Origin of the sequence: Parapusillimonas sp. JC17, assembly GCF_052180245.1 — a bacterium.
GTDB lineage: Bacteria > Pseudomonadota > Gammaproteobacteria > Burkholderiales > Burkholderiaceae_B > Parapusillimonas.
On sequence record NZ_CP197474.1, the window covers coordinates 4416845 to 4646585 of the forward strand.

General features: G+C 60.7%; 206 protein-coding genes, 2 tRNA genes, 3 rRNA genes and 5 pseudogenes (2 of these 216 cut by a window edge). 87 read left to right on the top strand and 129 right to left on the bottom strand.

Features of this window, described 5'->3' with window-relative positions; translation table 11 throughout:
* Window positions 1-309, top strand: partial view of an ABC transporter permease gene (locus ACSBPU_RS21130; RefSeq protein WP_442593942.1) — the end only. Its footprint begins 366 nt before the window's first position; 309 of the gene's 675 nt are visible here — the last part of the coding sequence; its start codon lies beyond the left edge, outside the window; the stop codon is at window positions 307-309.
* Between the two features lie 7 nt (window positions 310-316).
* Window positions 317-1318, top strand: a complete 1002-nt coding sequence (locus tag ACSBPU_RS21135; protein ID WP_442593944.1) for an asparaginase — start codon at window positions 317-319, stop codon at window positions 1316-1318.
* A 105-nt stretch (window positions 1319-1423) separates the two neighbouring features.
* Here ACSBPU_RS21135 and ACSBPU_RS21140 read toward each other — a convergent pair whose 3' ends face one another.
* The 8 genes from ACSBPU_RS21140 to ACSBPU_RS21175 form a co-directional block, all read right to left on the bottom strand.
* The gene (locus ACSBPU_RS21140) at window positions 1424-2353 is read right to left on the bottom strand and encodes a pseudouridine synthase (RefSeq protein ID WP_442593946.1); all 930 of its coding nucleotides are present in this window, start codon (window positions 2351-2353) and stop codon (window positions 1424-1426) included.
* A 2-nt stretch (window positions 2354-2355) separates the two neighbouring features.
* Window positions 2356-3387: an L-threonine 3-dehydrogenase gene (tdh, locus tag ACSBPU_RS21145; protein WP_442593948.1), complete on the bottom strand. Its 1032-nt coding sequence runs from the start codon at window positions 3385-3387 to the stop codon at window positions 2356-2358.
* Window positions 3388-3404: 17 nt separating this feature from the next.
* On the bottom strand, window positions 3405-4625 hold the full coding sequence (locus tag ACSBPU_RS21150; RefSeq protein ID WP_442593950.1) for a glycine C-acetyltransferase: 1221 nt from the start codon (window positions 4623-4625) through the stop codon (window positions 3405-3407).
* Between the two features lie 4 nt (window positions 4626-4629).
* On the bottom strand, window positions 4630-7278 hold the full coding sequence (locus ACSBPU_RS21155) for a TRAP transporter permease (protein ID WP_442593952.1): 2649 nt from the start codon (window positions 7276-7278) through the stop codon (window positions 4630-4632).
* A 165-nt stretch (window positions 7279-7443) separates the two neighbouring features.
* Window positions 7444-8442, bottom strand: a complete 999-nt coding sequence (locus ACSBPU_RS21160; protein WP_442593954.1) for a TAXI family TRAP transporter solute-binding subunit — start codon at window positions 8440-8442, stop codon at window positions 7444-7446.
* Window positions 8443-8554: 112 nt separating this feature from the next.
* A complete protein-coding gene (locus ACSBPU_RS21165) occupies window positions 8555-9475 on the bottom strand; it encodes a MurR/RpiR family transcriptional regulator (RefSeq protein WP_442593956.1) in 921 nt (306 codons plus the stop codon).
* A 100-nt stretch (window positions 9476-9575) separates the two neighbouring features.
* A complete protein-coding gene (locus ACSBPU_RS21170) occupies window positions 9576-9992 on the bottom strand; it encodes a PaaI family thioesterase (RefSeq protein ID WP_442593958.1) in 417 nt (138 codons plus the stop codon).
* A 16-nt stretch (window positions 9993-10008) separates the two neighbouring features.
* Complete coding sequence (locus ACSBPU_RS21175; protein ID WP_442593960.1) at window positions 10009-11316, bottom strand: DNA recombination protein RmuC; 1308 nt, start codon at window positions 11314-11316, stop codon at window positions 10009-10011.
* Window positions 11317-11469: 153 nt separating this feature from the next.
* Here ACSBPU_RS21175 and ACSBPU_RS21180 point away from each other — a divergent pair, with 153 nt between their 5' ends.
* Window positions 11470-12453 carry a Bug family tripartite tricarboxylate transporter substrate binding protein gene (locus tag ACSBPU_RS21180; protein WP_442593962.1) on the top strand — a complete coding sequence of 328 codons (984 nt, stop codon included), beginning with the start codon at window positions 11470-11472 and terminating at the stop codon, window positions 12451-12453.
* A gap of 40 nt (window positions 12454-12493) precedes the next feature.
* Here ACSBPU_RS21180 and ACSBPU_RS21185 read toward each other — a convergent pair whose 3' ends face one another.
* Together ACSBPU_RS21185 and panB are read right to left on the bottom strand one after the other, a co-directional pair.
* A complete protein-coding gene (locus ACSBPU_RS21185) occupies window positions 12494-13477 on the bottom strand; it encodes a LysR family transcriptional regulator (RefSeq protein ID WP_442593964.1) in 984 nt (327 codons plus the stop codon).
* Window positions 13478-13666: 189 nt separating this feature from the next.
* Window positions 13667-14488, bottom strand: a complete 822-nt coding sequence (panB, locus tag ACSBPU_RS21190; RefSeq protein WP_442593966.1) for a 3-methyl-2-oxobutanoate hydroxymethyltransferase — start codon at window positions 14486-14488, stop codon at window positions 13667-13669.
* 124 nt (window positions 14489-14612) lie between these two features.
* Between panB and ACSBPU_RS21195 the strand changes: the two genes are divergently transcribed.
* Window positions 14613-15449, top strand: a complete 837-nt coding sequence (locus ACSBPU_RS21195; protein WP_442593968.1) for an aldo/keto reductase — start codon at window positions 14613-14615, stop codon at window positions 15447-15449.
* A gap of 99 nt (window positions 15450-15548) precedes the next feature.
* On the opposite strand, the gene ACSBPU_RS21200 is transcribed toward ACSBPU_RS21195, so the two are convergent.
* The 6 genes from ACSBPU_RS21200 to ACSBPU_RS21225 form a co-directional block, all read right to left on the bottom strand.
* Window positions 15549-16955, bottom strand: coding sequence for an MFS transporter (locus tag ACSBPU_RS21200; protein ID WP_442593970.1), 1407 nt, complete (start codon window positions 16953-16955; stop codon window positions 15549-15551).
* 111 nt (window positions 16956-17066) lie between these two features.
* Entirely contained in the window at window positions 17067-17279 is a 213-nt protein-coding gene (locus ACSBPU_RS21205) for a SlyX family protein (protein WP_442593972.1), read from the bottom strand.
* Between the two features lie 135 nt (window positions 17280-17414).
* Window positions 17415-18248: an ABC transporter ATP-binding protein gene (locus ACSBPU_RS21210; protein WP_442593974.1), complete on the bottom strand. Its 834-nt coding sequence runs from the start codon at window positions 18246-18248 to the stop codon at window positions 17415-17417.
* A complete protein-coding gene (locus tag ACSBPU_RS21215; RefSeq protein WP_442593976.1) occupies window positions 18245-19321 on the bottom strand; it encodes a FecCD family ABC transporter permease in 1077 nt (358 codons plus the stop codon). The genes ACSBPU_RS21210 and ACSBPU_RS21215 overlap by 4 nt, the downstream gene beginning before the upstream one ends.
* Complete coding sequence (locus tag ACSBPU_RS21220; RefSeq protein ID WP_442593978.1) at window positions 19321-20343, bottom strand: FecCD family ABC transporter permease; 1023 nt, start codon at window positions 20341-20343, stop codon at window positions 19321-19323. Before ACSBPU_RS21220 ends, ACSBPU_RS21215 begins: the two co-directional genes overlap by 1 nt.
* Entirely contained in the window at window positions 20343-21290 is a 948-nt protein-coding gene (locus ACSBPU_RS21225; RefSeq protein ID WP_442593980.1) for an ABC transporter substrate-binding protein, read from the bottom strand. The genes ACSBPU_RS21220 and ACSBPU_RS21225 overlap by 1 nt, the downstream gene beginning before the upstream one ends.
* A 249-nt stretch (window positions 21291-21539) precedes the next feature.
* Here ACSBPU_RS21225 and ACSBPU_RS21230 point away from each other — a divergent pair, with 249 nt between their 5' ends.
* From ACSBPU_RS21230 to ACSBPU_RS21240, 3 genes are all read left to right on the top strand, one after another.
* Window positions 21540-22139 (top strand): hypothetical protein, encoded by a 600-nt coding sequence (locus tag ACSBPU_RS21230; RefSeq protein WP_442593982.1) that lies wholly within the window; start codon window positions 21540-21542, stop codon window positions 22137-22139.
* 65 nt (window positions 22140-22204) lie between these two features.
* Window positions 22205-22537, top strand: coding sequence for a ferredoxin FdxA (gene fdxA, locus ACSBPU_RS21235; RefSeq protein WP_442593984.1), 333 nt, complete (start codon window positions 22205-22207; stop codon window positions 22535-22537).
* Between the two features lie 139 nt (window positions 22538-22676).
* Window positions 22677-22838, top strand: coding sequence for a DUF2061 domain-containing protein (locus tag ACSBPU_RS21240; protein ID WP_442598467.1), 162 nt, complete (start codon window positions 22677-22679; stop codon window positions 22836-22838).
* Here the strand turns inward: ACSBPU_RS21240 and ACSBPU_RS21245 are convergent.
* Both ACSBPU_RS21245 and ACSBPU_RS21250 read right to left on the bottom strand, forming a co-directional pair.
* Entirely contained in the window at window positions 22779-24272 is a 1494-nt protein-coding gene (locus tag ACSBPU_RS21245; protein ID WP_442593986.1) for a methyl-accepting chemotaxis protein, read from the bottom strand. The genes ACSBPU_RS21240 and ACSBPU_RS21245 overlap by 60 nt on opposite strands.
* Before the next feature lie 47 nt (window positions 24273-24319).
* Window positions 24320-25078, bottom strand: a complete 759-nt coding sequence (locus ACSBPU_RS21250; RefSeq protein WP_442593988.1) for a response regulator transcription factor — start codon at window positions 25076-25078, stop codon at window positions 24320-24322.
* 168 nt (window positions 25079-25246) lie between these two features.
* On the opposite strand from ACSBPU_RS21250, the gene ACSBPU_RS21255 reads away from it, so the two are divergent.
* Window positions 25247-27403 carry an ATP-binding protein gene (locus ACSBPU_RS21255; protein ID WP_442593990.1) on the top strand — a complete coding sequence of 719 codons (2157 nt, stop codon included), beginning with the start codon at window positions 25247-25249 and terminating at the stop codon, window positions 27401-27403.
* Here the strand turns inward: ACSBPU_RS21255 and ACSBPU_RS21260 are convergent.
* A complete protein-coding gene (locus ACSBPU_RS21260) occupies window positions 27379-28248 on the bottom strand; it encodes a hypothetical protein (RefSeq protein WP_442593992.1) in 870 nt (289 codons plus the stop codon). The two genes, ACSBPU_RS21255 and ACSBPU_RS21260, sit on opposite strands and share 25 nt — an antisense overlap.
* 295 nt (window positions 28249-28543) lie before the next feature.
* Complete coding sequence (locus tag ACSBPU_RS21265) at window positions 28544-29986, bottom strand: diguanylate cyclase domain-containing protein (protein ID WP_442593994.1); 1443 nt, start codon at window positions 29984-29986, stop codon at window positions 28544-28546.
* Between the two features lie 118 nt (window positions 29987-30104).
* Here ACSBPU_RS21265 and ACSBPU_RS21270 point away from each other — a divergent pair, with 118 nt between their 5' ends.
* The 7 genes from ACSBPU_RS21270 to ACSBPU_RS21300 all read left to right on the top strand — a co-directional run bounded on the left by ACSBPU_RS21270 (window position 30105) and on the right by ACSBPU_RS21300 (window position 37095).
* Window positions 30105-30998, top strand: a complete 894-nt coding sequence (locus ACSBPU_RS21270) for a LysR family transcriptional regulator (protein ID WP_442598469.1) — start codon at window positions 30105-30107, stop codon at window positions 30996-30998.
* A gap of 89 nt (window positions 30999-31087) precedes the next feature.
* Window positions 31088-31906 (top strand): putative hydro-lyase, encoded by an 819-nt coding sequence (locus ACSBPU_RS21275; protein ID WP_442593996.1) that lies wholly within the window; start codon window positions 31088-31090, stop codon window positions 31904-31906.
* A gap of 50 nt (window positions 31907-31956) precedes the next feature.
* The gene (locus tag ACSBPU_RS21280; protein WP_442593998.1) at window positions 31957-33015 is read left to right on the top strand and encodes a TRAP transporter substrate-binding protein; all 1059 of its coding nucleotides are present in this window, start codon (window positions 31957-31959) and stop codon (window positions 33013-33015) included.
* A 66-nt stretch (window positions 33016-33081) separates the two neighbouring features.
* Window positions 33082-33702: a TRAP transporter small permease subunit gene (locus ACSBPU_RS21285; RefSeq protein ID WP_442594000.1), complete on the top strand. Its 621-nt coding sequence runs from the start codon at window positions 33082-33084 to the stop codon at window positions 33700-33702.
* Entirely contained in the window at window positions 33702-34985 is a 1284-nt protein-coding gene (locus tag ACSBPU_RS21290) for a TRAP transporter large permease (RefSeq protein WP_442594002.1), read from the top strand. The genes ACSBPU_RS21285 and ACSBPU_RS21290 overlap by 1 nt, the downstream gene beginning before the upstream one ends.
* 18 nt (window positions 34986-35003) lie before the next feature.
* Window positions 35004-35690, top strand: coding sequence for a DUF2848 domain-containing protein (locus ACSBPU_RS21295; protein WP_442594004.1), 687 nt, complete (start codon window positions 35004-35006; stop codon window positions 35688-35690).
* 40 nt (window positions 35691-35730) lie between these two features.
* Window positions 35731-37095 (top strand): amidase, encoded by a 1365-nt coding sequence (locus tag ACSBPU_RS21300; protein ID WP_442594006.1) that lies wholly within the window; start codon window positions 35731-35733, stop codon window positions 37093-37095.
* A gap of 35 nt (window positions 37096-37130) precedes the next feature.
* On the opposite strand, the gene ACSBPU_RS21305 is transcribed toward ACSBPU_RS21300, so the two are convergent.
* The 7 genes from ACSBPU_RS21305 to ACSBPU_RS21335 all read right to left on the bottom strand — a co-directional run bounded on the left by ACSBPU_RS21305 (window position 37131) and on the right by ACSBPU_RS21335 (window position 43307).
* A complete protein-coding gene (locus ACSBPU_RS21305; RefSeq protein ID WP_442594008.1) occupies window positions 37131-38042 on the bottom strand; it encodes a LysR family transcriptional regulator in 912 nt (303 codons plus the stop codon).
* 39 nt (window positions 38043-38081) lie between these two features.
* Window positions 38082-38807, bottom strand: a complete 726-nt coding sequence (locus ACSBPU_RS21310) for an amino acid ABC transporter ATP-binding protein (protein ID WP_442594010.1) — start codon at window positions 38805-38807, stop codon at window positions 38082-38084.
* A complete protein-coding gene (locus ACSBPU_RS21315) occupies window positions 38804-39514 on the bottom strand; it encodes an ABC transporter permease subunit (protein ID WP_180068904.1) in 711 nt (236 codons plus the stop codon). The genes ACSBPU_RS21310 and ACSBPU_RS21315 overlap by 4 nt, the downstream gene beginning before the upstream one ends.
* A 3-nt stretch (window positions 39515-39517) precedes the next feature.
* Window positions 39518-40219 carry an amino acid ABC transporter permease gene (locus tag ACSBPU_RS21320; RefSeq protein WP_442594012.1) on the bottom strand — a complete coding sequence of 234 codons (702 nt, stop codon included), beginning with the start codon at window positions 40217-40219 and terminating at the stop codon, window positions 39518-39520.
* Between the two features lie 33 nt (window positions 40220-40252).
* The gene (locus ACSBPU_RS21325; protein ID WP_442594014.1) at window positions 40253-41080 is read right to left on the bottom strand and encodes an ABC transporter substrate-binding protein; all 828 of its coding nucleotides are present in this window, start codon (window positions 41078-41080) and stop codon (window positions 40253-40255) included.
* A 61-nt stretch (window positions 41081-41141) separates the two neighbouring features.
* Window positions 41142-42386: an aminotransferase class I/II-fold pyridoxal phosphate-dependent enzyme gene (locus ACSBPU_RS21330; protein ID WP_442594016.1), complete on the bottom strand. Its 1245-nt coding sequence runs from the start codon at window positions 42384-42386 to the stop codon at window positions 41142-41144.
* A gap of 336 nt (window positions 42387-42722) precedes the next feature.
* Window positions 42723-43307: an HdeD family acid-resistance protein gene (locus ACSBPU_RS21335; protein WP_442594018.1), complete on the bottom strand. Its 585-nt coding sequence runs from the start codon at window positions 43305-43307 to the stop codon at window positions 42723-42725.
* Window positions 43308-43443: 136 nt separating this feature from the next.
* Here ACSBPU_RS21335 and ACSBPU_RS21340 point away from each other — a divergent pair, with 136 nt between their 5' ends.
* From ACSBPU_RS21340 to ACSBPU_RS21355, 4 genes are read left to right on the top strand one after another with little or no spacing between them, the layout of a single operon-like run.
* The gene (locus ACSBPU_RS21340; protein WP_442594020.1) at window positions 43444-44601 is read left to right on the top strand and encodes an MlaE family ABC transporter permease; all 1158 of its coding nucleotides are present in this window, start codon (window positions 43444-43446) and stop codon (window positions 44599-44601) included.
* Window positions 44595-45404, top strand: coding sequence for an ABC transporter ATP-binding protein (locus ACSBPU_RS21345; protein WP_442594022.1), 810 nt, complete (start codon window positions 44595-44597; stop codon window positions 45402-45404). The genes ACSBPU_RS21340 and ACSBPU_RS21345 overlap by 7 nt, the downstream gene beginning before the upstream one ends.
* A complete protein-coding gene (locus ACSBPU_RS21350; RefSeq protein ID WP_442594024.1) occupies window positions 45404-46333 on the top strand; it encodes an MlaD family protein in 930 nt (309 codons plus the stop codon). Before ACSBPU_RS21345 ends, ACSBPU_RS21350 begins: the two co-directional genes overlap by 1 nt.
* Window positions 46330-46968, top strand: coding sequence for an ABC-type transport auxiliary lipoprotein family protein (locus ACSBPU_RS21355; protein WP_442594026.1), 639 nt, complete (start codon window positions 46330-46332; stop codon window positions 46966-46968). The genes ACSBPU_RS21350 and ACSBPU_RS21355 overlap by 4 nt, the downstream gene beginning before the upstream one ends.
* Before the next feature lie 134 nt (window positions 46969-47102).
* Here ACSBPU_RS21355 and ACSBPU_RS21360 read toward each other — a convergent pair whose 3' ends face one another.
* The 6 genes from ACSBPU_RS21360 to ACSBPU_RS21385 form a co-directional block, all read right to left on the bottom strand.
* A complete protein-coding gene (locus ACSBPU_RS21360) occupies window positions 47103-47270 on the bottom strand; it encodes a hypothetical protein (protein WP_442594028.1) in 168 nt (55 codons plus the stop codon).
* A gap of 271 nt (window positions 47271-47541) precedes the next feature.
* Window positions 47542-47654, bottom strand: a 5S ribosomal RNA gene (gene rrf, locus ACSBPU_RS21365).
* 233 nt (window positions 47655-47887) lie between these two features.
* A 23S ribosomal RNA gene (locus tag ACSBPU_RS21370) occupies window positions 47888-50774 on the bottom strand.
* A gap of 344 nt (window positions 50775-51118) precedes the next feature.
* A tRNA-Ala gene (locus tag ACSBPU_RS21375) sits at window positions 51119-51194 on the bottom strand.
* 20 nt (window positions 51195-51214) lie between these two features.
* A tRNA-Ile gene (locus ACSBPU_RS21380) sits at window positions 51215-51291 on the bottom strand.
* 99 nt (window positions 51292-51390) lie between these two features.
* Window positions 51391-52921, bottom strand: a 16S ribosomal RNA gene (locus ACSBPU_RS21385).
* The 16S, 23S and 5S rRNA genes sit together here with 2 tRNA genes alongside, the layout of an rRNA operon.
* A gap of 768 nt (window positions 52922-53689) precedes the next feature.
* Here ACSBPU_RS21385 and ACSBPU_RS21390 point away from each other — a divergent pair.
* Window positions 53690-56566 carry an HD domain-containing phosphohydrolase gene (locus ACSBPU_RS21390; RefSeq protein WP_442594030.1) on the top strand — a complete coding sequence of 959 codons (2877 nt, stop codon included), beginning with the start codon at window positions 53690-53692 and terminating at the stop codon, window positions 56564-56566.
* A 25-nt stretch (window positions 56567-56591) separates the two neighbouring features.
* Here the strand turns inward: ACSBPU_RS21390 and ACSBPU_RS21395 are convergent, their stop codons facing one another.
* Together ACSBPU_RS21395 and ACSBPU_RS21400 are read right to left on the bottom strand one after the other, a co-directional pair.
* Window positions 56592-58019 carry an N-acyl-D-amino-acid deacylase family protein gene (locus tag ACSBPU_RS21395; protein WP_442594032.1) on the bottom strand — a complete coding sequence of 476 codons (1428 nt, stop codon included), beginning with the start codon at window positions 58017-58019 and terminating at the stop codon, window positions 56592-56594.
* Between the two features lie 38 nt (window positions 58020-58057).
* On the bottom strand, window positions 58058-59041 hold the full coding sequence (locus ACSBPU_RS21400; RefSeq protein ID WP_442594034.1) for a Bug family tripartite tricarboxylate transporter substrate binding protein: 984 nt from the start codon (window positions 59039-59041) through the stop codon (window positions 58058-58060).
* Window positions 59042-59161: 120 nt separating this feature from the next.
* On the opposite strand from ACSBPU_RS21400, the gene ACSBPU_RS21405 reads away from it, so the two are divergent.
* Both ACSBPU_RS21405 and ACSBPU_RS21410 read left to right on the top strand, forming a co-directional pair.
* Complete coding sequence (locus tag ACSBPU_RS21405; protein ID WP_442594036.1) at window positions 59162-60109, top strand: LysR family transcriptional regulator; 948 nt, start codon at window positions 59162-59164, stop codon at window positions 60107-60109.
* 98 nt (window positions 60110-60207) lie between these two features.
* On the top strand, window positions 60208-61149 hold the full coding sequence (locus ACSBPU_RS21410; protein ID WP_442594038.1) for an N-carbamoyl-D-amino-acid hydrolase: 942 nt from the start codon (window positions 60208-60210) through the stop codon (window positions 61147-61149).
* 113 nt (window positions 61150-61262) lie between these two features.
* On the opposite strand, the gene ACSBPU_RS21415 is transcribed toward ACSBPU_RS21410, so the two are convergent.
* Window positions 61263-62768 (bottom strand): tripartite tricarboxylate transporter permease, encoded by a 1506-nt coding sequence (locus ACSBPU_RS21415; RefSeq protein WP_442594040.1) that lies wholly within the window; start codon window positions 62766-62768, stop codon window positions 61263-61265.
* Window positions 62769-63031: 263 nt separating this feature from the next.
* Between ACSBPU_RS21415 and ACSBPU_RS21420 the strand changes: the two genes are divergently transcribed.
* Complete coding sequence (locus ACSBPU_RS21420) at window positions 63032-64021, top strand: SDR family oxidoreductase (protein ID WP_442594042.1); 990 nt, start codon at window positions 63032-63034, stop codon at window positions 64019-64021.
* Between the two features lie 6 nt (window positions 64022-64027).
* Here ACSBPU_RS21420 and ACSBPU_RS21425 read toward each other — a convergent pair whose 3' ends face one another.
* The 3 genes from ACSBPU_RS21425 to ACSBPU_RS21435 all read right to left on the bottom strand — a co-directional run bounded on the left by ACSBPU_RS21425 (window position 64028) and on the right by ACSBPU_RS21435 (window position 66392).
* Window positions 64028-64285 (bottom strand): enoyl-CoA hydratase-related protein, encoded by a 258-nt coding sequence (locus ACSBPU_RS21425; protein WP_442598471.1) that lies wholly within the window; start codon window positions 64283-64285, stop codon window positions 64028-64030.
* A gap of 109 nt (window positions 64286-64394) precedes the next feature.
* Window positions 64395-65246, bottom strand: coding sequence for an SIR2 family NAD-dependent protein deacylase (locus ACSBPU_RS21430; RefSeq protein WP_442594044.1), 852 nt, complete (start codon window positions 65244-65246; stop codon window positions 64395-64397).
* 81 nt (window positions 65247-65327) lie between these two features.
* Window positions 65328-66392 carry a PA0069 family radical SAM protein gene (locus ACSBPU_RS21435; RefSeq protein ID WP_442594046.1) on the bottom strand — a complete coding sequence of 355 codons (1065 nt, stop codon included), beginning with the start codon at window positions 66390-66392 and terminating at the stop codon, window positions 65328-65330.
* Between the two features lie 192 nt (window positions 66393-66584).
* Here ACSBPU_RS21435 and ACSBPU_RS21440 point away from each other — a divergent pair, with 192 nt between their 5' ends.
* Window positions 66585-66929 carry a two pore domain potassium channel family protein gene (locus ACSBPU_RS21440; protein WP_180068819.1) on the top strand — a complete coding sequence of 115 codons (345 nt, stop codon included), beginning with the start codon at window positions 66585-66587 and terminating at the stop codon, window positions 66927-66929.
* Window positions 66930-67031: 102 nt separating this feature from the next.
* Here ACSBPU_RS21440 and ACSBPU_RS21445 read toward each other — a convergent pair whose 3' ends face one another.
* The 5 genes from ACSBPU_RS21445 to coxB (ACSBPU_RS21465) all read right to left on the bottom strand — a co-directional run bounded on the left by ACSBPU_RS21445 (window position 67032) and on the right by coxB (ACSBPU_RS21465) (window position 72321).
* A complete protein-coding gene (locus ACSBPU_RS21445) occupies window positions 67032-67448 on the bottom strand; it encodes a DUF411 domain-containing protein (RefSeq protein ID WP_442594048.1) in 417 nt (138 codons plus the stop codon).
* Between the two features lie 76 nt (window positions 67449-67524).
* Window positions 67525-68694 (bottom strand): zinc-dependent alcohol dehydrogenase, encoded by a 1170-nt coding sequence (locus ACSBPU_RS21450; protein WP_442594050.1) that lies wholly within the window; start codon window positions 68692-68694, stop codon window positions 67525-67527.
* 86 nt (window positions 68695-68780) lie between these two features.
* Complete coding sequence (locus ACSBPU_RS21455; protein WP_442594052.1) at window positions 68781-69170, bottom strand: hypothetical protein; 390 nt, start codon at window positions 69168-69170, stop codon at window positions 68781-68783.
* The gene (ctaD, locus tag ACSBPU_RS21460) at window positions 69167-71650 is read right to left on the bottom strand and encodes a cytochrome c oxidase subunit I (RefSeq protein WP_442594054.1); all 2484 of its coding nucleotides are present in this window, start codon (window positions 71648-71650) and stop codon (window positions 69167-69169) included. Before ctaD (ACSBPU_RS21460) ends, ACSBPU_RS21455 begins: the two co-directional genes overlap by 4 nt.
* Window positions 71647-72321, bottom strand: a complete 675-nt coding sequence (coxB, locus tag ACSBPU_RS21465; RefSeq protein ID WP_442594056.1) for a cytochrome c oxidase subunit II — start codon at window positions 72319-72321, stop codon at window positions 71647-71649. Before coxB (ACSBPU_RS21465) ends, ctaD (ACSBPU_RS21460) begins: the two co-directional genes overlap by 4 nt.
* A 73-nt stretch (window positions 72322-72394) precedes the next feature.
* Between coxB (ACSBPU_RS21465) and ACSBPU_RS21470 the strand changes: the two genes are divergently transcribed.
* Window positions 72395-72880: a DUF2231 domain-containing protein gene (locus ACSBPU_RS21470; protein ID WP_180068809.1), complete on the top strand. Its 486-nt coding sequence runs from the start codon at window positions 72395-72397 to the stop codon at window positions 72878-72880.
* Between the two features lie 85 nt (window positions 72881-72965).
* Here ACSBPU_RS21470 and ACSBPU_RS21475 read toward each other — a convergent pair.
* A pseudogene (locus tag ACSBPU_RS21475) lies at window positions 72966-73313 on the bottom strand (CopD family protein); the annotation flags it as partial.
* 127 nt (window positions 73314-73440) lie between these two features.
* On the opposite strand from ACSBPU_RS21475, the gene ACSBPU_RS21480 reads away from it, so the two are divergent.
* A complete protein-coding gene (locus ACSBPU_RS21480; RefSeq protein ID WP_442594058.1) occupies window positions 73441-75810 on the top strand; it encodes an FdhF/YdeP family oxidoreductase in 2370 nt (789 codons plus the stop codon).
* Here ACSBPU_RS21480 and ACSBPU_RS21485 read toward each other — a convergent pair.
* On the bottom strand, window positions 75788-76261 hold the full coding sequence (locus ACSBPU_RS21485; protein WP_442594060.1) for a c-type cytochrome: 474 nt from the start codon (window positions 76259-76261) through the stop codon (window positions 75788-75790). The genes ACSBPU_RS21480 and ACSBPU_RS21485 overlap by 23 nt on opposite strands.
* Window positions 76262-76520: 259 nt before the next feature.
* Between ACSBPU_RS21485 and ACSBPU_RS21490 the strand changes: the two genes are divergently transcribed.
* Window positions 76521-78008, top strand: coding sequence for an aldehyde dehydrogenase (locus ACSBPU_RS21490; RefSeq protein WP_442594062.1), 1488 nt, complete (start codon window positions 76521-76523; stop codon window positions 78006-78008).
* A gap of 66 nt (window positions 78009-78074) precedes the next feature.
* Here ACSBPU_RS21490 and ACSBPU_RS21495 read toward each other — a convergent pair whose 3' ends face one another.
* The gene (locus ACSBPU_RS21495; protein ID WP_442594064.1) at window positions 78075-78713 is read right to left on the bottom strand and encodes a GntR family transcriptional regulator; all 639 of its coding nucleotides are present in this window, start codon (window positions 78711-78713) and stop codon (window positions 78075-78077) included.
* 263 nt (window positions 78714-78976) lie between these two features.
* On the opposite strand from ACSBPU_RS21495, the gene ACSBPU_RS21500 reads away from it, so the two are divergent.
* From ACSBPU_RS21500 to ACSBPU_RS21510, 3 genes are read left to right on the top strand one after another with little or no spacing between them, the layout of a single operon-like run.
* The gene (locus ACSBPU_RS21500) at window positions 78977-80158 is read left to right on the top strand and encodes an NAD(P)/FAD-dependent oxidoreductase (protein WP_442594066.1); all 1182 of its coding nucleotides are present in this window, start codon (window positions 78977-78979) and stop codon (window positions 80156-80158) included.
* A 21-nt stretch (window positions 80159-80179) separates the two neighbouring features.
* Window positions 80180-81250 (top strand): Ldh family oxidoreductase, encoded by a 1071-nt coding sequence (locus ACSBPU_RS21505; protein WP_442594068.1) that lies wholly within the window; start codon window positions 80180-80182, stop codon window positions 81248-81250.
* A gap of 52 nt (window positions 81251-81302) precedes the next feature.
* Window positions 81303-82292 carry a Bug family tripartite tricarboxylate transporter substrate binding protein gene (locus ACSBPU_RS21510; RefSeq protein ID WP_442594070.1) on the top strand — a complete coding sequence of 330 codons (990 nt, stop codon included), beginning with the start codon at window positions 81303-81305 and terminating at the stop codon, window positions 82290-82292.
* Between the two features lie 14 nt (window positions 82293-82306).
* Here the strand turns inward: ACSBPU_RS21510 and ACSBPU_RS21515 are convergent, their stop codons facing one another.
* A complete protein-coding gene (locus ACSBPU_RS21515) occupies window positions 82307-82771 on the bottom strand; it encodes a hypothetical protein (RefSeq protein ID WP_442594072.1) in 465 nt (154 codons plus the stop codon).
* Between the two features lie 134 nt (window positions 82772-82905).
* On the opposite strand from ACSBPU_RS21515, the gene ACSBPU_RS21520 reads away from it, so the two are divergent.
* Window positions 82906-84150, top strand: coding sequence for an SDR family oxidoreductase (locus ACSBPU_RS21520; RefSeq protein ID WP_442594074.1), 1245 nt, complete (start codon window positions 82906-82908; stop codon window positions 84148-84150).
* Window positions 84147-84608, top strand: coding sequence for a DUF2269 family protein (locus ACSBPU_RS21525; RefSeq protein WP_442594076.1), 462 nt, complete (start codon window positions 84147-84149; stop codon window positions 84606-84608). Before ACSBPU_RS21520 ends, ACSBPU_RS21525 begins: the two co-directional genes overlap by 4 nt.
* Before the next feature lie 170 nt (window positions 84609-84778).
* Here ACSBPU_RS21525 and ACSBPU_RS21530 read toward each other — a convergent pair whose 3' ends face one another.
* On the bottom strand, window positions 84779-86287 hold the full coding sequence (locus tag ACSBPU_RS21530) for an IS5 family transposase (protein WP_442593432.1): 1509 nt from the start codon (window positions 86285-86287) through the stop codon (window positions 84779-84781).
* A 142-nt stretch (window positions 86288-86429) separates the two neighbouring features.
* Window positions 86430-86639, bottom strand: coding sequence for a hypothetical protein (locus tag ACSBPU_RS21535; RefSeq protein ID WP_442594078.1), 210 nt, complete (start codon window positions 86637-86639; stop codon window positions 86430-86432).
* Between the two features lie 39 nt (window positions 86640-86678).
* Between ACSBPU_RS21535 and ACSBPU_RS21540 the strand changes: the two genes are divergently transcribed.
* Window positions 86679-87683 (top strand): Bug family tripartite tricarboxylate transporter substrate binding protein, encoded by a 1005-nt coding sequence (locus tag ACSBPU_RS21540; RefSeq protein WP_442594080.1) that lies wholly within the window; start codon window positions 86679-86681, stop codon window positions 87681-87683.
* Between the two features lie 47 nt (window positions 87684-87730).
* Here ACSBPU_RS21540 and ACSBPU_RS21545 read toward each other — a convergent pair whose 3' ends face one another.
* Window positions 87731-88654, bottom strand: coding sequence for a LysR family transcriptional regulator (locus ACSBPU_RS21545; RefSeq protein WP_442594082.1), 924 nt, complete (start codon window positions 88652-88654; stop codon window positions 87731-87733).
* Between the two features lie 111 nt (window positions 88655-88765).
* On the opposite strand from ACSBPU_RS21545, the gene ACSBPU_RS21550 reads away from it, so the two are divergent.
* Window positions 88766-90484 carry an N-acyl-D-amino-acid deacylase family protein gene (locus ACSBPU_RS21550; RefSeq protein ID WP_442594084.1) on the top strand — a complete coding sequence of 573 codons (1719 nt, stop codon included), beginning with the start codon at window positions 88766-88768 and terminating at the stop codon, window positions 90482-90484.
* Window positions 90485-90574: 90 nt separating this feature from the next.
* On the opposite strand, the gene ACSBPU_RS21555 is transcribed toward ACSBPU_RS21550, so the two are convergent.
* The 9 genes from ACSBPU_RS21555 to ACSBPU_RS21595 are packed head-to-tail and all read right to left on the bottom strand — an operon-like array spanning window position 90575 to window position 99247.
* Window positions 90575-91570, bottom strand: coding sequence for a Bug family tripartite tricarboxylate transporter substrate binding protein (locus ACSBPU_RS21555; protein ID WP_442594087.1), 996 nt, complete (start codon window positions 91568-91570; stop codon window positions 90575-90577).
* Entirely contained in the window at window positions 91570-92778 is a 1209-nt protein-coding gene (gene argE / locus ACSBPU_RS21560; protein ID WP_442598473.1) for an acetylornithine deacetylase, read from the bottom strand. The genes ACSBPU_RS21555 and argE (ACSBPU_RS21560) overlap by 1 nt, the downstream gene beginning before the upstream one ends.
* A gap of 29 nt (window positions 92779-92807) precedes the next feature.
* Window positions 92808-93533 carry an ATP-binding cassette domain-containing protein gene (locus ACSBPU_RS21565; RefSeq protein ID WP_180068788.1) on the bottom strand — a complete coding sequence of 242 codons (726 nt, stop codon included), beginning with the start codon at window positions 93531-93533 and terminating at the stop codon, window positions 92808-92810.
* Between the two features lie 11 nt (window positions 93534-93544).
* Window positions 93545-94246, bottom strand: coding sequence for an ABC transporter permease subunit (locus ACSBPU_RS21570; RefSeq protein ID WP_180068786.1), 702 nt, complete (start codon window positions 94244-94246; stop codon window positions 93545-93547).
* The gene (locus ACSBPU_RS21575) at window positions 94243-94944 is read right to left on the bottom strand and encodes an amino acid ABC transporter permease (RefSeq protein ID WP_442594090.1); all 702 of its coding nucleotides are present in this window, start codon (window positions 94942-94944) and stop codon (window positions 94243-94245) included. The genes ACSBPU_RS21570 and ACSBPU_RS21575 overlap by 4 nt, the downstream gene beginning before the upstream one ends.
* 50 nt (window positions 94945-94994) lie before the next feature.
* Entirely contained in the window at window positions 94995-95849 is an 855-nt protein-coding gene (locus tag ACSBPU_RS21580) for a transporter substrate-binding domain-containing protein (RefSeq protein ID WP_442594092.1), read from the bottom strand.
* A 20-nt stretch (window positions 95850-95869) separates the two neighbouring features.
* On the bottom strand, window positions 95870-97471 hold the full coding sequence (locus ACSBPU_RS21585) for a rhodanese-like domain-containing protein (RefSeq protein ID WP_442594094.1): 1602 nt from the start codon (window positions 97469-97471) through the stop codon (window positions 95870-95872).
* A gap of 19 nt (window positions 97472-97490) precedes the next feature.
* On the bottom strand, window positions 97491-98657 hold the full coding sequence (gene metC, locus ACSBPU_RS21590; RefSeq protein ID WP_442594096.1) for a cystathionine beta-lyase: 1167 nt from the start codon (window positions 98655-98657) through the stop codon (window positions 97491-97493).
* Window positions 98657-99247, bottom strand: coding sequence for a hypothetical protein (locus ACSBPU_RS21595; protein ID WP_442594098.1), 591 nt, complete (start codon window positions 99245-99247; stop codon window positions 98657-98659). The genes metC and ACSBPU_RS21595 overlap by 1 nt, the downstream gene beginning before the upstream one ends.
* Before the next feature lie 142 nt (window positions 99248-99389).
* On the opposite strand from ACSBPU_RS21595, the gene ACSBPU_RS21600 reads away from it, so the two are divergent.
* Window positions 99390-100259, top strand: coding sequence for a LysR substrate-binding domain-containing protein (locus ACSBPU_RS21600; RefSeq protein WP_180068774.1), 870 nt, complete (start codon window positions 99390-99392; stop codon window positions 100257-100259).
* A 29-nt stretch (window positions 100260-100288) separates the two neighbouring features.
* On the opposite strand, the gene argE (ACSBPU_RS21605) is transcribed toward ACSBPU_RS21600, so the two are convergent.
* Complete coding sequence (gene argE, locus ACSBPU_RS21605; protein ID WP_442594100.1) at window positions 100289-101326, bottom strand: acetylornithine deacetylase; 1038 nt, start codon at window positions 101324-101326, stop codon at window positions 100289-100291.
* A gap of 5 nt (window positions 101327-101331) precedes the next feature.
* Between argE (ACSBPU_RS21605) and ACSBPU_RS21610 the strand changes: the two genes are divergently transcribed.
* Complete coding sequence (locus ACSBPU_RS21610) at window positions 101332-101721, top strand: PLP-dependent transferase (protein ID WP_442594102.1); 390 nt, start codon at window positions 101332-101334, stop codon at window positions 101719-101721.
* Window positions 101722-101842: 121 nt separating this feature from the next.
* Here ACSBPU_RS21610 and ACSBPU_RS21615 read toward each other — a convergent pair whose 3' ends face one another.
* Both ACSBPU_RS21615 and ACSBPU_RS21620 read right to left on the bottom strand, forming a co-directional pair.
* A complete protein-coding gene (locus ACSBPU_RS21615) occupies window positions 101843-102817 on the bottom strand; it encodes a tripartite tricarboxylate transporter substrate-binding protein (protein WP_442594104.1) in 975 nt (324 codons plus the stop codon).
* Window positions 102818-102935: 118 nt separating this feature from the next.
* A complete protein-coding gene (locus ACSBPU_RS21620; RefSeq protein WP_442594106.1) occupies window positions 102936-104102 on the bottom strand; it encodes a mandelate racemase/muconate lactonizing enzyme family protein in 1167 nt (388 codons plus the stop codon).
* A gap of 166 nt (window positions 104103-104268) precedes the next feature.
* Here ACSBPU_RS21620 and ACSBPU_RS21625 point away from each other — a divergent pair, with 166 nt between their 5' ends.
* The 3 genes from ACSBPU_RS21625 to ACSBPU_RS21635 all read left to right on the top strand — a co-directional run bounded on the left by ACSBPU_RS21625 (window position 104269) and on the right by ACSBPU_RS21635 (window position 107174).
* Window positions 104269-105174: a LysR family transcriptional regulator gene (locus tag ACSBPU_RS21625; protein WP_442594108.1), complete on the top strand. Its 906-nt coding sequence runs from the start codon at window positions 104269-104271 to the stop codon at window positions 105172-105174.
* A gap of 112 nt (window positions 105175-105286) precedes the next feature.
* Window positions 105287-106615 carry a sulfite dehydrogenase gene (gene soxC / locus ACSBPU_RS21630; RefSeq protein WP_442594110.1) on the top strand — a complete coding sequence of 443 codons (1329 nt, stop codon included), beginning with the start codon at window positions 105287-105289 and terminating at the stop codon, window positions 106613-106615.
* Window positions 106602-107174 carry a c-type cytochrome gene (locus ACSBPU_RS21635; protein WP_442594112.1) on the top strand — a complete coding sequence of 191 codons (573 nt, stop codon included), beginning with the start codon at window positions 106602-106604 and terminating at the stop codon, window positions 107172-107174. The genes soxC and ACSBPU_RS21635 overlap by 14 nt, the downstream gene beginning before the upstream one ends.
* A gap of 31 nt (window positions 107175-107205) precedes the next feature.
* Here ACSBPU_RS21635 and ACSBPU_RS21640 read toward each other — a convergent pair whose 3' ends face one another.
* The 4 genes from ACSBPU_RS21640 to ACSBPU_RS21655 form a co-directional block, all read right to left on the bottom strand.
* Window positions 107206-107754: a mechanosensitive ion channel domain-containing protein gene (locus tag ACSBPU_RS21640; RefSeq protein ID WP_442594114.1), complete on the bottom strand. Its 549-nt coding sequence runs from the start codon at window positions 107752-107754 to the stop codon at window positions 107206-107208.
* 68 nt (window positions 107755-107822) lie between these two features.
* Entirely contained in the window at window positions 107823-108308 is a 486-nt protein-coding gene (locus tag ACSBPU_RS21645) for a hypothetical protein (RefSeq protein ID WP_442594116.1), read from the bottom strand.
* A gap of 91 nt (window positions 108309-108399) precedes the next feature.
* On the bottom strand, window positions 108400-108645 hold the full coding sequence (locus ACSBPU_RS21650; RefSeq protein ID WP_442594118.1) for a DUF2798 domain-containing protein: 246 nt from the start codon (window positions 108643-108645) through the stop codon (window positions 108400-108402).
* Entirely contained in the window at window positions 108638-109426 is a 789-nt protein-coding gene (locus ACSBPU_RS21655; RefSeq protein ID WP_442594120.1) for a siderophore-interacting protein, read from the bottom strand. The genes ACSBPU_RS21650 and ACSBPU_RS21655 overlap by 8 nt, the downstream gene beginning before the upstream one ends.
* A gap of 79 nt (window positions 109427-109505) precedes the next feature.
* Here ACSBPU_RS21655 and ACSBPU_RS21660 point away from each other — a divergent pair, with 79 nt between their 5' ends.
* A complete protein-coding gene (locus ACSBPU_RS21660; RefSeq protein ID WP_442594122.1) occupies window positions 109506-109985 on the top strand; it encodes a MarR family winged helix-turn-helix transcriptional regulator in 480 nt (159 codons plus the stop codon).
* A gap of 125 nt (window positions 109986-110110) precedes the next feature.
* Window positions 110111-110572 (top strand): hypothetical protein, encoded by a 462-nt coding sequence (locus ACSBPU_RS21665; protein WP_442594124.1) that lies wholly within the window; start codon window positions 110111-110113, stop codon window positions 110570-110572.
* 21 nt (window positions 110573-110593) lie between these two features.
* Here ACSBPU_RS21665 and ACSBPU_RS21670 read toward each other — a convergent pair whose 3' ends face one another.
* From ACSBPU_RS21670 to ACSBPU_RS21715, 10 genes and pseudogenes are all read right to left on the bottom strand, one after another.
* Entirely contained in the window at window positions 110594-111589 is a 996-nt protein-coding gene (locus ACSBPU_RS21670) for a Bug family tripartite tricarboxylate transporter substrate binding protein (protein ID WP_442594126.1), read from the bottom strand.
* Window positions 111590-111622: 33 nt separating this feature from the next.
* Window positions 111623-112813 (bottom strand): alpha-hydroxy acid oxidase, encoded by a 1191-nt coding sequence (locus tag ACSBPU_RS21675; protein ID WP_442594128.1) that lies wholly within the window; start codon window positions 112811-112813, stop codon window positions 111623-111625.
* A 78-nt stretch (window positions 112814-112891) separates the two neighbouring features.
* Window positions 112892-113896: a tripartite tricarboxylate transporter substrate binding protein gene (locus tag ACSBPU_RS21680; protein WP_442594130.1), complete on the bottom strand. Its 1005-nt coding sequence runs from the start codon at window positions 113894-113896 to the stop codon at window positions 112892-112894.
* A 35-nt stretch (window positions 113897-113931) separates the two neighbouring features.
* Window positions 113932-114963 carry a hydroxyacid dehydrogenase gene (locus ACSBPU_RS21685; RefSeq protein ID WP_442594132.1) on the bottom strand — a complete coding sequence of 344 codons (1032 nt, stop codon included), beginning with the start codon at window positions 114961-114963 and terminating at the stop codon, window positions 113932-113934.
* 101 nt (window positions 114964-115064) lie between these two features.
* The gene (locus ACSBPU_RS21690; RefSeq protein WP_442594134.1) at window positions 115065-115952 is read right to left on the bottom strand and encodes a LysR family transcriptional regulator; all 888 of its coding nucleotides are present in this window, start codon (window positions 115950-115952) and stop codon (window positions 115065-115067) included.
* Window positions 115953-115975: 23 nt separating this feature from the next.
* Window positions 115976-116365, bottom strand: a complete 390-nt coding sequence (locus ACSBPU_RS21695; protein WP_442594136.1) for a hypothetical protein — start codon at window positions 116363-116365, stop codon at window positions 115976-115978.
* Between the two features lie 4 nt (window positions 116366-116369).
* Entirely contained in the window at window positions 116370-117347 is a 978-nt protein-coding gene (locus ACSBPU_RS21700; protein WP_442594138.1) for a Bug family tripartite tricarboxylate transporter substrate binding protein, read from the bottom strand.
* Between the two features lie 76 nt (window positions 117348-117423).
* On the bottom strand, window positions 117424-118482 hold the full coding sequence (locus ACSBPU_RS21705; RefSeq protein WP_442594140.1) for an RNA methyltransferase: 1059 nt from the start codon (window positions 118480-118482) through the stop codon (window positions 117424-117426).
* A gap of 65 nt (window positions 118483-118547) precedes the next feature.
* A complete protein-coding gene (locus ACSBPU_RS21710) occupies window positions 118548-118799 on the bottom strand; it encodes a PaaI family thioesterase (RefSeq protein WP_442594142.1) in 252 nt (83 codons plus the stop codon).
* A 306-nt stretch (window positions 118800-119105) separates the two neighbouring features.
* Window positions 119106-119249, bottom strand: a pseudogene (locus tag ACSBPU_RS21715) (IS5/IS1182 family transposase); the annotation flags it as partial.
* A gap of 383 nt (window positions 119250-119632) precedes the next feature.
* Between ACSBPU_RS21715 and ACSBPU_RS21720 the strand changes: the two are divergent.
* Window positions 119633-119865, top strand: a pseudogene (locus ACSBPU_RS21720) (GMC oxidoreductase); the annotation flags it as partial.
* Window positions 119866-119884: 19 nt separating this feature from the next.
* Here ACSBPU_RS21720 and ACSBPU_RS21725 read toward each other — a convergent pair.
* The 6 genes from ACSBPU_RS21725 to ACSBPU_RS21750 all read right to left on the bottom strand — a co-directional run bounded on the left by ACSBPU_RS21725 (window position 119885) and on the right by ACSBPU_RS21750 (window position 126354).
* Window positions 119885-121252: a four-carbon acid sugar kinase family protein gene (locus ACSBPU_RS21725; protein ID WP_180068736.1), complete on the bottom strand. Its 1368-nt coding sequence runs from the start codon at window positions 121250-121252 to the stop codon at window positions 119885-119887.
* Window positions 121253-121258: 6 nt separating this feature from the next.
* Window positions 121259-122557 (bottom strand): TRAP transporter large permease, encoded by a 1299-nt coding sequence (locus tag ACSBPU_RS21730; RefSeq protein WP_442594144.1) that lies wholly within the window; start codon window positions 122555-122557, stop codon window positions 121259-121261.
* The gene (locus ACSBPU_RS21735; protein WP_442594146.1) at window positions 122554-123093 is read right to left on the bottom strand and encodes a TRAP transporter small permease; all 540 of its coding nucleotides are present in this window, start codon (window positions 123091-123093) and stop codon (window positions 122554-122556) included. Before ACSBPU_RS21735 ends, ACSBPU_RS21730 begins: the two co-directional genes overlap by 4 nt.
* Before the next feature lie 75 nt (window positions 123094-123168).
* Window positions 123169-124194: a TRAP transporter substrate-binding protein gene (locus ACSBPU_RS21740; RefSeq protein ID WP_442594148.1), complete on the bottom strand. Its 1026-nt coding sequence runs from the start codon at window positions 124192-124194 to the stop codon at window positions 123169-123171.
* A gap of 34 nt (window positions 124195-124228) precedes the next feature.
* Window positions 124229-124993, bottom strand: a complete 765-nt coding sequence (locus ACSBPU_RS21745; protein ID WP_442594150.1) for a phytanoyl-CoA dioxygenase family protein — start codon at window positions 124991-124993, stop codon at window positions 124229-124231.
* Window positions 124994-125028: 35 nt separating this feature from the next.
* On the bottom strand, window positions 125029-126354 hold the full coding sequence (locus ACSBPU_RS21750; RefSeq protein ID WP_442594152.1) for a ribulose-bisphosphate carboxylase large subunit family protein: 1326 nt from the start codon (window positions 126352-126354) through the stop codon (window positions 125029-125031).
* A gap of 196 nt (window positions 126355-126550) precedes the next feature.
* Between ACSBPU_RS21750 and ACSBPU_RS21755 the strand changes: the two genes are divergently transcribed.
* On the top strand, window positions 126551-127426 hold the full coding sequence (locus ACSBPU_RS21755; protein ID WP_442594154.1) for a LysR substrate-binding domain-containing protein: 876 nt from the start codon (window positions 126551-126553) through the stop codon (window positions 127424-127426).
* A gap of 222 nt (window positions 127427-127648) precedes the next feature.
* The gene (locus ACSBPU_RS21760) at window positions 127649-128002 is read left to right on the top strand and encodes a transposase (RefSeq protein ID WP_442594156.1); all 354 of its coding nucleotides are present in this window, start codon (window positions 127649-127651) and stop codon (window positions 128000-128002) included.
* On the opposite strand, the pseudogene tnpC reads toward ACSBPU_RS21760, so the two are convergent.
* Both tnpC and glmS read right to left on the bottom strand, forming a co-directional pair.
* Window positions 127895-128530 (bottom strand): annotated as a pseudogene (gene tnpC, locus ACSBPU_RS21765) (IS66 family transposase); the annotation flags it as partial. The gene ACSBPU_RS21760 and the pseudogene tnpC overlap by 108 nt on opposite strands.
* 164 nt (window positions 128531-128694) lie before the next feature.
* On the bottom strand, window positions 128695-130527 hold the full coding sequence (glmS, locus tag ACSBPU_RS21770) for a glutamine--fructose-6-phosphate transaminase (isomerizing) (protein ID WP_442594158.1): 1833 nt from the start codon (window positions 130525-130527) through the stop codon (window positions 128695-128697).
* A 155-nt stretch (window positions 130528-130682) separates the two neighbouring features.
* Here glmS and ACSBPU_RS21775 point away from each other — a divergent pair, with 155 nt between their 5' ends.
* The 5 genes from ACSBPU_RS21775 (at window position 130683) to ACSBPU_RS21795 (ending at window position 135034) form a co-directional block, all read left to right on the top strand.
* On the top strand, window positions 130683-131174 hold the full coding sequence (locus ACSBPU_RS21775; protein ID WP_442594160.1) for an Lrp/AsnC family transcriptional regulator: 492 nt from the start codon (window positions 130683-130685) through the stop codon (window positions 131172-131174).
* 162 nt (window positions 131175-131336) lie between these two features.
* Window positions 131337-132236, top strand: a complete 900-nt coding sequence (locus ACSBPU_RS21780) for a TauD/TfdA dioxygenase family protein (protein ID WP_442594162.1) — start codon at window positions 131337-131339, stop codon at window positions 132234-132236.
* 34 nt (window positions 132237-132270) lie between these two features.
* Window positions 132271-133308: an ABC transporter substrate-binding protein gene (locus tag ACSBPU_RS21785; protein WP_442594164.1), complete on the top strand. Its 1038-nt coding sequence runs from the start codon at window positions 132271-132273 to the stop codon at window positions 133306-133308.
* Complete coding sequence (locus ACSBPU_RS21790; RefSeq protein ID WP_442594166.1) at window positions 133308-134159, top strand: ABC transporter ATP-binding protein; 852 nt, start codon at window positions 133308-133310, stop codon at window positions 134157-134159. Before ACSBPU_RS21785 ends, ACSBPU_RS21790 begins: the two co-directional genes overlap by 1 nt.
* Window positions 134156-135034, top strand: a complete 879-nt coding sequence (locus tag ACSBPU_RS21795) for an ABC transporter permease (RefSeq protein WP_442594168.1) — start codon at window positions 134156-134158, stop codon at window positions 135032-135034. Before ACSBPU_RS21790 ends, ACSBPU_RS21795 begins: the two co-directional genes overlap by 4 nt.
* Before the next feature lie 90 nt (window positions 135035-135124).
* Here the strand turns inward: ACSBPU_RS21795 and ACSBPU_RS21800 are convergent, their stop codons facing one another.
* From ACSBPU_RS21800 to ACSBPU_RS21825, 6 genes are read right to left on the bottom strand one after another with little or no spacing between them, the layout of a single operon-like run.
* Window positions 135125-136786 (bottom strand): Na+/H+ antiporter, encoded by a 1662-nt coding sequence (locus ACSBPU_RS21800; protein ID WP_442594170.1) that lies wholly within the window; start codon window positions 136784-136786, stop codon window positions 135125-135127.
* Window positions 136787-136834: 48 nt separating this feature from the next.
* Window positions 136835-137917 (bottom strand): glycosyltransferase family 4 protein, encoded by a 1083-nt coding sequence (locus ACSBPU_RS21805; RefSeq protein WP_442594172.1) that lies wholly within the window; start codon window positions 137915-137917, stop codon window positions 136835-136837.
* A gap of 13 nt (window positions 137918-137930) precedes the next feature.
* On the bottom strand, window positions 137931-139334 hold the full coding sequence (locus ACSBPU_RS21810) for an MFS transporter (protein WP_442598475.1): 1404 nt from the start codon (window positions 139332-139334) through the stop codon (window positions 137931-137933).
* Complete coding sequence (glmU, locus tag ACSBPU_RS21815) at window positions 139322-140701, bottom strand: bifunctional UDP-N-acetylglucosamine diphosphorylase/glucosamine-1-phosphate N-acetyltransferase GlmU (RefSeq protein WP_442594174.1); 1380 nt, start codon at window positions 140699-140701, stop codon at window positions 139322-139324. Before glmU ends, ACSBPU_RS21810 begins: the two co-directional genes overlap by 13 nt.
* Window positions 140702-140725: 24 nt before the next feature.
* Window positions 140726-141349: a PhaM family polyhydroxyalkanoate granule multifunctional regulatory protein gene (locus ACSBPU_RS21820; protein ID WP_442594176.1), complete on the bottom strand. Its 624-nt coding sequence runs from the start codon at window positions 141347-141349 to the stop codon at window positions 140726-140728.
* A gap of 43 nt (window positions 141350-141392) precedes the next feature.
* Window positions 141393-142226 carry a DUF4743 domain-containing protein gene (locus ACSBPU_RS21825; protein WP_442594178.1) on the bottom strand — a complete coding sequence of 278 codons (834 nt, stop codon included), beginning with the start codon at window positions 142224-142226 and terminating at the stop codon, window positions 141393-141395.
* A 273-nt stretch (window positions 142227-142499) separates the two neighbouring features.
* On the opposite strand from ACSBPU_RS21825, the gene coxB (ACSBPU_RS21830) reads away from it, so the two are divergent.
* The 4 genes from coxB (ACSBPU_RS21830) to ACSBPU_RS21845 all read left to right on the top strand — a co-directional run bounded on the left by coxB (ACSBPU_RS21830) (window position 142500) and on the right by ACSBPU_RS21845 (window position 146621).
* On the top strand, window positions 142500-143660 hold the full coding sequence (gene coxB / locus ACSBPU_RS21830) for a cytochrome c oxidase subunit II (protein WP_180068701.1): 1161 nt from the start codon (window positions 142500-142502) through the stop codon (window positions 143658-143660).
* An 84-nt stretch (window positions 143661-143744) separates the two neighbouring features.
* Window positions 143745-145343, top strand: a complete 1599-nt coding sequence (gene ctaD, locus ACSBPU_RS21835) for a cytochrome c oxidase subunit I (protein ID WP_442594181.1) — start codon at window positions 143745-143747, stop codon at window positions 145341-145343.
* A 138-nt stretch (window positions 145344-145481) separates the two neighbouring features.
* Window positions 145482-145706, top strand: coding sequence for a DUF2970 domain-containing protein (locus ACSBPU_RS21840; RefSeq protein ID WP_180068697.1), 225 nt, complete (start codon window positions 145482-145484; stop codon window positions 145704-145706).
* A 39-nt stretch (window positions 145707-145745) separates the two neighbouring features.
* Window positions 145746-146621, top strand: a complete 876-nt coding sequence (locus tag ACSBPU_RS21845) for a cytochrome c oxidase subunit 3 (RefSeq protein WP_180068695.1) — start codon at window positions 145746-145748, stop codon at window positions 146619-146621.
* 78 nt (window positions 146622-146699) lie between these two features.
* On the opposite strand, the gene ACSBPU_RS21850 is transcribed toward ACSBPU_RS21845, so the two are convergent.
* Window positions 146700-146906, bottom strand: coding sequence for a twin transmembrane helix small protein (locus tag ACSBPU_RS21850; protein WP_180068693.1), 207 nt, complete (start codon window positions 146904-146906; stop codon window positions 146700-146702).
* Between the two features lie 34 nt (window positions 146907-146940).
* On the opposite strand from ACSBPU_RS21850, the gene ACSBPU_RS21855 reads away from it, so the two are divergent.
* The 5 genes from ACSBPU_RS21855 to ACSBPU_RS21875 all read left to right on the top strand — a co-directional run bounded on the left by ACSBPU_RS21855 (window position 146941) and on the right by ACSBPU_RS21875 (window position 150930).
* Window positions 146941-147741 (top strand): SURF1 family protein, encoded by an 801-nt coding sequence (locus ACSBPU_RS21855; RefSeq protein WP_442594184.1) that lies wholly within the window; start codon window positions 146941-146943, stop codon window positions 147739-147741.
* 66 nt (window positions 147742-147807) lie between these two features.
* Complete coding sequence (locus tag ACSBPU_RS21860) at window positions 147808-148401, top strand: SCO family protein (RefSeq protein WP_442598477.1); 594 nt, start codon at window positions 147808-147810, stop codon at window positions 148399-148401.
* 8 nt (window positions 148402-148409) lie between these two features.
* Window positions 148410-149420 carry a COX15/CtaA family protein gene (locus ACSBPU_RS21865; protein WP_442598479.1) on the top strand — a complete coding sequence of 337 codons (1011 nt, stop codon included), beginning with the start codon at window positions 148410-148412 and terminating at the stop codon, window positions 149418-149420.
* Entirely contained in the window at window positions 149417-150307 is an 891-nt protein-coding gene (gene cyoE / locus ACSBPU_RS21870) for a heme o synthase (RefSeq protein WP_180068687.1), read from the top strand. Before ACSBPU_RS21865 ends, cyoE begins: the two co-directional genes overlap by 4 nt.
* Window positions 150308-150327: 20 nt before the next feature.
* Window positions 150328-150930 carry an SCO family protein gene (locus ACSBPU_RS21875; protein ID WP_442594186.1) on the top strand — a complete coding sequence of 201 codons (603 nt, stop codon included), beginning with the start codon at window positions 150328-150330 and terminating at the stop codon, window positions 150928-150930.
* 28 nt (window positions 150931-150958) lie between these two features.
* Here ACSBPU_RS21875 and ACSBPU_RS21880 read toward each other — a convergent pair whose 3' ends face one another.
* The 4 genes from ACSBPU_RS21880 to ACSBPU_RS21895 form a co-directional block, all read right to left on the bottom strand.
* Window positions 150959-153523: a cation:proton antiporter gene (locus ACSBPU_RS21880; protein ID WP_442594188.1), complete on the bottom strand. Its 2565-nt coding sequence runs from the start codon at window positions 153521-153523 to the stop codon at window positions 150959-150961.
* A gap of 242 nt (window positions 153524-153765) precedes the next feature.
* Window positions 153766-154653, bottom strand: coding sequence for an RNA polymerase sigma factor RpoH (gene rpoH / locus ACSBPU_RS21885; protein ID WP_442594190.1), 888 nt, complete (start codon window positions 154651-154653; stop codon window positions 153766-153768).
* Between the two features lie 274 nt (window positions 154654-154927).
* Window positions 154928-155251: a thioredoxin family protein gene (locus ACSBPU_RS21890; RefSeq protein ID WP_442594192.1), complete on the bottom strand. Its 324-nt coding sequence runs from the start codon at window positions 155249-155251 to the stop codon at window positions 154928-154930.
* Between the two features lie 153 nt (window positions 155252-155404).
* Complete coding sequence (locus ACSBPU_RS21895) at window positions 155405-155860, bottom strand: MarR family winged helix-turn-helix transcriptional regulator (RefSeq protein ID WP_442594194.1); 456 nt, start codon at window positions 155858-155860, stop codon at window positions 155405-155407.
* 203 nt (window positions 155861-156063) lie between these two features.
* On the opposite strand from ACSBPU_RS21895, the gene ACSBPU_RS21900 reads away from it, so the two are divergent.
* The 18 genes from ACSBPU_RS21900 (at window position 156064) to ACSBPU_RS21985 (ending at window position 177192) form a co-directional block, all read left to right on the top strand.
* Entirely contained in the window at window positions 156064-158298 is a 2235-nt protein-coding gene (locus ACSBPU_RS21900; protein WP_442594196.1) for a thiamine pyrophosphate-dependent enzyme, read from the top strand.
* Entirely contained in the window at window positions 158295-159875 is a 1581-nt protein-coding gene (locus ACSBPU_RS21905; RefSeq protein WP_442594198.1) for an indolepyruvate oxidoreductase subunit beta family protein, read from the top strand. Before ACSBPU_RS21900 ends, ACSBPU_RS21905 begins: the two co-directional genes overlap by 4 nt.
* Window positions 159872-160849, top strand: a complete 978-nt coding sequence (locus ACSBPU_RS21910; protein ID WP_442594200.1) for a PDR/VanB family oxidoreductase — start codon at window positions 159872-159874, stop codon at window positions 160847-160849. The genes ACSBPU_RS21905 and ACSBPU_RS21910 overlap by 4 nt, the downstream gene beginning before the upstream one ends.
* Before the next feature lie 16 nt (window positions 160850-160865).
* Window positions 160866-162188: an aromatic ring-hydroxylating dioxygenase subunit alpha gene (locus tag ACSBPU_RS21915; RefSeq protein WP_442594202.1), complete on the top strand. Its 1323-nt coding sequence runs from the start codon at window positions 160866-160868 to the stop codon at window positions 162186-162188.
* Complete coding sequence (locus tag ACSBPU_RS21920) at window positions 162185-162679, top strand: aromatic-ring-hydroxylating dioxygenase subunit beta (RefSeq protein WP_442594204.1); 495 nt, start codon at window positions 162185-162187, stop codon at window positions 162677-162679. The genes ACSBPU_RS21915 and ACSBPU_RS21920 overlap by 4 nt, the downstream gene beginning before the upstream one ends.
* 13 nt (window positions 162680-162692) lie before the next feature.
* Window positions 162693-164324, top strand: a complete 1632-nt coding sequence (locus ACSBPU_RS21925) for an AMP-binding protein (RefSeq protein ID WP_442598481.1) — start codon at window positions 162693-162695, stop codon at window positions 164322-164324.
* Entirely contained in the window at window positions 164321-165487 is a 1167-nt protein-coding gene (locus tag ACSBPU_RS21930) for a thiolase family protein (protein ID WP_442594206.1), read from the top strand. The genes ACSBPU_RS21925 and ACSBPU_RS21930 overlap by 4 nt, the downstream gene beginning before the upstream one ends.
* Complete coding sequence (locus ACSBPU_RS21935) at window positions 165484-166731, top strand: SDR family NAD(P)-dependent oxidoreductase (protein ID WP_442594208.1); 1248 nt, start codon at window positions 165484-165486, stop codon at window positions 166729-166731. The genes ACSBPU_RS21930 and ACSBPU_RS21935 overlap by 4 nt, the downstream gene beginning before the upstream one ends.
* Before the next feature lie 42 nt (window positions 166732-166773).
* On the top strand, window positions 166774-167565 hold the full coding sequence (locus ACSBPU_RS21940) for a cyclase family protein (RefSeq protein ID WP_442594210.1): 792 nt from the start codon (window positions 166774-166776) through the stop codon (window positions 167563-167565).
* A gap of 10 nt (window positions 167566-167575) precedes the next feature.
* The gene (locus ACSBPU_RS21945; protein WP_442594212.1) at window positions 167576-168307 is read left to right on the top strand and encodes an SDR family oxidoreductase; all 732 of its coding nucleotides are present in this window, start codon (window positions 167576-167578) and stop codon (window positions 168305-168307) included.
* 113 nt (window positions 168308-168420) lie between these two features.
* The gene (locus ACSBPU_RS21950; RefSeq protein ID WP_442594214.1) at window positions 168421-169560 is read left to right on the top strand and encodes an ABC transporter substrate-binding protein; all 1140 of its coding nucleotides are present in this window, start codon (window positions 168421-168423) and stop codon (window positions 169558-169560) included.
* Between the two features lie 386 nt (window positions 169561-169946).
* Window positions 169947-171119, top strand: a complete 1173-nt coding sequence (locus tag ACSBPU_RS21955) for a branched-chain amino acid ABC transporter substrate-binding protein (RefSeq protein ID WP_442594216.1) — start codon at window positions 169947-169949, stop codon at window positions 171117-171119.
* Window positions 171120-171150: 31 nt separating this feature from the next.
* Window positions 171151-172080: a branched-chain amino acid ABC transporter permease gene (locus ACSBPU_RS21960; RefSeq protein WP_442598483.1), complete on the top strand. Its 930-nt coding sequence runs from the start codon at window positions 171151-171153 to the stop codon at window positions 172078-172080.
* Between the two features lie 12 nt (window positions 172081-172092).
* On the top strand, window positions 172093-173250 hold the full coding sequence (locus ACSBPU_RS21965; RefSeq protein WP_442594218.1) for a branched-chain amino acid ABC transporter permease: 1158 nt from the start codon (window positions 172093-172095) through the stop codon (window positions 173248-173250).
* Window positions 173247-174032 (top strand): ABC transporter ATP-binding protein, encoded by a 786-nt coding sequence (locus tag ACSBPU_RS21970; RefSeq protein ID WP_442594220.1) that lies wholly within the window; start codon window positions 173247-173249, stop codon window positions 174030-174032. Before ACSBPU_RS21965 ends, ACSBPU_RS21970 begins: the two co-directional genes overlap by 4 nt.
* Window positions 174029-174739, top strand: coding sequence for an ABC transporter ATP-binding protein (locus ACSBPU_RS21975; protein ID WP_442594222.1), 711 nt, complete (start codon window positions 174029-174031; stop codon window positions 174737-174739). The genes ACSBPU_RS21970 and ACSBPU_RS21975 overlap by 4 nt, the downstream gene beginning before the upstream one ends.
* 21 nt (window positions 174740-174760) lie before the next feature.
* Window positions 174761-175888 carry a M20 family metallopeptidase gene (locus ACSBPU_RS21980; RefSeq protein ID WP_442594224.1) on the top strand — a complete coding sequence of 376 codons (1128 nt, stop codon included), beginning with the start codon at window positions 174761-174763 and terminating at the stop codon, window positions 175886-175888.
* Entirely contained in the window at window positions 175885-177192 is a 1308-nt protein-coding gene (locus ACSBPU_RS21985) for an amidase (RefSeq protein ID WP_442594226.1), read from the top strand. The genes ACSBPU_RS21980 and ACSBPU_RS21985 overlap by 4 nt, the downstream gene beginning before the upstream one ends.
* 123 nt (window positions 177193-177315) lie before the next feature.
* Here the strand turns inward: ACSBPU_RS21985 and fghA are convergent, their stop codons facing one another.
* The 12 genes from fghA to ACSBPU_RS22045 form a co-directional block, all read right to left on the bottom strand.
* Window positions 177316-178173, bottom strand: coding sequence for an S-formylglutathione hydrolase (gene fghA, locus ACSBPU_RS21990; RefSeq protein WP_442594228.1), 858 nt, complete (start codon window positions 178171-178173; stop codon window positions 177316-177318).
* A 23-nt stretch (window positions 178174-178196) separates the two neighbouring features.
* Window positions 178197-179303, bottom strand: a complete 1107-nt coding sequence (locus ACSBPU_RS21995) for an S-(hydroxymethyl)glutathione dehydrogenase/class III alcohol dehydrogenase (RefSeq protein WP_442594230.1) — start codon at window positions 179301-179303, stop codon at window positions 178197-178199.
* 84 nt (window positions 179304-179387) lie between these two features.
* Window positions 179388-180617, bottom strand: a complete 1230-nt coding sequence (gene clsB, locus ACSBPU_RS22000) for a cardiolipin synthase ClsB (protein ID WP_442594232.1) — start codon at window positions 180615-180617, stop codon at window positions 179388-179390.
* A 30-nt stretch (window positions 180618-180647) separates the two neighbouring features.
* Entirely contained in the window at window positions 180648-181499 is an 852-nt protein-coding gene (locus tag ACSBPU_RS22005; RefSeq protein WP_442594234.1) for an alpha/beta hydrolase, read from the bottom strand.
* Window positions 181496-182353: an endonuclease/exonuclease/phosphatase family protein gene (locus ACSBPU_RS22010; protein ID WP_180068633.1), complete on the bottom strand. Its 858-nt coding sequence runs from the start codon at window positions 182351-182353 to the stop codon at window positions 181496-181498. Before ACSBPU_RS22010 ends, ACSBPU_RS22005 begins: the two co-directional genes overlap by 4 nt.
* A gap of 27 nt (window positions 182354-182380) precedes the next feature.
* Window positions 182381-184171, bottom strand: coding sequence for an aspartate--tRNA ligase (gene aspS, locus ACSBPU_RS22015; RefSeq protein WP_442594236.1), 1791 nt, complete (start codon window positions 184169-184171; stop codon window positions 182381-182383).
* A gap of 63 nt (window positions 184172-184234) precedes the next feature.
* Window positions 184235-184930, bottom strand: coding sequence for a DUF502 domain-containing protein (locus ACSBPU_RS22020; RefSeq protein WP_180068629.1), 696 nt, complete (start codon window positions 184928-184930; stop codon window positions 184235-184237).
* A 13-nt stretch (window positions 184931-184943) separates the two neighbouring features.
* Complete coding sequence (locus ACSBPU_RS22025) at window positions 184944-185225, bottom strand: FmdB family zinc ribbon protein (protein ID WP_180068627.1); 282 nt, start codon at window positions 185223-185225, stop codon at window positions 184944-184946.
* A gap of 210 nt (window positions 185226-185435) precedes the next feature.
* On the bottom strand, window positions 185436-186716 hold the full coding sequence (locus tag ACSBPU_RS22030; RefSeq protein ID WP_442594239.1) for a putative Na+/H+ antiporter: 1281 nt from the start codon (window positions 186714-186716) through the stop codon (window positions 185436-185438).
* 182 nt (window positions 186717-186898) lie between these two features.
* On the bottom strand, window positions 186899-187837 hold the full coding sequence (gene ubiA, locus ACSBPU_RS22035; RefSeq protein ID WP_442598485.1) for a 4-hydroxybenzoate octaprenyltransferase: 939 nt from the start codon (window positions 187835-187837) through the stop codon (window positions 186899-186901).
* Window positions 187838-187882: 45 nt separating this feature from the next.
* On the bottom strand, window positions 187883-189079 hold the full coding sequence (locus tag ACSBPU_RS22040) for an aminotransferase class I/II-fold pyridoxal phosphate-dependent enzyme (RefSeq protein ID WP_180068622.1): 1197 nt from the start codon (window positions 189077-189079) through the stop codon (window positions 187883-187885).
* 230 nt (window positions 189080-189309) lie between these two features.
* A complete protein-coding gene (locus ACSBPU_RS22045; protein WP_442594241.1) occupies window positions 189310-190347 on the bottom strand; it encodes an aromatic ring-hydroxylating dioxygenase subunit alpha in 1038 nt (345 codons plus the stop codon).
* A 161-nt stretch (window positions 190348-190508) separates the two neighbouring features.
* Between ACSBPU_RS22045 and ACSBPU_RS22050 the strand changes: the two genes are divergently transcribed.
* The gene (locus ACSBPU_RS22050) at window positions 190509-191144 is read left to right on the top strand and encodes a 2OG-Fe(II) oxygenase (protein ID WP_442594243.1); all 636 of its coding nucleotides are present in this window, start codon (window positions 190509-190511) and stop codon (window positions 191142-191144) included.
* 107 nt (window positions 191145-191251) lie between these two features.
* Here ACSBPU_RS22050 and ACSBPU_RS22055 read toward each other — a convergent pair whose 3' ends face one another.
* The 5 genes from ACSBPU_RS22055 to ACSBPU_RS22075 form a co-directional block, all read right to left on the bottom strand.
* Complete coding sequence (locus ACSBPU_RS22055; protein WP_180068616.1) at window positions 191252-191986, bottom strand: ATP-binding cassette domain-containing protein; 735 nt, start codon at window positions 191984-191986, stop codon at window positions 191252-191254.
* Between the two features lie 26 nt (window positions 191987-192012).
* Complete coding sequence (locus tag ACSBPU_RS22060) at window positions 192013-192702, bottom strand: ABC transporter permease subunit (protein ID WP_180068615.1); 690 nt, start codon at window positions 192700-192702, stop codon at window positions 192013-192015.
* Complete coding sequence (locus ACSBPU_RS22065) at window positions 192699-193457, bottom strand: ABC transporter permease subunit (RefSeq protein WP_180068613.1); 759 nt, start codon at window positions 193455-193457, stop codon at window positions 192699-192701. Before ACSBPU_RS22065 ends, ACSBPU_RS22060 begins: the two co-directional genes overlap by 4 nt.
* Window positions 193458-193553: 96 nt before the next feature.
* Window positions 193554-194453 carry a transporter substrate-binding domain-containing protein gene (locus ACSBPU_RS22070; RefSeq protein ID WP_180068611.1) on the bottom strand — a complete coding sequence of 300 codons (900 nt, stop codon included), beginning with the start codon at window positions 194451-194453 and terminating at the stop codon, window positions 193554-193556.
* Between the two features lie 21 nt (window positions 194454-194474).
* A complete protein-coding gene (locus tag ACSBPU_RS22075) occupies window positions 194475-195473 on the bottom strand; it encodes a D-cysteine desulfhydrase (RefSeq protein ID WP_442594247.1) in 999 nt (332 codons plus the stop codon).
* Window positions 195474-195588: 115 nt separating this feature from the next.
* On the opposite strand from ACSBPU_RS22075, the gene ACSBPU_RS22080 reads away from it, so the two are divergent.
* A complete protein-coding gene (locus tag ACSBPU_RS22080; protein ID WP_442594248.1) occupies window positions 195589-196566 on the top strand; it encodes a LysR substrate-binding domain-containing protein in 978 nt (325 codons plus the stop codon).
* 55 nt (window positions 196567-196621) lie between these two features.
* Here the strand turns inward: ACSBPU_RS22080 and ACSBPU_RS22085 are convergent, their stop codons facing one another.
* The 3 genes from ACSBPU_RS22085 to ACSBPU_RS22095 form a co-directional block, all read right to left on the bottom strand.
* Window positions 196622-196804, bottom strand: coding sequence for a DUF3008 family protein (locus ACSBPU_RS22085; protein ID WP_442594250.1), 183 nt, complete (start codon window positions 196802-196804; stop codon window positions 196622-196624).
* A 156-nt stretch (window positions 196805-196960) separates the two neighbouring features.
* The gene (cphA, locus tag ACSBPU_RS22090; protein WP_442594252.1) at window positions 196961-199531 is read right to left on the bottom strand and encodes a cyanophycin synthetase; all 2571 of its coding nucleotides are present in this window, start codon (window positions 199529-199531) and stop codon (window positions 196961-196963) included.
* 72 nt (window positions 199532-199603) lie between these two features.
* Window positions 199604-201808, bottom strand: a complete 2205-nt coding sequence (locus tag ACSBPU_RS22095; RefSeq protein ID WP_442594254.1) for a cyanophycin synthetase — start codon at window positions 201806-201808, stop codon at window positions 199604-199606.
* A gap of 208 nt (window positions 201809-202016) precedes the next feature.
* On the opposite strand from ACSBPU_RS22095, the gene ACSBPU_RS22100 reads away from it, so the two are divergent.
* The gene (locus ACSBPU_RS22100) at window positions 202017-204269 is read left to right on the top strand and encodes a cyanophycin metabolism-associated ABC transporter (protein WP_442594256.1); all 2253 of its coding nucleotides are present in this window, start codon (window positions 202017-202019) and stop codon (window positions 204267-204269) included.
* Window positions 204269-204745 carry a cyanophycin metabolism-associated DUF1854 family protein gene (locus tag ACSBPU_RS22105; protein ID WP_442594258.1) on the top strand — a complete coding sequence of 159 codons (477 nt, stop codon included), beginning with the start codon at window positions 204269-204271 and terminating at the stop codon, window positions 204743-204745. The genes ACSBPU_RS22100 and ACSBPU_RS22105 overlap by 1 nt, the downstream gene beginning before the upstream one ends.
* Here ACSBPU_RS22105 and ACSBPU_RS22110 read toward each other — a convergent pair.
* Window positions 204740-205912, bottom strand: coding sequence for a hypothetical protein (locus tag ACSBPU_RS22110; RefSeq protein WP_442594260.1), 1173 nt, complete (start codon window positions 205910-205912; stop codon window positions 204740-204742). The genes ACSBPU_RS22105 and ACSBPU_RS22110 overlap by 6 nt on opposite strands.
* A gap of 185 nt (window positions 205913-206097) precedes the next feature.
* On the opposite strand from ACSBPU_RS22110, the gene ACSBPU_RS22115 reads away from it, so the two are divergent.
* Window positions 206098-207726, top strand: a complete 1629-nt coding sequence (locus ACSBPU_RS22115) for an MFS transporter (protein ID WP_442594262.1) — start codon at window positions 206098-206100, stop codon at window positions 207724-207726.
* A gap of 102 nt (window positions 207727-207828) precedes the next feature.
* Here ACSBPU_RS22115 and ACSBPU_RS22120 read toward each other — a convergent pair whose 3' ends face one another.
* The 3 genes from ACSBPU_RS22120 to ACSBPU_RS22130 form a co-directional block, all read right to left on the bottom strand.
* Entirely contained in the window at window positions 207829-208407 is a 579-nt protein-coding gene (locus ACSBPU_RS22120) for a carboxymuconolactone decarboxylase family protein (RefSeq protein ID WP_442594264.1), read from the bottom strand.
* A gap of 60 nt (window positions 208408-208467) precedes the next feature.
* The gene (locus ACSBPU_RS22125) at window positions 208468-209427 is read right to left on the bottom strand and encodes a Bug family tripartite tricarboxylate transporter substrate binding protein (protein ID WP_442594266.1); all 960 of its coding nucleotides are present in this window, start codon (window positions 209425-209427) and stop codon (window positions 208468-208470) included.
* 151 nt (window positions 209428-209578) lie between these two features.
* The gene (locus ACSBPU_RS22130; protein WP_442594268.1) at window positions 209579-210526 is read right to left on the bottom strand and encodes a D-2-hydroxyacid dehydrogenase family protein; all 948 of its coding nucleotides are present in this window, start codon (window positions 210524-210526) and stop codon (window positions 209579-209581) included.
* A 333-nt stretch (window positions 210527-210859) separates the two neighbouring features.
* Here ACSBPU_RS22130 and ACSBPU_RS22135 point away from each other — a divergent pair.
* Window positions 210860-211393: pseudogene (locus ACSBPU_RS22135) on the top strand (transporter substrate-binding domain-containing protein); the annotation flags it as partial.
* Window positions 211394-211448: 55 nt separating this feature from the next.
* On the opposite strand, the gene ACSBPU_RS22140 reads toward ACSBPU_RS22135, so the two are convergent.
* From ACSBPU_RS22140 to ACSBPU_RS22150, 3 genes are all read right to left on the bottom strand, one after another.
* A complete protein-coding gene (locus ACSBPU_RS22140) occupies window positions 211449-211691 on the bottom strand; it encodes a heavy-metal-associated domain-containing protein (RefSeq protein ID WP_442594270.1) in 243 nt (80 codons plus the stop codon).
* A 212-nt stretch (window positions 211692-211903) separates the two neighbouring features.
* Entirely contained in the window at window positions 211904-212386 is a 483-nt protein-coding gene (gene ssb / locus ACSBPU_RS22145; protein ID WP_180068565.1) for a single-stranded DNA-binding protein, read from the bottom strand.
* A gap of 108 nt (window positions 212387-212494) precedes the next feature.
* Window positions 212495-213703: an MFS transporter gene (locus tag ACSBPU_RS22150; protein ID WP_442594272.1), complete on the bottom strand. Its 1209-nt coding sequence runs from the start codon at window positions 213701-213703 to the stop codon at window positions 212495-212497.
* Window positions 213704-213831: 128 nt separating this feature from the next.
* Here ACSBPU_RS22150 and uvrA point away from each other — a divergent pair, with 128 nt between their 5' ends.
* Complete coding sequence (gene uvrA, locus ACSBPU_RS22155; protein ID WP_442594274.1) at window positions 213832-216720, top strand: excinuclease ABC subunit UvrA; 2889 nt, start codon at window positions 213832-213834, stop codon at window positions 216718-216720.
* Between the two features lie 75 nt (window positions 216721-216795).
* On the opposite strand, the gene ACSBPU_RS22160 is transcribed toward uvrA, so the two are convergent.
* Genes ACSBPU_RS22160 through ACSBPU_RS22170 form a run of 3 tightly spaced genes read right to left on the bottom strand, consistent with a single transcriptional unit; the run spans window position 216796 to window position 219659 of the window.
* Window positions 216796-217926 (bottom strand): deoxyguanosinetriphosphate triphosphohydrolase, encoded by a 1131-nt coding sequence (locus tag ACSBPU_RS22160; protein ID WP_442594276.1) that lies wholly within the window; start codon window positions 217924-217926, stop codon window positions 216796-216798.
* Between the two features lie 9 nt (window positions 217927-217935).
* A complete protein-coding gene (aroB, locus tag ACSBPU_RS22165; RefSeq protein WP_442594278.1) occupies window positions 217936-219054 on the bottom strand; it encodes a 3-dehydroquinate synthase in 1119 nt (372 codons plus the stop codon).
* Window positions 219051-219659, bottom strand: a complete 609-nt coding sequence (locus ACSBPU_RS22170; protein ID WP_442594280.1) for a shikimate kinase — start codon at window positions 219657-219659, stop codon at window positions 219051-219053. Before ACSBPU_RS22170 ends, aroB begins: the two co-directional genes overlap by 4 nt.
* 115 nt (window positions 219660-219774) lie before the next feature.
* Between ACSBPU_RS22170 and ACSBPU_RS22175 the strand changes: the two genes are divergently transcribed.
* The 4 genes from ACSBPU_RS22175 to ACSBPU_RS22190 all read left to right on the top strand — a co-directional run bounded on the left by ACSBPU_RS22175 (window position 219775) and on the right by ACSBPU_RS22190 (window position 226810).
* Complete coding sequence (locus tag ACSBPU_RS22175) at window positions 219775-222207, top strand: penicillin-binding protein 1A (RefSeq protein WP_442594282.1); 2433 nt, start codon at window positions 219775-219777, stop codon at window positions 222205-222207.
* A gap of 72 nt (window positions 222208-222279) precedes the next feature.
* Window positions 222280-222477 carry an LPS translocon maturation chaperone LptM gene (gene lptM / locus ACSBPU_RS22180; protein ID WP_442594284.1) on the top strand — a complete coding sequence of 66 codons (198 nt, stop codon included), beginning with the start codon at window positions 222280-222282 and terminating at the stop codon, window positions 222475-222477.
* Entirely contained in the window at window positions 222474-223748 is a 1275-nt protein-coding gene (gene lysA / locus ACSBPU_RS22185) for a diaminopimelate decarboxylase (RefSeq protein WP_442594286.1), read from the top strand. The genes lptM and lysA overlap by 4 nt, the downstream gene beginning before the upstream one ends.
* Window positions 223749-223900: 152 nt before the next feature.
* A complete protein-coding gene (locus ACSBPU_RS22190) occupies window positions 223901-226810 on the top strand; it encodes a putative bifunctional diguanylate cyclase/phosphodiesterase (protein ID WP_442594288.1) in 2910 nt (969 codons plus the stop codon).
* On the opposite strand, the gene ACSBPU_RS22195 is transcribed toward ACSBPU_RS22190, so the two are convergent.
* From ACSBPU_RS22195 to ACSBPU_RS22205, 3 genes are all read right to left on the bottom strand, one after another.
* Window positions 226785-227816 (bottom strand): GGDEF domain-containing protein, encoded by a 1032-nt coding sequence (locus ACSBPU_RS22195; RefSeq protein ID WP_442594290.1) that lies wholly within the window; start codon window positions 227814-227816, stop codon window positions 226785-226787. The two genes, ACSBPU_RS22190 and ACSBPU_RS22195, sit on opposite strands and share 26 nt — an antisense overlap.
* Before the next feature lie 302 nt (window positions 227817-228118).
* Entirely contained in the window at window positions 228119-229477 is a 1359-nt protein-coding gene (gene ccsB / locus ACSBPU_RS22200; RefSeq protein WP_442594292.1) for a c-type cytochrome biogenesis protein CcsB, read from the bottom strand.
* A gap of 10 nt (window positions 229478-229487) precedes the next feature.
* A protein-coding gene (locus ACSBPU_RS22205) for a cytochrome c biogenesis protein ResB (RefSeq protein ID WP_442594294.1) crosses the window boundary here: on the bottom strand, window positions 229488-229741 show its end. Its footprint extends 1807 nt past the window's final position; only the last 254 of its 2061 coding nucleotides appear in the window; the start codon falls outside the window, past its right edge; the stop codon is at window positions 229488-229490.

Here is a 229741-nt window from a genome sequence, read left to right on the forward strand (position 1 = left end):
CCTGCGGGCCAGATCGAAGCGGCCCGGGCCTGCGGCATGTCGACGGCCCTGTGTTTCCGCCGCATCGTCTTTCCGCTTGCCTTGCGGCAGGCACTGCCCGCCTACAGCAACGAAATCGTGCTTGTCATCAAGGGCACCAGCCTGGCGTCCACGATCGCGGTCATGGAGCTCACAGGCCATGCAAAGCGCCTGATGAATCAAAACTATGCCATTATTGAAACCTTCGTCATGGCGGGGATGCTTTATCTGATGATCAATTTCTTCCTGCTCGCTTGCGTGCACGCGCTGGAACGCCGGCTGAAGCACTGAACCCACCATGCACACGCCAAAGCCAAAACTGCCCACCATCGCGCTGATCGGCACCGGCGGAACGATCGCTTCGACCGCCTCCGACCCCACCGCCATGACCGACTACGCGGTCACGGAACCCGTCAGCGCCATCCTGGACGCCGTGCCCGAAATCACCGGCTTGGCGAATGTGCAGTATTGCCAGCCGTTCAACGTCGACAGCCGGTGCCTGGACAACAAAATGGTCTTGAAACTGGCTCGGCGCGTGGATCGCATCCTGGCCGACCCGTCGGTCGACGCCGCCGTCATCACGCATGGCACCGACACGCTCGAGGAAACCGCCTACTTCCTCAATCTGACGCTCAAGAGCCGCAAGGCCGTGGTCATGACCGGCGCGATGCGGCCCGCTTCGGCACGCAGCGCAGACGGCCCGCTCAATCTGTATCATGCGATGCTCGTCGCCGCCGCGCCGGACGCCGCCGGCAGAGGAGTCATGGTGGCCATGAACGAAAGCGTCCATGCCGCCCGGCATGTTTGTAAAACGCATACCAGCAACGTTCAGGCCTTCAGCTCACAGCAGCATGGCTGCTTGGGCGGCATCGTCAATGGCGTGCCCCGGTTCTTCAACACACCCGCGTCCAGCCACACGCTGGCGACGGATTTCACCGTGTCGGGTTTGAAGACCCTGCCCTGGGTAGACATCATCTACGATCATCAAAGCGCAGGCCCGCATCTGTTCGAAGCCTCCATCGCGGCGGGTGCGCAGGGCATCGTGCTGGCCGGAACGGGCAACGGCAGCATGTCGCCCGCCGCCGAAAAAGGCATGCGCCTGGCCGCCAGAAAAGGCGTCACCTGCGTACGCAGCACCCGCGTGGGCGATGGCCATGTGACCGCAAGCGCGACGGACGCCCGCCAGGGGCTCATCTCGGCGGGTTCGCTCAATCCTCAAAAAGCACGCATCCTGTTGATGCTCGCGCTTTCCGTGACGCGGGATCGCGAGCGGATACAGGGGTACTTTGATCGCTGTTGAAGGCGGCAGGGGTCAGACCCCATACGGGGTCTGACCCCCCAGTCTTTTTTATGCCGTTTTCGGGGTCAGACCCCGTACGGGGTCTGCCCCCCCTCAAGCCCCCTCCTATGGGGTCTGACCCCCTTCAAGCGCCTTTCTGCTTTCAAACCGCCGCCGCACGCCGCTCACCGGATCGATGAACTCGATGGCACGAGCCAGCAATTGCAAAGGCTTGCTGAAATCGTCCTCTTCCGCATACGGCTGCAAAACCGGATAAAACGCATCATGGCATATCGGCATGCCCAAGGCGCTCATGTGCACGCGCAACTGGTGCTTACGCCCGGTATGGGGCATCAGCCTGAACCGGCCGATGCCGTCCGTGACCCGGATCAGCTCGATGCGGGTTTCGCTGTTGGCCGGGCCATCGACTTCATGCATGGTGAAGTGCCCCGGACGCTGTTCCAGCCGGCTGCGGCGCACCGTCGGAAATTCGATGCCGGGTCGCCATGGGGCAAGCGCCTCGTATTCCTTGTGCACCTTGCGCGACTGGAAAAGAGACTGATACGCCCCCCGATACGCCGGATGCGCGCAAAATAGCAGCACTCCCGCCGTTTCCCTGTCCAGGCGATGGAGCGGCGTCAACCATGGCATGTCGAGCGAATGCCGCAGCCTCACCAGCGCCGTTTCCCGCAAGTATCTGCCACCGGGCGTGCTCGCCAGGAAATGCGGCTTGTCGACCGCCACCAAATACTCATCGCGAAACAACACCGGCAGATCGAAAGGCACCTGCGCCTCGCGAGGCACTTCGCGGTAGTACCAAAGCCAGCGCCCGGATTCATAAGGCGCGTCGCCCCGCTGCGGCAAGCCCGCCTGGTCGACGATGTCTTCCCGCGCAAGACGCGCAAGCAGAATATCCGGGGGAACATGGGGAAACCGCTCTTGCAGGAAATCGAACAAGGTCGGCCAAGAGCCGTCCGGCAGGTATACCCGGCTTGGCGCGACCCCGTCCCTGACAGGCAGCGGCGCCGCGCCCGCGGCACCGGCATGCCGTTCCATGCTCAAGCCGCCGTCCAGTCCAGTATGACTTTCCCGCTTTTTCCGGACAGCATGGCCTCGAAGCCCGCCTGGTATTCTTTTACGGGATACCGATGGGTCACGATGGGTGCGAGATTCAACCCGCTTTGCAGCATGGCGACCATCTTGTACCAGGTCTCGAACATTTCGCGCCCGTATATGCCCTTGATTTCAAGTCCTTTGAAAATGACTTTGGTCCAGTCGATGCCGAACCCCTGCGGCGGAATGCCCAGCATGGCGATCTTGCCGCCATGGTTCATCTGCTCGAGCATGGACACAAAAGCGCTGGGCGCTCCGGACATCTCCAGGCCGACGTCGAATCCTTCGGTCATGCCCAGTTCGCGCATGACGTCCTCCAGGGATTCGTTCTCGACGTTCACGGTGCGCGTCGCTCCCATTTCGGCGGCAAGCGCCAGACGATAGTCGTTGACGTCGGTCACGACGACATTGCGGGCGCCCACATGGCGGGCGATGGCCGAGGCCATGGCGCCTATGGGGCCGGCGCCCGTGATGAGCACATCTTCTCCGACCAGGTTGAAGGCGAGCGCCGTATGTGCGGCATTGCCGAAAGGATCGAATATCGCGGCCAGTTCATCCGGCACGTCGTCGGGTATCTTGAAGGCGTTGAATGCCGGCAGCACGAGGTAATCGGCGAATGCGCCGGGACGGTCTACGCCGACACCCGATGTGTTGCGGCACAGGTGCCGTCGGCCTGCCCGGCAATTGCGGCAGAAGCCGCAGGTAATGTGCCCTTCGCCGGACACCCTGTCCCCGATCCGGAAACCGGTGACCTCCTGGCCGACGGCCACGATCTCGCCGACATACTCATGGCCGACGTGCATGGGCACCGGTATCGTGCGCGCCGCCCAATCGTCCCATTTCCAGATATGGATGTCTGTCCCGCATATGGCGGTCTTCCGTATCTTGATCAGCACATCGTTGTGGCCGATGGCGGGAATGGGGACGTCGGCAAGCTCGAGGCCTGTGCCCGCCGCCGTTTTGACTAGTGCTCTCATGCTGGGGCCTGTTGACGTTAAAAGGTAGGTGGCTCAGGCCCCAGGCATCCCAGGCGCCGACCGGCGCGCTCGAATGCCGCCACGGCCCGATTGATCTGCTCCGGCGTGTGCGCCGCGCTCATTTGCGTGCGGATCCTCGCCTGGCCTCGAGGCACGACCGGGTACGAGAAACCAATGACGTAGACGCCTTCGCTCAGCAAGGCCTCCGCCATGTCGCCGGCCAGCCTGGCATCTCCGAACATCACGGGAATGATGGGATGATCGCCCGGCACCAGATTGAATCCCAATGCCTGCATTGCTTCTCGGAATTGCCTGCCGTTTTCATGGACGCGCCGCCGCAGCGCCTCGCCCTCGTCGCTTTGCAGCAGTTGCAGGACCTTCAGTGACGCAGACACGATGGACGGCGCAAGCGAATTGGAGAAAAGATAAGGGCGCGAGCGCTGGCGCAGCAACTCGGCAACGGATGCGTGCGTAGCCACATAACCGCCTGACGCACCGCCCAGCGCCTTGCCTAGCGTCCCCGTGATGATGTGGACGCGACCCTCGACGCCGCAGTGCTCGGGTGTGCCACGCCCATGCCGGCCGACGAAGCCGACCGCGTGCGAGTCATCGACCATGACCAGCGCATTGAACTCGTCGGCCAGATCGCAAATGGACTTCAGGTCGGCAATGACGCCATCCATCGAGAACACGCCATCCGTCGCAATCAGCTTGAAGCGCGCGCCGGCCGCATCGGCGGCCTGCAGCTGGGCACGAAGGTCGGCCATGTCGTTGTTGTTGTAACGATAACGGCGGGCCTTGCTCAATCGGATGCCGTCGATGATGCTTGCATGATTCAGGGCGTCGCTGATGACGGCATCGTTTTCGTCGAGCAAGGCTTCGAACAAACCGCCGTTGGCATCGAAGCAGCTCGAATACAACACGGCGTCTTCCATCTTCAGAAAGGCCGCCAAGCTTTCCTCCAACGCCTTGTGGCCCGCCTGCGTGCCACAGATGAACCGCACCGACGCAAGCCCGAATCCCGCCTCGTCCAGGCCTTGCTTGGCCGCTTGTATCAAGCGGCTGTCATTGGCCAGGCCCAGATAGTTGTTGGCGCAGAAGTTCAGCACATGGGCGCCGCCTTGAAGGCGGACCTGGGCAGACTGCGGGCCGCTCATGACGCGCTCGGCCTTGAAATAGGCGTCGGCGCGCAATTGATCGAGCTGGCCCTGCGCGTGTTCGAAGAAGGCGCGGTTCATGGGGTCAGACCCCATTCGGGGTCTGACCCAGCGTCTGGGGAGCGTGACCCCTCAATCGGCGGCCCTGCATGACCCACATGAAACCCAGGATCAGCAACGCCGGTATGTAAAACCAGAATTCCGAAGGCCGATTGGGATTCGGAATCTGCACGCGGTTAATGTCCCAGCCTTGCTCCCAGCCCGCGCGGCGCGCCTGGCTGCCGAATCGGACCGAGGCGATCTGCGCCTGGTCGCCCATGGCCATCACGGTCAGGCCCGCTGCGGACAGGCGCTGCAGGCCGGCCGCATCGCCGGTTGCCGTGCTGCCCTCCGGCAGCGCGGGCAAGGGCACCGCCACAGTCTTCTGAAGCTCGTCGCCCTCCAGGTTCATACCGCTGAGCACCGCCACCAGCCGGCCTTTCTCGGGCATGTCGGCGGCAATCCTGAGCAGCTCGGAAGCCGGACGGGCCTCGTACTTGGGTGCGACGTGATTCATGAACCAGTCAGGCCGGAACAGCATGAAGGTCACCAGCAGCAATAGCGCCACCTCCAGCCAGGTCGCCTTGACACGCATCCAGCGTATCGTGGCAGCCGCAAACGTAAGCGAGGCCAGCGTAGCGCCTGAGACGACCAGGAACAGCTCGCCCCATCCTTCGACATCGATCAGCAATAACAGCGGATTGAATATGAACATGAAGGGCAGGACCGCCGTGCGCATGGCATAGGTCACGCCCTGTATGCCCGTCTTGATGGGATCCTCGCCCGAGATCGCCGCCGCGGCGAACGTGGCCAGCCCCACGGGTGGCGTGATGTCGGCCATGATTCCGTAATAGAACACGAACATGTGCACCGCGATCAGCGGAATGACGAGACCACTTTGCGCACCCAGCTCAACGACGACAGGCGCCATCAGGGTGGCCATCAGGATGTAGTTCGCCGTCGTCGGCATGCCCAGTCCCAGGACCAGGCAGACTGCTGCGGTAAAGAACAGCATGCCCAGCACGCTGCCCATGGACACCAGCTCCACGAACGCCGTCATGCGCAGGCCCAGGCCGGTGAGCGTGATGGCGCCGACGATCAGCCCGGCTGTGCCGCAGGCAATGGCGATGCCGATCATGTTGCGGGCGCCTTCCTGCAGGCCCGTCACGGTTTCCGACCAGCCTATGCCGAGCGAAGGAGCCACCGGCAACTTGCGGAACCAGGCGATGAGAGGCCTCTGGGTCAGCATCTGAACCAGCATGGACACCACGGCCCAGAATGCCGACAAGCCGGCCGACAGTTGCTCGACCGTCAGGCACCAGACCAGTATGCCGATCGGAATCAGGAAGTAGAGGCCCGCGCGGACGGTAGGCCAGGTTTCCGGACGTGTCGGATTGGTAATGTTGATATCGGTCGGCAAATCGGGATGCGATGCCGCGATGCGCAGCAGCCAGAGATAGAGCACCACCAGCAGACCGACAAGAATCGGGAATGCCGCCTCGCCGGCCACCGCCTGCACGCCCACGCCTATCCAGTAGACCAGGCCCATGACGATCAGCGACCCCGCAATACCCATGCCCCACCCCGCCATCTTCTGCAGGAGTGTGCGCGGTTTTCCGGCGGACATCATGGGCTGTATGCCCAGCTGCAAGGCTTCCAGATGCACGATGTAGAACAGCGCGACATAGGAAATGCTGGCGGGAAGGAGGGCGTGCCGGATGATGTCGGTATAGGGTATGCCCACGTACTCGATCATCAGGAAAGCCGCGGCGCCCATGACGGGGGGCATGATCTGCCCGTTCACCGAGGAAGCCGTTTCAATCGCGCCGGCGCGAATCCCGCCATAGCCCGCTTTTTTCATCAGCGGGATGGTGAAAATGCCGCCCGTCACGACGTTGGCGACAGAGGACGCCGAAACGATGCCGTTCACGGCGGACGACACGACCGCCACTTTGGCCGGGCCGCCGCGCAGGTGGCCCAGCAGCGCAAAGGAAACCTGCATCATGTAGTTGCCGGCGCCGCAGCGGTCGAGCAAAGACCCTAGCAATACGAAAATGAAAATATAGGACACCGACACGCCCAGGGCGACGCCATAGACGCCTTCGGTGGTCAGCCACATGTGCGATACCAGGCGCTCCACCGACGCCCCCCGGTGCGCCAGCGCATCCGGCAGCCATGGCCCAAGAAGCGAATACAGGATGAAGATCGCGCCAAGCACCGCCATGGGCGCTCCAAGCGCGCGCCGTGTGACTTCCAGCAACAGGATCAGGCCGACCGCGGCCACGCCGATGTCCATTGCAGTGGGAATGCCGGGCCGGCTTGCCAGTTCGTTGTAGAAGAGGAAAAGATACGAGCCGCAGAAGCCGGCAATGAGCGCCAACAGCCAGTCGTACCACGGCATCTGGTCGCGCGGAGAGCTCTTGCGGGCGGGATAGGCCAGATAGCCCAGGAACATCGCGATGCCCAGATGCAGCGCCCGCGCCTCGGTGTCGTTGAAGATGCCGAAGTTCAGAGAGAAAGGCAGCGGCGAGGCGTACCACAGCTGGAACAGCGACCAAGCGATCGCCCCTAGAAAAAGAACGGCGCCGGTTATTCCACCCACATTGCGGCCGCCACGATCGACGTCGGCAACCAATTGCTCTAGTTCGGCATTCGTTTGCTGAGGGTCGATGGACGACGGTGCTGTCGTGCTCATGTGAGAATTCCTATTGTATTGCTGACGATTCGGTCGGCCCATGGATAGACATGTAAGGGCCGAACCTGGAAACGGGGAGCGGGCGGCTTATGGCCACCCGCTTGCTACAAACGACATGGCTGGATGCGCCCGCCGAGGCGGGCGCGCCGGCCGCGGGCCACGGCCTTACAGCAGGCCCTTTTCCTTGAAATACTTCTCAGCGCCGGGATGCAACGGAGCCGACAGGCCGTTCTTGACCATATCCTTGGCTTCGAGGTGTCCCAATGCGGGGTGCAGTTTTTTGAAGTCCTCGAAGTTGTCGAAGACCGCCTTCACGACCTGGTATACGGACTCTTCAGGAACGTCGGCGGATGTGACGAACGTAGCCAGCACGCCGTAGGTGTTGGTTTCCTGCGGGTTGTTCGGGTAGAGTCCGGCAGGGATCGAGACCTTGGCGTAATACGGATACTGCTCGACCAGCTTGTCGACAACCGGACCGGTCAGCGAGACCAATTGCGCGCCGCAAGTCGTGGTGGGGTCCTGAATGTTCGCCGAGGGATGGCCCACGCCGTAGAAGAAGCCGTCGATCTTGCCATCGCACAGCGCCGAACCATGCTCGTCGGGACGCAGTTCGGAAGCCAGCGAGAAGAAGTCCAGGCCCTGGCCTCGCGCCTTCAACAGCTGCTCCATGGAGGCACGCGTGCCCGATCCCGGATTGCCGACGTTGAAGCGCTTGCCTTTGAAGTCGTCAAAAGACTTGATGTTGGCTTCCTTGCGGGCGACCACGGTGAAGGGTTCCGGGTGAATGGAAAACACCGAGCGCAGCTTCTTGAATGCGCCGGCATCCTTGAACTGGCCCTCGCCATTGTAGGCATTGAAGCCCACGTCGGACTGCACCACGCCCAGGTCCAGCTCGCCGGCCTTGATCGTGTTGACGTTGAAGACCGAACCGCCGGTGGACTCCACTGAGCACCGCAGGCCGTGGGTGGAGCGATCCTTGTTAACCAGGCGGCAGATGGCGCCGCCGGCCGCGTAATAAACGCCCGTCACACCGCCTGTTCCGATGCTCACGAACTTCTGCTGCGCCGCTGCCGGCAGCGGCGCAGCCAGAGCCGCGAACATTGCCGCAGCACCGGCCGTCATGGTCAGGCGCTTGCCGAAAGAAGCGTTCAAAAACTTACGCATGTCTAATCTCCTTGGGTTTCCCCGCTATTATCTCCGGCTCGTAACCGGTACATTACACGCCCATCTGCCTCATGCGCCAGATGGATGCGCTAAAAAAACGTAACGGCCGCATTCAGCCGTGTCTTGCCACCGGGCTCCAGTAGGTCAGCTCATCTTTCATGCGCAGCTCCACCTCGTCCAGCCTATTCAGTATTTCCTGCCCGCCATGCACCGCACATCTGGCAACCAAGTGTTCCGCCAGTGCCAGCGGACCGGCCATGGTATGGAAGAACGAGCCCGGCCCTTTGCGTCCGCTGCCCTCCTGGCCGCCTTCGGTTCGGAACAGAAGGACGTGGCCGGCATTGAGCGCAAGAGGAGACAGGGCGTCGTCCGTCAAAGCGATGACGGCGGCGCCTCGCGCAGCGACGGCTTGCGCAACCCGAATCGACTGCGTCGAGTAAGGCGACTGGCTCACCACCACGAGCGCGTCTTCCGCAGCCAAGAGGTCCGCCTGCTCATGCAGCGTGCTGCCGCAGCCGTCGAGCAGCACGCCATTGCGCCGCACCAACTGATATGCGTAACGCATCTGGAATGCCGTGCCAAAGCTGGACCGCGACCCCAGAAAGCCCACCAGCCTTGCCCGCAACATCGTTTGCGCCGCTGCGTCGAATTGGGCCGGCGTGTTCAGCACGCATGCCGACTGCACCGCCTTGCCTTGAAGTTCGGACAGCGCATCGTGTGCAAACCGCGTTTTCCCCGGCCCGCCCGCCGCCTGCATGCGGGCCGCCCTTTGCCGCAAGGTATCGCCACCCGTCGCCAGGGCCTGCTGGAATGGAGCACGAAAGCTGTCATAGCTGGCGTAGCCGGCGGCGCGGGCAAGCCTGAGCATGGTGGCGGGTGACAGCGACAGCGCCTGCGCCTGTCTGCGCATGGACCACAAGCCCACTTCGGCCGGATGGCGGCTCACCCAGCGCGCCGCCCTTTGCAATTCGGGCGTGAGCTCGGCGAACACCGCCTGCAGGCGCTGTTGCGGATCGTTGAGAGAACCAGTCATGCGGTGGGCGTAAACGCTGTTTGGCAAAAAACATATGCTACAACGCGACAAAAATTTAAAACAAATGTTTTTATCGGGGTTTGCCCTAGGACCGGGACCTTCAGCGCGTGTATTTGAAGGTTCCGCTCGCCGTCGCGACGAGCTGGTCTCCCGACCAGACTTCGCCGCGCGAGAAATAAACGCTTTTGCCCTGCTTTTCGACGACCGCCTTCGCAATCAAGGTATCGCCCTCGGCAAGGTCGATGAAGTTCGTGGTCAGCGTCAGCGTGACGGCCCGGCGCGGCGGCTCGTTCTCCGGCGCGTATTGGCCGCAATACCCGCAAACCGAATCGAGCAGCGTGCAGATGACCCCGCCATGGACGCGGCCGCTGCGATTGCCCAGCCGGTCGGCCATTGCCAGGTGGATCTCGGCATAGCCCTGCCGCCATTCCACCAATCGCACTCCCAGCCACTCGAGATAGGGATTTTCCAAGGACAGTCCGGCCGGTTCTTCCGGCATCGTATTCAAGCTATTCATATCAACCAACCAAGAATCATTCCGGCCTCGTTCCATTCGCCTCGCCGCCGGACGCGATCAGGTCCAGTCGTTCGTGCTCGTGGTCCGCATGCACGGGAGCCAAATCAGGCATTGTACGGTTCGCGCGGGCGGACAGCTCGCGGAATCGGGCCGCTTTGCCGTAAAGCCCCTGCTGTCCGGCAACCGACTTCACCACGTCGTTATAGTGGCGGCCCACCGTATCCAGCGTGGCGCCCAGCCGCTTCAGGCGTTCGGCCACCATGGCGACCTGATTGTAGATATCGCCGGCCCGCGCGCTGAGCTCGTGCGCCTGCTCATTGCTGCGCGCCGTCATCCAGAGATTGGCGATGGTCTTCAGGATGGGCATGAGCGTCGTGTGCGACACCAGGACCACGTTGCGCTGGTATCCGTAGTCGAACAATTCCCTGTCGTGCTTCATGGCTTCCATGTAGGCCGCTTCGATCGGCATGAACATCAGGACGAAACTCGGGCTGTGCAGGCCCGCCAGATTGCTGTAGTCCTTGCGGCCAAGGTCATCGATATGGTTGCGCACGGCTCTGACATGGGCATCCAGGGCTTCTTGCAGCTGCCCCGGCGTTTCCGCCGCCACGGCACGCTCGTAGTCCACGAGCGATACTTTGCTGTCCAGCAGAATGTGCTTCTGATCGGGCAGCTTCACGACGAAGTCCGGCAGCCTTGCCTTTCCCTGCTCGTCCCTCAGGCGCAGCTGCGCCTCATAATGGTCGCCGGCCACCAGGCCGGCCAGCTGCAGGGCCCGCTCCAGCTGCATCTCGCCCCAGTTGCCGACCGTTTTCTTGTCGCCCTTGAGCGCACTGGCCAGCGTCTGCGCCTCGGCGCTCATCTGCAGCCCCACTTCCAGCACACGGCGGACTTCAGTTGCCAGCACCGCATTGCCGCGCACCGCTTCATCGTGCACCTGGTTCACCCGCCGCTGAAATGCTTCGATCTGTTCCCGAAAGGGGGCGAGCAGCGTGTCCATCGACCGCTGGCTGTTGAGCGTGAATCGCCTGCCCTTCTCTTCCAGAATCTGGCCGGCCAGGTTTTCGAACTCGGCCTTGAGGATGTCTTTCGCCTGCCGCATCTCCTCCTCTTTCAGGCGCGACCCCTCCCGAACGTCGTCCAATCGCTCGCGCAAGCCGGACGCCTCGGCCTCGCTGCGTATCAATCGGTGTTCCAGCTCCTGCGCGGCCCGCCTGGATGCCTGGCGAGAACGACCCGTGCACGCCAGGGCGATCAACACCCCCGCGATCGCTCCCAAGGCGGCGGCCAGGACGGTCTGCAGTTCAATGGGCCATGGATTCATGCCTGTACTCTTTCGTGAATGATCATTGCTCGCCCGCGCCTCTCTTGCGCTTGACTATTTGACGTAACTTTGTATGCTTCGTATTTCCGTCCGCGTACCCGGCCGACCATGCATAGTTTACGCGGCATGCCTGCGCCCCTTCCTTAGCCAAACATGGGTAGATTACTTCGCTGCATACTGCTGGCCGCCGCCGCGACCATTCTGATGTCCGGACACACGATGGCCCGCTCGTGGCCAGCCGACGATCAAACCATACAAATCATCGTACCCGCGCAAGGACACGGCAACACACGAGATGCCATCGTGCAGCTCATTTCCGCGAAGCTGGCACAGAAACTGGACAGAAACCTTCAGATTCTCAACCAGGGCGGTGCCGCCGGCAGCATCGCGACGGAACTCGCCGCCCGGGCCACACCCGACGGCTCCACGCTTTTCTTCGCCTGGGGCGAGATCCTGGCGATCCATCCCAACCTCGACCGGAGCACCGGACAGCCCGCATTGCCCGGCTTCGATCCCATCATCCTGATCGGCGATGCGCCCAACATCCTGGTCGTCAACAACGACCTGCCCGTACATAATCTGGCCGAATTCACCGCCTATGTGCGCAGCCACCCCGGCGTGGTCAACTTCGGGTCCATCGGCAATGGCAGCTATATGCACTTGGCCGGCCTGTTGTACATGAACGTCACGGACACCAACATGGTCCATATCCCGTACAGCGCGGCCGGCCTTGCCACCTCCAACCTGATCTCGGGCGAAATCCAGTCCATGTTCCAGCTGGTGCCCGGCGCGCTGGAGCCCCTGCGGGCCAACAAGGTCAAGGCTCTGGGCGTCATGTCCGCCGCGCGTTCCCCCACCCTGCCCGACATCCCCACCATGGCAGAGCAAGGGCATCCCGAACTCCAATCGTCCAACTGGTTTGCGCTGCTCGCGCCCAAGGGCACCCCGGCCGAAGTCATCACTACGCTCAATACCGCCGTCAACGAGATCCTTCAGGATCCCGAGGTCCATGATCGCCTCGTCCACCTCGGCGTCAGCCCTCGGGGCGGCACGCCCGCCGAACTCGAGGAACACATGCAGAATGAACAGAAAAAATGGCGGCGCATCATCAGTGTGTCCGACATGTCCATCCGATAAACACCTGGGGTCAGACCCTATAGGGTCTGACCCCTTGCGTCTAAACAGGAATCGACTTGGCCCGTTCTTCCTCGAATGGATCGAGCGCCTGGGGCAGGCCACTAGGATCTCCCCGTACGAATCGAGGCACCTCTGCGCTGGCGAAATCCCACAAGGCGCCGATGAAACGCTGGGCTTCGTCGGTCAGGACTCGATCTGGATGGGTAATGACGCCGATCACATACGGCAGGTGCCGATCCGCAGGCCGGTAAACCACGCCGCGAGGCTTGAGGCACAGCGCGGTGAACGGATCCATCAGCGCGACCCCCACCTTTGCCTTGACGAGCATCAGCGCGGTCAGGTTGGACGTGGTTTCGATATGGCGTCTCGGCGCCGCATCGCCACGATGCCCCAGTAACGCCGTCGCCAGCCGGTGCCGCAGGCGCGTGCTATTGGACATGGTGATGACGGTCTGATCGCCGAGCTCGTCCAATGGAATGACCTCGTGTTTGGCCAAAGGATGGTTTTCGGGCAACGCAATGACGCAGGGCGCCTGGCCGCTCCATTGCAAATGACAACGTCCCAGGTCGATCGGCATGCTGATGAGCCCCAGGTCGGCATTGCCGCTTGTGACCATCTGCACCGCCTGGCTCGAAGGCATGGTGTCCAGACACAGCTTGTTTTCGAAAACGGGCGTGGTGGCCTCAAGGCGGCCAAGCACCGCAGCCGCAAGCGAGGCGCCCAGGGCATGGCTGCATGCGACATAAAGAGGGCGCGCGTCTCCTCGGGCGATTTCCCTGGAACGGTCCTCCAGGTGCTGAAGCGTGGCCAGCACGTTGCGGGCTTCGTCATAGAAGCGATGCCCTTCCGCCGTCAGCGTAACGTGTGGCCGCGTACGATTGAAAAGCGTGAAGCCCAACTCCTGCTCCAGGTCCTGGACCTGTCGGCTGACCACGGACTGGGAACGATCGAGCAGGCGGCCTGCGGCAGTGACATTGCCTGCGGAGCATACTGCGGCAAAGGCCTCGAGTTGGCGGATTTCCATTTTGAATAGGATGACGCGGCGATACGTACAATTGAAATCATTTGTAAACTATCCGTATCATACTGATTTTCGAGCGTGATATATCTCCAATCAGCATACAAAGTTCCACCCAGCTTCTTGCACTCGTGTGTACTCAGGCCGCGAGCCACACCAGACCTTCCGCCAGCTGTCGCATACCTGCAACAAATTTCATTTTTTTACCCCAAAACAATGCTCTAGTTGGGGAAATTGCTCGTCGCGGACATCTTGCGCGTATTGCTCCACGGCGGTCCTTATGACGCTTCCCACGTCGGCAAATTGCTTGGCGAATTTGGGTATGCGCGCTCCGCTCAAGCCGAGGATGTCTTCGGTGACGAGAATCTGGCCATCGCAGGCGGGCGATGCGCCGATTCCTATGGTGGGAATGGCCAGGGCCTCGGTGATGCGGCGGCCCAAGGGCTCGGCAATGCCTTCCAGCACGACGGCAAAGGCACCCGCCTCCTCATGCGCCTTGGCATCGCGCAGAATACGCTCGGCGGATTCGTCGTTCATGCCCTGTGCCTTGAATCCGCCCATCGTATTGACGTACTGAGGCATCAAGCCTACGTGGGCCAGCACTGGAATGCCGCGCTCCACCAAGAAACGCGTCGTGTCGGCCAGGGCTACGCCGCCCTCCATCTTGATGCCGTCGGCGCCGCTGGCGGCAAGCATCCCGGCGGCATTGGAAAAAGCCTGCTGGGGAGACTCCTGATAACTGCCAAAGGGCATGTCGACGATAATGCACGCATGGGAAGTAGAACGCACTACGGCTCCCGCGTGAGCAGCCATCTGCTCCACCGTGATCGACAAGGTGTCGGGCAGCGCATAACCCACCATGGCGGTGGAATCACCGATCAGGATCATGTCCAGCGCATCGTCGAGCAGCCGCGCGAACGGGGCGCTATACGCCGTCAGCGCAGCGATCTTGCGCTGTCCCTTGTATCCCATCAATTGCGGCACGCTGATGCGTTTCGCCTGTGTATGCACGCTCATTCACTTCTCCTGAATACTTTCATGTCGCCGGTCGGTTGCCGCGGCACTCCGTTTCCGCAGTGCAACAACCGTATAATCGGCTAGATTAACGCAAAGGACAATCTCTGAACGCATGGAGGATCTCATGCCGAATACACAAAGGACTCTGCCCTTTCACGACGGGCGCCGCGCTCCCCAGCTCGGGCTGGGCGTCTGGCAAGTGAAAGACGATGAAGCGGCAACGGTCGTCAAGACGGCGCTGGACATCGGCTATCGTTCGATCGACACCGCCGCCATCTATGGAAACGAAACCGGCGTCGGTCGCGGCATTGCAACATCCGGCGTGGCGCGAGAAGATTTATTCGTCGCGACCAAGGTATGGAACGATCGGCATGGCCACGACAGTACCAGGGCAGCCTTCGAGGAAAGCCTGGAAAAGCTCGGCCTGGACTATGTCGACCTGTACCTGATTCATTGGCCCGCTCCCCAACAGGCGCACTTCGTTCAAGCCTGGGAGACGCTGATCCAGTTGCGCGACGAAGGGCGCGCCAAATCCATCGGCGTCTGCAACTTCAACATTCCGCATCTGCAGGAGCTGCTGGACGAAACCGGGGTGCTGCCCGTGATCAATCAGATCGAGCTCCACCCGCATTTCCAGCAGGCCGAACTGCGCGAATTCCACACCGAACACGACATCATCACCGAAGCCTGGAGCCCCTTGGGCCGCGGCCGGCTGTGGGAAGACGCGACGCTGGCCGGCATCGCCGCCAAGCATGGGCGCTCGGTCGCCCAGGTCATACTGCGCTGGCACGTCCAGCTGGGCAATATGGCGATTCCAAAATCCGTCACGCCCAGCCGCATGCGCGAAAATCTCGCGGTCTTCGACTTCACGCTCGACGACCAAGACATGGCCGCCATCGCCGCCCTGGACCGCGCCGACGGTCGCGGCGGCCCCGACCCTGAAGAGTTCAGCGGTTTTTAAGGGCTCTGGGGTCAGACCCCATGCGGGGTCTGACCCCTAAACTCTCACCCTGCCGGGGTCAGACCCCGTACGGGGTCTGACCCCAGACTGTCAAGCCTCCTACGCTGCCCGACGCGCTCCTTTGCCCAGAAAAACCGCCAGGGCCGGGGCACAAGCGAATACGGCAAAGAGCGCCCAGGCGGCCTGCCTGGCGCCTGTCACGCCGCCCGGATCCGTAAACCCCGCCGCATTGGTCACCATGCCGGCCAACGCTGCGCCCATGGCCATGGCATAGAGCTGCAGCGTGGTGATCGCCGCCGACGCAATGTTCTCCTGGCCGGGCGGCGCGGATTTATATACACGGGTCAGCATGTTGGGCCAGCAGAAACCCACGCCTACGCCCACTCCCAGCAAAGGCAGCATCAGGCCATAGGCGTCTCTTCCGCCCTCGGACAGGCCGGTCATGGGCAGCATGACCGCCAGCGACAGGAGCGAAACGGCGGAAACAATGGGACCGATGAGCATGAGTCGGTTGGCAAGGCGGGTCGGCCGGCCCGAACTCAAGAAGGACCCGAGCGTCCACCCGGCGGACATCAGCGCAGTCCAGTATCCGGCGGCCAAAGGACTTTTGCCGTGAATGAGCTGCAGGAAATACGGAATGTAGATTTCAGTGGTAACGCCTATGCTAAGCAAGCCGATACAGGCGTATAGGCTACCCAGCCGTGTAAAAGGCGAGTAGGATCCTGAGGGAAACAAACGGACCGCGGAGCGGTCGTCCAGCCAGGCGATACAGCCCGTGATCAGCAGGCCTGCCGCAATTCCCGCCGCGTTCCATCCAAGCTGGTCTGAAAGGCTGCCCAGCGACACCGCCAGCACCGAGACGATCAACAATGAAATCATCCCCAGGGGCGCACGCACAGGCTGGCGCTCGCTCCTGGACGCCGCCGCGATCTGTGTGCACACCAGCATAGCCAGACCCGCCGCAATCGGAAGAACGGACCAGAAGGCAAGGCGCCAATGGCCTGTCTGCGCAAAGATGCCGCCAATGGCCGGACCCGCCAGCGTCGCCACGCCCCACATGCTCGATACCAGCACCATGGCTCGCGACCACAGGCGTTCTTCGAACACCACGCGCACGGCCGAATAGCTCAAGCCGAGCAATAGGCCGCCGCCCAATCCTTGCGCCGTCCGCCCAAGCAGCAGCACCGCCATGGAAGGCGATACCGCGCACACCAGGGTGCCCAGCGCGAAGACGGCAAGAGCGAAGAGGAAGGCCCGGCGCAGGCCCAGCGACTCGATCACCTGCGGCGATATCGCCGAACCCAGTATCGACGTCACCACGAAGAGCGTGGTATTCCACGCGTAATAGGCCAGCCCGCCGATATCGGCCACGACGGACGGAAGGATGGTCGTGGCGATATAGACGTTCACCGCATGCACGGCGACTCCGCCCGCCAACGCCAGAGAGCGCAAGCCATTGCCGCCCCATAGAAGCTCGGACCATGAACCGTTGTGCTTAGATGGCATTTCGTACCCGTTGGATGTTGGGGTCAGACCCCGCACGGGGTCTGACCGCGATCAACTCAGTCGCACCCATTGCGGGGTCAGACCCCGTATGGGGTCTGACCCCAACCACGCTCAATAATGCGGAGGCTTTTCGTGCGTATAGGGGTCGGCGCCGCCCCCATCCTGCCCCCCCTGCTCCAGGCGCTTGACCAAGGCGGTGCACAACGCCCGCAACTCGTCGACCTGACGCTGTTGCAAATAAACCTGTCGATTCAGCTCCTGGACCAAATCCTCTTGAGCCGTCAACTTGATCTCGATCTCGATCAGCCGCTGTTCCAAATTCACAAGACACCCGTATTTACATTCTGGGGTCAGACCCTTTATATACTGGGGTCAGACCCCATGCGGGGTCTGACCCCTCAAGCCACCCCTCAAGCCAAGGGTCAGACCCCGTACGGGGTCTGACCCTACAAGGTCCGCTCACCGCTGAATCATACGCTCTATGCCCGCGATCAGCGGTGTGCCGGAACGGGGATCCTGGATCAGGACGCAGCGCACGCCATAAAGGCGCTCGACCAGTTCCGTGGTCATGACATCCAGCGGCCTGCCTTGGGCGACGATGCTGCCATCGAGCATGGCCACGATATGATCCGCATAGCGGCATGCGCTCGTCAAGTCGTGCACCACCATGACGATGGTCTTGCCGGCCTTGGACAGGTCCCGAATGAGTTCGAACACTTCAATCTGATGGCCGAGATCCAGCGCGGAGGTGGGTTCGTCCAGAAGCAGCAAGGGCGTCGACTGCGCGATCGCCATCGCGATCCATGCCCGTTGCCGCTGGCCGCCGGACATGGATTCGAGAGGACGATCCGCCAACTCCACGAGATTCGTCGCCACCAGCGCATCACGCACGATATCGTGGTCCTGCCGCGACCATTGGCGCAGCACGCCCTGGTGCGGCTGCCGCCCGAACTGTATCAGCTCCGACACTGTCAGCCCGTCCGGCGCGGTCGCCTCTTGTGGCAACAGCGCCAACTGACGCGCCACGTCTCGCGACGACATGCCCGAGATGGCCTTGCCGTTGAGCAGGACCGCGCCATGCAGCGGTTTATGCAGTCGAGACAAGCCCGCCAGCAGCGTGGATTTCCCGCAGCCGTTCGGGCCGACAATGGCGGTAACCTTGCCCTGCGGTATGCTCAGGGACAGTTCCCTGACGATCGTCGTGTCGCCGTAGCCCAGGCTCAAGGCCTGCGCCTCTAGGCTCGCACCGTCCGTTTCCGCAACGAGCTCGCCGAATAAATGCGATGTGTTCATCCAATTCTCCGGTCTGGCCGGCGCAATAATATCCAAAGCAGGTAGGGCCCGCCCACCACCGCCGTGATCACGCCCACCGGTATTTCTATCGGAACGAAAACGCTCCGCCCCACCCAGTCGGCCAGCCCCATCAGCAATGCGCCCGAAAAAGCGGAGCCCATGATAGGCACGCCCTGCCTTCCCGCCAGTTGCCTGGCCATCTCGGGTGCGGCCAGCGCAATCAACCCCACGGGCCCGACCACGGCCACGCCGAGCGCCGTCAGCACCACCGTAACGATCAGGGTCAGGGCCCGCGTGCGGCGCAGCGAGACACCCAGGCCAACGGCCACCGGCTCCGAAAAGCGCAAGACATTCAAGGCGCGCCCAAGGTACTTGGCGATGGGCAGGCATACAAGCACGCCTATGGCCAGCAGCCACACCGCCAATGCGGGACGCGCATTCAAGCTGCCGACCGTCCAGGGGTAGGCCAAATTGGCGCTGTCCATATCGCTGCGGGCCAGCATCAGGTTGGTGAGCGCGCCGAACACGGCACCGACCGCGATGCCGACGACAATGAATCGGTAACCCTTCGAGCCGGCGCCGCCGCTCAGGCCGAACACCAGCGCGGTCGCCGTGGCTGCGCCCATCAGGGCCAGCGCGGAGGGCGCGAGGCTGGTAGGAACCGCGATGATGGATGCGACCGCGAAAGCGCTCGCGCCGTCATCGATGCCGATGATGCCCGGGGTCGCCAGGCGATTGTGCGCAAGCGTCTGCAGCAGGCAGCCTGCAACGCCCAGCGCGGCGCCGCTCAGCAGGCCGGCCGCCAGTCTGGGCAGCCGCAACTCCTGTATGAGGAATACCTGCCTTGGCTCGCCTTCCCCCACTATCGCCCGCAAGGCGCCCAAGGGGCTAAGGTCCGCGGTGCCATATGCCAGACTCAATCCGGCCAGCATCGCCAATGCGACAATCAGGCCAAGTGCCGCAAGCACGCCGCGCTTATGAAAAAGCACCCGATATGCGCCGGCGGATACCGCCCAATAACCGGCCGGAGACGGAAGCGTCGAGACATGGGAAGAAGAAGCATCGGGGCGCATCAAAGCCTCGGCAGCCTGTGGCTGCGAACAATCGCGATCAGGACCGGCGCGCCGACCATGGCGGTGACCACGCCTATGGGCAGCTCGTAAGGCTTGACCACCAGCCGCGACATGATGTCGGCAAACATGACCACCACCGGCCCGATGAGCAGCGACAGCCACAGTGTCCGGCGTATGTCCGGCCCAACGAAGCGGCGCGCCACGAAAGGCACGACCAGGCCCACGAACGCGATCGGCCCCGCCGCGGCGGTCGCCGTTCCCACCAGGACGGCAACGCTGATCAAGGCCCAGACCCGGGTCGCGCGCGGATGATGGCCCAACCCCGTTGCGACTTTTTCCCCGAGCGCAAGGGCCGCAAGCGGCCGGATCGCCGGCAGCAGCATCAATAAGCCCACCAGCAAGCCCGGCGCGCTCCAGTAGAGCGTAGCCGCGGGCCGTCCGCCCAGCGCACCGATGATCCAGAAACGGATCTCGTCGGCCGTGCGTTGGTCGTATAGAAGAATGAGGGTGCTGATCGACATCAGGATCCCGGTGAAAGCCGCTCCCGCCAGGACCAGGCGCACCGGATCGTCGCCGACGTCGCCGATTTGCGTCACCAGCAATACCAGCAAACAGCCGATCAGCGCACCCAGGACGGCGATGCCCAGATGCAGCGTGGCCGCCCCCGCGCCAAGACTGATGGCGAGCACCACGGCGAACGAGGCGCCGGCACTGACGCCCAGCAGCCCCGGTTCCGCGAGCGGATTGCGGGTTGCCGCCTGCAGGACGACTCCCGCCGCGCCCAGCGCGGCGCCCACGATCACGGCGAGGAGCGTGCGCGGCACACGCAGTTGCGTGACCACGAAGTCCGCATTGGAACTGGGACTTGCCCCCAGCAGGACCTGCATCGCCTGCGAAAACGAGACGTCTCCCGCGCCATAGCCGAGGCTGGCGAAGGAGAGCATCGTCAACAACAAGGCCATGCCGAGCATGGCGCGGCGCAAAGGCCGCTTGGCGCGGCATGCGCCCGGGTTTGGAACCATCAGGGAAGCAGGGCCTTCTCGATATCAGTAAGGATGCTGTTTGCGGCAAGGATGCCGGTGCTGCTGGTCCAGACCTGACCGTCCACCGGGGCTGCGTGCCCCTTCTTGACGGCTTCCAGGCGGGTGAAGGCGGGTTGCGTACGGGCGGCGTCGAGCGTTTCCTGGCCCTTGGCGTTCAGCGTGGCCAGGAACAGCCAGTCGGCGTCGATCTTGCTGAGGTTCTCCAGGCTCAGGACGTCGCTGTGCGGGCGCTCTCCCAGGCTGTTGGCAAGTTCCGGAGCGTTCAGGCCAAGCTGGCCGAGGATCTGGCCGGTGAATACTTTGCTGGACATGAGTATCGGCCCTTGGGGATTCCAGCGTGCCACGGACACCGTCGTACCGGCCGGCATCTTGGCGCGCAAGGCCTGAATGCGGCCGTCCAGTTCGGTCAGCGCCTGCTCGGCTTCGTTACCCCGGTTCAGCGCCTGGGCGTAGATACGGACGTTCTTGCGCCAATCGTCGAGGCCCGTATACGGCGCGACGACCGTCGGTGCGAGCTTGCTCAGCTTGGCGTAGATTTCCTTGTTCAGGCCATTGGCGGCGAGGATGAGATCGGGCTGCTGCGCCAGAATGGATTCCAGGTTGTATTCGCGCGTCGTTCCGACGATGCTGATCTTTCCGGCTTTTTCCTGCAGATAGACCGAGACGGCGTCCCCACCGCGTGCCGCGACGGTTCCGACCGGCTTCAAACCCAGTGCGAGAGCGGTGTCCAGCGCCGATTCGCTCAGGGTGACAATACGCTTGGGCGTGCCTTCCACCTTGACCGGGCCATAGGCCGATTCGATGCTGCGAGCGGATTCGGCCCTGGCATCCGCCAGGCTAAAGGCCATGCACAGCACAGCAACCATTAAAGCCAGCGCCCACGCGGCGATCCGCTGGCGATTATTTGAGTATAGCGATGCAGGCAAAACTTTAACCTCCGGGTAACGTATTGGCAGGCTCCTCTGTCAACACGAATGAAAATGATTATTATATAGGCGCGATTATATTGCAGCCGAAGGCTCCCGGGCACAGCCTCGCCGGAAGAGCTCCATACCCACGTCGCGCGCCCGGACTTCCAGCGATTCGACTCGCTTGCCCGCTATAGTGGAACGTCATGGCGCAACCGGCCATGTCCATTCCCGCCGCTGTATCCATGCATCCCTGGAGCCCTCTTCATGCAAGCCCCCGACTTCTTTCGCACCGCCCCCACCATCATCATGCATGATCCCTTGTCCGGCCTGCTGGGCGCGGCTCAAAAGGGCATCATCGAGTACACCTATGCTGATGTGGTGAAGCTGGCGGGCCATTCGTGCCCCACCGTGGCGGGCGCCTACCTCATGACACGGGCAGCCCTCGCAAGGCTCTATGGCGACGAACTGCCGCTGCGCGGCGGCATCCGGGTCGACTTCCAGGATGAGCAGACCCACGGCGTGACCGGCGTAATCGCCAACGTGGTCAGTTTCATTACCGGGGCAACCACCGACAACGGCTTCAAGGGCCTGGCCGGAAACTATGATCGCCGCAACCTGCTGCATTTCGGCGTCGCGATCCCAGGCGCCATCCGCTACACACGCCTGGACACCGGCGCGCAGACGGTGACCGAGTTCCATTCTGAACAGGTGCCCGGCGCGCCCGAGCTGATGTCCGATCTCAGGAAGATCCTGGCCAACGACGCAACCGAAGAACTGAAACATTCGTTCGCCTACAATTGGCAGGACCGCGTACGCCGTATCCTGGAAAACGCGGACCACCCCGCGCTTGTCACCTGCTCGTAGCCTCCCTGGAAATCGGGCATGCCGCAAGCGCAGCATCCGCCCTTGGCGGCACCTGGTTTCCTATCATGACTTTCGTAGTAACCGAGGCGTGCATCCAGTGCAAATACACGGATTGCGTCGCCGTCTGTCCCATGGACTGTTTTTTCGCAGGACCGAATTTCCTGGTCATACACCCCGACGAGTGCATCGATTGCTCCATCTGCGTCGCGGAGTGCCCGGTGGGCGCCATTGTGAGCGATCATGAAATTCCCGCGGATCAGCGTCATTTCATCGAAATCAATCGAGAATTGGCCGACCATCCCGCATTCAAGCGCCTGAGCGTGGTGCAGCCGCCCATGTCCGACCATGCCCGTTGGGCGTCGGTGCCGGATAAACTTCAATACTTGCAGCGCGAGTGAGCCGATAGGCAGAAGCTATTGCAGCAATGAAAAAAAGCAAGTGTATCTTATTAATGAGATTAATTATCATTAATAAAACAGATATACGGAGAATTTCATGCTGATGCTCGCTCAGAAAACCAGTCAAGTCTTACTGCATATGTCGGTGGCCTTCACCGTTACCTATGTATTTACCGGCTCAGTCGCGACGGGCGGGCTCGCGGCGATCCTTGAACCCATCTGCAACGTGGTGCTGCTCCCCCTACACGATCGACTGTGGAGCAAGACGCGCGAGCGCGCGGCCCTGCGCCCCGCCGTCTAGTTGGAAGGAATCCATCATATCCCCCAGCCGTTCGGCGTGTCGCTGCAACATTTCCGTCGCCGCGTTCGCACGCTCGACCAAGGCCGCATTCTGCCCGGCTATGCCGTCTATGCGCGCAATCGCCCGATTGACATCCGCCAATCCCGAGACCTGCTCGTGATGGGACCGAGCGATACTGTCGAAGGCCTGGGCCACTTCCTGGACGGATTCCGCCAGTTGCGTCATGGCTCCGCCCGCGCGTTCGACCAGCGCTCCTCCATGTTCTATGGTGGCTACAGAGTTTTCGATCAAGGCTTTGATTTCCTGCGCCGCGCTCGCGCTGCGCTGCGCCAGGCTGCGCACTTCGCTGGCCACCACTGCAAAGCCGCGCCCCTGCTCTCCTGCGCGAGCCGCCTCGACACCCGCATTGAGCGCCAGGATATTGGTCTGGAATGCAATTCCGTCGATCACCGCCACAATTTCACCGATCTGACCGGATATCGCACTGATGTCTCCCATGGCCGTCACCAGTTCGGCGACGGTCTGATTGCTCTGTGTAGCCTGTTGCGCGGCAGAGGCCACCAGCGCATTGGCATCCGAAGCCCGTCCTGTATTACGCTCCACCACGGCCGACAACTGTGCCATGGACGCGACGGCCTCGTCGACCGCGTCCGATTGTTCTTCGGTGCGCTCGTGCAGGATGCGATTGCCTCCCGCCACCTGCCTCACCGCCTGAACGATGGATTGCGAACCGTCGCGTACTCCGGTCACGGCCTGCGATACCGCGCCCAGTGCTTCGCCGAGCGATCGTGCGCTGGGCGTGCGCGCTTCGATCCGCCGCGTGGACAGGTTGATTTTGCTGCCGCCGTCGGCGTGCAAGGTATCGACCAGCACATGCAGCTCGGCGGCCTGCAGCGCATCGCGATGCATCCACAGCGCCACGTAGCAAAGCATGGTCGATTCGACAACGACATACGCCGCATGGACCAGCACGCGCGAGAAACCCGGTTCGGTGAAGCAGATGACGCCATAACCCAGCGTCTGGAGATAATTGAAGCTGAGGTGATGCAAGGCTATGACCGTGGCCGCCACAAGAATGACTACCCAGTCGCGGTAGCAAAGCAGGACGGCCAGCAGAACGAACACACCGAAGTGGAGTTCCGTGACGCCATTCGCTTGATGGATGTGCAGCCCGGTCATCACCATGAACGCGGCGGCCATGGCGCAGCGCGTCGCCAGGCGAGCCGGCAAAAGGATCACCAGGGCCGTCACCGCCAGCACGACTGGCAGACCGATAAGCAGCGCCCATTTGAGCGTATCGTGCAGAGGCGCCAAGCCGAATGCCAGTAACAGCAGCAGCCACAGCACGCCCAGCATGACGCGGTCGGCCTTCCGGTAGTAGCGGTCGAAATAAAAACTGATCTCGTTCATGGTGAGAGGATTATAGGAGCGCACATGCAGGCCTCCTTTGCCGCCCAGACGTTTTGCATTGATTGGCGGAATTATCGGTGCTCACGGTAGGCGGAAGGCGAAGAACCCGCATGCTCGAGGAATGCCGTCGCAAAGTTGGCGGCGCTGGAAAACCCGAGCTCTTCGGAAATCGCAATAATGCTCAATGAGGTTTCACGCAACAGCTGCTCGGCCTTTTTCATGCGCCGCTCTCGCAGGTGAGCAAAGACAGTTGTGCCGCAAACCTTGCGGAACGCCCGGGTGAGCCGTTTCTCGTTTGTGCCAAGAACTTGCGCCAGTTCCTGCAGGCGGGGCGGATAAGCCAGCTTTTCCACCAGATACTGCTTGGCGGCCTGGACCAGGACTTCATCCTCGCTCTTCAGCGGCGCCGCTCCCGCCGTCCTTGAGTCGTACCCGAGCCGATCACCGGCGGCGCTGGCGTACCTCAAGTGCACGCGTATGCGGGCCAGGACTTCTTCAGGCCAGAATGGCTTGAGCACGTAATCGACGGCGCCAGCATTCAGTCCTTCCAGGCGCTCATGCAGCTCAGAGGACGCACTGAGAAAAATGATAGGCACGTGTGCCGTGCGAGGGTTCGCCTGCAATTGGCGGCAAGTGGCGAATCCGTCCTGCCGTGGCATGCGCACATCGAGCATGATGAGATCAGGCACGCGCGCGACGGCACGCTCATAGCCCTGTACGCCGTCAAACGCCACGCTCAGGCGAAATTCGCAGCCCCGCAGAATTTCGGCAAGCAGACGCAATTCGTCGGGGCTATCGTCGATCAATAGAATGTGTGGCGCGGCAGCCATAGTTTCCACTCCTTGACAGTACGGGCCGATGCGAGGAGCCATGGACATTAAGATTTTGAGGTCAAATACGAAAAGTCGATTAATTATTACATCAATGACATGTTGCAACTTTTTTTTAGAATTTTATTACTGGCTTGGGTTTCACAAATCAATGCCCACAGTCTCGACATGCATGATGGTTTGCGCTGGCCTGTTTCCCTGAGCGGGCAGCTTCACCTTCTTGAAGACACTACGCACTTGCTGGACTTGAACGATGTGCAGGCCTGGGCGCAGGACAGGCCGATATCCTTCGACGAAACGGCGCTCGAGCCCCGTCAATCGCTGTCGCCGTCCTCCACTTGGTGGCTGACCTTCACCGTCGCCAATCATCAATCGATGCCCATGACCTTGCGTTTTCTGCCCGGAACGCTCGAACTCGACCGCATCGACTACTACACGAGCACGGATGACGGTTGGTACCACACTGCCACAGGAAGATGGGTTCCCGTCTCCGCGCAAAGCGCCGATACCGCCCGCGAACAAGCGCTGGTGATCGAGTTGCCGGCAGGCAGCGAACGCCGGGTCCTGATGCGCATCCAGAACAGCAAGAGGTTCACGCTTTACCCCTCCCTCTACGCGCAGTCGGCATACTTTCTCGCGGAAGAACATGACAACCTGCTTATCGGCATGCTGTTCGGCGGCCTGCTGAGCATCTCCTTGTGCAGCCTGCTGGTCGCATTCCAGCTCAAAAGCGGCGCGCTGGGTGTCCTGTCGTTGCTCGGCGCCACGACCACGCTGTACGAAGCGTCGCTGCGCGGGTATGCGAAACTTTACTTGTGGCCCGAAGCCACGGAGTGGGCCGCCCGGGCGCCTCATGCCTTTGGCCATGCCGCGCTCTCCCTCTTCCTGCTGTTTCTGCTCAGCATGACCAAAAACGATCCGCATCATGCTCCGGCAAGAAAATGCGTCAAGCTGCTTGCGGGCGTGCAGGCCGTGCTGGCCTTCGCTTCCCTCTGCGTCGACCTGGGCGGCCTGGACGATATCGTCGCCCGGCTCGCCCTGCTTTACGCCATTGCTCTTCCCATCGCCGCGCTGCTATTGCTGCGCAGATCCTCACGATCCTTGCGCCTGCTGATCTTGACGAGCGCTTTTTTCTTCGCCCACACGCTGTTGCGGGCGCTGGAGCGCGGCGGTCTCTTCACCGAGCAGTTGCGCTGGGTCGGCCTGGAGAACCCCGGCACCCATCCCCTCATCGCTCTTGCCGGTCTGGCGTTCAGCCTGCCGCTGCTCACCATGTGGTTCATCCAGAACCGCCGCCGGCACTCCTCCGCCCGGCAAGCTCTTGCGTTTTCGGACGAGCTGAACCGGGCCTTGCATGAAGCCGATGAAAGAAACCGGAGACAGTCGGAAATGCTCAGCCATATCGGCCACGACCTGCGTGCGCCTCTGGCCACCATCGCCGGCTACGTGCGTCTGCTGAAGAATACGGAAACGCCGGAACAGGCGCCACATGTGCAGGCCATCGAGCGCAGCGTGAATTATCAGCTTGTCCTGATCGATCAGCTCCTGGAGTGCGCGAAGACCGAACTCCCGCTGACGATCCGGCCCATGCAAGTGCCTGTCAATGATTTCCTCGATGAAATCGCCGGTTACGCGATTGCACTGAGCACCCAGCAGAACAATGTATTCAAGGCGAGCGCCGATTCAGCCCTGCCGTCCGTCCTGAGCCTGGACGAAACCCGTCTCAAACAAGTATTGCTGAATCTGCTGTCCAATGCGGCCAAGTTCACCCGCGATGGCGTCATCCGCCTGAGTGTCGAAGCCAGCATCACGGGCAAGCGTTGCGCACTCGAGTTCTCGGTGAGCGATTCGGGCATCGGCATCGCCGCGCAATCCCAGGCGGCAATTTTCAAGCCATACAACCAGCTCCGGGCCACCCCGGGCAGCGTAGGGCTGGGCTTGCACATCGCCCGCAATCTCATCGAAAAAATGGGTGGCAGCCTGACCGTGGAGAGCAGTCCAGGCAAGGGCAGCCGGTTCCAATTCCAGATTTCGGTCGACATCGCCGACGGCAGGCCGGCACACTGGCGCGGCGCCGACTCGAAGGCACGAAGCAGCACCACCTCGTCAAGAGCGGCGGCTGGCGAGCTGCCCTACGCCGGCCTGCGCGACCTCGCCTTGCTGGCTCAGGCCGGCGAACTGAGCCGCATCGAGGAATGGCTGAGCGCCGCGGCCCGTTCCCATCCTCAGGATTCCGGCTTCCTGAGCGAGGTCCGCGACGCCTTGCTGCGCATGGACTTCAAACGTATCGAGGTGCTCGCTCAAGCCTCGGCGCCGCACCAGTAGCCACTGACCAACTGGCGCGGTCGCGCCCGCGCCACCACGCGCGCCGCGTCCGCCCAGGCGTCCAGGCGCACGCGCAAGCCGGCATAGACGCCGTGGCCCAGTCCCGGCTCGATCAGTCCGTCCGCAACCAGTCCCTCACCCGCCTTGATGGAACCGTCCGCCACGATATCGCAACCCGACAAAATCCCCCAGCCGGTTTCAATATGGTTGCCCGCAATGATGGATCCGCCCGATTGAATGCCGCGCGCCACGACGATGTCATGCTCGGCCTTGATGTCGCGCCCGGCCTTGATGCCTTGATCGCACTTGATCGAACCGCCGGCTTGCAACGACTGCCCCGCGCGGATGTCGCCCGTGACCGCCACGCCCTGCCCGGCGCAAATATCCCATTGCGCCCGCAGGTTGCCGCCGCATTCGATGCGCGATGCCGCTTCGATGCCCCAATCCGCGCTCACGTCGCCCTCGGCCCGGATATGGCCGCCGCTTATGATGCTGCCCTTGGACTGGATGTCTTGCCCGGCCACGATGTCGGTGCCCGCCTTGATGCCTCCGCCGGCGACGATTTTCTGCCCGGCCCTGACGACCGTGTCGACATTGATGCCTTGCCGCACGATCAGCGTGCCGGCAAACACGATGGCATTGGCGTCCACGTAATCCAGCGTCAGGACCTCGTCGGTTGCACCGAACTGATCGAGCAGCCAGCACGCATCGTCGATGCGATTATCGGCCACCAGCGCGTCCAGGATTTCCTGGTAGTCGCCCTGGCCGTTGCGGTCCTTCAGGAACCAACGATAGCCCGACGTGCATGGATTCTTGGCTTTGACGAATTTTTTGGTGAGTTGCATGTCTTTGCATTCTCTGGATGTAGCCATGCAGACACCATCGCATCATGCGATATGGAGCAGGCTTGGGGGTTTGGCTGGGTGAACGGGGAAACGCGAGACTGGCCGCGGCACGAAAAGCGCGGTGTTCTTAGCCCGGTTTGGCGCGCGCATACGCCGAACGCGCTGCGAGCTCCTGGGAAACCAGGAGCTCGCAGCGCAAAGCGCGGGCGCAAGCTTGGCGACACGCCCGCTCGCGCATGAGAAACAATTTCGCTACAGAGGGAAGCATGCCTGATTGTAGTCCATGCCGAAGCGCTCAGGCGCGACGGTCGCGTGCAATTCCACTTTTGTAGTAGGCGCGCTTTTCCTCGTACATGGCCAGGTCCGCGGCGCGCAAGGCATCCTCCAGGGCCATGCCTTTGTGGCAGGTCGCAACACCGATCGAAAGACTCAGGGCCGGGCCCGTGTAGAAGTCGTTGTTCAGCTGCGTAAGCTTGCGAATGTTGTCCACCACCACGGCGCCCGTTTCCTCGCTTGCCCCCGGCATGAGCACGGCGAATTCGTCTCCGCCTATCCGCGCCGCGTGATGGAGCTTGTCGATGGCCTGCGACAGCACCTCGCCAGTACGCCGCAGCAATGCGTCGCCCACCATGTGCCCCACCGTATCGTTCACGCCCTTCAAGTCATTCAAATCGATGAAAATGACGGTAATGGGGTATTGCTTTTTCCTTTCCAGCCGAGCCAGTTCCTCTACGTAGAAGGACCGGTTCTTCAGCCCTGTCTGGACATCGTGCTTGCCCAGATATTCCAGATAGGCTTCAGCCTTCTTGCGGGCGGTGATGTCCGTCAAGGCCAGCAGGACCTTGTCCCAGCTGTCTTCGTGGCCTGGAAACACCGAAAACTGCAGATGCACATACAGTGGATTTCCATCCAGGGCGTAGTTCATCACTTCGCGCTGCTGGAACAGCTTGCCGTCCCATAGGTCCTGCAGCTGCATGCCGAACGAAACATGTACCTCGTCGCGGAAGATCTCCGGCATCCTGCCCACCAGGTCGGTCTTGCTCGATGCGCCGAACATCTTCAAGGTGTAGCGGTTTACATCGAGCACCTTGATTTCCGACAGGCAGCGCTCCACGAATTCGGGATGCACGTCGATGAAGGTTCGAAAGTCCACGATCCCCCGGCCCCGGATTTCGTCGAGCAGGAGCTTGATCGCGGAAAAGTCCTCGACCCACAGCGACACCGGACTTTGCTCGAAAAGCCCGCGGGTATAGTGCTCGCTTTCTGCGATACTGCGCCGGGCGTCCTCCAGCTGGCTGATGTCCTCGATGGACACCAGCACGCGCCCCCAGTCGGATTCGTGCCCGGGGAGCACCACGCCCTTCAGCAGAATGTCCATGCGCCGCCCGTCGAGCGCGTAGTTCACGCTCTGGCTTTCAAACGTAAGTTCGCCCTGCCACAGCCTTTCAAGCTCGCTCGTCAGCGCCCCGTAGGTTTCGTCCCGCAGCACTTCGCTCAGCCGGCGCGAAAGCGTGTCGAACGAATCGGCCGCATACAAAGACAAGGTGGCCCGATTGACCCGCAACAAGCGTATGCTGTCGGAACATTCCTTCAAGCGCTGCGGCTCGCGCGCCACGAAGGCGCGCAGGTCTGTGACCCCCTGTGCGCGCCATGCATTGAACAGGGCGCGCAGTTCGCTATAGTCTTCCAGCCACAAGGAAATTGGCGTAACGTCGAAATAGTCCATGTGGCTGGGCATGAGCGCTTCCGGGGCGACAGCATTGTGGTCTTGGGGCATGGTAAGGCTTGCGGCGATGCGTGACGAATCGCATCATACTACCCGCTTCCGGGCGGGAAAAATGATACACATAAACAAAATGATGGATTTCAAGCAAATAGATGCGTTTGTGTGGGTTGCCGAACTCGGCAGCTTCCGGGCAGCCGCGGAAAAGCTCAATACGACCCAGCCCGCCATCTCGCAACGCATCGCCGCCATGGAAAAATCCATGACGACCCGCCTCTTCGAGCGCGGCGCCCGAGGCATCAAACTGACGGAGAAAGGCCAGGAACTTCTGTCGCACGCGCATCGCATGCTCGAACTGCGCAACGAAATGCTGACGGTCGCCAAGGCCCAGAACGCGGTTCGCGGCACGTTGAGGCTGGGGTCCAGCGAAACCCTGGTGCATACCTGGCTGCACCACCTCATCGACGCGCTGCATCAGAAGTACCCGGCCCTGGTCGTGGAGCTTCACGTAGATACTTCACATGTGCTGCGCGCGCAGCTCGCCGCGCACCAGATCGACCTCGCTTTTCTGGTGGGGCAGCCTCAGTCTCCTCGGGAGTGCCATTTGTATCTCTGCGACTACGAGCTGGCCTGGATCGCCAGCCCTCGCCTGAAGCTGCAACAAAAGCCCGTTTCCTTGACCGAACTGGGCGCTTATCCGATCATTACCTACCCCACGGTCAGCCAGCCGTACCAGGCGATCAAGGCGCTGCTCGAAGGGGCGGGCATCAAGACACCGCGCATCTACGGAAGCGCATCGCTCAGTACCATCGTACAAATGACCTTGCGGGGCATAGGCCCGAGCGTCATCGCCCCCGCCGTCATTCGGGAAGAAATACTGGAAGGCAAGCTCTGCGTGCTCGATGTAGAGAAAACGCCCGAAGCCCTGGGTTTTTATGCGTGCTGGGTCGACTCGCCCGACAGCCATACCGTCCGGACGGTCGCACGACTGGCTCAACGGGTCGCAAAAGCGTCAGCCCAGACATAAGAAAAATTTATCGCACCATATGCAAACGAACGATTGGACACAAAACCGGAGTTAGGATGCAATAAACCGCAATCACTTCTGGAGCATGAATGACCACCATGGCGATGCGTTCAAACTCTCATGAAAAGCTCGCGGAGGCGGCGCAGCATAGCCGCGCCCTCATCCGGCAAGGCCGACACACGGGTCCCACCGCGGGTTTGGCGCCGGGCTGCGTGCAAGCCAATCTGATGATCCTGCCGTCATCCCTGGCGGACGAATTCCTGCTCTTCTGCCAGCGTAATCCCAAGCCCTGCCCCTTGCTCGCGGTCACCGAGCCCGGCCAGCATGCCGTGCCCTCCCTGGGCCACGACATCGACCTGCGCAACGACGTGCCCAAGTATCGGGTCTGGCATCATGGCAAGCTCGTATCCGAGCCCGCCAGTCTCGACGAGGTCTGGCGCGACGACCTGGTGTCTTTCCTGATCGGCTGCTCTTTTTCCTTCGAGGAAGCGCTCGTGGCCGATGGCATCGATGTCCGCCATATCAGCATGGGCGTCAATGTCCCCATGTACCGGACCAACATCCCCACCGCCGGCACCCACAAGCTGCAAGGCCCGCTGGTCGTTTCCATGCGCCCCATGAAGGCCGGCGACGCCATACGCGCCATCCAGATCACCTCTCGCTTTCCGTCCGTGCACGGGGCGCCCGTACACCTGGGCGACCCTTCCCTGATCGGCATCCACGACATACAACAACCCGACTACGGCGACCCGGTTCCCGTTCATGCAGACGAAATTCCGGTCTTCTGGGCCTGCGGCGTCACCCCGCAGGCCGTCATCCACACCGTCAAGCCCGAATTCAGCATCACCCATGCACCGGGGCACATGCTGATCACCGATATCAGCAACACCAGCATCGCGTCGTTTTGAGACTGTAAACGTTCCGTCCGTAACCATTTGGACACCATAAGGAGACTCACATGAAAGCACTGCTTATTTCGACATTCGCGGCCGGCGCCCTGCTGGCGGGCTCGGGCGCCTTCGCCCAGGACAAGGTGGCAGGACTGCCCAAGACACAGCTCCAGGTCGTCGGCGGCCTCAGCAACCTGACCGCCTACCAGAATCACGAGCAGCCGTTCTGGACCAAGACCGTCCCCGAGCTGTCCGAGGGCCAGGTCACGGCAACCATCAAGGGCTTCAACGACATGGGCCTGAAGGGGCCGGAGATCCTGCGGCTGGTCGGCCAGGGCGTCATTCCCATCGGCACGGCGACCATCGCCTATTTCGCCAGCGACAATCCCATCAACGAAGCCATCGACCTTGCCGGCCTGGCACCCGACGTCAAGACGGCCAAGCAAATAACCGAGGCGTTCCAGCCCGTCTATGAAAAGTTCTACGGCAAGAACAACGTGAAGGTCCTCGGCTTCTCGACCTATCCCGCTCAAGTACTGTTCTGCAACGCGCAGATCGCGGGACTGTCCGACGTCAAGGGCAAGAAAGTGCGCACCAGCAGCCGCACCACGGCGGAATTCGTGCAGGCGCTGGGCGGCACGAGCGTCACCATCCCCTTCGGCGAAGTCGTTCCCGCCCTGCAGAACGGCGTCGTCGACTGCGCCATCACCGGTTCCATGTCGGGATATTCCGCCAAATGGTACGAGGTCAGCACCCACCTGTATGCCTTGCCCATCAACTGGAACCAGCAGATCCACGCGGCCAACCAGGCCTACTGGGACAAGCTCGATCCCAAGGTCCAGGACTTCCTGCAAAAGAACATCAAGGTCATGACCAATGCCATCTGGGAGGCGGCGGCGCGCGAAACCCAGGAAGGCTATGACTGCAATACAGGCGCGGATGCATGCACGCAACCGGTAAAGGGCAAGATGAAGCTGGTTGAGCCTACCGACGCCGACCGCCAGTTGCTCAAGAAGATCACCGCCGAGACCGTCGTGCCGAAATGGGCGGCGCGCTGCTCGGCCGAATGCGTGGCCGACTTCAACGACACCATCGGCAAGGCCCTGGGCGTCACCGCCAAGAAGTAAGCCCCTAGTGTGCACGGGTGGCGGCCGCTACAGGCCGCCACCCGATCTACCATCGCGGTGAAGATCATGAAAACATCTGCGGAACGCTACGCTCTTCTTGGTCGCCTGCTTAATGCGGCGACCTCTCTGTCGCGCCTTGCCATATGGGTGGCCGGCGCGCTCACGCTGGCCAGTGCCCTTTACATTACGGCAGACATCATCACCCGCAAGTTCTTCAGCTTCGCCTTGGGCGGATCCGACGAGCTCTCGGGCTATGCCTTTGCCATCAGCATTTCGTGGGCGCTGGCGTTCGCCACGCTGCAGCGCGCCAACATCCGCATCGATGCGCTCTACCAGCTACTGCCTGCGCGCGTCTGCGCCTTGCTCGACTGGGTCGCGCTGGTGGGCCTGGCGGTATTCGCCATCTATCTTACCTGGTACGCAGGCGACGTCGCGGCACTATCCTGGGAGCGGAACGCCACGGCCAATACGGTCATGGCGACCCCTTTATGGATTCCCCAATTCCTTTGGGTCATCGGTCTGATCTGGCTATGCATCGTCCTTGCGCTCATGCTCATCCGGTCGTCCATCGCGCTGGTCACAGGCGACATTGACACGGTGCGAGCCATCTGCGGCATACGCAGCACGCAGGAAGAAGCGGCCGAAGAAGCCGAAGCCGGCGTACGCATGGTAAAGGGAGACGCGTAATGGTTACCACCTCGCTTGTCCTTCTGCTCGTCCTGCTGGGCATCAGCATACCGGTCGGCGCGGCGCTGGGCGTCCTCGGCCTGATCCTGGATCCGCTGTACTCCATGCTGCCGCTGACCCGCGCCATCGGCGAAGTCTCATGGTCCACCAGCAATGAGTTCCTGCTGGTTGCCATTCCCCTGTTCGTGATGTTGGGCGAGATCCTGCTCCGGTCGGGCCTTGCCGAGAAAATGTATAACGCCATGAGCCTGTGGCTGTCCTGGCTTCCCGGCGGGCTGATGCACGCCAACATCGGTGCCAGCGCGCTCTTTGCCGCCACGTCCGGCTCCAGCGTGGCCACCGCGGCCACCGTCGGCACGGTCGCCATTCCCCAGATACAAAAAAAGGGCTACAACGAATCCCTCTTCCTGGGCAGCCTGGCGGCCGGCGGCGCACTGGGCATTCTCATCCCGCCTTCCATCAACCTGATCATCTATGGCGTGCTGACCAACACCTCGGTTCCCCGCCTTTATCTGGCGGGCATCATCCCGGGTCTTGCCATGGCGGCGCTGTTCATGCTGGCCATCGCCATCGCCTGCATCGCAAAGCCAAAATGGGGCGGAGAAAAAATATCCGCTACCTGGGGCCAGCGCATGGCCAGCCTGGTACATCTCGTACCGCCCCTGGGCATCTTCATGCTGGTGGTGGGCTCCATCTATGCGGGCATCGCGACGCCCACCGAGGCGGCGGCCCTCGGGGTCGTAGGCGCGCTCATTCTTGCGGCAAGCATGCGCCGCCTGACACTGGCGATGATGCGGGACGTCCTGGAAGGCACCATGAAAGCCACCGCCATGATCATGCTGATCGTCATCGGCGCCGCCTTCCTGAATTTCATCATGGCGGCGACCGGCCTGACGACGGCACTCACGCAAACCATTACCGGCCTGGACGTTTCCCCCACGACCATGCTGCTCATCCTGGTGGTGTTCTACCTGGTGCTGGGCTGCTTCATGGAAACCCTGTCCATGATGATCACCACCATCCCCATCGTGGCGCCCATCATGATCGCGCTGGGCTACGATCCCGTCTGGCTGGGCATCGTCATCATCATCCTGGTGGAAGTCGCACTGATCACCCCGCCCGTGGGCCTGAACCTCTTCGTGGTCCAGAGCCTGCGCACCAGCGGCAGCATGAACGCCGTCATGATCGGCAGCCTGCCGTTCGTCATCATGCTCATCGCCATGGTGGCCGTCCTTGCCATCGTGCCCGACCTGGCCTTGTGGCTGCCACGCGTCTTCAGTTAACCATCACCCGAGGCAATCGTGAAACTCTCGTTCAAACTCCTGCTCGCCGATCAGTCCGAACACCGGATCGACGCCGACATCGCCACTTGCATCGTCGCCGGCTGGGCGGGCCGCGACCTGGATGCCATCGAACACCATATCCAGGAACTGGCCGCCATCGGCGTCCCGCGCCCCAGCGCCGTCCCCCTTTACTACCGCATCGCCGCCAACCAGCTCATCCAGGACCAGGAAGTCCAGGTCGTGGGCGACGGCTCTTCGGGCGAGGCCGAGGTCTTCCTGTTTTCCAGCCAGGGCCGGACGCTCGTCAGCCTGGCGTCGGACCATACCGACCGCAAGCTCGAGGCGCACAGCGTCGCCCTGTCCAAGCAGCTGTGCGTCAAGCCCGTCGCCACTCAGGCCTGGCTTTATGAAGACGTCGCGGACCACTGGGACGAACTCCTTCTGCGGGCATGGATAGAAGAACAAGGCAAGACCGTGCTGTACCAGGAGGGCCCGCTGGCCGAGCTGCGCCATCCTCAAGAACTCGTGCGCGGCCATTTCGGGCAAGACACCATCCCCGAGCATTGCGGCATGACTTGCGGCACCGTGGCGGCCATTGGCGGCATCCGCCCCTCGCCATCGTTTACCATGGAGCTCCACGATCCACGCAGGCAACGCAGTATCAAGCACCGCTATACCCTCGATATCCTGCCTGAAATCGCCTGACTTTCATCAACCTTCCAAGTAATACCGCAAGGCCACCGATATGCTTCCCACCATCCGCGCCCTCCAGGAACAACTCGCACAAGGCAAGACTACCTCGCTGGAACTGACCGAGGCGGCCTTGGCGCGCATCGACGATTCCAACGGAGAAGGCCGGCGCGTCTTTACCCAGGTTTTCCACGATGAAGCCCGTGCGGCCGCCCGCGCCGCCGACACACTGCGGGCGGCGGGCCTCGTGCGCTCGCCACTCGACGGCCTGCCTGTTTCCGTCAAGGACCTTTTCGATGTCGCGGGCCGCGTCACCTGGGCCGGCTCCGCCGTGCTGAAAAATGCGCCGCCGGCACAGGCCAACGCGGAAATCGTACAGCGCCTGATCAACGCGGGCGCCATCATCGTCGGCAAGACGAACATGACCGAGTTCGCTTTCTCCGGACTGGGACTCAACCCGCACTACGGTACGCCAAGCAGCCCATGGGACCGCGCGGCCGGACGCATACCCGGCGGCTCGTCCTCGGGTGCCGGCGTATCGGTCGCCGACCAGATGGCCGTGGCCGCCATCGGCACCGATACTGGCGGATCGATCCGCATTCCTTCCGCCTTCAACGGACTGGTCGGATTCAAACCCACGGCCCGGCGCGTTCCCGCCGATGGCGCGCTGCCGCTTTCCTTCAGCCTCGACTCCATCGGGCCGCTCGCCGCCTCGGTGGAATGCTGCGCCATCGTGGATGCGGTCCTGTCCGGCCAGGCGTACAAGGCGCCGAAAGCCGTGCAAGCCTCGAACATGCGCTTCGCCGTTCCGTCATCCATGGTCATGGAAGGCGCGGACGACCATGTCCGCAGCACTTTCCAGCAAGCGCTGGAATCCCTCAAGGCAGCCGGTGCCGGCGTCGAAACCATCGACCTGCCCGAGTTCGATCAGCTTCCCTATATCAACCGGCTCGGAGGCCTGGTCTGCGCCGAAGCCTGGTCCTGGCACCGGTCCCTGATCACCGAAAGGCCCGACGAATACGACCCCAGGGTTTCCTCCCGCATCAAGCGCGGCAAGGACATCTCGTCCGCCGACTACATCGAGCTGCTGCAAACACGCAAGAACTGGATCGCCTCGGTCGAAGCCCGGCTACGCCAATACGATGCCCTGCTCATGCCGGTCTCGCCCGTCGTCGCCCCGAAAATCCAGGATCTCCAAGCGTCGGACGACGCCTACTTCGCCGCGAACGGACTCATACTCCGCAACCCCACGCTGATCAACTTCCTGGATGGCTGCGCGTTGTCCCTGCCCTGCCACCAACCCGGCACGGCACCGGTAGGCCTCATGGTCGCCGGACCGGCCATGCACGACCAGCACATCCTTGATATCGGAGCCGGCATCCAGGCTATTGTGGGGGGTCAGACCCCATGCGGGGTCTGACCCCGAACCTCGATGCATGGGGCCATTGCCTGGGGTCAGGCCCCGTACGGGGTCTGACCCCGAGCCTTCGAAAAGTCGCAGCAATCCTTCGCCAGTTGCGCGACGCTCTCGTAAAAGATGGAGCCCGCCTCGCGGCGATAGGCAGCGCAGTACAAGGTGCTGGGAGCCGGCACGGTGGTCTTCAGCAGCACCAGTTGTTTCTGCCGCACCATGTCGGAAAAATACTCGCGCGGCAGGCAGCAGATGCCGAAACCCGCGGCTGCCAAGCCGGCCATCGCGATCAGGCTATTGATCGTGAAAAGGTTTTTCTTGGCGATGTGGGGGCTCAGCCATTCGTCGTACACCGTGTTCAACGCCGACTCCTGCGACTGGCGCAGCAAGGGCATCCTGGCCAATTGCGCCGGCGTATAGACTTTGTCGGCATCCAACTGATCCGGACAGCCCATCCAGGCGAACTCAAGCTCGCGCAAAGGCTGCGACACCAACTGGCCATCCAGAAACTTGTGATTCAGAAAGGCCAGATCGATCTCACCCGACAGCAACTGCTTCTGCAGCTCACCGGCCATATCGATGCGCGGCTCCAGGTCGATGTTGGGATAGCGCGAACGCAAGATACGGATAAGGGACGGCAGCCAGGTCATGGCCATGATTTCCGTAATGCCGAAGCGCAAGGTGCCGGTGAGCACATTATGCCCTTCCAGCCGTGCCACCAACTGGTCGCGATCGGCCAGCATTTTCTCGGCGATGGCGAAAATCTCGTGGCCTTTGCCCACCAAGGCCGCCTTGTGGCCGCTGCGGTCGAACAGCACGATGTCGAATTTGCTTTCCAGTTCCTGGATACGCTTGGTGATCGCGGACTGCGTCGTATGCAGTTTGTCCGCCGCCGCAGAGAACGTGCCGAGCTTCACGGCCCAGTACAGGGCTTCGATCTGTTTGAATGTAAGCATGGACGGTGTGGCGCGCCGCGGCGCGAGCGCTAAAAAGCCTTAATGGCGGATTTCATTGAGGAATTTCTGCGCCCTCGCGCTTTGCGGCCTGTTGAAGAACTCGTCCGGCGTGCCCGTTTCGACAATGCTGCCGGCATCCATGAACCAGACCCGGTCGGCCACTTCGCGGGCAAAGCCCATTTCGTGCGTCACGCACACCATGGTCATGCCCTCCTTGGCCAGCAGCTTCATCACCTGCAGCACTTCGCCCACCATCTCGGGATCCAGCGCGCTGGTGGGTTCGTCAAACAGCATGACCGGCGGATTCATGCACAAAGCGCGCGCAATGGCGACGCGCTGCTGCTGTCCGCCCGAGAGCTGCAAAGGATAGGCGTCTGCCTTGTGGCCCAGACCGACCCGCTCTAGCAATTGCATCGCCCTTTCCCGCGCCTCGCTTTTACTGGCGCGCTTCAACTGCAAAGGAGCGAGTGTCAGATTCTCAATGACGCTCAGGTGGGGAAACAGATTGAATTGCTGGAATACGAAACCGATATGACTGCGCAGCTCATCGATCTGATTGCGCTTGTCGTAGACATCCTTGCCGTTCACTGTAATGGTGCCTTTTTCGATCGGCTCCAGGCGATTGACCGTGCGGATCAGTGTGGACTTGCCCGACCCCGAGGGGCCGCAAACCACCACGACCTCGCCCGGCTTGACGTGCGCGTTGATATCCTTGAGGGCATGGTAGTCGCCATACCACTTGTTGACCTGGGAAAATCGGATCATGTCGTTGCCACCTTCACGGCCTGCCCGCTGCGCTTGCGCTTGATCATCCGTTCGGTGAGCGCAACCAGGCATGTCAGGCCGAAATTCAATACAAAGTATGTTAATGCCAGCAAGGTAAAGACTTCCAGCGGCTTGGTCAGCAGTACGCTGTTGATCTGGTTTGCGGCGTAAGTCAATTCCTGCACGCCTATCACATAGGCGAGCGAAGTTTCCTTGACCGTGGAAATGAACTGGCTAAGCATGCTTGGGAGCATGTTGAACAAGGCTTGCGGCAAAATCACCTTGCGCATGGTCTGCATATACGACATGCCCAGCGCCCTGCTCGCCTCTTGTTGCCCATCCGGCAAGGCTTGTATGCCGGCGCGTATGATCTCGGCCAAGTAGGCGCTTTCGTAGATCACCAGGGCCACGACCATGGTCGTGGCGCCGGCCACCGGCCGTCCGATGATCAGCGGCACGAAAAAATAGGCCCAGAAAATGAACATCAGCAGCGGCAGGCCGCGCACCACATACACGATGGCCGATGCCGGCAAGTAGAAAATCCGGTAGGGGCTGACCCGCCCCAGCGCCAGCAATATGCCACCTGGAAAGGCCAGCAGCAGGCTGATTGCTGCCAGGCCCAGGGTCGCCGCGAGACCGCCTATGGGTCCATGCGGATACTGGCCGATCAGCAGCAATAGCGCATTGTCTTGAAGAATCTCCCACATGGTTCAACGCGCTCCCACGATCCGGACGCGACGCGACAACACTGCGCCGCCCCACATGATAAGAAAGGAGATACCCAGGTAGATGACCGTTACGGCCGCATAGGCTTCGAACGTCCTGAAGGTATAGTTTTCGATTTCACGACCGGCCGCCGTAAGCTCCATCACCCCTATCGCCATGGCCAGGCTGGTGTTCTTGAACAGCAGCAGGGTCTGGTTGAGCAAGGGCGGGATGGCGATCCGGAAGGCTTGCGGCAAGACCACCTTGCGCATCGTCCTCAGGAAGCTCAAGCCCAGCGCGCGCGATGCCTCGATCTGCCCCGACGGTATCGATCTGACTGCGCTGCGCAAGTCCTCGCAGACATATGCGGAAGTCACCAGCGCAATGGCGACCATCGCGAGCGGAAACTCGCTGCCATGGCTGTTCAGCCAGTCCACTGCGGACACCGGCAGCAGCTGCGGTATGCCGAAATACCAGAAGAGGATGTGCACCAGCATCGGCACGTTGCGATGAAAGGCAACGTACAGACTGATGATGCCGTTCGCCAGCCGAGACCCCGTCATGCGTATGACGGCGAGCAGCATGCCGATCGCGAAGGCCAGCACCCAGGCGAGCCCGGTCAGCGCCAGGGTGGTCAATAACCCCCTGAGCAATATATCCGGGTACTCGCCCTGGAAGATGGCGCCAAAATCAAAAACGTAATGCATCTACCCAAGACTCCAAATCTCCACCGGCGGAAATCAGCCCGTGATTTCCGCGATCTTGAACTCGCGCTTCATTTTGTAGAGGGTGTCCATGCCGAACCACTTGTCGTAGATGCGATCGGCCTGGCCCGATGCATCCATGTCCGTCAGGACTTTGTTGACGTGGTTGCGGAATTCGGTGTCCCCTTTACGCATGCCCATGCCCCAGGGCTCGAGGAACAGCGCGGGCTCCAGCAGCTTGACCGGTACCGGGCTGTTCGCCGCTTGGGCCTTGAACTTCACGGCGTTCAGCTCGGAGATCACGAAGCCGCTGACCTTGCCCTGCTGGACCGCCAGGAAGGCGCCGCTGGGATCCTTGAACGTCACGGTCTCCACGTTGGGGATGTGCTTGCGTGCGCCCGCTTCGGACGACGAACCGCGCACGGCGCTCACGCGCTTGCCCGCCAGGTCGGCGGGCGACTTCAGGTCCTTGTCGGATTCGCGTGCCAGCACCTTCTGCAGGCTGGCAAAATGCTGGAACGAATAATCGATCTGCTGCGCACGCTCCGGCGTCCATCCCAGGTTGGCGGCAATCAGGTCGACGCGGCCGGCGACCAGCTCGGGGATGCGGGCTTCCACGGCGATCAGCTTGAGTTCCAAGGGTACTTTCAGGCTGTCGGCCACGGCTTGGCACATGTCGACTTCGTATCCGACGATCGCGCGCGTCTTGGGGTCCTGGAAGCTGAAGGGTTCCGCCGTGCCCATGGTGCCGCATATGAACTTGCCGCGCGCCTTGATGTCTTCGAGCGTCCCTGCCTGCGCAGCGGGTGCCAATGCAGCCACCATGCCGAGCGCGGCGGTCAATGCCAAAATTTGCTTCTTCATGTTGTTCCCTCTCCAGTAAAAACAATGTCGTTGAAAACCGTAGTCGCCTCTGCCGGCAACCTCAGGTCAAGTTTGCGCATGCCCGCGCGATACGTTCGCAGCCGATCTCGATCTGCTCGATGGAGGTTGCAAAACTGAGTCTCAAGTATGGCGACAGACCGTAGGACGTACCGTCCATCACGGCGACCTTCGCCTCGTTGAGCAAATACATCGATACGTCGAGATCGGACTCGAGTACCTGGCCGCCCGGCGTCTTCTTGCCGATCAGTCCCTCCACGCTGGGATAGACGTAGAACGCGCCTGCCGGCTCCGCGCAGCGTATGCCCGGAATCGCATTCAGCAGGGTGACGATGCGATCGCGACGCGCCTTGAACACCGCCGCGCCCTCTGCTACGCACGCCTGGTCAGCCGTCAAGGCGAAAGCCGCGGCCGCCTGGCTCATCGAGGTCACGCAGCTGGTGCTCTGGGAAATCAGGGTGCCCATGGCCTTGATCAGCATGCGGGGCCCGCCGGCATAGCCGACGCGCCATCCCGTCATGGCATATGCCTTGGACACGCCATTGATCGTCAATGTGCGCTCTGCAATGTCGGCATCCAGCGCGGCGATGGAAACATGGCGTGCGTCGCCGTATGACAAATGCTCGTAGATTTCGTCTGTCAATATCCATACTTGAGGATGGCGGCGCAGCACGTCGATGAGCGCGCGCAGCTCTGCCTCGGTATACAAAGCACCCGTGGGATTGCTTGGCGTATTCAGCAAGACCCATTTGGTGCGAGGCGTAATGGCGCCTTCCAATAACTCGGGCGTCAGCTTGAAGCCACTGGCTTCGGTGCATGCCACGATGACCGGCGTGCCATCGTTGACCAGGACCATATCGGGATACGAAACCCAGAATGGCGCGGGGACGATGACTTCGTCGCCGGCATCCACCGTGGCCGAAAAAGCCGTGTAGATCAGTTGCTTCGCCCCGGTTCCGACGATCAGTTGGTCGAGTTCGAAATCCAGGCCGTTCTCGCGCTTGAACTTGGCCTGCACCGCTTGCAACAGAGCGCGTGTGCCGACACTGGAAGTATAGCGGGTCTGGCCCGACTTCAAGGCCTGGGCGCCTGCTTCGACGATGTGGGCGGGCGTATCCATGTCGGGCTCGCCAACCGTGAAGTCGGTGATGTCCTGCCCCTGCGCCCGCAATTGATCGACCCTTGCCTTCGCCACCATGCTGGGGGACGGCTTGATCGTCTGGACGCGTTTGGCCAGCACGCTACGTACTGCCTGAATGGGCTCGGAACCTGAAAGAGAAACTGCCATGGCTAGATTTATGCTTCCGTGAAGTTAAATATTCGTGTCACGAACGCATGATGCGCAGCTTCTCTTGTTTCAAAAAGAGAATAATTTTCTATAATCTAGATTCAAAAAAGGAATGAAAAATACGCGAGGTGAAACTCACATTGGGAACGGCTCACGCAAACCCGCGTGAATACTGGCCTTGGAGAGCACGGTGGTCGAACGCACGCCACGCGCCTCGCGTTGTAGGCTTGCGGCGCGCTGTATTCCTTGAGCTCAATATTAGGGTAATTCTCTATGCCTGTTTGGAAGCTGGCTGAAAGCTTGGCGGGGTCAGACCCCGTACGGGGTCTGACCCCTTCAGCTTTTGCGCTCGCGCAGCGCAAATCCCACCAGCATCGACGTCCATCCCTGGAACAGCAGGTCGAACGCAAGCAACAATCCGAGTATCCACACACTGTTGCCGGGCCAATTGACGGCAATGAGTATTCCGGTGGCCAAGGTGATGATTCCCGACAGCGCCAGCCATTTCCATCCGGGCTGCGCGCGATGGTTGAACCATATCCACAGGCGCAGCGCCCCTACGCCGATCAGGGAGGCGCCGAGAAGCAGCGTCAGCGCCGAAGCGCCCACAGCCGGATTGACGATGGCAATGAGGCCGGCACCGGCATAAAGCAATCCGCTGAGCGTCCAGAATATGAATCCCGACATCTGCTTGATGCGCCAGGCGTGTATCAGCTGGCCAATGCCTCCGGCCAGCATCATCGCGCCGATGAACAGCACGCTGACCAGCGTGGCCGCGAAGACATACGCCATGGCGATCACGCCGAGAACGACCAGCACCGCCCCAAGGGCGACGAACCAGCCCCACCGGGCGCGCAGCTGCGTCAACGCGCCGGCCAGATCGATGGAGTTGGGATTTGAATCACGTAATGGATCGGACATCGTGCGCTCCTTGAAGATTGGGTTGCACATCCATTATCGCCGACCTGTGCCTGAACTCGGGTGACGATGATCAAAGCAATGGGTAATGGTAAATTCGAGCCATGCAACAACATCCTACGGACAGACTGCTCGCCCCATGACCGGTGAAGACGCCCAAATTTTCCTGCGTTACGACGATGACCCGGATGCCCGTTTGATCCTGCAAGGCGACTGGACGCTGCGCAATTATGTAAAGATCGGTCAAGCCATCGTCGATCTTCAGAGCCGGCTGCCCTCTTCCGTGGAAGGCCGCGCACTTCCCATCGATGTCAGCGCAATGCGCGCGCTAGATACCTCGGGGGCCGCGCGCTTGCTCGAATTGCTGGGGCCGGACGCGGCCGAGACGATCGCCCGGACGGGCTCCGGCATGTCACGCGAGCGCAGTGCCCTGCTTCGCACGGTACTCGACGCCACCGCAGCGGCGGGACAAGTGCCCGAACGGCAATCTCTTTCGGTCTTGTTTGAATTGCTCGGCCGGGTCGGCCTATCGATGGAGCTGTTCTGGAAACAGACGCTCACGCTGCTCGGCTTCATCGGATTGACCCTGCAGTCGCTGGCGCTCAATGTGCTGCGGCCTGCACGATGGCGCGTAACTTCCATCGTCGCGCAAATCGAAGAAACCGGACTCAACGCGGTTCCGATCGTTGCGCTCCTTACCTTCATGGTGGGCGCCGTCATCGCTTTTCTGGGCGCCACCATCCTGGCCGACTTCGGTGCCAGCGGCTATACCGTCAACCTTGTCGCCTTTTCATTTCTGCGCGAGTTCGCGGTCCTGCTCACCGCCATCCTCATGGCCGGCCGCACGGCCAGCGCTTTCACCGCGCAACTCGGCTCCATGAAGGCCAATGAAGAAATCGACGCCCTGCGCACCATGGGCATGAACCCCATAGAAGTGCTGGTGCTGCCCCGGATACTGGCGCTGCTCGTCTCGCTTCCCTTGCTGACCTTCATCGGCATGGTATCGGGCATTCTCGGCGGCCTCGTGGTCTGCACGCTTTCACTCGGCATTTCACCCACCATGTTCTTCGCCATACTCAAAGAAGACATTCCGCTGCGGCATTTCGTGCTGGGCATGGCCAAAGCGCCGCTGTTCGCCTATTTGATCGCCGTCATCGGCTGTCAAGAAGGCTTCAAAGTATCGGGCAGCGCCAAGTCGGTTGGCGAACACACCACGTCCTCGGTGGTGCAATCGATTTTCATCGTGATTCTGCTCGATGCGCTGGCCGCGCTGTTCTATATGGAGATGGGATGGTGACTGCTCCATCCTCGAACGGCAAGGACGCCGTCATACAAGTTATGGGCGTGACCAACCGTTTCGGCACGCACACGGTCCACGACCAGTTGAACCTGGACGTATACCGCGGAGAAATCCTCGGCGTGGTCGGCGGATCGGGCACCGGCAAATCCGTATTGCTGCGAACCATCATCGGGCTGCAGACGCCGGCCGCCGGCGCCTTGCGCTTGTTCGGACAGGATCTGCAAGCATTGAGCGCCCGCGAGCGAGCCGCCCTCGACCAGCGCTGCGGCGTACTGTTTCAGCAAGGAGCTCTATTTTCTTCCTTGACCGTCACGGAGAACGTGGCCGTGCCCCTGATCGAGCATGCAGGCCTCACTCGCTCCCAGGCCGAGGCCTTGGCCGGCGTCAAGATTGCCCTGGCCGGCCTGCCCGCAACTGCCGGCGGCAAGTACCCCGCCGAGCTCTCGGGCGGAATGATCAAACGCGCCGCCCTGGCGCGCGCCATTGCGCTGGATCCTGACATTCTCTTTCTTGACGAACCTACCGCCGGCCTGGATCCGATCGGCGCTGCCGCTTTCGACGAATTGGTGCTGACTCTGCGCGACGCACTAGGCCTGACGGTATTCCTCGTCACCCACGATCTGGACACCCTGTATGCAATCTGCGATCGCGTCGCCGTCCTGTCGAACAAAAAGGTGCTTACGGCCGACACGCTGGATGCCGTCGAGGCTAACCCCGATCCCTGGGTGCAAAGCTATTTTCATGGGCCCCGTGGCCGCGCCGCCAATGCGGCTAAATCGCCTCGCAAGGAGTATTCTTGATGGAACCCCGCGCCCATCACGTTCTGATCGGTCTGTTTACCGTCGTCATTTCAGGCGCCGCCCTGCTGTCCGCACTGTGGCTGGGCAAGTCGTACAAGGACGTCGAGTTCAATTACTACACCGTGGTATTCCACGAAACCATACGCGGCTTGTCCAAGGGCAGCGCGGTGCAGTTCAGCGGCATCAAAGTGGGCGACGTCATGGACCTGACGCTCGATCCGGACAAGCTCGATAATGTTCGCGCGCATATCCGCATCGACGGCAAGGTGCCGATCCACCAGGATACTCAAGCCAAGCTGGCGCTCACCGGCATCACCGGAACCTCGGTCATAGAACTGAGCGGCGGATCCAGCGACAGCCCTTTGCTGGAAGGAAGCGCGGAGCAGCCCGGCATCATCATGGCCACGCCTTCGTCTCTGACGCAGCTATTGGCGAACAGCGATTATCTGCTGACCAATATCAACGAACTGGTGGTCAGCGCCAAAGCGCTGCTGTCCCCCGAGAACGCGCAAAGCCTGGGCAACAGCCTGAAATCGCTGGAAAGCCTCACCGCCGGCATGGCGCGGCAGGGCCAAGGCATCGACAAGCTGCTGGACAGCCTGACCATGGCAAGCCATGACTTCCGGAAAACGCTGCAGGAAGCGGAACAGCTCATGCGCGACGCGGACGGACTGGTGAAGAACCAGGCCGCAGGCGCCATGGTCGCTGCTCAGCGCGCCATGTCTTCGCTCGAAAAAGCAGGAGCCGGCGTCAGCAAGCTGCTGAGCCAAGGCGATGGTTCGCTGAGCAACGGCCTGGGCGAACTGGGGCCTGTGCTGCAAGAGCTGCGCGCAACGCTCAACGGCATCAATGCCTTCGTGCGAAGGCTGGAAGAAAACCCCGCAGCCTACCTGTTGCGCGGAGAACGAATACAGGAGTATGTGCCATGATCCCGCGCTTCGCGCTCGCCGGGCGGGCGATAAGCCTTCTCGCCGCCCTTGCTTCCGCCTCGATGCTTGCAGCCTGCTCGCTGGTTCCCAAAACGGAATCTCCGGACGTCTATCTGCTGCCGCGGGCCGCCATCGAATCCACAACGGCCGCCACCGCCAAGCCTTTGCCTCTTACCCTGCGGATCGCCACCCCGTACAGCGGCGCCATTCTGGACAGCACACGCATCATGGTGGTTCCCGAAGAAACCGGATTGATCCAGGCTTATGCGGGTGCCAGGTGGAGCGACCGGGCGCCGGTACTCCTGCGCGACCGTCTGATTGAGACGGTACGGGGGAAAAACGGCTTCCAGGCAGTGGCTGGCTCCCAGAATAATGCCCGGGCAGACCTGGAACTGCGCAGCGAGCTGCTCGCCTATCAGGTCGAACATCCGGCGGGCCGGCCCGTCGTCCATATCCTGCTTCAGGCAACACTGGTTGCCTTGGACAGCAACCGCATCCAGGCCAGCCGGCGCTTTCAGGTCAGCCGGCCGGCGCAAGACAAACAGATACCCGCGGTAGTGGAGGCATTCGGAGCCGCAAGCAGCGAGCTCGCCGCCCAAGTCGCTGACTGGGCCCGGCGCGTAGCCGATCGGTGATACTAGGCGTGGGGGTCAGACCCCATATGGGGTCTGACCCCTTTTTCCCACCGATCTGGGGTCTGACCCCGTACGGGGTCTGACCCCCATGCAGGCGCCGCTTGCAACAGCCGCCGGCGCAGAGTCCGGCCAAGTCAGCCAAAGGTTTCAATCGCCTTCTGGATCACGGCATACAGCACGGCGAGGAAACCGATGCCCATGAGCACGATACCAGGATTCCTGTCTCGAAAGCCCAGGCCGATGAAACACGCGATGACACCCAGAATGAAGAGAATCAATAAGGTGGTATTGCTCAATAACATAGCCCCGCCCATGCAGTTTGCTCATTAGGATTGTTTGAATAGAGCTTAGCATGGGGGTAGCGGCGCGGCGTGAGGGCCACCACCGCCGTCTTGATTCTTATCAAGGCGGATCGATTTGTGGTTGTGCTTCAAGGGGTCAGACCCCGCATGGGGTCTGACCCCCAAGGCATATACTCCGGCTTGGCGGGCTTGGGGTCAGACCCCGTCCGGGGTCTGACCCCTAAAAGAAAAACCCCCGAGCGCTGGGCGCTAGGGGGTTTTGGCAATAAGAGCCTGACGATGACCTACTTTCACAGACGTACGTCCACTATCATCGGCGCAAAGGCGTTTCACGGTCCTGTTCGGGATGGGAAGGCGTGGGACCACCTTGCTATGGTCGTCAAGCGTAACTGGGTGCCGGGGATCCGTTCTTAGAGGCGGATCCTTGGCCAATCTGGTAGAAGCTCTGTCTTGCCTGGGCAAGACAGCAACAAGTAATTGGGGTGTGTTCTTTTGGTTCGCGGGTTGCGATGGGTACCGAGCTTCTTAGCTCAGCCTGTGCGCTGCCCTGTTTTTTTGAGGCAGCGACTTTCACTTTGTTTGAACGGCACTTGAACACCCACAACCTGCAAGGTTATAGGATCAAGCCGCACGGGCAATTAGTACTGGTTAGCTACACGCATTACTGCGCTTATACACCCAGCCTATCAACGTCCTGGTCTCGAACGACCCTTCAGGGGGGTCTAGCCCCCGGGATACCTAATCTTCAGACGAGTTTCCCGCTTAGATGCCTTCAGCGGTTATCTCTTCCGTACGTAGCTACTCGGCAATGCCATTGGCATGACAACCGATACACCAGCGGTACGTCCACTCCGGTCCTCTCGTACTAGGAGCAGGCTCCGTCAAGTATCCAACGCCCACGGCAGATAGGGACCAAACTGTCTCACGACGTTTTAAACCCAGCTCACGTACCTCTTTAAATGGCGAACAGCCATACCCTTGGGACCGGCTACAGCCCCAGGATGAGATGAGCCGACATCGAGGTGCCAAACACCGCCGTCGATATGAACTCTTGGGCGGTATCAGCCTGTTATCCCCAGAGTACCTTTTATCCGTTGAGCGATGGCCCTTCCATTCAGAACCACCGGATCACTATGTCCTGCTTTCGCACCTGTTCGACTTGTCAGTCTCACAGTCAAGCACGCTTATGCCATTGCACTATCAAGACGATTTCCGACCGTCTCTAGCGTACCTTCGAACTCCTCCGTTACACTTTAGGAGGAGACCGCCCCAGTCAAACTGCCCACCATGCACTGTCCCCAACCCGGATAACGGGCCAAGGTTAGAACCGCAAACAAACCAGGGTGGTATTTCAAGGATGGCTCCCTTAGATCTGGCGACCCAAGTTCAACGCCTCCCACCTATCCTACACAGGCCGGTTCACAGTCCAATGCAAAGCTACAGTAAAGGTTCATGGGGTCTTTCCGTCTAGCCGCGGGTAGATTGCATCATCACAAACACTTCAACTTCGCTGAGTCTCAGGAGGAGACAGTGTGGCCATCGTTACGCCATTCGTGCAGGTCGGAACTTACCCGACAAGGAATTTCGCTACCTTAGGACCGTTATAGTTACGGCCGCCGTTTACCGGGGCTTCGATCAAGAGCTTGCACCCCATCACTTAACCTTCCGGCACCGGGCAGGCGTCACACCCTATACGTCGACTTTCGTCTTGGCAGAGTGCTGTGTTTTTAATAAACAGTCGCAGCCACCGATTCTCTGCGACCCCTTCATGCTCTGGGCGCGGGCCCATCACACTACGCAGGGTATACCTTCTCCCGAAGTTACGGTATTAATTTGCCGAGTTCCTTCTCCTGAGTTCTCTCAAGCGCCTTGGAATATTCATCCCGTCCACCTGTGTCGGTTTGCGGTACGGTCTCGTAGGACTGAAGCTTAGAGGCTTTTCTTGGAACTGCTGCCGATCAGTCTAGAGCCTAAGCTCTATTCAGCCACACCCTTGAATTACGCGCCCGGATTTGCCTAAAGCGCCTTCTTCGATGCAGCAACGGGGACATCCAACACCCCGATGACGTTTCGCAATCCGTCCCCCCATCGCATCCTACGACGGTGCTGGAATATTAACCAGCTTCCCATCAGCTACGCATCTCTGCCTCGCCTTAGGGGCCGACTCACCCTGCGCCGATGAACGTTGCGCAGGAAACCTTGGACTTACGGCGAGGGGGCTTTTCACCCCCTTTATCGCTACTCATGTCAGCATTCGCACTTCTGATACCTCCAGCAGACTTCTCAATCTGCCTTCGCAGGCTTACAGAACGCTCTCCTACCGCGTATATCAAAGATATACACCCGCAGCTTCGGTCTATGGCTTAGCCCCGTTACATCTTCCGCGCAGGACGACTCGATCAGTGAGCTATTACGCTTTCTTTAAAGGGTGGCTGCTTCTAAGCCAACCTCCTGACTGTCTATGCCTTCCCACTTCGTTTCCCACTTAGCCATAGTTTGGGACCTTAGCTGGCGGTCTGGGTTGTTTCCCTCTTGAGTCCGGACGTTAGCACCCGGTGCTCTGTCTCCCACGCTCATACTTGCCGGTATTCGGAGTTTGCCATAGGTTGGTAAGTCGCCATGACCCCCTAGCTATAACAGTGCTCTACCCCCGGCAGCAATACGTGAGGCACTACCTAAATAGTTTTCGGAGAGAACCAGCTATTTCCAGGCTTGTTTAGCCTTTCACCCCTATCCACAGTTCATCCCCTAATTTTTCAACATTAGTGGGTTCGGTCCTCCAGCACGTGTTACCGTGCCTTCAACCTGACCATGGATAGATCGCCTGGTTTCGGGTCTACACCCAGCGACTAAATCGCCCTATTCGGACTCGCTTTCGCTACGCCTTCCCTATTCGGTTAAGCTTGCCACTGAATGTAAGTCGCTGACCCATTATACAAAAGGTACGCAGTCACGGGACAAGCCCGCTCCTACTGTTTGTATGCACACGGTTTCAGGATCTATTTCACTCCCCTTCCGGGGTTCTTTTCGCCTTTCCCTCACGGTACTGGTTCACTATCGGTCGATTACGAGTATTTAGCCTTGGAGGATGGTCCCCCCATCTTCAGACAGGATTTCACGTGTCCCGCCCTACTTGTCTGACGCCTAGTTCCAACAACTGAATTTCGTCTACAGGGCTATCACCTGCTACGGCCGCGCTTTCCATCGCGTTCGACTATCCAATTGCCTAAATCGTCAAGGCTGCTCCGATTTCGCTCGCCGCTACTTTCGGAATCTCGGTTGATTTCTGTTCCTCGAGCTACTGAGATGTTTCAGTTCACCCGGTTCGCCTCCATGACCTATGTATTCAGTCAAGGATAGGGTATCGCTACCCTGGGTTTCCCCATTCGGACATCTGCGGATCAAAGCTTGTTTGCCAGCTCCCCGCAGCATTTCGCAGGCTACCACGTCCTTCATCGCCTGTAATCGCCAAGGCATCCACCATGTGCACTTAGTCGCTTGATCCTATAACGTTGCAGGTTAAAAACCTAACAAGTTATAAAAACTTTGAGTTATGCGTGTTTGTGCCGTTCATCATTTTCAAAGGCCATGTCTTTAAACATGTATTTTTGAGAACTATTTGAACAAAATTGTTTAATGCAATCACAACCCGTACTTACGAACTCACCGTCACTTAAGACGATGCGCCGCAATTACTTCGTTGTGCTTCTTCCAGATTGTTAAAGAACGAGTAAAACCATTTATAAGCCTAGCTACTGCCTAAGACTTAACGAGCAACCCAGGCATCGCTGCCCAGACTCTTCGTTAACCCCTAATCAACCAGCCGATGAACCAACCCGCGGCGCGCTTGGTGGAGGATGACGGGATCGAACCGACGACCCCCTGCTTGCAAAGCAGGTGCTCTCCCAGCTGAGCTAATCCCCCTTCGCACCGATCAATCCTGCTGGTGGGTCAAGTTGGAATCGAACCAACGACCCCCGCCTTATCAAGACGGTGCTCTAACCGACTGAGCTACTGACCCAGCTTTCTGTTGCCAACCCATCTCGGGCCTTACTCTTTCTACCATCAACAGCCAATAAGTGTGGACGCTTTCGCTTTGGCATCCGAGCATTTTGCTCTGAAAGGAGGTGATCCAGCCGCACCTTCCGATACGGCTACCTTGTTACGACTTCACCCCAGTCATGAATCCTACCGTGGTAATCGCCCTCCTTGCGGTTAGGCTAACTACTTCTGGTAAAACCCACTCCCATGGTGTGACGGGCGGTGTGTACAAGACCCGGGAACGTATTCACCGCGACATGCTGATCCGCGATTACTAGCGATTCCGACTTCATGCAGGCGAGTTGCAGCCTGCAATCCGGACTACGATCGGGTTTCTGGGATTGGCTCCCCCTCGCGGGTTGGCGACCCTCTGTCCCGACCATTGTATGACGTGTGAAGCCCTACCCATAAGGGCCATGAGGACTTGACGTCATCCCCACCTTCCTCCGGTTTGTCACCGGCAGTCTCATTAGAGTGCCCTTTCGTAGCAACTAATGACAAGGGTTGCGCTCGTTGCGGGACTTAACCCAACATCTCACGACACGAGCTGACGACAGCCATGCAGCACCTGTGTTCCGGTTCTCTTGCGAGCACTCCTCTATCTCTAAAGGATTCCAGACATGTCAAGGGTAGGTAAGGTTTTTCGCGTTGCATCGAATTAATCCACATCATCCACCGCTTGTGCGGGTCCCCGTCAATTCCTTTGAGTTTTAATCTTGCGACCGTACTCCCCAGGCGGTCAACTTCACGCGTTAGCTGCGCTACTAAGGCCCGAAGGCCCCAACAGCTAGTTGACATCGTTTAGGGCGTGGACTACCAGGGTATCTAATCCTGTTTGCTCCCCACGCTTTCGTGCATGAGCGTCAGTATTATCCCAGGGGGCTGCCTTCGCCATCGGTATTCCTCCACATCTCTACGCATTTCACTGCTACACGTGGAATTCTACCCCCCTCTGACATACTCTAGCCCGGCAGTTAAAAATGCAGTTCCAAGGTTAAGCCCTGGGATTTCACATCTTTCTTTCCGAACCGCCTGCGCACGCTTTACGCCCAGTAATTCCGATTAACGCTTGCACCCTACGTATTACCGCGGCTGCTGGCACGTAGTTAGCCGGTGCTTATTCTGCAGGTACCGTCAGCGGCGCCAGGTATTATCCGGCGCCTTTTCTTCCCTGCCAAAAGTGCTTTACAACCCGAAGGCCTTCATCGCACACGCGGGATGGCTGGATCAGGGTTGCCCCCATTGTCCAAAATTCCCCACTGCTGCCTCCCGTAGGAGTCTGGGCCGTGTCTCAGTCCCAGTGTGGCTGGTCGTCCTCTCAAACCAGCTACGGATCGTCGCCTTGGTAGGCCTTTACCCCACCAACTAGCTAATCCGATATCGGCCGCTCCAATAGTGAGAGGTCCGAAGATCCCCCCCTTTCCCCCGTAGGGCGTATGCGGTATTAGCCACGCTTTCGCGTAGTTATCCCCCGCTACTGGGCACGTTCCGATATATTACTCACCCGTTCGCCACTCGCCACCAGACCGAAGTCCGTGCTGCCGTTCGACTTGCATGTGTAAAGCATCCCGCTAGCGTTCAATCTGAGCCAGGATCAAACTCTTCAGTTCAATTCCTGTAATCGTAAATTCCTCAAGCATCTAAAATAGACGCTCGGGACATACGTCGCTTCACTCAAACGAAAAAGACAAGTGTTCTAATTTCTTAAAACCTTACTTCTTCATTCTATGTGAGCACTTGATAATAACGTTGGCAAAAGTCCTTCGTGAAAAGAACCTCGCTCGCGCCGCATTCCAAGCGCCCACACTTATCGGCTGTTTGATTGTTAAAGAACAAGGGTGATGACCCGGCGCCTAGCTCTTTTGCCCAGCGCCTGCCCATCGGCAATTCTGCTCACCGCTTCCAACTCCGGCTGCACCTGCGTGCCGCGCTGTGTTTGAAGCAGAGAAACGAGATTATGAAGCAGTTTTTTGTCGGTGTCAAATCGGGGCTGACTTTATTTCCTTCAACCCCCTTGCGCTGCAACCCATCCGCAACACAAGGCACCGGCCTTGCCGCCGCACGACCTCGCGGTCTTGCTGCCCACTGCCGACTAGGGAAAACCCTAGATGTCCGTCAGCGAGGAAACGAACTATAGCATCAATTCTTCACGCCGTGCAAGTCAAGTTGTCATCAAAAGCGGGTAAGCATTCAATGAATCGGGTAAACCCTTGATTGATAAGGGGTCAGACCCCCTGCGGGGTCTGACCCCGGGATGAACCCCGGAGCGGTACTTGGTTGGGGTCAGACCCTGTTCGGGTCTGACCCCTCATGATGACTTCATTTACATGTATAGTCGACGTGCACGCAAAGTAACAGCCACTTACTTATGGGCCATCATGAATAACCCAACACGCGGCATTTCAATCCAGGCCTTCATGGCGTTGGCGATCACTTGCAGTCTTCTATTGCTGGGCGGCGTCCTAGCCTGGAAGAACTACCTTGGCGTTGAACGGCTCATGGTTTCCGCCGCAGGCGAATCCGCCCAGCAACTGGCCCGCACGCTGAATGAAAGGGCGCGCCGTCTGGTCGATCCTCCCCAAAATGTCGTTCGCCTGCTGGCCATCGATCCAATAACGCACGCTACCGACCTTACCGCTCGTCTCGACCGGCTGCCCGCGCTTGCTGAAAGCCTGAATGCCAATGAAATGCTGAGCGCTATATATGTAGGCTATTCGAATGGCGAGTTCATCCTGCTAAGGGAGTTGTTCAGCACCGAGTTGCAGCAGCGGTTTTCAGCGCCCCGAGGCACACATTTTCTCGTGCAGACCATGAGCCTCTATCGTCCCGGCGAGCTCAAAGGGGAATGGCGCTTCTACGACTCGCAACTGAATCTTCTGGCCACCCAAGCGCCGCCCGACTATCACTTTGATCCTCGAACCCGGCCATGGTTTTTGCAGGCCGCCGCAAGAAGGGACACCGCGCTTATACACCCCTACGTCTTTTATACGACCAGGGAAGCGGGCATCACGCTGGCTCAACGCAGCCCCGACGGCGAGACAGTGGTCGGCATGGACGTCGCGCTTGCCGACTTGAATAATGAAATCGGCGATCTGCGCCTGACACCCAACTCAAAACTGGTGGTCCTCGACGGCGAGGGCACCGTCATTGTCAACGCCAACTCACCGACGAACGTCGTGGCAGACGATAGCGGGGACTTGCACATGCCCCACGTCAGCAAGCTTGGCATTCCCAGCCTGGCGAGCCTGTTCAAGCGTCCGCCAGACGGTCTCGCTCCACGCCTGTACTCGGTGGATGGCGAAAAATGGTATGGAATGCGTGCCCCGCTCGTTCACTTTCCAGACGTCGGCGCGCAATTGTTCATCGCCGTCCCGGCCGCAGAACTGCTGCTTGGCGCGCGTCGCGCTCTGCTCGACGAAATAATATGGATAAGCGCACTGGTCCTTATATTGCTTACGATCGCGATCGCCCTGGGCCACCGGATAGGCGCCCCCTTGCGCAAACTCGCGGATCAGGTCCGCGCTCAATCCAAGTTCGACTTCAGCAAACCAGTCGGGGCGCCGTCGCACATTATTGAAATACGTGAACTGAGCCGCGTGATGGGCAGTATGTCCAAGACCATAGACAACTTTCAGGCCATCACCCTGGCCTTGAACCACGAAACGCATCTCGACCACATGCTGGACGAGGTACTCGTCCGCTTGGTAGAGGCTTTCGGCGCAGACAACGGCGCCGTGTATCTATTTGACCGAGGCTCGAAAATACTGCTGAAGGCGGCCCCCTCCGGGCGTCATGACTACCCTCTCAGCCTGGACCTGTCTACAGCATCTTTCGACGACCTGGAGTCCTCTGTCACCCAGCAGCTCGGCCAGGAAGACGCGCAGTATCTGTCCTGCACCCTCCACGACCGTAATGGCGGGGCGCTCGGCGTATTGGTGCTTCAGCTTGCCGCCGAACAGGCCGCGGACATCGACGGGCAACAATCCTTTCGGCGTTTCGTTCAAGGACTATCCGGAGCCGCTTCCGTCGCCATCGAAACACGCCAATTGATAGAAGCCCAGCAACAGCTGATCGATGCCATCATCATGGTCCTGGCCAACGCTATCGACGCCAAGAGTCCCTATACGGGCAGGCACTGCGAACGGGTGCCCGAGCTGGCCCAGATGTTGATGGACGAAGCCGTAGCCGCCGTCAGCGGGCCCTACGCGGACTTTAAAATGAGCGATGCCGAGCGCTACGAGTTCCGGATCGCGTCCTGGCTTCACGACTGCGGGAAGATCACCAGCCCCGAATCGGTGATGGACAAAGCCACCAAGCTCGAAACTCAGTACAACCGCATCCATGAGATCCGCACGCGTTTCGACATCTTATGGCGAGATGCCGAGATAGCCTACTGGCAAGGTATCGCACGCGGCGAGAACCGCAGCGCCCTGGAAGCTGAACTCCACCGTCGTCACGCCAGCCTTCGGGCGGATTTTGCTTTTGTCGCCGCGGCCAATATCGGCGGCGAGTATATGGACGACGAGGATATCGAACGCTTGAAGCTCATCGGTGAAACCCGCTGGTTGCGCCATTTCGACATGCGTCTCGGCCTGGCTCCTTATGAGCTCGCCAGGCTGGACCCGGCATGCAGCCACGTCTTGCCGACCGAAGAACGGCTGCTTGCCGACAAGACCGAGCATATCGTGGACTGGGGCAAGCACAGGCCTCCCGTGGCAAAGGACGATCCCCGCAATGAATGGGGATTCGATATGCAGATTCCCACGCATATGAACAACTATGGCGAGCTGTATAACTTGTCCATCCGCCGGGGCACGCTGACGCCCGAGGAGCGGTTCAAGATCAACGAGCATATCGTCCAGACCATCATCATGCTTGATAGCCTGCCCTTCCCCGAGCACCTGAAGCGCGTCCCCGAGATCGCGGGCGCGCATCACGAGAAGCTGGACGGAACGGGCTATCCGCGCCGACTCGGAGAAAGCGATATGGGCATCGCCGAACGCATCATGACCATCGCCGACATATTCGAAGCGCTGACTGCGGCGGATCGGCCCTACAAGCCCGCAAAGACGCTGTCCGAGTCGCTGAACATACTTGCCGGCATGGCCGGCAGCCAGCATATCGACGCCCAATTGTTCCGGCTCTTCCTTACCAGCGGCGTCTATATGTCATACAGCAAGAAGTTTTTGAATCCCGATCAAATCGACGAAGTCGACATCAAACAGTATCTGCATCAGATTGATACAGTCGCATAGACCGGGCATTACTCACGGGAAGCGCTCAGCGCCTTAGCACTTTCCCTGGTCGGGCGCCGCCGGGTTCCTTGCCGTTCCATACCCGCTGCCCGTTCACCCAGACACCATTGATGCCGCGGCTTAGCTGTATCGGCTCTTCGAATGTCGCCATATCCGTCACCGTGTCGGGGTCCAGCAGAACCATGTCGGCATAATGACCTTCCAGCAGGAAGCCACGGTCGGACAGGCCATATTGCCTTGCGGCCAGGCCCGTCATGCGATGAATCGCTTGCTCGAGCGACAGAAGCCGGTGTTCCCGAACCATGGTTCTTAATACGTTGGTGAAGGTTCCCCATTGCCGGGGATGTGGATGCGGATCGAACGGGAGGCCGTCCGATCCGACCATGGTGAGCGGATGCTGAAAGATGCGGCGCACGTCTTTCGGATCCATCAGGAAATAGATGGCTCCCGCAGGGGACAGCTTGTGGAAAGCTGCCTCGTCGTCCAGGCCCCATTCCGTCTTCAGGTCCTGGAAATCGCGGCCGGCCGCCTCAGGGCAGGCTGTCGACCAGGTAATCAGAGTACGGCTGGCAATGCGGACTCGATCCAGCCTCAGCATGGTGGACGTGGCGGGATAAGGATGGCAGTCCAGGCATACAGGCTGGCACGCCGCGGCCTTGCTGATCATGTCCAGCGTTTCACGGGAGCGGCCGTGGTTTCTTTCGCCCGCCAGCTTGTGGTGAGAGAACACCACCGTGGCGTTGATGGCCCGTCCTATTGCCAGCGCCTCGTCGATGGCCGGGACGATATCGTCGGCTTCATCGCGCAGATGCGTTGCGTAGATGCCCCCGCGCTCGCGCAAAAGGCCACACACATCAATGATTTCCTCTGTCGTGGCCGCCGCGGCGGGCGGGTAGAAGGTGCCCGTGGACACACCGAAAGCCCCGGCCTCCAGCGCCTCGGACAACAGGCCGCGCATCGCGGATTTTTCGGTGTCGTTGGCTTCGCGGCCGGTATCGTCCATGACCGCCACGCGCAAGGTGGTGTGCCCCACCAGCGGCACGACGTTGACCGCCGCCGGCGAATCGCGCAAGGCGTCCAGCCACTGCTTGAACGTAGCGAAGCGGAACAGCTCGGCAGGTCCAAGCAGGTCAAGCGGCTGGGGTATGCCAGACCGGACCAGCGGCGCCAGGCTGACCCCGCAGTTGCCCGTCACCACGGTCGTGATGCCCTGCGATACCTTGGGCGTCATGTCGGGATGCGCGAGCAGATAGCCGTCGTCGTGCGTATGAGAGTCAATGAAGCCCGGTACCAGGGCCAACCCCCGGCCGTCGATCACCGGCACGCCTGCCGTGGCGTCGATATCGCCGATGCGGGCGATGCGCTCGCCCGCAACGGCCACATCGGCCTGGTAGGGCGCCTCGCCGCTACCGTCGATGACCCGGGCTCCTTTTATAACGAAATCCATTTGCATGCTCTTTTAGCGTTAACAGGCCCGGGCAGGCTGGGCGATCAATCCAGCTTCTTGATGCCCGCCGTTTCGATGATGTCCTTCCACTTGACGGTTTCGCGGTCTATCAAGCCCTTGAAGTCGGCGGCCGAACCGCCGCCCGGCTCGGCGCCCAGCGTGGCCAGACCTTCGATGACCGCCGGCGCCTTCAAGGCCTGCTGTATCGCCAGGTTCAATTTGTTGACCACCTCGGCAGGCGTTCCCTTGGGCGCGACCACGCCTCCCCACGAAATGGTCTCATAGCCCTTCACCCCCGCCTCGTCCACGGTGGGCACGTCGGGCAACAACGGCAAACGCTTGGTGCTGCTCACCCCCAATGCGCGGGCCTTGCCGCTCTTGACCAGGGGAATGGCTTCCGAGGAGTTTGAAAACATGTAGTCCAACCGGCCGCCCAGCAAGTCCTGCAGCGCGGCCGGCCCGCTGTTGTAGGGAATGAACGCGACGTCGATGCCGCCCAGGCTTTTGAAGAGTTCCCCGCCCATATGGCCGGTGGTTCCTATGCCCGATGCGCCGTAAGACATCTTGCCGGGCGCCTTCTTGGCGCGTTCGAGCAGGTCGGCGACGCTTTTGATGGGGGAGTCGGCCGGCACGATGAGCACATTGTAGATACTGAAGAAATGGATGACGGGTTCCAGATCGGCGTCCACGTCATAAGACAGCTTGTTGAACAGAGCCCGGTTCACCGCCAGCGTATTGATGTTGCCGTAGCCGATGGTATAGCCGTCGGGCTGCGCCCGCTTGATCTGGACGATGCCGATGCTGCCGGCCGCGCCCGGCTTGTTCTCGACCACGAACGAAGCACCGAGATCCTTGGATATCTGGTTCATCACGGTGCGCGACAGTACATCGGGCGAACCGCCGGCGGCCGATGGCACCACAAACGTAACCGGCCTGCTTGGCCATTCCTGGGCGACGCTGGCTGCGCCCAACAACATGCCGGACCCTATGAGCAATGCGCCAACTGCGCGACGAGCGATACGCTGCATGACTTGTCTCCTCTTATATATGTTCGAGAGACCGAGCGTATCACCGGCATGCCGCGATGCCCTCATCGAAAAACATCACGACGATATAATCCAGCGTTATCGACAATGCGGGGCGGCGCGATGGAAGACGATGATTTTTCCGACGAAAACCTGACGCATCCGACCGGGGCTCGGCCGCCTCTCAGCCTGCGGCAGATAGAGGTCTTCCGCAACATCATGATGGCAGGGTCGATCAGCGGCGCCGGCCGCATCCTCCATGTCTCGCAGCCCGCCATCAGCCGCGTGCTGGCCCTGACGGAAAGCCGGCTGGGCTACCGCCTCTTCGAGCGCAGCCGCGGGCGGCTGCTTCCCACACCCGAGGCGCGCCGACTGTATGCGGAAGTGGAAGAAGTCTATAACGGTATCCAGCGCGTCAATCACCTTGCGGCCTCCCTGGGCGAAGCCGGGTCGGGAATCCTGAAGATCATCTCTAGCGCGAGCTTCGGCCAGAATCTCATTCCGCGGGCGCTCGCGGGCTTCCAGGCCCGAAATGCCCACGCTCAAGTGGACTACCGCAGCGTCACCTTCGATGAACAGGTCGGCTATTTCCTCAGCGGGGAAGCCGATGTCGGCGTCTCCATGGCTCCGCCCGACCACCCGCACCTGAAATCGACACTGCTCGGCCACATGGAAATCGTATGCATTCTGCCGGAAGGCCACCCGCTGGGCGAAAAGACGGTAATCCGGCCGGACGACTTTCTTCGCGGCGCCTGGATAGGCTATCCGCCCGGTGCGCCACTCAGCCGGGCATTGCTGGCTTTCTTCGGAGATGCCGGCCCTCCCTGTCCGGCCGCGATCGAAGTGCATTCTCCCGTCACGGCGCATGCCTTCGCACAGCATGGGCTGGGGCCGGCTCTGGTCGACGCCAGCTGCTTGCCCAAGGGACCCAGCTCCCTGATGATCCGCCCCATCGAGCCGCGCGCCGCCATCGAGATCTGGGCGACCCGTCCCGATCTCACGCCGCTGTCATTGCTGGGGCGCCGCTTCCTGTCCGCAGTGAAAAGCCTGCTGGATCCGGCGCAGCCATAGCAAATCGTCGCTTGCCCATAACCTTCGTCTATCGGCATCGACATGCTTTGCACACGGCGGCATGATGTCGCTTTCTGAAGCCGAAGGAGGAAGGCGAAATGGTTGATAAAGGAAGGCGCAGGCTGGGATTGGCGGTGGCGCAGATGGGCCCGGTGCAACTGGCCGATACGCGCCGCGAAGTGGTTGCCAGGCTGCTGGACATGATGCGCGAAGCTCACGGCCGCAAGGCGGATCTTGTCGTGTTTCCAGAACTCGCCTTGACCACTTTCTTTCCCCGCTACTGGATGAGCCAGGAAGAAGCGCAGGCCCGCTATTTCGAGACCGACATGCCGGGCCCCGAAACCCAGGCGTTGTTCGATGAAGCCCGCAAGCTGGGCATCGGCTTCTATCTTGGCTATGCCGAGCTCACGGCCGAAGGCAGGCCCTTCAATACGTCCATACTCGTGGACAAGGCCGGCCGGATCGTCGGCAAGTACCGGAAGATCCACCTTCCAGGTCACGATGACCACAAAGCGGATGCGCCCTTCCAGCACCTCGAAAAAAAGTATTTCAACGTAGGCGACAAGACGTTCGGCGTCTGGGACACGCTGGGCGCCAAGATCGGCATGTGCTTGTGCAACGACAGGCGCTGGCCCGAGACCTGGCGCGTCATGTCGCTGCAAGGCGCGGAGGTTGTGGTGCTTGGCTATAATACGCCCTCGCTGAACATCCACTGGCCCGAACCCGTGCACCTGCGCATGCATCACCATCTCGTGACCCTGCAGGCAAGCGCCTACCAGAACTGCGTCTGGGCGGCGGCGGCGGCGAAATGCGGCTACGAAGACGGCCACCACATGATAGGCGGATCGGTCATCGTCGCGCCCACAGGCGAGATCGTGGCCCAGGCCAGCACCGAAGAAGACGAGGTGATCATGGTCGACGCCGACCTGAGCCTGGGCGACACCTTCCGCAAGCATGTATTCGATTTCGCGCGGCACCGGCGGCCGGAGCATTACTCGCTCATCGTCGAGCGGACCGGCCCCGGAGATCCTCTGCCCTGACTTATTGGGGGTCAGGCCCCGTACCTTTATGGGGGGTCAGACCCCGTACGGGGTCTGACCCCTGCGTTTCACGGAACGGAGTCGGGCCCCGTACGGGGTCTGACCCCTGGCTCCTAGTCCTCTTCGACGAAAGCCTCTTCGCGTTTTTTCCGTATCGAAGGCAGCGCAACCAGCACGACCAGGGCAAGGGCAGCCAACAGCAGCGACATGGACAGGGGCCTGGTGACGAAGGTCGTGAAATCTCCGCGGGCCAGCAGCATGGCCCGGCGGAAGTTCTCTTCCATCATTGGTCCCAGCACCAGACCCAGCAGCAGGGGCGCCCCCTCGCAGCCAAGCTTCATCCATATATAGCCCACCATGCCGAAGGCGGCTGTGACCCATATGTCGAACACGTTGTAATTGAGCGTATAGACGCCAATGGTGCAGAACACCAGAATTGCCGGAAACAGCACGCGATACGGTACGTTCAGCAATTTGACCCACAATCCGACCAGCGGCAGGTTCAGGATCACCAGCATCATGTTGCCGATCCACATCGAAACAATCAGCCCCCAGAACAAGTCCGGGTGGCTGGACATCACCTGCGGGCCAGGTTGGATGTTGTGAATCATCATGGCCCCTATCATCAACGCAGTAACCGCGTTGCCAGGAATCCCGAGCGTCAGCAAAGGGATGAACGAAGCTTGTGATCCTGCGTTGTTGGCGGACTCGGGCCCCGCCAATCCCGCCGGGTGGCCTCGGCCGAAGCGCTCCGGTGTCTTCGACAGCTTTTTCTCTAGCGTATAGGATGCGAAAGAAGACAGCACCGCACCGCCCCCGGGCAGAATGCCAAGCGCGCACCCGACGGCCGTACCCCGCACGCAAGCGGGCCAGGCTTCCTTGAACTCTTGCTTGTTGGGGTACAGCGAACCGATTTTTCCGGTCAGGCTGACCCGCTTGTCCTTGAGCTCGAGGTTGCTCATGATTTCCGCGAAACCGAATACACCCATGGCGACCGCCGCAAAGTCGATGCCGTCCTGAAGTTCGGGAATTCCAAAGTCGTAGCGCGCCACGCCGGAGTTCACGTCCGTTCCCACCATGCCCAGCAGCAAGCCCAGCAAGATCATGCAGACCGCTTTCGGGAGCGATCCCGACGCCAGCACGACCGCGCCGATCAGGCCCAGCACCATCAGCGAGAAGTATTCCGCTGGTCCGAACTTGAATGCGACCTCAGCCAAAGGCGGCGCAAACCCGGCGATCACGATCGTTGCCACGCATCCGGCGAAAAAGGATCCCAGTGCGGCGATGGCCAATGCCGCACCCGCCCTGCCGTTGCGCGCCATCTGGTGGCCATCGAGCACCGTCACGACTGCCGCCGTCTCGCCGGGAAGTGCCACCAAGATGGCCGTGGTCGACCCGCCATAGGCCGCACCGTAGTAGATGCCCGCCAGCATGATCAGGCCCGCCACCGGCGGCAGAACGTAGGTGATGGGCAGCAGCATCGCTATCGTCGGCACTGGCCCAATACCGGGCAGCACGCCGATCAAGGTTCCCAATAAGCAGCCCAGAAGGCAATATGCCAGGTTTTGCAGAGTGAACGCTACCGAAAATCCCAGCGCCAGGTGCTCAAGTAAATCCATAGGTAATCCTTAGGTATTTGGCAGATATCCAAGGGGCCAGACCCTATCCGGGGTCCGGCCCCGACTGGATAACGATGTATCAGGCCGTAAATAGATCGGATTACGACATAATAGGGCGCTTGCACCCAGACATGAACCCAGGTTTCCCCTTAGATTTCCTGGGATCAGACCCCGCACGGGGTCTGATCCCAGCTCCGGATTCACCAGTGAGTCGGCACGGCGTTTGCTCGTTCTCGCCATTCGGTCCACCACGGGGAACTCTCATGACCACCAAGCACGACAATGACGCCAAGGCCGCCGCGGCCAAGCAAAGAAGCATCCAGGACCAACAGGATGCAAAGGACGAAGACAAGAAAAAAAAGGGCGGCGAAGGCAAGGGCAGCCCTGCTCAGACGGGCGCACGCCGGCATCCCGAGCCGCCTTTGCCCGAACAGCATCTGGACAAGCCCGGCCTTGAGAAAGACCTTGAATTGAAGCCCCAGTTCGAAGCCCCGATGTACAAGGGCAGCGGCAAGCTGGAAGGCCTGACGGCATTGGTTACGGGCGGAGACTCCGGCATCGGCAGAGCGGTCGCCGTATTATTCGCACGGGAAGGCGCCGATGTGGCGATCGTCCATCTGGATGAGGCGCAAGATGCCGAAGAAACCCGTCGTCACGTCGAAGCCGAAGGGAGAAAATGCTTGATACTCAAAGGAGACGTCAAGGACCGGGCATTCTGCGAAAAAGCGGTAAGTGAAACAGTGAATGCCTTTGGGAAGCTAGACGTCCTCGTCAATAACGCGGCCTTCCAGGAGCACGCCGATTCCCTGCTCGACATCACCGACGAGCGCTTCGATGAAACCATGCGCACCAATGTCTATGGATACTTCCATATGGCGCGCGCCGCCTTGCCGCATCTGAAGCCCGGTTCATCCATCATCAATACCGGTTCGGTGACCGGCCTGCGCGGGCAAGCACAGTTGCTGGATTATTCGACGACCAAGGGCGCAATACATGCTTTCACCATGTCGCTGGCCGGCAACCTCGCTGAAAAAGGGATAAGAGTGAATGCCGTGGCGCCCGGTCCGGTATGGACGCCTTTGAATCCCGCTGATCAGCCGGCGGAAAAAATCAAGTCTTTCGGCAGCAAAACGGCGCTGGGCCGGCCGGCCCAGCCTGAAGAAATTTCACCCGCCTATGTATTTCTTGCGTCGCCGGCCTGCTCCAGCTATATCACCGGCATCGTCCTGCCCATCACTGGAAGCCCAGGGTGAAGCCTGTCAGTGTCCCTTGAAGCGCGGAGCACGCTTTTCCTTGAATGCGTTGACCCCTTCTACGGCATCTTCGCTTTTGGCAATGGCTTCCAGCTGGCGCTTTTGGGGATAGTAAGTATCCATGGGGCTGTGCGGCAAGGTCTGCCGCGCGAGGCTTTTCATGGTTTGCACCACCAGAGGCGCGTTGGACGCGATCTTTCGGGCCAGCTCAATGGCCACCTCGACCTGCTGGCCGACCGGGCAGACTTTATTGATGAACCCGATTTCATAAGCGCGCTGCGCGCTCGCTCATCGGATGTGGCAAAACGTTCCCAGGCGGCGAAGAATTTCGCCGACTATTTGATGCGGCAGTTCAATAACTGACGGAAGCCCTTTACAGCCGCCCGCCAAAGAAGTGGATGTCTTCCAGCGCCATTTTCAACGTGGACAGTGCATCGAGCGCCCTATAGGGCAGTGATACATGCTTGATGGAATTCGGCAGTTCGGGCTCGAAGGGATTGATGCGTATCAACGGCGCCTTCTGGCGCTCGCCGAACTGTCGCACCACGGGCAGAGCGGTCCCTGCGCCCAACTCGATCACTATCGGTCTTTCCGTATCCCATAACCAGGTATTGAGCCGCATGCGCTGTTGCATGCTGCGGGCTTCGATCCAATCCAGGTCCTCGAACATCAGGATGTTGGGGCGTGCCAGCCCGCCACAATTCGGGCAGGCCGGAGGTTCGTTCATGAGCAGGCATTGTTCGTCGTCGACAGCCGGCTCGAACCGCTCGGCGGGCCAGATGTCCGGGCTACAGCTATCGAGGCACTGCAGATAATGGATGGAGCCATGGCACTCGACGACCCGGTCATCGGGAAAGTCAGCCTTCTGGAAGTGCCCATCGACATTGCTGGTGAACACAAAAGCTTTGTGGCGAAGACGGGAGGCAATCTGATGCAGGATATGGAAGCCCTCGTGGGGCGACGTCTTTCGGTACAGGTTGAGGCGATGCCCATAGAAGCCCCAGCCGAGCTCGGGCCGGACACGGAAGTGCCGGGGCGACGCCATTTCCTCGAAAACGATTCCAGACGCCTTGAGCGCGGGATAGCGTTGCCAGAATCCTTGCGCACCGCGGAAGTCGGGCAGCCCCGAATCGACTCCCATGCCGGCCCCAGCGGTTATCAATAAAGCATCGGCATGGCTGATGAGCTGGGCGGCCTTGACGAATTCGTAATCGTGGATCCCCATAACCAGGCCCTTGCTGATATTTTTCAAATATAAACATATATGAACAAACCGTAAAACTCAACCCCCGGCCATGATGAAGTCTCAAAATAGCGGAAGCTGCCGGGTGGCGGACGCAGGCCTGCGGAATTGGGTGGTGTCGAGTTCGACCCGGCGCGCATTCAAGCCGAACCTGGTACAGGCTTTTTGAAATCGCTGCCTGAGCAGATCGGCGAAGACACCGGTGCCCCGCATGCGTGTGGAGAATTCGGACTCGTACACTTTGCCGCCATGCATCTGGCGCAGCTGGTTCATGACGTGGGCTTCTTTCAAGGGATAGTGGGCGCGCAGCCATTCAATGAACAAATCGGCGACCTCGCGCGGCAGGCGCAGCAATGCGTACCAGGCGTCCAGCGCTCCCGCTTCCGCCGCCTGGCCGAGAATGCGTTCCATGTCGTGGTCGGTCAACGCGGGAACGACGGGCGCCACCAGTACGCCGGTTGGCACGCCTGACCGGCTCAGGACATGCATGGCCTCCATACGGGCGGCAGGAGTGCTGGCGCGAGGCTCGAGCGTGCGCGCGATATGCCGGTCGAGCGTTCCAATGGACATGAACACGCGCAGCAAACGCCGGTTCGCCATGCTTGCCAAGAGATCGAGGTCTTTGGTGATCGACGCGGACTTGGTCGTGATCGCCACCGGATGATGGAAGTCGTCCAGCACACGCAATATTGCGCGAGTGATGCCCAAGCGCCTTTCGATGGGCTGATAGGGGTCGGTATTGCTGCCCAGCACGATCAGCCGCGGTCGATAAGAAGGCTTGGAAAGTTCCTCGCGCAACACTTCGGCCGCATTGCTCTTGGCATACAGCCGCGTTTCGAAATCCAGGCCTGGAGACAGATTCAGGTAAGCATGGCTGGGGCGGGCATAGCAGTAGATGCAGCCGTGCTCGCATCCGCGGTAAGGATTGATGGATTGTTCGAACGGAATATCGGGCGATGTGTTTCGCGTAATGATGGAACGCGCGGTTTCGGCAGTGACCGTTGTGTCGGGACGCGCGGGGAGGTCGTCAGCGGCCGGCCAATCGTCGTCGAAAGCCTCTCGGGTATGGGCTTCGAAGCGCGAGTTCCTGTTGGACAGGCTGCCCCTGCCCTTGATGGGGATGTGCATGATGGCCTCCTTATGCTGTATAAATATACAGCATAAGGAGGCCATCGATTCAAGGGGTCAGACCCCGTACGGGGTCTGACCCCATCCTGACCCCCATCCTGACCTTTTCCCGGCCACTTGTCCCGTCTCATGAACTTGTATACCCTCTGGCCAGCGAATCCTGACAATTCTTCCATACGCGATGGGGCCGACATGTACGAATCAAAAGACGAACCTTTACTGCATGCCAGGCATTTCACGCTGCGCATGCTGAAGCATCTTGGGCTTGCCATGGCCGTTGTCGCCATGGCCTTGGCAATAGGCGTGTTCGGCCATCTTTGGCTCGAACCCATACACTGGCACGACGCCTTCCTGAACATCTCGCTGATACTCGCCGGAATAGGTCCTTTCGTACTGCCTGCGACGGCGGCGGGGAAAATCTTCTTTGCCTTCTACAGCATACTGGTCGGCCTCGTGTTCGTCGGCACTCTGGGGCTCGTCCTGGCCCCGTTGGCACACCGGCTGATACACAAGTTCCATTTGAGTGACGAGGACTGAATACCCGGGGTCGCACCCCATATGGGGTGCGACCCCACAAATCGTGCAAGGATCAAACGAAGGGGGTCAGACCCCGTACGGGGTCTGACCCCTCCCCGCCTTTCAATCGCGAGAGAACGGCCGGCCGTGAAAATCCAGCGTGATCAGGTTGCCGTCGAGCTGCCCCATGCCCGGCGCATTCAAAGGCATGCCGGGCGCAGCAACGCCATTGACCGTGGGCGCCGCCAAAAGCTTGCGTACTGCCGTCGCCGGCACATGGCCTTCGACGACCTGCCCGCTTCCTTCAATGACCGCCGTATGGCAGGATGCCAATTCGGCCGGAACGCCCAGTTTCTGCTTGATGGCCGCCATCTGGGTCGTCTTGATGGCCTTGACATCAAAACCCGAATCACGCATGTGATCCACCCACCCGGCACAGCAGCCGCAATTAGGGTCCTGAAAGACGGTAAGGGAATCGCCTTGCGCATGGGCAACCGACGCCGCCGCAGCCAAGGCCAAGGCAAGAAGGCCTGCTTTCATTTGATGATCCTGGAAATAATCGCGGCGCACACGGCGCCGCCGTTGCTGGTTATCGCATCCTGGGATTCGGCCCGAATCACGGTTTGAGAACCACCTTGATGCACCCGTCCAGTTTATCCCGAAACGTCGTGTACATATCGGGGCCCTGGTTCAGTCCGACCTTATGCGTAATGACAAACGACGGGTCAATGCGCCCTTCCAGGATATGTCCAAGCAACAGATCGGTCCAGCGTTTCACGTGAGTCTGGCCCATGCGCCAGGTAAGACCCTTGTTCATCGAAGCCCCGAACGGAATCTTGTCGATGAGGCCGCCGTATACGCCCGGCACCGACAATATGCCCGCCGGGCGGCAGACATAAATCATTTCCCTCAGCACATGTGGACGATCCGTTTCCAGCATGACGGCCTGTTTGACGCGATCATAGATCGCATCAAAAGATCGTGTCGCATGCGACTCCATGCCGACCGCATCTATGCATTTCTCCGGCCCTTTTCCGCGCGTTATATCCCCCAATCGGTCCAGCACGCTTTCCTCATCGAAATTGATCGTGATCGCACCCGCATCCCGCGCCATGGCCAGGCGCTCCGGCACTCGATCTATGACGACTACCTTTTCCGCGCCCATAAGCATGGCGCTTCGCAGCGCCATCTGACCAACCGGCCCCGCCCCCCAGATCGCAACCGTGTCGCTGGATTCAATATCGCACTGGGCGGCCGCCTGCCAGCCCGTCGGAAGGATGTCCCCCAGAAAAAGCGCCTGCTCGTCAGTAAGGCTATCCGGCACCCGTATATGCGTGGTGTCCGCAAACGGCACGCGCACATACTCTGCCTGCCCGCCAGGATAGCCGCCGGTAAGATGCGTGTAGCCAAAAAGACCTGCACAGCTATGGCCGAACAGTTTCGCGGCCGCTTCGGCATTGCGGTTTGTTCGTTCGCAAACCGCATAATTGCCTCGCCGGCACTGCTCGCATTCACCGCAAAAAATGGTGAACGGAATCACCACACGATCGCCGGGCTTCAGAGCATGGTTATCCTTGCCCACCTCCATCACCTCCCCCATGAATTCGTGGCCCATGATGTCGCCAGACTTCATTCCCGGCATGAATCCATCGAACAAATGGAGGTCGGACCCGCAAATTGCGCAAGAGGACACCTTCAGGATGGCATCCCGAGGATGCTCTATCATCGGCTCGTCCGCCGTGTCGTACCGTATGTCTTTCTTGCCGTGCCATCTGAGCGCTTTCATGTGTCTCTCCTGTGTGTCGTCGCGGCGAGCCCCAATCCGGCCCCATCACGCTAAAGCAAGCGCCATTCCTAAAGCTGGCGGCAGAGTCAGGCGCCGCACACCTTCACCCACGCCAGGGGCAGGCCGGTGACGATGGTCGCGGCGCATGCGAAGACATCGAGCATGAAAGTAACGTGCCACATGAATCGCGCATTCGCCCGGGCCTCGTCGGCATCCGCATGGGCCGGCGCCAGGGCGGCCAAGCTGCGCCATGACATGCGGGCCAACAGAAGCACATGCGCGAGCCAGAGCATGATCAAGGTCCACCTGGCGATGTCGGCCCCGCTTGTATCCGGGCTGACATAAAGGCAGGCCAGGGCATGGCCGGCATACAGGACGACGAACGCCAGCGCCCACACGACAAAACCGGCAAAGAGCCGGGAAAGCGACGGACGCGTCGCAGAGGGCGTGGCGAGCCTGTGCGTCTTCCCGATCATGCGCCGCCTCTCAAGGAAAGTACCAATACCATCAGGGCCGCTCCTCCAGCCGCCGAATAAAGCGTCCACATTCCGAAGATCCGCGTTTCTTCGCTGAAGGGTGCAGCACGGCCATGGCGGATACGTCGGAGGGCAATGAACGCGGCCATGACGAGCACCAGGGCCAAGTGCACCGCCATGTAGGCAAGCGCCACCATCATGCAAGCCCAGTAGGCATGGCTGGCAGGATCCTCCAGCCTGCCGATTATGGCGGCCACCGGAACAAGCGCCAACACGGTGGAGCCGGCACAGCCGTACAGCCATCCGCCGCCGGCGCGTGGCCGGTTCCCGCGCCAGACGCACAGTGCCATGCCACCGTAAGCCAGGAATATCCACGCCGCTTGCAGAGGTGGAATGCCCAGCCATTGCCCGGGCGGCCAATTCGGCGCGTAGAGCCTGAGGAACACAATGCCGAAAACCAGCGACGCAAGAAAGGTGCCGTTCGCCAGTAGCGTACATGCCATGCCCCACCACCCTGGAGAACTCCGGCAGTCCGTATGCACGGGCAGCCACACGCCCGGCTTCGCCTCGATCGCTTCCTGCGATCCGCGCGGTGACTCCATCCAGACCCAGATCATGAACAGCAACGCGACCACGCCCGCGAACAGCAAGGCCACGGCATATGCTTTGAACAGCAGGCCAAGGAAGAAGACGCCGGTTGCCAGGCCGCAATAAAGAGGAAGCCAGCTCGATCCGGGTAAATTGACCACGCTTTGGGGATTTCCAGTCAATGCATCCACGCTCATGGTCTGGCGGTGGACGGGCGGGTATCCGCCCAGCCAATGCCTGCCGCCGGCAAGCTCGGCCCCTAGCGCCGAGTTCCGCCACAATGGATACCGGTGCTCGACGTCCGGCTGAGTCGCAAAGTTGTAGGAAGCAGGCGGTGTAGGCATTGCCCACTCGAGCGTGCCCGCCGTCCAGGGGTTGCGCGGCGCGGGCGTGCCCCTGCGGGCATGCAGCCCCACATCGAGCAGGAGCACGGCAAACCCGATCGCCTGTATGAACCCGCCCATGCTGGACGTCAGATTCAGCAAATCCCAGCCCATGTCGGCCGCGTAGGCATCGATGCGTCTCGGCATGCCCAATAGCCCTGTCAAGTGCATGGGGAGAAACGTGATGTTGAAGCCGCCGAATATCAGCCAGAATCCGGCGGTTCCAAGGCTGCCCGAAGGCATGCGTCCGGTAAAGTGAGGCAGCCAGTAATAGCTTGCCGCCAACAGGGGAAACACCATGCCGCCCGTCAGAACATAATGCAGATGCGCCACCACGAAATGGGTATCGTGCACCTGCACGTTGAAGGGCACGAGCGCCACCATGACACCCGTCAGGCCGCCGATCACGAAGATGAACAGAAAGCCGCCCAGGTATAGGACCGGCAGCCGAAGAGCAACCTGACCGGCCCACAATGTGGCGATCCAGGCAAAGAACTGGATCGCGGTCGGTATCGCCACCAGCATGCTCGCCACCGAAAAGAACGCCAGGCTGAGCTGCGGGATCCCGACTGAAAACATGTGGTGAACCCATAGGCCGAAGCTCAGGAAACCCATTGCGACGACGCTATTGACCACCCAGGAATAACCCAGCAAGGGGTGCCGGGCAAACGTCGGGATCATGGTCGACACCAGCCCCGCCGCAGGTAGGAAGATGATGTAGACCTCGGGGTGTCCGAACATCCAGAACAGGTGTTGCCACAACAGATTGTCTCCGCCCAGGGCAACCGAAAAGAAAGGCAGACCGAAAGCCCGCTCCAGCTCGAGCAATATGCTGCCGAGGATCAATGGCGGGAACCCCACCAGTATCATTCCGGCGGTCACCAGCATGTACCAGGCAAAAATAGGAAGCTGCCGCAAACTCATGCCCGGCGCGCGTATCTTGAGTATGGTGGCGATGAGCTCCACGGCCCCGCACAAGGCGGAGATCTCCGCGAACGTGATGCCGATCAGCCAGATATCGCTGTTGATGCCGGGGGTGAACTGCTTGCCCGACAAGGGGGTATACATGAACCACCCCTTGTCGGGCGCCACGCCCAGAAGCATGGCGACGATGAGTATCAGTCCCCCGAAAAGGTAGCACCACCACGCATAGGCGCCAAGCCGCGGATAAGCCAGGTCCCGCGAACCCAGCATCTTGGGCAGCAGATAAAAGGCAAACCCCTCCAGCATCGGGATGGCGAACAAGAACATCATCACCGTGCCATGCATCGTAAAAATCTGCGCATACAGATCGCTGTCGAGGAACGCGCTGCCCGAGGTGGCCAACTGAGCACGCATCAGCATCGCAAGCACGCCGCCCACCAGGAAGAAGCACAAGGCGGCGATGATGAAGCGCATTCCCATCGTGCCGTGATTCACGGCCGAAAGGCTGCGCCAGCCCTTTGGAGAGGCCCATTGGCGCTCCAGGGCATGATGCAGCGCTATAGGATGCGGTCGCTCGTCGTTCACGGTCGCACTCCTTCTGTGGTGGGCAGGCGCGACAGGAGTCCCTCCAGCGCGTCTGGCGGATGCGCGATGACACGCAGCTGCATGACTGCGTGTCCGGTCCCGCAATATTCGGCGCAGGTTCCCAGGTAGACGCCCGGTTCCGGCGCGACATAAACAATGCGGTTGGTCCGCCCAGGTATCGCATCCATCTTTCCGCCCAGCTTGGGCACCCAGAAGCCGTGGATCACATCCGCGGAGCGCAGCTCGATGCCCACTGCCACACCTGCCGGGACATGCAGTTCATTCAGAGAATAGCGTACGCCGCCAGGCGCGTCCGGATAACGGACTTCCCACCACCATTGATGCGCCGTCACCTGCACATGGTAAGCCGCCTCATCCTTTGGCGGAGCCTTCGCATAGGCATACACCAGCAAGGCCGCCATGACGCTGACCGGAAACAGCACGCCGCCTGCGATCAGCAGCCAATGGCCTCGACGGGCTGAAACACCCGCGTCCCCGTCTTTCGACCTGCGTACCGCCACGGCCGTCAGCGCCAGCATCAGCAACAAGATGCCGGCGCTGCCCCAAGCCATGGCGTACCATACGTCCGCCACATGCCGAGCGCCGGCGCTTGCGGCGTCGATCGCGGACAAAGGCGCATCGCGACAGCCTGCAAGCGCGCCCGTAAGCAAAACAGCGGCCTTTCCTGCACCGCGGCATGGTGCTTGCTGAGTGCCGGCCTGACGACTAGAAGCGGCCGGACCAATGGAAGATCTCTCTCGACAGCACTTGCAGGAATCACCACCTGGAGGCTCTCCCAGTGCGGTGGCCTTGGGTAGCCATCCCATCCATCCCATGCTGGTGCCCTTCCCCATCGCCTTCCTCATCACGGCCACCGCCAGCGACATCGGTTTTCTATTGACGCTGGATTCGTTCTGGGCTCGCGTCTCGCTGTGGTTGCTGGGCGGCGGCGCAGCCATGGGCTTGGTCGCGGGCATCGTCGGCACGGCCGAGCTTCTGATCATCGGCTCCATTCGCCGTCGCGCCGCTGCATGGAGCCATTCCGTCGTGGCCGTGATGCTGTTGGCAGTGGCCTTTTTCAACTGGTTCATGCGACTTTCCGACCCTGTGTCGACCATATACCCCGCGGGTATTCTGCTGTCGGCGCTGGGCTTGCTCCTGGTGTCGGCGGCGGGCTGGCTAGGGGGAAAGCTGGTGTTCGAAGAACGGGTAGGGGTGAAGGAGGCGTGAGCGCGGCATCGATGTAGTCGATTCTGGGCTTTGCCAGCACCAGCCATAGCACACAGGGAATCAGAGCCAGTGGCGTCAAAATGCGCATCACCCTGATTCCGGCATTCGCCCGCTCGGCTTCATGAGTCTGCTTGGCCAGGATAATGCCGCAACGCGCATGGACGACCGACATCAAGGCCACGATCGCCAGTTTCACGGCAAACCACGGTTCAGTCACATCGCGCAGGGCCACGAGCGCCGTGCCCGACAAAATCGCGATGATCGCAGCCGGCGAGGCCAATACGACAAAAATCGTCCGGGACATTGCATGGACCCGCAAATATTCCGGTTCGGAAAGCTTTGCGCTGTGCGTCGCCATGATCATGGGCAGATAGATCAGCGCGGCACTCCATATCAGTATGGCAACGACGTGCACAGCTTTCACCCATACCATGCGCGCTCCTATCGTTGTTCGTCAGTGTCGCAACGCTTAGCAAATTCCGTGCCCGCGGCCTCTTGCTGACAATTAGCTGAACACGGCATAAGTCTTGCTGCACCGCGCCTTTCAGGGGGATAAGTCCATGACAAGACCAGATCAGAAAGCAAGACGCGCCGGTCCACATGCGGGCCTTCACAACCAGCGCCCAAGTCCGTATGCGGGTCCTGCCGGCGGATGGGGTTCCGCCCGTTCGGTTGCAGGCATCATTTCCCGGACAGGTGCCTACGAAGCCGCCGCACGCGTGCTGCCACGCCAGAACAAGCCTGCCGGCTTCGCATGCGTCAGTTGTGCCTGGGCCAAGCCTGCGGAACCTCACGCCCTGGAGTTCTGTGAGAACGGCGCCAAAGCCACCGCGTGGGAAGGCATGAGCAAACGAGCCGGTCCGGACTTTTTCTACCGGCACACCGTGGCCGAATTGCGGAATTGGTCCGATCATGATCTGGAAAGCGCGGGCCGCCTGACCGAGCCGTTGGCCTGGGACGCCGGACAGGACCGCTATGTGCCCATCAGCTGGGAAACGGCACTGTCGGAGATCGGCGCCAAGCTCGAGCGGATGGCGCCGGATAAAGTCGTTTTCTATACGTCCGGAAGGGCGTCTCTTGAAGCCTCCTACATGTATCAGTTGATGGCCCGCGTATATGGCACCAACAATCTTCCCGACAGTTCCAACATGTGCCATGAATCCACCTCGGTGGGTTTGCAAGAAAGCCTGGGGCTGGGGGTGGGCACGGTCCGGCTCGAGGACTTCCAGCAGGCGGAAGCCATCTTCTTCTTTGGCCAGAACGTCGGCAGCAACAGCCCGCGCATGCTTCACGAGCTGCAAAAGGCCAGCGAGCGCGGCGTTCCCATCGTCACATTCAATCCTCTGCGTGAAAAAGGATTGGAGCAATTCAAGAATCCCCAGCGCCCCGCGCAAATGCTCGGCGCGCCGAGTACGCCGATCAGTTCGCACTATCACCAAGTGGTCCCAGGCGGCGACATCGCGGCGCTTGCGGGCATGTGCAAGTCGCTGCTGGATGTTGACGAGCGTGCCCGCGCGCAAGGACAGGTTCCTCTCCTGGACTGGGATTTCATTCGCGAGCACACCGCTGGATTCGAGGATTTTGCAGGGTTCCTGCGGGCCACGAGCTGGGACGACATACAGCAGCTTAGCGGCCTCGACAGGGAAGCGCTCGAAGACGCCGCCCGGATCTATGCCCGCGCCGATGCCGTGCTGCTGGTATACGGCATGGGCCTGACTCAACACCTGGGCGGGGTCGACAACGTTCAAATGCTCGTCAACTTCGCTCTCATGCGAGGTAATGTGGGCAAGGCCGGCGCTGGTATCTGTCCCGTTCGCGGACACTCCAACGTACAGGGCCAGCGCACCGTGGGCATCACGGAAAAGCCCGAGCTCGCGCCCCTGGATCGCCTTGCCAAACTGTATGCGTTCGAACCGCCCCGTAAAAAAGGCCTGGACACGATAGGAACCTGCGAAAGCGCATTGAAGGGCGACCTGCAAGGCTTCGTCGCGCTTGGTGGCAACTTCGTCCGGGCCGCGCCCGACACGGCCTCGCTGGAACCGGCCTGGAGCCGTCTGGACCTGACTGTCCATATCAGCACCACGCTGAATCGCAGCCACCTCTTCCCCGGCAAAAGCGCCTACGTGCTGCCGTGCTTGGGCCGCAGTGAAATCGACCGGCAGGCGGGCGGCGTGCAATTCGTTTCCATAGAAGACAGTACTTCCTGCGTCCATGGCTCCATCGGCCGCAAAACCCCGGCCGGCACTCAACTGCGTTCGGAGCCCGCGATCATTGCCGGCATTGCACTGGCGATTCCGCGTCTTGGCCTGGCAAAAGTGCCTTGGCAGGCATGGATGGACAATTACGCGCTCATAAGGGAGGCCATCGAAGCGACTTACCCCCAACGTTTTTCCCGGTATAACGAACGCATCTGGAATCCCGGCGGCTTTCCTCTTACCAACGCCCCGCGCGAACGTATATGGAACACAGACTCCCGAAAGGCGAACTTCAAGATACCGCAGGACCTTACCGCAAGATTGCGGCAGGAATCGGACGAGGAAACGGTGCTGCAGCTCATGACCTTGCGCAGCAACGACCAGTTCAACACCACCATTTATGGGTATGAGGATAGATTTCGCGGCATATCCGGCACGCGGCAAGTCGTATTGATGAATGCCGACGACATCCGGGCACATGGGCTCACTGAAGGTGAGCGCGTCATGCTGCACACCGCTGTCGATCTCGCCAATCCTCGCAGCATCGGTGACCTGCGGGTAGTCGCCTACGACATACCACGAGGCTCGTGTGCCGCATACTACCCGGAATGCAATGTCTTGCTGCCGGTGTGGCACCATGCCAGGGAAAGCCATGTCCCCGCCGCCAAATCCATACCGGTGCGCATTGCGCCTGCCTCGGCCGGGCCGCGGCTTACCCCGGATCCTGCCGGTTGACCTCTCTTTGCATTTCCAGGACCTCCGGCGGCCAGGTGCTTTTTATATAGGTCAGGACCGCGATGATGTCCTCGTCGGACAAGACGGCGCCATAGGCCGGCATGTCGCTTTCATAGCCCGCCGGCGCCGTGCGTCCCGGCACCAAGCCGTTCTTGGTGATGTCGATCAGTACGGAATCGGGATGGTGCCAGGTGTGTCCGGTTTCGTCATGCGGCGGCGCCGGCAAACGCCCGTTATCCATCCGTTCGCGCCAATTCGGCTGGCCGCTGAGGTCGGCCGCGTGGCAGGCGGCGCAATATGCGTCGTATACCCTCTTTCCGCGCACAGCCATCGCACTGTCCGAGGGATCGATGAACGCAGGCTCGCGCGCCTTCCAGAGCGCGAATGCCGCCGTTGCCAGGCCCATGGCGAATATGGCCGTGACGATGGCATTTGCTCCATTTTTCAACATGGTTTGGTGGCCGAGGTCCTGCGCCGGACAATATGATTGATTTGCCGTTATAACAGGATTGGTGCGAGTTGGGGTCAGACCCCGTACGGGGTCTGACCCCTTTGTCTATGTATGATTGAAGCGAAATAGCCTGTGGACGGCTCAATGGCTTAACCGAAGCCTATGTCGGTGCGTTCAGTTGCTACCATGTCAGGCGAAGCATAATAGTTGCGAAACTCGTCGGCCCCAGAGAATAACCTTCTGAACCATCCCGGAGAACATGCAAGTGAAACGTTATCAATTGAAGATCGGAGGCAAATCGGTCGATCCAGCGTCAGGCGACTGGTTCCAGACGCAGAATCCCTTTACGGGCGAGGCCTGGGCCGAGATTCCACGCGGCACATCCGCCGATGTCGATATTGCAGTCAATGCTGCGCACGATGCGTTCATTTCTGGTCCCTGGCATGAAATGACCGCATCCCAGCGCGGGCTGCTGCTGCACCGCCTGGGCGACCTCATCGCCCGCGACGCCCGCAAGCTCGCGGAAACCGAGGTACGCGACAATGGCAAGCTGATCGCGGAAATGCAGGGCCAGCTGAACTACCTTCCGCAATGGTTCTATTACTACGGCGGCCTGGCGGACAAGATTCACGGCGCGACACTGCCGCTCGACAAGAAAGGATACTTTTGCTTTACCCGCCACGAACCGCTAGGCGTCGTTGCAGCGATCACGCCATGGAACTCGCCATTGATGCTGCTGGGCTGGAAGGTGGCTCCGGCACTGGCAGCGGGCTGCACTGTCGTGATCAAACCCTCGGAGTTCACCTCCGCTTCCACGCTCGAGCTCGCCGACCTTTTCGACGAGGCAGGCTTTCCGCCCGGCGTCTTCAACGTGGTCACGGGCTATGGGAAGGACGTCGGGCCCGCGCTGGTGGAGCATCCTCTGGTACAAAAAATCACTTTCACGGGCTCGGACCAGACCGGCCGCGTGATCAATGAACAAGCGGCGCGTCACTTGAAACACAGCTCTCTGGAGCTGGGCGGAAAATCGCCCAACATCGTCTTCGAAAGCGCCGATCTGGAGCAAGCCGTCTTCGGTGCCATATCCGGAATCTTCGCCGCCACGGGACAGACATGCATCGCTGGATCGCGACTGCTTCTGCAGGACAGCATCTATGACGAATTCGTGGAAAAGCTCTTGGCGCTTGCAGCCACCGCCCGAATGGGCGACCCCATGGATCCCGACACCCAAGTCGGCCCTGTCACTACTCCCCCACAGTATCAAAAGGTGCTGCAATACATCGATATCGCGAAGCAAGAAGGCGCTCGTCTGCTGCTGGGCGGCAAGCCCGCCGACAGGCCGGAGTGCGGCAGCGGCGGCTGGTTTGTCGAGCCCACCATCTTCGGAGACGTCGACAACAGCATGCGGATCGCTCAGGAAGAAGTGTTTGGCCCAGTGCTGTCCATCATTCGCTTCAAGGACGAGGCGGACGCCGTGCAGATCGCCAATGACGTCCGGTTCGGCTTGGCGGCAGCAGTTTGGACCAGCGACATGGCCCAGGCATTGCGCATGACGGAAAAGCTCAGGGCCGGCACGGTGTGGGTCAATACGTATCGAGCCGTCAGTTTCATGGCGCCCTTTGGCGGCTATAAGGATTCGGGCCTCGGACGCGAGAACGGCATGGACGCCATCAAGGAATTTCTTCAGACCAAGAGCGTCTGGCTCAACAGCGGCGCGGTGTCCGGAAATCCGTTCGTCATGCGCTAAGCCGTCCTGGGGTTGTCCTGGGGTCAGACCCCGTACGGGGTCTGACCCCCCACCTCGCCTGCGTCCTCACGCAGCGCTTTTCAGCACTTCCTTGGTATGGTCCACGTGCTGCTCCAGCAGCTTGACCGCAAGGTCGACGTCCTGCGCCATGCAGGCTTTCAGGATTTCACGGTGCTCCGATTGCGGAGATTTCCGGCCCACCCGATAGCTTTGCAGCGCGCGCAGGTGCATGGCAATGCCGCGCACCATTTCTTCTATCATCTTCAGCAGTCTTGGCAGCGCACAGGGCCGGTACAAGCACATATGGAACTCAAGGTTCAGCTCGGCCCATTCCCGGGGCGAATCGCTCTGGTCGTACCTGGCCAGGATATCCTCGGCAGCGCGGAAATCGGATTCCTGCATATTGGGTATCGCGAGTTTCAGTGCGCGTGTTTCCAGGCCAATCCGGATATCGAGCGTCTCCAGAAGCTGCGGTATGGTCAGCCCGGCGACGATCGACCCCTGATGCGGCGTGTGCTCGACCAAGCCTTCGACCTGCAGGCGCTTCAATGCTTCACGCACGGGGATTCGGCTGACGCCGAACCGCTTGGCCAGCGCCTCTTGCTTCAACTGCACGCCGATGGGATAAGCGCCCGACAGAATCATGGTGCGCAACTCCGACGTGATTGCGTCCGCAGACAAAGCGCGGCCCACTTCTTCATTCATTGCTGATCCCCTTCATGGCAAACGGTTCGGAAGATGAGATGATAAATTGAATCCGACACGGGATCCAATAGGGGTGAGATTGGGTCCGGCGCGGGTCAAGGGGTCAGACCCCGTACGGGGTCTGACCCCAGCATCAACGTACGAACCCCGGGGTCAGACCCCACATGGGGTCTGACCCCCACCCCCTGCCACCAATTCGTGCGTTGACAAATGGATCCAATAACGGATACGATCATTCCGCATCAACTATTGGCTGGAGAGACATGAACACAAAACCTCAGAAAAAGTTCGACATCGCTGTCATTGGCGGCGGCGTAATCGGATCCGCGGTCGCCTATTTCCTGTTGAAGGAGGACCCGCAGTTGTCCGTTTGCGTGATCGAGCCGGACCCAACTTATGAATATGCGTCCGCACTACGGTCGTCCGGCGGGTGCCGCGTGCAGTTCACCGGCGAAGAGAACATTGCGATGTCGCTCTTCAGCATCGACTTCATCAAGAATTTCGAGAGCACGATGTCCACCGACAAGCATCCGGCTCACGTAGACTGGGTCGAAGGAGGCTACTTGTTCATTGTTCCGCCGGAACATGCTTCACAGCTCGAGAAAAACGCCGAGTTCCAGCGTGCCCAAGGAGCAACGGTGGATTTGCTCTCTCCTTCCGAACTGAAGGACCGGTTTCCCGCCATGTATATAGACGACCTTGGCGCCGGCGCCCATACCCCTCACGACGGATGGTGTGATCCGAACGGCCTGCTGTGGGGCTTTCGCCGCAAGGCGGCCGACCTCGGCGCGACCTATGTCGCGGCACGCGTCGTCAGCGCCGAGGTGACTCATGCAAAAGCGGTATCCGTACAGCTGGACAACGGCGAAACCGTGCAAGCCGATGCATTCGTCAACGCAACCGGCGCCTGGTCCGGTGACGTCGCCAAGCTGTTCGGCATGGATCTCCCCGTGTCTCCCGTGCGCCGCTTCGAACACTACTTCACGCCTGGCACCAAGGTCGGGCACCTGCCTTACGTCAAGGACCTTTCACGTCTTGCTTTCCGCTCTGAAGGTCAGGGCTATTCGGGCGGCCTGGTCGACGGCAGCGCCACGCGCGGATACAACTTCGACGTGGACCACGATTACTTTGAAAACGTCGTCTGGCCGGCCGTGGCGCATCGCTTTCCGGCTTTCGAGGCGGCCAAGTGCCACCGCACCTGGTCGGGGCTTTATGAAGTCAACGAGCTGGACGGCAACGCGGTCATCGGCGCCTGGAACTCCAGGCTTCCCAACCTGTATACCGTCGCCGGCTTCTCGGGACATGGAATGATGCATGCCCCGGCCGCCGGACGCGCAATCGCCGAACTCATCCTCAAGGGCCGCTTCGAGACCCTGGACCTCGCTCGCCTCGGCTACGAACGTGTCGAGAACAATCAGCCTTATCCCGAGCTGGGCATACTTTGAATACGGAGTGATGTTATGCCCATGAGCCAAAAAATCACGAATATCCAGGCGTACCTGCGCAGCTTCGCAAGCGCTGAAGCATGCCGACTGAGCGTGCAGGATCTATCAAGCCTGATCGCCACGATCTTCATACGCGCCGGCGTCCCGGACGGCCAGGCACAGATTCTCGCAAGAACTTGCGTCTACGCAGAAAGAGATGGCGCGCACAGCCATGGCCTGCACCGTATTCCGGCTTACCTGGCAACCCTGACGACCGATTGGATCACGCCCGGCGCCGAACCCGATATCCATGAGTCGGCGGGCGGCACCGTGCTCGTCGATGCCAAAAGCGGCTTCGCCCAACCCGCCTTGGCGCAGGCCATGCCTGCGGTCATGCGCAAGGCAAGCGAGTCCGGTGTCGCCATCATGCTGATGAAGAACTCTCATCATTTCGGAGCATTATGGCTGGATGTCGAGCCTTTCGCTGAACGAGGCTTTGTGGCCTTGACGATGGTGAACTCCACCAGTCACATGGCGCCCGTCGGCGGCACCAAGCCCGTGTATGGCACCAACCCCATGGCATTTGCCTGCCCCCGCGACGGCAAGCCGCCCATCGTCTTCGACCAGGCAACCAGCGTCATGGCAAAGGGGGACGTGCAGCTGGCCGCCAACAGCGGCCAGCCCGTCCCGCCCGGCACCGGCCTGGACAAGTTCGGAAAACCCACGGAGGACCCGGCTGAAATTCTGGACGGGGGCACCCTGCTTCCATTCAGCGGCCACAAAGGCTCTTCGATCGCCATGATGGTGGAAGTCCTGGCCGCCGCCCTGACGGGTGGCAATTTCTCTTGGGAAATCGATAAATCGGGCTATACCACCGCGCATACGTCCCGGGCGGGCCAGTTCTTGCTGTGCATCGATCCTCGCTCATCCGGCGAAAGCGCATTCACGCAACGTATCGAGGCATTGGCCCGCACGCTACGGGAAAGCGGCCAATCCCGGCTGCCCGGGGATCGCCGTTACGCCAACCGGAAACGCTCCGAAGACGACGGCATTGCAGTGAATCCTGCTCTGCTGCTGTCCTGGCTTGAAGCATCACAGGCTGGCAAAGCTTGACCTGTCACTCTATTTCGCGCCGCATACCAATACCCCAACGAGGAGACCACTCATGAACCAACCTTTTATCCGCGCCGTTCGGCGTGGCGCCGCAATCGTGGCTCTGACGATGACGGCATCCATCGCTCATGCGAGCGACGCCGGCTTTCCCAACCGCGTCATCAGCATCGTGGTGCCGTTTTCCGCCGGCGGAGGCAGCGACACCGTGGCCCGCATTCTCGCGGATGGCCTCAGCAAACAGCTGGGCAACCCGGTCATCGTGGAAAACAAAACGGGCGCGAGCGGAAACATAGGCGCCGAATACGTGGCCCGCGCCAGGCCGGATGGACATATGCTGCTGTTCGGCAGCATGGGGCTGATGACGGTCAATCGCCATCTCTACAAGAACATGCCCTTCAATCCCCTGAAGGACTTCACCGCCGTTGCCCGCCTTTACGACACGCCCCACGTCATCGTGGCCAACGCCAAGCTGCCCATCACATCCTTGCAAAAGCTGATAGACGAAGCCAAGGCGCGTCCTGGCGAGATAAGCTTCGGGTCGGCCGGCGCAGGCACCTCCACCCATCTGGTGGGCGAGCTATTCATGCACGAGACCCAGGTAAAGCTGCTGCATGTACCCTATAAGGGCAACGGGCCGGCGCTGACCGATGTCGTCGCCGGCCATATCGACGTCATGTTCGACCAGGCTACCAATTCGGTCGGCCATATCAAGGCAGGCAACCTGCATGCGCTTGCCGTCACGTCGGGGACCCGGGTCGGCAATCTGCCGGACGTACCCACGGTGGTCGAGCTGAAGTTCCCCGAGCTCGAGACAACCTCGTGGACTGTCCTTGCCGCGCCCGCCGGCACCCCCGCAGCCGTGGTGCAAAGATTGTCGGAGGCGATAAAAGCGACTCTGGCTGACGAAAAGATTCAGGCAAAAATCGTCGAGTCCGGCGGCGTTGCCAATTTCGAAGGTCCTGACGCAGCCAACAAGCTGGTCGAGGCCGACGACAAGCGCTGGGGTATGTTGATAAAGGCTGCAGGGATCGGCGTCAATTAAGCCCGCTAGGCAGATCACCGGTTACGGAAAAGGCCATGCAATGCCAAGCCGATACCGAACGCCGCATAGACCATCACGAGCGATTTGGTGCTGAGGCGCCGCTCAAAGCCAGGCGTCAGCCGCTTCGGCGTGCACCGCAAATCCACGAAGCACGCAACGGCCGCTATGGCCGCCCCGCTTGCCAAGGCCTCGGTTTTTGTCGGGTTGGCGTTACGCCGGTGCGCCAAGCTTTCGTAAAACAAGGCCCAGAATATGGAAGCCAGATGATGAATCGCATAGCCCGATGCGCTGTAACGCAGTGATCCGCGATGCTGGCGCAGGGCCTTTTCGTCCCATATCCAATGGCTTACGGCATTAACGGGCGCCATGGCGCTTCTGCAGTCGCTGGCTCCCCCCGCCAACAAGGCGAGGCCGGATGCCAGGCTTGCCGAACTACCCGACCGTACGGCTTGCTTCAAAACCCTTACCAATGATTTCATCCATCATCTCCTGACAGGTCCGAGCAGCTTGAAATAGTAGTATAAACAACAGAGCAAGCCAGGATTCAGCTTCTAGCGGGGTGCTCATGAGGATACTGCTTACTGGCGCCTCCGGGTTCATCGGCAGTCGGCTTATGCGGGCTCTTGTAGAACGCGATCATGAAGTGTTGTGCCCGATGCGAAAAGCAAGCCCGGCACTTCCACCCGGCGCCACTGCGATGCTTCTTGATTTCAACACGGCCAAGAACGTCGACGACTGGAAAGCCGCGGTCGAACATGTCGACGTCGTCGTCAATGCCGTGGGCATTTTTCAGCAATCGGCAGGCCAGGCATTCGACACCCTGCATCGGGCAGCGCCATGCGCCCTGTTCAAAGCGGCGGCCTCGGCCGGCAAAGTCTCACACATCATCCAGATTTCGGCTCTTGGCGCCGACGATAAAGCGCAAACCCCTTATCACCTCAGCAAAAAGGCGGCGGATGACTGCCTGCTTTCCCTTCCCGTACGAGCCACTATCGTGCAGCCATCACTCGTCTATGGCGCAGGCGGCGCAAGCGCCGGCTTTTTCGAAATGATGGCCAGCATGCCGCTGATCCCATTGCCCGGCCACGGCCGCCAACAGATCCAGCCGGTGCACGTAGATGACTTGGTTGTTGCTCTGTGCTCGCTCGTGGAGTCGCAAGGCGACGGATCGCGGCGGATCGCCATGGTCGGGCCTCATCCCCTGGCCCTGCGCGACTTCTACAGCCAGTTGCGCACAGCCATGGGCGTGCAGGGCCGGCCACACTTCCTGCCTATCCCCACACCATTGATGGCGGTAGCCGCCCGCTTTGGGCGCCGCCTGCCCGGCGGCTTCCTCGATCCGGACGCCTTGAGCATGCTGGAACGCGGCAACACGGCCAGCTCGGCGCCGATTCGGCACCTACTAGGCCGCGCGCCAAGGAGCGTGCCTGAGTTCATTCCAGAAGCCTATGCCGACGCCATGGGCGTTCAATCGCGCATGCGCTGGCTTTTGCCCGTCTTGCGCTTGAGCATCGCGACAGTGTGGATTGCGACGGGCATCGTCTCCCTGGGAGTTTATCCGGTGGAGTCCAGCTATGCGCACCTGGCGCGGACGGGCACGCCGGCTTGGCTCATGCCGATCTTTCTTTATGGAGCGGCGGCCCTGGACATCGTCCTGGGCGCGCTGGCGCTGTATCCGCGCCGCACGCGCTGGCTATGGGCTGCCCAGGCCGCGCTGGTACTTTTGTACACCGTCGTCATCACCGTCAAGATACCCGAATTCTGGCTCCATCCTTACGGCCCGATATTGAAGAACCTGCCATTCCTCGCGGGACTTTGGATACTCTACGAACTGGAGGATCGCGCATGGAATAGTTGACGGTCAAATGGCTCCATGTGCTGGCCTCGACCCTGTTGTTCGGAACCGGCATCGGCAGCGCGTTCTATCTGTTGCTCAGCACTCTGACACGTAACGTCCAGGCCATCGCCGTCGTATCGCGCATCGTCGTCATCGCCGACTGGCTGTTTACCGCGACTACAGCCATCGCCCAGCCTCTGACCGGCTTTTGGCTCATTCACTTGGCCGGCTTTCCGCTGAGCACGCCATGGCTGCTCTGGTCTATCGTGCTTTATGTAATCGCCATTGCCTGCTGGCTGCCGGTGGTCGCGCTGCAGATCAGGCTAAGAGACTTGGCGCAACAGGCTGCGCGCGATCGCACAGAGTTGCCCGCCCGGTACTGGCGTTGCTTCAAGATGTGGGTGGCATTGGGCTTTCCGGCCTTTTTCGCCTTCGTCGCGATCTTTTATCTTATGGTCGCCAAGCCGGCCCTGGTGTAGCCCGATGCAAGTCAAACCGGGTTCGTAGCGAGATAAATCCCCATGGCTCTTCGTTCTTTCTGGCGCTCCGTTTACCGCCGGAGGACCTGCCTACATCGATCAGATATCAGATATTGGGTGCACTAAGTAGTCGGTCCTGAAATATTCATTTCAACGGTCATTCGGGCGTTTCATGCCGCCAAGAGCCACAGCTTCCGAACGCCGAGACTGTCATTCAAGCGGTCACCAGGCCGGCTCGCAGCCAAGGCCAGCCAGAACCAGCGTGGCATCGTGCCTTTCACGAGGCGCAAAAAAAGCGCCCTCAGGAAGGGCACGCCCTTCTTGGCGATCATGCGCAGCAGCCACTTGATGTTGTAGCCCGCCGCGCACAGCACCGCGTGCAGCCGGTCGCCGTATTCGCCCTTCAAGTGACAGCGGTCCATCCGGTGATCCGCTTTCAGGTGTCCGATGATCGGCTCGATGGCCTGGCGTCGCTTGAGCTGCCGTCTTTCCTGTGCCGTCAAGCGCTTGGGCTTGCCCCGGTGCACCACGCGTACGCCGGGATTCTCGGCATCGACGCCCCGGTAGCCCAGATCAACAAAGACCGTTTCAGGCGCGGCGGCACAGTCCTGCATGAGAATGGTGGCCTGCTCCAGTTGGGAACTCAGCGTGTGGCCATCATACGGATTACGATGAAACGCCCGAGCCCCCACAATCAGGTTGCCTTTGAAGGTGCTGGCAATGCCCACCTTCACGCCAAACTCGTAAGGCCGGCGCGCCTTGCCCTTGCTGATACAGCTGACCTCCGGGGCGTGCCAGGCGTACAGCTTGGGCTGGCCGTCGACAGTCGTGCGCTGGGCACTCTGAGCCCCAATACGCTGGGCCTTGCCCAACACCTCGTCCAGTGCTTCGCGCACGGCCTGCCCCATCGCACTGGCTTTGCGGTCGATCTCGCGGGCCAGCCGCCCGACGATGGTTCGCTGACGTTTGATCGCCCGGCGCATCCGCTTGAACTGGCGTGCATGAGCGAAGCGCCCGGCCTGGCGGCTCAGTTGCTCGCCTTCCTTGGCAAAGGTCTGCTTGAGCGCAATGCCGGCATCCTTGGCTGCTCCCACCAGCTTGATCCGTGCGATCTCCAGCAGCCGGCTGTCCGTCGGGTGGGCGATGGCCTTCTCCTGCACCGTGCTGTCCACGATGACTCGACTGAGCTCCTGCGGCTTGATGAGCTTGAGCTCGACGGCCACATTGATGGTCTGGGCCAGCAACTCTTCTACACCGTCCTCGCCCAGCAGTTTGCGAAACTTCACCAGCGTGGTGGCGTCACAGGGCGGGCGATCCTCGTAGTAGCTCTGCCCCGAAAAGAACTGCCAGCGCGGCGTATCGGCCCAACGGGCCACCACGCCTTCGTCTGATTCGTTGAAGGCATGCTTCAGATACAGCAGCGAAATCATGATCCGCAGAGGCACGCGTGGGCGCCCGGCATGGCTGCGCGACACCTGGCGCTGCACCTTCTCGCCAAACAAATCCAGGTCCGGCATGGCCACGCCGTCGTGCGCCTTGCGCAAGAACCGGTGCGCCACCGCCGCCTCAATCTCCTGCCACGGCATGCGCGAGGCCAGCACTGCCAGCGGATGGCGCAGGTCGATCATTTGGTCGATACGGGCACGGAAAAAGTCATCGGTGGCAGGGCAGGCAAACATCGCAATCAAACTCCCAGAAAACAACCTCTATTGGACAACAAGCCGGGAGTTCCGGGTATCGGAAATTGCCCCAATCATCAGTGTTTATGCGGGTTGCGGGGATTATTCAAGGCCGACTAAGTAATCAATACAAAGCACAGTTTTATGCGTCGGCCTTCTCGCTGCTCCAATGCTCCTGATGAATCGTATGTACTGCTACGTAGCCGCCACGCCCCACCGCTGATGCATCATGAGTTTTTTTCTTGTTATTCCAATATTTATGCATTGGACGAAGCACTTCCTGGATGAATAGAATGCCCACAAGCCCGAAGAGGTTATCCGGCGTGCTTGCACGCCGTTTGATTATTTCCATCGACTCTTCCGTATTCGATGAGCAAATTGGAGACAACATATGAATAATTCGATCCCAGGTATCTGCCGTTCGTTCGCCTGCACTCTCGTTATTGGCACCTTGCCTTTTGCAACATCAGCCTTTGCCAGTTCTACGGAATGGCCAGCGTCCGGCAAGCCGGTGACCATCGTGGCCCCCTTCAGTGCGGGGTCCGGCGCCGACGGCCTAGTGCGCAGACTGGCACAACAGGTCAACAGGCAGACAGGCGTTCCTGTCATTGTTGAGAACAAACCCGGCGCCAGCACCACCATTGGCGCCGATGCCGTGGCAAGAGCAAAACCCGATGGCTATACGCTGCTATATACCTATGTGCTCACCCATGCCCAGAATCCGCATCTCTTCAAGAGCCTATCCTATGATGCATTCAAGGACTTCACACCTATCTTGAAAGTGGTCGACTCCGCGACGATTCTGGCCGTGAATAACACCGCCCCCTTCGGCTCAACGCAAGAGCTCATCGAATATGCACGGCAGCACCCCGGCAAGCTCAATTATGGCTCCTACAATGTAGGGTCCACCGCACACCTGAACTCTGAAATACTCATGCGCAACACCGGCATAGACGCGGTTCATATTCCTTACAAAGGCTCAGCCGATGCATTGGTGGGCCTGCTTTCAGGAGACATCCATTTTGCGTTCGTCGACACGGCCACTGCGGTCAACCAAGCCCGCGCAGGGAAGCTCAGGCTTTTTGGCACAGCGACAGACGAACGCTTGAAAGTGCTACCAGATCTGCCGACGCTTTCCGAGCAAGGCATTCAAGGGCTCGATGTTGTGGGATGGCAGGCCATTTTCGCTCCAGGCGGCGTGCCCGAGGAGCTGGCTGAGCAGATTGCCGGCGTATTCCGACGTGCCTTGCGCGAACCGGAAGTCACGGAAAGCTTTGAGTCTCAGGGTGTCCAGGTTAGTGGGACGGGTCCAAAGGAGTTTGCAGGAATCGTACGCCGGGATTACGAACACTGGGGCCAGATTATCAAGGCGCTTGATTTGAAGCTCGATCGCTGAAGCACAAAAATCCGAACGCTCAAGGCCTCCGGTACAACCCAGGAGGCTCAAGGACTGATTGTGCCGCCTCGCATCAATTCCTCCACCATGCTGATCACTTGCAGACTGGCAGGCGACAGCGTGCGTCGAGAATGATGGATGATGCTGCACGTTAGTTCCGTCTCATCAGAATATGGGATTGGAAGCTGGACAAGGCTGCCTTCGCTCAATTCACAGCTGATGGATTCCCGCATACTGAAAAATATCACGTCGCTGCCCAGCGCTACGGCGCGCAGCGCAGCCACGCTATTACACTCCAGGGCGATAGGAACGTCTTCGATATTGGGTAACCGGTACAACGCCGCCAATTGAGCTCGGGCCCTTGGTGGCAAGGGCGCAGCAGCCAATCGGTAATTCATCAAAGCGGCGCGCAAAGCGCCCTTGCCTCGAATGGCCAGCAGGGGATGGCCTGCGCGGACGAACAGGCCGGCATGCTGTGGCGGAAGCGGACGCACCGTGAACTCGGCCGAGGGCGGCAGGCTATGGGTTACGGCGACGACAAAATCCAACTTGTCCTGCGCCAGCATCTCGACCAAGGTCGTCCAGCTCTCGATCTCGACACGCATGCTGATGCCGGGATAATCCCGCGCCAACTGAGTCAGGAGAGGTGACAGGAATCCGGCCGCGGGAAAGATTCCCGCGCCCATGGCGACATCACCACTGCCCAGACCGCGTATCAACTCGCTCTCACGCTGCAGTGCCGCCGCCTCAGCCAGCACTCGACGGGCATGCGCCAAGACGCTGCGGCCAGGATTGGTCAAACGGACGCCCGTAGCGCTGCGATCCAGCAATTTCAAACCCAGCACATCTTCCAGCGACTGGATGCTACGGCTTAGTGCAGACTGCGTGAGGTGCAATTGTGCTGCCGCTCGGGAATAGTGCCGCTCTTCTACCAACGTCGAAAAATGCTTTAGGGTGCGTAGGCTTAGCATAATGAGTTTTTATCATTGATATGAGGTTAATTATGCATTTGATTCAAATCAAATGCAAAACTAGAATTTATTTGTGAGGATCAATACTGGATAAATCAGGAGACGACCGACATGTACGACGTGGTAATTCGAGGCGGCACGATAGTGGACGGGAGCGGGCAGCCCGGATTCTGTGGCGACGTGGGCATCTGCTCAGGAAAAATTGTTCAGGTAGGAGGTACGGTTCCCTCGGGGCGGCGGGAAATAGACGCCGAAGGTTGCCTCGTGGCGCCGGGGTGGATCGATATCCATACCCACTATGACGGCCAGGCGACCTGGGACCCTTACCTCAGCCCATCTACTTGGCACGGCGTAACCACGGCAATCATGGGCAATTGCGGCGTGGGTTTCGCTCCTGTGAAAGAGGAACGGCGCGACTGGCTGATCAAGGTGATGGAAGGGGTGGAAGACATTCCCGGCACCGTGCTGTCCGAAGGGATCGAATGGGAGTGGGAAACATTCCCCGAATACCTCGACGCGTTGGATCGGCGCCCCATGGCGCTGGATATCGGCGCCCAACTACCGCACTCAGCCCTGCGGGCGTATGTCATGGGCGACCGTGCTATCCATCATGACGAAGCCGCTCCAAAGGACTTGCAGGAGATGCGAAATTTGCTGCGACAGGCCTTGGATGCGGGGGCGATGGGCTTTTCCACCTCCAAGACATTCCTACACAAGTATGATGAGCGTAAGTACCCGCCAGGCACCTTTGCCACTGAAGAAGAATTGATGTCTCTGGGAACTGTGCTGGGCGAAGCCGGCCACGGCGTGTTCCAGATGACGGCCAACCATCCCGCCATGGAGCAAGAAATGCCCTGGCTCAAGGCCTTGGCGCGGCATAACGACCTGCCTGTCCTGTTCAACCTGCAGCAAACGGATGGCGCGCCGGATATCTGGCGCGAACTCTTGGACCAGCTCGAGCAAGCCCGCAAGCAGAATGTGCCCTTGTTCGGTGGTATAAGTGGCAGGCCTCTTGGTATCCTGTTCTCGTGGCAAAGCAGCCTGCATCCCTTCATTGCCCACCCAACATTCAAGCAGCTGCAAGCCTTACCATTCGAGCAGATGATTGCCCAACTGCGTAATCCAGCCATACGCAGCAAGCTCTTAAACGAACAAGTTGGGTTGCTTGATCTTCGGGCAACGACACTATTCAGCAGCTTCCATAAAATCTTCCCCCTTGGGGATGAACCCGACTACGAGCCCACCGCCGACAACAGCGTAGCCGCAATGGCGGCGCGAACTGGCCGCCAGCCGCTGGACATCATCTACGATTTGATGCTCGAGAAAGACGGAAAAGCCTTTTTGTACTACCCTTCCTTCAATTATTCCTATGGGCATTTGGACCATGTGCACGAAATGCTGCAACATGACAGTACCGTGAACAGCCTGTCAGACGGCGGCGCCCATTGCGGCTACATTTGTGACATCAGCCTGCCTACTTTCATGATCAGCTATTGGACGCGCGACCGCGAACGCGGCCATAAGCTACCGCTGGAGCGGGTGATAAAACGACAGACGTCCGATACCGCACGAGTCTATGGCTTACATGATCGTGGGATACTGAAGCCGGGCCTCAAGGCAGACATCAATGTGATCGATCCCAATGCGCTCAGGCTGCATGGTCCTGAGATGGTGTTCGACTTGCCAGCGGGCGGACGCAGGCTGGTGCAACGCGCGGACGGCTATGTGGCTACACTGGTCAATGGCGAGCCCATTTTCGAACATGGGCAAGCCACTGGAGCACTGCCGGGCCGATTATTACGTAGTCGCAGAGGTGGAATCCATGCGTGATTCCACACTGTCCAAATCCGGCTTCAACCCGCTTGGCATTTGATGAGGCCTGCGCTGTGGTTTGAACTACAGCGCAGGCCTCCGAACCAATCAATTGATCTTCAGCTTTGCGCTCGCCACCACATCGGCCCAGTACACGCTTTCCTGTCCCAGCTTCGCCGTCAATTGCTCGGGCGAGCTGCCCACAGGCTGCGCGCCGTCATTGTTGATTTTTTGCATGAGGCCGGGCGACTTCAAGGCTTGCTGGACGGCATTCGCAAGGTAAGCGACCCGTTCCGTCGGCGTCCCCGCCGGTACAAAAAGGCCGTACCAGCCCTCGATGGATATACCGTCGATTCCAAGCTCGGCCAGCGTTGGGGCGGTTTTGAACACACCGATCCGATTCTCATGGGTCATGGCGAGCACCCGCAGCTTTCCGGATGCGACCAACCCTTCAACCGACGGCGGCGAGGTGATGAGCATATCGACCGTGCCACCTTGCAGGTCGTTGATGGCCGGGCCCGCGCCGCGATAAGGCACATGCACGAGGTCCAGCCTGGCTTTCTGCTCCAGCAGTGTGCCTGCCAAGTGCGACAGCGTGCCGTTGCCCGGCGTTGCATAGGTCAGCGCCCCGGGATTCTTGCGCGCCGCCTCCAAATAGGCGTCCAGGGTCTTATAGGGACTCTCCGCCGACACGACGAGTGCGAGCGGCGCCGACGTAATCTGCGAAATGGGTTGAAAGTCCTTGATGGCGTCGAAACCGGTGTTGGAATAGAGTGCCGGGTTGACCGCCATGACGCTGTTCTGCGACAGCACCAGCGTATAGCCGTCTGCCTTAGCGCGTGCGACCTGTGATGTGCCCAAATTGCCGCCCGCGCCGGAACGGTTTTCCACCACCACGCTCTGCCCGGTGATTCCGCCAAGCTCGTGCGCCAATAGACGCGCCACGCCATCGTTTCCTCCTCCGGGCGGGAACGGAGAAATAATCGTCAAAGCGCGGGCGGGGTAATTCTCCGCCGCGACCGCCGCCGGCGCGGCCGCCAAGACAAGGCACGCCGCCACCGCCGACAGCCCGCCACCTAGAATGCGCAAAATCGCTCCATCCATTACTGCTCTCCTTTTCCCTTTGGCCGGAAATCGGCCGCTTGTTCACATAGATTTCGTATGAATTGATCGCACAGCGCGAGCTGCTCAAGCTCGACATATTCGTTCGGCTTATGCGCCTGCTGAATGCTGCCCGGACCGCAGATCACCGCCGGGATGCCGGCCCTTTGGTACAAGCCGCCTTCCGTCATGTAGCTGACTGCTTGCCCGACCGACTTCTGCCGCGTCAGTCGCAGCACATAGTCGGCGAGCTCTTCGTTGGGCCCGCTTTCGAGCGCCGGGTTGTCGCTCTGCTTATCGAATTGAATATCCGCCCCCGGCGCGCGCCGCCTCATCCTGGGCAGCACGTCTTGCATGGCATAGTCGTGAACCTGCGCGAATATCCCATCTGGATCGGTGTCCGGCAGATAGCGGTAGCCAAAGGTGAATTCGCAATCGCGCGGCACGATATTCCTGGCGAGGCCGCCATGTACGAGGCTGGTCTGCAGGGTGTCGTACGGAGTATCGAACGCGCTGTCCGGGCGTGCCGCCCCCTGCAGCCGATCAGCGACATCTTCGATGCGGCTGATGATTCTCGCAGCGTGCTGTATGGCATTGACGCCCTCTTGGATGCGCGATGCATGCGCTTCCTCCCCTCGGACACAGCACCGATAATTTCGGCTTCCCTTGTGCGCCGTCACGACTCGCATGCTGGTCGGCTCGCCCACGACACACGCATTGGGCTTGACGCCCGACCTTTCCAGATCCGCAAGCAGCGTACGTACTCCTTTGCAGCCGACCTCTTCATCGTAAGTGAAGGCCAGATGCACCGGCCGGCGCAAAGGGGCGCCGCATAGCCGGCCGATATTGGCCAGTACGACCGCAATGAATCCTTTCATATCGCATGTGCCGCGGCCATATGCCTTGCCGTCAGAGATGCGCAGCTTGAACGGCGAGCCGTCCCAGTCCTGGCCATCGACCGGCACGACATCGGTATGCCCCGACAGCATGACGCCGCCCGGGACCGCTGGGCCGATCGTTGCGAAGACATTGGCTTTCGTGCCGGCGGCGTCGTAGCTCAAGCGTGAATCGATTCCGTAAGAACGCAAATGATCTTGCAGCCAGGCCACCAGTTCCAGATTGGAGTCGCGGCTTACCGTCGGGAAGGCGATCAATTGCTCCAGCAACACCAGTATGTCCGCCAGGCTACCGTGCTCACGATATTGCACCATCGCTTCTGCCTGCATGCCGTCCCCCCGGGTCAATGAACGATTTCAGACAGGAACTTCTTCGCGCGCTCGTGCTGCGGGCGGACGAAGAATTCTTCCGGAGGCGCATCTTCCAGGATTTCGCCACGGTCCATGAACCAAACCCTGTCAGCCACCTCGCGGGCGAAGTTCATCTCGTGCGTCACGCAGACCATCGTCATCCCCTCAGCAGCCAAGGTCTTCATGACGCTCAGCACCTCGCCCACCATTTCCGGGTCCAGCGCACTTGTCGGCTCGTCAAAAAGAATCAATGGCGGCTTTTGTGCAAGTGCGCGGGCAATGGCGACTCGCTGTTGCTGGCCGCCCGAGAGATTCGCCGGCATGGCATCCAGCTTCTCTTGCAGACCGACTTTGCACAGCAAGTCTTCGGCGAGCTCATAGGCATCTTTGCGAGCCATGCCTCCGACCTTGATCGGAGAAAGCGCAATATTGTCTTTCACCGACAAATGAGGGAACAGATTGAACTGCTGGAACACGAAACCGATGCCGGCGCGCAAGCGATTGATATCGAGCTTTTCATCGGTGATATTCTGGCCTTGCACCTTTATGGTGCCGCGCTGGATTTCTTCCAATCTATTGATGGTGCGGATCATGGTGGACTTGCCCGAGCCGGACGGACCACATACGACCAGGACTTCGCCGTCGTGCACTTCGCCGCAAATATTGTTCAGCGCCTGGTATTTCTTATACCATTTGCTTACCCCTTCGAACTGGATCATTCCTGTCTCCGTCAACCCGCTTGCGCGATAAGGCCCATCTGCTTGTCCTTCAAGTGGTTCTCCAGCACTTTGGCCAGCCTGGACAATACAAGGCATAAAAAGAAATAGAACATGGCGAGAACCAGATAGGTTCGAAGCGCTCCGGTGAGCTCGATGCTATTGATCTGCTGCGCGGAAAATGCGGCTTCCTGGACGCCTATGATGTAAACGATGGAGGTGGCCTTGATGGTGGACACGAACTGGTTCAGCAACGATGGGATCATGTTGCTCAGTGCCTGCGGAAGCTGGATGCTCGCCAGCGTTTGAGCCGAAGTCAATCCCATGGCCCTTGCCGCCTCGACCTGCCCCTGCGGAACGGACTGGATTCCTGCACGGATGATTTCCGCAAGGAATGCCGACTCGTAGACAATGATCGCTGCCAAGGCAATCCAGAATGGCGGGAGCTCGGTTCCCAACATGACTGGCAGCAGAAAATACGCCCAGAATACGATCATGATCAAGGGGATCGATCTGAAGGTGTATACCCACACCGTGGATGCAAGGCGCGCCACTCCGGTTCCTGTACGGGCAATACCGACCAGCATGGCGAAGGGAAAGGCGCCGGCCAGGCCCAGAGCCGCCAGGATGATCGTGCCGGCGAACCCACCGATGGGCCCGTTTGGCCAGGACCCGACTAGAAACATCAGGCCATAGGTATGAAGAAAGTCGATCACGATGGCACCTTGAAATCCGGTGGGTACTTCCTAGCCAGCTGCGCCCCCGCAATGGCAATCAAAAGCGACATGCACAGATAGATCAGCGTACCGATCAGGAAGATCTCGAAGGTCTGGAATGTTATGTTCTCGATCTTCTTTGTTTGATAGGTCAGCTCTGTCACACCGATCACCATGGCAAGGCTGGTGTCCTTGAACAGGATGATGGAGCGGTTGATGAGCGGAGGTACTGCATACCGGGCCGCCTGCGGCAACACGACGTAAACCAGCGCCTGCACCGCTCCCAGCCCAATGGATCTAGCAGCTTCGACCTGCGTCGACACGATGGCCCGGATGCCTGAACGCAGGTCTTCGTAGTAATAGGCGCTGACATTCAGGGACAGGGCCACGAGCGCGAACGAGAATTCGGTATTGCCCTGGTTCACCCATATCCTGATCGGCTCCGGCAGGATTTCGGGCATGCCGAAATACCAGACCATGATCTGCACCACCGTAGGGACATTACGATGGTATTCCACATAAAGCGAAACCATGCCCCGCACCAGGCGAGAGGGTATGAGATTGATTCCGGACAGGATCAGGGCCACGGCGAACCCGCCCAGCAGCGCACCGATAAAAAGCCGCAGCGTGATGGCTGTACCTTTGCCGATCATGCGCAGTACATCGGGGTCCGACAGCAATGAGAAAGAAATATCCATGCAAAGATGACAGGGCGGCATGCGCCCTGTTCCTTAGAGGCTGTTAATGACTACTTGGAAGCATCTTTTTTGGAAGCCTCCGCAACGTCCTCCACAGTGAAGTCGCGCGTCATCTTGTAGATGGATTGCGAGCCCATCCATTTGTCATAGATCTTCGTCAGCTCGCCCGACTTGTCCAGCGAATCGATGGCGGAGTTGATGGCGGCCAGCAGCTCCGGCTGATCCTTCTTGACGATGATGCCTATATGTTCGGTATAGGTAGGCTGATCCAGCAGCTTCATCGGCGTGCCGGCCTTCTCTGCGTCGTTCAGGAAGCGGCGCAGCACCAGTTCGCCCGCAGTCATGGCATCGACCTTGCCGCTCTGCACGCCCAGGTAGCACTGGGAAATCGTCTGGAAGGTCAGGACTTGCGCCTCCGGCAAGACCCTTTCCGCGATGGCCGCCGAGCTTGAGCCGGAAGATGCGCAGACCTTCTTCCCCGCCAGGTCTTTCAAGGACGAGATTCCGCCGTCACCCTTGGCCAGCACCTTGATATAGCCCTGAAGATACTGCTTGCTGAAGTCCACTTGCTCCGCGCGCTTCGGCATCCAGGCGACGGACCCCGCCACCATGTCCACGCGGTCCATGCGAACTTCCGGAATCCGGGCTTCGGTGGACAGCGGCTTATGCTCGACCTTCAAGCCCATCTCCTTGCCGATGGCCATGCAGACATCCACGTCGTAGCCCACATACTGCCGAGTGTCGGGATCCTGAAAGCCATAAGGACTGCTGGCGTTCTGTGTCCCGCAAACAATGGTTCCCTTCGCCTTGATATCGTCCAGCCGGTTGGCCGTTGCCGTGCCTCCCCAGGCCACCGAGAGTGCCGCGGCGCAAAGCGCCAGGTTCTTTATGGTTTGATGTTTCATGCTTGTCTCCTTAAGTTATGTCAGTGCTCAATGACGAATATGCCGCGTTCGCGCTCGTCGATCTGGGATACCAGGTTGGTTTCCCACTCCAGATACTTTCTTGCGGCCTCTTTGTTTCCATCGTGCCGGTCATGCACGAAAAACAGATAGTCGATGCAGGACTCATCGGGCATATGCTCTTGCGATACGACCTGCAGTCCGGTTTCCTGCGGGAAGTCGTCTCCCACCAGGCAAACTTGGACGTCCCTGAAGCCGTTGGCCTCCAGTTCGTGGGCGAGCAAGTACAGACGGCCATTGCCCTGGCCCAGCAGCACTGCGGGGCGATCCGACTGCCCGGCCAGCTCCGCGGAAACGTTCGGCCTCGTAATCCAACGGGCACCGGCAACGCTCGCTTCACGGAACTTCAGGCTGGGGCGGGCATCCAGCAAGATCGCGTGGGGGTTCTGCGCAATGAAATCGGACAGCTGGTCAAGCGGCAAATCTCGTGTGTGCTTCAGCTCGGGCTCGTAGTGGGCCGGCATCGGCAGCCTATGCAAGCCCTCCGTGTCCTCCAGCAGGAATACGCTCCATCCCAGCTGCTTCAGCCAGCTCGCGACGACAGGCGCCCGGATTCCGTCGGTATCGCACAGTACGATGCTGGCCTTTCGCACACCGACGTATTGATCAGTGGCCTGAATCAGTTGCCCGCCCGGCGCATGCTGGACGATGGGCGGCAAGTCGCCTTGGGCATGCTCTTCGTCCGTGCGGACATCGCACAGGAATACGGACCGGGTTTCGTCCCGAAGCCAGCTTTCGACAGTTGCTGCTTCGACAACTGGGATATCGAAGCGGCGGCTCAATGCCTGGGAACGCGCTCGCAAGGCGGCCAGGTCCTGCGTGCTGACGTCCGCCGGATACAGGCGATTCGATTTGTGCTCCAGCGGCAGGTCTGCCAGATACCAGCCCTGCGTCCCGTTCTCCAGAGCATAGACCTTGTTAGGTATGCCAAGATTGATCAAGGTTTGTGCACCAATGATGCTGCGGGTGCGGCCCGCGCAGTTCACGACGATGGTCGTATCCGGGTCGGGCGCCAGTTCGCCGATGCGCAAGGCGAGTTCGCCGTTGGGGCAGCAGATTGCGCCCGGTATGTTCATTTTCCGGTACTCCGGGACCGGACGGCCGTCGACAACCAGGACCTTCCGCTTGTCATCATTCAGCAGCGCGTGCAGATCGCTCGCCGAGATATGCGGCGTGTCGTATATATGCTCCGCAATTTCGCCAAAGGTCTTGCTGGGCAGGTTGACTCCGGCGAAGCTGACGAACCCGGCCGCCTTCCATGCCTCGATCCCTCCTTCCAGGATGCGGACATTGGAATAGCCCAGGCGCTCCATCGCCTGTGCCGATGCCCGCACCGCATGTTCGGTGTTTCGATCGCCGTAGACCACCACCCGCGTCTCCGTTCGAGGCACCAGCCGCCCAAGATGCAGCTCCAGTTCGCTGTACGGCAAAGAGACGGCAAAGAACAGATGGTCTTCACCAAACTGTCCGTGCTCGCGCACATCCAGTATTGCTACTTCCTTGTCGTCGTGAATCCATTCTTTCAGCAAGCGCGCATCCACATAGCGCAGGGTTGAATACGTCATGTTCCAGTCACTCAGTTGCTCAGTGCGCCAGGGCACCCAATAGTTTGTTCAAATCATTCTTGAGGTCTTGCGGATCTTCCAGGCCGATGTGCAGGCGTAGCAGGTAGCCCGGCTGCACGGCCGCATCCCGATAACGGGTGCGTTTCACATCGACGGGTAGAACCAGGCTCTCGTATCCGCCCCATGAAGCGCCGATGCCGAAAAGCCGCAAGGCGCCAATCGCCTGCTCTATCCGGTCAGCCGCCAACTTGGGATCGAACTCGACGGTGATCAAGCCATTGCTGCCGTGCGCATCGCGCTTCCACAACAAATGGTTCGGATCGCTGTCCAGGGCGGGGTGGAAGACCCGTTTGATCGCCGGTTGGGAGACCAGCCATGAAGCGATCCCCAGTGCGCTTTCGGCATGGCGACGCAGGCGCAGGTCGAGCGTCCGGATGCCTCGCAAAACAAGAAACGCGTCTTCGGCCGACACCGTCTGCCCCAGGTTGACGCTTACCTTCTCCAGCTCCGGAAAGCAGGCTTCCCGCGTCGTGACCGATCCCATCATGACGTCGGAGTGGCCTCCCAGGTATTTCGTCGCGGCCACCACCGAGACATCGAAGCCAAGCTCCAGCGGCTTGTATATCAGCGAGGAGCCCCAGGTGTTGTCGGCGCACAGCAATATTCCCTTCGGCCTGCAGACCTTCGCGATGGCAGGAAGGTCGAACATGTCGTACAGCAGCGACCCCGGCGATTCCACATAGACCATGCGCGTTTCAGGCCTCAATGCCTTCTGCCACTCAGGATCCCTGGGGTCGAAGAAGCTGAAGCTCATGCCGTAGTTGGTCAGCTGGGACTCGCACAGCTGGCGCGCGGGCTGATAGACGCCTTCCGAGATCAGGACGTGGTCGCCCGCCTTCAGGTATGCCAGGAAGGCTGCGGCAATTGCGGCCAGCCCTGTCGGGAACAGCTTGCTGCGATAGCCGCCTTCCAGCGCGGTGATGGCGTCCTCCAGCGCGAATACGGTCTCGTTGCCGCGCGCCCCATAAGACAGGACACGCTGCCCCTCACGCTGTTCGCGCGTGGCCCGCCATTGCGCAAGGTCCTCGAACAGATAGGTGCTGCCCTTTACGATGGGTGTGTTGGCCCATCCCTGGCTCGGACGTCCCAGGCGCGTCAGCAGGGTGGAAAGCGCGTCCTCGGCCATCAGACGCCGCTCCGCCGCGTCTTGACACCGACATCCATGATCTTGCAGGTATTGTTTTCAAGGTCGAAGGCGACGCGCCGGTCGAGTTTTTCAAGAGCCAGGCCATACATATGGAGGTGGCGGATGCTGGCGTCTTCGATACGCACCGCATGGATGTCCTCGGCCATCAAGGCGATGCCCTGGCCGGGCCCCACGGGCTGCATCCCGACTTCCTTGAGCGTGGCGTATCCGGCTTTGTCGCCGTCATCCGTACGCTCATACAAGTAGTTGCTCTCGGTGCCTTCGACCGCAGCAATACAAGCCCAGGTGGTGTGGTTGTGCGGAACGATCTTCTTGCCCGGTTTCATCACGTTCAAATACAAGGCAAAAGTGCTGTCCGGCTCTTGATGGATCAAGTATCTTGCCTGCAGCTCATCGCCTTCGGGCGCCGGGTAATCAGCGCCGCTCCACCATTCTTTTTGCGACGCAAGGTCCACCAGCGCGTCCTTGACCACATTCAGACTTGAGCGAGTAACGTCCTCGCCTCCATTTTGCTTTGCCAGGCTGATGAAGTCGGCGATGGCAGCTTGTTTTGCATTAGGTTCTTGCATGTCTTTCTCCGTAATCCAAAAGGAATATAGAGGCCCATGCCTGGGTGTACAAATTAATTGTTATAAGATACATATAAGCAACCCTTATTGATTCTCTATGGGCGCTCGTTTTACGGAATATGCCCATACAGGGGTAAACCCTATGTTGAATTTAGATCTTGACCTATTGCGAACGCTGCTAACCATCGAGAAAACTAATACTTTCTCCGGCGCCGCCGATGCCTTGTTCCGCACCCAGTCGGCCGTCACGCAACAAATGCAGCGCCTGGAGTCGCAAATGGGTTGTCCTTTATTTCAGAAGAAGGGCCGCAACAGGGTGCTGACGCCTCAGGGACAGCAGCTGGCGGAATATGCGCGCAAAATGCTGGCGATCAATGATGAGGCGGTGCGCAGCATCGGCAGAAAGCAGATGGAAGGGGAAATCCGGCTGGGGGCGCCCCTGGATGTGGCCGACACCATCCTGCCCCCCGTACTGACCCACATCGCCCGCCATGCGCCCCGCGTGCGCCTTGAGATACGGGTGGACCGCAGCCCTTTCCTGATGGACGCGCTGGAGTCCGGGGATATCGACCTGACGATTTCCACGCGGCAGGCGCCCGATTGGCGCGGCTTCGCGTTGCGGACATCTCCCACCGCCTGGATCTGTGCGGCCGACTTCGTCTACAACAAGCGGATACCCCTGCCTTTGATACTGGCGGATGAGCTGAGCATCTTCCGCAGAATCGCGCTCGAGGCCCTGGGCCATACGCAGCGGACCTGGCACATCAATTACCTGGCCCCCACCCTGGTGGGAATCAAAGCCGCGGTGCGGGCCGGCCTGGGCGTTACGGCACGCAGCGTGGAATTTCTGGGCCCGGACATGCGGGTGCTGGGCGACGCCGAAGGCCTGCCCCCACTTCCACCCGTGACCTACACGCTATGGACTCGTCCCGATACGATCAGCCCCCTGACCCTGGCCATTTATGAAATGCTGAAAGCGCAATTCGAGCAAAAGCCGGCAGAAGTCAATTGACATCGCGGCTGCCGCCGCATGCAGCAAGCCTACAGCGTGGCCACCATCTTTCGCAGAAAGCGCTCGCATTCTTCCAGCTGTTCGATATCGATGAACTCATTGGCCTTGTGGGCTTGTTCGATATGGCCGGGACCGCAGATCACGGTCGGGACGCCCAAGGACTGGAAAAGGCCGGCCTCGGTCCCGTAGGCGACCTTGCGAGTTTCCTGATCGTCCGTCAATGCCCTGACCAGCCTGGTGATTTCGGCGGCCTCTTCGGCGCTCAGGCCCGGGGCCCGGGAACTGCTGGATACTTCTACGCCGGCTGCCGCATGTTCGGCTTGCATCGCGGGAACGAGGTCCTGCCTGATGTAGGCTTCGATCTGCTCCTGCAGCGCATCCGCGTTCATGCCGGGCAAGTTCCGGAACTCGTAGGTGAACTCGCATAGTTCGGGTATGGTGTTTACGGCTATTCCACCCTGTATCTGGTTGGTCGACAGCGTCGTATAAGGTACGTCGTAGGCCTTGTCGTATGGGCCTTGGCGCTTGTGCGATTCGGCGATCTCCCGGATTTTGCAGATCAGGCTGGCCGCGTGTTCTATGGCGTTGCAGCCGCGGTCGGTCAACGATGAATGCGCCGCTTTGCCATGCACGCGGCACCGGAACATATTGATGCCCTTGTGGGCGACAACCACTTTCATGCCCGACGGCTCGCCCACCACGCAGCCATCCAGCTTCACGCCCCTGGCGCGCAGTTCTTCGATCATGTAGGGTGCGCCGGCGCACCCGATTTCTTCGTCGAACGACAGGGCAAAATGCACGGGACGCTTTCTTTTCATGCGCATGAACTCGGGCACCAGCGACAAGCCCACTGCAATGAATCCCTTCATGTCGGCCACACCGCGCCCGAACAGCCGGCCGTTCGCCTCGTGGACCTTGAACGGATCCGTATCCCAGTCCTGACCGTCCACAGGGACCACATCGGTATGGCCCGAAAGCACGAGGCCTCCTTCCAGCTTTCCATCATGAGACGGCAGGGTGGCGCGGCCTGCGCACCATGAACGTACGGCTGCGGTAGCATTGGGCATCGGGCGTGCAAGTGGCCCAATGGCTGGAAGGCAGGCCCGAAGTGGACAGAGTCCTTCATCCCGCGCTGCCCAACCACCCCGGACATGCATTGTGGCGACGCGACTACACAGGCGCCTGCGGACTGTTCGCCATCGCTCTCAAGCCTGTGCCGGAGCCCGCGCTGCATGCCTTCATCGACAGCCTGAAACTGTTTGGGCTGGGCGTCTCGTGGGGCGGCTATGAAAGCCTGGTCTTGCCGTTTTCACCGGCGGGCCGCACTACCACGCAGTGGCCATACCCGGGGCCGGGCGTGCGCCTGCATATCGGCCTGGAAGATCCGGCCGATCTGATGGAAGACCTTGAGCTAGGTTTTCAAGCCATGGCCCAGGCGCTGCACCATCAGGCGGTGGCCTAGGGTCAGACCCCCTGCGGGGTCAGACCCTCTAAAGCTGAGCCGGGGTCGGCCCCCGCAGGGGGTCCGACCCTTCACAGCGAAACCGGGGTCAGACCCCGAATGGGTCTGACCCCTTAGCCTCCTAGTTCGGCTGCTGTCCCGAATCCTTGATCACCTTGGACCAACGAGCCATTTCATCCTCCACGTATTTTTTATGCCCGGCCGCTGCCAGGCGGTCATCCTGGATGATGCTGAGGCCGAGCGCCTCCTGGCGCTTTATCAGCTCGGGATTCTTCAATGCCGCCCTCAGTGCCGCATTCAATTTTTCCAGAACTTCGGGCGGCGTATTCCGCGGTGCATACAGGCCGTGCCAGACGGTCACGTTGAATCCTTTCAAGCCCGACTCGTCCAGGGTGGGAACCGCTGCCATCGATGGCAGCTTGAGCCGTTGAGTGCTGGTCACGCCAAACGACTTCACCTTTCCGGCTTCGATCTGCGTCACCGCATTCGTGGCCTGTTCGCACATCAAGTCTACCTGGCCGCCCATCAGGTCTATCATGGCCGGTGCGGTTCCCTTGTACGCGATGGTGGTCATGTCTACCTGAAGCGCCTCTTGCAACATGAGGCCGCAAAGATGCGAAGCCGAACCCACGCCCGCATTGGCCAGGTTGATTCCGTCCTTGTTTTCGTTGATCCACTGGCGCAGTTCGTCGAAGTTGTTGGCTGCAAGAGTCGGCCGGCTGATCAGCGTGGACGGGGCTTCATTGATGAGCCCCAGAAACTCGAAGCTGTCCGGCACCTGGTAGCTCAGTTGCTTGTACAGCGCCGGCGCGGTCGCCATGCCTATATGATGGACGAGCAGCGTATAGCCATCCGGATTGGCGCGTGCCACCTTTGCCGTGCCGATCGTGCCTCCCGCACCGACCGTGTTTTCGACGATGATGCTTTGCCCTAGTGGTTCGCGCAGGGCTTCGGCCACGTCGCGCGCAATCTTGTCGCTTGGGCCGCCGGCCGCAAACGGTACGACCAGCGTGACCGCCTTTTCGGGAAACGCGGCGTGGGCAGCCGCGGAAAACGCCGCAAGGCCCAGTACGAAGGCAAGTTTCTTTAGTTTCATGATGCTGTCTCCTTTGTTCAACGGATGGAGGGGTCAGACCCCGTACGGGGTCTGACCCCAAGTTATGCGCGATGGAAGAAGAGGTAGGGGTCAGACCCTATGGGTCTGACCCCGTCCGCTAGGCGGTCAAGCTTTGCATGACGCGGTACAGATCCGCCTTCCCTTCGAAGCCGATGCCGGGAAGTTCAGGCATGGTGATATAGCTGTTCTCGACTTTCACACCGTCGGGAAAGCCGCCGAAAGGTTGGAAAAGATCCGGGTACGATTCATTGCCGCCCAATCCGAGCCCCGCGGCAATGTTCAGCGACATCTGGTGGCCGCCATGCGGAATGCATCGGCTGGGCGACCAGCCGTGCTCTTTCAGCATGTCCAGCGTGCGCAGGTATTCGACCAGCCCGTAGCTCAGCGCGCAATCGAACTGCAGCCAGTCACGGTCCGGACGCATGCCGCCATAGCGGATCAGGTTGCGTGCATCCTGCATGGAGAACAGGTTTTCGCCGGTTGCCATCGGGTTCTTGTAGTAGCTGCGCAAGGTGGCCTGCAATTCGAAATCAAGCGGATCTCCGGCCTCTTCGTACCAGAAGAGATCATATTGAGACAGCGCCTTGGCATAGGCGATTGCGGTGTCGAGGTCGAAGCGTCCGTTCGCGTCGACGCAAAGCTTCTGGCCATCTTGAAGCACACTCAGAATCGAATCGATGCGGCGCAGGTCTTCGTCGAGCGACGCTCCCCCGATTTTTTTCTTGACGACGCGGTAGCCACGATCGATGTAGCTGCGCATTTCGTCCTTGAGCTTGCCGTGATCCTGACCGGGATAGTAGTAACCCCCAGCCGCATAGACAAAGACTTTTTTATTGGGCTGGCCGTTGCCGTAGCGATCGGCCAGCAATTGGAACAGCGGCTGGTCTGCTATCTTCGCGACGGCATCCCAGATCGCCATGTCTATCGTACCGATTGCCACGGAACGCTCGCCGTGGCCACCCGGCTTCTCGTTGGTAAACATGGTATTCCAGATCTTGTGCGGATCCAGGTTGGTCCCCGCATCGTCGACCAGCGAGGCAGGCTCGGCTTCCAGTATCCGTGGGATGAAGCGGTCGCGCATCAGCGTGCCCTGCCCATAGCGACCGTTGGAATTGAACCCGTAGCCAATGACGGGCTTGCCACCACGAATGACGTCGGTGACGACCGCCACCAGACTAAGGTTCATTTTGCTGAAGTCGATGTATGCGTTCCGGATGGGAGAACTGATGGGTAGTGTTTTTTCGATGATGTTGACGATCTTCATTTACCGGCCCTAAACTGTGTTTCAAAACTGAGGCTGCGACGGGGTCAGACCCCGCATGGGGTCTGACCCCACCAGGCACCATCAGGCAAGTCCAGATATGGTCGGCTTTCCCGTCTTTTATAGCCAATGCTATTTTTTTCCTCTTTAATGCTTTCAAAGCACTGGCATGAATATCTCTTGGCTTGAAGACTTCCTGGCCCTGGCATCAACCAAAAATTTCTCTCGCGCGGCAGACTCGCGCCACATGACCCAGCCGGCATTCGGCCGCCGAATTCGCGCCCTTGAAGAGTGGCTGGGAACCGAACTGTTCGACCGCAGCACCCAACCCGTCGCGTTGACCGAAACCGGTGAATGGTTCATCAAGATTGCCCGGGATACCCTTGCGCAAGTAATGCGGCTCCCGGCGGAAGCCCAGGCCATAGAGGCATCGTGGTCGACCACCCTGCAATTTGCCGCAACCCACACCTTGTCCTTCACCTTCATGCCCAATTGGCTGCGCAGCCTGGAGCCGCGACTGAGCATCGGCGCCATACAGTGCGTGTCCGACATGCTGCAGCGCTGCGAATCCCTCATGCTGCAGGGCAAAGTGCAGTTTGTCCTGAGCCACGCACATCCGCATGTGCAAGGCCAGTTGGACGCAGCCGGCTATCCATCGGTACAGCTGGGCGACGACAACCTCCTTCCCGTCTCGCTCTCGGACGACACCGGCCTGGCGCTCCATCATGTGGATGAGACGGCGCAAGCGCCTATTCAATTGCTGGACTACAGCGCGGAATCAGGCATAGGCCGCATCTTGCACAAGACGCTTGGGCAGGAACTGGCTGGACTATCGATTCAACGGGTCTTCACGGCCCACCTGGCATCGGTGCTCAAGCCCATGGTTCTGAGCGGCCGGGGCATTGCCTGGCTGCCCCAATCCTTGATTACCGATGACCTCGCTTCGGGCCGACTGATGCCTGTCGGGCCCGAACGCTGGCGCATTCCCCTGCAGGTTCGGCTCTATCGCGACCGGTCGAAAATCAACCGGACTGCTGAAATGTTCTGGGATGCGGTGTCGGGCGGCGGATCATGATGTAAGCGTCATCGGAAACCAATGGCTGATTGACACATATAACCTGCTGGCATAAGGTTGCGATGGGAAGAACGACGCAGCAAGGAGTTATCAAATGCCGGATAAGCAATCAATGCCAGACGTTTCCTTTGTATCGGACACTCACTCCACGCCCGCCGCCGAAACGCGGCAGGATGCCGGCCTGGCCAGGGCCGACACGCGCCAGGCAAGGCGTGGTTTCCTGAGGAAGAGTGCGCAAACCATCACTGGCCTTGCGGCCACAGGGCTTGCAGTGCGCACGGCGGCAGCAGCCGACCCGGGCACGGCACCGCTCCCCGTACCCGAGTCCATGAAAAAGCCGGGGGCGTTGACCGGCAGCGCACTCTACGGTCACCCGTCGGAGTTCGAAAAGAAAGTCGTACGGCATCTGCGCCCTACCGACAAGCAATATTTTTCATCGTCCACCCGCTCGCCCTTGCAGGAGCTGGACGGCATCATCACGCCCAACGGCCTCTTCTACGAACGCCATCACAATGGCATACCCACCATCGACCCCGCCCAGCACAAGCTGATGGTGCACGGCCTGGTGGATACCCCGCTGCTCTTTACCATGGAGCAAATTCGCCGTTTCCCTTCACAGTCGCGCATCTACTTTCTTGAATGCTCAGGCAACCCTGGCTATACGGTCTATGGAAAAACGGCCGCCGAAGCCAATGGCTTGGTCAGTTGCGCCGAATGGACGGGCGTCCCGCTCAAGACCATCCTGGAAGAAGCCGGCCTGCAGCCCGATGCAAAATGGGTCATTGCCGAGGGAGCCGACGGCGCCGGCATGACCCGCAGCATTCCTCTGGAAAAATGCCTGGATGACGCCATGCTGGTCTACAGTCAGAACGGCGAGCGCTTGCGGCCTGAGCAGGGTTATCCGTTACGCGTCCTGCTACCGGGCTATGAAGGCAACATGAGCATCAAATGGGTGCGCCGCCTGCAAGTTGCCGACAAGCCCGTGCATTCGCGCGAAGAAACCTCCAAATACACCGACCTGCAAGCCGACGGCAAGGCGCGCGAGTTCACCTACATCATGGAGGCCAAGTCCATCATTACCGCTCCGTCCGGCGGCCAAAAGATGCCCGGCACGGGGTTTTGCGAAATTACCGGCATCGCCTGGAGCGGCAAGGGCAAGATCACGCGCGTCGACGTATCGGTGGACGACGGAAAAACCTGGCAACAAGCCAGCTTGCAGGAACCCGTGCTAAGCAAGGCCTTGACACGCTTCAGGCTGCCCTGGAACTGGGATGGCAAGCCGGCGGTCATCCTGAGCCGCGCCACTGACGAGACCGGTTACGTGCAGCCCACGCTGGAAGCACTTACAGCGGTTCGCGGTGTCAATGGAACCTATCACAACAATGCCATGACGGCCTGGCGCATTGCCGAAACAGGAGAGGTGACCAATGCACGCCTGTAAGAACCACACCGCGGCAACTTCCCGTCGCCCCTTGGCCTGTACTGCTGCCGTTCTCGCTGTGGCTGCTCTCTTTGCCACGCCCGCAACGGCGACCGAAAAATACGGACTCGGCACACCCGCCACGGATGCGCAAATCAAATCCTGGGACATCAACGTATTTGCAGACGGTGAAGGCCTGCCACCGGGCAGCGGCACCGTCGTAGCGGGGCGCAAGCTGTATGACGCTCAATGCCTGTCGTGCCACGGCGCCAAGGGCGAAGGCGGCATCGGAGACCGTTTGGCCGGCGGTGCCGGCTCGCTATCCAGTGCCAAGCCCATAAAGACAGTAGGCAGTTATTGGCCGTATGCCCCTACATTGTTCGACTACATCCGCCGCACCATGCCCTTGACGGCACCTCAAAGCCTGAGCGATGAAGAGGCCTACGCACTGACTGGCTATGTCCTCTTCCTGAATGGGTTGGCCCAGGAAGACGCAACCATCGACGCACAGTCATTGACGCAGCTAAAGATGCCGAATCGCGATGGCTTTGTGCCCGATCCCAGGCCGGACGTCAAGTAGGCAAGGCGAGTATGCGCGAAGGCTTGCCAGCTCATCCTTGAATTGCCCCGTCGTTCGGCGGCGGACCGCCCGTCCAACGCCGAACGACGCGCTGGAAGATGAGAGCATTCGGAATTTGAAGCAGTGCGCCGGCCTGTCCGGGCTGACTGTCCTGGAGCGTGACATAAAGCAGGCTGATTGCGATCACCTCGCCTTTTGCGCCAGGCTTTTCGGCCGTATCCAGGATCTCGACGTAGTCGCCCACTCGAAGCGGACGCGCCGTGAATATCAGCAACGCGCAAAAAATATTGGACAGTACGCTCCATGCGGCGAAGAAAGCCACCGCAGCGACGGCTGCAAAGCTGGTGAAGGCGGTCCAAAGTACAGTACCGGACACGCCCACCCTACCCATGATCAGCATGACGGCAGCGATGGTGATGATCCACCGTGTCAGCCCCACTGACGAGCTCGTAAGATGCCGGGGCAGATCATAGACCGCGCCCGCCTTCAGGATGAGCTTGCGCAGCATGCGCTGCAACAGCCAGGCGCCGGCAATGATCAACAGCACGTGCGCCACTAGCAGCCCGGGACTAAGCCACACGTGCGTCCATACAGGAAAAAAAGAGTCAATATCCACAAGTCGAAGAATAAATGAAGTCTATCGTCCGGCTAGGTCGCATCGCCGTCCGCCAGCAATTCATCGCGAAGCTCGGTCAGTAGTCTGCAGAATACCGACGCGGGCAGCGAGGTCACCGCGGGTTCCGGCCCATGCCCCGTATCATGAGTCAGGGTCATACCCTGGGTGGAAACCAGCACGCTGCGCAAGCCGTCGGATTGCATGATGCGTGTGCGCACGGCACGTCCGACAAGTTGATGGTGTTCTGCGGAACCGAATGGAACGGCTTGGCCGGCCCAACGCACGGCGCTGCGATCCGCTTGGTCTCCGACCTTTTTCGCATCCCAGGCACTGGACTGAAATGCCTGCACCCTGCGCGGATCACCCTCAGGAAACTTGATGCCCTGGATGAACCCCTCTACCGAAGCCAGCAGCGTGTCGTCCAGGACAAAAGGGGAAAGAGTAAAGTTGGAAAGCGCGACGCCGCGCCAGTCCGGCGATATGTAGGATACATTCAAGCTGGCAGGGGTTGAAGGCATTGCGCACCTCATGGCGATTGAACTGGCTCGGAAGACGAGTTTACATGAAGCAATGCTGCCGGTAGTGCCGGCACGTTCCGGGCGACTGTTTTCAGTTTTGCACCGTGGCAGCAACCAGACGCATCACCAGCGGCCGCACCAGAATCACGCAGAAAAATGCCACAGGCATGGCCACCGCATAGCCCGATATCACACGCAGCCAATATCCGGAGCTGAAACCGCCTTGTGTCGCCACGATGGTGCAGCACATCAAAAATGCCATGATCGTGGACATATAGAACGCAAAGACAAAGGGGCCATAGCGTCGATGCAGCTTTTTGCGGGTCTTGTCAGTCATCTGTGGTGAGCTCCTCGTGATGCCCCACTTCACCTTGCTTCCAATACGAGGCTATCCGCATGCGCAGAGGATTGGCGCCAGGCTTGGACAGCAACTGCTTGCGCAGCAGGGCCATCGCACGGTTCTCGCCGGCAGCCCAGATGAAGCCATCACCTTGCGGGATTTCCAGCGACTGAATCGCTTCAGGCAGTGAATCCACCCAGTCCAGATCCAGATCCGCCGCACTGCCCCAGGCTCGCTGATCCGACCGGTCGGCAAGCTGCACTCGCACCACGGCGCGAGCGCCCGCGGGCAGTTCCGCCAGGCGCCTCTCTATTGCGGGCATCGCCGTCTCATCGCCAAACAGCCAATGCCATTGCAGACCGGCGGGAATCAGCAGGCTGCCACGCGGACCGGCGAGGCCCAGCCATTCACCGATTGGAGCGCTCCGCGCCCACCGAGCTGCCGGCCCGGAACCATGGATGGCGAAATCCATGAGCAGCGTATTGCCAGCCGCATCGAACTTGAGCGGCGTATAGTCGCGCATGGTGGGGCGCTCTCCGTCGATATGCGGGCGGCCGTTGACCATGGTGGGCAATCGAGGCCTTTCCAGTCCCGCCTGCGGCAGGATGAGCTTGACGTGGTCATCAAAACCGGCGCTTGTGAAATCGTGCAGCTCGGCACCTCCCAGGGTCAAACGGATAAAACCCGGGCTTATGGATTCGCGTGCAAGCAGTTGCACATGGCGCGCGCGGAAAGGATGGCGCACGCGCTGGATGGGAGTTGTCTCGGGAGTGGACATATCGCTCCATTGGTTGCTAAAGTCCACTATTATCATCCCGATAAGTTGACTTTGTCAACAATGATCCTTGAACCCATATATGAAACCGCCTCTCTCCGTCGATGTATTCAACACCCTGCATGAGCTGCAGCATCTCTTCCGTCTGCACATACGAAAATCCATGGAGGCCGCCCATCAAGAGCTGACCTTCAATGAAATGCGCGTCCTGATGCGCACGGGCCGGCAGCCCGGCATTACGCAACGGGAGCTGGTGGAACACAGTCACGCCGACAAGGCCCAGATGGCGCGCATCCTGGCACAACTGCAAGATCGAGGCTGGCTGACGCGCAGCGCCAGCGAAAGCGACAAGCGCGTACGATGCCTGCAATTGAGCGCACAAGGCCTGCAGCTATTCGAAAAACTACGGGGTCTTCAAGAACAAGTAGCGACAGAACTGCTGCAGGATTTCCCGCCCCCCATGCAAGCGCAACTGCTGACCCTGCTGCAGCAAGCCCGAAGCAGCGCAGCCGCCAAGGCTGGTCTTCTTGCTGCACAGCCAGGCTCGGTGAAATCCGCCTAGTGGGGTCAGACCCATGGAGTTGGGGTCAGACCCCGTACGGGGTCTGACCCCGGCGGCACGCCCCTGCGGCACGGCATTTGCTGCAACGCCCCTGGTTCCGCAGTCACAAGCGGGAGGAAATCGCAATGGGTACAAAGAGAACACTGGCCGGTCCCCTCGCCGCGATCGGATTCGCGGCCATGAGCCTTTTGGGCGGATGCGCGCCGATGGTGGCGGGGCAGATGGCCGAAGGTGGCTTAAGCGCGGCAAAATCCGCCTTCGGCGCCCTGAGTCCGACAGCGGCAGGCGCCGACGAAAGACAAAAGCAGATACAGGCAACGCTCAATGAGATAGACGTCGGCGATGATATCCAGCCGGTGCTGCAGAAAATCGGCGAGCCTCCACGGGAAAAATCCGGAAATGCGCAGGGCTATACCTGCTACGAATTCCCTAGCGTTTATTCCGCTACGGATGCAGCCGTTCTGATGGCGCTTGACAGCAAAGTCGTCTTCTATGGAAACTCCCGGTGCAGCGCGGAAATGGACGTCGCCAACTTCAAGAACGGCGGCAAGTATTCCAGCGGCGGCTCGGCCCGCAGCATGGACTAGGCGTACTTGCCGCCTTACGTTTTATTTTTCTTGCTTGGCCCCCGAGATGCGCACGAGTTCTTGTGCTTCGGCCATGCCATTCTTGACCATGTCCCAATATGCATCAAGCGACATGGGTTGCGCCGGCTCCGAGCCGCCATCTACAAACGCCTTTTGAAGCTCAGGGCTCTGGAGCGACTTGGTCAGCGCCTGGTTGAGCTTTTCCAGGATGCGACGAGGCGTGCCCGCTGGCGCCACCAGGCCATACCAGGATTCCATATAAAAGTCCTTGACCCCCGCTTCATCAAAGGTCGGCACGTCGGGAAGCGCAGAAATGCGTTGCTGAGAAGACACCGCTAGGGCCCTTAGCTTTCCGGACTTGAGCGGAGCAAGCGCGCCCGTTGTAATGACCATGTCGACCCGGCCGGCCATAACGTCCGTCAGCGCCGGCGCAGTGCCCTTGAACGGGACGTGCAGGACATCGATATTGGTGCGCATTTTGAAGCTGGCGCCCGCCAGATGCTGAGATGAGCCGACCCCACCCGAGGCGTAGGTATGCTTGCCTGGATCCTTGCGCGCGCTGTCAATATAGTCTTGCACTGACTTGAACGGGGAATCGATCTGTACCAGCATCGTCGATGGAGAGGTATTGATCAGGCCAATAGGCGCGAAGTCATTGATCGGGTCGTACCCGATATTGTCGTACAACGCCGAGTTCAAGCCATGCGAAGCAACAGTCGCCAGCATGATCGTATAGCCATCGGGTTTGGCGCGTGCCGCGGCCACAGAGCCAATATTGCCCCCGGCCCCGCCCTTGTTTTCCACGACGACCGATTGCCCAAGATGCTTGCTCATTTCAGCAGCGACCAGGCGCGCCACGGTATCGGCCGGCCCCCCAGCCGCCCAGCCAACAACCATGTTGACCGGCGACTTGGGGTAGCTGCTTTCATCTTGCGCAAATGACTGCTGCGAGGCCAGGCAAAGCGGAACGGCGTACGCCATTGCCAATAGCTTTTTAAAAGGGATACTACGTTTCATGTTGGTTCCTTCGATAGGTTCAGACTGCAAATCTTAGCGTGACACCCAACCAATGCCGGGCGTTATGGCCTGCACACACGCGGCGTCGAGCCCTTCTATATGCGTGATACCCAGCATAGCCAGATTTCGACGCAGCTCAACCGCCAACAGGTCTATGGCGCGCGCCACACCTGCCTCGCCGCCCACGGCGGCAGCGTAGGCAAAGGGGCGGCCCACAAAGACACAATGTGCACCCAGCGCCAAGGCCTTGACGACATCGGTGCCGCGTCTGACACCGCTGTCCATCATGACAGGTACGTTGGGGCACGCCTCTACAATGGACGGGAGCACCCTGAGCGGCGCGAGGGATCCATCAAGCTGGCGGCCGCCGTGATTCGACACAATGATGGCATCCGCGCCCGCGTCAACCGAGTAGCGCGCGTCAGAAGCCGACAAGACACCTTTAACAATCAGCCTGCCATGCCATAGCTCGCGAATCCGCTTGAAGTAATCCCAGTTGAGATGCGAACGATCAGAGAGGTCCCGCAGTACGTGGCGCGACAGGATAGGCGCACCACGGGTAGCGTAGTTATTCTCGAAATGAGGCATGCCCTTGGCCAGCAGCGTGCGAAGAAACGTACCCAGTGTCCACCGGGGATGCAAGATGCCGTCCAGCGCCAAGCCCACGGAGGGTCGTAGCGGGGTTGAAAAACCCGCGCGGATATTGTTCTCCCGGTTGGCGGCCACCGGCGTATCGACGGTGATCACCAGCTTCTGGAACCCCGCGCGCTGCACGCGCTCCATCAGGGCCTCGATCTGTTCCAAGGTACCTGGCAAATATGCTTGAAACCACACGTTTGGACCGATTCCCGACACCTCCTCCATGCGCGTCAGCGACGACCCGCTCATGATCATCGGGATGCCCGCATTGCACGCAGCCCGTGCGAGCGCGCAGTCTCCGTCATAAGCGGTCAGGGCGCTCAGCCCCATGGGGGCGATGCCAAATGGCATCTTGTAGGTGTCACCCCACAGATCGATCTCGGTATTCACGGACGACACATCGCGCATCACCCTCGGAACGAATCCGAACTCCTGGAACACCGCTCGATTTTGCGCCAGCGAGGCATTGGTTTCGACGCCCCCCGATACGTAGGCAAACAATGAGCGAGGCAGGTAGCCACGAGCGGCTCGCTCGAAGTCATCCAGGCACAGGAGGGAATTCAATTCTCTTTTGGAAAACAGCATCTTTAACGACTCAGCGTAACAACTTGAGGGGACGCAGCCTTGCCCTGCGTCCCATACCGGCTATGCAATGTTAAAACTTTATTCGGACCAAGGCGTCGCTTTCCAGACCTGCTGGAACATCGCCTCGTTCTGTTTGAGCTCTTGCGCATACTGGTCGGGCCCCAGATAACGCAGCGGCGCGAACATTTCTTTTGCTTTCTTCACGAACTCCGGATCATTGGCGGCCTTCTGCACGGCTTCAACCAGTTTCTTGCGGACGTCTTCGGGCAGGCCCTTGGGGGCGCCAATGCCACGTAGCGACGACATGATGATGTCATACCCCTGCTCTTTGAAGGTAGGCACGTCGGGAGCCACATCCGAGCGCTTTTCGCTCATCACACCAAGAGGCACCATAGGCGTGCCGCCGGCCATGTAGGCTTTTACTTCGCCGATGTTCATGGCTGCCAACTTAATTTCACCCCCTGCAATGGCCGTGCGTACCGGGCCCGCGCCCTTGTATGGGATATGCAGCATATCCACGCCCGCTGCCCGCTCGAAGGCCAGCATGGCCAAGTGGTCGTCGGAACCCTTGCCTGTCGTGCCGACCGATACGTCCCCAGGATGGCTCTTTGCATATTTCGCCAGGTCGGCAAGCGTCTTGATGTCGCTTTTCTCGCTGTTGACCGCAAAGCTGTCGGGGTCGTCGATCAGGTTGCCGATCAGGTCGAGGTCGGTCCAGTGGTATTGGGCCTTACGTTCGATGGGGATCGTCAGCAAGTTCGGCGTGTTGATGAAGCCGATTGTGTAGCCGTCGGGCTTGGCACGGGTCAGTTCCGAAAAGCCAATCTCGCCACCGGCGCCAGGGCGGTTCAACACTACGATACGGGCGTCGTTCCCAAGGTACTTACCAATGTACGGAGCCAGTGCCCGAGCAATCAGATCGGTGCCGCCGCCCGGCCCATAAGCCACAATCATGTTGATCGGATGATCGGGGTATGCCGCGTGTGCGGGCGACATGGCGGCACCGCACACTGCGAGCGCGACGGCGGCCATTGCGAGGCGTCGGCCACCGCCGATGCGAGGGAATTTTCCAGTTGATTTCATGTTGGTCTCCTTTGTATTTTTGAGAAACTGCTTATTCATCCACGAGGTGCAAGCCGGGAAGCAAGGTAGATGTCCGGATTGATCATCCGCGGCGGGGCATCCCCCCGACAGATTTGCAGAATTTGCTCTGCCGCAATGGCGGCAATGTTGCTGCGGCCTTCGTGCGTGACGCCTGCCGTGTGATAGCTTGGAACGACGTTATGCAAGGTCAGCAGCGGGTGATCCGGAGGGGGGGGCTCAACGGCCCAAACGTCCAGGCCGGCGCCACCTAGATGGCCCGCGAGAAGCGCGTCGTATAGATCGCCCTCGTTGTGTATACCGCCCCGCGCGGTGCTGACAAACCAGGCACCCTGTTTCATCTGCTGAAAGCGGTGCGCGTCAAACAGGTTCAGGGTTTCCGACGTTCGAGGGCAATGCAAAGAGACGATATCGCTGCGCGCCGTCAACTCGTCCAGGGATACGGCGCACGCCTGGCGCGCCGCGATGGTGTCGTCGTCAAGATAGGGATCATGGGCCAGCACCTCCATGCCGAAGGCATTGGCCAGTCTTGCCACGTATGTGCCTATGTGCCCTAGCCCGACCAAGCCCAGCGTTCTTCCCGCGATCTCGTGACCCATGAGATCTTCACGCGTAAAATTCTGACCGTGTTGAAGCAGGTGCCTGGATTCGGGCAACCTTCTGGCCAGTGCCAGGATCAAGGCCATGGCATGTTCTGCGACCGACCTTGCATTGCCGCCTGCCTGATTGACCACAACGATGCCGGCCCTTGAGCAGGCCTCCACGTCGACCGTGTCGTAACCCGCCCCGGACGTAGAAACACACTTCAGGTTCGGACACCTGGCGATCAGATCGGCTGTCACTTGAAGTTCTTGCGGGACCTCATCGCGTGCAGCGGACACATGATAGATATCGGCGGAAGCCAGCAATTCCCACGTGCGCGCATGATCGCCGCTACGCGCCAGCACGTCCAGTCTGATGCAGGGATTGCGCGCCAAGATCTCGTCAAAGCACGAAGCCGTCCAAACATCGAGTCGTACGACCCGTATCACATCAAGATCTTGCAACATAGCCGCCTGTGCTCTCCATACCTTTTCATGGGTGTTCAGGCAGGATTCTAGAGAGGCTTGCGACGGCAGGGACTTAAAAAAATTACGCTTGCACCGCAAATTTATTCTTGATGGGGAGCAGCGAAGATTTGCACGGCTTGCTCGACCAGTAACTGCGCCAGCGAGAGCCGGGGCCCGTGCATGTCCCATATCATGCCGATCCGGCGTATCGGCGTGCGCAGTGGCAGCGGCACCTTTATCAACTGATGCTCCCGGTAATCAATGGAGAAGGAATCGGGCACAATGGCAACGCCCATGCCGCGCTCCACCAACGACACAATCGTCAACAGGCTGTCGATTTCCAGCCGCTGCCGAGGAAAAAGATTGCTGTCCTTCAGGTAGCGATCCACCAGCTGTCCGCTGAACGCGTTTCGGTGGTAGCGAATAAAGGGCTCGTTCTTGATCAGGTCGTGCGCGTCCCGCCCCGCCATGCTGCGTGGTGCAATCACAATCAACGGCTCATTCTGCACGACCTGCCATCCACAGTTTTTATGCAACGCGAAGGGCGGCTCGATGACCAGGGCGATGTCCAGTTGGCCATTGTGGACACGACCGCATAATTCAGCCGACGGCCCGTACTCGATCAAGATAGGTTGCTCGGGATGGATGCGCGTGCAGAAATCTTCGAGCAGAACGGGCAAATGCGTCGTGAGCGCCGAATAAAACACCCCTAGGCGCAACTCGCCGCTAGACGCGCCACCGCCCGCCAGTGCCTGGAGGTCCCGGGCATCCTGCAATAGCGCCTGGGCGCGGTCGTAGATGCGCAAACCCGCCTCCGTTGGCTTGATTGCCTGCCCCGACCTCTGGATCAGGCTTGTGCCCAGTTCGGCCTCAAGAATACGTATCCGGGCGGCCACCGCCCCCGGTGTCATATTCAACCGCCGGCCCGCCTCGGCAATCGAGCTGTACTGGACGACCAGAACAAAGCTTTCAAGGTACTCGGTGTTCATGGGCTCACGATCTGCTCGCCACACTAAACAGGTGCGTCGAACAGCAAGCTACCGATAAGCCTGCGAACCCGGTGGTCCACAAAATATCCACCGCCCTCCAGGTAACGAAGAAAGTATCGGCCGCATACGGTGCACACCCAGACATCACTGCGGTTGCCGGGATAGTGACGCGGCGAAATTGGTGCATCGGGCGACCAGAACCGAGTGCCGTCGGGGTGGTATTCGTCGAATGTCGGTTCGTCGTAGACGGACTGGCGCAGCGTACCCACCTGCTTCAACTGCTCTTCAGGAAAATGCACGGGCTGGCTCTCCCACGCGGTCGATAGCGATTTGCAGCAGCCACAAGATTGCGTGACGGCGTCGGATTGAGCTGCCAGCCTGGCCAGGGAGTCGAAGTCGAAGCAGGTGGCCACGGTATCAGTCCACCCTGGCGCCGGATGCTTTGACGGCAGCCCCCCACCGATCGATGTCGGCGGTGATGAAGGCTTGATATTCCTGGGGCGTCATGACCATAGGTTCTACACCCAGGCCGGCAAGCCGCTCCTTCACTTCGGGCGACGCCAGGATAGCCTGCACTTCGGTATTCATGCGTTGGGTGATATCGGCGGGAAGGTTGGCGGGGCCCAGAAGACCATACCATGGTTGGGCGTCCACCCCTTTGATGCCCAGTTCGGCCAGGGTGGGGACGTCTGGCATGGTGGCCATTCGCTGCGCGCCGGTCACGGCCAGTACCTTGAGATTGCCCGCCTTGACTTGCTGCGAGATCGGCAAAGGATTTTCGAAGGCCAGTGGCACCTGTCCGCCGACCAGGTCATTGAGCAGAGGCCCCGAACCCTTATACGGAACGTGCTGAATCTGGGTGCCTGCGGCCACGTTGAACATTTCACCAATGATATGTTGAGGCGTACCCGAGCCGGCTGACCCGAATGACAGTTCATTGGCCTTGCCCTTGGCGATGATGTCCTGGATGGAGGTGAGCCCGGATTTCGGGTTGATCGCGACCACGAAGCTGGTGCGGGCCAGCGGCGAAACGGCGGTGAAATCGGTGGCGGGGTTGTAGTTCAACTTGCTATAGAGTGTGCCGGCAATCACGATAGGGCCGCTGGCGGCCAGCAGGAAGGTGTAGCCGTCCGGTTGAGCCTTGGCGACCTGGCTGGTGCCGATATTGCCTCCTGCACCTGCCTTGTTCTCGACAATGATGGTCTCGCCCAAGGCTTTGTTCAGGTGAGTGGCCAGCAGGCGTGCCAGAATATCAGTGGTGCCGCCAGGCGCGTAGGGGGACACAATGGTAATGGGTTTGCTCGGCCACTTGTCCTGCGCTTGGGCGGCGGGCAAGGCTGCCAAGGATGCAATGGCGAGTACAGACAACAGGCGAAAAGATCGAACGAGTTTCATGTGTTTCCTTTTAGTTATTGGTACAACGATGAACTTGATGGCTTGTTACGCGCCGTATTCTAAAACTGGTAGTAGGCTATTCCACTTGGTAAGACTTGGCAACAAGCTTGCGGCGCGGTTCGACACCCCGCACTATGCCAACGGCTCGAGCGCGCAACTGGCCACAGCCGCCGTCCACATCCTGCCCCGCGCTATTCCTCACCTTGGTCAGCACACCACGGCTTTGCAAAGAGCGGACGATCTCCCGGATACGCTCGGTGTCGGGGCGCTGGTAGTCATCCCCTTCGAGACTATTGAAGGGAATGACGTTGAGCACGCCGTACTTGCCCTTGAGCAACCTCACGACGGCATCGAGTTCATCGTCGCCGTCGTTCACGCCCTTGAGCAGCGTCCATTGGTACTGGATCGGATAATGGGTGTCGCGGGCATACCTCTCGCCAAGTTCAATGAGATCTTCCGGCGGAATCTTCGGCGCGCGCGGCAGCAAGTGTTCACGCAGTTCGGCTTTGGTCGTGTGCAGCGACAGCGCCAATGCGGGCTTGATACGTTGCTGCGGCAGGGCGTCGAACACGCGCTGGTCGCCCACGGTGGAGAACACGAGATTCTTGTGGCCGATATTGCCCTCGGTGCCGAGCAGGTCGATGGCCTCGAGCACGTTATCCAGGTTGTGGGCCGGCTCACCCATGCCCATGAAGACGACCTTCTTCACCGCGCGTCTACGCCGCGCCAGCACGACCTGGGCAAGGATTTCCATGCTCGTGACCTGGCGGATCAGGCCGCTCTTGCCGGTCATGCAGAAGCGGCAGCCGACCGCGCAGCCGATCTGAGTGGAGACGCAGAGTCCGTCGCGCGGCAACAGCACGCTTTCCACCATCTGCCCGTCAGCGAGTTCGACGAGCAGGCGCGAGCCGTCATTGCCGGCGTGTTCGGAGCGGACGCGGGCGAGGCCGTCCAGCTCTGCCGTCAAGGTGGGCACGGCGTTGCGTAGCGTGAGGGGCAGAAAGTCCTCGGCGCTCCGCCGTCGAGTGCCGAGGTCGAGCGCCTGTCCTCTTAGCCAGACGCGTACGACCCGGCCACGATGGACAGGCAGAGCGCCAAGAGCGGCGAGGCGTTGATTGAAGTCGGTGAAGCGCATGGAGGTGAATTTTACTCAACCCCCGGGAACCGACTGTCGGAGCGTAGATGGATCAACGCGTAAAACTAGACTTTGCCTTCCGACGCCGTCTTCAGCTGCATCCATGTGGACGTCGCGAAGGCAATGGTTACGCCGTCTTCGTCGGTCATGGTGGCCTTCAAGAACGAGATTGTGCGGCCGCGTCGCACGAATTCGCCGCAGCACTGGATTTTTCCGTGGCGAGCCGCTTCGACATACTGGGTTTTCATTTCAAGGGTGGTGCCCGGCCCTCTGCGCTTCCATTGCCTGCTTGAACGCCGACAATGCTGCCTGCTCATCCATGTATCTGCTCTCCTGAAGTGGCCGATGACAGAATCTTCAACACGCCTCGGGCGTGCAAATCGTGTAGTTGATCGTGCGTCAGCCCCATGCCATGGCCCAGAATTTCCGAGGTATGCTGCCCCAACAGCGGAGGTGCGGCGTGATCGCTTATTTGCCGGCCATCGAAACGAAACGGACTGATTATATTCTTCACCCGCCCGGCGGTCGGGTGAGGCATTTCAATGACCATGCCGCGTTCGCCCTTCAAGTGACAGCGGTCCATCCGGTGATCTGCCTTCAGGCGCTGCGGCACAGTCCTGCATGAGAATGGTGGCCTGCTCCAGTTGGGAACTCAGCGTGTGGCCATCATACGGATTGCGATAAAACGCCCGGGCCCCCACAATCAGGTTGCCTTTGAAGGTGCTGGCACTGCCCACCTTCACGCCAAACTCGTGAGGCCGGCGCGCATGAGCGAAGCGCCCGGCCTGGCGAATCCGATTCGTTGAAGGCGTGCTTCAGACACAGTAGCGAAATCATGATCCGCAGCGGCACACGCAGGCGACCGGCCTTGCTGGCCGAGACCTTGCGCTGAGGCTTCTCGCCAAAGAGATCCAGGTCCGGCATGGCCACACCGTCGTGCGCCTTGCGCACGAACCGGTGCGCGACCCCCGCCTCAATCTCCCGCCACGGCATGCGCGAGGCCAGCACCGCCAGCGGGTGGCGCAGGTCAATCATCTGGTCGATGCGGGCACGGAAAAAATCATCGGTGGCTGCACAGGCGAACATGACGGTAAAACTCCCAGAAAACAGCCTCTATTGGACAACAAACCGGGAGTTCCGCGTATCGGATCAAACCGTAGAAGAACTTGCCAAATTGGCCGGTGAGATTGCCACGACGATATTCCGCCCCACGGGCCCCGCGAGATGGGGCGGAAAGAAGACCCAATGGCTGTGGTCGACTCACATTTGCGCGTTCAGGGAATAGCCAAGCTGGGCGTTGTGGATGCTAGCATCAAGCCCACCATCGCGAGAGGTAATACCAAGAGGCCGACCCTATTGACCGCTGGAAAAGCGGCCCGCTGAATTCAGGACAGCGGGTGGTTCACTGCCATTGGGTGCCTTCGCGTGCGCGGCTAAAATAGTCATCCGACCCGTTCTGACCTGCTTTCATGAGTAGTTGGACTCCGTCGAATAGAGGATTATTGCAGTGCATTGTCATGAACGCCTCGGTACTGGCACGATTGATCGCATCGATAGTGAGTGCCTCAATGCCCAAGGCTCTTATCGTTTGGCTTGACGTATCGCCCCCCGCGAGCATTATGCGCGGCAAACGGTGTTTCTTCATGACTGAAGTGAGGACAGATCCATATATCCGCCCGATGACGGCCGAGGACTCTGATTGAATCGTTTCAAAAACGCCGCGGCCACTGGCGATGGCGGTGTCTTGCGGCCCCGCTGCTGCGTAAATCACGATGCTTTGTCCGTTACTGGTCGCCTGCACTATCTCCGTGGCGATCTTTTCGGTGATACTGTCTTCGCTTTCGTGTGTCAAAGCGTCAATGGGAAGCCGTATGGCCTTCCAACCGTTCTCTCGGGCGTGTGTAATCTGCATCGCGGTGCGGGGAGAGCAGCTGCCGGAAAGGACCACTAGGCTTTCTACAGGCTTTTGCGGAGCGTACGACGGCCTGGCCGGAGGTGGGCCGGAAGATGAAAGGTGGGTCGCGAGACCGGCGGCAAAGCCATGGGATCCTATAGTAAAGACTGTACGGCGGCGCGAAGCTTCCCAGACGCCGGCCGCCATAGCAACCAGATCCGCATGCTCCATGGCATCAAAAACGATGGCGGCCATGCCTTGTTGGTCAAGCATCGCACTTATTTCGCTTTCGGTTTTTGCGCGCAACGTTAGAACATCGCATAAGCCGAGCGGTAAGGAGGTCTGTAAAGCAAGGTGCCGACGCAGGTCTGCTTCGTTCATAGGCGTTGCGGGATGGCAAGACATACTGGGATGCCGATCAAGCCGGTATGTAGTGCCGTCATGAACCGCAAAGTGGGTACCGAACGCCGTATAGCGTCCAAATGTAGGATGTGCCGCAACAATAGGAATACTGGCCTTTCCGTACAACGATCGCGCTAGGTCAATCACTGTGCCAAAATTCCCACGCTTGGGCGAAGAGTCGAAAGTAGAACAAATTTTGTATTGAATCACCCGACAGCCGATGCGTTTAAACAATTCCAGCGCGGGCTGCATCTCCGTGATCATGCCGGAAGGCTCCAGCGAGCGACTAGTTCCGGCGACACCCAGTACATCGGCCTTTTCACCATACCGGTCGATCTGCGCGATCGTGGGGGTATTGACGAACAGTACGCCATTCAGCCCCAATCGGTGAAACTCCATCAGGTTAGCGCTGGCCCCGGTAAAATCGTCCGCGTAGAATCCCACCTGCGGCGTTTGCTTGGATAGTTCGTTCATTTTGGATCAGAGATACCGATACCACAGCGGCAAAGCAGGGATATAGGTGATGGTTGCCATCACGACCAGCACGACAGCCAAAAACCATGCCAGGTAGCGTAGCAACGAGGATAAGGGAACGTTGTTGGTCCGTGCGGCAACAAAAAGGTTGACGGCCATCGGCGGCGTCAGCAGTCCGATCTCGATATTGGTGACAAGAATGATGCCGAAGTGAACCGGGTCTATTCCGAACTTGGCCGCCGCGGGCGCAAGTAATGGGCCCATCAACAGCGTAGCGGCGTTAGTTTCCATGATCATGCCAATCAGGAGAAGCGCCACATTTACCACTAGAAGAAAAACAATAACGCTATCGGTGTAGCCAGTTGCAAACGTAGCGATCGACTGCGGTACCTGCTGAAACAGCAGCGCGCGATTAAAGACGCTCGTCAGGCCGATAATGACCAGAATAGCCGCAGATGTCATCGCCGCCCTGTGAAATATGCCCTTCAGATCCCCAAACTTGGCGGTGCGCCCAAGAAGAATCACAAGCAAAGCATAAACCGCGGCGATCGCTGCTGCTTCGGTGGGTGTAAACACGCCGGAGTAGATTCCACCGAGCACGACTATGGGAAGAAATAGCGCGGGTAGGGATTTGACGACGACTGACCAGGTGTTGTCCTCAAACTTCGCAAAAGCTTCAGTCCCCGCGCTCATGCTTTGGCTCACAGTCTCCCGTCCTGATACCAAGATGCGTTTGGCCATAAGGCCGTGCACTGCCATCATGGCAAGCACCATTATCAAGCCTGGCACTATGGCCGCCAGAAACAGCTGCGTAATCGATACGCCGACAATAGAGCCATACAGAATCAAAGGTATGGAAGGCGGAATCAATACGCCTAGAAGTCCGGAGGAGGCGTTAAGCGCAGCCGTGTAACCCGGAGCATAGCCCCGGCGCGTCATCTCCGGTCCAATCGTGCCGCCGATAGCGGCTACGGTTGCTACCGACGAGCCGGTGATCGCGCCCATCAATGCGCTCGCCGCGATCATGACATGACCCGTTGGCGCCTTGGCCCATCCTAGCAGCCGGTCGCATACATCGGTCAGTTGCTTGATGAGGCCTCCGCGATTCATGATTTCCCCGCCCAGGATGAAAAGCGGAATCGCCAATAACGGAAAGGAGGAGACCGCATCGAAGGTCGTAGAGGGAAGCATCGACCAGTCAATACTCCAGGCCTCCGCGTTAACGATGACGATCAGGGGGAATGCTATGCCGATCGGTATCCCGATCAAGAGGATGGCAGTCAGAATGAAGATTCCCGAAATCATGCTATCTCCTCGGCCGGGGGCGCCAAGTCCTTTACTGTGCGCCATAGCTCAAGCACGGAATGGAGCAGTACCAAGGCCATGCCCGCGGGCAAGAACGATAAAGGGAAAGCCAACGGTGTTCCCATATCCATCATCTTTTCGCCAGACTCCAGAACCCCATACATGAATATCCAACCGGAGTACAAATAGATCGTGGCGAAAATGACCGAGGCGACTGCGGTGACAAAGCGGGCAACGCGCTGCACGCGGTGGCTTCTTACCGATTTGATCGCATCGACAGCGATGTGGGTACCCGTGTAGGAACACATAGCCATGCCGATAAAGGTCAGCGGGGCAATGGCGACAATGCCCCATTCGCTTAGATTGGGCAGTGGCAGATTGAAGTATCGAACAAGAACGTTGGTTGCAATGGCAAAAAGCATTACCGCTAGAGCCGTAATGCAGATCGCCTTTTCAACTCGGTAGACCTGCTGTTCGAACTTGAAAAGCCATGCGCTGATGCAAAAAGGGGCGGGCATTGCGCTCGAAGCTTCCATGTTTTTTTATCCTCCGGATAGCAAAATCCCTTGCCGCAGTACCTGGGGTGTGGGATCCGCTGACACCAGTGAGGGTCAGTCGGCCTGAGCCCGACTTACCTCATCGCGAAGCGCTTTGATGCGATCCGCACCATAAACTGGGGTCAATTTGTCCCAAACCGTTTGACCGATTTTTGCGAAGTCGGCATAGGCCTGCGCACTCGGCCGCGTTACCTTAATCCCCGCCTCTTGCAGCTTTATCAGGAATTCATCGTTGCGCGCACGGTTCTTCTCGATCTGGCGTTTACCGACCTCTTGCGCGGTCTGCGTCATTATCTTCTTGTCTTCTTCGGACAATTTCGACCATAGCTTGTCGCTTGCATTGAAGGTACCAAAGGCGTACACATGATTCAACAACGTCATGTATTTCTGGGGCTCGAACAGGCGGGACTCGTAGGTGAGACTCGCGCCGTTGTCCTGACCGTCCACGGTTCCCTGCTGTAGCGCTGTGAATAGTTCCGGGAACGGCATAATCACTGGCTGTGCCCCTGTCGCCTCAAAAAAACCCTTAATCGCGGCCGAACCGGGCACGCGCAACTTCAAGCCGTTCAGGTCCTCCGGTTTTTCAACCGGGCGCTTCGAATTGGTGACCGCGCGAAATTCCAGTTCATAAAAACCGAGTGTGTGAATACGATGCCTTGCGAGGGCTTCGATAACCGTTTTCTGGAGAGTGCCGTTTGGATTGTAGAAAATCGCGTCCACCTGCTCGTTTGTAGTAGCAATGAACGGCAGGTAATGAATATCCAGTAATGGATCGAGACCGGATAGCGAACCGGGAGTCAGGAGCGATAAGTCCAGTGCTCCCCTGGACAAATCGCGGGCGTTCGCTTCAACGCTGCCCAGCTGACTGTCAGGGAATAGCGTGATGGCGATTCGCCCCTGAGTGCGTTCTTTGACCAACCTGGCGAATTCCTGGCCAGCTTTATCTACTGGACTGTTCGTTGCGGCGTAGTGCGCCATGCGAAGTTTGAGCTGTTCGGCGAAACTTGTGGGGGCAAGCAACAGCAAAGCGCATGTTGCCAGGGTGGTTGCCATTTTCTGCTTGGTAAATCGCAATCTCATGTTGTCTCCTCTTTTTAGAATGGTCTGGGCACGATCAGGCTAGTGTGAGCAAAAATGATCGCTCAGCGGGCTCTACCGGATCGAAGGTTCGGTGTGCGATGAAGGGAGGGCGCGTCGGATTGCGCAGCCGATTCGAGACGGCGTTGTAGGTTACATAAAGGATCCGGCGAGACAGCGGAGTGATATTGCCGCCGGACCCATGGACCGAGTTGGCATGGAACATTAGCACATCGCCCGCCTGTCCCGTTGCAATCGCGACATCGCTCGCCTTGGTGATGAGCCGAGCGATGTCTTCGCGCTTCATCCATCGCCGACCGTCGATATCAGGCGCGTCGATCATGCCTCGTTGGTGGCTGCCTGGCACGAACATGAGCGCTCCATTCATTGCAGTGACTTCGTCCAACATAATGGCGATGTTCATGGCCTGTGGTTCCAGCATGCCATCATCAAGGTGCCAGGTCGCGAAGTCTTGGTGCCAGGGAAACGGATCGCCATCAAAGGCGACCTTGGGGTTTACCTTGAATTGATGGATATACAGCGTGTCACCGATAATCTGTTCCACGGGATCAACTAAGCGGCTGTCGCGTGTGAGTGAACGGAACAGGGGACTATACTCGTGACAACCGAATGCGGTCCGCGGAGCGCCATTCTTCTCGCGCCAGATTTCAGGGCGATGGTGCTCAAATATTGTGGTCGACTCACTTCGCAGAGCTTCCACTTCCTCTTGCGTGAAAACGTCGCGCAGCACTAAAAAGCCGTTTTCGGCGTACTCTTTCAATTGGGATGCACTGAGCTTCACTTCATGTTCCTCCGTATAACAAGGTAGCGCAGATTCTACGTGCGCGACTTTCCAAATTTTTCAATTGCCAAACGCAGTTCGGGCCGGCCTTCCGCATACTCGGCCAAGGTGATATTGGCCATGGCGGCTTCCCAGCCCTGCTGCATGCTTCGGACGCCTTCTGATATTCCTCCGGGATGGGCGATAATCCCGCCACCGGCCAGATGCAGTATGTCGATAGTCTTCGTTGCCGCGTAGATACCCTCAGCTGATCCGGCCCACTGGGCAGACGAAATGGCAGGCATTACTCGATAGTCTCCATACATAGGCGCCAGGCAATCCAGAATGGACTGGCGCACCTCTGCGTTGCTCTGATAGAACTTGCTGTCGAGTCCACCAACATGCAGATGATCTACTCCTGCCAGCCGGCAGAGCTTCTGATATGCTGTGAAGCCGATGCCGAGCATCGGATGGCGAGCCAGTGCACCGTACATGGCGCGATGACCGTGGATCGGAAGCTCGGAATGTTGGCGAAGGTACGACAGGCCTGCGAAACCGATGCTGTTTATAGCGACCATGACGCAAGAGCCGCCGGCCTCATTTACCAGGTCGTGCCCGCGGCGCAGTTCGTCGACGTCTCCCGTGATGTTGAAGGCATACATCATTTTCTTACCGGTCTTGTCGGCAACGCGGTTGATCTCGTCCATGACAGCGGCTACCCGTTCGGCGAGAGGCGCGTAGGGCGCGTTGCCATTGAGTTCGTCGTCTTTGGCGAAGTCCAGTCCAGCCATCGCAAGCTCGCGCACGAGCGGGCGCGTTTCATCGGGGGTCAGACCAATGCTAGGCTTGATGATGGTTCCGATCAAGGAACGTCCATGGACATTCGTCAATTTGCGGGTACCTTCGATGCCGAAGGCAGGGCCCGGGTAACGCTGGGAAAATGCAACCGGCAATTCCAGATCCACCAGCCTGATACCGGAAAGTTGCTGGATTTCATACAGGTTCCCTGCAACTGTCGTCAGGAGATTCGGGATAGACGGGCCGATGTTGTGGTACGGAAACGAAACCACGATTTTGCCGCGCTGGTACCGTGAAGCGTTAGGCGACTGCGGTGCGGTGGACCCTTCCAGGGACGGCGAAGCAACGGTTTCCAAGGGCGTGACGCTCAACACCTTCGCGCTATGGCGCTCCTTCAGTTGGGCCGTCTCATTTGGAACGGCTACGAAGGTGCCGCAAGATTGTTCTCCTGCAATAACTTCTGCAGCATAGTCCAGGGGAAAGGCCGTTTCAATGACGTAGGTAGCGACGACATGTTCTTGCTTTGCTCGAGGCGCAGATTCGATAGTGCTGGGTTCTGACGTTGGAGTTTCGACGAGGAACATGTTATTGATCATTTTTCGTGAGGGATAGAGCATTCTAAGAGGGTGATATCGTCTGGCTCAATCCATTTTTTGTCACGCACAGCATGAGAAAAAGTCAAAGCATGCGTCGGCTAGGCCGTCCGTGAGTTAATTCAACTTTGAAAGCAGCTGTGTGAACTCATCGAGTCGATTACCTGTGCTACAGGGGAGATAAGGAATGAAATCAGTTCGACCGTCATTGAACGCGCTGAGGGCGTTTGAGGCATCCGCTCGGCTTGGGAGCATAAGCCTTGCGGCGGCGGAGCTTGGCGTGACGCCTGGTGCCGTCAGCCGGCATATTCAAACCTTGGAAGGCATCTTCGGTGTACCCCTACTAAGGCGTTTGCCTCAATCGGTGGTGCCCACCGACGAGGGTGGCCGCATGGCGGCGAAGTTGGGGGAAGGGTTTAGCATCATTGACGCCAGCGTAGCCCAATTTCAACCGGGGCCCCTCACCCTGTCGTGCTCGGCGACAATTATGATGCACTGGCTGATCCCGCAGCTTGCTGCGTTCAAGCGCACGCATCCTGAAACGGAGCTGCGGCTCAATGTGAACTATTCCGACATGGATCTTGTGCGTGAAGAGGTAAGTCTGGCAATCCGTAACGACATGGTCCCGCCGCCATCAAACGTAATCGTCAAGCATCTTATGGTAGAAGAAGTAGGAGTAGTGTGTTCGCCCGAGTATATGCAAAAAGCCGCCCTTGGCGCGCATCTGGAGGACCTAAAGAACGCCCACATCTTGGCGCCCAAGACCCGCCCGTCCGCCTGGCAGGATTGGCTGGAAGTCATGGAGCGGCCCGACATCCAGCTCGAACCTCATGATATTTACGAACATTTTTATCTAATGATTCAGGCTGCCTCGTGCGGGCTCGGCGTTGCCATTTCACCTCGAATGATCGTGGAAAACGAAATTAGGTCGGGGAGGCTAGTCGCCCCTTACGGGTTTATCGACGGCAAGTTCAATATCGTCATGTGGATTGCGCCTCATCTTCGAAGCTCCAAAGAGCTTCAGGACCTTGTAACTTGGATAAGCAGTTGCGCAGCCCGCTGACTTTAGTCGCGCTTGAGGAGAAAACAATTACCGTTATTGTCAAGCGTGTGAACGGCTTCGTGCATAGGGACAAAGCGCTGCGTGAACGCCAAGAATCCGTACGGCCCAATCGGACAGATACATGCGGGTGCGGGCTGGGAGTAAGCGTTCTGCGAACTCCATCTTGAATCGCGCCCGACCCTGTTAGAGCATACATATCCATCATTTTTATCGTGGACACGTATGCACCAAGCATCCCACGGGCGTCGCCACCGACGTCAACATTCCCCGCAATACAAGGCCGAACTGGTTCAACTTTGCTTGACCGGTGGCGCCTCCCTGGCCTCCATCGCGATCGATCACGGTTTAAATCCGAACCTATTGCGCCGCTGGGTCCAGGGTAAGCGTTTGGGGAACTACATCCCCCCACCCACTTCAGAGGCAATTTTTTTGAGGAGGGGGCTCGGTTTCGGCGGTCACCGAACCCGTCCAGTTGTGCGGCAAGAACTCATCGATCCGGTTATCCGGATGTGTCGGCAAGCGCTCCAGGACGTCGCGCAGATAGGCGTATGGATTCAGGCCATTGAGCTTGGCTGACTGAATCAGGCTCATGAGCGCAGCCGCACGTTTGCCCGCGCGCAAGGAACCGGCGAACAGCCAGTTGGCCCTGCCGATTGCCACCGGCCTGATTTGCATTTCGATATGATTGTTGTCGATCGGGACCTGCCCGTCATCCAGGTAGCGCGTAAGCGCCGCCCAGCGTTTCAGGCTGTAGTCCAGCGCCCTGGCAGTACCTGAGCCGTCCAGCACGCGTTGGCGCTGGGCCAGCATCCATTCATGCAGCTTGTCGGCCAAGGGCTTGGCCTTCTCTTGACGCAGGGCCAACCGTCGCTCAGGGCTAAGTGCCAGCGCTTCTCGTTCGATCTCGTAGAGCTCGCCAATGAGCTCTACGGCTCGCTGCGCCGTTGGGCTTTTACTGGACTTGTATAGGTCGAAGTACTTTCGTCGGGCGTGAGCCATACATCCGATTTCCGTCACGCCCTGCCGGAATGAAGCGCGGTACCCGGCGTAGTCGTCCACTACGAGTTTACCCTTCAAGTCTCCGAGGGACTGCCGGGCAAACTCGTAGTGGATGACTGGCCGCATTCAACGTTCTCTGAATGTTTCTCTGAAGGTAGCCGAAGTTCACAATAAATGCCCGCCCAAACAGCGGAATTAGACGTCGACAGACTTTATTTCGCACCGACAGCCTTTATTCCCGCTCTTCACCGGCAACCCAGCTCACCCCATCACTCCACCGTCACACTCTTAGCCAGATTCCTGGGCTTGTCCACGTCCGTACCCCGTGCGCACGCCGTGTGATAGGCCAGCAACTGCAAGGGAATCGTATGCAGGATAGGCGACAGCTTCCCGTAGTTCTCGGGCATGCGGATCACGTGTATGCCTTCGCTGTTCACGATCTTGGTGTCGGCGTCGGCAAACACATACAACTCGCCACCGCGCGCGTGGACTTCCTGCATGTTGGACTTGAGCTTCTCCAGCAGTTCGTCGCGCGGCGCGATGGTCACGACGGGCATCGCGTCGGTGACCAGCGCCAAAGGGCCGTGCTTCAGTTCGCCTGCGGGGTAGGCTTCGGCGTGGATGTAGCTGATTTCCTTGAGCTTCAAGGCGCCTTCCAGGGCGATGGGGTAATGCATGCCGCGCCCCAGGAAGAGCGCGTTTTCCTTGCTGGCGAAGCGGTCGGCCCAGGCCATGATTTGCGGTTCGAGCGCAAGCACCGCGCCTATGGCCACCGGCAGATGCCGCAGTGACTTGAGCATTTCGTCTTCGCGTTCGTCGCTGAGCACGCCTTTGGTTTGCGCCAGCGCGAGGGTCAGCAGGCACAAGGCAGTAAGCTGGGTGGTGAAGGCCTTGGTAGAAGCCACGCCTATTTCGACACCGGCGCGGGTGATGTAGCTGAGCTTGCATTCGCGCACCATGGCGCTGGTTGCCACATTGCAGATGGTCAGGGTGTGCGGCATGCCCAGGCTGCGGGCGTGCTTCAGCGCAGCCAGCGTGTCGGCGGTTTCGCCGGACTGCGAGATCGTGACCACCAGGGTGCGTGGATTGGGCACGGTGTCGCGATAGCGGTATTCGCTGGCGATTTCGACGTTCACCGGCACCTTGGCCAAAGACTCTATCCAGTAGCGAGCGGTCAGGCCGGCGTAGTAGCTGGTGCCGCAAGCCAGGATCAGCACATTGTCGATTTCTTTGAAGACTTGATAGGCGCCGTCGCCGAAGAGCTCGGGTGTGATGCTTTCGATATCTTGCAAGGTGTCGGCGACAGCGCGCGGCTGCTCGAAGATTTCCTTCTGCATATAGTGCCGATATGGGCCGAGCTCCGCGGCGCCCGTGTGCACGTGCACTGTATGGACTGGGCGTTCCACCGGGCGTCCGGCCTGGTCCACTACCCAGACGCGCGCCAGCTGCAGGTCGACGACGTCGCCGTCTTCGAGGTAGATGATCTGGTCGGTGGTGCCGGCCAGCGCCAATGCGTCGGAGGCCAGGAAGTTTTCGTTCTCGCCTCGGCCGATGACCAGCGGCGAGCCTTGGCGCGCGCCCACTACCCGGTGCGGCTCGTCGCGGCAGAACACGGCGATGGCGTACGCGCCTTCCAGGCGCCGCGTTGCCTGCTGGACCGCTTCAAAGAGATCGCCGTTGTACAGGTGGTCGACCAAGTGGGCGATGACCTCGGTGTCGGTCTGGCTTTCGAACACGTAGCCAGCCGCCTGGAGTTCGGCGCGCAATTCGTCATGGTTCTCGATGATGCCGTTATGCACCAGGGCAATGCGTGCCGAGCCTTTGCCATGCCCGGAAAAATGCGGATGGGCGTTATGCGTGGCCGGCGCGCCGTGCGTTGCCCAGCGTGTATGCGCAATGCCAGTGAAGCCTTCAATGCTTTCCTTGGAAACCTGCTCTTGCAGTTGGGCCACGCGTTCCGTGCTGCGCGCGCGCTTGAGTTCGCCGTCGGCGTGCACCGCCACGCCGCAAGAATCATAGCCGCGGTATTCCAGGCGCTTAAGGCCTTCAAGAAGAATGGGGGTGATATCGCGCTGCGCTACCGCGCCAACAATGCCGCACATAGATGACTCCGATGAAGATATATATGGCAGCTATTGTGCGCAATAAATGAAGAAATTAGATTTCTATATTCTTATAATTATGGTATTTTATTTCTGTATCTTTTTATGTCGGAATTTTATTTCATATACGCGGTATTAAAGAAATAAATATCATCATGCCCGATTTTGACGATCTGGACTTACGCATATTGGAACAACTGCAATCGGACAGTTCGTTGACCAATCATGAATTATCACGACGCGTGCATGCTTCGGCACCGACCTGCCTTCGGCGTGTGCGTCGACTGATGGACGAAGGCGTCATCGAGAAGCAGGTAGCCATCCTGGATCCGACGAAACTGGGCAGCAGCCTGACGGCGATCATCGAAATCACGCTGGACATACAAACCATCGAGGCCCTGCAAGAATTCGAGGCGCATGTTGCGCAAGAGCCCGCCATCCTGCAGTGCTATCGGGTATCGCCGGGGCCGGACTTCATCATCATGGCGCACGTGGCCGACATGCCCGCTTATCATGCCATGGCGCACCGGGTCTTTACTTCGCAGGCCAACGTGCGCAACGTACGCAGCTTCTTTTCCATCCACCGCAGCAAGTTCGAGACGCGCGTTCCTCTGGGAACGGAAGGGGTCAGACCCCATGGGGTCTGACCCCGGCACACCTTGAAAAAGGGGGTCAGACCCCGTACGGGGTCTGACCCCCAAATAAGCTTACTACCCATAAGCAAAACAAAAATTATTCGTTTGGAAGTCGGCGCGGCTTGCACATACTGATGATCACATCAGCGCAACCTTCAAGCCCGTGGAGCAAACATGCCGACAGCCACCCTATTGCGCGTCCCTGACGCCGACGCCTTGCCGCAATCCTTCGAGATCCATCCTTTCGACGGCCCGCTCGGGGCGGAGATCACTGGACTGGATCTGGGCCGTCCCCTGGCCCAACACGACTTCGCCCGCATCGTTCGGGCGCACCTGGATCATCACGTTCTGGTTTTCCGAAGTCAGCGGATCACGCCGCAGCAGCATGTGGATTTCAGCCGCCGCTTCGGCCCCTTGATGATCCATGTGCTGCACCAGTTCCACCTGCCTGGCTTTCCGGAGATTCTGACGGTATCGAATGTGATGCGGGAAGGAAAACCCATAGGCCTGGGGGACGCCGGGAAGTACTGGCATTCGGATATCTCGTACAAGGCCGTGCCCAGCCTGGGGTCGCTGCTCCATGCCCAGGAACTTCCTTCCGAGGGGGGCGACACCCTCTTTGCCAACATGCACCTGGCTTGGGATACCTTGCCATCGCATCTGCGGCGCGCGGTGGAAGGACGCCAGGCCGTGCATTCCTATCTGGCCAAATACGGCCAGATGCAAAAGGCCGCCAATTGGCGGCCCAATCTGAGTCCGGATCAACTGGCGCTGGTCAAGGATGTGGTCCATCCCGTCGTTCGCACTCACCCCGAAACCGGGCGCAAGGCGCTGTTCGTCAGCGAGGGCTTCACGACGCAGATCATCGGTCTGCCCAAAGACGAGAGCCGTGCAGTTCTTGATGAGCTGTTTGCCCACAGTGTCCGGGCGGAACACGTTTATCGCCACGCATGGCAAGCACACGACCTCGTGTTCTGGGACAACCGCTCGCTCATTCATCTTGCCACTGGCTGCCCTGCCCATCTGGCACGCACTTTGTACCGAACCACCATTGAAGGCGACGTCCCGTTCTGAGCCTGCCTTCGACTCAACAAGCAAAGGAATAAACATGAATACCAAGAAGCATCATGCCAAGCCGGCATTCGGCAAGATTCTGGGCGCGATTTCAATCAGCGTCTCCTTGCTGGCGGCCGGGTCGGGCGTCGCCCGCGCCGAAGGCCAGCTGCGCATCGCCGAGCAGTTCGGCATTGTGTACCTGCTGCTGAACATCGTGCGCGACCAGGGATTGGTCGAAAAGCACGGGAAGGCGCATGGCGTCGACATCAAGGTGGACTGGGTGAAGTTATCGGGAGGCAATGCCATCAACGACGCCCTGCTTTCCAACAACATCGATATCGCCGCCGCCGGCGTCGGCCCGCTGCTTACCATATGGGATCGCACGCGAGGCAAACAGAACGTGAAGGGCATTGCTTCGCTGGGCAACTTCCCCACCTATCTCGTCACCAATAACCCAAAGGTGAAAAGCATCGCCGACTTCACCGACAAGGACCGCATTGCGCTGCCGGCGGTCGGCGTATCCGTCCAGGCGCGGATCCTGCAGATGGCGGCTGCGCAACAATGGGGCGACGAACACTACAAGCGCCTGGACAGCATATCGGTCGCGCTGCCTCATCCCGATGCCGCCGCGGCGATCATTGCGGGCGGCACGGAGATCAGCGCCCATTTCGGCAATCCACCTTTCCAGGACCAGGAGCTGGCTGAAAATCCAAACGCCAGGCTGGTGCTGAAATCGTATGACGTGCTGGGTGGCCCAGCGTCGTCCACCGTGCTGTTCACGACGGAAAGCTTCCGATCCAATAGTCCCAAGACCTATGGCGCGTTTCTCGACGCTCTGGGCGAGGCGGCACGGTTCGCCAGCCTGCACCCCGAGCAGGCCGCCGACACCTACTTGCGGGTGACCGGGGCGAAAATCGATCGGGACTTTCTGATCAAGCTGGTCAAGAACCCGGACATCGAATACACCATCAAGCCGCAGAACACGCTCGGGCTGGCGCAGTTCATGCACAAGGTCGGCGCCGTCAAGAACCGGCCCGCGTCCTGGCAGGACTATTTCTTTGACGATGCGCGTATCTCGGGAGGCAGCTGATGGACAAGACAGCATGGCATTCGGCGGGCCCGGCGCCTGCCGCTCGGCTGAATCCCGCGCCACAATACGCTCTGCTGGACGTGGATGGCGTGACCTTGGAATACGCCACGCCCGAACGGACCGTCCAGGCAACACGCAAGGTCAGCTTCGAGGTAGACGCTTCGGACCGCTTCGTGCTCTTGGGTCCTTCAGGCTGCGGGAAATCGACATTGTTGAAAGCAATCGCCGGCTTCGTCCGCCCGACAGAGGGCCAGATAAGGCTGGACGGCGCGGTGATCCGCGCACCGGGCCCCGATCGCATTGTCGTGTTCCAAGAGTTCGACCAGTTGCCGCCGTGGAAAACGGTGCGCCAGAACGTGGCCTTTCCGTTGCTGGCTTCACGCAGCGTGGGCAAGCGCGAGGCCTACGACCGCGCCGATCACTATCTCGAGAAAGTGGGCCTTGCCGATTTTGCGCGGGCCTATCCGCATATGCTGTCGGGAGGCATGAAGCAGCGGGTGGCCATTGCTCGAGCACTGGCCATGCAGCCCAAAGTCCTGCTGATGGATGAGCCTTTTGCCGCGCTCGATGCCCTGACTCGAAGAAAAATGCAGGAAGAATTGCTGGCGCTATGGGAGGAAGTGCATTTCACGCTGCTGTTCGTGACACACTCGATTGAAGAAGCCTTGCTGATCGGCAACCGCATCCTGCTGTTGTCGCCCCACCCCGGCCGGGTGCGCGCGGAGATATCCGCGCATAAATTCGGTTTGCACAGCCAGGGCGGTACAGACTTTCAGGCGACCGCGGCACGCATACACCGTTTGTTGTTCGAACATGACCACGAGCCGGCGCAGCGGCGGGAGGCCGCGTGAACACGACCGCTCAAACCTTCGCCCATCCGCGGCGCCCCGAGTATGAGCTCGCTCTCGAACCGCTCGATACGCAGGCTCCAGCCCCTTCGCCACCTTGGAGCCTGCGGCTCTGGCGGCATGGGGCGCTACGCAAGGCGGCCATTCTGGCGACGCTTCTTTTGATATGGGAAGTCGTCGCTCGCTTTCAGAATAACGACCTGCTGCTGCCCGGAGTCGTTCAGACCGCCGGCGCCTTCCTGGCCGGCATGGAGAGCGGCGAACTGCTGCAGCGCGCCGCCCAGTCCCTGTGGGTATTGATCCAGGCTTATGTATTGGGCATTGGGCTGGCTTTCCTGTTCACGTCGCTGGCCATCTCCACTCAGGCCGGGCGCGATCTGCTGGCAACGCTTACAGCCATGTTCAACCCGTTGCCCGCCATTGCCCTGCTGCCGCTTGCATTGCTGTGGTTCGGCTTGGGCAAAGGCAGTCTGATTTTTGTGATCGTGCATTCGGTGCTGTGGGCCTTGGCGCTGAATACCTATTCCGGCTTTCTTTCCGTGCCGGCCACACTCCGCATGGCAGGAAGGAACTATGGCCTGAAAGGGCCGCGCTATATGCTGTGTATTCTGGTTCCCGCGGCTCTGCCGTCCATTCTGGCCGGTTTGAAGATCGCCTGGGCTTTCGCATGGCGAACGCTGATCGCGGCTGAACTGGTATTCGGATCCGCCGGAGGGGGCGGCGGCCTGGGCTGGTACATTTTCCAAAGCCGCAACGAACTGTATACCGATCAGGTGTTCGCCGGCCTCATTACGGTCGTGCTGATCGGACTCGCCGTGGAGAGCCTGGTGTTCAATACGCTGGAGCGACACACCGTCAAGCGCTGGGGTATGGCTTAGTTGGGGTCAGACCCCGCGGGGTCCGACCCCGGCGCAAATTGAATGGGGTCAGACCCCATACGGGGTCTGACCCCAGGGAGTGTTGCGGGGTCAGACCCCGTAGGGGGTCTGACCCCTAAGGCTGGACTCCATCAGGTCGATCTCATGCAGCAAGCGCCTATGCAGGTCATCGTCGATGCTGCCGGCAATCCGCAAGCGATACAGCTCATCGCGCTCGGCCTTCAGGCCCTCCAGTCGTACGCTGCGCTCGGCTTCGGCCAGCAGGCGCCGGCTTTCCTCATCCTCGCCGCTGGCATCACCGTATTCCAGCCGTCGCCGGTATACGTCCAGCAAGTGGGCACCGGCCTCGGCCCTGGCATGATGCAAGGGTGTGTCGGCTTCCTGTTCTGCCACGAACTGTTCGATGCGCCGGACCGCGGCCTCCGCCGCGGCGGTGCGTGCGGCGGTTTCCTGATGCGCGCCGCGCGCCTTCGACCGGGGCAAGTCTCCGCCAAGATCGCGCGCCAGCAAAGGCAAGCCGATGCTGGCAATCAGCAAGGACAGCAAGATGACGCCCATCGCCAGGAAGATGACCAGCGTGCGCGCCGGAAACGGCGTGCCATCGCTCATTAGGAAGGGCAGCGTCAGGATGCCGGCAAGAGTGATCGCCCCCCGGCAACCCGCCGTGGCAGCCACAAGGATGAGGCGGGTTTGCGGCATGGTCCGCTTTTTTCCCAGCAGCGCCGCGTGAAAAACAGTCAGCCGCAGCGACACCCAGACCCATGCAAAGCGCAGAAGGCCCAGCATAAGGGTAATGGCCAGCAGCACGCCTAGTAAATGCCAGGTGTTGATGTGGCTTTCGGCTGCGACCTCCGGAAGACTGCGAATAATGCCGGGCAATTGCTCTCCCAGCAGGATGAAAATCGCGCCATTGAGGGTGGCCTGCACGGTATCCCAGACAGCGCTGCGCTGCATCCGGGTTGCGGCCTGGGGCCGGCCCGCCAGATCGGTGTAGTGCATGGCGATACCGGCCACGGCCGCGGCCAGCACACCCGATACGTGTACTTGCTCGGCTGCCAGGTAGGCGGCGAAAGGGATCAGCAAGCTGATCAGGATCTGTATTGCGGGCTCTTCGCCCGTGCGCCGCACCAATATCCGGTTCAGCGTTCCCACGGCCCAGGTGACGGCCAGTCCGATGAGCACCCCGCCGCCCGCCACCATGATGAAGCTCTTGGATGCTTCGGTGATCGAAAAAGCGCCAGTCATCACCGCGGCCACGGCGAAGCTGAAGCAGACCAGCCCTGTCGCATCATTGAGCAGGGACTCGCCTTCCAGAATATGCATCAGCCGCGACGGCAATGGCGAACTCGCGGTCATGGCCGATACGGCAACCGGATCGGTGGGCGAAAGGATGGCGGCCAGCGCGAACGCCACGGCCAGCGGAATAGCGGGAATCACCCATTGGATGAAGAAGCCGATGCCGACCACCGTAAAGATCACCAGCCCGATGGCCAGCATGAGTATCGGCTTCCAGTCCCGGAAGAATGCGCCCTTGGGAATACGCCACCCATCCAGGAACAGCAAGGGAGGAATGAAGAGAAGAAAGAATAAATGCGGATCGAGCGCGACATCGAACCCAAAGACATAGGACATGCAGGCGCCAATGGCGATCTGCAGCAGCGGCATCGGAATCCGGATGGGCAGCAGGCGCACGATGAAGCCGCTGACAACCACCGCCAGCAGGAAAACGAGAACCATGGAGATTTCATGCATGCGCGACTCCTTGTGGGGTCAGACCCCATGCGGGGTCTGACCCCGGTATTAGGGGGTCAGACCCCGTACGGGGTCTGACCCCTTCACCATCTCATACAAGGCCAGATACCGTCGGCCCATCATCACGACGTCGTGTTCCCGCTCGACGTAATTGCGGGCCTTTTCGACCATCGCGGCACGCCGGCCGCGATCCGACAGGACCAGGTCAATGGCGTCCGCCATGGCGGCATGGTCGCCCACCGGACACAGCAAGCCCCGCCCATCCGCCAGGATCTCGGCCAGCCCCCCGGTATCGGTCGCCACGACGGGCACGGAGTACTGGAAAGCGTCCAACACGCTCGTGCCCAGCGCTTCATGGCGCGAGCTGATCACGAAGACGTCCATCAGACGATAAAGATCGTCGATCGCGCTACGAAAACCGGCGAAAAGAAAATGGTTCTCCAAGTCCAGCTCTTTGACCAGGGCGTACGTTGCCGCCTGTGCATCCCCACCCGCGCCAAGGTGCACGAAAACAAAGTCGTCGCGGCGCTGGCGCAACGCATGGACTGCCCGCACCAATGTACATGGGTCTTTCTCGGATGTCATGGCGGCAACGGTGCCCAGCACATGCTTGCCCGCCAGGTTGAACTCCTGCGTGAACGCATGCACATGCGCGGTGTCGACGGGCTTGGAGACGATGGCGCTGGGAATGATGGTGGCCTCCAGGCCCAGCCGCGCGGGCTCGGCAGCCGCCGCCCGGCTGATTGCCACGAGGGCATCCGCGCGGCGCCATTTCCATAAGGTGCGAGGCTCGCGGCGCGCGGGTACCGGGAAGGCCGTACGCCGGGTGAAAACGATTCTGTCCCCCAGCCAGGGCTTCAGGACGGCAAGCCAAGTAAGCATGTTGGCCGTCTGGGCATGCAGGATATCGAAGCCGCGTCCCCTGCCTGCCAGATATGCCAGCACGCCGAAAAGGTTCGCGTGCTGATGCACGATAAATCCTTCCTGGAATGCCCGTTGCGCAAGTTCCCCGCCTTTGCGCGCAAGCAGTTGAACATCGTGCCCGGCATCGCGGAACTGCCGCATGCAAAGCAAGGTCTGCCTTTCGCCTCCCCGCCAGCCGCGCTCGAAGTTCAATTGCAGGATTTTCATGCGCTGACAGGCCTTAGAGATCCAGGTCCGGAATCGGGCTGAAGTATCGCGCGATATTGACGCCCAGGGCGATCAGTGCGCAAACGCTGCCCGCCGCCACGGCCAGCACTGGGCCATGCTGTTGGCTGACGTTGAACGAGACCGCCACCAGCGCGGTGCCGAAGCTCTGCCCGAACACGCGTGTGGTTGCCTGCAGCCCGCCGGCCGCGCCACTGCGCCGGCGCGGCGCACCGGCCAGCAAGGCGCGGTTGTTCGGCGTCTGGAAAAAACCGAAGCCGATGCCGGCCAGCAGCATGCCCAGCACAAGCCAAAAAAAATCGGCGTCCATGGGCAAGATGATGAGGGAAAGCATGCCCGAGGCCATGCTCAATGCCCCGATACCGCATAACACGGCCACGGGATGGCGGCCCGAAAGGTATCCCGCCAGCGGCGCCATGGCGGCACCGCCAATGGACCAGGCACCCAGCAGCAGCCCCACATCCGCGTAGGAGTAGTCCAGCACATGGCGAAAATAGAAAGGCAGGGCGACAAAGGCGGACATCTGCGCGGCGAACGAAAAACCGGACGCGGCTACGGCGAAGGCAAGCGGTTTTATCCGCAAGAGGTCGATGGGCACCAGCGGGGCAACCTGGTCGCGTGAGCGTCGTACCAATGCCCAGCCGGCCAGGCCAGCCAGCACAAAGCACAATACGGCAAGCGCAGGTTTCTTGACCAGCGCATCCAGGCCCAGGATGGATAGACCAAAGAAGGGTGCGCTCAAGGCGCAAGCCATCCAGTCGAACCGGCCGCTGTTTCGGGGGACATCCGGCAGAAAGCGCAGGCCGAAGAAAATCAGCATGCCTATCGGGATGGTCACCAGGAATATCCACTGCCACGACCCTACCTCCAGGATGAAGGCGCCAAGCGTCGGCCCCAGAACCGCCATCAAGCCCACCGTGGACGCGTTCAGGCTTAGGCCGAAACCCAGCTTGCGGTTGGGATAGATGTTCCGCACCAGCCCGCCGAACAGGCACATGATCATCGAAGAGCCAACGCCCTGGCCTATGCGCGCAGACATGATCTGCCAGAAGGAGCCCGACAGCGCCGCAGCGAACGACATGACGATGAAAAGGAAAACGCCCCATCCCAGCATGCGTCGGAAACCCATGCGCTCCGCGACAGCGGATAACGGCAGGATGGACGACACCACGGTCAGGTTGTAGGCGATGGCGATCAACACGACGTCGCCGGGATTGATGTTCAGGTCTCGCGCAATGGCCGGCAGCGCCACATTCGCCATACTGGCGTCCAGGACGGAAACCGTGATCGTCAATAGCAGGACGGCGGTCGCCCAGTACATCCGGGGTGTTTCAAGCCCATCGGGAATGGCAGCCGCCCTGCTTCGCACTGCTTCTGCGCTTTTGCTCATGCCTGCGATTTCTTGACGGGCCGTTTCCAGGATTCGATGGTTTTCTGATTGCTGCGAGAAAGAGTGAGCTGGTTGGCCGGCGCGTCGCGAGTCAGGGTCGTGCCGGCGCCCAGGGTGGCGCCCTTGCCGATCCGCACCGGCGCCACGAGCTGGGAATCCGACCCGATGAAGGCGTCGTCCTCGATGATGGTCTGGTGCTTATTGACACCGTCGTAGTTGCAGGTAATGGTGCCTGCCCCGATATTCACGCGGGCGCCTACCTGCGCGTCCCCGATATACGCCAGGTGATTGGCTTTCGAACCCTGCCCCAGGACGCTTTTCTTGATTTCGACGAAATTGCCGACGTGGGCCTCGCCACCGATATCAGCGCCCGGACGCAGGCGGGCGTATGGCCCGATTCGGGCATCGTTCGCCACCTGCGCTTCCTGGATATGGCTATAGGCCTCGATCTGGGTGTTCGGCCCGATGGCGGAATCACGGATTACGCAGTGCGGCCCGACGCGCACACCGTCGGCAAGCTCGACATGCCCCTCGAAAACACAGCCGACGTCGATGAAGACGTCGCGCCCGCAGGTGAGCGTACCGCGCAGGTCGAAGCGCGCGGGATCGGCGAGCGTGACGCCTTGTTCGAGCAGCCCGCGAGCCTGCTGGGACTGCCAATGCCGTTCCAGTTGAGCTTGCTGCAGACGGCTGTTGACGCCCAGCGTTTCCCAGGCGGCCGAAGGATGGGCGGCGTGGACGGGCAACTGGTCGGCCACGGAAAGACCGATGACGTCGGTGAGGTAGTACTCGCCCTGAGCGTTATTGTTGTCGATGCGCTCCAGCCAGCCCTTCAACCGGGCGGTGGGCGCGACCAATATGCCGGTGTTCACTTCGGTGACGGCCAGTTCGGCGGCATTGGCGTCTTTATGCTCGACGATGCGCTGGACGTCGCCGCGCTCGTTGCGCACGATGCGCCCATAGCCGGAGGGATCTTCGAGACGCTCGGTAAGGATGGCCATGCCGCCCGCGCGCGCGTCCAGCAGGCGCTGAAGCGTATCGGCCTGGACAAGAGGCACGTCGCCATACAGTACCAGTGTCGCGTTGCCGGGCGCGCCGTCGTCCAGCAACAGGGGTGCCGCCTGCTGGACGGCATGGCCGGTGCCCTTCTGCGGGCTTTGAAGCGCGAACTCCAGGTCAGGCTGGCCATGGAAAGCCGCCTTGACCTGGTCAGCCCCATGTCCGACCACCACGACGATACGTGCGGGCTGCAGTTTGCGGGCATTATCGAGGACATGCGCCAGCATGGGTTTCCCGGCAATGGGATGCAGGACTTTGGGCAGATCGGACTGCATGCGCTTGCCCAGGCCGGCGGCCAGAATGACGATATTCAACATAAATGGTTTCTTGATAGGCTTTCTTTACTTGGATTTCGGTGTCGACGCCCGAGGCTTCCTGGACGTGGTTTTCTTTGCGGCTGCACGCGGCGCAGTCTTGGCCGCCGTCGGCGCGTCGGGTTCGCCGGCCATCCCCTGGGCTGCCGTGCGCATTGCCTCGGCTCCTTGCAGGGTGGCGCTGGTGGCGGCCGCCAGCGCATCGAACTGTTGCTGGAGCATGTCCCACCACCCTTGCGCCGCGGCCGTGGCCTGGGCCGTGTAAGCGTCCACCCCTTCGGCTTGGGGCGCCGCCGCGCCGGTCGGCATGGCGGCCGAGGCCGCCGCCATGCCGGCGCCGGCTCCCGAGACGAAGGACTTGAGCGTGGCAATGGTGGCGCGCTGGACCTCGAGGCCCTGAATGGTGCTGGACAGCATCGACAGGTTCATGCGCAGCCAGTTTTCCACGGCACGGAGATCGCTGATGCGGCGATCGAACTCTTCGAGTGACATGGTGGGCGTAATCTTGGTGGCGTCGAAGCTGCCGGCGTCGGCCAGCCCTTGCCAAGCTTGACGCATCATTTCCATGCTGGCCATGAGCGGGTTTTGCGATAGGTCGCCGCCTTGGCCAAAGCCCGGTAGCACGAAAGGGTTATGTGATTGAGTCGCCATATGATGTCCTTTGATGCATGGTGTTGGTCAGAGGCTGGATGCTTTATGGAACCTGGCCCTCTTGCATGCGCCGTTCCAGCCCTTCGAGAATCACGAGCTCGGCCTCGCGTGTGAATTCGCCGGCTTCGACCATGGACCATAGGTCTGCCAGCGATACGAGTTTGATTTCACTGACTTCGCCGTCCAGATTGCGGGGCACGACCGATTCCGCAAGCACCACGTCGCTGACCAGCACGTCTTCGACCTGATAGCCTTCGGGCAATCGCCTGTGCATGCGCAATATGGTGCGTAGCGGCGTACGTGAACAGATATCCTGCGGTTCCAGGCCGGCTTCCTCGTTGCTTTCCCGCAACAACGAAGTATCAAGGTTTTCCCCTGCCCCGGCAAGCCCCCCGACAAGCGTATCCCACATGCCCGGGTCGGTGGATTTGGTCAGCGAGCGGCGTGCCACCCAAAGGCCGCCGCCGGGCGACCAGGCATTCAAGTGCACGGCCTTGGTCAGCAAGCCAAGAGGCCGCACCGCGGCGCGCTCGATCACGGAAAGCCGCTTGCCTTCGCCGTAGACATCCAGGAGTTCATTGCGCCAGCCTCGCAGGCAGCCTGCATCGCGCAGGGTAAAGGCAAGCCTTTCGAAAACGCTGGGCAAAGACATGCGCTGCTGGGGAGCGGCCGTGAGATGCACCGCTTCGTCCTCGACATGGATGCCGGGCAAGCCGTCGGCATGGAGGGTGGCTGTTTGGGTGATCCAGCCCGCCACTCGCCCCGATACGGTCAACGGCCGCGACCCGGTGGGCGGCAATTGCTGAATGCGTTTAGCAAGCTGGTTCTTGCGCATGGCCAGCTGGGGCGCAAGCTCGGAAGCGGGGGCGTCTTTCATGCCGATAATTGTAGTGCAAAGCCCACCGGCGCTCGCGCCGGATTCGAGGAAACGCGCCTACTGGCAGCAATGGCTTCATGGGCATTAAACCCACGGTCAGCTCATGTTCGCTATAATTCCGCGGGACACTATAGGTAAATTGAGCAGGTAGTCCGCTACGTTAACATTTTAAGCCTGCCATCCAATAATTTTGTGCCCACCGAACGTTATTTCGCCATGGTTATTTGACCAGAATCAACGTTTGGCCCCTGGGCAACGTATTTAGAGGTCAGCATGAAGAAGGTGAGAGGGATACTGGGTGCTGGCGCCCTGCTGTTCGCAGGCGCGGTAAGTGCCCAGGTAAAGGATATGCCAGGAGGCCCACGGGTCAACCAACTCAATCTGCCGGAGGGGGTGACCAAGATCGCGCAGGACATCATGTGGATACACTGGATGATGCTCATTATCTGTGCGGTCATTTTCGTGGGCGTGTTCGGGGTAATGTTCTACTCCATTTTCACGCACCGAAAATCACGCGGCGCGATTCCCGCCAAATTCCACGAGCACGTGGGCGTGGAAATCGCCTGGACGGTCATCCCCTTTCTCATTGTCATCGGCATGGCGCTGCCCGCGACCCGCACCGTCGTGGCCATGAAAGACACTTCCAGTTCCGACCTGACCGTCAAGGTCACCGGCTATCAGTGGAAGTGGGGCTATGAATATGTCGACGGTCCCGCCCAGGGCGTCAAGTTCCTCTCTAACCTTAGCACTCCACGCGAACAGATCACCGGCCAGGCCCCGCGCTCCGACCTCTATCTCATGGAAGTCGACAATCCGCTGGTGGTGCCCGTCAATAAAAAAGTACGCATCGTCCTGACCGCCAACGACGTCATCCACTCCTGGATGGTGCCCGAGTTCGGCGTCAAGCAGGACGCCATGCCGGGCTTCCTCCGCGACACCTGGTTCCGTGCCGAAAAGATCGGCACCTACCGCGGCCAGTGTGCCGAACTCTGCGGAAAGGATCACGCCTTCATGCCCATCGTGGTCGACGTCGTTTCGCAGGAAGACTACGACAAATGGGCGGCCGACCAGAAGAAAGCGCTTGCCGCGGCGGCCGACGATCCCAACAAGGAATGGACCAAAGACGAACTCTTCGCACGCGGCGAAAAGGTGTATGCTGCAAACTGTGTGGCGTGCCACCAAGCCAATGGCAAGGGCTTGCCCAATACCTTCCCTGCCCTGGATGGCAGTGATAAGTATGTCCTGGGCCCCATGAAAGACCAGATTCTCACTGTGCTCAACGGCCATCCCGGCACCGCGATGGCGGCCTTCCGCGATCAGCTGAACGATGTCGAGATCGCCGCGGTCATCACCTACACCCGCAATGCCTGGAGCAATGCCGGCAAGGGCCAGGATCCGGTTGTTCAACCCGCTGACGTCAAGGCACTGCGCTGATACTTACGAAAAGCGCAAGTAAACCCACTAAGTGTTTTTCCGGACTGCTTGCAAGCAGTCCGGTAGAGTAGGAAGGAGTCCACCATGAGCAGTGTTACTGCTGACCACGTCCCTGCCAGTCACGGGCACGACGACCACGATCACAAGCCACACGGCTGGCGCCGCTGGCTTTTCGCCACCAACCACAAAGATATCGGTACGATGTACCTGATATTTTCCTTCTGCATGCTGCTCGAAGGCGGACTGCTGGCGCTATTGATCCGTACAGAACTGTTTTCCCCCGGCCTGCAGTTCTTCCAGCCGGAACTGTTCAATCAGTTCACCACCATGCACGGGCTGATCATGATCTTCGGCGCGATCATGCCCGCGTTCGTGGGCTTCGCCAACTGGATGATCCCCCTGCAGATCGGCGCCTCCGACATGGCTTTCGCCCGCATGAACAACTTCAGCTTCTGGCTGTTGCCCATCGGCGCCATCCTGTTCACGGTGTCCTTCTTCGTACCGGGCGGCGCCAACGCCGCAGGCTGGACCATGTACGCGCCGCTGTCGCTGCAAATGGGCCCCGGCATGGACTTCAACATCTTCGCCGTGCACATCCTCGGCGCGTCGTCCATCATGGGGGCCATCAACATCATCGTGACGATCCTGAACATGCGCGCGCCCGGCATGACGCTGATGAAAATGCCGCTGTTCTGCTGGACATGGCTGATCACCGCCTACCTGCTGCTGGCCATCATGCCGGTCCTGGCTGCCGCCGTCACCATGCTGCTCACCGACCGCCACTTCGGCACCAGCTTCTTCAATGCGGCCGCCGGCGGCGACCCGGTCCTGTACCAGCACGTGTTCTGGTTCTTCGGCCACCCCGAGGTCTACGTCATGATCCTCCCGGCCTTCGGCATCGTGTCCGCCGTGGTGCCGGCATTCGCGCGCAAGCAGCTGTTCGGCTACGCATCGATGGTCTATGCCACGGCCGCCATTGCCATCCTTTCCTTCCTGGTCTGGGCGCACCACATGTTCGCCACGGGCATGCCCGTCACCGGACAGCTGTACTTCATGTACGCAACCATGCTGATCTCCATCCCGACCGGCGTTAAGGTCTTCAACTGGGTGGCCACGATGTGGCGCGGCTCCATGACCTTCGAAACACCCATGCTGTTTGCCATCGGGTTCATTTTCGTGTTCACGATCGGCGGCTTCACCGGGCTGATCCTGGCCGTCGCCCCCATCGACATCGCCGTCCATGATACGTACTACGTCATTGCGCACTTCCACTACGTGATGGTGGCGGGCTCGCTGTTCGGCATGTATTCGGGCGCGTACTACTGGCTGCCGAAATGGACAGGCCGCATGTACGACGAGAAGCTGGGCAAGTGGCACTTCTGGCTGAGCATGATTTCATTCAACATCACGTTCTTCCCGATGCACTTCCTGGGCCTGGCCGGCATGCCCCGCCGTTATGCCGACTACGCCGCCCAATTCACGGACTTCAACGAAATCGCAAGTATCGGCGCCTTCGTCTTCGGATTCTCGCAGCTGATCTTCCTGTACCTTGCACTGAAGGCCTGGAACGGACGCGGCGAACCGGCTCCGGCCAAGCCGTGGGAAGGCGCGACGGGCCTCGAATGGACCGTTCCTTCGCCGGCCCCGTTCCATACGTTCGTAGAACCACCTGTTGTCAAGTAATCAGCAAGGCTTTTCCAGAATGACCCCCGAGCAACGCCGCAAGAACCGTAATACCGCCATCGCACTCGTCATCGTTGTCATTGCGGTGGTTGCCTGGGCGTTCTGGCGGGCCAGCGTCGGGGGCCTGGGAGGCTGACCATGACGAAAGACATCAAGGAACTGGCCGGGCGCAAGCTCAATTTTTTCCAGACAATGAAAGCCGTTGCCTGGGGATTTTTCGGCGTACGCAAAGGCAAAGGATATGCCGATGACATTTCCAGCCTTAACCCGGTCCACCTGATCATCGCCGGCATCATCGCCGCGATCGTGTTTGTGGTGGGACTGGTGATGATCGCGCGCTGGTTCACCGGCTATTTGACGTAACCTAATTACTATTAATTCGATAAATCGCAGGAGAAGACCATGAGTGCAAGTCACGTAGCTCAGGGTAAAGAGGCACCCTACTATTACGTGCCCGCCGACTCAGTACACCCGGTACGCGCCAGCGCGTCCCTGTTGATCACGCTGCTGGGCGCGGCGCTGTGGATCAATGGATCCACGATCGGGTTCTATATGGTCCTGGTCGGCTTACTATGTTTGTTCGTCGTGCTGTACGGCTGGTTCGGCGACGCCATACGCGAGTCGGAAGCGGGCATCAACAGCCAGCGCGTCGATCACTCCTACCGCTGGAGCATGGCCTGGTTCATCTTTTCCGAGGTCATGTTCTTCAGCGCCTTCTTCGGCTCGCTGTGGTATGCCCGGGAATTCACCACTCCCATGCTCAGCAACCTGGATCACCAGACCTTGCTGTGGCCGAACTTCAGCGGCACCTGGCCCAATTTCGGCCCGGCCGGCATCGTACCCGAGTTCAAGACCGTAGGCCCCTTCTGGCTGCCCACGATCAATACCGCCCTGCTGCTCAGCTCGGGCCTTACCCTGACCATCTCGCACCACGCGCTGCGCGCCAATCACCGCGGCAAGGCGATCTTCTGGCTGGCGGCGACCGTGATCCTGGGCTTCACCTTCGTGGGCTGTCAGGCATACGAATACATGCACGCCTATCAAGACCTGAACCTGCGCTTCGACTCCGGCGCTTATGGCGCGCTGTTCTACATGCTCACCGGCTTCCATGGTTTTCACGTGATTCTGGGCGCCACCTTCCTGACCGTCATCCTGTTCAGGCTCATGAAAGGCCACTTCACCGCCGATCACCACTTCGGCTTCGAAGGCGCCGCGTGGTACTGGCACTTCGTTGACGTGGTGTGGCTGGGCCTGTATTTGTTCGTCTACTGGTTCTAAGCCTGCCAGCTTCACCGAAAAAAAGCGCTCCCTGCCGCGTTTGCGACATGCAGCCCCCTCAAGGGGGCGCTTTTTTGCTCAGCGGGCAACGAGGCCGGTGCTTTGTATCCAGCCCATATGATGGGCAAACAGCACGAACAGAAACAGGGCAATGGACAGACCGATACGCACGGTCAATGCATTGACCGTCCGGTTGGTGCCGCCTTTGTCGCGCATCAGGTAAACAAGGGCGGAGGCCAGGCTTCCGATGATGCCCAAGAAAGCCAGGATAACGACAATACGCATGAAAGCCTCCCGTTAAACTTCAATTATTGCAGACATGGCCCGCCCACACACTCCTTATCGCTTGTTTGCCGCCCTGATCCTCATGGCGCTGCTGGCGGTCGTGTTCGGGCGCCTGGGCAACTGGCAGCTGGATCGCGCCTCGGAACGCGATGCGCTGAAGCAGGTCATGGAAGCAGGGCGGGCCCAGCCTCCTCTCGCATTGCAAGCGGACACACCCTCCGCCGCTCTGCAGGCCTGGCGTCCAGCTCAGGCCACCGGAACATGGCGGCATGAGCTCACCGTGCTGCTCGAGAACCGGAATTTTCAGGGCAAGCCCGGCTACTGGGTGGCCACGCCGCTGTTGCTTGCCGGGCCTTCGCACGCCGCCGTGCTGGTGCTCAGAGGCTGGATGCCGCGGCCGATGCGCCCCGGCGAAAGCCAGCTGCCCATACCTGCCCCGCAAGGCACTCAGACCATTCAAGGCGAGCTTCTCGACAGAGTGCCCCGCTTGTTTGAATTATGGTCTTGGTCGGACCAGTCGGCCACACGCCTGCCGGCACAGTTGCCGGACTCTTCCTCACCTTTGCCCAAGCTGCAGAATCTGGACTTGGCCGACTACGCCGCCGCCACCGGCCTGGATCTGTTGCCCACCGTGCTGGCCCAGACACAGGCTGCCGCTGGCCAGGAAAACGGGGCCGATCCTCTGTTGCGGGAGTGGCCGGATCCCATGCTGGACTCGGACAAGAACCGGGGATACGCGCTGCAGTGGTTCGGCTTCATGGCCATTGCCATCATTGTCTGCATCGGACTGGCCTGGCACCTGTTGCGCCGCGTGCTGCGACCGACCCACAAGTAAACAAGGAAACACATTTTGCCTAGCAAGACTCCAAACTCACCTGGTCCGAACGCCCGCCAACGGTCCATGTGGCCGCTTTATCTGATCCTGGCCATGTGCCTGGCGCCTGTCGTTTTCGCCATACTCGCGTACTATGTCCCCTCTCTTGGCTTGCGGCCCGATGGCACGAGCAACTATGGCGCGCTGGTCGATCCGCAGCGGACCATTCCAAGCGCCGAAGCGCTGCCGCTGACCACGCTCGACGGCACACCGTTCGATCTCGAATCCCTGCACGGCCACTGGATCCTGGTCAGTGCCGACAGCGGTGCATGCCCCGAAGCCTGCGTCAAGAAGCTGTTCACCTTGCGCAACTCGCATGCCAGTCAAGGTAAAAACGTAGAGCGCCTTGCGCGCGTATGGTTCGTCACCGACGAGGCGCCGGTCCCCGCGCAAGTGCTGGATGCATACAAGGGCACTCACATGCTGCGGGCCGACCCGGAGAAGCTTGCCGCTTTCCTCGCGCCCGGCGTGGAACCCTCGGCACGCGATGCGGCCCTTAAAGCCCCGATGTGGATCATTGACCCCCTGGGCAACCTGATGATGCAGTTTCCTGCGGATGCCGATCCCATCTCGGTGCGCGACGACATCACGAAACTGCTCAAGAATTCGCGCATCGGATAGCAGCCATGATTGATCGAATCCGAGCCCGTTACAGAAAACTGGTCTTCGCGACCTGGTTTCTTACACTGGACCTGATCATGTTCGGCGCCTTTGTCCGCCTGACGGATTCGGGACTGGGCTGTCCCGACTGGCCGGGCTGCTATGGAAAGATCACGCCTATCGGCGCGAGCGGCCACATCGAGCAGGCGCTCCAGGAGATGCCGTACGGTGCGGTCAGCTTTTCCAAGGCATGGATAGAAATGATCCATCGCTACGTCGGTTCCATCCTGGGCATGATGATCATCGGCATCGTGTATCTGGCCTGGCGCTATCGGCGCGAACTGGGCCATAGCCCGCGGCTCGCCATCGTGACGCTCATTGCCGTCTGCGTGCAGGGCGCCTTCGGCGCCTGGACGGTCACGCACCAATTGATGCCCATCGTGGTGACGGCTCACCTGCTGGGCGGCATGCTGCTGCTCGCCCTCATGACCTGGCTTGCGGCGCGCGAGAAACGCCACAAACCCCTTTTGCCCAATGCGCGACGCTGGCTCGGCTGGACCGTGGTCGGCGTTGCGCTGCTTTTTGCACAGATCGCACTGGGCGGATGGGTCAGCACCAATTATGCCGCCCTGGCCTGCATGGACTTTCCTTTGTGCCACGGGGAACTGGTGCCCGAGATGGACTTCCACGGAGGTTATTCCCTGGTGCGCGGTCTGGGGGTCCTTCCCTCAGGTGAAATGATCTCCCAGCATGCGCTTACCGCCATCCATTGGGTGCACCGCAATTTCGCCTTCCTGGTCTTCGCCTATCTGGGCCTCCTGGCCTGGAGGCTGCGCAGCGACCCAGGGCTGCGCGGGCCGGCCCACTTGGTGCTCGCCTTGCTGCTGGCCCAGTTGCTTACCGGCTTGACCACCATTTTCTTTCAATGGCCGCTGCTCATCGCCGTGCTGCACAATGGCGGCGCGGCGGGGCTGGTCCTGGCGAGCGTCACCCTGCTGGTGCGCCTTTCCCATGACGATGAGGCTAGAATATTGACATGACCACTGCATCCGCCCCCACGCAAACCCTTTTCAGGCAGTACCTGGTTCTGACCAAGCCGCGTGTCACGCAATTGGCCGTCTTTTGCGCCGTCATCGGCATGTTTCTTGCCAGTCCCGGCCTGCCCGACCTTGGCGTGGTGGTAGCCGCCACGGCGGGCATCTGGCTGCTGGCTGCGGCGGCATTCGCCGTGAACTGCCTGATCGAGCAGGAAATCGACGCCCGCATGCTGCGCACTGCCCGCCGCGCGACCGCCCGGGGCACCATCAGCAATACCCAGGTCATCCTGTTTTCCGGCATGCTGGGCGGATTGGGCATGCTGGTTCTGTATCACTTGGTCAACCCGCTTACCATGTGGCTGACTTTCGCGACCTTTGTCGGCTATGCCATCGTCTATACGATGATCCTCAAGCCCCTCACGCCTCAGAACATCGTGATCGGCGGGCTGTCCGGCGCCATGCCGCCCGCGCTGGGCTGGGCCGCCGTGGCCAACGCCGTCCCGGCCGAAGCCTGGATACTGGTGCTCATCATTTTCATCTGGACGCCGCCTCATTTCTGGGCACTGGCCCTGTATCGCAACAATGACTACGCGAAGTCCGGCCTTCCCATGCTTCCCGTGACCCACGGCAAACAGTTCACCCGCCTGCATATTCTTTTGTACAGCCTGGTGCTGTTTGCCACCACGCTGCTTCCTTTCATCATCCGCATGAGCGGCCCGCTGTACCTTGCCTGCGCAATTGTGCTCAGCGGCTTGTTCGTGATCAACGCATGGAAACTCTATAAAGAGTATTCTGATGAACAGTCCAGGAAGCTGTTCCGCTTCTCGATACTGTATCTGGCCTTGTTGTTCGCAGCCTTGCTGCTCGATCATTGGGCCGGACTGATTTGATTTCACAACCCGGACGCCTTATGTTTTCTTTTTCGACCAAGCGCCGCGCCCTCATCGGCCTGGCAGCCGCCACCGCTCTTGCTCCCGTACTTTCCGCCTGCGGCAAGAAAGAAGTGGCCTTTCTCGGATCGGACATCACCGGAACCAAGCTCGGACGCGATCTGGCCATGCAGGACGGCAGCGGAGCGGTACGCACGCTGGACGATTACAAGGGCAAGGTCTGCGTGGTCTTTTTCGGATACACCCAATGCCCCGATGTCTGCCCGACATCGATGGCGGAACTTGCGCAAGTCATGGAGCTCCTCGGCAAGGACGCCGGCGACGTGCAGGTGCTGATGGTCAGCGTCGACCCGGATCGCGACACGCCCGAAATCCTGTCGGCCTACACCCAAGCGTTTCACCCCAGCTTCGTGGGCCTGACCGGCACGCCGGAGCAAGTCGCCACGACGGCCAAGTCCTTCAAGGCCTACTACGCCAAAGCGGCGGGCCCGGCGCCCGATCAGTACACCATGGATCACGCCTCGTCCTTCTACCTGATCGACAAGCAGGGCGAAGCCAGGGTGCTGGTGTCCGGCAAGGCCAGCGCCCAGGACATCGCCAGCGACATTCGGCAATTGCTCTAGGGCCTGTTGCCACCTCGCCGCTGCCGGATCAGCCGCCGCCTGGAAGACCCTCTGGCCGCGGCCCCAGGCTCAGGTCCGGCAGGGGTTCATGCTGGCGCTCGCCCGTCTCGAATTCCCGCCATACCTGCAAGGCTCGGCGCCGCTGCGCCACCACGGTTTCGATTCTTTGCCTGAGCGCGGCATCGCGCTCCAGAAGCTTCTTGAAGTCGCCTTCATGCAGCATCAAGAGTCGGCTATAGCCTAGCGATCTGACATCGGCTTCGAATGCTTCACCGCCCATCAGGGCCATTTCGCCGAAAATCTCGCCGGTTCCCAGCTCCACGCTCGTGCCGTCGCGCAGCTTGATGTCGACCGCGCCCGAAGCCACGATATACATCGCCCGGCTGCGCCCGATCTGCATCTGTATGTGCTGGTTTGGTACGGCCAGACGCGGCTTCAGCACTTTGCAGATGGCCGCCCGCACTTCCGGCTCCAGATCCTCGAACATGGGTATCCGCTGGACGAGGTCGCTCGCGCTCATGGAGATATCCAATGCCGGCGGCTTCTTGACGTGGCTCCAGCGATGTTCGGCTTGCTTGATCAGGTCGGCGTACATCTCGCCAGTGATCAGGAATTGCGTCAGCATCTCGCGATAACGCAGGCGTTCAAGGGCGCGTGCCATGCGCCCAAGATAGGCCTCCTGGAGCCACTGGGCGAAGAGCGGATACTGCAACGCCATGGCCTGCAGCGCATTGTTCAGCAGCGCCAGCCGATGCCGGTGCGCTTCGATGATCACTTCGGTGGCGTCCCCGCCCAGAAGAGGCCGGATATCGGTTTCGGCAAATTTGATCAGTTCCTGGGCGACGGATCGCTTGGCCATCAGGTTGGTGAAGCGCTTTGCGAGCTCGGTCGCCAGCCAGCCCTGGAAGCCAAACAGGTAGTGAAGGCGCAGCGCCATGCGAAAGCCGAAGGAGTATCTGAGATCCGCGGCGATCGCCGCTTCGAATCCCTTCAAGCCGCCCGCTCGCACCGCATCGCTCATGCGTTCCGCCCGAGCCAGCAGGGATTCGGCGGCGCGCCAGTCGACGACCTGCGCCTTCAGCGTGTCGAAGAAGAGCTTTTCTTCGCGCGCCGCTATCGTCGCCAAGCCGATGGATACCTTCTGGTCCAGGGAGAGCTGCGCCAGCTCGCCGCCGTTCAAGCTCGCTTGCGTGGCATCGAAGACGGCCCGCACCCGCTCGCGCGCCTCGTCTCCGATATGCTCGTTGCGGGCGATATCCTTGGCTTGATCGCGCAAGTCGTCCAGCGCAACGATCACCGCCTGGTTGCGCACGCTGCGCTCGAAGGGAGTCAGCTCGTTCAGGCGCAAGCGGCGTATCAGCCAGCGCAGGCTGATGCCATTGAAGAACAGCGTCATCAGCACGAAGCCGGTGGTGGCCACCGCGATGAACTGGCGCGCTTCGTACGGCACGTTATGCTGCTCGGTCACCGCCAAGGCAAGTGCGAGCGACACCGCCCCCCGCAATCCGCCCCACCACATGACCACCCGATATGCGCGGCTGACTTTGGTGCCGAAGCGGGTCAGGCCCAGCAGCGGCAGAACGCCGAAGACCATAAGGGCGCGTGCCAACAGCGTCATGCCGAACAGCAGGACGATAAGCCCGACTTGCGTCCAGGTGATGTCGGTCATCATTCTGGGAATCAGCATGGCGGCAAATATGAAGATCAGGGAATTCGCCCAGAATCCGAACTGCGACCATGCGCCGGCCAATTGCTCGAACGTGGCCGGCGACATGCGGGTGCGGCCGGTGGAACCCACCACGAGACCGGCGATCACCGTCGCCACGACACCCGATACGCCCAGATAATGCTCCGACACATAAAAGGTCAGATAGGCAAGGGCAACGGTCAAGGTGATTTCGGCGGTCGGCCAGCCGCGCAGCCAGATGAACAGTCCGCTCGCCAAACGCCCCATCAGGAAGCCGGCGGCGCCGCCCCCAAGGAAACTGAAGGTAAAGCTGTAGAACACTTTGCCCGCCGATAGCTCACCGCCGCCATACATTACGGTGAGGAGCACGGAGTACAGGGCGATCGATGCCGCATCATTGAAGAGTGATTCGCCTTCGACCAGTGTCGTCAGCCGCTTGGGTGCTCCGACTTCTCGAAACACACCGATGACCGCGATGGGATCGGTCGTCGCGACGATGGCGCCCAGCATCAGGCAGACCGCCAAGCTGTAGCCGGATGCCGCTTCGAGGGAGAAACCCACGATCAGCGTGCAGACGATCACCGCCACAATGGCCATCATCAGTATCGGCCCGATGTCGTCGAGCAGCCGGCGCACATTAAGGGACAGCGCCGTCTCGAAGAGCAGGACGGGCAGGAAGATGAAAAGGAAAGCTTCGGAGGATATCTCGAAATGCTGCAATGAATCGAGAAAGTCGGACATCACCAGCGGCGCCCAACTATGGACGTGGATCACCAGACCAAGAAGGAAGCCGACAATGGCCAGCAAGACCGAATGGGGCAGGCGCAAACGGCCCGCTATGGGAGGCATGAAAGAAACCAGGGCCAGCAAGCCGGCCAGCCCGAAAACGACATGCCCGATTTGCATGGATCGCTATCCGCCAGAGCTACAGGTTTTTCAGGATAACGCTTTTTGAATAAAAAATGGGACACCTTTTGGTGTCCCATAAGCATCCGCTTCAAAAGGGAGGGGAAGAGGAGAAGCCGAAGCGGATGGGATCAACGGGCTTCGCATCACTGGGCAAAGGCGTCGATCATGCAGTTTAGTCACGCATAATACGAATAAGTTCTGTTCCTGCCCAATAAAGTTGAAACTCTTTATTTCAGCAATCAGTGGGTCAAGGCCAAGCGCAGCTTCTTGAACGCGGCGGCTTCGATCTGGCGGACTCTTTCGGCGGACACACCGAACTCGCCTGCCAACTCGTGCAGCGTGGCACCGCCGTCGTCTTGCAGCCAGCGGGCCTGAACGATGCGGCGCGAACGATCGTCCAGGCTTTCGAGAGCCTCGGCCAGACCTTCGCCTTGCAGCGTGTCGTACGCACGGCGTTCCAGCACCTGCGAGGGTTCTTGCTGTCCCTCGTCGGACAGGTAAGAGATCGGGGCAAAGCCGTTGTCGTCCTCTTCAGACGAGTTCTCCAGAGCCATTTCCCGCCCGGACAGGCGAACTTCCATTTCGCTGACGTCCTCGGGTCGCACGTTCAATTCGCGCGCAATGGTGTTGACCTGTTCGGTATCGAGCGTTTGGCCGTCGGGACGCATGCGGCGCAGATTGAAGAACAGCTTGCGCTGCGCCTTGGTCGTCGCTACTTTGACCAAGCGCCAGTTCCGGACGATGTACTCGTGAATTTCGGCCTTGATCCAGTGCACGGCAAACGAAACCAGCCGCACGCCGCGGTCGGGATCGAAACGCTTGACGGCCTTCATGAGACCGACATTGCCTTCCTGGATGAGATCGGCATGCGCGAGCCCATACCCCAGATACTGCCTGGAAATGGATACCACCAGACGAAGGTGGGAAGTAATGAGTTGCCTTGCGGCGTCGAGATCGGATTCATCGCGCAAACGCTTGCCCAACGCGGTTTCCTGCTCTTGCGTCAGCATGGGCAGGCGATTTACAGCACTGATGTAGGCCTCGATGGTGCCCAGGGCGCCAGGATTGGAAATGGCCAACGCCAACTGGTTGTTGGCCAAAGTCAGTGAATTTGAGCTTTGTGTCATCGGATTGGTGATCCTATCGATAAAACTACCTTGTTCAATATTAGCACTCTATGAAGGCGAGTGCTAATGGAAATTTTTTAGCTGAGCCCTTGAGGGACGGATACTTTTTGGACCGGAAAAGACCTGGAAAGTTCTTGATTTCTCAAGAGGTTAAGGGGTCAGACTCCGTTCGAGGTCTTACCCCGACAGCCACCGCGCTGGGGTCAGACCCCATTCGGGGTCCGACCCCGATGATCTTCGCGTTGGGGTCAGACCCCGTACGGGGTCTGACCCCTTAAACGATCGCCGCCAGCGCGGCCTCGATATCCTCCGCCTTGCCGGGCCGCACCAGCCGGGAAACCTCTTGCCCGTCTTTGAGAAACACCAGGGTAGGCCAAAGTTTGACGCGGAAGGACCGCCCCAAGGGGCGGCCGCTGCCGTCCTCCACCTTCAGATGCCCGACGCCGGGGTGTTGCGCGAAGGCGCGCTCGATCAGTGGCTGAGCGGCCTGGCAATATCCACACCAGGAGGTTCCAAATTCCAGCACCAGCGGTCCCGCCGTGGCGTCCACGACTTCCCGCAAGGGCTCTTTGCTTTCGTACTGCTGTGTCATCGCCATGCACGTACCTCTCTTCGATAAGGTCTTGGTAATTGGCCGGCAAACCGTATGCCCGGGAAGGGGGTCAGACCCCATACGGGGTCTGGCCCCAAAAACTCAAGTGTCGAATCCCTGAATGAGGTCAGACCCCATACGGGGTCTGACCCCAAAAACTCAGGGGTCGGACCCCGTATGGGGTCCGACCCCGACAATGGCGCGCAGCATTTCCACCAGCCGATCCGCATGGTCGGCTTCCAGGGCGGCCAGGACCTTCTGCTGGTGCGCCATGGCTTTGTCGCACAGTCCGCCGATGAGCTTTTCCCCTTTGGGGGTGATGCTGACCACCGTCTGCCGCCGGTCGGAGCGCGCGGTTTGCAGGCGAATATAGCCTTGCGCCTCGAGACCCGGCAGCACCTTGCTGATCGTGGGCTGCTTGGTGACCGCAAGTTGCGCCAGTACCCCGACGGTTTCGCCTTCGCCCCCGATCAGGCTGGCCAGCACCCGCCACTCGGTAACCGTCAGGCCCGCCTTCCGGACCTCGACATGAAACTCGGCGGAAATCCGGTGGCTCGCCTGAGCCAGCACCGAAGCCAGATAACGATGCACGAAACGTGGAGAATCCACCGACATGGAAGAACGCCTGTTGGTCATATAGGTAAGCGGAAATAGTAGCCGAAAACCCAAGAGCAGATCGTTCCGACCGTGTGGATAATGGTAATTACTCATACCCAAGCATCTGTTATATCACTTAAATTTCTCTTTTATATGAATTTTCATATTTATATTGACCAGCCTCAACTTGAAGCTTAAAGTATTTGGCGGGAGACAAGAAAATGGCAGAACGCTCATTCAAGAAAGAGGTGCAGCAACTGCGCATCGGCGCCGGGCAGGAATTCCGCGGCGAAGGGATACTGGCCGTCACCAAGGGGCTGCTGCAATCGGGCGTCGGATATGTGGCGGGTTATCAGGGCTCGCCCATTTCCCACCTCATGGATGTTCTGGCCGATGCCCAGGACATCATGGAAGAACTGGGCGTTCACTTCGAAGCCAGCGCCTCCGAAGCCACGGCCGCCGCCACCTTGGCCGCCTCGGTCATGTACCCCATCCGCGGCGCGGTCACCTGGAAATCCACGGTGGGCACCAATGTCGCTTCCGATGCGCTCGCAAACCTGGCATCGGGCGGCGTAACCGGCGGGGCTCTCATCGTCGTGGGCGAAGACTATGGCGAAGGCTCGTCCATCATGCAGGAACGCACCCACGCCTTCGCGATGAAATCACAGATCTGGCTGCTGGACCCACGCCCGAACCTGGAAAGCATGGTCAAGGCGGTGGAAGACGGCTTTCAGCTTTCCGAGGCCAGCAATACCCCTGTCATTCTTCAGTTGCGGATACGCAGCTGTCATGTGCACGGCCGCTTCATCGCAAAAGACAACCAGCGTCCGGCAATCAGCCTCGCGCAGGCACTGGAACAGCCCGTGCGCGACGTCAACCGGATCGTGCTGCCCCCCGCCTCCTTCCTGCATGAGCACGAGAAAGTGCGCGACCGATGGCCGGCCGCCGTCGATTTCATCAAGCAAAACCGTTTGAACGAACGGTTCGAAGGAGACGTCGAAGAATTCGGCCTGATCCTGCAAGGCGGACTGTACAACGGCGTGATCCGGGCCTTGCAACTGCTGGGCCTGGCCGACAGCTTCGGCAACAGCCGGCTGCCGCTATATGTCATGAACGTCACTTATCCGGTCGTCGACGATGAGGTCCTGGCTTTTTGCACCGGCAAGAAAGCCGTGCTGCTGTTCGAAGAGGGCCAGCCGGACTATATCGAGCAAAACCTGCATGCCATCCTTCGCAAGGCCGGCAGCGCCACCCGCCTGGCAGGCAAGAATCCCCTGCCCCTGGCCGGCGAATACACCACCGCCGTGATGCGGGACGGCCTGCAAGCCTTCCTGGAAGAGCATGCCCCCCAACTGCTGCCCGGACTGGAATTTCGAGCAGCCGGCGAAGCCGCGCGTCAGGCTCCGGCATCCGCCGGTTCCCGTCCCTTGCAAGAGCAAGTCGTTTCCTTTCAGCGCAAGGTGTCGCCTTCCGTCATCGATGCGCTCGGCAAGGTCGTGCCACCACGCCCCGCGGGATTCTGTACCGGCTGTCCGGAGCGCCCTGTTTTCTCGGCGCTGACTCTCGCACAAGAGAAACTCGGCCAGCATCACATAGCCTGCGACATCGGCTGCCACCTGTTTTCCATTCTCCCGCCTTTCAATCTCGGCGCGACCACCATGGGATACGGGCTGGGCGCCTCCAGCGCCGCCGCCTTCAACGTGCCGGCGGCCAAGCGGCCCATTTCCATCATGGGCGACGGAGGCTTCTGGCACAACGGCCTGGCGTCGGGGCTGGGCAACGCCGTGTTCAACAAGCACGACGGCGTGATCATCATCGTGGACAATTTCTATTCCGCCGCAACCGGCGGGCAGGACATTCTTTCGTCGAGGGCCGTCAACAAGAATCGTTCGACCAATAACCCGATCGAAAGAGCAGTCCGCGGAGTGGGCGTCAAATGGGTGCGGACGCTGGACCGCACTTATGACGTTGCCCGCGTGCAGGCCGCCATAGAGGAAGCGCTGACCACGCCCGAAAAAGGCCCCAAGGTCATCATCGCCCAATCGGAATGCATGCTGAACAAGCAGCGCCGCATCAAGCCTCTGTTCAAGCAGGCAGTCAAGAGCGGGCAACGCGTGGTGAAGCAGCGCTTCGGGGTGGACCCCGACGTCTGTACCGGAGATCACGCCTGTATCCGCTTGTCGGGCTGCCCATCGCTCAGTGTGAAGGACAGCGGCGACCCTCTCAAGGAAGACCCGGTCGCGCACGTGGACAACAGTTGCGTGGGCTGCGGCAATTGCGGCGAAGTGTCCCATGCCGCAGTGCTGTGCCCTTCGTTCTACCGGGCCGACATCGTCCATAACCCCAACCGCTGGGACAAATGGACTGCGGGCATGCGGCAGCGGCTGATCGGTTTCCTGCAAGCCCGCCGCGCGGCGCAACTCCAACGGCAGGCTCTGCAGGAAGCTTCCCAATGACCCCGGCCGCACTCCACGAGGGCACACCGCTCAAGCTCGCCATCCTGGCCATGGGAGGACAGGGCGGCGGCGTGCTGGCCGACTGGATCGTCGACATGGCGGAACACGCCGGGTGGTGGGCGCAGACCACATCTGTACCCGGCGTCGCCCAGCGCACCGGAGCAACCATTTATTACCTGGAAATGATTCCGGAAACCGTGGTGTCGTCGGCCGGGCGAGCCCCGGTGCTGGCCATGATGCCAACGCCCGGCGATGTAGACATCGTCGTTGCCGCGGAACTGATGGAAGGCGGGCGCGCCATCCAGCGCGGGCTTGTCACGCCAGACCGCACGGTGCTGATCGCCTCATCGCATCGCAGCTACGCCATCGCCGAGAAGGCTGCGCGCGGCAACGGCATTGCAGATCCGGACACCGTCATCTCCGCGGGACGGCAGGCTGCCCGCGCATTCCATTGCGTCGATCTGCAAGCGCTGGCGGACCAGGCCGGCAGCGTCATCAGCGCCAGCCTTTTCGGCGCGCTGGCCGGCAGCGGCGCCCTGCCTTTTACTCGCGACGAATACGAAGCCACCATCAGCCGCGGCGGAGTAGGCGTCGAAGCCAGCCTGCATGCCTTCGGGCTGGGTTTCGATGCGGCCACGCATGCCCCGCAGGCATTCGCCTCGCCGGATCGTGCCCCCGACCAGGCAGGCATCCCGTCGGCATCGGGAAATCCGGATACCCAGGCGCTGCTTGACGAGATCAGGCGGTTTCCGGTCCAGGCGCAGCAAATGCTCCTGGCCGGCACGCAACGCGCCCTGGAGTTTCAGGATCTGTCCTACGCCAAGGAATATCTTGCTCACATGCGCGACATCCACGGCTTGGACGCCCAATTCGGGGGCCCGCAGCGCGACTGGGCGCTGACCACGGCCGCCGCCCGCTATGTGGCGGTCGCCATGGCATACGACGACGTGATCCGCGTTGCGGACCTGAAAACCCGCCAGTCGCGCGAAGCGCGGGTACGGTCCGAGACAGGCGTGGCGACTGGCCAGATTCTCCATACGACGGAATACATGCATCCCCGGCTGGACGAGATTTGCGGCACCCTGCCGGCGGCATGGGGACGCGCCATAGAACGTTCCCCGCGCGCCGCGCGCATGCTGCAGCCGCTTTTCCGCAAAGGCCGTTTCGTGCGCAGCAGCGGCCTGGGCGGCTTCCTGCTGCTGTACGGTCTTGCGGGCATGCGCCGCTTTCGCCGCGGGACATTGCGCCATGCGCATGAACGAGCCAGCCTCTCGCAATGGCTGAAGCTGATTTCCGACACAGCCCATCACGATTACGACCTGGCTGTCGAGGTGGTCAACATCCGCCGCCTGGTAAAGGGCTATAGCGATACCCATCAGCGCGGCACCGGCAAATACCAAAGATTGAGCCTGGCGGCCAGCCAGCTGCTGGGCAGGACCGACGCCGCCACACAACTGAGGGCGCTGCGCGAAGCCGCCCTTGCCGATGACCACGGCAACGAGCTGGACCGGATGCTGGACGGCATGTTCGGCCGGCCGGCTCCAATCCCCGAGACAGAACCGAGAGACGCATCGTGACGACGCTGGCACTTTCCATTACCGACATACAGGCCGAAACTCCGCTCATCAAGACCTTCCTGCTGGCATCCGGCAATGGCCGGCCCCTTCCCGCGTTCACGCCGGGCGCCCACCTGAAGATCAGCATCCCGGGCCAGAAGGATCCCAGGTGCTATTCGCTGATCAGCCTGGATGTCGACGCGGACGAGTTCGGAGAGCCCAGGCATTACCGGCTCGGCGTGAGGCTCGAAGATCCGGGCACCGGCGGTTCGCTATACATGCATGGCCTGCGGATAGGCGATGTGTTGCAGGCCGAAGGGCCTTTCAATGATTTCCCCCTGCACGCGCCATCCTCCGGCGACGCCGAAACCGTGCTGATCGCGGGTGGCATAGGCATTACGCCCATCGCCGCCATGGCAACCGCCCTGAAGCGCGCGGGCAGGCCTTTCAGCCTGCACTACTATGGCCGCAGCCCTGCGCAAATGGCTTTTTTGCCGCCGCTGGCGGCTCTGCACGGAGCGGCCTTGCAGGTGCATGCCGATGACGACCCGGCCACAGCCCGGCCATTGACGGAATTGCTCGACCAGGCAGACCGTGGCCAGCACATCTATGTATGCGGCCCGAAGGGAATGATCGATGCCGTGCGCGCAAAGACGCTGGAGCTGGGCTGGCCGGAATCCCATGTGCATTTTGAATTGTTCGTGAATGCCAGCCCGCAGTTCGGCGACCGCGCTTTTGAAGTGGAGCTCAGGCAAAGCGGCCGCATTCTTCAGATACCGGCCGACAAGACCATCCTGGAAGTCCTGGAGGAAGCCGGCTGCGACCCGCTTTACGACTGCAGGCGCGGCGAATGCGGAGTCTGCCAGGTGGATGTCCTGGAAGGCACGCCCGACCACCGCGACTATTACTTATCCGACGCTGAACGCAAGGAAGGCAAGGTCATGCAGATATGCATTTCGCGCAGCCATTCCGACCGCCTCGTGCTCGACCTTTGACCGACAGGAATCCGCCATGAGCTATCGCAACAATCCCGCCGCGGTGTCCGCGCTTGTGCGACCCACGGAAGTACACAAGGATCTATTCATCAACGAAGAGATCTTCGAACTTGAGATGGAGCATCTGTTCGCCAACACCTGGGTGTATGTCGGCCATGCCAGCCAGGTGCCGAATCCGGGCGATTTCTACACCACCACGGTCGGAAACCAGCCCGTGGTCATGGTGCGCCACACGGACAAGACCGTCCGTGTGCTGCACAACCGCTGCCCCCACAAGGGTGTCATGGTGGCCGGCGACGTATGCGGCAATACCGGCAAGTTCTTCCGCTGTCCCTATCACGCATGGACTTTCAAGACAGACGGACAACTGCTGTCCATCCCGCTCAAGAAGGGCTATGACGCCGAACAGCTCAAGAGCTGCGAGGCCAGCGGTGGCATGGCGGCGGTCGAGCATGTCAAAGACTATCGCGGATTCATCTTTTGCCGCCTGAACCCGGAAGGCCAATCATTCGAGGACTTCTTCGGCGAATCGCTGTCGACCATCGACAACATGGTCGACCGCTCGCCCCAGGGTCAATTGGAGGTAGCGGGCGGCGTATTGCGCTACCTGCACGACTGCAACTGGAAAATGCTGGTGGACAACCAGACGGACACCTGTCACCCCATGGTGGCGCATGAATCATCGGCCGGCACCGCGGTGCGGGTCTGGGAAGAAGCGCCTGAAGGCACGCCCAAGCCCATGGCGGTCGAACAATTCGCCCCCTTCATTTCCCCATACGAGTTCTTCGAGGGCATGGGCATCCGGGTGTGGGAGAACGGGCACGGGCATACGGGCGTCAGCAATTCCATCCATGCCGCCTACTCTTCCGTGCCAGGCTACCTGGAAGCCATGGAAGAAGCCTATGGCAAGGAACGGGCCCATGCCATTTTGGGGGATACGCGCCATAACACCTGCTATTTCCCGAACATCATGGTCAAGGGCCCCATCCAGACGCTGCGCGTCTTCAAGCCCTTGGCGGCGGACAAGACACTGGTCGAATCCTGGACCTTCCGGCTCGTGGGCGCACCCGACAAACTGCTGGAGCGCACCTTGATGTACAACCGCCTGATCAATGCCCCGACCTCGGTCGTGGGCCACGATGACCATGAAGTCTACGAACGCTCTCAGCACGGCTTGCACAGCCGCGGACGCGACTGGGTCAATGTCGGCCGGCTGTACGAACCCGGCGAGGAAAACCGGAAGAACACCATCGTCAATGGCACCAGCGAAGCGCAGATGCGCAATCAATACAATGCCTGGGCCAACTATATGACCGCCAGCATGAAGGAATCGGCATGAGCGAGATGACGCCCCAAACCCTGATCGACTTCGTCTATGGCGAAGCGCGCATGCTGGACGAACAGCGCTTTGACGAATGGCTGGATCTCTTCGCTGAAGACGGCCATTACTGGATGCCGCTCAGCCATGGCCAGACCGACCCCTTGCTGCAAGGTTCGCTGATGTATGAAGACAAGCTGCTGCTGCGCGTGCGCGTCGAGCGTCTTGCCGGGCAGCGCACCTACTCGCAGCAGCCCAGAAGCCGTTCCCACCACCTGCTGCAACAACCTACCATCGAGCCGGACCACCCCTGGCACGAGCCGGAGGCGGGAAGATACGCCATCCGCGCCGCCTTTCTTTATACGGAGACCCGCCGCGATCAACAAACCCACTATGCGGGGTGGTCGACATTCCAGCTGCTGGCGCAGGAAGGCGTGCTGCGTATCCACCAGAAGCGCGTGGACCTGGTCAACTGCGACTCGGCATTGCGCAGCCTCCAGCTGTTCATATGAAAGGGGCGTGAAGGTGTCCGATACGGTTTATCTTGCTTTCACCGACTCGGCCCGACGTTGGCCGGAGCATCCTTTTCTGTGCGTGGTTCCCGAGACCGCCGACAGCTATGGCATCGAGGCCGGCGAGCTGAGCTACAGCCAGGCACAAGTCCGGATCGAGCGGCTGAAGGACGGCTATCATGCGTCCGGCTATGGGCATGGCCACCGCGTCGGCCTGCTGCTCGAGAACCGGCCGGACTTCATCCTGCACTGGTTCGCGCTGAATGCTCTGGGCGTATCGGTGGTTCCGATCAACGCCGAACTGCGGGCGGCCGAACTCGAATACCTGATCGGCCATTCCGAGATTCTCCTGGCGATCTCCCTGCCCGAACGGCATGCCGGGCTGGCCCAGGCGGCACGCGCCGCGGATCGACCCCTTGCTCTGATGGGGCCGGGCGATGCCCCGCCGGCTGCCATCGCCCAAGCGCCTCTCGGCCAGGCCGGCATCGGCGCCGCCACGGAATGCGCCCTGCTCTATACCTCCGGCACCACGGGCCGCCCCAAGGGCTGCATACTGCCCAATGAATATTTTCTTCAGGCGGGCAGGTGGTATCGCGACATCGGCGGGCTGGCCCAGCTGCGTGCCGGCCACGAGCGGATGCTCACTCCCTTGCCGCTGGTGCACATGAACGCCATGGCCTATTCCCTCATGGCCATGGTCTGCACAGGCGGATGCCTGATCGCAATCGACCGCTTCCATCCCAGGACCTGGTGGGAAACCGTCCGTGCCTGCCGGGCCACGGTCATCCATTACCTTGGCGTCATGCCCGCCATCCTCATGAAAGCGCCTCCTTCGCCCGAAGACACGTCGCATCAGGTCCGCTTCGGATTCGGCGCCGGCATAGAGCGCTCGCTGCACGCGCCTTTTGAAACGCGCTTCGGTTTCCCGCTGCTGGAGGCCTGGGCCATGACCGAAACGGGTGCCGGCGCCGTCATCATTGCCAATCGCGAACCCCGGCACATCGGCAGCAGCTGTTTCGGCAAGGCGGAAGCGGAAGTCCAGGTAAGGCTGGTCAACGACAACGGCCAGGACGCGGACATCGATGAAAACGGAGAACTGCTCGTCCGGCATGCCGGCGATCGGCCGCGCTTCGGCTTCTTCGCGGGCTATCTGAAGGACGATGCCGCCACGCAGGAAGCCTGGAAGGACGGGTGGTTCCATACGGGCGACATCGTCAGGCGCGATGCGGAAGGCTATCTGCGTTTCGTGGACCGCAAGAAGAACGTAATACGCCGCAGCGGCGAAAACATCGCCGCCGTGGAAGTGGAAAGCGTGCTGCTGCAGCATCCCGCGATCAAGACCGTTGCGGTCGCCGCCGTGCCGGACGAGCTGCGTGGCGATGAGGTCATGGCCTGCATCGTCTGCCACGAACCGCCGGCGCCCACGGCCGTCGACGCCCTGGCACGCGAGATCGTCGCCTGGGCCTTGACGCAGCTTGCTTACTACAAGGTGCCTGGCTATGTCGCCTTCCTGGACTCCCTGCCCTTGACCGCCACCAACAAGATCCAGCGCGGCGAGTTGAAAACCCTGGCCGCCGGCCTGCCCGGCAGCGCACGGTGCACCGATACGCGGGCCATGAAGAAGCGCCAGGAGCCGGTGACATGAAGCGGCTGTCGTACGACGGCGTGGTCGCCGCCGCGCCCATCACCGTGCCTTATGTGCGCTACTCCGTTGAAAGCGCCCATTGGTGGCTGGGCCGGGCGCTGCGCGGGCTGGTGCAAAGCGCGGGCATCGAAAAGCACGACATCGACGGCATGTGCGTGTCCAGCTTCACGCTGGCGCCCGACACGGCAGTCGGCCTGACACAGCATCTGGGCATGTCGCCGCGCTGGCTGGATCACATTCCCATGGGCGGCGCAAGCGGCGTGATCGGCCTGCGCCGCGCCGCGCGGGCGGTCCAGGCAGGCGACGCCGGAATCGTCGCCTGCCTGGCCGGGGACACCAACCATGTGGACTCCTTCCGCCACACCGTCAGCCAGTTTTCCCGCTTCGCCCAGGACGGCGTCTACCCATATGGCGCGGGCGGCCCCAACGCCAGCTTCGCCCTGCTTACCCGTCACTACATGCGTACCACCGGCGCCACGCGCGAAGACTTCGGCAGGCTGTGCGTGGCGCAGCGCGAGAATGCCTTGCGCAATCCCCATGCGCTCATGAAGAAGCCGCTGAGCCTGGAACAATATCTGGCCGCCCGCGAGATCACCGCCCCCATTCATTTGTTCGATTGCGTCATGCCCTGCGCCGGCGCCGACGCCTTCCTGGTCATGCGCGAGGACCGCGCGCTTGAACTGGATCTGCCCTATGTGCGCATCCTGTCCACCATAGAGCGGCACAATGCCTGGCCGGAGGACCCGATTCAGGTCCGCGGCGGCTGGACCATGGACCTTGAAGAATTCTACGAACATGCCCAAGTGGCGCCGCAGGACGTCGATTTCATGCAGGCCTACGATGACTATCCCGTCATCAACATGATGCAGCTCGAAGACCTGGGCTTCTGCGAGAAAGGGCAGGCGCCCGATTTCGTCCGCCGGCACAGCTTCACGTTCGATGGCAGTTTTCCCTTCAATACCAGCGGCGGCCAGCTTTCTGCCGGACAGGCCGGCGCCGCCGGCGGCTACCTGGGCATGGTCGAGGCGCTGCGCCAGCTCACGGATCAGGCCAACGCCCAAGTCCGCGACGCGCGCGTCGGCCTGGTCAGCGGGTTCGGCATGATCAACTACGACCGCGGCCTGTGCACCGCCGCCGCGCTGCTGGCCAGGAGCGATACATGACCCAGCCCTTGACCCGCCCTCCAAAGAAGGACCCGGTCGCCCGGACCCGGCAGCCGACCCGGCCGCCCGCCGCAAGAAGCCGGCGCGCACTGGGCCTGACCGCCGCGGCCGCGGCCGGGCGCTTCGAGCTCCAGGTCTGCAAGGAATGCGGCACCGTGCAGTATCCTCCGCGCGAGGTCTGCGTCCATTGCCTTTCCGAGCAATTGCCGTGGCAGGCCGTGAACCCGCAAGGCCGCCTGTTGGCGGTTACCACCCTGCATCACAGCAACGATCTGTATTTTCGCGAGCGGCTGCCCTGGCGCATCGGCACGGTCCAGATGCACGCGGGGCCGTCCGTTGTCGCGCACGTGCACGGCGACTGCCGGGAAGGCGCTGCCGTCCGGCTGGCGCTGAAGCTCGACCGCAGCGGACAAGCCGTCATGATCGCCCTACCCACCGAGGCAAGCCCCAATATGGAAGATGACAAGACCTTGCGGGAAACGTCCTGCGATCCCAAGTTCCGGCGTGTGCTGGTCACCGACGGCAAGTCCGCCGTCGGCCAGGCCGTCATCCGGGCCCTGCTGGATGCGGGCGCCGCTTCGATTTTTGCGGGGGACCCGGAAGCCTGGAGGACATCCAGCGCCTTCGAGGCCTTGTGCGCGGATGGCCGCGTTCAACGGCAAGACCTGAATATCACCGACTCGGACTCGGTGGAACGGGTGTCGCGCTCGATCGGCGGCAAAGTCGACATACTGATCAATACCGCAAGCTACGAACGCGACGGGGGCGTGCTGCGCAATCGCGACATGAACAAGGCGCGCGATGCGCTGGATATCCATTGCCTGGGGCTCATGCGCCTGGCGCAGCACTTCGGTCCGGGCATGGCCGCACGCGCCGCCGATGGCGTCAACAGCGCGGTGGCGTGGGTGAACATGCTGTCGATCTACGCTCACATGAATTTGCCCGCGCGCGGCATCTGGTCGGCCTCCCAGGCGGCCGCGCTGTCGGTGGCGCAATGCCTGCGCAATGAGTTTCTTCAATCGGGCGTGCGCGTCGTCAATGTGTTTTCAGGCCCCATCGACCACGAATGGGAACAGCTCACGCCCCCGCCTCGCGTCAACCCGCAAGCCCTGGCGCAGGCAGCCGTGCGTGCGCTGCGGGAAGGCACCGAGGACGTGTATGTAGGCGATATCGCGCAGGAGCTCCTGGCGCGTATGCGCGACAACCCCAAAGGCCTGGAAAGAGAACTGGGCGCGCCGTCCTGAACCACTGCGCCGAACAGACGAACACATTCCACAGGAGACATCATGGCCACTTCGGCACTATCCCTTTTCATGGCGGAGCTCGTGTCGGGCAAGATCCGCATGGTCGACCTGACCGAAACCCTGACTCCCGAATTCCCGACCATTGTCCTGCCTCCCGAATTCGGGCAAGCCTGGCCCTTCCGTATCGAAGAGATTTCCCGCTATGACGAGCGCGGTCCCGCCTGGTACTGGAACAATTTTTCCATGTCGGAACACACCGGGACCCATTTCGACGCCCCCGTGCACTGGGTCAGCGGCAAGGACCTTCCCGACAACACCGTGGATACCATTCCCTTGTCCGCCTTCATCGCCGAGGCCTGCGTCATCGATTGCTCGGCCGAGTCCGCGAAGAATCCCGATTTCCTGCTTACCATCGACGTGGTCCGGCAATGGGAAGCCACCCACGGAAAGATCCCGCCCAGATCCTGGGTATTCATGCGCACGGACTGGTCCAAGCGCGAAAAGCCCGCCGAATACCTGAATATGCGCGAAGACGGCGCGCATTCGCCCGGTCCGGACGCCGAGGTCGTGCCCTGGCTGGTCAAGGAGCGCGACGTCCATGGCTTCGGGACGGAATCCGTAGGGACCGACACCGGTCAGGCCCAGCACCTGGATCCCCCGTTCCCCTGCCATTACTTCATGCATGGCAACAACCGCTATGGCCTGCAGTGCATGACCAACCTGGATCAGCTGCCGCCCACAGGCGCCGTGGTCTTTGCGGCTCCCCTGAAAATACGCCGGGGATCGGGCAGCCCCCTGCGCGTTATCGCCCTGGCGCCGTCCCAGGCGGCATAAGGACACAACCATGAGCGATCCAACACATACCGCGGTCGTGACCGGTGGAAGCGCCGGCATCGGCGCGGAGATCTGCCACCACATGCTGGATGCCGGCTACCAGGTGGTTTCCATGGCGAGGCGCGCGCCGGACTTCAGCCATCCGCGCCTGAGCCACGTGCTGGTCGATCTGCTCGACGCCGAGGCCACCGCCCAGGCTTCGAAGGAAATCGCGGCCGAGCACCCCGTGAGCCACATCGTTCACAACGCCGGTGTGATCCGGCCCGACCTGCTGCCCGATGTCAGGCTGGAAGACCTGCAGGGCCTCACCCAGATACACCTCGGGTCCGCCATCTCGCTGGTCCAGGCGGCGCTGCCGGGCATGGAAGCGCGCGGCTTCGGGCGCATCGTGCTGATGTCTTCGCGCGGAGCCCTGGGCCTGCCCACCCGTACCGCATACTCGGCGACCAAGGCAGGCATGATAGGCATGGCGCGCACCTGGTCCCTGGAGCTTGCCGCCAAAGGCATCACGGTCAATGTGGTCGCGCCCGGCCCCATCCAGACAGACATGTTCCATGACGTGATTCCGGCCGGCAGCGAACGGGAGCGCAACATCGCCCGCGGGATACCGGTCCAGCGCATCGGCCGGCCAGACGACGTGGCACGCGCCGTCATGTTCTTTTCCGACCCGGCAAACAGCTTCGTGACGGGCCAGACCCTGTATGTATGCGGGGGCGCTAGCGTGAGCTCCATCAGTATCTAGGGGCTGTCAACGCTAAAAGGCAGGCGGCGCCGGCCCTAGAAATCATCTTTACAAGCTTCGACGCTACCCTTATATTTAGTTGAAACATCAAATATTATGAAGGAGACACACCCATGCTATTAAAAATGCTCGCCGTTTCCGCAGCCATGCTGGCCGCCGGCGTCGTCCATGCGCAAGTCAAGGTCGGCGTCGTGACCTCGTCCACCGGCCCTACCGCCCTGATCGGCATTCCCCAGAAGAACACGGTGGCGCTTCTGCCCAAGAAAATCGGCGATCTGACCGTCGAATACATTTCGCTCGACGATGCCAGCGATCCCACCCAATCGGTCACCTCCTTCAAGAAGCTCATTACCGAGCAAAAGGTCGACGCGCTGATCGGGCCCTCGGGTTCGCCCAATGCCATGGGTGTCATCCAGTTCGCCGCCGAGTCGGGCACGCCCATGCTGGCGCCCGTCGGCACCGCCGCGGTGGTGCTGCCCATGACACCCGAAAAGAAATGGGTTTTCAAGACCACGCAGAACGACGACATCATCGCCAAGGCGCTGGTCAGCCACATGGCAAGCTCCAACATCAAGACCGCGGCCTTCATCGGGCTGAACGACGCCTACGGCGAAAACTGGCTGAAGGTGTTCTCGGACCTGGCCAAACAGAACAACATCAAGATCGTGGCGGTCGAGCGCTATCAACGCTCGGACAGCTCGGTCACCGGCCAGGCGCTCAAGGTGCTCTCCGCCAAGCCCGACGCCGTCCTGGTCGCAGGCACCGGATCAGCCGCCGTGCTGCCGCAGGCGACGCTGGCCAAGCAGGGCTACAAGGGCAAGTTCTACCAGACGCATGGCGCGGCGCTGCCGGCCTTCCTTAGCCTGGGCGGCAAAGAGGTCGAAGGCACCATCCTGGCGGCCAGCCTGATGCTGGTACTGCCGGAAATCGATGACGGCAATCCTTCCAAGAAGGTCGCCGTCGACTATATCGACCAGTATCAGAAGCGCTTCGGAGAAAAGCCCGCCACCTTTGGCGCCAACGTCTATGATGCGGGCCTGCTGCTGGAACAAGCCATCCCGGTGGCTGCCAAGACCGCGCAGCCAGGCACGAAAGAGTTCCGCAGCGCGCTGCGCGACGCCCTGGAAAAAACGCGCGAGCTGGTGGCCACGCAAGGCGTCTACAACATGAGCCCGGAAGACCACAGCGGCTTCGACGACCGCGGCCGCGAGCTCATCACCGTTCAGAATGGCGCCTGGAAACTGGTCAAGTAGCTATGCGGGGTCAGACCCCGTACGGGGTCTGACCCGTGGCTTGAGAATGGCGCCTGGAAGCTGGCCAAGTAGCTATCGGGGTCAGACCCAGTATGGGGTCTGACCCCTGGCTTGGAGGTCTGCCTTCGGCGGGCGCTCAAACTAGTATTTACCCCAGTATCGCCGTTGTGTTGCAGCATTCAAGATAGAGCCAGAAAACAGTCGTCGCCTGCCACGGGCCATTCCTGCCCACATGCGGAACGCCATAAGCGTATAAAAAAAACCGTACCGCGCAGCGACCCGACATTGCGAACAACGCAATCACTCATCACAACCATCAGATGGCGTTCCCAGGATGCCGGTGCAATCATGCACGGCATCCTTGCGTCATTCGTCAAGGAGAGGCAATGAGACAGGCTTTGTTCTTACGTACCTTCGCCGCAGTCGCGCTGACGTCCGGCTTGCTGCTGGCACCGTCCGTCCAGGCCAAGGACACGGTGAAAATCACCTTCATCGGCCCGCTGACCGGCGGCTCTTCGGCCATCGGGCTGGGCGGGCGAAACTCCGCCGACCTGGCGGTCAAGCAACGCAATAGCGACCCGCAGTCCAAGTACAACTACGAACTCGTCGTGCTGGACGACGAATGCAAGCCGAACGTCGGCGTCCAGGTCGCCACCAAGGCGGCGTCCGACAAGTCCATCATTGCCGGAGTGACCAATTATTGCTCGGCCGTCGCCATCAGCGCCATCGACGTCTACAGTCGATTTGGCTTGCCCATCGTGGTCTGGGGCGCGGTGCTGCCTGAAATCACCTATGGCCGCAAGCTCAAGGAAGTGCACCGCATCAACGGCACCATGATCAACCAGAATCAGGTTGCCGCCGAGTTCATGGCGAAGCAAGGCTACAAGAAGTGGGCCGTCATCCACGACACCACCGACTACGGCAAGGGACATAACAAATACTTTTCCGAGTCCCTGAAGAAGCATGGCGGCGAAATCGTCGGCACCTTCGGGGTCATGTCCGACCAGCAGGACTTCACCGCCGAACTCACCAGAATCAAGGAACTCAACCCTGAAGTCGTGTTCTTCGGGGGCCTGACGCCGCTGGGCATACGCATCCGCTCGCAAATGGACAAACTGGGCATCGCCGCCCAGCTGCAAGGCACCTCGGGCATCAAGTCCGATGCTTACATCGAAGGCCTGGGCAAAGACCTGGCGGAAGGCTCGCTGGCCTTCCTGGAAGGCGCGCCGCTCGAAAAGCTCCCCCATGGCAAAGAGTTCTCCGACGCCTACCAGAAGCAAGGCTATTCGCAGCCGCCCGATGCCTATGGCCCCTTCGCATACGCCGCCACCGACCTCATCATCGATGCCATCGAAAAAGTAGGCCCCAATCGCAAGAAAGTGCTGGCCGAGCTCGAAGAAACCGCCGATGCCGACACGATCATCGGCAAGGTCACTTTCGACGATCACGGGCAGAACATCGTGCCGCTGGTGTCCACCTATGTCGCGCAGGACGGCAAGTGGGTGATCTGGGAAGACAGCGAATACGCGGCAGGCAAGCGCAAGCTGAAGGGACGCTGAAGAATCACCGCTTGGAGAAGTACACATGAGCATGGAAGTGTTTAGCCAGTATCTTGTGAATGGACTCATGCTGGGCATGATCTACGCAATGGTGGCTGTGGGCTTTACCCTTTTCTTCGGCGTCATGGACGTCATCCAGTTCGCGCACGGCGATGTCCTGATGCTGGGTGCGTTCACGGCGCTGGTCACGTATCTGGGGCTGGACGCCATTGGCGTCGTGAACCCATGGATCCAGATATTGATCATGCTGGCCATCTCGATGCTGGTCATTGCGGTGGTTGGCGCCCTGGTGGCGAAATACCTCGTCTTGCCGCTCAAGGACGCCCCGCCGCTGAACACTTTGCTGGTCACGCTCATGCTCGGCCTGGTCGTACGCGAACTGGTGCGCCTGTTCTACCCCGACGGCTCCAACTCCAAGCCCTTCCCCCGTTTGCTGCCCGAACAAGAGCTCCACCTGGGCGCCTTTTCCATACGGGCGGACAGCGCCATCCTTCTCGCAACAGGCTTGGCAACCATCGTCGCGCTGCACTATGTCATCACCCGCACCAAGCTGGGGCTGGCCATCCGCGCAGTCGCCCAGGACGGCGAGACAGCCCGCGTCATGGGCATCAACTTCCATTGGATCGTGCTCCTTACCTTCGGCCTGGGCTCGGCGATGGCGGCGGTCGGCGGTGTCATGAACGGGCTGTACTACAGCGAAATCAACTTCGGCATCGGGCTGCTGCTGGGCATCATCGGCTTCTCCGCGGCCATCCTGGGCGGGCTGACGAACGTGTATGGCGCCATTCTGGGCGGCTTTCTCTTCGCCGCGCTGCAAACTGTGGGCGCCGTCATGCTTCCCATGCTGGGGCAAGGCATACCCAGCGCATACAAGGATGTCTTCGCATTTGCGGTCGTCATCATCCTTCTGGCCTGGAAACCTTCCGGCCTGATAGCAGAACGCGTCAGCGAACGAGTTTAGGGCCTATTAACCATGCTTCATACACTGAAAGGGTCCCGAGCCCTGCTTCTTGTCAGCCTGGCCATCGTGTTCATTTTTGCGTGGAGCATGCTGCACGCGGAAACCGAACAAGAGGTCGGCCTCATGATCGGCGTGAGCGTCGTATTGGTCCTGGCGGCGCGCTGGCTGCGCGTAACGCCGCCCTTGGTCACGGCTAACAATGCCTATCCCCGCGCCCTGGGCGTCGGCTGCGTCGTCGGCACCTTGTTGCTGGTCGCCGCCTTTTTCGACAATCACTTCGCCCTGCTGCTGATCTGCACGGTATTGCTGTATTCCATTGCCGGATTCGGTCTGAACATCCAGTTCGGGTATTGCGGCGTCCTCAATTTCGCGGGCGCCGCCTTCTTCGGCATCGGCAGCTACACGGCCGCTGTGCTGGCCGAGCACACCGGAACCCCGCATTTGCTGATTCTGTTCATAGGCGGCGTCTTCGCCGCCCTCATCGGCTCATTGCTTATCTTGCCGGTGCTTCGCACGCGCGGGCACTACGCCGCCTTGGTCACCATCGCGTTCGGCGTCCTGTTCAAGACCTTTCTCGAAGTCAATGACGTGCTGGGCGGGCCGCAAGGCTTGCGGATACCGCGCATGAACATCTTCGGCTGGGAACTCAACGAAAACATCACCATCGGCGAAACCGAGATCTCGTTCTATGCCAACTATGCGGTGCTCAGCCTGATCCTTTGCGTGCTGGCATTCGTGCTGGTGCGCAGGCTTGAACGTTCCTGGATCGGCGTCTCGATGGACGTCGTACGCACCGATGAAATCGCCGCTTCCGTTTTCGGCATACCCATCGCGCGCATGAAGATCATTGCCTTCACCCTGGGAAATTTCCTGGTGGGCATCGCCGGCGCGGTGTATGGGCTGCTGACCAGCTACGTTGCGCCCAATAACTTCACTTTCGCCGACTCGCTCATTCTGGTTTCCATGGTGCTTCTGGGCGGGATCGGCAACCCATGGGGCATTTTGCCGGCGGCCGCCATCATCCTCATCTTGCCCGAGAAGCTGCAGTTCATCCAAGAATATCGCTTCCTGCTGTACGGGATACTGGTCATCGCCATATTGCTGTTCCGTCCCGCCGGCCTGCTTCCACGCTCCATCCGGAGCTATTTTCCTGGGCAAAGCAAAGCATGAGCACGCCGCTACTTACCGCATGCGACCTGACCGTCCGCTTCGGCGGCCTGACCGCACTCGATGCGCTGAACCTGACCGTCTATGAAGGCGAGGTCATGGGCCTGCTGGGCCCCAACGGATCCGGAAAGACGACTTTCTTCAATGTGGTCACCGGGCTCTATACGGCGGCATCCGGCCGGATCATGCTGGGCAGCGAGGACATCAGCACGAAGTCGCCGCAGGAAGTGTATGGCCATGGTGTCACGCGCACCTTCCAGCGATCCAGGCTTTCGCTGTCGCTGACCGTGTTCGATAACATGGTCATCGGGAACTACCAGCACTTGAACACGGGGCTGATGTTCAATATTTTCCGCCGCGCGCAGTTAAGGAAACAGTACGACGAAATGGTCGACAAGGCACTCACGCTGCTGCGGACCTTCAATCCGGGCCTGCCCGACAAGCTCTTCCAGCCGACCTCGGCGCTCACCATGATCGACCGCCGGCGTGTCGAAATCTGCCGCGCCTTGCTGAACAGCCCCCGCTTGCTGCTGCTCGACGAACCGTCAGCAGGCATGACCCATGATGAAACCACCGAGCTCATGGACGACATCCTGCAGGTCCGCCAACTGCTGAAGCCGTTCACCATTGTCATCATCGAACACGAAATGAATGTGATTCAACGCATCACCGACCGCTGCGCCGTCCTCAATTTCGGCCGGAAGATCGCGGAAGGCAGCTACGAGGAAATCGTGGCCGACCGCGAGGTGCAAATCGCCTACCTGGGCCAGGAGCAAGAATCATGACGGCGCATCTCAAGGTCACCGAGATCGCAACGGCGTATGACCGTATCGACGTCCTGCACGGCGTCTCGCTCGAGGCGATACAAGGAAAGATCACCTGCATACTGGGCTCGAACGGCTCGGGCAAGTCGACCCTCATCCGCTCCATCCTCGGCCTGACACCGCCCAATCGCGGGCAGATCGAGTTCGAGGGCGTTTCATTGCTGGGCCTGCCCACGCATAAGATCGTCAGCCGGGGCATCGCCTGCATTCCGGAAGGCCGCAAGGTGTTCCCCAAGCTGACCGTCGAAGAAAACCTGCGCGTCGGCGCGTATCAGTTGTCGGACGAAGCCGAACTCAAACGGCGCGCGGCCGATGTCTACGAGATCTTTCCCCGGCTGCTGGAGCGCCGCGCCCAACTGGCGGGCACCATGTCCGGCGGCGAACAGGCCATGCTGTCGATCGGCCGGGGCCTGATGGCCAATCCGAAAATGCTGATCCTGGACGAGCCTTCGCTCGGCCTGTCGCCGCTCTTCGTCAAAGAGAACTTCCGGGTAATCAGCGAAATCAATAAACGCGGCATGACCATACTTCTGGTAGAACAGAACGCCCGCCAGACGCTGTCCATTTCCGACTACGGCTACGTGCTTTCGCAGGGACGTCTGGTGGCGCAAGGCACCGCCCAGGAACTCACTGAAAACACGGAAGTCCGCGCCGCCTACTTTGGCTAGGGCCGTCAACGGAGATTCACAATGCGCTCGCCCATCGACCCCGTCGCCCTCACGCAAACCCTGGTGCGCATGAACACCATCAATACGCCGGGGCACGAGGACCAATGCACCAACCACCTTGAACAGCTGTTGACGCAAGCAGGCTTCACATGCCGCCAGGTCGAGTTCGCCCCGCGCCGCAACAGCCTCGTTGCGCGTATCGGCCGCCAGCACCACAAGCTTCCGCTGGCCTTCACAGGGCACGTCGACGTCGTGCCGCTGGGTGCCGCAGCCTGGACCCATGATCCCTTCGCCGCGGAAATCGTCGACGGCAAGATGTACGGGCGCGGGACAGCCGACATGAAAAGCGGCGTTGCTGCGTTCACGGCCGCCGCCATCGACATGGCCGACCAAATCAAGGACACGGCAGGGCTGACGCTGGTCATTACCGCCGGAGAAGAAACCGGCTGCGAAGGTGCCGCCCATTTGATCAACGAACCTGAAATCCGCGACCTGATGGGCAGTGCGGGCGCCCTGATCGTGGCCGAACCCACGTCCAACGAGCCGCTGCTCGGTCACAAGGGCGCCCTGTGGCTGAAGATCCGGGCCAAGGGCGTCACCGCCCACGGCTCGATGCCTGAACGCGGCGACAACGCCATCTACAAGATTGCCGCCGCGGCGCTTGCCTTGCAGAACCTCGATTTCCAGCAGGCTCCCCATCCCCTCATGGGCAAACCCACGCTGAACGTCGGCGTAATCAATGGCGGCATCAACGTCAATTCGGTGCCCGATGCGGCCGAGATTCTCGTCGACATACGCAGCGTGGCCGGCCAGCGGCACGCCGACATCCTGAAGCACGTGCGCAAGGTGGTCGGCACCGATCTTGAAATCGAAACGCTCATCGACCTGGAAAGCGTCTACACCGAGCCCTCGGACCAGTGGGCCGGCGAAGTCGCGGCATCCTGCCCGCATGGGCCGACCTCGCGCATCGTTTCCTACTTTACCGATGCGGCGGTGTTGCGCGCCCCGCTGGGCAACCCGCCGACCTTGGTCTTGGGGCCCGGCGATTCGCACATGGCCCACCAGACCGACGAGTTCTGCCCTGTGCATCGCATCACCGAGGCCCGGGACATCTATGCCAAGGCCATACACAGCTGGTGCCTGTCATGAGCCAAGCAAACAGGACGGCGCCGGGCAGTTCGCCCGAGCGGCTGGGGGCCATGCAGGCGGCACGCCTGCTTGCCAGCAGGGAAATCACCGCCGAACAACTGACTCGCGCCTGCCTTGATCGCATCCAGGCCCGCGAACCAATCATAAAGGCCTGGACCTGCGTGCAAGCCGACGCAGCCATCGAGCGCGCACGCCAACTGGACCGCGGACCCATACAAGGCCTGCTGCACGGCCTGACGCTGGGCGTCAAAGACTTGTTCGATACGGCCGACCTGCCGGCCACCTATGGTTCACCCATTTATCACGGCCACCGCCCCAAGTCCGACGCCGCCAGCGTAGCGCTGTGCCGCCAGGCCGGGGCGGTTATCCTGGGGAAAACCGTCAGCACGGAGTTCGCCACCTTTCAGCCGGGCCCGACGCGCAACCCGGTGAATCCCGATCACACACCGGGCGGCTCATCCAGCGGCTCGGCGGCCGCCGTTGCCGACTACATGAGCCATCTGGCCTTCGGCACGCAAACGGCCGGCTCCATCGTCCGTCCCGCCGCTTTCTGCGGAATCGTAGGGTACAAGCCCAGTTTCAACCACGTGACGCGAGCCGGCATCAAAAGCCTCAGCGAATCCCTGGATACCGTTGGAGCCCTGGCGCGCAGCGTGGAAGACGTGGCACTGCTTGTCGCCGCACTCACCCATGATCGAAGGCTGCTGGATCTGGACTGGCAAGGAACCGCCCGTATCGGCCTTTGCCGTACGCCCTGGTGGGACGCGGCGGATCCCGATGCCCAGGCCGCCCTTGAATCGGCCGGCATCGCGCTTTCGCGGGCGGGGGCCACGGTTTCCGATGCCTCGCTGCCCGGTTCCTTTGCCGGCCTGGTAGACATCCAGCAGGAAATCATGGCATTCGAGGCGTTCCAGGCGCTGAGCCACGAACGGCTTACCGCCGCCGAACAAATCAGCCCGTCGCTCACCGCCTTGCTTCAGCGCGGCGAGTCCATCACATTTCAAAGACATCAGGAAAACCTGGCGAACGCCGAGCTTGCCAGGCGGGACATGGACGTGGCCTTCAATGACTACGACCTGTTGTTGACGCCCGGCGCCGCAGGCGAGGCGCCCCGTTTCGAGGTCAGCACCGGCGACCCGCTATTTTGCCGAAGCTGGACCTTATTGGGCTTGCCCTGCGTGCAACTGCCGGTGACCACCGGCGCCACCGGGTTGCCCGTAGGGGTGCAACTGGTGGGCCGCTATGCCGCCGACCCCGCGCTGCTGCGGATTGCTCGCTGGGCCGAAGGACGGCTGGCAGCCTAGCCAGTGTAGGGGTCAGACCCCGCATGGGGTCTGACCCCAAGGCTTTTTGGGGTCTGACCCCGGGCCCTCAAGCGCTCGTTCTGGATAAGGGGTCAGACCCCGTACGGGGTCTGACCCCAAGGCTCACGCCCTCAGCCGCTCGGCATGGAAGTCGATGTGGTCCTGGATGAAGGTCGAGATGAAGTAGTAGCTGTGGTCGTAGCCTTCGTGCCGCCTCAACACCAGCGGCTGCTGCGCCTGGGCGCAGGCCATTTCGAAGGCCTTGGGATTCAGCTGCTGTTCCAGGAAGCCATCTGCCATGCCCTGGTCGACCAGTATGCCTTGCGGGAAGGGGCATTGCGATTGCTCCATCAGCAAAGACGCATCGTAGGCGGCCCATGCCTGGCGATCCGGCCCCAGATAGGCCGAGAATGCTTTCTCGCCCCATGGGCAACGCGAAGGCGCCGCGATGGGTGCGAAGGCGGACACCGACTTGAACTTGCCGGGATGGCGCTGTGCAAGTACCAGCGCGCCATGTCCGCCCATGGAGTGCCCGAAGACGCCCACCCGCGCGCCATCGCCTGGCAGGACACGGGTCGCAATGCCGAAGAGCTCTTCCACCACATAGCTTTCCATGCGGTAGTGTTTGCTCCAGGGCTCCTGGCTGGCATCCAGGTAAAAACCGGCACCCGTTCCGAAATCCCAGTCGGCATCTTCGCCGGGCACGCCGGCGCCGCGCGGGCTGGTGTCGGGCGCGACCAGCATCAGGCCATGCTGCGCGGCGAAGCGCTGCGCACCCGCCTTGATCATGAAGGTTTCTTCGGTGCATGTAAGCCCGGCAAGGAAGAACAGGACCGGGACCCTGCCTTCCGCCGCCTGCGGCGGCACATATGCCGAAAACCGCATGGGCAGGCCTATGGCCGTGGAATCATGGCGATAGAAACGCTGTACCCCGTCGAAACACCGCTGCTCGCTGAGGAGTTCCAGCTTATCCGATGACATGTCGAATCTCCTGAACAATGAACTCAATACACCACGACGGAGCGGATGGACTCGCCGCGCTTCATCAAGTCGAAGCCTTCGTTGATCTGCTCCAGCGGAAGCGTATGCGTAATCAGGTCGTCGATGTTGATCTTGCCGTCCATATACCAGTCGACGATCCTGGGTACGTCGGTACGGCCGCGGGCGCCGCCGAACGCGGAGCCTTTCCACTCGCGCCCCGTAACCAGCTGGAAGGGCCGCGTGGAGATCTCGGCGCCCGCTTCGGCCACGCCGATGATGATGGACTGGCCCCATCCGCGATGGCAGCATTCGAGCGCCTGACGCATCACCTTGGTGTTGCCGATGCACTCGAAGGAATAATCCGCTCCGCCGTCTGTCATCTGGATGATGGTGTCGACCACGTTGTCGACTTCGTTGGGATTGACGAAGTCGGTCATGCCGAACTGCCTTGCCATGGCTTCACGGGCAGGGTTGATGTCCACGCCGATGATCTTGTCGGCGCCCACCATCTTCGCGCCCTGGATCACATTCAGCCCGATTCCGCCCAGGCCGAATACGACCACGTTGGCGCCGGCCTCCACCTTGGCCGTGAAAAGGACGGCGCCGAGGCCGGTGGTCACGCCGCAACCTATGTAGCACACCTTGTCGAAGGGCGCGTCATTGCGGATCTTGGCCAGAGCGATCTCGGGAACCACAATGTGATTGGAAAACGTTGACGTGCCCATGTAGTGATGGACCGGCTTGCCGCCCACGGTGAAGCGCGAGGTGCCGTCGGGCATCAGGCCCTTGCCCTGTGTGGCGCGTATGGCCGTACACAGATTGGTCTTGCGCGACAGGCAGGATTTGCACTGGCGGCATTCCGGCGTATAGAGCGGAATGACGTGGTCGCCCGGTTTCAAGGAAGTGACGCCAGGGCCGGCCTCGAGCACGACGCCCGCGCCTTCGTGCCCCAGGATGGCGGGAAAGATGCCTTCGGGATCCGCGCCCGACAGGGTGTAGTAGTCGGTATGGCAGATACCCGTGGCTTTGATCTCGACCAGTACCTCTCCGGCCTTCGGGCCCGCCAGCTCGACGTCCTCGATGGTCAACGGCTCGCCCGCCTTCCAGGCAATTGCTGCTTTCGTTTTCATACCGTGCTCCTGATTGCAGATTGAACATGCTGGCAGCCCTGCGGGCCGCCATGACAGGGGGATGTTAAACGATAAACGACGATGTCAGTATTCCGACGATTTTCCGGTGATGGCCACGCCAACACGCAACATGAAGTAGGAAAATGCATCGATCCACCGGCCCAGCCTTCCCCGGCGTTGCAGGTCTTCTTCATGGACCTGCCTCGAGTTCTGCCGCATCTCCATTTCCAGCGCCTCGGTGAGCTCTTCGGCGAAAGACGAATCCTGCACGTATACATTGCCCTCGCGCGCCAGCAGGAGGCTGAAGGGGTCCAGGTTCGACGACCCGACCATGGCGCAGTTGTCCATGACCGCCACTTTGGCGTGCAGATAGCTGGCCATGTATTCGTACAGCTCGATGCCGTCGTCAATGAGCTTGCAGTACATATAGCGGCAGGCCCGGTACTGCAACGGATATTCGGAGCGCCCCTGCAGCAGCAACCGCACGCGCACGCCCCTGCGCGCAGCCTCTTCCAGGGCTTTGCGCAGGCGCCGGCCCGGAAAGAAATAGGCATTGGCGATCAGGATATCGTGCCGGGCCTTGGACAAGGTGGCAAGATATACGTTTTCGATGGTCTGCCGAAACCGGACGTTATCGCGCAGAAGGAATGCCGCGCGCCTGCCGGGACTGAACCGCGCCATGGGCTTCACGATCCGCGCCCTGCGCCATTCTCCCCAGTTCTTCAACCGCTGATAGAACGCCGCCCAATCATCACGGCGCCGCCATGCCATGCGCAGCCACAGGGCACGCTGGGCCCGGGCGACGTCGGCGACGATGGGTCCTTCCAGCCTGACGGCGAAATCGAAGCGGGGAAGCGGGCCGGCACCGTCATCCGGCACATCCTCGTAGTCGTCCAGAATATTGATGCCGCCCACGAAGCCGATTTCATTGTCCACCACCGCCGTTTTACGGTGCAGGCGGCGCAGCCGTCTCGGGTCTATCCTCATGGCGCGCAAGCCCTGGGGCTCAGGCCGGTAAATGCGATACTGCGCGCCCATCCGGGCCAGCCTGCCCGCGATGTCGAGCGCATGTTCGGAGCTGCCGAATCCGTCGATGACCACTCTTACCTTGATGCCGCGTTCGCAGGCCTTGCTCAGGTGATCGAGCACTTTCAAGCCGGTGCGATCGAGGCAGAAGATATAGGTTTCCAGGTGAACGCTACGCCGCGCCCCGTCTATGGCGGCGCACAGGGACGGGAAGAATTCGCCCCCGTTGTGCAGCAAGTCGATCTTGTTGTCTTCATGCCAACTCAGGCGCTGATCTTTCTGGGCCATGCTGTCCTCTCCTTGCGGCCATGCCCGGAACTATAAGCCCATCGACCCCAGGATGGCTTCGCACAGGGGACTCGCGGGGTCTCTCAGTTGCATCAGGATATTGAAGTGGTTCACGCCCGCGACTTCCAGCATCTGGACGCTGCAGCCGGCCTCCCGGCATGCGGCGGCGTAGATCCGGCTTTGCCGCTTGAACTCGTCGGTTTCATGCTCGCCCCAGGCCAGCAGAATGGGACATGGACGTTTGGGAAGATGAAAAAGCGGGCTGGCCAGCGTGGCCGTATCGAAATCAAAAGCGGTCCAGGCATTGACGTGGGTATGCAGCAAAGGCCGCAGATCGAACAAACCGCTGATCGGGCTGGCGCTTTGGATGACGCCATCCGGAAAGTCAGCGCCGTGCTGCCAGCCGCCGGCCAGCAGCATGCCGGCCAGATGTCCGCCCGCCGAGCTGCCGCTTACGTGGATGCGCTCCGGATCACCGCCGTAGCGATGGATATTCCGATACACCCAGGCCAGCGCACGGCGGCATTGCTGGACGATATGAGCTACCGGCACGGCGGGTGCAAGCGAGTAATTGATCGACACCACCAGCGCGCCCGCCTGCGTGAACGCCGGGGCCATGAACGACGAGTCGTCCTTGGACAAAGCCCGCCAGTATCCTCCGTGTATGAACAGGTAAACCGGCGCCTTCGATCGCTGCGCGGGGAAGATATCCAGCGTTTCGTCGGGATGCGCGCCATAGGGCACGGAAAGTTCGCCCCGCAGCTGCTTCCTGGCCAGCGCGCTGAAGTCGGCATACTCCTTCAGGAAAGGCAGGCAATCGGGCACCGATGCCCGGGCGTTGTACTGTTTATCCAGGTAGGGGTCGAGCGTGTCCGCCGTCATGGGAGTTCGAGTTCCGCGAACAGCGGGGCATGATCGGAAATCTGCTTCCATGGCGCGCCTTGCAGGACCCGGGCCTTCCGCACGGCAAAACCGCGCTGGTAGATGCGATCCAGCCGCAGCCACGGGAATGCAGCGGGGAAAGTACGCGGCGGCGGCGTCATGCGGGCCGCGCCGTTGTTGCCCAGTTCATGGATTCGTTGTGCCAGTTGTTCCGGCTTCGTGCCATAGCGCAGCGTTTCGCGCAGGCGGTTCATCTTGCCAAGCAGGCGCCGGGGTCCGATGGAGTCAGGCGGCGCAATGGCAAATACCTCGTACAGGCTCAATTGCTGCACGAACAAGGGCGCAAGGCGGTTGCTCCAGTCATTGAAGTCGCCCGCGATGAGCATGGGCTCTTCTTCGGGCACAAGGCGCTTGATGCGTTCGACCAAGGCCGCAACCTGGCGCGAACGGCCGCCTGCAAAAAGGCCGAGATGCACGACCAGGCAATGCACGGGCACACCCTGGACTTCGATCACGGCATGCAGCAGGCCGCGCTGTTCCAGCCTGTGATCGGAGATGTCCTGGTTTTCGTGCTGGAGGATTGGGTAGCGCGACAGCAGGGCATTGCCGTGATCCGTCTGCTGGCGCACGGCATTGCAGCCGTAGCAGGCTTCCATGTCGAGCGCGGCGCTGAGGAACTCGTGTTGCGCATCCAGGCTGATGCGCTGCTCGTTACGGCCCTGGACCTCTTGCAGAAACAGGAGATCGGGGCGCAGTCCGTACAAGCCGAGCCGCAAATCCGCCAACGATTCCCGGCTGCCCATGGCTGAGCGGCCTTTGTGAATGTTGTAGCTGACGACCCGTATGACGGACACTGCGCCCTCCCTGCGTGATTGCTTCCCTTACTTTACCTCGGTATTGCGCAATCGGATATGCAATTCGCGCAGCTGCTTTTCGTCGACCGGCGATGGCGCTTGCGTCAGCAGGCACTGGGCGCGCTGTGTCTTGGGGAAAGCGATGACGTCGCGGATGGACTCCGCTCCGGCCATCATGGTCACCAGGCGGTCCAGGCCAAAGGCCACGCCGCCATGGGGAGGCGCGCCGTACTGCAAGGCATCCAGCAGGAAGCCGAACTTGTTGCGCGCCTCTTCTTCGCCGATATTGAGCGCGCTGAACACCTTGCTCTGGATTTCGGCGCGATGGATACGCACCGAACCACCGCCGACTTCCCAGCCGTTGAGCACCAGGTCGTAAGCCTTGGCCAGCGCTGCGGCGGGGTCGGTGCCCAGCAGGTCTTCGTGGCCGTCCTTGGGGCTGGTAAAGGGATGGTGCGCGGCGAAATAACGGCCTTCTTCCTCGTCGTACTCGAACATGGGGAAGTCGATGACCCACAAGGGCTTCCAGCCGGCTTCGAACAAGCCGTTTTCCTTGCCGAACTCGCTATGGCCGATCTTGACGCGCAATGCGCCGATGGCGTCGTTGACGACCTTGGCCTTGTCCGCGCCGAAGAAGATCAGGTCGCCGCTTTGCGCGCCGGTGCGCTCGATGAGCTTGGTCAGCGCATCGACGTGGATGTTCTTGACGATGGGCGATTGCAGGCCGTCGGGGACGGAGGCGGCATCGTTCACTTTGATGTACGCCAAGCCTTTGGCGCCGTAGATGCCCACGAACTTGGTGTAGGCGTCGATTTCGCTGCGAGGCATGCCGGCGCCGCCGGGAATGCGCAAGGCAACCACGCGGCTGGCAGGATCATTGGCCGGTGCGGAGAACACCTTGAACTCGACGTCCTGCATCAGATCGCCGACATCGACGAATTCGAGCTTGACGCGCAGGTCGGGTTTGTCGGATCCATAGCGCTGCATGGCCTCGCCCCAGGTCATGGTGGGGAACAGCTTCGGCAGTTCGACGCTCTGGACGGTCGAGAACACATGGCGGATCATGCCCTCGAAGATTTCACGGATCTGCTCTTCGCTGAGGAAGGAGGTTTCGCAATCGATCTGCGTGAATTCCGGTTGGCGGTCCGCGCGCAAGTCTTCGTCGCGGAAGCACTTGGTGATCTGGTAGTAGCGGTCGAAGCCCGAGACCATGAGCATCTGCTTGAACAGCTGCGGCGATTGGGGCAGGGCGAAGAACTGGCCCTCATTGACGCGGGACGGAACCAGGTAGTCGCGCGCGCCTTCCGGCGTGCTCTTGGTCAGCATGGGTGTCTCGATATCGATGAACCCCAGTTGATCCAGGTATTTGCGCACTTCGATGGACACACGGTAGCGCAGCATCAGATTGTGCTGCATCTGCGGGCGGCGCAGGTCCAGCACACGGTGCGTCAACCGGGTGGTCTCTGACAGATTATCATCGTCGAGCTGGAACGGAGGCGTCACGGACGGATTCAGGACCTCGATTTCGCGGCACAGGACTTCGATTTCGCCGGACTTGAGCTCCGGGTTGCTGGTCCCTTCGGGACGCAGTCGCACCAGGCCGGTGATGCGCACGCAATACTCGTTGCGTATGTCTTCCGCAGTCGCGAAGGCCTTGACGTTGTCCGGGTCGACCACGACCTGGGCAAGACCGGCCCGATCGCGCAGGTCGATGAAAATCACACCGCCGTGGTCGCGGCGACGATGGACCCAGCCAAACAAGGTCACTGTCTGGTCAAGATGTTCTTTACTGACCTCGCCGGTATAGCAGGTACGCATCAAGGATTACTCCGTATGTAAAAATGCCGAAATTCTAAAATTAAAAAGCTTACTGCCAGGGCCTCAGCGCCCGCCCGCCTCGTCGTCTTCCCGGCGCGGGGAGACCTCGTCGATACGCTGGGCGGCGTCGACGATGGACACCGCTTCATGCCCGGCTTCGAGCCCTTTGACAGAAACGGGCGCTACGACGCCCATGGAAACTATGTACTTCAGTGCTGCATCGACGCTCATGTCGAGCACCTGGACGTCGTCCCGGGGCAGCATGAGGAAAAAACCGGATGTCGGGTTGGGCGTGGTCGGCACGTACACACTGACATAGTCGCCCGCCAGTTTCTCGGCAACCTCGCCGCTGGGCGCGCCGGTAAGAAAGGCAATGGTCCAGGCGCCCTGCCGAGGGTACTGGATCAGGACGGCTTCGCGGAATGCTTGCCCACCCGGCGCAAGCACCGTGTCGCTGACCTGCTTGACCGAATTATAAATCGATCGCACCAGGGGGATACGCCCAAGAAGCTGCTCCCAGCGTTCGACCAGGGCGGCGCCGATGAAATTGGCGCCCAGCAAGCCGGTCAGCAGCACCACCCCGAGGACCAGCAGCAACTGGAAACCCGGGATGCGAAAGCCGAACAGCGACTGGGAGGTGAGAAAGGGCGGCACCACGCTTTCAAGCGTGCTGATCAACAGCGCGATCACCCAGATGGTGATGACCAGGGGAATCCAGATCAGCAGCCCGGTGATGAAATATCGCTTGAAAAAACGCATGCGTGCCTTGAGATCAGGCGGACGCCGGACTCGCCGCGGCGGGTTCCGCCGGCTTGGCGGCGCTGTCGCCGCCGGAGGCCGCGGCCGGTGCCGCACCCGCCCCGCTGGCGCTTCCGTTCCGGAAGTCGGTCACATACCAGCCCGACCCCTTGAGCTGGAAACCGGCCGCCGTCACTTGTTTGGAATAGGTGTCCTGATTGCATTCAGGACAAACGGTAAGCAGGGGATCGGATATTTTTTGCAGGACGTCCTGCGCGTGTCCGCAAGCGCTGCACTTGTAGGCGTAAATAGGCACGACGAAGTTCCACGAAAAGGTACGACAAAAACGCCTAATTTTAGCCGCTTTTGCCCGTAAATACCCACAATGCACCCATGGCGCCCGTTGTCCGCTCCGGATGGACGCGCAAACCGGTGGCGGGGTCAGACCACATGTGGTCTGACCCCTCGGGCGGTGGGTTCTGGGGTCAGACCCCGTACGGGGTCTGACCCCCTGGGCTTGCCGGCCCTAGAAAGAGTTGGGCAGCATGAACATGGCCGCCGCCACCAGCGTAGGCACCGCCGCTGCGAGCAGCAACTTCAAGGGCGAAATCGCGCCATCCGGGAAACAACCCTTCAGGATGGCGAAGCCGGCCGGGTTCGGCGCGTTGGCGATCACGGTCAAGCCGCCCCCGGTCACGGCCCCCGCCACCAGCATATAGCGCCAGAGTTCGCTCGTGCCTTCCACCAGAGAACCTAGATACGTGAGCGCCGCATTATCGGTGACCGCGGTCAGGGCGGTCGCCCCCCAGTACAGGACAATGGGCGAGAGGCCGGCCAGAAGATCCTGCAGCCACCATTTCTGCAAACCGCCCAGCACGACCAGCCCCGCAAGGAAAAAGCCCACCATCAGGCCTTCCCGTATCAGCAGCGGATTCTGATGGCGCTTGTACGCATGCGCATAACCGATGAACAGCATGAGAAAGCCCAGGAAAATCACCGGATGATGGGCGGACAGGACGACGCCGATCAGAAAGATGGTGTGAATCGTGATGACGATCCAGGGCACCGGCGCGCGCCGATCGGCGGCCTCTTGCACAGGGCTCGCGCCTATGCTGCCGTCAACTAGGTGCTTGCTGCATACCAAGGTCAGCACGCCTGCGTTGATGAACACGGCGGCGACCGCGCGCCAGCCGAAATGCGTTGCCATGTAGGCGGAGTCCCAACCGAAGGTTTGTGCCACCATGAGCACGGGCGGTGCGGCATAGGCGGTGAGTACGCCGCCGATGGAAATGTTCACGAACAGCACGCCTATGGTCAGGTACTTGAAGCCCGCCTGTTCGCTGCGGCCGAAATAGGCGTCGCGCAGCAGCAGGGCCGCAAGCGTCATGGCGGCCGGTTCCGTGATGAGCGAGCCAGTCAGCGGCACCACGGACATGATGACGAAGTACATGGCCAGCTCGCGTTTCATGGGCAGCGCCTGCGCGATCAAGCGCACCAGCTTGCCGACGAGTTCCAGGATGGGTCTGCTGGCCGCCACCACCATGATGGCAAACACGAACGCCGGTTCCGTGAAATTGCGCGTGTCAATGTAAGTGACCGTCTCGCCTACACCCGACAGCAGCGCCATCACGGCAAGCAGCACGCAGGCCCACACGCCGAATACCGCCTCGACTTCCGACAACAGATGCCAAAGCCCGGCATGCGCCCCGCCCCGATTGGCCAGGCGGGCAAAAACGGGCACCGAAAAGGTATGGATGATGGCGATCGCAAAAAGCGCCGTCGCCAGATATTCTAGGAAGCTGGTCATTCGTTTGTCTTATGGAAGAAACGGCGTAGATTGTCGCATGCTGTGCGGAAAAAGATCCATGGGGACAGACCCCATACGGGGTCTGTCCCCTTCGGCCGACGACTTTTGGGGTCAGACCCCATGTGGGGTCTGACCCCTCGGGCGATGGGTTCTGGGGTCAGACCCCGTACGGGGTCTGACCCCTACACCAGCACGGTGCCGGCAAGAGCGGCGACCAGCAGGAGCACGCCCACAGCCATATTGGCACGGAAAAGCATGAAGTTGCGGTCGGGGTGCGCCAGGCTGAAGACCCTCATCTGCCAGATGAAATGGCCCGCGATCGCTGCCATGACCACGTAATAAGGCCAATCCATGCCCATGGACCAGCCGCCCGCCACCCACAGCACGATCGTCGCAATATAGAACCCGCTGATCCAGATCTTGCCTTTGTCGGCGAATCGCATGGCGGTGGAATGCAGGCCCAGCTTGAGATCATCGCGGACATCGACGTATGCATAGATGGAGTCATAGCCGACCTGCCACAGCACGGCGCCCAGCCACAGTGCGATCGCTGCCAGGGGAACGGTGTTCTGCGTGTCGGACCAGGCCATGAGCATGCCCCAGTTGAACCCTATGCCCAGCACCACCTGCGGCCAGTAGGTAAAACGCTTGCATAGCGGGTACACGATCACGATGGGCACCAGGGCGACGGCAAGCCATCGGCTGTATTCGTTCAGCGCCAGCAGCAGCAAGGCGCAGACCGCCAGTTGCGCCAGCACGAACCATAGGGCGTTACGCAGGCTGAGTTGCCCGCTGGTCAGTGGCCGGAAACGCGTGCGCTCGACCATCTTGTCGATATCGCGATCGAAGATGTCGTTGAAGCAGCACCCGATGCCGCGCATCAGCAACGCGCCCAGCGAAAAAATGAACAGCCGGAACAAAGTGGGCCAGCCGTCCGCGGCTTGCACGAGCGCGGCCAGGCAGGGCAGCAGCGTCAGCCATGTGCCCACCGGCCGATCCAGGCGGCACAGCCGCGCGTAGGGCCCCCACGAACGGGGCAGCCAGCGCTCGACCCAGTCGTCCGGCCGCATGTCGGCCAGATCGGGAGTGCCGGGCGCAGCCGGCTCGAGCAGTTCGCCCATGTGTTCGGGTTGCGGGGATCCGGACTTGGGTGACGCCATCTCGGATCAGCTTTCCTTGATCAGTTGCCCCAGTATGGCAATACCGGCGCGGATCTTTTCCTCGGGCACGGTAACGAAGCTCAGGCGCAAGGTGTTGGACTTGCCGCCCGCCCCCGCATAGAAGGGTTCGCCGGGCACGAAGGCCACGTTGCGTTCGATGGCGCGTGCCAGCAGCTTGGTGCCGTCGATATGCTCCGGCAAGGTCACCCAGATGAACATACCGCCTTCGGGGCGTGTCCAGCTTGCGGTCGACGGAAAATGTTCGGCCATCGCGTCCAGCATGTAGCCGCACTGCTGCTTGTACAACTCGCGCACCATGGGCAGATGCTGGGTCAGGAAGCCGCCCTTGATGGTTTCATATACCGCCATCTGGGTCAGGGTGGCCGTGTGCAGATCGGTGGCCTGTTTGATTTGCACCAGCTTGGCTATGATGTGACGGGGCGCGGCGATATAACCCAGCCTCAGGCCCGGCGCCAGCACCTTGGAGAAGGTGCCCAACCGGATGACGGTGGCGCCCACCTCGCGTCCGATGCCCAGCAGGCCGGGCAAGGCTTCGCCGGCGTAGCGGAGTTCGCCATAGGGGTCGTCTTCGATGATGGGAATCTGCAGCGCCGCACAGCGCTCCGCCAAGGCGCGCCGGCGTTCGAGACTGAGCGTAAGCCCGGTGGGATTCTGGAAATTGGGCAGCGCGTAGATGAACCGCGCGCCGGCCGCGCTTTCGGCAGTCAGGCCTTCGGGAATCAGGCCGCCTTCGTCGGTGGGCACGGCCACGTAGGTGGGTTCGAACAGGGAAAAGGACTGCAGCGCACCCAGGTAGCTGGGCGCCTCGACCAGCACTTTGCTGCCCGGGTCGATGAACAGCTTGCCCAGCATGTCGAGCGCTTGCTGCGAGCCGGACACGATGAGGATTTCATCGGGCGACACATCTGCCCCGACTCGCTTCAGGTCTTCCGCCACCCAGGCGCGCAGCGGTGCATACCCTTCGGTGGGGCCGTATTGAAGCGCCGACCGGCCGTTCTGGGCCAGCACGCGGGCAAACGCATCGTTGATGACGTCGACGGGAAAACCTTGCGGCGCGGGCAACCCGCCCGCAAAAGAGATAATTTCGGGCCGCTCGGTGACTTTCAGGATTTCCCGGATCGTCGAACTGGTCAGCTGCTGCGCGCGTTGCGAAAAAGTATAAGGATGGGTGTACGAATCCATGGTTTCTGAAAATTCCCGATAAAGAGCAAAGATTGCTAACTCTTTAGATTACCGCAAATTAGTCCTTACGGCGCTGATCGCGCCGCACGTTGCGTATGAGCCACCAAAACAAGGAAAAAGAGCATGCCAATCCTACACCGAATATGCCCAGCACTATCCATTCGCCTGTCGTCATCTCCACCCTCGCTGTCAACGTTATTGTCAGTCATGCATAAAAATGGACGGCCGCCTCAGGCCGGCACCGGCGCGCCCGAGCGCTCGGCGTCGATCAAGGCCTGGATCTTCTGCCGGAAGCGCAGCGGACCCGCGTCCTGCGGCAGGTTGAGCCTTGAGGGACTCTTGGCCATGCCGGCATGGACGGCCTCGAGCACGACGCGATCCTCTTCGAAAGCGTGCCGCACGTCGCGGGCGAACTGCCTGGAGACTTCTTCGTCATCGGGGCTGAAATTGCGCAGCTGGAACCAGAAGTAGCGGGTCGTCGACTCGTCGACAGGCGTGAGGAAATTATAGGAATCCATCAGGAATACATCGGGATGGAAGGGTTCGGTATCGCTCGCCGTGCCGGCCGGCGTGAAAATGGCCTTGATCACGGCGTGGGACGGCACCCGAATCTCGTAATGCTGCTTCCGGTCGCAGTTTCCCGAAAACTTGACGAACTTGGCGTAGAAAGGCGCCACTTCCACGTTCTTCATCCAGCGCGACACCAGCACACGGTCTTCGTCGACCTGGGTTTGCAGCGGGTGGCCGACGATATCCGAGTTGCCGAAAGAAGTCTGGTGCACCCAAGACACATGCGACGGGTCGAGCAGGTTGTCCGTCAGATAAAGGTAATTGCAATTCACCGTCATGGCGTCGCCGCGATTGACGCCCCATGTGGGATCGCCCCAGTGCTCCACGTTCAGGATGTCGTCCGGATCCGCCTTGTCGGGGTCGCCCATCCATATCCATACCAGGCCATAGCGTTCCGCCACGGGATAGCTGTGCACGACAGCCTGCTTGGCCGGCTTCGCCATGCCGGGCGCTTTCACGCAACTGCCGGAACAGTCGAAGACCAGGCCGTGGTATCCACATTCGACGCCGTCGTCGTCCAGCAAACGGCCCATGGACAAGGGCAGCTTGCGATGCGGACAGGCGTCTTCAAGCGCAGCCACGGCGCCGTTCTGCTTGCGATACAGGACGACGTCTTCGCCCAGGACCTTGCATGGATGCAGCTGGCGACCGATCTCGTGATCGCTGGCAGCCACATACCATGCGTTCTTCAAGAACATGGAAGCTCCTTACTACCGTAAATTGATAAGTGTTTTATAATTTTACCCCCTCTTTTTCCGCCTTTAACCGTCGCACCGGTTCTACGCATGGCCTTTAGCGGCGCATGCCACGAACCACAGGACCCCTATGGACCTAAATCGCATCGAGACGGCGGCGCATCATGCAGCCGCATGAGCTGTTGCTGGAATCCCTGGCCGACCAGGGCTGGGCCGTTTCAGACGGCCTGATCGACCCACAGCTATGCAATCAGTTGCGCGCCCAATGCACGCAGGACTGGGATCAGGGCCGCTTCCGCCAGGCGAGCATCGGCCATGGAGCCCAGGTTTCGACCCACACCGACATTCGGGGCGACTCCATATGCTGGCTGGAGCCGGAACAGGCCCAGGGAGCAACGGCGCGTTTTCTTGCGCTCACCGAAGCCTGGCGCGGCGAGCTGAACCGCCATTTTTTTCTGGGCCTCAATAATGCCGAATTCCATTTCGCCCGCTATCCGGCGGGACAAGGCTATAAAAAGCACATGGATCAGCATCAGGGCCAACCCAATCGGAAAATCTCGCTCGTGCTGTACCTGAATTCGCAATGGACACAGGAAGACGAAGGCGAGCTCTGCCTGTATTGTCCGGACAGCGGCCAGGAGATGACGCGTATCCTGCCCCAGCCGGGCCGCCTGGCACTCTTCAGAAGCGACACCATCCTGCATGAAGTGCGGCCCTGCAAACGCATCCGCTGGAGCCTGACCGGCTGGTTCAGGCGCGACACGGCGGGGACATGGGGTCAGACCCCGTACGGGGTCTGACCCCGTTTCTTGCAAGGACGTTGGGGTCAGACCCTGTACAGGGTCTGACCCCTGTCGGGCCGCCGTTCTTCGCAGATGGGGTCAGACCCCGCATGGGGTCTGACCCCTCAGTGATGCAGGATCTTGGAGAGGAATTGCTGCGCGCGCGGCGAGCGTTCTTCGAGCTGTCCGAAGAACGCTTCGCTGTCGCAGTCCTCGACGATTTTGCCGGCGTCCATGAAGACGACACGGTCGGCCACCTTGCGGGCGAATCCCATTTCATGGGTGACGACCATCATGGTCATGCCTTCGCGGGCAAGGTCGACCATGACGTCGAGCACCTCGTTGACCATTTCGGGGTCGAGCGCGGAGGTCGGCTCGTCGAACAGCATGGCGATCGGGTCCATCGCCAGGGCACGCGCGATGGCCACGCGCTGCTGCTGGCCGCCCGACAACTGGCCCGGGAATTTGTCCTTGTGGGCCAGCAGGCCCACTCGCTCCAGCAGCTTGCCGCCCCGTGCGACGGCTTCATCCTGGCTGCGGCCCAGCACCTTGGTCTGGGCCAGGGCGAGATTCTGCGTCACCGACAGATGGGGAAAAAGCTCGAAACTCTGGAAGACCATGCCGATGCGTGCGCGAAGCTTGGGCAGATTGGTTTCCGGCGCTCCCACCGACACCCCATCCACCAGGATCTCGCCCTTTTGAAAGGGCTCCAGGCCGTTGACCGTCTTGATCAGCGTGGATTTGCCGGATCCGGAAGGGCCGCATACGACCACCACTTCGCCATTGGACACTTGAGTGGAACATTCATCCAGCACCTGGGTCGCCCCGTACCATTTGCTGACGCGCTTGATTTCTATCATTCAGGCTCCTGCTAGTCTTTCGAATCTTATCGCGCAATGCTGGTGCGCTCGCGCAGGCGGCGCACCAGCAGCGATGCGGAATAGCTCATGATGAAGTACACCACGGCCACGAACAAGTACATTTCTATCAGCCTGCCATCCCGCTGGGCCACCTTGGTGGCGGCGCCCAGGAAGTCGGTCAGGGACAGCACATAAACCAGGGAGGTGTCCTGGAACAGCACGATGGTCTGCGTCAGCAGTATGGGCGTCATGTTGCGAAACGCCTGCGGCAGCACCACCTTGCCCATGACCTGCCAATAAGTCATGCCCAGCGCATAGCCGGCGGACAGCTGCCCACGCGGCACCGACTGTATGCCGGCCCTCATGATCTCGCAAAAATAGGCGGCCTCGAACAAGGTGAAGGTGACCAGGGCCGACGTGAAGCCGCCCACCGATATGGGCCGGCTGGCTCCGGTGACCCATGCGCCGATGTACGGCACCAAAAAATAGAACCAGAAGATGACCAGGATCAGGGGCAAGGCCCGCAGCAGGTTCACATAGGTGCCCGCCGCCCAAGCCAGCGGCTTGATGCCGGACAGGCGGCACAAGGCCAGCAAAGTGCCCAGCACCAGTCCGCCGATCGCGGAAAACAGCGTCAGCTTGATCGTGAAAACCATGCCGTCCTGGAACAGATAGACCCAGGACCGCTGGATGACGTCGAAATCGAATCCGTTCATGCCGCGCTCTCCTTGGTCGAGGAGGCCGGTCCGAAGAATCCTGGCACCGCCATCCGGCGCTCGATCAGGCTCATGGCCTTGACCACGATGAGATTGAGGATGAGATAGAAGAGCGTCGCCATGGCGAAGGTTTCAAAAACCTGGAAGCTGAATTCCTGCATGGATCGTGCCGCCCCAACGAGCTCGAACAGCCCGATCGTGAACGCCACGGATGTATTCTTGATGAGATTCAGCAGTTCAGATGTCAATGGCGGCAGGATGATCCGGAATGAGCTTGGCAGAAGGACGTATCGATATACTTGCACCTGCTTCATGCCCAGCGCGGTGGCCGCCATGCGCTGGCCCACCGGCAGCGATTCGATGCCGGCTCTGACCTGTTCGGCCACGCGCGAAGAAGTGTAGAACCCCAGGCACAGAACCGCAGGCAGGAAAATGCCCCACGGGGGCGCGATCTGCTTGATCGCGTCTCCAAGCGCGCGCGGGACCAGTTCCGGCATGACGAAATACCACAAGAACATCTGCACCAGCAGGGGAATATTGCGCAGCAGCTCGACATACGCCGTGCCCAATCGCCGGGCCCAGCCGATTTGCGTCGTGCGAGCCACGCCCACGATCGTTCCCATGGACAATGCCAGTATCCAGGACAGGCATGCCGTGCCCACGGTCCATGCAAGCCCCCAGAGAAGGGTCTCCATATAAGTGACGCCACCTGGCGCCTCATTGAAGAATACGGACCAATTCCAGTTGTAATTCATACTGTGCTCCGGAACAGCTGTGACACCAAATGCCCACCGCACAGCCGCACTGCGCGGTGGGCCAGGCGCGCGCGATGCGCGCCTGAACGGCAACGATTATTTGTAATCGTTGGGATCCGCCGAGTCCGTCGGGTTGGCAACCACTTTCTTGAGCTGTTCGCTCATGGGAAGATTCAGGTTTACATTCTTGGGCGGAATGGGAGACTCGAACCATTTCTTGTAGAGCGCCGCCAGCGAGCCGTCCTTCATCATGCCCTTGATGGTGTCGTCGACGATCTTCTTGAACTCCGGATCATCTTTGGGGATCATGAGCGCATAGGGTTCGATGGTGTAGGCATCCTGGCTGATCATCCATTCGGAAGGATTCCTGGACGTAGCCACCAGGCCCGCGAGCAGGATGTCGTCCATGAAGAATGCCGCCGCACGCCCGCTGCTGACCGTCAGCTGCGCCTCGGCGTGGTCCTTGGCGGCGATGATGTTCATGTTGAGCTTCTGCTGTTCATTCGCGCCGGTCAACCACCGTATATTGCTGGTGCCGGCCGTGGAAACCACGGTCTTGCCCTTGAAGTCTTCAAGCTTGTTCAAGTTGGAGGACTTCAAGGCCAGGAAGCGCGTCGCCGTCACAAAAGTGGTGGGTGCGAACCATACCTGGGCCTGCCGTTCTATGGTGTTGGTGGACGAACCGCAGTTCATGTCCACCGTGCCGTTGGCCAGGAGCGGAATGCGGGTGGAGGACGTCACAGGGACCAGCTTGATGTTGAGCTTGTCCACGCCGATCTTGGCCTTCACGGCATCGATGATCTTGTAGCAGATGTCAAGCGAATACCCGATGGGCTGCTGCTTGTCGTCCAGATAGGAAAAAGGAATGGACGAATCACGGTGGCCCAGGGCGATTTCGCCGGAGGATTTGATTTTTTCCAGCCGGCCGTCCGCGTACACGGGCGCAGCAAGCATCACTGCCAAAGCGGTCAAACAAGTCAAAGCACTTTTTTTCATGTCTAGAACTCCTTGGTATGCTTAAAAAATCTGGCGATAGCCGTAAAGGCCGACTGCCCCGCCAGTGTGCACAAACACAACGTTCTCGCCCTTCTTGAAATGACCGGAGCGGATCAGAGCGATCAGCCCGGCCATACCCTTGCCCGAGTACACCGGATCCAGCAAGATGGCCTCGTGCTCGGCCGTCAGGCGTATTGCTTCCACCATTGCATCCGTAGGTACGCCATAACCGGCGCCCACAAAATCGGAATTTGCCACGACATCGCTGCGGTCCACCGAAGACGCCGGAAGACCCATGAAGTCAAGCGTATTCTGCACGAGCCGCCAGACATTGTCCTCCTGGATATCCCTTTGTGCACGCACACTGACGCCATATACGGGTATTCCGCTATTGCTTGCGCGCAACCCCACAACCAGTCCCGCCTGGGTTCCCGTACTGCCCGTGGCGTGCACGACATGATCGATGCGCAGCCCCTGTTCGAAAGATTGATTGAGCAGTTCCTGGGCGCATGCAACGTACCCCAGCGCGCCGACCGGATTTGATCCTCCGCCGGGAATGACATAGGGTTTATGCCCGTCATCGCGGAGGGCATCGGCCAGCTTTTCCATTTCAGCCTGCATGTTCGTGCCGGCCGGATAACGCGCCACGATATCGCCGCCCAGCAGGCGATCGAGCAGTACGTTCCCTGACTGGTCGTATTCGGGGCTGGCATCGCTGACTCGCTCTTCAAGAAGTATCTTGCACTTCAGCCCCAGCCTCGCGGCGGCGGCGGCGGTCTGGCGCGCATGATTGGACTGCACGGCGCCCTGGGTGATCAGCGTGTCGGCGCCCTGCGCCAGCGCCTCGGCCGCCAGGAACTCCAGCTTGCGGGTCTTGTTTCCGCCCGTCGCCAGCCCGGTGCAGTCGTCACGCTTGATGTAGAGATTCGGTCCACCCAGATGCGCGGTCAATCGTGGCATGAATTCGAGCGGCGTCGGGAAATGGCCGAGACGGATACGGGGATAAGCAGCAAGGTGCATGGCACTCAACTCCTGTTACAAGTATGGAGGCCATGGTACTGAGCGCTCGGTGATTTGCCTAATACCAATTTATTGTTCCGCCATGCATTATTTGCATAACGTCGGAGGACACGCAATGAAAATGGCCTGGCTTGAAGATCTGATCGCTCTTGCGGAAGCCGGCACATTTTCGCGGGCTGCAGTGCTGCGCAACGTAACCCAGCCGGCTTTTTCACGCCGCATACAGTTGTTTGAAGCATGGCTGAACACCGAGCTCATCGATCGGCGCAGCCAGCCCATCCGCCTGACCCCTATAGGAGAACGGCATATCTCCGCATTCCGGACGCTGCTGCACGACATGAATCAGCTGCGCAATCGCATCCAGTCCGAAAGCGCCTATCAGGCGCGGGTCACGCTTGCCACCCAGCACTCGTTGACCATCACCTTGCTTCCCGGCCTGCTGCAGCAATTGAACGATCACGGCATTTCGCATATCGATTTCAATGTACGCTCTGAGAATCGCGATGAATGCGTAGCGGCGTTCATGCTGGGACAGGTCGATCTCTTGCTTTGCATGGAAGAAAAAGACGATTTGCTGCGCAATCGGGTGCCCAACGCATGTCGTCATCCCATGGGCACGGAAGCCTTGGTCCCGATATCCGCTCGTCTCGCAGACGGCACGCCTGCGCATGTGCCGCGCAGCGGGCAGCCGCTCAAGCTACTGGGCTTTCCGCAAGACAGCTTCATGGGACGCGTCGTTCAGCGCGCGTGCCTGGGCACACTGCCCACGAAGAGCTCCATCGAGATCGTGCATGAATCGATTTTCCTGGCCGGTGTCAAGGAGATGGCCAAGTCCGGACTGGGCATGGCATGGCTGCCGCACAGCCTCGTCCGGCGCGAACTCGAGTCGGGCGAACTGTTGTCCTTGGCCGGCACGCCCGGCCTGAAATGCGTGGAGTTCGAATTGGGCCTGTATCGCAATCCACAAGCCTCGTATGCGGAAGCCACTCGCCATGTCTGGGATATTCTGACGAGCGGCTCCAAGGTCAGACCCGATGGGTCTGACCCCGTCTTGATTCGTGACGCTTCAGGGGGTCAGACCCATCGGGTCTGACCCCGCAAGAAACGCGGACGGAGCCGGGGTCAGACCCCATGCGGGGTCTGACCCCTCACGATTTGTGCTCCGGCTTGCCTTTCCGCTTGGTGGACGCCATTTCATCAAGCTCCTTTTCGGACATCGACTTGTACATGGACTTGGAGGGGCCTTTCAGGTCTTTGACTTTGGTGTCGCCACGCTTGGCGGACAGAGCCGCGCCCGCTGCTTTCTGCTGGGCCTGGGATTTTGCCGGCATGATCGCTCTCCTGGATGGGAGGGGTCAGACCCCCCGGGTCTGACCCCAGGCTGTCATTGGGGGGCAGACCCATGAGTCTGCCCCCCGCCTACCCATTCATTATCGTGCGCCGGGCGCCACGATCAAGCCACCGGATATGGCTTGTGTAACAGATCGTCAGGACGCCGCGATGCGAGCCGAAATGTGGGCCAGGGCCTGTTCGACCTGATCGATGAGGATCAGGCAAAGATCTCCTGGCTGTAGCCTGGCCAGCGCGGTATCGATGGCGAGAAACTCACCGCGCATTTCCTGCACGTTGGTGGCACGGCGGGCGTTGGTCAGCCCCTCCCGCAACAAGGCCAGCACCTCGCCGTCCGCACGTCCGCGCTGGCACATGTCTTCGTAGAGAATCACGTCGTCGAAGGCGTCGCCAAGAATCTCGGTCTGCCGGCGGATGTCGATATCGCGCCGGTCTCCAGCGCCGCTGATCACGACACTGCGCCGGTGTGCCGGCATCGCGTCGACAGCCTGCACGAGCGCCGATATGGCATCCGGGTTATGGCCATAATCGGCGATCAGCGTCGCGCCCCGATACGAAAAGACGTTGAATCGGCCCGGCGCGGTGCCGGCGTCATTGACGAACGACGCAGCCCCCGCCCGCACGCTGGCCCAGTCCAGGCCCAGCGCCCATGCCGCAGCCAGCGCCGCCATGGCGTTGTCCACTTGAAAGCCGATGGCGCCGTTGCGCACCAGCGGTATGGCGGAGAGATCGATCCGATGCTCGAAGCCGTCTTCGGCCAGGACCACCGCGCCACCTTCCACATAGACCGAACGCCGGCCTTGAGCGCGATGCGTCGCAAGCACCGGATGATTGCGATCCTGCGCGAAATAAATGATGGAGCCGGGACAGTTGTCGGCCATGGCCGCAACGAAGGGGTCCGCGGCATTGAGGACGGCATAGCCGCCCGGGGCGACGTTCTCGACGATCACCCGCTTGACAATGGCCAGGTCCTCCACCGTGCTGATGAAGTTCAATCCCAGGTGATCGCCCGATCCCACATTCGTGACCACGGCAACGTCGCAACGGTCGAAACCGAGGCCTTCGCGCAGCACGCCGCCCCTGGCAGTCTCGAACACGGCCGCATCAACATCGGGATGAAGCAGCACATTGCGCGCGCTGCGCGGCCCGCTGCAGTCGCCGGTATCTATGCGTCCCCGGCCGATGTAGACACCGTCGGAATTGGTCATGCCCACGCGCAGGCCGGTGGTGGCGATGAGATGCGCGATGAGCCGGACCGTCGTGGTCTTGCCGTTGGTGCCCGCCACGGCCACGACCGGAATCCTGGCGTTGCCGCCATCGGGAAACATGCTGTCGATGATGGCGTCGCCGACGGCCCTGCCTTTGCCGAAAGACGGGGCCAGGTGCATGCGCAACCCCGGCGCCGCGTTGACCTCCACGATGCACCCGGACTGCTTGTCGAGCGAGTCATACACGTTTTCGCTGACCAGGTCGATGCCGCAGATGTCCAGTCCCACCATCTGGGCGGCGGCCACCGCAGTGGCCGCCAGCTCGGGATGCACATGGTCGGTCACATCGGTGGCTGTGCCGCCGGTGCTGAGGTTGGCATTGTTACGCAAAGTGACCAGCACGCCCTTTTCGGGGATGGAGTCCGCGCCATAGTTCTGCGCCGCCATGGTGGCCAGCGCAATGTCGTCCAGCCGGATCTTCGTGAGCGAGCTGCCGTGGCCCTCGCCGCGCAGTGGGTCCGCATTGATCTGTGCAACGAGCTGTGCGATGCTGCGCTCTCCATCACCGATGACCTGAGGCGGATCCCGCCGGGCTGCCGCCACCAGCTTGTCGCCCACCACCAGCAAGCGAAAGTCATGGCCGGGATAATAGCGTTCCACGATGACGTCGCGCGTGATCTCCGCCGCCACGGCATAGGCCGCCAGGACCTGTTCGCGGGTCTGGATATTGACCGTCACACCTCGCCCCTGGCTGCCGTCGCGCGGCTTAAGCACGACTGGAGCGCCTATTTCCGACGCCGCCAGCCAGGCCTCTTCCGCATTGTCGACGCAGCGGCCGATCGGAACCGGTACGCCGGCCGCGGCAAGCAAGCGTTTCGTGAGCTCCTTGTCCTGGGCGATTTCTTCGGCAATCGCGCTGCTGCTGTCCGTCTCGGCGGCCTGTATCCTGCGCTGCCGGCTACCCCATCCAAACTGCACGAGGCTGCCTTCAGTAAGCCTTCGATACGGAATTCCCCGCCTGATCGCCGCCTGCACGATCGAACCCGTGCTGGGCCCCAGTCGGATATCCTCGTTCAATTCGCGCAACTGCGACAAACCGGCGCTTACATCGAACGGCAGATCCTGCATGGCTGCCACGCATAGCTGCTGGGCGAGGTCGAAAGCCAGGCGGCCGACCGCTTCTTCGCTGTACTCGACGACAACCTGGTATACGCCCGGCTCGATGGTCGGCGTGGCCCGGCTGAACGCAACCGGGCTGCCGGCTTGCGACTGCAGCCTGAGCGCCGCGTAGGCCAGTGCGTGAGCCAGCGAATTCGCGGGCTCCTGGCTGGTGGAGCGCAAGATATCGACGTCGGGAAAGCGCGCTCGAAGCCGGATCTCGAAGGCATCGATATCACTGATCGCGCGCTCGGCCTCAGTGCATGAAACGATTGCTTCGATGACGGTCTGGCGGCACCAGAGATTCGGACCGCGCAGCGCGCGTACACGGGAAACTTCCATCAGATGATTGTCCTTGTTGCCAAGATGATCGATATGCTGCGTACCCGGCCCATGCGGGCCTTGGGCACGTGCTCAGGCCGGCACGTCGCTGGAAGCCTGGGCGGCATCGGACGCCGCCGCGGCATCCACGCCGAATGTTTCCACGCCTATCCGTATTACGTCTCTGCCTATGCCCAGCGCCCAGGCCGCGGCCACCGCCGCCAGCATGTTGCTCAATGCGAACCCCCGGTCGCAGCCGGCCAGAGAGGGGATGGACGCCAGGTCGGTAAGAACGGTTTCATTCAGGCCCTGGGCCATGACGACCTGGCCATGCCGGACGGATACGGTGCGCCCCCCCGCATGCCGGTGCGACGAAATGACGCCCTCATCGGGAGACAGGCCGAAGAACACCACCGATCCGTCGCACAGCCCGGCCATGTCCGCCACGGCCGCATCGTCCGCGTTCAATATCGCCGCGCCTTCAGGCAGGACGACATCGACCTGCGTCCGGTAGACCTTGAGCATCTGATCCATGTCGCCCATGTACAGCTCCGGAAACACGTCGCCGGGATCGATGTTGGTCACGATCCCGATCTGGCAACGATCGTAGGCCAGGCCCTCGCCAAGTATCGTGCGCGCACCGTTTTCAACGATGCCTGCCTGCACCGCACGGTTCAACAACACCCTGCGCGCGGCATCCCAGTTGGCGCCATCCTCTTTCTGCACATGCCGGCGGCCAAAGAACAGGCCCTGGCTGCAAGCCAGCCCGGTATAAGCACCGGAAAGCTGCGTCAGCCACGCCACGATGCGCGCCACGCTCGTCTTGCCTTTGCTGCCGCTGATGCCGACTATCGGTATGTGGCCGGTATCGCCCTCCGGGAAAAGATGATCGACGATGGCCCGGCCGACCGGCCGCGGCTTGCCCGCAGCGGGCTTCAGGTGCATGAGCAGCCCAGGCCCTGCGTTCACTTCGACGACGGCGCCGCGCTGTTCATCCAATGGCTTCGAGATGTCTTCAGCCACCAGATCCACGCCGGCGATGTCCAGACCCACCACCCGCGCGGCCAGTTCCACCGCCGCGGCCACGCTGGGATGCACTGCGTCGGTCACGTCTATGGATACATTGCCGTTGCGCTGTATGAGCACCGTCACGCCGGCGGCCGGCACCGCGGTTGCGCTGAGATTCTGGCGCACGAGTTCGAGACGCGCCGCGGAATCCAGGCGGATGAGATTGAGCGGGTGATCTTCATCGCGGCCACGCCGCGGATCGGAGTTCAGCTGAGTTTCAATGAGCTCTTCGACCGTGCTGGCGCCATCGCCCACCACCACTGCCGCGTCGCCGCGGGCGGCCGCGACCATCCGGCCGCCAACCACCAGAAGACGATGCTCGTCGCCTTGCACGAAGCGTTCGACGACCACGCCGCTGCCTTCGTCGACGGCAACGGCATAGGCGGTCTCGATCTCTTCGCGATTGTTCAAGTTGGTGAATACGCCCCGGCCGTGGTTGCCGTCGGTGGGTTTTACGACGACAGGCATCCCGATGTCCTGTGCCGCTTCCCAGGCAGCCTCGACACTGTCGACCACACACCCTTCAGGCACCGGCACACCGCAGGCATGCAGCAAGTCCTTGGTCAGGTCTTTGTTGCGCGAGATGCTTTCCGCAATCGCGCTGGTGCGATCCGTTTCGGCCGTCCAGATCCGGCGCTGGCGCGCACCGTAGCCCAGTTGCACCAGGTTGGCTTCGCTCAAGCGTATCGTCGGAATGTCGCGGTCGTCGGCGGCTTCCACGATACAGCCGGTGCTCGGGCCCAGGCGCAACTCTTCCGCCAGTTCACGCAGCTTCTCGAGGCAGCCCTGCACATCGTAAGGCTTGTCCTGTATGGCAGCCATCACGAGATCGCGCGCGCAATACAAGGCTTGGCGCGTCAGCTCTTCGTGCCAGGCCCGAACGATCACTTTGTACACGCCGCGTACGGGGGTTTCGCGGGCGCGCCCCAGGCCGCCCGGCATGCCTGCCAGACCCTGCAATTCGAGGGTCACATGCTCGAGGATATGGGCCGGCCAAGTGCCCTGTCTCAGGCGCTGCAGAAATCCGCCCCGCTCGCCGACGCTGCAGCGATGCTCGATGAGCGTCGGCAGCCACTCGACCAGGCGTTCGTAGAAGCCCGGTATGAGGTTGGACGGATAGTCCTCCAGTTCCCCAATATCAACCCATGCTTCGATCACCGGGCGGTACGCCCAGATGTTGGGGCCGCGCAACATCACCATATTGGTGAATTCAATGTTTTTCGTCTGCATCTTGAAAGGGAAATCCGGAGAAGAACGAGACTCGCGATAGCGAATGGTGAGTATTTAACGGCAAATGCCCTCGAATGTGTTTGCCAACCGCGGCATAGAAGAAGAAAATTGCTGTGTCAGAGGCAAAAAAACCACAATGGATGGCACCGGCTCAACCCGCAAAGAGCATTCAACGTGACAATAGCGCACCTGAATCACGCGTGACCCCATGAGTACGACATCAAGCAATAGCGGCACTGGCCATTCCGGGCTGCCCGGCAACTGGCGCGGCGCCCTATCCGACCGACTGGCAGAGGACGAAACCATCGTCGCGTGGCTGCTAACCGATCTGAGCACGCAATTGCGGTATTCGGAAGGGCTCATCGTCCTGACGGACCAGCGGCTGCTCGCAAAAGAGGCGGAGGATTCGGACTGGCGGTCGTGGCCGCTGGAGCCCGGCTTGAAGATGCAGCACCATGATCATGCCGGCGTCGGCACACTGGAGCTGCACGATGCGCATGGACGACGCGGCATTTGGCGCTATACCCTGAAGCACAATACGGCGGCCGTCCATCTTCAGGAAATATTCAACCGGCTTCGCAAGCAGCGACCCGGCGCAGCGACCGCCGGCGTATCCGCCGGCGCAAGCATGGGTGGCAATCCCACGTCCCAGAACAAGCCGCCCTCCACCTGGGCGCTATTGCGTCTGTGGCGGTTCGCGCGGCCGTATCGCGGCGCCCTGCTTGTGGGATTCCTGCTGACTCTGGCATCGACCGCCGCCGCGCTGGTCGCTCCGTACCTGACCATGCCGCTGATGGACGAAGTCCTGATTCCGTTTCAGAACGGCGCGCCCATCGACTACGGGCTCGTCAAGCTCTACCTGGGCGGACTGCTTCTGTCTTCGCTGCTGGCTTGGCTGCTGGGATGGGGGCGCACATACATACTGGCATGGGTCAGCGAACGCATAGGCGCCGATTTACGCACGGCCACCTATCGCCATCTGCAGTCGCTGCCCCTGCAGTTTTTCGGCGGCAAGCGCACGGGCGACCTGATTTCCCGCATCGGCTCCGAGTCCGATCGCATTTGCGTATTCCTCTCCCTGCATCTGCTGGACTTCGCCACCGACGTCCTGATGATCGCAATGACCGCCATCATCCTGTTCGCGATCAACCCCTGGCTCGCCGCCGCCACGCTGATTCCATTGCCCATCATCGTCTGGATGATCCACTTGGTCCGGGACAGGCTGCGCCACGGTTTCGAGCGGGTGGACCGGATCTGGTCGGAAATCACCAATGTCCTGGCCGATACCATTCCCGGCATACGCGTGGTCAAGGCTTTCGCCCAGGAGAAGCGGGAAGTAGCCCGCTTTCGCGAGGCGAACAACCGCAATTTGGCGGTCAATGACCGGGTCAACACCTTATGGTCGCTGTTTGCTCCCACCGTCACCTTGCTGACGGAAATCGGCTTGCTGGTCGTCTGGGCGTTCGGCATCTGGCTGGTGGCGCAGAAATCCATCACGGTTGGCGTGCTAACGGCGTTCCTGGCCTATATCGGCCGCTTCTACGTGCGCCTGGACTCCATGAGCCGCATCGTGTCCTTTACTCAAAAAGCGGCGGCGGGCGCCAAGCGCATCTTCGACATACTGGACCAGGTATCGAGCGTTCCGGAACCCTCCAAGCCGGCTCATATCGAGAAAGTGCAGGGCCGCATAGAGTTGCGCAACGTGGGCTTTCGCTATGGCAACCGGTCAGTCATACGCCATATCGACCTGGATATCGCGCCCGGCGAAATGATAGGACTGGTCGGCCACAGCGGCGCCGGCAAGAGCACGCTGGTCAACCTGATCTGCCGCTTCTACGACGTCTCCCAAGGCCAGATCCGCCTGGATGGCCACGACATCCGCTCTCTTTCCATCGCGGATTACCGGCGCAATATCGGGCTGGTCCTGCAGGAACCCTTCCTGTTCTTCGGCACCATCGCCGACAACATCGCCTACGGCAAGCCGGAAGCCACACGGCAAGAGATCATTGCCGCAGCGCGGGCCGCCAATGCGCACGAATTCATCCTGCGCCTGCCGCACGGCTACGATTCGCTGGTCGGCGAGCGCGGCCAAGCGCTGTCCGGAGGCGAACGCCAGCGCATTTCGATTGCCCGGGCACTGCTCATCGACCCGCCCATCCTGATCCTCGATGAAGCGACCTCCTCGGTTGACACCAGCACCGAAAAGGAAATCCAGAAGGCACTGGACAATCTTGTTCAGGGACGCACGACGATCTCCATCGCCCATCGGCTCAGCACGCTACGCCAGGCGGACAGGCTGGTCGTGCTCGACAAGGGGGAAGTCGTCGAAATCGGCAGCCACGATGAATTGATGGCTCGAAACGGCGCATACTACCGCCTGCACCAGGCTCAGGCCGCACCTGCCGAAGCCACATCGGCGGTGGAAGGCTGGCAGGTCGAGACATCCAAGGAAGCCCCGTAATGGAACGCGATACGACAACAAACGGCCAGCTGAGCCGCGATGCATTCGGGCGGCTGCAATTGGCGCGCGGCCATGCCGTGGTCACGGGCCTGACCCCAGTGCGCAACTTTCCCATCACCGCGCCCCAGGAAGGCATTTCGCTCGTCGATGCGGAAGGCAAGGAGCACCTTTGGGTTGAACGCCTGGATGACCTGTCTGCCGACATGCGCTCGGTGATCGAAGAAGAACTGGCAAGCCGCGAGTTCATCCCGGAGATCCTGCGCATTCGCAGTGTCTCGAGCTTCGCCACGCCCAGCCAGTGGCAAGTGAGCACCGACCGCGGCGAGACGATGCTCTTGCTGAAGGCCGAGGAGGACATCCGGCGCCTTTCCGCCACGACCTTGCTGATCGCGGATGGCCACGGCATCCAGTTCCTGCTGCGCAACCTGTCGGCGCTGGATAAAGGCAGCCGAAAGCTACTGGATCATTTCCTATGACGCCCAGGCAAGCGGAACGCCGCCGGCATCTGGAAACACCAGTTCCGACGTGCCGGGCCGCAGCAGGCGTACGCATTCCCGGCTGGTATCAATGCAGCCGCCGTCTGCATATACGCCGCCCGGATCGCGCAGGCGCAGCATGCGTTCGCGGATGGACGCCACCTCCTCGGGATTGCGCAACGATTCGGCAACCAGCGCGTCGACCACATCGTCGTCGACCTGCAGCCTGCCTTGATCATCGTGGTAGGTGGCATTGCGCCAGTGAAAGAGCTCCACGCATTTCGTGGTGACCGTGAAAGGCTGATCCCGTTTCCAGAAATTGGTGAAGAGGCCGTCTCCCAGATAGAAAACCCAGGAGCCTTCGTATCCTTCGACATTCGACGAATGGCCGTCGGGGTTGCGGAACCACAGGCGGTCGCCTGGCACGTAGTACATGGGCGGCAAAGGCTCGCTCATCGAGCCGTATTCGCGCAGGAAGACGTCGTGAAACTGGCCCGACATGATGGCCCGCGTTTCCCACTGGCGCTGCAGTTGCGCCAGCTGGGCGGGGTTGCTGGCTTCCAGCTCCTGCGCGACGGCAAGCAGAATCACGTACTCGGTCGCCCGATAGCATGAAAATGAATACAGTCGATTGCTGCGGTCGGGCTGCGTCGTCAGGCGCAGCGCTTCGATCAGGCTCACCCCTTCCTTGAGCGTGAATCCGCTGGTTTCCGCATAGCGCCAGAACGCCTCCGGCCGCTCTGCGTGTTCCGTGTCGAAGGCCAGCGCGGTTCGCCGCGCAGCCTGCACGATATTCATCCGGACGCGCAGCGCCGATTCGAACTCGGCATACGAGGGGTAATCGAACGGCGCCGGACTTGCCAGCATGGCCACCAGAATCTCCTGCTCGAGATCTTGAGGATTGTTCCGGGTATCCAGACCCAGCATCTGGCACAGCCCAGTGGTATCGCAGCCGGGCGTAAGCCTTGCGAAAGCGTCCGGATTCAGGCCATAACGATGCCCCGATCCGTCGGCGTTTGCGCTCGCCTGCACGCAAGCGGTCAATTGCATCTCGTCCAGCCGATCCATGAAGCGCTGATGCCCGAGCCGGGCGGCCTCCGGCGTCTTGTCACGGACGCCGATACCCGGCAAGAGGCCTTTGGAGGATAGAGAATTGCTTGCGCTCATTGAAATGTGTCTCCCACACGGGGGTGCCTCGGCCGGGCGGAATGTAGGTTTGCCGTTACCGAATTCTCCGTGGTTTGGGGGCTGGCGCGCAAGCCCCGCTGGCATCAATCTGCTGATACACTACAAAAAGACGGACCCGTTCCGCGGGCATGCAAATCTCGGCATGCGTACAGGAGATTCACAGGATGCCCAAAAGAGCATCGGCCTTCGTCCCATTCCGACATGTCACGTTTCGCTCTCTCTGGCTGGCGACGCTAGCTTCCAATCTCGGTGGTCTGATCCAGGCGGTAGGCGCCGGCTGGCTCATGGCCACGATTTCAACCTCCAGCGACATGGTCGCGCTGGTCCAGGCGGCAACCACGCTGCCCATCATGATTTTCTCACTGGCCTCCGGCGCCTTGGCCGACAGCTTCGATCGCCGGTCCATCATGCTGGTGGCGCAGACGCTCATGATGGTGGTCTCTCTTGCGCTGGCCGTCTTTGCCTTCACCGACTTCATGTCGCCTTGGCTGCTGCTGACATTCACCTTCCTCATCGGCTGTGGAACCGCCCTCCATAATCCGTCGTGGCAGGCCTCCATGGGCGACATCGTCCCGCGCGAAGACCTGCCCGCGGCGGTCACGCTCAACAGCATGGGTTTCAATCTCATGCGCAGCGTGGGCCCAGCTGTCGGCGGGATGATCGTCGCCATCGCAGGCGCGGCTGCCGCGTTTGTCGTGAATGCCCTCAGCTATATCGCCCTGATTCGCGCCCTGGCGCTCTGGAAGCCGGAAAGGGCGCCGCGCGTACTCCCGCGCGAGCCGTTCGGCACCGCCATTTCCGCGGGCCTGCGCTATGTCGCCATGTCGCCGAACCTGCTGAAAGTGCTGTTCCGCAGCTTCATGTTCGGCCTCGCCGCTATTTCGGTCCTGGCGCTGCTGCCGCTGGTGGCCCGCGATCTCGTTCAGGGCGGCGCCTTCACTTACGGGATACTGCTGGGGTGTTTCGGCGTGGGCGCCATCGGCGGCGCCTTGCTGAACGGCCACATCCGCGAAAGCTGGCGCAACGAAGCGATCGTCCGGGCCTCTTTCCTGGGATTCGCCGTCAGCGTGGCGCTGTTGGGCATCAGCCGCAATTTCTGGTTCAGCTGCCTGGCCCTGTTGCCGGCGGGCGCCTGTTGGGTCATGGCCCTCTCGCTGTTCAACGTCACCGTGCAGCTGTCCACGCCGCGCTGGGTCGTGGGCCGCGCACTGGCGCTTTATCAAACAGCCACTTTCGGCGGCATGGCGGCCGGCAGCTGGCTCTGGGGCGTGGTGGCCGAAGCCTACGGCACCGACCAGGGCCTGATCATGTCAGGCATCGTGCTGGTGATCGGCGCCCTGATCGGCCTGCGCTATACGCTGCCTGAATTCGGCACACTGAATCTCGACCCGCTCGACCGTTTCAGCGAACCCGCCTTGCGTCTGGACCTTCGATCGCGCAGCGGCCCCATCATGATCATGATCGATTATGAGATCGCCCAGCAAGACGTGGGGACCTTTCTCGAAGCCATGGCCGACCGGCGCCGCATCCGTATCCGCGACGGAGCCCGGCAGTGGTCGCTGTTGCGCAACCTGGAAAATCCACGCATCTGGACGGAAACCTATCACGTACCGACCTGGGTCGAGTATGTCCGCCACCATCAGCGACGCACCAAGGCCGATGCCGCCGTGGTCGATCGGCTGCAAGCCCTGCACCGCGGGTCGGAGCCGCCGCGCGTCCATCGCATGATAGAACGGCAAACCGTTCCGGTGCGGGATGACATGCCGTTGAAAGACATACCCGAAATGCATTAGGCGAGGAGGGGTCAGACCCCCGATGGGGTCTGACCCCGGCAACGTTCTTCAGGGGTCAGACCCCACTGGGGGTCTGACCCCAGGCCAAGCGCCAAGATGTCTTTAAGGGGTCGGACTCCGTCCGGGGTCCGACCCCCACGGCGACGGCTCGCCGTCGGGCAAGGCCACGCGATGCGCGATCAGCGTAAGTGCCACATTCGAATAATGCCCCAGCAGGACGGTCGCTTCGATCAGGCCTTGCTCGCCCAACTGCTCGCGGGCGGCATCGTAAGTGGCGTCATCCACTTCGTGCTTGTCGAGCAAGCTGGTCACGTAGTTGTAGACGGCCGTCAGCTGCGCGTCGGCAAACTGGGCGGGACGGCGATTGCGTATCGCCTCGATGGCGTCCCGGGGCACGCCTGCCTTCACCGCGTTGGGCTCATGCGCATACCATTCGAACTCCGCATCCCAGTGGCGTGCGGCCAACAAGATGATGAGTTCGCGGACACTTGCGGGATAGCTGGCCGCTTTCAGGACAGCCGCCAGCTCCGACCATTTCTGTACGATGGCAGGATGCTTCAACAACACCATGCGCGGGCCGATCGGCGCGCCCAGCACCTTGATGGTGGCGTCATAAACCTTGCGCTGAACCTCGTTCAGCTCCTCTACCGGGGGAGGTTGGATACGTGCTTTGAATGTCATGGATGAATAGCGTCCAAAGTCACGGCGGACCTTACGCCAGGCAAGGTCCGCCGTGATGTTTCAGTTGATGGAGATCTTCTGCTTCTCGATGACCTCGCTCCAGCGATCCTCTTCGCGCTTGATGAACCCGGCGAAGTCTTCCGGGCCCAGATAAGCGGGCGACAAGGCCAGGGCAGCGATCTTTTCCTGGGTAGACTTTTCCTGGGCGACTTCATGCAGCGCCTCGACGATCTTCTTTTTGACGTCGTCGGGCGTATCGCTTGGCACGAAGAAGCCGAACCACGTTCCCGAAATCACACCGTTGGTTCCGCCCGCCTCGTCCACGGTGGGCAGTTCAGGTACTTCGGAGATGCGCGCTTCGCTGGTCACGGCCAGGGCGCGAATGCGGCCCTGCTCTACATGCGGCATCAAGTTCAGCACCGAGAAGAAAGCATCGACCTGGCCGCCCATCAAATCATTGGCGGCGGGATTCGCCCCCTTGTAGGGTACGTGGATGATATTGATGTCTGCACGATAAGCAAACAGTTCCGCGGCAAGATGCGGACTGGTGCCCACGCCGGAGGAGGCGAAAGTGATGCCGCCCGGATTCTCTTTGGCATACTTGATCAGCTCGGGTACGCTTTTCACTGGCAGATTCGGCCGAACGAACAAGACGTTCGGCCCTTGGGCCACCAACGCCAACGGCGTCAAGGACTTGGGCTCATACGGCATATCCTTGAACAGGAACTGGTTGGTGGCCATGCCCACGCTGCCAAGCAGCAGGGTATGCCCGTCCGGCGCGGACCGCGCGACATGCGCCGCGCCTATCGTCGCACCCGCGCCAGGCTTGTTTTCCACCACAACGGTTTGGCCCCATTTTGCCGCCAGGCCTTCCGCGAAAATCCGGGTGAGATTGTCGGTATTGCCGCCCGCCGAGAACGGCACGATCAGCTTCACCATCTTGTCCGGAAAGTCGGCCGCCGCCGCGGTTCCCAGGCTGCATGCCGCCGCCAATGCCACAACTGCCCTACGAAAGTACATCTGATCGTCTCCAGGTTCTTGGATTTAGAGTGAATGAAAATTGTTTAGAGGAGGGGGGGTCAGACCCCATACGGGGTCTGACCCCGAACGTAACCCCGAGCGCCAATCTTTGGGGTCCGACCCCGTATGGGGTCTGACCCCTCGAACGCGCTCAGGCTTCCAGCAAGCGTACCGGGCTGCCTGCCAGCCATTGCTGAATATCTTCAACGGCATCGTGGTAATACGTCTGGTAGTTCTGCCATGACACATATCCCACATGCGGGCTGAGCAACACGTTCGGGACCTGCAATATTTCGGCGTCCGCCGGCAAGGGCTCCTGCTCGAACACGTCGAGGGCGGCGGCGGCTATGCGGCCGCCATGCAAAGCCCTGCACAATGCCTGTTCGTCGACCAGCGGGCCGCGCGAGGTGTTGACCAGATACGCCGTTTCCTTCATCCAGCCCAGCTCTGCCTCGCCCACCAGGTGGCGGGTACTGGCGCTCAGCACCATATGAATGCTCACGACATCGGCGCGCTCGAAAAGCTGCTGCTTGCCGACGCATTCGACTCCAAAAGGAGCGCAGCGTTCGGGGGTGAGATTCGGACTCCAGGCGATGACATTCATGCCGAACACCTTGCCGAACTCCGACATGCGCTGCCCGAGTTTGCCCATGCCCAGCAGCCCGAGCGTCGTGCCTTTCAGCGACTGTCCGATAACCGGTTGCCAGCGACCGGCACGGATGTCCGCATCGTTGTCTGCAACACGCTTGTAAAGCGCCATGACAAGCGCCCATGCCAACTCCGCCGCGAGGAATGGATCGCTGTCCGTACCGCAGACGGGAACGCCCAGTTCGCGGCAGGCCGGAATATCGATCGCCCGGTTGCGCGAACCCGTAGTCACCAGCAGGCGAAGATTCGGCAGTTGCCGAAGCAGCGTCCCGGGAAACGGCGTGCGTTCGCGCATGGCGACGATCACATCGTATGGCTTGAGTCTTTCCGGAAGCTGTTCCGCTGGTATGGGCTGCGTGAAGAACTCCACCGACGCATCGGCGCCCAAGGCCGCCCAGTTTCCGCAACGTTCGGCTACCGCCTGATAATCGTCAAGAACAGCTATCTTCATTTGTCCACCTCGCGCCTTCGTTGAATCTGATTATTGGGGCAAGCCAAGTATAGCGAGACGGATCTGCGCTTGGGATATGCAAAGCTGCATTCCAGCATTGCATATCCGGTCATGTCGGAGCATAGTGCTCGTCCAGGATCTGTCGGAGCAGAAAGGAAGGCGATTCCGGCCTCGATACGCGGTTTGATTTCGAATGCGGTGCTAGCGGCGTAGAATCGGCCCTGCAGCCGGCAAGTTCGCGGCCCGGACGGCATCGAAACCCGATTGGAGGCCAAATTGTCGAAGCATGACAGCGTTTTCCCCACCATTTTGAATCAGTCCGCTGCCGCGAGCATGCGGCAAGCATTTGCGCCCACGGGCGTGATGCGTGCGTCTATTAATTTGGGAAATCCCATCCTCGCGAATAAAGATCCGTCCACAGGCGCTCCCTGCGGTGTTTCGGTGGACCTTGCCCGGGCTTTGGCCGAGCGGCTGGAGCTGGGCCTGGAACTGGTGGTGTTCGATGCGGCGGGCAAATCGGTGCAGGCGGTCGCCGAACAGAAAGCGGATATAGGCTTCTTCGCCATCGATCCGGTGCGAGGCCGGGAAATCGCGTTTACCGCCGCCTATGTACTCATCGAGGGCGCCTATCTCGTGGCAGACTCATCCCCGCTGCGGAACAACGATGAAGTTGACCGGCCCGGCAGGCGAATCGTCGTGGGCAAAGGTAGCGCCTACGATCTTTACCTTACCCGAGAACTGAAGCAGGCCGAGATTTTCCGCGCGCCCACTTCGCCCGCCGTGGTCGATACCTTTCTAGAACAAGGCATGGACGTGGCTGCAGGCGTGAAACAGCAGTTGGAAGCGGATGCTGCGCGCCTCGGTGGCACCATAGCTCCGCCGAAGGCCCGGGGTCAGACCCCGCATGGGGTCTGACCCCGGCTCAACCGCCGCAACCTCCGCAGCAGGCGCCGTCTTCGCCGTGGACAGGCTTGGCAATGCCATAGCCAGCGTCTTCCACCGCCACCTTGAGACGCTGCGTAGACACCAGCGACTCATCAAACGTGACGGTAGCCTTTCCGTTTTGAAAGGACACGTCGGCCTTCTCCACGCCTTTGATCGATTTGAGCGCATCGGCTACCTTGACGGCGCATTGATCGCCCTTCAGGCCGGCCAGTTTAAGCATTCCTACCTGCATCTTTAGTCCTTGAATATGGGAATTGAGGGCTGGCAGGCTTTTGCCTGGCCATTAAAGGCATATATTAAATATATCTTTAAATGGACGCAAGTGGCGAAGGAGGGGTCAGACCCCATGCGGGGTCTGACCCCAGCCAATTTTCCATAGGTAATGGCGCGAGAGCGGGGTCAGACCCCGTATGGGGTCTGACCCCTAGCCTGCTAGAACGGAATATCGTCGTCCATGTCGGCCAGGTTGGCTGCGGGTGCGGCCGGTGCGGCGGGGCGGGGCTGTTGTGCCGGCCGCTGGCGTTGCGGCGCGGGCGCCTGGTTGAAGTCGCCGCCGCCCATGCCGGCATCGCCGCCTTCGCGGCCGCCCAGCATCTGCATCTGGTCGGCGACGATGTCCGTGCTGTAGCGGTCAGCGCCGGTGTCCTTGTCTTGCCATTTGCGTGTCTTGAGGCGGCCTTCGACGTAGACCGAACGGCCCTTCTTGAGGTATTCACCGGCGATTTCGGCAAGCCGGTTGTAGAACACGACGCGGTGCCATTCGGTTTCTTCGCGCCTTTCGCCCGTTACCTTGTCTTTCCATTGTGACGTGGTGGCAATGGAAACATTGCAGATGGCGGCGCCGTCAGGGCTGTAGCGCACTTCCGGATCTCGTCCCAGGTTGCCGACGAGAATGACTTTATTGACTGAGGCCATGACTAGTACCTTTAACTTGAAAATTTCAGACTGATGTCAATTATCGACGAATGACGGACACCTTGCCAGGGTTTACCGTAATAGCGCTATGGTGCGGAATTGTCTCGCTCAGTATCGGTCCTTGAACCCGCGAGCCGTCAGGAACCATGCAAAACCCATCGCCGCCGACAATAAAAATACCGAGGAAGGGCGCTGCAACGACGTGAGCACGCCGCCGGCCGCCCCCCCCAGGAATACGCCCAGCGACTGGGCCGTATTGTAGAAGCCCAGTGCCAGTCCTTTGTACTCTGGTGGCGCCACGCGGGAAACCAGCGAAGGCTGCAAGGCCTCCAGGATATTGAAGGCGATGAAGAACCCCACCAGCAATATGACCACCGCCGGGAAGCTTTGACTGGCCAGCGGCATGACCGCCAGCACGACCACCAGCCCTGCCACCGCGATTTCCAGCGCCAATTTGTGCATGCGGCGGGTTTCCGTATAGAAAACGGCCGGTACCATCAGGACGAACGACAGCAGGATGACGGGCAGATACACCTGCCACAGGCTGGCGGTGTCATAGCCGCCCAGTCTGGCGAGCATGCCGGGCGCGACGATGAACAGCGCCATCAGGATGAAGTGCAGGCAGAATACCCCGAAGTTCAGCCGCAGCAGGTCGACATGGGCCAGGACATCGCGCGGCCGCGCCTGCACGATGGGCGTCTTGGCCAAAGGCACGACCGGCACCACGAAGCTGGCGATCAGCAGGCAGACGAAACCCAGCAGGCTGATCGCCCAGAACAGGCCGGACAACCCGAATTCCCCCACCAGCACGGGTGAAAGGACCAGCGACACCGCAAATGAAATGCCGATGGAGCCGCCCACCATGGCCATGGCTCGCGTGCGCACTTCCGGACGGGTGGCATCGGCCACCCAGGCGGTAATCGCCGCCGACACCGCGCCCAGGCCCTGGATCACGCGTCCGACGATGATCCAGTCGACGTTTTCCGCAAGCGCGCAAATGACGCCGCCCACAATGAACAGCACCATGCCGAACACGATTACCGGACGCCTGCCGAAGCGATCGGACGCCATGCCCAGCGGTATCTGCATGACGGCCTGCGTCAGGCCGTAAGCGCCCAGCGCCAGGCCTACGCGCGTCGCGTCATTGCCGCCCGGAATGGCCTGCGCCGCCACGGCGAAGATGGGCGTCAGCAAGAACAGGCCCAGCATCCTGGACGCAAACAGCAGCGCGAGCGTAATGCTGGCGCGCCGTTCAACCGGAGTCAGCTTGAGCCGGGTTTTCGGGGAGTGGCCCGGACGGGCGGCGGGAGTACTCATAAGATTCGTGAAATAGTGTCCTGGTCTGGCGCCGTGACTGCATTGGACCATAGAAGTCACCGGCACACGGAATCCGACAGCGCGTTATAGTAACAAGTTGGCCTTTAAAAGACGTAACCACCAAGCTTATGGAAGCGATACGCATCCGGGGCGCCCGTACGCACAATCTGAAGAATATTTCAGTGGACCTGCCACGCCACCAGCTCGTCGTCATTACGGGGCTGTCGGGGTCGGGCAAGTCGTCGCTGGCTTTCGATACCCTGTACGCGGAGGGCCAGCGCCGCTATGTCGAAAGCCTGTCGGCCTACGCGCGCCAGTTCCTGCAACTGATGGATAAACCGGATGTCGACCTCATCGAAGGCCTGTCGCCCGCCATTTCCATCGAACAGAAATCGGCCGGCCATAATCCGCGCTCCACAGTGGGAACCATTACCGAGATTCACGACTATCTGCGGCTATTGTACGCGCGGGTCGGCACCCCTTATTGCCCCGAGCACGGCCTTCCCTTGCAGGCACAGAGCGTCAGCCAGATGGTCGATAAAGTGCTTTCCTGGGCGCCCGAGACTCGTCTCGCCATCCTCGCCCCCCTTGCCCGGTCGCGCAAAGGCAGCTTCGAGGACGAGTGCGCCAGCTTGCAAGCGCAAGGTTTCGTGCGCGTGCGGGTGAACGGCGAAATGCTGGCCATCGACGAACTGGCGCCCCTCAAAAAAACCGGCAAGCACGACTTCGACGTCGTCATCGATCGGCTTCGTATCAAGCCCGAAAGCCAGCAAAGGCTGGCCGAAAGCTTTGAAACCGCCCTGATGCTGGCCGAAGGCCGCGCCATCGCCCTGAACATGGATACCAGCGAAGAGCATCCCTTCTCAAGCCGCTACGCCTGTCCTGTATGCCATCACAGCCTGACCGAGCTAGAACCCCGGCTCTTCAGCTTCAACAACCCCGTCGGCGCCTGCCCCAGTTGCGATGGGCTCGGCCAAGTTGATTTCTTCGACCCCAAGCGTGTCGTGGCTTTTCCCGAGCTGAGCCTGACCAGTGGCGCGATTGCCGGCTGGGACAAGCGCAATGCCTTCACGCATACGCTGCTGACCAGCCTGGCGGCGCACTATGGCTTCGATATCGACACGCCTTTCGAAGAGCTCCCTCCGGAAATCCGGGAGCGTGTCCTGTACGGGTCGGGCGACGAGGAAATCTCGTTTCTCTATCTCAACGAAAAGGGCCGCACCTCCGTCAAGAAGCATCCCTTCGAAGGCATCATTCCCAATCTGGAGCGCCGCTGGCGGGAGACGGACTCCAGCGCCGTGCGTGAAGAACTCGGCAAGTACCGGCATACCAAGGTCTGTCCGGACTGCCACGGTTCGCGCCTGCGTCCCGAGGCCAGGCATGTCCTGATCGGAAACGAGCGCCGCGAGGGGGAGCGCCGTGGCTGCGCCATCTATGAAGTCGAGGCGCTTTCGCTTTCGGCTTGCCTGGAATGGTTCCAGTCGCTGGAATTGACGGGCGCGAAGAAAGAAATCGCGGAACGCATCGTGCGCGAAATCGAAGCCCGCTTGGCGTTCCTGAACAACGTCGGGCTGAGCTATCTGTCGCTGGACCGGAGCGCCGACACCATCTCCGGCGGCGAAGCGCAACGCATACGCCTTGCCAGCCAGATCGGATCCGGCCTGACCGGCGTCATGTATGTGCTCGACGAGCCGTCCATCGGCTTGCACCAACGAGACAATGACCGCCTGATCCAGACGCTCCAGCATCTGCGCGATCTGGGCAACAGCGTAATCGTCGTCGAACACGATGAAGACATGATACGGGCCGCCGATTTCGTGCTGGACATGGGCCCGGGCGCCGGAGAACACGGCGGACGCATCGTGGCCCAGGGCTCGCCCCAGCAATTGGCAAACGACGAGAACTCCCTGACCGGCCTGTACCTGAGCGGAAGACGACGCATCGCGATTCCTGATCGCCGCCCGGTGGCGCCCGACATGCCCTGGCTCAGGCTGACGGGCTGCCGGGGCAACAACCTGAAGGACGTGGACCTGGCCATCCCCGCCGGCCGCCTGGTGTGTGTGACCGGCGTATCGGGTTCGGGCAAATCCACGCTGATCAACGATACGCTGGCGACCGCTGTGGCGCAGCAGTTGCATCGGGCCCAGGCCGAGCCGGCACCTTTCGATACGCTCGACGGCCTGTCGAATTTCGACAAGATCATCAATGTGGATCAAAGCCCCATCGGGCGCACGCCGCGCAGCAATCCGGCCACCTACACCGGCATGTTCACCCCTATACGCGAGCTGTTCGCGGGCGTGCCCGAAGCGCGGACGCGCGGCTACGACCCCGGGCGTTTTTCCTTCAACGTCAAGGGCGGCAGATGCGAAGCCTGCCAGGGAGACGGTGTCGTCAAGGTCGAGATGCACTTCCTGCCGGATATGTACGTGCCTTGCGATGTGTGCGGCGGCAAGCGCTACAACCGCGAGACCCTGGAGATCCGCTATCGCGGCAAGACCATCAGTGAAGTCCTGGATCTGACGGTCGAGCAGGCGCTGAGCTATTTCGAAGCCGTGCCCACTATTTCACGCAAACTGCAAACGCTGATCGACGTCGGCTTGTCGTATGTGCGGCTGGGCCAAGCGGCCACGACATTGTCCGGCGGCGAAGCGCAGCGCGTGAAGCTGTCGCTGGAGCTCTCCAAGCGCAGCACCGGCCGGACGCTCTATATCCTGGATGAGCCCACGACCGGCCTGCATTTCCAGGACATCGCGTTGCTGCTCGACGTACTGCGCAAGCTGGTCGACGGCGGCAACACCGTCGTGATCATCGAGCACAACCTCGACGTCATCAAGACTTCGGACTGGGTCATCGACATGGGCCCCGAAGGCGGCAGCGGCGGCGGCCGCATCGTTGCTCAAGGCACCCCCGAGGACATCGCCGCCTGCCCAGAGAGCCATACCGGCAGCTATCTTCGGCCTCTGTTGGAGTCCAAGGGGTCAGACCCCGTATGGGGTCTGACCCCGGCATCACAATAGCAGAGGGTCGAGGGGTCAGACCCCGCATGGGGTCTGACCCCGACAAGCTCAATACGGGGTCTGACCCCAACAAACTCAGGACTCCATCCGGAAGATCTGGCCATGCTCGCGTATGGCGTAGCGGTCGGTCATGCCCGCGATGTAGTCGGCTATGGCGCGGGCCTGTGCGCTGGGGTCGTCGCGCCGGTAGTCGTTGGCCAGCAGGCGCGGGTCGTTCAGGAAAGCGGTGAAGAGATCCCGGACGATGCGGCGCGCCTTGCCGGTCATGCGCATGACGCGATAATGGCGGTACAGGTTTTCGAACAGAAAGCGCTTGAGCGCATCCGCCTGCTGGCGCATGCCGACCGAGAATGCCGCCAGCGGGGGGCATGCGCGAACCGCGTCGGCGCTGTCCGGCTGGTAGCGCCGGATATTCTCCAGGGTGGTTTCCGTGAGGTCGACCACCAGGGTGTTGATCATTGCCCGAATGATCTCTGCCACCAGGCGCCGCTTTTCGATGGATGGGTAACGACGCTTTACCTGCGCATGGTGCGTGGCAAAAATTTCCAGCATTTGCAGCTGCTCGACCGTGATCAGGCCCGATCGCAGGCCGTCGTCGATATCGTGGTTGTTGTAAGCAATTTCGTCTGCCAGGTTGGCGATCTGAGCCTCCAGAGAGGGCTGCGTGCGCGTCAGGAAGCGCTCGCCCACATCGCCCAGCCTTTCGGCGTGTTTTGCCGAGCAATGCTTGAGTATCCCCTCGCGGGTTTCGAAGCACAGGTTCAGGCCATTGAAGGCGGCATAGCGCTCTTCGAGCTCATCGACGACGCGCAAGCTTTGCAGATTGTGCTCGAATCCCCCCGCCTGCGGCGCGAATTCGCGCATGCAGGCATTGAGCTCATCCTGGCCGGCATGACCGAACGGGGTGTGGCCCAGGTCGTGGGCCAGCGAGATGGCTTCAGTCAGGTCTTCGTGCAGGCCCAGGTTGCGCGCAAGGGTCCGGGCGATCTGGGCGACTTCGATGCTGTGGGTCAGCCTTGTGCGGAAAAGGTCGCCTTCGTGATTGATGAAAACCTGCGTCTTGTATTCGAGCAGGCGGAAAGCATTGCAATGGATGATGCGGTCGCGGTCGCGCTGAAACTGGTTGCGGCCGACGGGTGGCGCTTCGTCGTACCGGCGACCGCGTGTTTGCTCGGCATGGGAAGCGTAGGGAGCAAGCCGCGTCATCGCCGCCCCTTACACGCTGATGCCGGAAGGCAGCGGGGGCTGCTCGCCCGCGGCGGAAACCGTGGACGCCAGCACCCGCCTCAAGGCGTCGAGCGGCGCCGGCTCGAAGCAGGCCCGCCCGATTTCGGGCAGCAGGATGAAGCGCAGGGTCCCGCCTTCCGTTTTCTTGTCGACCTGCATCAGGTCTATCCATCGATCCACGCCAAGGTCGGGAGGCTGGACGGGGCAGCCTATGGCCTCGACCAGCGCGCGGACGCGCCGCGCGTCCGCCGGCGGCAGCCCATGCGTCAGCACCGACAGTTCGGCCGCCTGGACCATGCCGCAGCCGACGGCTTCCCCGTGCAGCCACTGCCCATACCCCAGCCCGGCCTCGATCGCATGGCCGAAGGTGTGCCCGAAGTTAAGAATGGCCCGCAAGCCGGTTTCCCGTTCATCTTGCGACACAACATGGGCCTTGAGTTCGCAGGACCGCCGAATGGCATAGGTGATGGCTTCCGGATCCAGGGAACGCAATTTCGAAGCGTTCCGTTCGCACCAGTCGAAGAATTCCGCATCGATGATCAATCCGTATTTGATGACTTCCGCCAAGCCCGCCGAGATTTCCCGCGCAGGCAGTGTCTGAAGGACATCGGTATCGATCTCCACGGCGACCGGTTGGTAGAACGCCCCGATCATGTTCTTGCCCAGCGGATGATTGATGGCGGTCTTGCCGCCCACCGAGGAATCCACTTGTGCAAGCAGCGTAGTGGGAACCTGAAGAAACCGTATGCCGCGCATGTAGCTGGCCGCCGCGAAACCGCACATGTCTCCGATGACACCGCCTCCCAGCGCAACCAGCACGCTCTTGCGATCGTGGCGGCCCTGCAACAGGCCATCGAAAACAAGATTCAGCGTTTGCCAGTCCTTGTGCGCCTCGCCATCCGGCAGCGTGATCCGAATGACCGGCTTGCCGCTGCGAGCCAGCGCCCGTTCCGCGCGCTCGCCATAGATGGAGGCAACCGTGGGGTTGGTAACGAGCGCAATGGCGGTGGCGTCGGCGGGTATGCTTTCCGCCAAGCGGTCCAGACGTCCAGGCGCCACATGGATGGGATACCGCCCTCCCGGCGTATCCACCTGCACTGTACTCATGGGTTCACCTTATGTTGTTGAAGCAAGGGCAGCAAGGCACGCAGCACTTGCGGCAAAGGCATGGTGCCGGTTTCGAATGTGACGTGCGCCACGCTTTCATACAGCGGCTCGCGTTCGGCCAGCAGGTCGCGCAGGCGGCCCTGAGGGTCGGCGGTCTGAAGCAACGGGCGATTTCGGTCCCGCGCCACGCGCCGGTACAGCTCGTCTGCGCCGGCGCGCAAATACACCACCACGCCACGCTCTTTCAGATAGCCGCGGTTCTCGGCCGCCAGTACGGCGCCTCCGCCGGTAGCCAGGACGATGCCGCGTCTTTGCGAGCACTCGTCCAGTGCTGCGGTTTCGCGCTTCCGGAACCCTTCTTCGCCTTCAATGTCGAAGATCAAGGCGACCTTGACGCCGCAGCGGGCTTCGAGCTCGTGGTCCAGGTCGATGAATTCCCGGCCCAGAGCCCGCGCGAGCTGGCGCCCGATTGTGGTTTTTCCGGCACCCATCATGCCAACCAGGAAAACGGGCGCGTCGTAAGGCAATGTAGCCTGCGGCACATCGGACGGCGGACCAAGGCCGTGCCCGGTTTCTGGGGGCTGAAAAGGTAAAGAATCAATCATTTGTGTATTATCCCACTTGCAAGCCGGATGCACGCCGCTACACTGCATTACTCGGTTACATAAACCTGAAGCGCAAATCATAGTCCCACCCGGCTTGGACTTAAAATCGCACCTAATGAGTTCCTCTGACAAATCCCCCAAAAGCACCTCCGGCGCATCCGGCTCATGGATAGGCCGCTTCTTTCTCAAGGCGACCATTTTCGTGGCGGGCCTTGGACTGTGCGGCGCCTTGCTGGGTTCGCTCGCGCTTGCGCTGGCCTGGCCCAACCTGCCCGACCTCAGCGCCATGATCGACTATCGCCCGCGGGTGCCGTTGCGCATCTATACGGCCGACAAGGTGCTCATTGGAGAATTCGGCGAAGAGCGCCGCAACGTGCTGCGTTTCGACGAAATACCCGATGTCATGAAATCGGCCATTCTATCAGCCGAAGACGACCGCTTTTACCAGCACGGCGGCATAGACTGGATGGGGGTCGGCCGGGCCGTCATCGCCAACCTGACCAATCTCTCGAAATCGCAGGGCGCCAGCACCATTACGATGCAAGTGGCGCGCAATTTCTATCTGTCATCGGAAAAAACCTATACGCGCAAGTTTTACGAGCTGCTTCTTACCTTCAAGATCGAGGCCACGCTGACCAAGAATCAGATCCTTGATCTTTACATGAACCAAATATACCTGGGCCATCGCGCCTATGGCTTTGCCGCGGCATCGCGCACCTACTTCGGCAAGCAGCTGGGCGACGTCACGCCCGCCGAGGCCGCCATGCTCGCGGGCATCCCCAAGGCCCCCTCGCGCTTCAATCCCATCGCCAACTTCGAACGGGCAAAAACGCGCCAGCTTTACGTACTGAACCGCATGAAGAACCTGGGCTACCTGACCGAAGCCGAACACCAGGAAGCCGTCAAGCAGGAAATCGTGCTCAAGTCGGCGCCAGGCACGCCCGCGGGCGGCTACGCCATTCACGGCGAATATGTGGCGGAACTGGCGCGGCAGCTGCTGTATGGCGTCTACCAGGACAACATCTATTCGCGCGGATTCAACGTCTACACCACGGTGCAGTCGAAAGACCAGGAAGCGGCCTACCAGGCCGTGCGCGAGGGCATACTCGATTACACCCGGCGTGCGCCTTACCCCGGCCCCGAAGAGACGCTGGACCTTCCCGAAGGCATAGAGAAAAACCCGGCGCGGCTGGACACCCTGCTGGATGAACTGCAGGAAAAATACCCCGATAACGTGGATGTCCTCACGGCCGTCGTGCTGTCGGCGTCCCCCGAGAAAATCACGGCCGCCCGTTCCTCCTCCGAAATCATTGAGATCACCGACAAAGGCGCATTGCGCATCGTCGCGCGGGGCCTGGTCAAGAACGCCAAGGAAAACGTCCGCATACAACGTGGGTCGGTGGTCTACGTGCACAAGAACGGCGACCACTGGGAGGTCATCAACATGCCCACCGTCCAGGCGGCGTTCGTTTCGCTACGCTCCCAGGACGGCGCCATCCAGTCCATGGTGGGCGGCTTCGACTTCGAAGAAGGGAAATTCAACCGCGTCACGCAGGCCTGGCGCCAGCCCGGTTCGGCGTTCAAGCCTTTCATCTATGCTTCGTCCCTGGAACGCGGGCTGACTCCCGCCACGCAAATTTCCGACGAACCCTTCGTCCTGACGGCGGCCCAGACCGGCTCCAAGGCCTGGACACCCAAAAACTACGGCGGCAAGTACGAACCCATGCTGACCATGCGGCAAGCCCTGTACAAGTCGAAGAACATGGTGTCCATTCGCATCATGCAGGCGGTGGGCCCCAAATACGTGCAAGACTATCTGACGCGCTTCGGTTTCGATCGCGAACGCCAGCCCGCGGTACTGCCCCTCGCGCTCGGCGCGGGCAGCGTCACCCCCTTGCAGCTCGCGGGGGCCTACGCCGTCTTCGCCAACGGCGGCTACCGCGTGCCGCCCTACCTGATCGACCACGTCACGGACAGCGCCGGCAAGGTCATCATGCAATCCAAGCCCATCATGGCCGGCGATGCGGCGGCGCGGGCCATCGATCCGCGCACCGTCTACGTCATGAACGACATGATGCGCGGTGTGGCAACCCAGGGCACGGGCGCACGAGTCCACCGAGAACTCAAGCGCAACGACATCGGCGGCAAGACCGGCACCACCAACGATTCGCACGACGCCTGGTTCGCAGGGTTCACGCCCAAGCTTGTGGGCATCGCCTGGATGGGCTTCGATCAGCCTCGCTCGCTGGGCTCCAGCGAAACCGGTGGCGGCGCGTCCCTGCCGATCTGGCTCAACTACATGCGCACCACGCTCAAAGATCAGCCACAGACGCCGCCGGGCCCGCTGCCCAGCGGGCTCACGCTGGTGAATGGCGAATACTATTTCTCGGAATTCCCCCCCGGCCAGGCGGTCGCACGTGTCGGCCTCCCCTCGGCGCAAGACATTCCCGTCGATGGCGGCGGGTCCGACGGCATCAGCAACCTGCTCAATCAATTGACCGGTGTCCGCTCCGAAGGCCTTCCCAAAGAGACGACCATTCCGTTCTAACGGATGGCTGGCCCATGCGCTATCATTAGCACGGGCCAGCCGCTCACTTTTTCCCTGCCACTGGAGCTTCTCATGCAAGCGCCTTACAAACAGACTGCCGTCCACCGGGTTTGGCGCATGGCCGCCGGCCTGTCCCTGCTTGCCCTGGTTGCCGCCTGCGGCTACAAAGGCCCGCTGTATATGCCACCGCCCCCGGCCCCCGACGAATCATTGGTAGCGCCGCCCACGTCGGGCACCGTTCCCACCACCCCATCCGAAAAGAAAGAATGACAGTAGCCCCGCACTTTCAACACAAGAACGGCGTCCTGCACGTCGAAGATCTCGCGCTTCCCGTGTTGGCCCAGAAATACGGCACGCCTCTTTATGTGTACTCGCGCCAAGCCCTGCGCGACGCATGGGAATCCTACCGGTCGGCCATCGGCGATCGCAAAGTGCTGGTCTGCTACGGCATGAAAGCCAATTCGAACCTGGCGGTGCTCAACGAATTCAAGACGCTGGGCGCCGGCTTCGACATCGTCTCGGGCGGCGAACTGGCTCGCGTGCTGGCCATCGGCGGCGACCCATCCCGTATCGTGTTCTCGGGCGTGGGCAAACAGGCCTGGGAAATGAAGGCCGCGCTGGAAGCCGGCGTCAAATGCTTCAATGTCGAATCCGAAGCCGAACTGCTGCAGCTTTCCGCCGTGGCCGAAGCGGCTGGAAAAACGGCTGCGATATCGCTACGTGTGAACCCCGACGTCGACGCCAAGACCCACCCTTATATATCCACCGGACTCAAGGACAACAAGTTCGGCATCGCCATCGGTCACGCGCTGACTGTCTACCAGCGCGCTCAATCGCTGCCCGGCCTGGAAATCGTCGGGGTCGACTGCCACATCGGCTCGCAGATCACCGAGGTCGGCCCCTACCTGGACGCCCTGGACAAGCTCATCAAGCTCATCAAGACCTTGGCTGAGCACGGCATACATCTCAAGCATCTCGACCTGGGCGGCGGAATAGGCATACGCTATACCGATGAAACGCCTTTGTCGCCCTCGACCTTGCTGGACAATGTCTTCCAGGTTCTGAAGGCAAACGGCCTGGACCACCTTGAAATCGTGCTCGAGCCCGGGCGTTCGCTGGTGGGCAACGCCGGCGTGCTGCTAACCAAGGTGGAATACCTGAAGCATGGCGAAACCAAGAACTTCGCCATCGTGGACGCGGCCATGAACGACCTGATCCGTCCCACCCTCTATAGCGCCTGGCACGGCGTCGAACCCGTAACACCCCGTGGCGGCGACGCTCAAGCGCCGCACTACGACGTCGTGGGCCCGGTTTGCGAAAGCGGCGACTGGCTGGCGCGCGACCGCCAGCTGGATATCCAGCAGGGGGATCTTCTTGCTGTCATGTCGGCCGGCGCCTATGCCTTCACCATGGCCAGCCAATACAATACGCGCCCGCGGCCGGCCGAGATCATCGTAGACGGCAAGGCCGACCATGTCGTCCGCCCGCGCGAAAAAGTCCAGGACCTCTTCGCCACCGAGACCACCTTGCCGAACGACTAGGGCCTGCCCGCTTGTGTGTGTTTGTCTTCCTGTCGCTGCGGCATAAAGAATGTGAATTCGGTGCCGTTAAGCAGATGTGGGGCAATCCCTGGCCGCTTTCACTGGAGCGGCCGCTGTATCATCGCACAAGACAAGGGCTGGCCTTATAGATCATGACGGTCTCGACTATAACTCGCAGGAAGCTGGGCAAGAGGATCACAAGCCTCCGAAGCCGGCTGATCTATTATTTTTCGCTCTATCTGCTTCCTGCGATCATTGTGTTGTGCTCCGTGCTGGCCGTCATGCTTCTGCCCGAGCGCTACCCGGCCACGAACGCCCAACGGCTCGAATTCCGGCATGTCCCGGATCCGGACGCCATACTGACTCCATATGGCGCCCTGGCCGATCTCAAGGGCCGCGCCCCGAATCCGGCCGCTCCCGTCAGTCCCGCCAGCTGGCTGCTGATCAACGTGCCAGGCGACGCCAGCCTTGCCCATTCGGCGCTGGAAATTCCGACCCGGCTGCTCCAGTCGCTATCCTGCTGGAATGTGCACAGCATGACGACGCTCGGAGAGGTCGAACAGCGCAACACCCAAGGCTCCATCCGCATCTCCAAGCAGGGCTACTCGATCGCTCTCGACGGTGTGCCGCTGCCGGCCTCGATTCTTTGTAAGGCGAAATTGTCGGAAACCGGCGCGCTCTCCGTGAATCTCTGGGACACGCCGGACCTGATCAAGTCCAATAATCGCTATGAGCGCGGCATGGGCCTGCTGGAAGGCGGCCTGTTGACCATGGCGCTGTTCATTGTCGTCATTGCCCTGACGACCAAGACATGGACCTATCTGCTCCTGGCTGCCTGGCTGGTGGGCAACCTGCGCCTGGGCGCCTACGCCATGGGGTGGGACAACCACTGGCTGGGGCACAGCATCCCCATGGAATGGATGCCGTTCATTCGCCAAGTCACCGTCGCCGCTTATTTCCTGCTGACCTATACGCTTTTCACGCAGCTTTTCCGGGGTGCGCACAACGTCAGCCACCCTCGTTTGCTGCGGGCGGCGCAATGGTCGGGGCTCGCATTGCTGGCCGGCTCGTTTCTCTTGCCCTATGAATGGTTCGAGCCCCTGATGTGGGTCACCTGCGGATTCGGCATCCTGGTCGTGGCTTTCCTCCTGGCGCTCAATATCTACCGTACCCCATCCCGGTTCTGGATGTGGCATGTGGTAGCCCTGAGCATGGCGCTGTGCGTCATGTTTTCGGGAATTCTCATCGCTCTGTTCGGCCGCACGGAGTTCACCGACATCTTCAACGGCGTCATTGCCCTGCTTCTGTCCAGCGTCACGGTTGCGCTGGCGGTGGCCGAGCGCATGCGCGAGGACACGCTGGAGCGCATTCGCGTCCAGACCGAGCTGATCAGCAATTATGCGATGACACCGGTGGGAATGTTCACCCTCGACTCTTCCGGCGTCTTTCTGCGCATGTCGCAGGTCCTGGAACAGATGCTCGGCATTCCGGCCCGCCACGGCCAAACCAGTCGCTGGACCGACTATTTCGAACCCCAGGAATGGGCCGCTGTCGCGAGCGCGACAAAAGCGGGCAACGAAGTCGAAATCAAGCTGCTCGACTCCGCATCCAAAGCTGGCCGGCCGCAGCATTTCGTCCTTCAGGCGGCCCTGTCCGGTAGCCATATCGACGGCTCCCTGCTCGACGTCACGGCACGTACGCAGACCATACAGCGTTTGCGTTCCCTGGCCGACAACGATCCGCTCACCGAGGTATTGAATCGACGCGGCATAGAAAAAGCCGTCAAGGAGGCCCTGAACAGCGTTGCGCAAGGCGTGCCCTGCGCGCTGGCCTACCTCGACCTCGAGCACTTCAAGCGCATCAATGGGCTGTTCGGACATACCGCCGGCGACGAAGTCCTGAAGCTGGTCTGCGAACGGATCCAGGCCAACCTGACCGAAGAACAAAAGGTGGGACGCATCGGCGGCGACGAATTCGTGATTCTGTTTACCGGATGCACTGCGGCGGAAGCCAAGAAACTCGCCACCCAGGTCAGCGACAGCATCAACACGACGTCCTTCAACATCGGCGCCCGCGCCTTCCAGATCGCCACCGCCATGGGCGTCGTGGCGCTGAACATGGGCATGACGGTCAAAGATGCGATTTCCGCCGCCAGCCATGCCTGCCGGGACGCCCGCAAGCGCCGCCGCGATGTGATGGTATACGAGGAAAACTCCCTGGAACTGCAGGAACATGCGGAAGAGCTCCGGCTGTTCGACCAGCTGGAAGGCGGTCATTCGCCACGCGGCCTGTATCTGGACATGCAGCCGATCATGTCGCTGGACAGCCCCATGGAATCGCTCAACTTCGAGGCGCTGCTGCGGGTGCGCGATTCCACGGGTTCGCTCATTCCTTCCGGAAAATTCATCGCCTCCGCCGAAGAGAACGGCACCATCACCCTGATAGACAAGTGGGTGTTCACGGCGACGCTGGAATGGCTGGCAAAACACGAAAGCCGCCTGCCAAGCACCCGCTTCGTCAACGTGAACCTGAGCGGCGTGTCCCTGAACGACGAGAAGTTCATCAATTCGCTGTTCAGCATCCTGGAGCGCTATGAGCATCTGTGCAAGCTCCTGTATGTCGAGATCACCGAGGGCGTCGCGCTGCAGGATCTGAATCGCACGCGGCAGTTCATGCTGCGCCTGCGTCGCATGGGCGCCCACATCGCGCTGGACGACTTCGGCGCCGGTTATTCCTCGTTCTCGTACCTGAAGGAGCTGCCGGCCGACGCCATCAAGATCGATGGCGCGCTGATCAAGGATATGCTGGCCCACGAGACCAACAAGGCCATCGTGCGCACCATCAGCGAACTCGCCCGCAACCTGGGCATGAAGAGCATCGCGGAATGGGTGGAAGACTGCGACACGCTGGAGGCCCTGAAGGAAATGGGCATAGACTATGTGCAGGGTTACGCGGTTTCCAAGGCGAAGCCGCCCATTGACATCCTGAACGCGACTTCCATCCTGGACCTGGTGTCCGACCCGGATACCAGGTCGTTCATCTTGCGGCAGAATCGAGACTAGCTTCGGTTTCGGTCAGGATCGGGCGGCGAACGCTGCGGGGCACCGTCTTGTTGCGCTTGTAGGCGTACATGCGCTCGTCCGCCAGTTCCAGCGCGGACTCAAGCGTGCCGGCCTCGGACTTGAGCGCCATGCCAAGCGACACGTTGACGTTCACGCGGGCAAGCGCGGACTCAAGCCGCGCGATCAGCAGCTGCGCAATGGCCGGCGTGGTGCTGTAGGTCACCACACCGAATTCATCGCCGCCCAGCCTGCCCACCGAGTCCGAACTGCGCAAGGCGGAGGATATCGTCTGCGCGGTCAGGCGCAGGAGGTCGTCGCCCGCGGAGTGGCCATGGGTGTCGTTGACGACTTTCAGGAAGTCCAGGTCGAACATGACAATGGCGGCATCGGCACCGGATTTCATGCATTGGGCTTCGATCTGCTTGAGCCGGCGCATCCATCCCGCCCGATTCAGCACGCCGGTCAGCGCGTCGATGAAAACGTCGCGCTGCATCTCGTTGACCAGCTCGTTGGCGACAAGCAGTTCAGCACAAAGATCCACCGTGAATGAAATAGTGCGCGCGCAGGCCCTGACACGGCGCCAGTCCTCGTGCGTCGCGCCGTCTATGACCGCCTGTTCCGCGATGCCCAGAATGCAGCCGGTCGGCTCCTGGCGCTCATTGAACAGATTGAATTTCAGCAGGCAGTCGCCCGCCTGCACGTCTTGAAGATGGCCGGTGAAAAACTGCAGCTGCTCGGCGGCATTCAGGCTGCGTGTAAAAAGATGCGCAAGGGCCCGGCTTTCGACCCATTGGCCACCCGCCAAGGCAGTGAGCGTGTCCACCGTCGGACTGGTGAATGCGCCGGTGCCCACGGCTAGCGGCTGCGCACCCACGACGCTGGACATGCAGGCCCAGCCTTGCACCGGAAGGAATTCGTTCAAGAGGCGCAGGTTGGCATCGAGCGCATCCACGGTCAGGCTGTCTGCACGGGCTTGATTGTTCGATGCTTTCGAGGCTGCCAACATGGTTATTGGTTATTATTGCTGCATATGTAGATAGGCTGTTCGAGCCCGCGCCAACCATGACATTGTATGTCGTCGAGCGTCCAACTGTAAATTCTACAATATCCAGATATATATGCCAGCAAAGAATGGCGGCGCGGATCAGGCACGCTTGGAAAGGGCTCAGACCCCGCATGGGGTCTGAGCCCATAAGGAGCTGCCATGGAACACGCCAAGGGGTCAGACCCCGTACGGGGTCTGACCCCACAAAGAACTGCCATAGAGCCCGCCGGGGGTCAGACCCAAGGGTCTGACCCCTCGACCGCTTACAGTTCGCCGTAAGAATGCAGCCCGGACAGGAACATATTGACGCCCAGGAAGGCGAAGCTGGTGACCAGCAACCCAGCCAGCGCCCAATAGGCGGCCATGGTTCCGCGCAAGCCTTTCATGAGCCGCATGTGCAGCCATGCCGCGTAATTCAGCCACACGATAAGCGCCCAGGTCTCCTTGGGATCCCACTGCCAGTAGGTGCCCCAGGCGTCGGCGGCCCATAAGGCGCCCAGTATCGTGGCCACCGTGAAAAACGCGAATCCCACGGCGATGGCGCGGTACATGATGTCGTCCAGGATTTCCAGCGACGGCAGCTTGCGGGCTATGGGGCGCCGGAAGGCCAGGATGACGCCGACGATGATGGCTCCAAGGCCGAAATACAGCATCCAGGTGGCAGAGAACTGGCCCGAGCTGAATACCAGGGGTTCAGCGCACAGAATGGCGCCGAGCAGGAACAGCGGTACGAGCTTGCCGACCGAGCGGGTTTCGCCATGTTCTTTGACCAGGTAGGCGAAGCCCACCATGGCCGCTAGCGAGAAAGTGCCGTAGCCGATGAAGTTGGCGGGTACATGCAGCTTCATCCACCAGCTCTTGAGCGCCGGCACCAGCGGCTGGATCTGGAAGGCGTCGCGGGTGAACGAATACCATAGCAGGAAGACCACGGCCGAGCTGATGACCATGAGCACGAAACCGCCCAGCGCGCGGGTGGCATAACGGCGTTCGTAGTAAAGATAGAACAGCGCGGTGATCAGCGCGAACAGGACGAAGACTTCGTACAGGTTGCTGACGGGAATATGGCCGATGTCCGGCCCGAGCAAATGGCCTTCGCGCCAGCGCACCAGCATGCCGGTGGTGCCCGCGTAGACGGCCCCCCAGGTCAGCGCCGTGCCAAGCCAGGCGGCCGTCTTGCTGAGGAATCCCGCCCAATAACAGACCATGGCCAGCACGAAAAGTGCGCACATCCAGAGTATGGCCGACTGGGACGAGAAGAGGTACTTCAGGAAGAACACGTTCTCTGCGCGCGTGATGTCGCCCTGGGCCAAGCCTTGGCCCCCGCTGTATAGCCAGATGGCGAAAAGCGCGCTGGCGCCGCAAGCGATCATGATGGTGCGCAAGGGTCGCCACAGCCACGCCATCCAGCTCAGGCCCACGACCGTGCCACAGAGAATGGCTTTTTCGTAGTAGTCCATATTGGCGCTGTATGCGTTGAGCGCATAGAACGCCCCCGCCGCGAGGACCAGGAAAAAGACGATGTCGGTCCAGTCGGGCTTGCCTCGCTGACCACGCGAATCGCCGCTCACCGTCATCGACGGTTGCCAGCCGGCGGCGTTCGATTGAATGATGGTTTCGGACATAGGAACCTCGTTAAGTGGTGAAGCGCTTGAACGCCTCTTTGAAGCGTTCGAACTCGTGCGTGAAGTCGAGCGTGCGTTTCTGTGATGTCATGGCGGCCATGATGTCGCTGCCGCTCTCATGCGGCTTGATCCATATCCAGATGCGGCGATCGCGTATGTAGAACATGGAAAACACGCCGATCACGAGCAACAGGCACCCAAGATAAACCGTATTCTTGCCAGGGCTGCGCGCCACCTGGAACACGCTGGCCTCGACCTGATCGA

Bases quoted from the DNA above. Each gene is read 5' to 3' on its own strand.
- ACSBPU_RS21940 (WP_442594210.1), top strand. From the start codon at position 166,774: ATGGCCACTTCGGCACTATCCCTTTTCATGGCGGAGCTCGTGTCGGGC.
- ACSBPU_RS21950 (WP_442594214.1), top strand. From the start codon at position 168,421: ATGCTATTAAAAATGCTCGCCGTTTCCGCAGCCATGCTGGCCGCCGGC.
- ACSBPU_RS21275 (WP_442593996.1), top strand. From the start codon at position 31,088: ATGACCACCATGGCGATGCGTTCAAACTCTCATGAAAAGCTCGCGGAG.
- ACSBPU_RS21390 (WP_442594030.1), top strand. From the start codon at position 53,690: ATGAATAACCCAACACGCGGCATTTCAATCCAGGCCTTCATGGCGTTG.
- ACSBPU_RS21285 (WP_442594000.1), top strand. From the start codon at position 33,082: ATGAAAACATCTGCGGAACGCTACGCTCTTCTTGGTCGCCTGCTTAAT.
- ACSBPU_RS22075 (WP_442594247.1), bottom strand. From the start codon at position 195,473: ATGCACCTTGCTGCTTATCCCCGTATCCGTCTCGGCCATTTCCCGACG.
- ACSBPU_RS21315 (WP_180068904.1), bottom strand. From the start codon at position 39,514: ATGTGGGAGATTCTTCAAGACAATGCGCTATTGCTGCTGATCGGCCAG.
- ACSBPU_RS21175 (WP_442593960.1), bottom strand. From the start codon at position 11,316: ATGAATCCATGGCCCATTGAACTGCAGACCGTCCTGGCCGCCGCCTTG.
- ACSBPU_RS21995 (WP_442594230.1), bottom strand. From the start codon at position 179,303: ATGAAAACGAAAGCAGCAATTGCCTGGAAGGCGGGCGAGCCGTTGACC.
- ACSBPU_RS21160 (WP_442593954.1), bottom strand. From the start codon at position 8,442: ATGCGTAAGTTTTTGAACGCTTCTTTCGGCAAGCGCCTGACCATGACG.
- ACSBPU_RS22125 (WP_442594266.1), bottom strand. From the start codon at position 209,427: ATGTACTTTCGTAGGGCAGTTGTGGCATTGGCGGCGGCATGCAGCCTG.
- ACSBPU_RS21155 (WP_442593952.1), bottom strand. From the start codon at position 7,278: ATGAGCACGACAGCACCGTCGTCCATCGACCCTCAGCAAACGAATGCC.
- ACSBPU_RS21545 (WP_442594082.1), bottom strand. From the start codon at position 88,654: ATGCTAAGCCTACGCACCCTAAAGCATTTTTCGACGTTGGTAGAAGAG.
- ACSBPU_RS22105 (WP_442594258.1), top strand. From the start codon at position 204,269: ATGGAACGCGATACGACAACAAACGGCCAGCTGAGCCGCGATGCATTC.
- ACSBPU_RS21675 (WP_442594128.1), bottom strand. From the start codon at position 112,813: ATGCTGTTTTCCAAAAGAGAATTGAATTCCCTCCTGTGCCTGGATGAC.
- ACSBPU_RS21250 (WP_442593988.1), bottom strand. From the start codon at position 25,078: ATGGCTGCCGCGCCACACATTCTATTGATCGACGATAGCCCCGACGAA.
- cyoE (WP_180068687.1), top strand. From the start codon at position 149,417: ATGACCACTGCATCCGCCCCCACGCAAACCCTTTTCAGGCAGTACCTG.
- ACSBPU_RS21665 (WP_442594124.1), top strand. From the start codon at position 110,111: ATGGGTACAAAGAGAACACTGGCCGGTCCCCTCGCCGCGATCGGATTC.
- ACSBPU_RS21550 (WP_442594084.1), top strand. From the start codon at position 88,766: ATGTACGACGTGGTAATTCGAGGCGGCACGATAGTGGACGGGAGCGGG.
- ACSBPU_RS21490 (WP_442594062.1), top strand. From the start codon at position 76,521: ATGCAAGTGAAACGTTATCAATTGAAGATCGGAGGCAAATCGGTCGAT.
- ACSBPU_RS21415 (WP_442594040.1), bottom strand. From the start codon at position 62,768: ATGGATTTACTTGAGCACCTGGCGCTGGGATTTTCGGTAGCGTTCACT.
- ACSBPU_RS22170 (WP_442594280.1), bottom strand. From the start codon at position 219,659: ATGATTGATTCTTTACCTTTTCAGCCCCCAGAAACCGGGCACGGCCTT.
- ACSBPU_RS21280 (WP_442593998.1), top strand. From the start codon at position 31,957: ATGAAAGCACTGCTTATTTCGACATTCGCGGCCGGCGCCCTGCTGGCG.
- ACSBPU_RS21440 (WP_180068819.1), top strand. From the start codon at position 66,585: ATGTACGAATCAAAAGACGAACCTTTACTGCATGCCAGGCATTTCACG.
- ACSBPU_RS21260 (WP_442593992.1), bottom strand. From the start codon at position 28,248: ATGCAACTCACCAAAAAATTCGTCAAAGCCAAGAATCCATGCACGTCG.
- ubiA (WP_442598485.1), bottom strand. From the start codon at position 187,837: ATGGGCGAACTGCTCGAGCCGGCTGCGCCCGGCACTCCCGATCTGGCC.
- ACSBPU_RS21730 (WP_442594144.1), bottom strand. From the start codon at position 122,557: ATGATTTCGGGAATCTTCATTCTGACTGCCATCCTCTTGATCGGGATA.
- ACSBPU_RS21620 (WP_442594106.1), bottom strand. From the start codon at position 104,102: ATGAAGATCGTCAACATCATCGAAAAAACACTACCCATCAGTTCTCCC.
- ACSBPU_RS22005 (WP_442594234.1), bottom strand. From the start codon at position 181,499: ATGACGGCGGACACGCTCGACCCCTACCTGGATAAACAGTACAACGCC.
- ACSBPU_RS21775 (WP_442594160.1), top strand. From the start codon at position 130,683: ATGCCCGATTTTGACGATCTGGACTTACGCATATTGGAACAACTGCAA.
- ACSBPU_RS21725 (WP_180068736.1), bottom strand. From the start codon at position 121,252: ATGAACGAACTATCCAAGCAAACGCCGCAGGTGGGATTCTACGCGGAC.
- ACSBPU_RS21230 (WP_442593982.1), top strand. From the start codon at position 21,540: ATGCAAGCCCCCGACTTCTTTCGCACCGCCCCCACCATCATCATGCAT.
- ACSBPU_RS21485 (WP_442594060.1), bottom strand. From the start codon at position 76,261: ATGTTGAAAAATGGAGCAAATGCCATCGTCACGGCCATATTCGCCATG.
- lysA (WP_442594286.1), top strand. From the start codon at position 222,474: ATGACAGTAGCCCCGCACTTTCAACACAAGAACGGCGTCCTGCACGTC.
- ACSBPU_RS21845 (WP_180068695.1), top strand. From the start codon at position 145,746: ATGAGTGCAAGTCACGTAGCTCAGGGTAAAGAGGCACCCTACTATTAC.
- ACSBPU_RS21350 (WP_442594024.1), top strand. From the start codon at position 45,404: ATGGAACCCCGCGCCCATCACGTTCTGATCGGTCTGTTTACCGTCGTC.
- ACSBPU_RS22020 (WP_180068629.1), bottom strand. From the start codon at position 184,930: ATGCGTTTTTTCAAGCGATATTTCATCACCGGGCTGCTGATCTGGATT.
- ACSBPU_RS21860 (WP_442598477.1), top strand. From the start codon at position 147,808: ATGTGGCCGCTTTATCTGATCCTGGCCATGTGCCTGGCGCCTGTCGTT.
- ACSBPU_RS21165 (WP_442593956.1), bottom strand. From the start codon at position 9,475: ATGACTGGTTCTCTCAACGATCCGCAACAGCGCCTGCAGGCGGTGTTC.
- ACSBPU_RS21355 (WP_442594026.1), top strand. From the start codon at position 46,330: ATGATCCCGCGCTTCGCGCTCGCCGGGCGGGCGATAAGCCTTCTCGCC.
- ACSBPU_RS21960 (WP_442598483.1), top strand. From the start codon at position 171,151: ATGGAAGTGTTTAGCCAGTATCTTGTGAATGGACTCATGCTGGGCATG.
- ACSBPU_RS22115 (WP_442594262.1), top strand. From the start codon at position 206,098: ATGCCCAAAAGAGCATCGGCCTTCGTCCCATTCCGACATGTCACGTTT.
- ACSBPU_RS21575 (WP_442594090.1), bottom strand. From the start codon at position 94,944: ATGGATATTTCTTTCTCATTGCTGTCGGACCCCGATGTACTGCGCATG.
- ACSBPU_RS21220 (WP_442593978.1), bottom strand. From the start codon at position 20,343: ATGGTTCCAAACCCGGGCGCATGCCGCGCCAAGCGGCCTTTGCGCCGC.
- ACSBPU_RS21970 (WP_442594220.1), top strand. From the start codon at position 173,247: ATGAGCACGCCGCTACTTACCGCATGCGACCTGACCGTCCGCTTCGGC.
- clsB (WP_442594232.1), bottom strand. From the start codon at position 180,617: ATGGCCCAGAAAGATCAGCGCCTGAGTTGGCATGAAGACAACAAGATC.
- ACSBPU_RS21210 (WP_442593974.1), bottom strand. From the start codon at position 18,248: ATGAACACATCGCATTTATTCGGCGAGCTCGTTGCGGAAACGGACGGT.
- ACSBPU_RS22190 (WP_442594288.1), top strand. From the start codon at position 223,901: ATGACGGTCTCGACTATAACTCGCAGGAAGCTGGGCAAGAGGATCACA.
- ACSBPU_RS21290 (WP_442594002.1), top strand. From the start codon at position 33,702: ATGGTTACCACCTCGCTTGTCCTTCTGCTCGTCCTGCTGGGCATCAGC.
- ACSBPU_RS21400 (WP_442594034.1), bottom strand. From the start codon at position 59,041: ATGCAGCGTATCGCTCGTCGCGCAGTTGGCGCATTGCTCATAGGGTCC.
- ACSBPU_RS21240 (WP_442598467.1), top strand. From the start codon at position 22,677: ATGTCGGTGGCCTTCACCGTTACCTATGTATTTACCGGCTCAGTCGCG.
- ACSBPU_RS21505 (WP_442594068.1), top strand. From the start codon at position 80,180: ATGAGCCAAAAAATCACGAATATCCAGGCGTACCTGCGCAGCTTCGCA.
- ACSBPU_RS21500 (WP_442594066.1), top strand. From the start codon at position 78,977: ATGAACACAAAACCTCAGAAAAAGTTCGACATCGCTGTCATTGGCGGC.
- ACSBPU_RS22160 (WP_442594276.1), bottom strand. From the start codon at position 217,926: ATGACGCGGCTTGCTCCCTACGCTTCCCATGCCGAGCAAACACGCGGT.
- ACSBPU_RS21330 (WP_442594016.1), bottom strand. From the start codon at position 42,386: ATGGCAGTTTCTCTTTCAGGTTCCGAGCCCATTCAGGCAGTACGTAGC.
- metC (WP_442594096.1), bottom strand. From the start codon at position 98,657: ATGGCCGAGGACGCGCTTTCCACCCTGCTGACGCGCCTGGGACGTCCG.
- ACSBPU_RS21690 (WP_442594134.1), bottom strand. From the start codon at position 115,952: ATGAACACCGAGTACCTTGAAAGCTTTGTTCTGGTCGTCCAGTACAGC.
- rpoH (WP_442594190.1), bottom strand. From the start codon at position 154,653: ATGACACAAAGCTCAAATTCACTGACTTTGGCCAACAACCAGTTGGCG.
- ACSBPU_RS22055 (WP_180068616.1), bottom strand. From the start codon at position 191,986: ATGATAGAAATCAAGCGCGTCAGCAAATGGTACGGGGCGACCCAGGTG.
- ACSBPU_RS21750 (WP_442594152.1), bottom strand. From the start codon at position 126,354: ATGTTCCTCGTCGAAACTCCAACGTCAGAACCCAGCACTATCGAATCT.
- ACSBPU_RS21430 (WP_442594044.1), bottom strand. From the start codon at position 65,246: ATGGGGATCCACGATTACGAATTCGTCAAGGCCGCCCAGCTCATCAGC.
- uvrA (WP_442594274.1), top strand. From the start codon at position 213,832: ATGGAAGCGATACGCATCCGGGGCGCCCGTACGCACAATCTGAAGAAT.
- ACSBPU_RS21395 (WP_442594032.1), bottom strand. From the start codon at position 58,019: ATGCAAATGGATTTCGTTATAAAAGGAGCCCGGGTCATCGACGGTAGC.
- aroB (WP_442594278.1), bottom strand. From the start codon at position 219,054: ATGAGTACAGTGCAGGTGGATACGCCGGGAGGGCGGTATCCCATCCAT.
- ACSBPU_RS22085 (WP_442594250.1), bottom strand. From the start codon at position 196,804: ATGCCGGCAAAATCCCAGGCCCAGCAGAAAGCAGCGGGCGCGGCTCTG.
- ACSBPU_RS21535 (WP_442594078.1), bottom strand. From the start codon at position 86,639: ATGGAAATAATCAAACGGCGTGCAAGCACGCCGGATAACCTCTTCGGG.
- ACSBPU_RS21300 (WP_442594006.1), top strand. From the start codon at position 35,731: ATGCTTCCCACCATCCGCGCCCTCCAGGAACAACTCGCACAAGGCAAG.
- ACSBPU_RS21515 (WP_442594072.1), bottom strand. From the start codon at position 82,771: ATGAAATCATTGGTAAGGGTTTTGAAGCAAGCCGTACGGTCGGGTAGT.
- ACSBPU_RS21850 (WP_180068693.1), bottom strand. From the start codon at position 146,906: ATGCGTATTGTCGTTATCCTGGCTTTCTTGGGCATCATCGGAAGCCTG.
- ACSBPU_RS21650 (WP_442594118.1), bottom strand. From the start codon at position 108,645: ATGACTGACAAGACCCGCAAAAAGCTGCATCGACGCTATGGCCCCTTT.
- ACSBPU_RS21920 (WP_442594204.1), top strand. From the start codon at position 162,185: ATGAGCGAGATGACGCCCCAAACCCTGATCGACTTCGTCTATGGCGAA.
- ACSBPU_RS21580 (WP_442594092.1), bottom strand. From the start codon at position 95,849: ATGAAACATCAAACCATAAAGAACCTGGCGCTTTGCGCCGCGGCACTC.
- ACSBPU_RS21565 (WP_180068788.1), bottom strand. From the start codon at position 93,533: ATGATCCAGTTCGAAGGGGTAAGCAAATGGTATAAGAAATACCAGGCG.
- ACSBPU_RS22120 (WP_442594264.1), bottom strand. From the start codon at position 208,407: ATGACATTCAAAGCACGTATCCAACCTCCCCCGGTAGAGGAGCTGAAC.
- ccsB (WP_442594292.1), bottom strand. From the start codon at position 229,477: ATGTCCGAAACCATCATTCAATCGAACGCCGCCGGCTGGCAACCGTCG.
- ACSBPU_RS21735 (WP_442594146.1), bottom strand. From the start codon at position 123,093: ATGGAAGCTTCGAGCGCAATGCCCGCCCCTTTTTGCATCAGCGCATGG.
- lptM (WP_442594284.1), top strand. From the start codon at position 222,280: ATGCAAGCGCCTTACAAACAGACTGCCGTCCACCGGGTTTGGCGCATG.
- ACSBPU_RS22030 (WP_442594239.1), bottom strand. From the start codon at position 186,716: ATGACCAGCTTCCTAGAATATCTGGCGACGGCGCTTTTTGCGATCGCC.
- ACSBPU_RS21985 (WP_442594226.1), top strand. From the start codon at position 175,885: ATGAGCCAAGCAAACAGGACGGCGCCGGGCAGTTCGCCCGAGCGGCTG.
- ACSBPU_RS21405 (WP_442594036.1), top strand. From the start codon at position 59,162: ATGGAAGACGATGATTTTTCCGACGAAAACCTGACGCATCCGACCGGG.
- ACSBPU_RS21180 (WP_442593962.1), top strand. From the start codon at position 11,470: ATGGGTAGATTACTTCGCTGCATACTGCTGGCCGCCGCCGCGACCATT.
- cphA (WP_442594252.1), bottom strand. From the start codon at position 199,531: ATGGAAGTTTCCCGTGTACGCGCGCTGCGCGGTCCGAATCTCTGGTGC.
- ACSBPU_RS21635 (WP_442594112.1), top strand. From the start codon at position 106,602: ATGCACGCCTGTAAGAACCACACCGCGGCAACTTCCCGTCGCCCCTTG.
- ACSBPU_RS21890 (WP_442594192.1), bottom strand. From the start codon at position 155,251: ATGGCGATGACACAGCAGTACGAAAGCAAAGAGCCCTTGCGGGAAGTC.
- ACSBPU_RS22130 (WP_442594268.1), bottom strand. From the start codon at position 210,526: ATGAAGATAGCTGTTCTTGACGATTATCAGGCGGTAGCCGAACGTTGC.
- argE (WP_442594100.1), bottom strand. From the start codon at position 101,326: ATGCCCAATGCTACCGCAGCCGTACGTTCATGGTGCGCAGGCCGCGCC.
- ACSBPU_RS21335 (WP_442594018.1), bottom strand. From the start codon at position 43,307: ATGTCCGATCCATTACGTGATTCAAATCCCAACTCCATCGATCTGGCC.
- ACSBPU_RS21705 (WP_442594140.1), bottom strand. From the start codon at position 118,482: ATGCGCTTCACCGACTTCAATCAACGCCTCGCCGCTCTTGGCGCTCTG.
- ACSBPU_RS21595 (WP_442594098.1), bottom strand. From the start codon at position 99,247: ATGCAAGAACCTAATGCAAAACAAGCTGCCATCGCCGACTTCATCAGC.
- ACSBPU_RS21265 (WP_442593994.1), bottom strand. From the start codon at position 29,986: ATGCCCAGCCACATGGACTATTTCGACGTTACGCCAATTTCCTTGTGG.
- ACSBPU_RS21975 (WP_442594222.1), top strand. From the start codon at position 174,029: ATGACGGCGCATCTCAAGGTCACCGAGATCGCAACGGCGTATGACCGT.
- ACSBPU_RS21670 (WP_442594126.1), bottom strand. From the start codon at position 111,589: ATGAAACGTAGTATCCCTTTTAAAAAGCTATTGGCAATGGCGTACGCC.
- ACSBPU_RS22110 (WP_442594260.1), bottom strand. From the start codon at position 205,912: ATGAGCGCAAGCAATTCTCTATCCTCCAAAGGCCTCTTGCCGGGTATC.
- glmU (WP_442594174.1), bottom strand. From the start codon at position 140,701: ATGTTGAATATCGTCATTCTGGCCGCCGGCCTGGGCAAGCGCATGCAG.
- ACSBPU_RS21625 (WP_442594108.1), top strand. From the start codon at position 104,269: ATGAATATCTCTTGGCTTGAAGACTTCCTGGCCCTGGCATCAACCAAA.
- ACSBPU_RS21200 (WP_442593970.1), bottom strand. From the start codon at position 16,955: ATGCCATCTAAGCACAACGGTTCATGGTCCGAGCTTCTATGGGGCGGC.
- ACSBPU_RS21855 (WP_442594184.1), top strand. From the start codon at position 146,941: ATGGCCCGCCCACACACTCCTTATCGCTTGTTTGCCGCCCTGATCCTC.
- ACSBPU_RS21980 (WP_442594224.1), top strand. From the start codon at position 174,761: ATGCGCTCGCCCATCGACCCCGTCGCCCTCACGCAAACCCTGGTGCGC.
- tdh (WP_442593948.1), bottom strand. From the start codon at position 3,387: ATGAGAGCACTAGTCAAAACGGCGGCGGGCACAGGCCTCGAGCTTGCC.
- ACSBPU_RS21880 (WP_442594188.1), bottom strand. From the start codon at position 153,523: ATGCAAATCGGGCATGTCGTTTTCGGGCTGGCCGGCTTGCTGGCCCTG.
- ACSBPU_RS21820 (WP_442594176.1), bottom strand. From the start codon at position 141,349: ATGGCGACTCAATCACATAACCCTTTCGTGCTACCGGGCTTTGGCCAA.
- coxB (WP_180068701.1), top strand. From the start codon at position 142,500: ATGAAGAAGGTGAGAGGGATACTGGGTGCTGGCGCCCTGCTGTTCGCA.
- ACSBPU_RS22045 (WP_442594241.1), bottom strand. From the start codon at position 190,347: ATGTTCTTGAAGAACGCATGGTATGTGGCTGCCAGCGATCACGAGATC.
- ACSBPU_RS22175 (WP_442594282.1), top strand. From the start codon at position 219,775: ATGAGTTCCTCTGACAAATCCCCCAAAAGCACCTCCGGCGCATCCGGC.
- ctaD (WP_442594181.1), top strand. From the start codon at position 143,745: ATGAGCAGTGTTACTGCTGACCACGTCCCTGCCAGTCACGGGCACGAC.
- ACSBPU_RS21825 (WP_442594178.1), bottom strand. From the start codon at position 142,226: ATGAAAGACGCCCCCGCTTCCGAGCTTGCGCCCCAGCTGGCCATGCGC.
- ACSBPU_RS21455 (WP_442594052.1), bottom strand. From the start codon at position 69,170: ATGATCGGGAAGACGCACAGGCTCGCCACGCCCTCTGCGACGCGTCCG.
- ACSBPU_RS21660 (WP_442594122.1), top strand. From the start codon at position 109,506: ATGAAACCGCCTCTCTCCGTCGATGTATTCAACACCCTGCATGAGCTG.
- ACSBPU_RS21805 (WP_442594172.1), bottom strand. From the start codon at position 137,917: ATGAAAATCCTGCAATTGAACTTCGAGCGCGGCTGGCGGGGAGGCGAA.
- ACSBPU_RS21255 (WP_442593990.1), top strand. From the start codon at position 25,247: ATGCATGATGGTTTGCGCTGGCCTGTTTCCCTGAGCGGGCAGCTTCAC.
- ACSBPU_RS21840 (WP_180068697.1), top strand. From the start codon at position 145,482: ATGACGAAAGACATCAAGGAACTGGCCGGGCGCAAGCTCAATTTTTTC.
- ACSBPU_RS22080 (WP_442594248.1), top strand. From the start codon at position 195,589: ATGAAAATGGCCTGGCTTGAAGATCTGATCGCTCTTGCGGAAGCCGGC.
- ACSBPU_RS21470 (WP_180068809.1), top strand. From the start codon at position 72,395: ATGGAAGATCTCTCTCGACAGCACTTGCAGGAATCACCACCTGGAGGC.
- ACSBPU_RS21530 (WP_442593432.1), bottom strand. From the start codon at position 86,287: ATGTTTGCCTGCCCTGCCACCGATGACTTTTTCCGTGCCCGTATCGAC.
- ACSBPU_RS21790 (WP_442594166.1), top strand. From the start codon at position 133,308: ATGGACAAGACAGCATGGCATTCGGCGGGCCCGGCGCCTGCCGCTCGG.
- ACSBPU_RS21915 (WP_442594202.1), top strand. From the start codon at position 160,866: ATGAGCTATCGCAACAATCCCGCCGCGGTGTCCGCGCTTGTGCGACCC.
- ACSBPU_RS21585 (WP_442594094.1), bottom strand. From the start codon at position 97,471: ATGACGTATTCAACCCTGCGCTATGTGGATGCGCGCTTGCTGAAAGAA.
- ACSBPU_RS21755 (WP_442594154.1), top strand. From the start codon at position 126,551: ATGAAATCAGTTCGACCGTCATTGAACGCGCTGAGGGCGTTTGAGGCA.
- ACSBPU_RS21480 (WP_442594058.1), top strand. From the start codon at position 73,441: ATGACAAGACCAGATCAGAAAGCAAGACGCGCCGGTCCACATGCGGGC.
- ACSBPU_RS21905 (WP_442594198.1), top strand. From the start codon at position 158,295: ATGACCCCGGCCGCACTCCACGAGGGCACACCGCTCAAGCTCGCCATC.
- ACSBPU_RS22140 (WP_442594270.1), bottom strand. From the start codon at position 211,691: ATGCTTAAACTGGCCGGCCTGAAGGGCGATCAATGCGCCGTCAAGGTA.
- ACSBPU_RS21435 (WP_442594046.1), bottom strand. From the start codon at position 66,392: ATGCACATCCCCATCAAGGGCAGGGGCAGCCTGTCCAACAGGAACTCG.
- ACSBPU_RS21900 (WP_442594196.1), top strand. From the start codon at position 156,064: ATGGCAGAACGCTCATTCAAGAAAGAGGTGCAGCAACTGCGCATCGGC.
- ACSBPU_RS21540 (WP_442594080.1), top strand. From the start codon at position 86,679: ATGAATAATTCGATCCCAGGTATCTGCCGTTCGTTCGCCTGCACTCTC.
- ACSBPU_RS21785 (WP_442594164.1), top strand. From the start codon at position 132,271: ATGAATACCAAGAAGCATCATGCCAAGCCGGCATTCGGCAAGATTCTG.
- ACSBPU_RS21935 (WP_442594208.1), top strand. From the start codon at position 165,484: ATGACCCAGCCCTTGACCCGCCCTCCAAAGAAGGACCCGGTCGCCCGG.
- ACSBPU_RS21945 (WP_442594212.1), top strand. From the start codon at position 167,576: ATGAGCGATCCAACACATACCGCGGTCGTGACCGGTGGAAGCGCCGGC.
- ACSBPU_RS21600 (WP_180068774.1), top strand. From the start codon at position 99,390: ATGTTGAATTTAGATCTTGACCTATTGCGAACGCTGCTAACCATCGAG.
- ACSBPU_RS22195 (WP_442594290.1), bottom strand. From the start codon at position 227,816: ATGTTGGCAGCCTCGAAAGCATCGAACAATCAAGCCCGTGCAGACAGC.
- ACSBPU_RS21555 (WP_442594087.1), bottom strand. From the start codon at position 91,570: ATGGATGGAGCGATTTTGCGCATTCTAGGTGGCGGGCTGTCGGCGGTG.
- ACSBPU_RS21615 (WP_442594104.1), bottom strand. From the start codon at position 102,817: ATGAAACTAAAGAAACTTGCCTTCGTACTGGGCCTTGCGGCGTTTTCC.
- fghA (WP_442594228.1), bottom strand. From the start codon at position 178,173: ATGTCATCGGATAAGCTGGAACTCCTCAGCGAGCAGCGGTGTTTCGAC.
- ACSBPU_RS21645 (WP_442594116.1), bottom strand. From the start codon at position 108,308: ATGCCTTCAACCCCTGCCAGCTTGAATGTATCCTACATATCGCCGGAC.
- ACSBPU_RS21700 (WP_442594138.1), bottom strand. From the start codon at position 117,347: ATGAAACTCGTTCGATCTTTTCGCCTGTTGTCTGTACTCGCCATTGCA.
- ACSBPU_RS21270 (WP_442598469.1), top strand. From the start codon at position 30,105: ATGATGGATTTCAAGCAAATAGATGCGTTTGTGTGGGTTGCCGAACTC.
- fdxA (WP_442593984.1), top strand. From the start codon at position 22,205: ATGACTTTCGTAGTAACCGAGGCGTGCATCCAGTGCAAATACACGGAT.
- ACSBPU_RS21170 (WP_442593958.1), bottom strand. From the start codon at position 9,992: ATGAATAGCTTGAATACGATGCCGGAAGAACCGGCCGGACTGTCCTTG.
- ACSBPU_RS21780 (WP_442594162.1), top strand. From the start codon at position 131,337: ATGCCGACAGCCACCCTATTGCGCGTCCCTGACGCCGACGCCTTGCCG.
- ACSBPU_RS22100 (WP_442594256.1), top strand. From the start codon at position 202,017: ATGAGTACGACATCAAGCAATAGCGGCACTGGCCATTCCGGGCTGCCC.
- ACSBPU_RS22040 (WP_180068622.1), bottom strand. From the start codon at position 189,079: ATGGATTCGTACACCCATCCTTATACTTTTTCGCAACGCGCGCAGCAG.
- ACSBPU_RS21680 (WP_442594130.1), bottom strand. From the start codon at position 113,896: ATGAAATCAACTGGAAAATTCCCTCGCATCGGCGGTGGCCGACGCCTC.
- ACSBPU_RS21135 (WP_442593944.1), top strand. From the start codon at position 317: ATGCACACGCCAAAGCCAAAACTGCCCACCATCGCGCTGATCGGCACC.
- ACSBPU_RS21150 (WP_442593950.1), bottom strand. From the start codon at position 4,625: ATGAACCGCGCCTTCTTCGAACACGCGCAGGGCCAGCTCGATCAATTG.
- ACSBPU_RS21655 (WP_442594120.1), bottom strand. From the start codon at position 109,426: ATGTCCACTCCCGAGACAACTCCCATCCAGCGCGTGCGCCATCCTTTC.
- ACSBPU_RS21510 (WP_442594070.1), top strand. From the start codon at position 81,303: ATGAACCAACCTTTTATCCGCGCCGTTCGGCGTGGCGCCGCAATCGTG.
- ACSBPU_RS21215 (WP_442593976.1), bottom strand. From the start codon at position 19,321: ATGCGCCCCGATGCTTCTTCTTCCCATGTCTCGACGCTTCCGTCTCCG.
- ACSBPU_RS21875 (WP_442594186.1), top strand. From the start codon at position 150,328: ATGTTTTCTTTTTCGACCAAGCGCCGCGCCCTCATCGGCCTGGCAGCC.
- ACSBPU_RS22065 (WP_180068613.1), bottom strand. From the start codon at position 193,457: ATGAATTACAACTGGAATTGGTCCGTATTCTTCAATGAGGCGCCAGGT.
- ACSBPU_RS22095 (WP_442594254.1), bottom strand. From the start codon at position 201,808: ATGCAGACGAAAAACATTGAATTCACCAATATGGTGATGTTGCGCGGC.
- ACSBPU_RS21345 (WP_442594022.1), top strand. From the start codon at position 44,595: ATGGTGACTGCTCCATCCTCGAACGGCAAGGACGCCGTCATACAAGTT.
- soxC (WP_442594110.1), top strand. From the start codon at position 105,287: ATGCCAGACGTTTCCTTTGTATCGGACACTCACTCCACGCCCGCCGCC.
- ACSBPU_RS21740 (WP_442594148.1), bottom strand. From the start codon at position 124,194: ATGAGATTGCGATTTACCAAGCAGAAAATGGCAACCACCCTGGCAACA.
- ACSBPU_RS21360 (WP_442594028.1), bottom strand. From the start codon at position 47,270: ATGTTATTGAGCAATACCACCTTATTGATTCTCTTCATTCTGGGTGTC.
- ACSBPU_RS21305 (WP_442594008.1), bottom strand. From the start codon at position 38,042: ATGCTTACATTCAAACAGATCGAAGCCCTGTACTGGGCCGTGAAGCTC.
- ACSBPU_RS21955 (WP_442594216.1), top strand. From the start codon at position 169,947: ATGAGACAGGCTTTGTTCTTACGTACCTTCGCCGCAGTCGCGCTGACG.
- aspS (WP_442594236.1), bottom strand. From the start codon at position 184,171: ATGCGTACCTGCTATACCGGCGAGGTCAGTAAAGAACATCTTGACCAG.
- ACSBPU_RS22070 (WP_180068611.1), bottom strand. From the start codon at position 194,453: ATGAAAAAAAGTGCTTTGACTTGTTTGACCGCTTTGGCAGTGATGCTT.
- ACSBPU_RS21520 (WP_442594074.1), top strand. From the start codon at position 82,906: ATGCGGGCTCTTGTAGAACGCGATCATGAAGTGTTGTGCCCGATGCGA.
- ACSBPU_RS21195 (WP_442593968.1), top strand. From the start codon at position 14,613: ATGCCGAATACACAAAGGACTCTGCCCTTTCACGACGGGCGCCGCGCT.
- ACSBPU_RS21410 (WP_442594038.1), top strand. From the start codon at position 60,208: ATGGTTGATAAAGGAAGGCGCAGGCTGGGATTGGCGGTGGCGCAGATG.
- ACSBPU_RS22150 (WP_442594272.1), bottom strand. From the start codon at position 213,703: ATGAGTACTCCCGCCGCCCGTCCGGGCCACTCCCCGAAAACCCGGCTC.
- ACSBPU_RS21420 (WP_442594042.1), top strand. From the start codon at position 63,032: ATGACCACCAAGCACGACAATGACGCCAAGGCCGCCGCGGCCAAGCAA.
- ACSBPU_RS21800 (WP_442594170.1), bottom strand. From the start codon at position 136,786: ATGCATGAAATCTCCATGGTTCTCGTTTTCCTGCTGGCGGTGGTTGTC.
- ACSBPU_RS21340 (WP_442594020.1), top strand. From the start codon at position 43,444: ATGACCGGTGAAGACGCCCAAATTTTCCTGCGTTACGACGATGACCCG.
- ACSBPU_RS21445 (WP_442594048.1), bottom strand. From the start codon at position 67,448: ATGAAAGCAGGCCTTCTTGCCTTGGCCTTGGCTGCGGCGGCGTCGGTT.
- ACSBPU_RS21140 (WP_442593946.1), bottom strand. From the start codon at position 2,353: ATGGAACGGCATGCCGGTGCCGCGGGCGCGGCGCCGCTGCCTGTCAGG.
- ACSBPU_RS21450 (WP_442594050.1), bottom strand. From the start codon at position 68,694: ATGAAAGCGCTCAGATGGCACGGCAAGAAAGACATACGGTACGACACG.
- ACSBPU_RS21710 (WP_442594142.1), bottom strand. From the start codon at position 118,799: ATGAGCAGGCAGCATTGTCGGCGTTCAAGCAGGCAATGGAAGCGCAGA.
- ACSBPU_RS21185 (WP_442593964.1), bottom strand. From the start codon at position 13,477: ATGGAAATCCGCCAACTCGAGGCCTTTGCCGCAGTATGCTCCGCAGGC.
- ACSBPU_RS21965 (WP_442594218.1), top strand. From the start codon at position 172,093: ATGCTTCATACACTGAAAGGGTCCCGAGCCCTGCTTCTTGTCAGCCTG.
- ACSBPU_RS21685 (WP_442594132.1), bottom strand. From the start codon at position 114,963: ATGTTGCAAGATCTTGATGTGATACGGGTCGTACGACTCGATGTTTGG.
- panB (WP_442593966.1), bottom strand. From the start codon at position 14,488: ATGAGCGTGCATACACAGGCGAAACGCATCAGCGTGCCGCAATTGATG.
- ACSBPU_RS22050 (WP_442594243.1), top strand. From the start codon at position 190,509: ATGCAGCCGCATGAGCTGTTGCTGGAATCCCTGGCCGACCAGGGCTGG.
- ACSBPU_RS21320 (WP_442594012.1), bottom strand. From the start codon at position 40,219: ATGCATTACGTTTTTGATTTTGGCGCCATCTTCCAGGGCGAGTACCCG.
- glmS (WP_442594158.1), bottom strand. From the start codon at position 130,527: ATGTGCGGCATTGTTGGCGCGGTAGCGCAGCGCGATATCACCCCCATT.
- ACSBPU_RS21310 (WP_442594010.1), bottom strand. From the start codon at position 38,807: ATGATCCGATTTTCCCAGGTCAACAAGTGGTATGGCGACTACCATGCC.
- ACSBPU_RS21930 (WP_442594206.1), top strand. From the start codon at position 164,321: ATGAAGCGGCTGTCGTACGACGGCGTGGTCGCCGCCGCGCCCATCACC.
- argE (WP_442598473.1), bottom strand. From the start codon at position 92,778: ATGGTGCAATATCGTGAGCACGGTAGCCTGGCGGACATACTGGTGTTG.
- ACSBPU_RS22060 (WP_180068615.1), bottom strand. From the start codon at position 192,702: ATGAACGGATTCGATTTCGACGTCATCCAGCGGTCCTGGGTCTATCTG.
- ssb (WP_180068565.1), bottom strand. From the start codon at position 212,386: ATGGCCTCAGTCAATAAAGTCATTCTCGTCGGCAACCTGGGACGAGAT.
- ACSBPU_RS21895 (WP_442594194.1), bottom strand. From the start codon at position 155,860: ATGTCGGTGGATTCTCCACGTTTCGTGCATCGTTATCTGGCTTCGGTG.
- ACSBPU_RS21325 (WP_442594014.1), bottom strand. From the start codon at position 41,080: ATGAAGAAGCAAATTTTGGCATTGACCGCCGCGCTCGGCATGGTGGCT.
- ACSBPU_RS21760 (WP_442594156.1), top strand. From the start codon at position 127,649: ATGCACCAAGCATCCCACGGGCGTCGCCACCGACGTCAACATTCCCCG.
- ACSBPU_RS21495 (WP_442594064.1), bottom strand. From the start codon at position 78,713: ATGAATGAAGAAGTGGGCCGCGCTTTGTCTGCGGACGCAATCACGTCG.